Source organism: Kitasatospora sp. NPDC034023, from assembly GCF_055575795.1.
The window spans coordinates 1-229,597 of the sequence record NZ_JBVIRY010000006.1 but is presented as its reverse complement, the minus strand read 5'-3'; the positions used below and the strand labels follow the sequence as shown (position 1 = coordinate 229,597).

196 protein-coding genes, 2 tRNA genes, 1 rRNA gene and 3 pseudogenes (1 of these 202 cut by a window edge) are annotated in these 229,597 nt (G+C 72.6%); 98 read left to right on the top strand and 104 right to left on the bottom strand.

Features of this window, described 5'->3' with window-relative positions; translation table 11 throughout:
- The 4 genes from ACZ52R_RS12085 to ACZ52R_RS12070 all read left to right on the top strand — a co-directional run.
- Positions 1 to 473: the 3' portion of a hypothetical protein gene (locus tag ACZ52R_RS12085; RefSeq protein WP_465621008.1), read on the top strand. Its footprint begins 838 nt before the window's first position; 473 of the gene's 1,311 nt are visible here — the last part of the coding sequence; the start codon falls outside the window, past its left edge; its stop codon occupies positions 471 to 473.
- Positions 474 to 723: 250 nt separating this feature from the next.
- Positions 724 to 2,043, top strand: coding sequence for a TerD family protein (locus ACZ52R_RS12080; RefSeq protein ID WP_465753445.1), 1,320 nt, complete (start codon positions 724 to 726; stop codon positions 2,041 to 2,043).
- A 128-nt stretch (positions 2,044 to 2,171) separates the two neighbouring features.
- The gene (locus ACZ52R_RS12075) at positions 2,172 to 3,137 is read left to right on the top strand and encodes an SGNH/GDSL hydrolase family protein (protein ID WP_465753418.1); all 966 of its coding nucleotides are present in this window, start codon (positions 2,172 to 2,174) and stop codon (positions 3,135 to 3,137) included.
- A gap of 47 nt (positions 3,138 to 3,184) precedes the next feature.
- Positions 3,185 to 3,673 (top strand): GNAT family N-acetyltransferase, encoded by a 489-nt coding sequence (locus ACZ52R_RS12070; protein ID WP_465621004.1) that lies wholly within the window; start codon positions 3,185 to 3,187, stop codon positions 3,671 to 3,673.
- 18 nt (positions 3,674 to 3,691) lie between these two features.
- On the opposite strand, the gene ACZ52R_RS12065 is transcribed toward ACZ52R_RS12070, so the two are convergent.
- Complete coding sequence (locus ACZ52R_RS12065) at positions 3,692 to 4,384, bottom strand: RraA family protein (protein WP_465753417.1); 693 nt, start codon at positions 4,382 to 4,384, stop codon at positions 3,692 to 3,694.
- A gap of 147 nt (positions 4,385 to 4,531) precedes the next feature.
- Between ACZ52R_RS12065 and ACZ52R_RS12060 the strand changes: the two genes are divergently transcribed.
- Complete coding sequence (locus ACZ52R_RS12060; RefSeq protein ID WP_465621000.1) at positions 4,532 to 5,125, top strand: Uma2 family endonuclease; 594 nt, start codon at positions 4,532 to 4,534, stop codon at positions 5,123 to 5,125.
- Between the two features lie 63 nt (positions 5,126 to 5,188).
- Here the strand turns inward: ACZ52R_RS12060 and ACZ52R_RS12055 are convergent, their stop codons facing one another.
- The 4 genes from ACZ52R_RS12055 to ACZ52R_RS12040 all read right to left on the bottom strand — a co-directional run bounded on the left by ACZ52R_RS12055 (position 5,189) and on the right by ACZ52R_RS12040 (position 10,072).
- Complete coding sequence (locus tag ACZ52R_RS12055; RefSeq protein ID WP_360499481.1) at positions 5,189 to 6,118, bottom strand: proline dehydrogenase family protein; 930 nt, start codon at positions 6,116 to 6,118, stop codon at positions 5,189 to 5,191.
- Between the two features lie 167 nt (positions 6,119 to 6,285).
- Complete coding sequence (gene pruA / locus ACZ52R_RS12050; protein ID WP_465620999.1) at positions 6,286 to 7,914, bottom strand: L-glutamate gamma-semialdehyde dehydrogenase; 1,629 nt, start codon at positions 7,912 to 7,914, stop codon at positions 6,286 to 6,288.
- A gap of 242 nt (positions 7,915 to 8,156) precedes the next feature.
- Positions 8,157 to 9,479, bottom strand: coding sequence for an FAD-dependent oxidoreductase (locus ACZ52R_RS12045; RefSeq protein WP_465753416.1), 1,323 nt, complete (start codon positions 9,477 to 9,479; stop codon positions 8,157 to 8,159).
- Positions 9,476 to 10,072, bottom strand: a complete 597-nt coding sequence (locus tag ACZ52R_RS12040; RefSeq protein ID WP_360499475.1) for a PadR family transcriptional regulator — start codon at positions 10,070 to 10,072, stop codon at positions 9,476 to 9,478. Before ACZ52R_RS12040 ends, ACZ52R_RS12045 begins: the two co-directional genes overlap by 4 nt.
- Before the next feature lie 145 nt (positions 10,073 to 10,217).
- Here ACZ52R_RS12040 and ACZ52R_RS12035 point away from each other — a divergent pair, with 145 nt between their 5' ends.
- Positions 10,218 to 11,819 carry a PucR family transcriptional regulator gene (locus ACZ52R_RS12035; RefSeq protein WP_465753415.1) on the top strand — a complete coding sequence of 534 codons (1,602 nt, stop codon included), beginning with the start codon at positions 10,218 to 10,220 and terminating at the stop codon, positions 11,817 to 11,819.
- A gap of 45 nt (positions 11,820 to 11,864) precedes the next feature.
- Here the strand turns inward: ACZ52R_RS12035 and ACZ52R_RS12030 are convergent, their stop codons facing one another.
- Both ACZ52R_RS12030 and ACZ52R_RS12025 read right to left on the bottom strand, forming a co-directional pair.
- Positions 11,865 to 13,355, bottom strand: a complete 1,491-nt coding sequence (locus ACZ52R_RS12030) for an alkaline phosphatase PhoX (protein WP_465753414.1) — start codon at positions 13,353 to 13,355, stop codon at positions 11,865 to 11,867.
- Between the two features lie 245 nt (positions 13,356 to 13,600).
- Positions 13,601 to 14,791: a hypothetical protein gene (locus tag ACZ52R_RS12025; RefSeq protein ID WP_465753413.1), complete on the bottom strand. Its 1,191-nt coding sequence runs from the start codon at positions 14,789 to 14,791 to the stop codon at positions 13,601 to 13,603.
- A 136-nt stretch (positions 14,792 to 14,927) separates the two neighbouring features.
- Here ACZ52R_RS12025 and ACZ52R_RS12020 point away from each other — a divergent pair, with 136 nt between their 5' ends.
- Complete coding sequence (locus ACZ52R_RS12020) at positions 14,928 to 15,404, top strand: VOC family protein (protein WP_465620989.1); 477 nt, start codon at positions 14,928 to 14,930, stop codon at positions 15,402 to 15,404.
- Positions 15,405 to 15,409: 5 nt separating this feature from the next.
- Here the strand turns inward: ACZ52R_RS12020 and ACZ52R_RS12015 are convergent, their stop codons facing one another.
- Positions 15,410 to 17,032: a hypothetical protein gene (locus ACZ52R_RS12015; protein WP_465753412.1), complete on the bottom strand. Its 1,623-nt coding sequence runs from the start codon at positions 17,030 to 17,032 to the stop codon at positions 15,410 to 15,412.
- 327 nt (positions 17,033 to 17,359) lie between these two features.
- Here ACZ52R_RS12015 and ACZ52R_RS12010 point away from each other — a divergent pair, with 327 nt between their 5' ends.
- Positions 17,360 to 18,691 (top strand): MFS transporter, encoded by a 1,332-nt coding sequence (locus ACZ52R_RS12010; protein WP_465753411.1) that lies wholly within the window; start codon positions 17,360 to 17,362, stop codon positions 18,689 to 18,691.
- 874 nt (positions 18,692 to 19,565) lie between these two features.
- Here the strand turns inward: ACZ52R_RS12010 and ACZ52R_RS12005 are convergent.
- Both ACZ52R_RS12005 and ACZ52R_RS12000 read right to left on the bottom strand, forming a co-directional pair.
- Complete coding sequence (locus ACZ52R_RS12005) at positions 19,566 to 20,096, bottom strand: GNAT family N-acetyltransferase (RefSeq protein ID WP_465753410.1); 531 nt, start codon at positions 20,094 to 20,096, stop codon at positions 19,566 to 19,568.
- On the bottom strand, positions 20,093 to 21,358 hold the full coding sequence (locus tag ACZ52R_RS12000; RefSeq protein WP_465753409.1) for a helix-turn-helix domain-containing protein: 1,266 nt from the start codon (positions 21,356 to 21,358) through the stop codon (positions 20,093 to 20,095). Before ACZ52R_RS12000 ends, ACZ52R_RS12005 begins: the two co-directional genes overlap by 4 nt.
- 226 nt (positions 21,359 to 21,584) lie before the next feature.
- Here ACZ52R_RS12000 and amcB point away from each other — a divergent pair, with 226 nt between their 5' ends.
- The 6 genes from amcB to ACZ52R_RS11970 all read left to right on the top strand — a co-directional run bounded on the left by amcB (position 21,585) and on the right by ACZ52R_RS11970 (position 25,959).
- Complete coding sequence (gene amcB, locus ACZ52R_RS11995) at positions 21,585 to 22,730, top strand: cyclophane-forming radical SAM peptide maturase AmcB (RefSeq protein WP_465753408.1); 1,146 nt, start codon at positions 21,585 to 21,587, stop codon at positions 22,728 to 22,730.
- Positions 22,727 to 22,912, top strand: coding sequence for a multiple cyclophane-containing RiPP AmcA (gene amcA / locus ACZ52R_RS11990; RefSeq protein WP_465753407.1), 186 nt, complete (start codon positions 22,727 to 22,729; stop codon positions 22,910 to 22,912). The genes amcB and amcA overlap by 4 nt, the downstream gene beginning before the upstream one ends.
- A gap of 76 nt (positions 22,913 to 22,988) precedes the next feature.
- Positions 22,989 to 23,675, top strand: a complete 687-nt coding sequence (locus ACZ52R_RS11985) for a pentapeptide repeat-containing protein (protein WP_465753406.1) — start codon at positions 22,989 to 22,991, stop codon at positions 23,673 to 23,675.
- A gap of 22 nt (positions 23,676 to 23,697) precedes the next feature.
- Positions 23,698 to 24,414: a hypothetical protein gene (locus ACZ52R_RS11980; RefSeq protein WP_465753405.1), complete on the top strand. Its 717-nt coding sequence runs from the start codon at positions 23,698 to 23,700 to the stop codon at positions 24,412 to 24,414.
- A 78-nt stretch (positions 24,415 to 24,492) separates the two neighbouring features.
- Entirely contained in the window at positions 24,493 to 24,846 is a 354-nt protein-coding gene (locus ACZ52R_RS11975) for a hypothetical protein (RefSeq protein WP_465753404.1), read from the top strand.
- Between the two features lie 243 nt (positions 24,847 to 25,089).
- Complete coding sequence (locus ACZ52R_RS11970) at positions 25,090 to 25,959, top strand: hypothetical protein (RefSeq protein WP_465753403.1); 870 nt, start codon at positions 25,090 to 25,092, stop codon at positions 25,957 to 25,959.
- Between the two features lie 71 nt (positions 25,960 to 26,030).
- Here ACZ52R_RS11970 and ACZ52R_RS11965 read toward each other — a convergent pair.
- Positions 26,031 to 26,123, bottom strand: a pseudogene (locus ACZ52R_RS11965) (metal-sulfur cluster biosynthetic enzyme); the annotation flags it as partial.
- A 5-nt stretch (positions 26,124 to 26,128) separates the two neighbouring features.
- Between ACZ52R_RS11965 and ACZ52R_RS11960 the strand changes: the two are divergent.
- Together ACZ52R_RS11960 and ACZ52R_RS11955 are read left to right on the top strand one after the other, a co-directional pair.
- A pseudogene (locus ACZ52R_RS11960) lies at positions 26,129 to 26,242 on the top strand (SDR family oxidoreductase); the annotation flags it as partial.
- Between the two features lie 186 nt (positions 26,243 to 26,428).
- On the top strand, positions 26,429 to 26,860 hold the full coding sequence (locus ACZ52R_RS11955; protein ID WP_465753444.1) for an NUDIX hydrolase: 432 nt from the start codon (positions 26,429 to 26,431) through the stop codon (positions 26,858 to 26,860).
- Between the two features lie 447 nt (positions 26,861 to 27,307).
- Here ACZ52R_RS11955 and ACZ52R_RS11950 read toward each other — a convergent pair whose 3' ends face one another.
- From ACZ52R_RS11950 to ACZ52R_RS11915, 8 genes are read right to left on the bottom strand one after another with little or no spacing between them, the layout of a single operon-like run.
- Positions 27,308 to 27,685, bottom strand: a complete 378-nt coding sequence (locus ACZ52R_RS11950; protein WP_360499451.1) for a metal-sulfur cluster assembly factor — start codon at positions 27,683 to 27,685, stop codon at positions 27,308 to 27,310.
- A 21-nt stretch (positions 27,686 to 27,706) separates the two neighbouring features.
- Positions 27,707 to 28,159 (bottom strand): Fe-S cluster assembly sulfur transfer protein SufU, encoded by a 453-nt coding sequence (gene sufU, locus ACZ52R_RS11945; protein ID WP_350511661.1) that lies wholly within the window; start codon positions 28,157 to 28,159, stop codon positions 27,707 to 27,709.
- A gap of 20 nt (positions 28,160 to 28,179) precedes the next feature.
- Positions 28,180 to 29,439 carry a cysteine desulfurase gene (locus ACZ52R_RS11940; protein WP_360499449.1) on the bottom strand — a complete coding sequence of 420 codons (1,260 nt, stop codon included), beginning with the start codon at positions 29,437 to 29,439 and terminating at the stop codon, positions 28,180 to 28,182.
- Positions 29,436 to 30,200, bottom strand: coding sequence for a Fe-S cluster assembly ATPase SufC (sufC, locus tag ACZ52R_RS11935; RefSeq protein WP_030290237.1), 765 nt, complete (start codon positions 30,198 to 30,200; stop codon positions 29,436 to 29,438). The genes ACZ52R_RS11940 and sufC overlap by 4 nt, the downstream gene beginning before the upstream one ends.
- A 6-nt stretch (positions 30,201 to 30,206) precedes the next feature.
- Entirely contained in the window at positions 30,207 to 30,524 is a 318-nt protein-coding gene (locus ACZ52R_RS11930; RefSeq protein WP_465753402.1) for a bifunctional 3-phenylpropionate/cinnamic acid dioxygenase ferredoxin subunit, read from the bottom strand.
- 5 nt (positions 30,525 to 30,529) lie between these two features.
- Positions 30,530 to 31,762, bottom strand: coding sequence for a Fe-S cluster assembly protein SufD (sufD, locus tag ACZ52R_RS11925; protein WP_465753401.1), 1,233 nt, complete (start codon positions 31,760 to 31,762; stop codon positions 30,530 to 30,532).
- 54 nt (positions 31,763 to 31,816) lie between these two features.
- Entirely contained in the window at positions 31,817 to 33,232 is a 1,416-nt protein-coding gene (gene sufB, locus ACZ52R_RS11920; protein ID WP_465620960.1) for a Fe-S cluster assembly protein SufB, read from the bottom strand.
- A 9-nt stretch (positions 33,233 to 33,241) separates the two neighbouring features.
- On the bottom strand, positions 33,242 to 34,084 hold the full coding sequence (locus ACZ52R_RS11915) for a helix-turn-helix transcriptional regulator (protein ID WP_396288889.1): 843 nt from the start codon (positions 34,082 to 34,084) through the stop codon (positions 33,242 to 33,244).
- 163 nt (positions 34,085 to 34,247) lie between these two features.
- Here ACZ52R_RS11915 and ACZ52R_RS11910 point away from each other — a divergent pair, with 163 nt between their 5' ends.
- Complete coding sequence (locus ACZ52R_RS11910) at positions 34,248 to 35,174, top strand: ABC transporter ATP-binding protein (RefSeq protein ID WP_465753400.1); 927 nt, start codon at positions 34,248 to 34,250, stop codon at positions 35,172 to 35,174.
- Positions 35,171 to 35,950, top strand: coding sequence for an ABC transporter permease (locus tag ACZ52R_RS11905; RefSeq protein ID WP_465753399.1), 780 nt, complete (start codon positions 35,171 to 35,173; stop codon positions 35,948 to 35,950). Before ACZ52R_RS11910 ends, ACZ52R_RS11905 begins: the two co-directional genes overlap by 4 nt.
- 103 nt (positions 35,951 to 36,053) lie before the next feature.
- On the opposite strand, the gene ACZ52R_RS11900 is transcribed toward ACZ52R_RS11905, so the two are convergent.
- The gene (locus ACZ52R_RS11900) at positions 36,054 to 36,752 is read right to left on the bottom strand and encodes an LAETG motif-containing sortase-dependent surface protein (protein WP_465753398.1); all 699 of its coding nucleotides are present in this window, start codon (positions 36,750 to 36,752) and stop codon (positions 36,054 to 36,056) included.
- A 416-nt stretch (positions 36,753 to 37,168) separates the two neighbouring features.
- On the opposite strand from ACZ52R_RS11900, the gene ACZ52R_RS11895 reads away from it, so the two are divergent.
- Positions 37,169 to 38,155 (top strand): COX15/CtaA family protein, encoded by a 987-nt coding sequence (locus ACZ52R_RS11895; RefSeq protein ID WP_465753397.1) that lies wholly within the window; start codon positions 37,169 to 37,171, stop codon positions 38,153 to 38,155.
- Between the two features lie 59 nt (positions 38,156 to 38,214).
- On the opposite strand, the gene ACZ52R_RS11890 is transcribed toward ACZ52R_RS11895, so the two are convergent.
- From ACZ52R_RS11890 to ACZ52R_RS11880, 3 genes and pseudogenes are all read right to left on the bottom strand, one after another.
- The gene (locus ACZ52R_RS11890) at positions 38,215 to 38,619 is read right to left on the bottom strand and encodes an NUDIX hydrolase (protein WP_465662616.1); all 405 of its coding nucleotides are present in this window, start codon (positions 38,617 to 38,619) and stop codon (positions 38,215 to 38,217) included.
- Positions 38,620 to 38,663: 44 nt separating this feature from the next.
- Positions 38,664 to 39,218, bottom strand: a complete 555-nt coding sequence (locus ACZ52R_RS11885) for a flavoprotein (RefSeq protein WP_465753396.1) — start codon at positions 39,216 to 39,218, stop codon at positions 38,664 to 38,666.
- Positions 39,215 to 39,502: pseudogene (locus tag ACZ52R_RS11880) on the bottom strand (helix-turn-helix domain-containing protein); the annotation flags it as partial. The pseudogene ACZ52R_RS11880 and the gene ACZ52R_RS11885, both read right to left, overlap by 4 nt.
- 38 nt (positions 39,503 to 39,540) lie before the next feature.
- On the opposite strand from ACZ52R_RS11880, the gene ACZ52R_RS11875 reads away from it, so the two are divergent.
- The gene (locus ACZ52R_RS11875) at positions 39,541 to 39,810 is read left to right on the top strand and encodes an acyl carrier protein (RefSeq protein WP_465620950.1); all 270 of its coding nucleotides are present in this window, start codon (positions 39,541 to 39,543) and stop codon (positions 39,808 to 39,810) included.
- Positions 39,807 to 41,009: an enoyl-[acyl-carrier-protein] reductase FabV gene (locus ACZ52R_RS11870; RefSeq protein ID WP_465620949.1), complete on the top strand. Its 1,203-nt coding sequence runs from the start codon at positions 39,807 to 39,809 to the stop codon at positions 41,007 to 41,009. Before ACZ52R_RS11875 ends, ACZ52R_RS11870 begins: the two co-directional genes overlap by 4 nt.
- Before the next feature lie 76 nt (positions 41,010 to 41,085).
- On the opposite strand, the gene ACZ52R_RS11865 is transcribed toward ACZ52R_RS11870, so the two are convergent.
- Positions 41,086 to 41,421 (bottom strand): hypothetical protein, encoded by a 336-nt coding sequence (locus tag ACZ52R_RS11865; RefSeq protein ID WP_465620947.1) that lies wholly within the window; start codon positions 41,419 to 41,421, stop codon positions 41,086 to 41,088.
- A 72-nt stretch (positions 41,422 to 41,493) separates the two neighbouring features.
- Here ACZ52R_RS11865 and ACZ52R_RS11860 point away from each other — a divergent pair, with 72 nt between their 5' ends.
- Positions 41,494 to 42,135 (top strand): DUF2461 domain-containing protein, encoded by a 642-nt coding sequence (locus ACZ52R_RS11860; RefSeq protein WP_465662611.1) that lies wholly within the window; start codon positions 41,494 to 41,496, stop codon positions 42,133 to 42,135.
- A 105-nt stretch (positions 42,136 to 42,240) separates the two neighbouring features.
- Here the strand turns inward: ACZ52R_RS11860 and ACZ52R_RS11855 are convergent, their stop codons facing one another.
- On the bottom strand, positions 42,241 to 43,188 hold the full coding sequence (locus ACZ52R_RS11855; RefSeq protein ID WP_360499429.1) for a heme o synthase: 948 nt from the start codon (positions 43,186 to 43,188) through the stop codon (positions 42,241 to 42,243).
- A gap of 462 nt (positions 43,189 to 43,650) precedes the next feature.
- On the opposite strand from ACZ52R_RS11855, the gene tkt reads away from it, so the two are divergent.
- The 5 genes from tkt (at position 43,651) to pgl (ending at position 50,578) form a co-directional block, all read left to right on the top strand.
- Positions 43,651 to 45,750: a transketolase gene (tkt, locus tag ACZ52R_RS11850; protein ID WP_465620943.1), complete on the top strand. Its 2,100-nt coding sequence runs from the start codon at positions 43,651 to 43,653 to the stop codon at positions 45,748 to 45,750.
- Positions 45,751 to 45,950: 200 nt separating this feature from the next.
- Positions 45,951 to 47,093 carry a transaldolase gene (tal, locus tag ACZ52R_RS11845; RefSeq protein ID WP_360499425.1) on the top strand — a complete coding sequence of 381 codons (1,143 nt, stop codon included), beginning with the start codon at positions 45,951 to 45,953 and terminating at the stop codon, positions 47,091 to 47,093.
- Between the two features lie 61 nt (positions 47,094 to 47,154).
- Positions 47,155 to 48,711 (top strand): glucose-6-phosphate dehydrogenase, encoded by a 1,557-nt coding sequence (gene zwf, locus ACZ52R_RS11840; protein ID WP_465621175.1) that lies wholly within the window; start codon positions 47,155 to 47,157, stop codon positions 48,709 to 48,711.
- Complete coding sequence (gene opcA, locus ACZ52R_RS11835) at positions 48,708 to 49,793, top strand: glucose-6-phosphate dehydrogenase assembly protein OpcA (protein ID WP_465753395.1); 1,086 nt, start codon at positions 48,708 to 48,710, stop codon at positions 49,791 to 49,793. Before zwf ends, opcA begins: the two co-directional genes overlap by 4 nt.
- Positions 49,790 to 50,578, top strand: coding sequence for a 6-phosphogluconolactonase (gene pgl, locus ACZ52R_RS11830; protein WP_360499421.1), 789 nt, complete (start codon positions 49,790 to 49,792; stop codon positions 50,576 to 50,578). The genes opcA and pgl overlap by 4 nt, the downstream gene beginning before the upstream one ends.
- A 110-nt stretch (positions 50,579 to 50,688) precedes the next feature.
- Here the strand turns inward: pgl and ACZ52R_RS11825 are convergent, their stop codons facing one another.
- The 11 genes from ACZ52R_RS11825 to uvrA form a co-directional block, all read right to left on the bottom strand.
- Positions 50,689 to 50,976 carry an RNA polymerase-binding protein RbpA gene (locus ACZ52R_RS11825; RefSeq protein ID WP_030238413.1) on the bottom strand — a complete coding sequence of 96 codons (288 nt, stop codon included), beginning with the start codon at positions 50,974 to 50,976 and terminating at the stop codon, positions 50,689 to 50,691.
- A 205-nt stretch (positions 50,977 to 51,181) separates the two neighbouring features.
- Positions 51,182 to 51,418 (bottom strand): preprotein translocase subunit SecG, encoded by a 237-nt coding sequence (gene secG, locus ACZ52R_RS11820; protein ID WP_360499419.1) that lies wholly within the window; start codon positions 51,416 to 51,418, stop codon positions 51,182 to 51,184.
- A gap of 87 nt (positions 51,419 to 51,505) precedes the next feature.
- Positions 51,506 to 52,291 (bottom strand): triose-phosphate isomerase, encoded by a 786-nt coding sequence (tpiA, locus tag ACZ52R_RS11815; RefSeq protein ID WP_360499417.1) that lies wholly within the window; start codon positions 52,289 to 52,291, stop codon positions 51,506 to 51,508.
- A gap of 4 nt (positions 52,292 to 52,295) precedes the next feature.
- On the bottom strand, positions 52,296 to 53,507 hold the full coding sequence (locus ACZ52R_RS11810) for a phosphoglycerate kinase (RefSeq protein WP_465753394.1): 1,212 nt from the start codon (positions 53,505 to 53,507) through the stop codon (positions 52,296 to 52,298).
- Between the two features lie 154 nt (positions 53,508 to 53,661).
- A complete protein-coding gene (gap, locus tag ACZ52R_RS11805) occupies positions 53,662 to 54,666 on the bottom strand; it encodes a type I glyceraldehyde-3-phosphate dehydrogenase (RefSeq protein WP_360499413.1) in 1,005 nt (334 codons plus the stop codon).
- 301 nt (positions 54,667 to 54,967) lie between these two features.
- Positions 54,968 to 55,948, bottom strand: a complete 981-nt coding sequence (whiA, locus tag ACZ52R_RS11800; protein ID WP_030238424.1) for a DNA-binding protein WhiA — start codon at positions 55,946 to 55,948, stop codon at positions 54,968 to 54,970.
- On the bottom strand, positions 55,939 to 57,036 hold the full coding sequence (locus tag ACZ52R_RS11795; protein ID WP_360509974.1) for a gluconeogenesis factor YvcK family protein: 1,098 nt from the start codon (positions 57,034 to 57,036) through the stop codon (positions 55,939 to 55,941). Before ACZ52R_RS11795 ends, whiA begins: the two co-directional genes overlap by 10 nt.
- Before the next feature lie 65 nt (positions 57,037 to 57,101).
- On the bottom strand, positions 57,102 to 57,986 hold the full coding sequence (gene rapZ, locus ACZ52R_RS11790; RefSeq protein WP_360509973.1) for an RNase adapter RapZ: 885 nt from the start codon (positions 57,984 to 57,986) through the stop codon (positions 57,102 to 57,104).
- 118 nt (positions 57,987 to 58,104) lie between these two features.
- Positions 58,105 to 60,183: an excinuclease ABC subunit UvrC gene (gene uvrC / locus ACZ52R_RS11785; RefSeq protein ID WP_465753393.1), complete on the bottom strand. Its 2,079-nt coding sequence runs from the start codon at positions 60,181 to 60,183 to the stop codon at positions 58,105 to 58,107.
- Positions 60,184 to 60,249: 66 nt separating this feature from the next.
- On the bottom strand, positions 60,250 to 60,702 hold the full coding sequence (locus ACZ52R_RS11780; protein WP_465753392.1) for a Rieske (2Fe-2S) protein: 453 nt from the start codon (positions 60,700 to 60,702) through the stop codon (positions 60,250 to 60,252).
- A gap of 103 nt (positions 60,703 to 60,805) precedes the next feature.
- Positions 60,806 to 63,721 (bottom strand): excinuclease ABC subunit UvrA, encoded by a 2,916-nt coding sequence (gene uvrA / locus ACZ52R_RS11775; protein ID WP_465620933.1) that lies wholly within the window; start codon positions 63,719 to 63,721, stop codon positions 60,806 to 60,808.
- A gap of 278 nt (positions 63,722 to 63,999) precedes the next feature.
- On the opposite strand from uvrA, the gene ACZ52R_RS11770 reads away from it, so the two are divergent.
- Together ACZ52R_RS11770 and ACZ52R_RS11765 are read left to right on the top strand one after the other, a co-directional pair.
- Positions 64,000 to 64,737 carry a maleylpyruvate isomerase family mycothiol-dependent enzyme gene (locus ACZ52R_RS11770; protein WP_465753391.1) on the top strand — a complete coding sequence of 246 codons (738 nt, stop codon included), beginning with the start codon at positions 64,000 to 64,002 and terminating at the stop codon, positions 64,735 to 64,737.
- Between the two features lie 60 nt (positions 64,738 to 64,797).
- Positions 64,798 to 65,451 (top strand): MBL fold metallo-hydrolase, encoded by a 654-nt coding sequence (locus ACZ52R_RS11765; protein ID WP_465753390.1) that lies wholly within the window; start codon positions 64,798 to 64,800, stop codon positions 65,449 to 65,451.
- 94 nt (positions 65,452 to 65,545) lie between these two features.
- Here the strand turns inward: ACZ52R_RS11765 and ACZ52R_RS11760 are convergent, their stop codons facing one another.
- The 5 genes from ACZ52R_RS11760 to zapE all read right to left on the bottom strand — a co-directional run bounded on the left by ACZ52R_RS11760 (position 65,546) and on the right by zapE (position 71,227).
- Positions 65,546 to 66,532 (bottom strand): TerC family protein, encoded by a 987-nt coding sequence (locus tag ACZ52R_RS11760; protein ID WP_465753389.1) that lies wholly within the window; start codon positions 66,530 to 66,532, stop codon positions 65,546 to 65,548.
- A 192-nt stretch (positions 66,533 to 66,724) separates the two neighbouring features.
- The gene (locus tag ACZ52R_RS11755) at positions 66,725 to 67,303 is read right to left on the bottom strand and encodes a TerD family protein (protein ID WP_360506105.1); all 579 of its coding nucleotides are present in this window, start codon (positions 67,301 to 67,303) and stop codon (positions 66,725 to 66,727) included.
- 242 nt (positions 67,304 to 67,545) lie between these two features.
- On the bottom strand, positions 67,546 to 69,636 hold the full coding sequence (gene uvrB / locus ACZ52R_RS11750; RefSeq protein WP_465753388.1) for an excinuclease ABC subunit UvrB: 2,091 nt from the start codon (positions 69,634 to 69,636) through the stop codon (positions 67,546 to 67,548).
- A gap of 44 nt (positions 69,637 to 69,680) precedes the next feature.
- A complete protein-coding gene (locus tag ACZ52R_RS11745) occupies positions 69,681 to 70,157 on the bottom strand; it encodes a hypothetical protein (RefSeq protein ID WP_465620925.1) in 477 nt (158 codons plus the stop codon).
- Positions 70,154 to 71,227 (bottom strand): cell division protein ZapE, encoded by a 1,074-nt coding sequence (gene zapE, locus ACZ52R_RS11740; RefSeq protein WP_360506225.1) that lies wholly within the window; start codon positions 71,225 to 71,227, stop codon positions 70,154 to 70,156. The genes ACZ52R_RS11745 and zapE overlap by 4 nt, the downstream gene beginning before the upstream one ends.
- A 113-nt stretch (positions 71,228 to 71,340) precedes the next feature.
- Here zapE and ACZ52R_RS11735 point away from each other — a divergent pair, with 113 nt between their 5' ends.
- The 4 genes from ACZ52R_RS11735 (at position 71,341) to msrB (ending at position 74,671) form a co-directional block, all read left to right on the top strand.
- On the top strand, positions 71,341 to 72,111 hold the full coding sequence (locus tag ACZ52R_RS11735; RefSeq protein WP_360506113.1) for a pyrimidine reductase family protein: 771 nt from the start codon (positions 71,341 to 71,343) through the stop codon (positions 72,109 to 72,111).
- A gap of 73 nt (positions 72,112 to 72,184) precedes the next feature.
- Positions 72,185 to 72,646: an indole-3-glycerol phosphate synthase gene (locus ACZ52R_RS11730; protein ID WP_360506116.1), complete on the top strand. Its 462-nt coding sequence runs from the start codon at positions 72,185 to 72,187 to the stop codon at positions 72,644 to 72,646.
- A gap of 203 nt (positions 72,647 to 72,849) precedes the next feature.
- Positions 72,850 to 74,238, top strand: a complete 1,389-nt coding sequence (gene murC, locus ACZ52R_RS11725; protein WP_465621173.1) for a UDP-N-acetylmuramate--L-alanine ligase — start codon at positions 72,850 to 72,852, stop codon at positions 74,236 to 74,238.
- 28 nt (positions 74,239 to 74,266) lie between these two features.
- Complete coding sequence (gene msrB, locus ACZ52R_RS11720; protein WP_465620923.1) at positions 74,267 to 74,671, top strand: peptide-methionine (R)-S-oxide reductase MsrB; 405 nt, start codon at positions 74,267 to 74,269, stop codon at positions 74,669 to 74,671.
- Positions 74,672 to 74,762: 91 nt separating this feature from the next.
- On the opposite strand, the gene ACZ52R_RS11715 is transcribed toward msrB, so the two are convergent.
- The 9 genes from ACZ52R_RS11715 to ACZ52R_RS11675 form a co-directional block, all read right to left on the bottom strand.
- Positions 74,763 to 75,956, bottom strand: a complete 1,194-nt coding sequence (locus tag ACZ52R_RS11715) for a cytochrome P450 (RefSeq protein WP_360506121.1) — start codon at positions 75,954 to 75,956, stop codon at positions 74,763 to 74,765.
- Positions 75,953 to 76,513 (bottom strand): GTP-binding protein, encoded by a 561-nt coding sequence (locus ACZ52R_RS11710; protein WP_465621171.1) that lies wholly within the window; start codon positions 76,511 to 76,513, stop codon positions 75,953 to 75,955. Before ACZ52R_RS11710 ends, ACZ52R_RS11715 begins: the two co-directional genes overlap by 4 nt.
- A gap of 115 nt (positions 76,514 to 76,628) precedes the next feature.
- Positions 76,629 to 76,982 carry a DUF742 domain-containing protein gene (locus ACZ52R_RS11705; protein ID WP_360506124.1) on the bottom strand — a complete coding sequence of 118 codons (354 nt, stop codon included), beginning with the start codon at positions 76,980 to 76,982 and terminating at the stop codon, positions 76,629 to 76,631.
- Entirely contained in the window at positions 76,979 to 77,410 is a 432-nt protein-coding gene (locus tag ACZ52R_RS11700) for a roadblock/LC7 domain-containing protein (protein WP_465620920.1), read from the bottom strand. The genes ACZ52R_RS11705 and ACZ52R_RS11700 overlap by 4 nt, the downstream gene beginning before the upstream one ends.
- Positions 77,407 to 79,374, bottom strand: coding sequence for an ATP-binding protein (locus tag ACZ52R_RS11695; protein ID WP_465753387.1), 1,968 nt, complete (start codon positions 79,372 to 79,374; stop codon positions 77,407 to 77,409). The genes ACZ52R_RS11700 and ACZ52R_RS11695 overlap by 4 nt, the downstream gene beginning before the upstream one ends.
- Positions 79,375 to 79,513: 139 nt before the next feature.
- Positions 79,514 to 80,527 carry an MBL fold metallo-hydrolase gene (locus ACZ52R_RS11690; protein ID WP_360506132.1) on the bottom strand — a complete coding sequence of 338 codons (1,014 nt, stop codon included), beginning with the start codon at positions 80,525 to 80,527 and terminating at the stop codon, positions 79,514 to 79,516.
- Between the two features lie 121 nt (positions 80,528 to 80,648).
- Positions 80,649 to 81,452, bottom strand: a complete 804-nt coding sequence (locus ACZ52R_RS11685; protein ID WP_360506135.1) for a hypothetical protein — start codon at positions 81,450 to 81,452, stop codon at positions 80,649 to 80,651.
- Between the two features lie 116 nt (positions 81,453 to 81,568).
- Positions 81,569 to 82,243 (bottom strand): GNAT family N-acetyltransferase, encoded by a 675-nt coding sequence (locus ACZ52R_RS11680; RefSeq protein ID WP_465753386.1) that lies wholly within the window; start codon positions 82,241 to 82,243, stop codon positions 81,569 to 81,571.
- Positions 82,162 to 82,500 (bottom strand): hypothetical protein, encoded by a 339-nt coding sequence (locus ACZ52R_RS11675; protein ID WP_465753385.1) that lies wholly within the window; start codon positions 82,498 to 82,500, stop codon positions 82,162 to 82,164. The genes ACZ52R_RS11680 and ACZ52R_RS11675 overlap by 82 nt, the downstream gene beginning before the upstream one ends.
- 269 nt (positions 82,501 to 82,769) lie before the next feature.
- On the opposite strand from ACZ52R_RS11675, the gene ACZ52R_RS11670 reads away from it, so the two are divergent.
- From ACZ52R_RS11670 to ACZ52R_RS11660, 3 genes are all read left to right on the top strand, one after another.
- Positions 82,770 to 84,110 (top strand): MbnB/TglH/ChrH family RiPP precursor modification enzyme, encoded by a 1,341-nt coding sequence (locus ACZ52R_RS11670; protein ID WP_465620913.1) that lies wholly within the window; start codon positions 82,770 to 82,772, stop codon positions 84,108 to 84,110.
- 30 nt (positions 84,111 to 84,140) lie between these two features.
- A complete protein-coding gene (locus tag ACZ52R_RS11665; protein WP_465620911.1) occupies positions 84,141 to 85,184 on the top strand; it encodes a TIGR04222 domain-containing membrane protein in 1,044 nt (347 codons plus the stop codon).
- Between the two features lie 145 nt (positions 85,185 to 85,329).
- The gene (locus ACZ52R_RS11660; RefSeq protein WP_360506145.1) at positions 85,330 to 86,112 is read left to right on the top strand and encodes a TIGR04222 domain-containing membrane protein; all 783 of its coding nucleotides are present in this window, start codon (positions 85,330 to 85,332) and stop codon (positions 86,110 to 86,112) included.
- A 115-nt stretch (positions 86,113 to 86,227) separates the two neighbouring features.
- Here ACZ52R_RS11660 and hemQ read toward each other — a convergent pair whose 3' ends face one another.
- The 3 genes from hemQ to ACZ52R_RS11645 are packed head-to-tail and all read right to left on the bottom strand — an operon-like array spanning position 86,228 to position 89,005.
- On the bottom strand, positions 86,228 to 86,953 hold the full coding sequence (hemQ, locus tag ACZ52R_RS11655) for a hydrogen peroxide-dependent heme synthase (protein WP_465620909.1): 726 nt from the start codon (positions 86,951 to 86,953) through the stop codon (positions 86,228 to 86,230).
- Positions 86,950 to 88,380 carry a protoporphyrinogen oxidase gene (hemG, locus tag ACZ52R_RS11650; protein WP_465620908.1) on the bottom strand — a complete coding sequence of 477 codons (1,431 nt, stop codon included), beginning with the start codon at positions 88,378 to 88,380 and terminating at the stop codon, positions 86,950 to 86,952. Before hemG ends, hemQ begins: the two co-directional genes overlap by 4 nt.
- A gap of 34 nt (positions 88,381 to 88,414) precedes the next feature.
- Positions 88,415 to 89,005 (bottom strand): Uma2 family endonuclease, encoded by a 591-nt coding sequence (locus ACZ52R_RS11645; RefSeq protein ID WP_465662605.1) that lies wholly within the window; start codon positions 89,003 to 89,005, stop codon positions 88,415 to 88,417.
- Between the two features lie 55 nt (positions 89,006 to 89,060).
- On the opposite strand from ACZ52R_RS11645, the gene ACZ52R_RS11640 reads away from it, so the two are divergent.
- Positions 89,061 to 89,501, top strand: a complete 441-nt coding sequence (locus ACZ52R_RS11640; protein WP_360506156.1) for a 2-thiouracil desulfurase family protein — start codon at positions 89,061 to 89,063, stop codon at positions 89,499 to 89,501.
- Positions 89,502 to 89,540: 39 nt separating this feature from the next.
- Here the strand turns inward: ACZ52R_RS11640 and hemE are convergent, their stop codons facing one another.
- Positions 89,541 to 90,554, bottom strand: a complete 1,014-nt coding sequence (hemE, locus tag ACZ52R_RS11635; RefSeq protein ID WP_360506233.1) for a uroporphyrinogen decarboxylase — start codon at positions 90,552 to 90,554, stop codon at positions 89,541 to 89,543.
- Between the two features lie 236 nt (positions 90,555 to 90,790).
- Between hemE and ACZ52R_RS11630 the strand changes: the two genes are divergently transcribed.
- The 5 genes from ACZ52R_RS11630 to ACZ52R_RS11610 all read left to right on the top strand — a co-directional run bounded on the left by ACZ52R_RS11630 (position 90,791) and on the right by ACZ52R_RS11610 (position 97,669).
- On the top strand, positions 90,791 to 91,453 hold the full coding sequence (locus ACZ52R_RS11630; RefSeq protein ID WP_465623108.1) for a DUF3000 domain-containing protein: 663 nt from the start codon (positions 90,791 to 90,793) through the stop codon (positions 91,451 to 91,453).
- Between the two features lie 320 nt (positions 91,454 to 91,773).
- Positions 91,774 to 92,499 (top strand): response regulator transcription factor, encoded by a 726-nt coding sequence (locus ACZ52R_RS11625; RefSeq protein WP_360506162.1) that lies wholly within the window; start codon positions 91,774 to 91,776, stop codon positions 92,497 to 92,499.
- Between the two features lie 289 nt (positions 92,500 to 92,788).
- On the top strand, positions 92,789 to 94,063 hold the full coding sequence (locus tag ACZ52R_RS11620; protein ID WP_465623107.1) for an HRDC domain-containing protein: 1,275 nt from the start codon (positions 92,789 to 92,791) through the stop codon (positions 94,061 to 94,063).
- A 256-nt stretch (positions 94,064 to 94,319) separates the two neighbouring features.
- The gene (locus tag ACZ52R_RS11615) at positions 94,320 to 95,537 is read left to right on the top strand and encodes a thiolase family protein (protein WP_360506168.1); all 1,218 of its coding nucleotides are present in this window, start codon (positions 94,320 to 94,322) and stop codon (positions 95,535 to 95,537) included.
- Positions 95,538 to 95,539: 2 nt separating this feature from the next.
- Positions 95,540 to 97,669 carry a 3-hydroxyacyl-CoA dehydrogenase NAD-binding domain-containing protein gene (locus ACZ52R_RS11610; RefSeq protein WP_360506171.1) on the top strand — a complete coding sequence of 710 codons (2,130 nt, stop codon included), beginning with the start codon at positions 95,540 to 95,542 and terminating at the stop codon, positions 97,667 to 97,669.
- Between the two features lie 112 nt (positions 97,670 to 97,781).
- Here the strand turns inward: ACZ52R_RS11610 and ACZ52R_RS11605 are convergent, their stop codons facing one another.
- The 3 genes from ACZ52R_RS11605 to ACZ52R_RS11595 all read right to left on the bottom strand — a co-directional run bounded on the left by ACZ52R_RS11605 (position 97,782) and on the right by ACZ52R_RS11595 (position 102,875).
- On the bottom strand, positions 97,782 to 99,308 hold the full coding sequence (locus ACZ52R_RS11605; RefSeq protein WP_465662601.1) for an ArnT family glycosyltransferase: 1,527 nt from the start codon (positions 99,306 to 99,308) through the stop codon (positions 97,782 to 97,784).
- A gap of 170 nt (positions 99,309 to 99,478) precedes the next feature.
- Positions 99,479 to 101,383, bottom strand: a complete 1,905-nt coding sequence (dxs, locus tag ACZ52R_RS11600) for a 1-deoxy-D-xylulose-5-phosphate synthase (protein WP_360506177.1) — start codon at positions 101,381 to 101,383, stop codon at positions 99,479 to 99,481.
- A 313-nt stretch (positions 101,384 to 101,696) separates the two neighbouring features.
- Entirely contained in the window at positions 101,697 to 102,875 is a 1,179-nt protein-coding gene (locus ACZ52R_RS11595; protein WP_360506180.1) for an ROK family transcriptional regulator, read from the bottom strand.
- 586 nt (positions 102,876 to 103,461) lie between these two features.
- Between ACZ52R_RS11595 and ACZ52R_RS11590 the strand changes: the two genes are divergently transcribed.
- Together ACZ52R_RS11590 and pepN are read left to right on the top strand one after the other, a co-directional pair.
- Positions 103,462 to 105,144, top strand: coding sequence for an outer membrane protein assembly factor BamB family protein (locus ACZ52R_RS11590; protein WP_465623103.1), 1,683 nt, complete (start codon positions 103,462 to 103,464; stop codon positions 105,142 to 105,144).
- 226 nt (positions 105,145 to 105,370) lie between these two features.
- Positions 105,371 to 107,950, top strand: a complete 2,580-nt coding sequence (gene pepN / locus ACZ52R_RS11585) for an aminopeptidase N (RefSeq protein ID WP_465753384.1) — start codon at positions 105,371 to 105,373, stop codon at positions 107,948 to 107,950.
- 119 nt (positions 107,951 to 108,069) lie between these two features.
- Here pepN and ACZ52R_RS11580 read toward each other — a convergent pair whose 3' ends face one another.
- The 4 genes from ACZ52R_RS11580 to ACZ52R_RS11565 all read right to left on the bottom strand — a co-directional run bounded on the left by ACZ52R_RS11580 (position 108,070) and on the right by ACZ52R_RS11565 (position 115,471).
- A complete protein-coding gene (locus ACZ52R_RS11580; protein WP_380653591.1) occupies positions 108,070 to 108,297 on the bottom strand; it encodes a hypothetical protein in 228 nt (75 codons plus the stop codon).
- Positions 108,298 to 108,384: 87 nt separating this feature from the next.
- On the bottom strand, positions 108,385 to 110,472 hold the full coding sequence (malQ, locus tag ACZ52R_RS11575; protein WP_465753443.1) for a 4-alpha-glucanotransferase: 2,088 nt from the start codon (positions 110,470 to 110,472) through the stop codon (positions 108,385 to 108,387).
- A 284-nt stretch (positions 110,473 to 110,756) separates the two neighbouring features.
- Complete coding sequence (locus ACZ52R_RS11570; protein WP_465753383.1) at positions 110,757 to 111,131, bottom strand: hypothetical protein; 375 nt, start codon at positions 111,129 to 111,131, stop codon at positions 110,757 to 110,759.
- Positions 111,131 to 115,471, bottom strand: a complete 4,341-nt coding sequence (locus tag ACZ52R_RS11565; protein WP_465753382.1) for a polymorphic toxin-type HINT domain-containing protein — start codon at positions 115,469 to 115,471, stop codon at positions 111,131 to 111,133. Before ACZ52R_RS11565 ends, ACZ52R_RS11570 begins: the two co-directional genes overlap by 1 nt.
- Positions 115,472 to 115,617: 146 nt before the next feature.
- Between ACZ52R_RS11565 and ACZ52R_RS11560 the strand changes: the two genes are divergently transcribed.
- A complete protein-coding gene (locus ACZ52R_RS11560) occupies positions 115,618 to 115,797 on the top strand; it encodes a hypothetical protein (protein WP_465753381.1) in 180 nt (59 codons plus the stop codon).
- Positions 115,798 to 115,990: 193 nt separating this feature from the next.
- Positions 115,991 to 119,929, top strand: coding sequence for a beta-N-acetylglucosaminidase domain-containing protein (locus tag ACZ52R_RS11555; RefSeq protein ID WP_465753380.1), 3,939 nt, complete (start codon positions 115,991 to 115,993; stop codon positions 119,927 to 119,929).
- A 120-nt stretch (positions 119,930 to 120,049) separates the two neighbouring features.
- Here the strand turns inward: ACZ52R_RS11555 and ACZ52R_RS11550 are convergent, their stop codons facing one another.
- Positions 120,050 to 120,694: an HNH endonuclease gene (locus tag ACZ52R_RS11550; protein ID WP_465753379.1), complete on the bottom strand. Its 645-nt coding sequence runs from the start codon at positions 120,692 to 120,694 to the stop codon at positions 120,050 to 120,052.
- 502 nt (positions 120,695 to 121,196) lie between these two features.
- Here ACZ52R_RS11550 and ACZ52R_RS11545 point away from each other — a divergent pair.
- From ACZ52R_RS11545 to ACZ52R_RS11510, 8 genes are all read left to right on the top strand, one after another.
- The gene (locus ACZ52R_RS11545) at positions 121,197 to 122,372 is read left to right on the top strand and encodes a mechanosensitive ion channel family protein (RefSeq protein WP_465753378.1); all 1,176 of its coding nucleotides are present in this window, start codon (positions 121,197 to 121,199) and stop codon (positions 122,370 to 122,372) included.
- A gap of 771 nt (positions 122,373 to 123,143) precedes the next feature.
- Complete coding sequence (locus ACZ52R_RS11540; RefSeq protein WP_465753377.1) at positions 123,144 to 124,334, top strand: ROK family transcriptional regulator; 1,191 nt, start codon at positions 123,144 to 123,146, stop codon at positions 124,332 to 124,334.
- A gap of 135 nt (positions 124,335 to 124,469) precedes the next feature.
- Positions 124,470 to 125,825 (top strand): ABC transporter substrate-binding protein, encoded by a 1,356-nt coding sequence (locus ACZ52R_RS11535; RefSeq protein WP_465623075.1) that lies wholly within the window; start codon positions 124,470 to 124,472, stop codon positions 125,823 to 125,825.
- Between the two features lie 27 nt (positions 125,826 to 125,852).
- Complete coding sequence (locus ACZ52R_RS11530; protein WP_465753376.1) at positions 125,853 to 126,869, top strand: carbohydrate ABC transporter permease; 1,017 nt, start codon at positions 125,853 to 125,855, stop codon at positions 126,867 to 126,869.
- Positions 126,870 to 126,890: 21 nt separating this feature from the next.
- Positions 126,891 to 127,808: a carbohydrate ABC transporter permease gene (locus tag ACZ52R_RS11525; RefSeq protein WP_465623071.1), complete on the top strand. Its 918-nt coding sequence runs from the start codon at positions 126,891 to 126,893 to the stop codon at positions 127,806 to 127,808.
- Positions 127,808 to 129,121 carry a 6-phospho-beta-glucosidase gene (locus ACZ52R_RS11520; protein WP_465623069.1) on the top strand — a complete coding sequence of 438 codons (1,314 nt, stop codon included), beginning with the start codon at positions 127,808 to 127,810 and terminating at the stop codon, positions 129,119 to 129,121. The genes ACZ52R_RS11525 and ACZ52R_RS11520 overlap by 1 nt, the downstream gene beginning before the upstream one ends.
- A gap of 98 nt (positions 129,122 to 129,219) precedes the next feature.
- Positions 129,220 to 130,239 (top strand): N-acetylglucosamine kinase, encoded by a 1,020-nt coding sequence (locus ACZ52R_RS11515; protein WP_465623067.1) that lies wholly within the window; start codon positions 129,220 to 129,222, stop codon positions 130,237 to 130,239.
- A gap of 409 nt (positions 130,240 to 130,648) precedes the next feature.
- A complete protein-coding gene (locus ACZ52R_RS11510) occupies positions 130,649 to 131,758 on the top strand; it encodes a hypothetical protein (RefSeq protein WP_360503369.1) in 1,110 nt (369 codons plus the stop codon).
- Between the two features lie 102 nt (positions 131,759 to 131,860).
- On the opposite strand, the gene ACZ52R_RS11505 is transcribed toward ACZ52R_RS11510, so the two are convergent.
- Together ACZ52R_RS11505 and ACZ52R_RS11500 are read right to left on the bottom strand one after the other, a co-directional pair.
- The gene (locus ACZ52R_RS11505; RefSeq protein ID WP_465623064.1) at positions 131,861 to 132,523 is read right to left on the bottom strand and encodes a response regulator; all 663 of its coding nucleotides are present in this window, start codon (positions 132,521 to 132,523) and stop codon (positions 131,861 to 131,863) included.
- On the bottom strand, positions 132,520 to 133,698 hold the full coding sequence (locus tag ACZ52R_RS11500; RefSeq protein WP_465662587.1) for a sensor histidine kinase: 1,179 nt from the start codon (positions 133,696 to 133,698) through the stop codon (positions 132,520 to 132,522). The genes ACZ52R_RS11505 and ACZ52R_RS11500 overlap by 4 nt, the downstream gene beginning before the upstream one ends.
- A gap of 134 nt (positions 133,699 to 133,832) precedes the next feature.
- Here ACZ52R_RS11500 and ACZ52R_RS11495 point away from each other — a divergent pair, with 134 nt between their 5' ends.
- Positions 133,833 to 134,744 (top strand): ABC transporter ATP-binding protein, encoded by a 912-nt coding sequence (locus ACZ52R_RS11495; RefSeq protein WP_465662585.1) that lies wholly within the window; start codon positions 133,833 to 133,835, stop codon positions 134,742 to 134,744.
- The gene (locus ACZ52R_RS11490) at positions 134,741 to 135,586 is read left to right on the top strand and encodes an ABC transporter permease (protein ID WP_465753375.1); all 846 of its coding nucleotides are present in this window, start codon (positions 134,741 to 134,743) and stop codon (positions 135,584 to 135,586) included. Before ACZ52R_RS11495 ends, ACZ52R_RS11490 begins: the two co-directional genes overlap by 4 nt.
- Before the next feature lie 12 nt (positions 135,587 to 135,598).
- On the opposite strand, the gene ACZ52R_RS11485 is transcribed toward ACZ52R_RS11490, so the two are convergent.
- Entirely contained in the window at positions 135,599 to 136,162 is a 564-nt protein-coding gene (locus tag ACZ52R_RS11485) for a DUF4291 domain-containing protein (protein WP_465753374.1), read from the bottom strand.
- Positions 136,163 to 136,310: 148 nt separating this feature from the next.
- Complete coding sequence (locus ACZ52R_RS11480) at positions 136,311 to 137,072, bottom strand: tyrosine-protein phosphatase (protein ID WP_465753373.1); 762 nt, start codon at positions 137,070 to 137,072, stop codon at positions 136,311 to 136,313.
- Between the two features lie 222 nt (positions 137,073 to 137,294).
- Here ACZ52R_RS11480 and ACZ52R_RS11475 point away from each other — a divergent pair, with 222 nt between their 5' ends.
- From ACZ52R_RS11475 to ACZ52R_RS11435, 9 genes are all read left to right on the top strand, one after another.
- Complete coding sequence (locus tag ACZ52R_RS11475) at positions 137,295 to 138,107, top strand: GntR family transcriptional regulator (RefSeq protein ID WP_465753372.1); 813 nt, start codon at positions 137,295 to 137,297, stop codon at positions 138,105 to 138,107.
- 123 nt (positions 138,108 to 138,230) lie between these two features.
- Positions 138,231 to 139,346, top strand: coding sequence for a PucR family transcriptional regulator (locus ACZ52R_RS11470; protein ID WP_465623051.1), 1,116 nt, complete (start codon positions 138,231 to 138,233; stop codon positions 139,344 to 139,346).
- Between the two features lie 215 nt (positions 139,347 to 139,561).
- A complete protein-coding gene (locus tag ACZ52R_RS11465; protein WP_465753371.1) occupies positions 139,562 to 140,356 on the top strand; it encodes a hypothetical protein in 795 nt (264 codons plus the stop codon).
- Positions 140,357 to 140,453: 97 nt separating this feature from the next.
- Positions 140,454 to 142,472 (top strand): flotillin family protein, encoded by a 2,019-nt coding sequence (locus ACZ52R_RS11460; RefSeq protein WP_360503397.1) that lies wholly within the window; start codon positions 140,454 to 140,456, stop codon positions 142,470 to 142,472.
- Between the two features lie 99 nt (positions 142,473 to 142,571).
- Positions 142,572 to 147,308: a DNA repair ATPase gene (locus ACZ52R_RS11455; protein ID WP_465753370.1), complete on the top strand. Its 4,737-nt coding sequence runs from the start codon at positions 142,572 to 142,574 to the stop codon at positions 147,306 to 147,308.
- Between the two features lie 93 nt (positions 147,309 to 147,401).
- Positions 147,402 to 148,157 (top strand): ABC transporter ATP-binding protein, encoded by a 756-nt coding sequence (locus tag ACZ52R_RS11450; RefSeq protein ID WP_465623046.1) that lies wholly within the window; start codon positions 147,402 to 147,404, stop codon positions 148,155 to 148,157.
- Complete coding sequence (locus tag ACZ52R_RS11445; RefSeq protein ID WP_465753369.1) at positions 148,151 to 150,727, top strand: FtsX-like permease family protein; 2,577 nt, start codon at positions 148,151 to 148,153, stop codon at positions 150,725 to 150,727. Before ACZ52R_RS11450 ends, ACZ52R_RS11445 begins: the two co-directional genes overlap by 7 nt.
- Positions 150,728 to 150,937: 210 nt before the next feature.
- Complete coding sequence (locus ACZ52R_RS11440) at positions 150,938 to 151,792, top strand: methyltransferase domain-containing protein (protein WP_465753368.1); 855 nt, start codon at positions 150,938 to 150,940, stop codon at positions 151,790 to 151,792.
- An 8-nt stretch (positions 151,793 to 151,800) separates the two neighbouring features.
- Entirely contained in the window at positions 151,801 to 152,760 is a 960-nt protein-coding gene (locus ACZ52R_RS11435; RefSeq protein WP_465623041.1) for an aromatic ring-hydroxylating oxygenase subunit alpha, read from the top strand.
- Between the two features lie 341 nt (positions 152,761 to 153,101).
- Here ACZ52R_RS11435 and ACZ52R_RS11430 read toward each other — a convergent pair whose 3' ends face one another.
- The 11 genes from ACZ52R_RS11430 to ACZ52R_RS11380 all read right to left on the bottom strand — a co-directional run bounded on the left by ACZ52R_RS11430 (position 153,102) and on the right by ACZ52R_RS11380 (position 165,895).
- Positions 153,102 to 154,799, bottom strand: a complete 1,698-nt coding sequence (locus tag ACZ52R_RS11430) for an FAD-dependent oxidoreductase (protein ID WP_465753367.1) — start codon at positions 154,797 to 154,799, stop codon at positions 153,102 to 153,104.
- A 63-nt stretch (positions 154,800 to 154,862) separates the two neighbouring features.
- Positions 154,863 to 155,774 (bottom strand): AurF N-oxygenase family protein, encoded by a 912-nt coding sequence (locus ACZ52R_RS11425; RefSeq protein ID WP_465753366.1) that lies wholly within the window; start codon positions 155,772 to 155,774, stop codon positions 154,863 to 154,865.
- A 215-nt stretch (positions 155,775 to 155,989) separates the two neighbouring features.
- Positions 155,990 to 157,045 (bottom strand): alpha/beta hydrolase, encoded by a 1,056-nt coding sequence (locus ACZ52R_RS11420; protein WP_465753365.1) that lies wholly within the window; start codon positions 157,043 to 157,045, stop codon positions 155,990 to 155,992.
- A gap of 148 nt (positions 157,046 to 157,193) precedes the next feature.
- A complete protein-coding gene (locus tag ACZ52R_RS11415; protein WP_465753364.1) occupies positions 157,194 to 158,462 on the bottom strand; it encodes an RNA polymerase sigma factor in 1,269 nt (422 codons plus the stop codon).
- A complete protein-coding gene (locus ACZ52R_RS11410; RefSeq protein ID WP_465662568.1) occupies positions 158,459 to 158,866 on the bottom strand; it encodes a YciI family protein in 408 nt (135 codons plus the stop codon). The genes ACZ52R_RS11415 and ACZ52R_RS11410 overlap by 4 nt, the downstream gene beginning before the upstream one ends.
- A 205-nt stretch (positions 158,867 to 159,071) precedes the next feature.
- Positions 159,072 to 160,100 carry an RNA ligase family protein gene (locus tag ACZ52R_RS11405; protein WP_465623032.1) on the bottom strand — a complete coding sequence of 343 codons (1,029 nt, stop codon included), beginning with the start codon at positions 160,098 to 160,100 and terminating at the stop codon, positions 159,072 to 159,074.
- 67 nt (positions 160,101 to 160,167) lie between these two features.
- Positions 160,168 to 160,944, bottom strand: coding sequence for a MerR family transcriptional regulator (locus ACZ52R_RS11400; protein WP_465623030.1), 777 nt, complete (start codon positions 160,942 to 160,944; stop codon positions 160,168 to 160,170).
- 223 nt (positions 160,945 to 161,167) lie between these two features.
- Positions 161,168 to 162,301 (bottom strand): serine hydrolase domain-containing protein, encoded by a 1,134-nt coding sequence (locus tag ACZ52R_RS11395; RefSeq protein ID WP_465662564.1) that lies wholly within the window; start codon positions 162,299 to 162,301, stop codon positions 161,168 to 161,170.
- 186 nt (positions 162,302 to 162,487) lie between these two features.
- Complete coding sequence (gene aroA, locus ACZ52R_RS11390; RefSeq protein WP_465662562.1) at positions 162,488 to 163,735, bottom strand: 3-phosphoshikimate 1-carboxyvinyltransferase; 1,248 nt, start codon at positions 163,733 to 163,735, stop codon at positions 162,488 to 162,490.
- Positions 163,736 to 163,958: 223 nt separating this feature from the next.
- Positions 163,959 to 164,633: a response regulator transcription factor gene (locus tag ACZ52R_RS11385; RefSeq protein WP_465623027.1), complete on the bottom strand. Its 675-nt coding sequence runs from the start codon at positions 164,631 to 164,633 to the stop codon at positions 163,959 to 163,961.
- Entirely contained in the window at positions 164,630 to 165,895 is a 1,266-nt protein-coding gene (locus ACZ52R_RS11380; protein WP_465753363.1) for a sensor histidine kinase, read from the bottom strand. The genes ACZ52R_RS11385 and ACZ52R_RS11380 overlap by 4 nt, the downstream gene beginning before the upstream one ends.
- 178 nt (positions 165,896 to 166,073) lie before the next feature.
- On the opposite strand from ACZ52R_RS11380, the gene ACZ52R_RS11375 reads away from it, so the two are divergent.
- Both ACZ52R_RS11375 and ACZ52R_RS11370 read left to right on the top strand, forming a co-directional pair.
- Positions 166,074 to 167,120 carry a DUF3048 domain-containing protein gene (locus ACZ52R_RS11375; protein WP_465753362.1) on the top strand — a complete coding sequence of 349 codons (1,047 nt, stop codon included), beginning with the start codon at positions 166,074 to 166,076 and terminating at the stop codon, positions 167,118 to 167,120.
- A gap of 118 nt (positions 167,121 to 167,238) precedes the next feature.
- Positions 167,239 to 167,709 carry a hypothetical protein gene (locus ACZ52R_RS11370; protein WP_465662554.1) on the top strand — a complete coding sequence of 157 codons (471 nt, stop codon included), beginning with the start codon at positions 167,239 to 167,241 and terminating at the stop codon, positions 167,707 to 167,709.
- Between the two features lie 39 nt (positions 167,710 to 167,748).
- Here the strand turns inward: ACZ52R_RS11370 and ACZ52R_RS11365 are convergent, their stop codons facing one another.
- From ACZ52R_RS11365 to ACZ52R_RS11355, 3 genes are read right to left on the bottom strand one after another with little or no spacing between them, the layout of a single operon-like run.
- A complete protein-coding gene (locus ACZ52R_RS11365) occupies positions 167,749 to 168,303 on the bottom strand; it encodes a hypothetical protein (protein WP_465623019.1) in 555 nt (184 codons plus the stop codon).
- Positions 168,304 to 168,305: 2 nt separating this feature from the next.
- Entirely contained in the window at positions 168,306 to 170,105 is a 1,800-nt protein-coding gene (locus ACZ52R_RS11360; protein WP_465662552.1) for a DEAD/DEAH box helicase, read from the bottom strand.
- 4 nt (positions 170,106 to 170,109) lie between these two features.
- Positions 170,110 to 170,232, bottom strand: a complete 123-nt coding sequence (locus tag ACZ52R_RS11355) for a hypothetical protein (RefSeq protein ID WP_465623016.1) — start codon at positions 170,230 to 170,232, stop codon at positions 170,110 to 170,112.
- Here ACZ52R_RS11355 and ACZ52R_RS11350 point away from each other — a divergent pair.
- Entirely contained in the window at positions 170,225 to 170,509 is a 285-nt protein-coding gene (locus tag ACZ52R_RS11350; RefSeq protein WP_465662550.1) for a hypothetical protein, read from the top strand. The genes ACZ52R_RS11355 and ACZ52R_RS11350 overlap by 8 nt on opposite strands.
- Positions 170,510 to 171,203: 694 nt before the next feature.
- On the opposite strand, the gene ACZ52R_RS11345 is transcribed toward ACZ52R_RS11350, so the two are convergent.
- From ACZ52R_RS11345 to ACZ52R_RS11330, 4 genes are all read right to left on the bottom strand, one after another.
- Positions 171,204 to 171,287: transfer RNA gene (locus tag ACZ52R_RS11345), tRNA-Leu, on the bottom strand.
- A gap of 142 nt (positions 171,288 to 171,429) precedes the next feature.
- Positions 171,430 to 171,624: a DUF397 domain-containing protein gene (locus tag ACZ52R_RS11340; protein ID WP_465662548.1), complete on the bottom strand. Its 195-nt coding sequence runs from the start codon at positions 171,622 to 171,624 to the stop codon at positions 171,430 to 171,432.
- A gap of 20 nt (positions 171,625 to 171,644) precedes the next feature.
- Positions 171,645 to 171,782, bottom strand: coding sequence for a DUF397 domain-containing protein (locus ACZ52R_RS11335; RefSeq protein ID WP_465662683.1), 138 nt, complete (start codon positions 171,780 to 171,782; stop codon positions 171,645 to 171,647).
- A complete protein-coding gene (locus ACZ52R_RS11330) occupies positions 171,739 to 172,200 on the bottom strand; it encodes a DUF5753 domain-containing protein (RefSeq protein WP_465662546.1) in 462 nt (153 codons plus the stop codon). The genes ACZ52R_RS11335 and ACZ52R_RS11330 overlap by 44 nt, the downstream gene beginning before the upstream one ends.
- Before the next feature lie 237 nt (positions 172,201 to 172,437).
- Here ACZ52R_RS11330 and ACZ52R_RS11325 point away from each other — a divergent pair, with 237 nt between their 5' ends.
- The 4 genes from ACZ52R_RS11325 to ACZ52R_RS11310 all read left to right on the top strand — a co-directional run bounded on the left by ACZ52R_RS11325 (position 172,438) and on the right by ACZ52R_RS11310 (position 177,139).
- Entirely contained in the window at positions 172,438 to 172,866 is a 429-nt protein-coding gene (locus tag ACZ52R_RS11325; RefSeq protein ID WP_465753361.1) for an ATP-binding protein, read from the top strand.
- A 13-nt stretch (positions 172,867 to 172,879) separates the two neighbouring features.
- The gene (locus tag ACZ52R_RS11320; protein ID WP_465753360.1) at positions 172,880 to 173,446 is read left to right on the top strand and encodes a hypothetical protein; all 567 of its coding nucleotides are present in this window, start codon (positions 172,880 to 172,882) and stop codon (positions 173,444 to 173,446) included.
- Between the two features lie 302 nt (positions 173,447 to 173,748).
- Positions 173,749 to 175,302, top strand: a complete 1,554-nt coding sequence (locus ACZ52R_RS11315) for an AMP-binding protein (protein ID WP_465753359.1) — start codon at positions 173,749 to 173,751, stop codon at positions 175,300 to 175,302.
- 145 nt (positions 175,303 to 175,447) lie between these two features.
- Positions 175,448 to 177,139, top strand: coding sequence for a DUF885 domain-containing protein (locus tag ACZ52R_RS11310; RefSeq protein ID WP_465753358.1), 1,692 nt, complete (start codon positions 175,448 to 175,450; stop codon positions 177,137 to 177,139).
- A gap of 265 nt (positions 177,140 to 177,404) precedes the next feature.
- Here the strand turns inward: ACZ52R_RS11310 and ACZ52R_RS11305 are convergent, their stop codons facing one another.
- On the bottom strand, positions 177,405 to 178,376 hold the full coding sequence (locus ACZ52R_RS11305) for a GlxA family transcriptional regulator (protein ID WP_465753357.1): 972 nt from the start codon (positions 178,374 to 178,376) through the stop codon (positions 177,405 to 177,407).
- 85 nt (positions 178,377 to 178,461) lie between these two features.
- Between ACZ52R_RS11305 and ACZ52R_RS11300 the strand changes: the two genes are divergently transcribed.
- Complete coding sequence (locus tag ACZ52R_RS11300) at positions 178,462 to 179,058, top strand: cysteine hydrolase family protein (protein WP_465753356.1); 597 nt, start codon at positions 178,462 to 178,464, stop codon at positions 179,056 to 179,058.
- Between the two features lie 74 nt (positions 179,059 to 179,132).
- On the opposite strand, the gene ACZ52R_RS11295 is transcribed toward ACZ52R_RS11300, so the two are convergent.
- Complete coding sequence (locus ACZ52R_RS11295; protein ID WP_465753355.1) at positions 179,133 to 179,657, bottom strand: hypothetical protein; 525 nt, start codon at positions 179,655 to 179,657, stop codon at positions 179,133 to 179,135.
- A gap of 78 nt (positions 179,658 to 179,735) precedes the next feature.
- The gene (locus ACZ52R_RS11290; RefSeq protein ID WP_465622995.1) at positions 179,736 to 180,518 is read right to left on the bottom strand and encodes an SDR family oxidoreductase; all 783 of its coding nucleotides are present in this window, start codon (positions 180,516 to 180,518) and stop codon (positions 179,736 to 179,738) included.
- A 113-nt stretch (positions 180,519 to 180,631) separates the two neighbouring features.
- Here ACZ52R_RS11290 and ACZ52R_RS11285 point away from each other — a divergent pair, with 113 nt between their 5' ends.
- A complete protein-coding gene (locus tag ACZ52R_RS11285) occupies positions 180,632 to 181,570 on the top strand; it encodes a sigma-70 family RNA polymerase sigma factor (protein ID WP_465753354.1) in 939 nt (312 codons plus the stop codon).
- A 92-nt stretch (positions 181,571 to 181,662) separates the two neighbouring features.
- Here the strand turns inward: ACZ52R_RS11285 and ACZ52R_RS11280 are convergent, their stop codons facing one another.
- Positions 181,663 to 182,175, bottom strand: a complete 513-nt coding sequence (locus tag ACZ52R_RS11280) for a DinB family protein (RefSeq protein WP_465622992.1) — start codon at positions 182,173 to 182,175, stop codon at positions 181,663 to 181,665.
- A gap of 32 nt (positions 182,176 to 182,207) precedes the next feature.
- On the bottom strand, positions 182,208 to 182,783 hold the full coding sequence (locus ACZ52R_RS11275; protein ID WP_465622991.1) for a nucleosidase: 576 nt from the start codon (positions 182,781 to 182,783) through the stop codon (positions 182,208 to 182,210).
- Between the two features lie 286 nt (positions 182,784 to 183,069).
- On the opposite strand from ACZ52R_RS11275, the gene ACZ52R_RS11270 reads away from it, so the two are divergent.
- From ACZ52R_RS11270 to ACZ52R_RS11225, 10 genes are all read left to right on the top strand, one after another.
- Positions 183,070 to 184,560 (top strand): hypothetical protein, encoded by a 1,491-nt coding sequence (locus ACZ52R_RS11270; protein ID WP_465622989.1) that lies wholly within the window; start codon positions 183,070 to 183,072, stop codon positions 184,558 to 184,560.
- Positions 184,561 to 184,589: 29 nt separating this feature from the next.
- Positions 184,590 to 185,555, top strand: coding sequence for a glutamate ABC transporter substrate-binding protein (locus ACZ52R_RS11265; protein ID WP_465622988.1), 966 nt, complete (start codon positions 184,590 to 184,592; stop codon positions 185,553 to 185,555).
- Positions 185,556 to 185,776: 221 nt separating this feature from the next.
- Entirely contained in the window at positions 185,777 to 187,138 is a 1,362-nt protein-coding gene (locus tag ACZ52R_RS11260) for a hypothetical protein (protein ID WP_360503493.1), read from the top strand.
- 5 nt (positions 187,139 to 187,143) lie between these two features.
- The gene (locus tag ACZ52R_RS11255; protein ID WP_465753353.1) at positions 187,144 to 189,750 is read left to right on the top strand and encodes a serine/threonine-protein kinase; all 2,607 of its coding nucleotides are present in this window, start codon (positions 187,144 to 187,146) and stop codon (positions 189,748 to 189,750) included.
- A 3-nt stretch (positions 189,751 to 189,753) separates the two neighbouring features.
- Positions 189,754 to 191,133 carry a PP2C family protein-serine/threonine phosphatase gene (locus ACZ52R_RS11250; RefSeq protein ID WP_465622984.1) on the top strand — a complete coding sequence of 460 codons (1,380 nt, stop codon included), beginning with the start codon at positions 189,754 to 189,756 and terminating at the stop codon, positions 191,131 to 191,133.
- A 128-nt stretch (positions 191,134 to 191,261) separates the two neighbouring features.
- Positions 191,262 to 192,617, top strand: coding sequence for a vWA domain-containing protein (locus ACZ52R_RS11245; RefSeq protein ID WP_360503501.1), 1,356 nt, complete (start codon positions 191,262 to 191,264; stop codon positions 192,615 to 192,617).
- Positions 192,618 to 192,690: 73 nt separating this feature from the next.
- Positions 192,691 to 193,956 carry an FHA domain-containing protein gene (locus tag ACZ52R_RS11240; RefSeq protein ID WP_465622980.1) on the top strand — a complete coding sequence of 422 codons (1,266 nt, stop codon included), beginning with the start codon at positions 192,691 to 192,693 and terminating at the stop codon, positions 193,954 to 193,956.
- A 187-nt stretch (positions 193,957 to 194,143) separates the two neighbouring features.
- Entirely contained in the window at positions 194,144 to 195,061 is a 918-nt protein-coding gene (locus tag ACZ52R_RS11235; protein ID WP_465622978.1) for an ABC transporter ATP-binding protein, read from the top strand.
- Positions 195,058 to 196,203, top strand: coding sequence for an ABC transporter permease (locus ACZ52R_RS11230; RefSeq protein WP_360503510.1), 1,146 nt, complete (start codon positions 195,058 to 195,060; stop codon positions 196,201 to 196,203). Before ACZ52R_RS11235 ends, ACZ52R_RS11230 begins: the two co-directional genes overlap by 4 nt.
- 127 nt (positions 196,204 to 196,330) lie before the next feature.
- A complete protein-coding gene (locus ACZ52R_RS11225; protein WP_360503513.1) occupies positions 196,331 to 196,735 on the top strand; it encodes a globin in 405 nt (134 codons plus the stop codon).
- Positions 196,736 to 196,763: 28 nt separating this feature from the next.
- On the opposite strand, the gene ACZ52R_RS11220 is transcribed toward ACZ52R_RS11225, so the two are convergent.
- The 5 genes from ACZ52R_RS11220 to ACZ52R_RS11200 form a co-directional block, all read right to left on the bottom strand.
- Positions 196,764 to 197,456, bottom strand: a complete 693-nt coding sequence (locus ACZ52R_RS11220) for a DUF8185 domain-containing protein (RefSeq protein WP_360503516.1) — start codon at positions 197,454 to 197,456, stop codon at positions 196,764 to 196,766.
- Positions 197,457 to 197,486: 30 nt separating this feature from the next.
- Positions 197,487 to 197,927, bottom strand: a complete 441-nt coding sequence (locus ACZ52R_RS11215; RefSeq protein ID WP_360503519.1) for an acyl-CoA thioesterase — start codon at positions 197,925 to 197,927, stop codon at positions 197,487 to 197,489.
- 128 nt (positions 197,928 to 198,055) lie between these two features.
- A complete protein-coding gene (ettA, locus tag ACZ52R_RS11210) occupies positions 198,056 to 199,720 on the bottom strand; it encodes an energy-dependent translational throttle protein EttA (RefSeq protein ID WP_360503522.1) in 1,665 nt (554 codons plus the stop codon).
- A 289-nt stretch (positions 199,721 to 200,009) separates the two neighbouring features.
- Positions 200,010 to 201,452 carry a Cys-Gln thioester bond-forming surface protein gene (locus ACZ52R_RS11205; RefSeq protein ID WP_360503525.1) on the bottom strand — a complete coding sequence of 481 codons (1,443 nt, stop codon included), beginning with the start codon at positions 201,450 to 201,452 and terminating at the stop codon, positions 200,010 to 200,012.
- A 355-nt stretch (positions 201,453 to 201,807) separates the two neighbouring features.
- Complete coding sequence (locus ACZ52R_RS11200) at positions 201,808 to 202,428, bottom strand: single-stranded DNA-binding protein (protein WP_465622976.1); 621 nt, start codon at positions 202,426 to 202,428, stop codon at positions 201,808 to 201,810.
- A 629-nt stretch (positions 202,429 to 203,057) separates the two neighbouring features.
- Between ACZ52R_RS11200 and ACZ52R_RS11195 the strand changes: the two genes are divergently transcribed.
- Positions 203,058 to 203,133 (top strand) — tRNA-Arg (locus ACZ52R_RS11195).
- A gap of 316 nt (positions 203,134 to 203,449) precedes the next feature.
- Here the strand turns inward: ACZ52R_RS11195 and ACZ52R_RS11190 are convergent.
- Entirely contained in the window at positions 203,450 to 204,073 is a 624-nt protein-coding gene (locus tag ACZ52R_RS11190) for a TetR/AcrR family transcriptional regulator (RefSeq protein WP_465622975.1), read from the bottom strand.
- A 77-nt stretch (positions 204,074 to 204,150) separates the two neighbouring features.
- On the opposite strand from ACZ52R_RS11190, the gene ACZ52R_RS11185 reads away from it, so the two are divergent.
- A complete protein-coding gene (locus ACZ52R_RS11185; RefSeq protein ID WP_465622973.1) occupies positions 204,151 to 204,699 on the top strand; it encodes a GNAT family N-acetyltransferase in 549 nt (182 codons plus the stop codon).
- A gap of 77 nt (positions 204,700 to 204,776) precedes the next feature.
- Here the strand turns inward: ACZ52R_RS11185 and ACZ52R_RS11180 are convergent, their stop codons facing one another.
- A complete protein-coding gene (locus ACZ52R_RS11180; RefSeq protein WP_465622971.1) occupies positions 204,777 to 206,309 on the bottom strand; it encodes an MFS transporter in 1,533 nt (510 codons plus the stop codon).
- A gap of 153 nt (positions 206,310 to 206,462) precedes the next feature.
- Between ACZ52R_RS11180 and ACZ52R_RS11175 the strand changes: the two genes are divergently transcribed.
- The 3 genes from ACZ52R_RS11175 (at position 206,463) to ACZ52R_RS11165 (ending at position 208,732) form a co-directional block, all read left to right on the top strand.
- The gene (locus tag ACZ52R_RS11175; RefSeq protein WP_465622970.1) at positions 206,463 to 207,152 is read left to right on the top strand and encodes a TetR family transcriptional regulator; all 690 of its coding nucleotides are present in this window, start codon (positions 206,463 to 206,465) and stop codon (positions 207,150 to 207,152) included.
- Positions 207,153 to 207,187: 35 nt separating this feature from the next.
- The gene (locus ACZ52R_RS11170) at positions 207,188 to 207,997 is read left to right on the top strand and encodes an enoyl-CoA hydratase/isomerase family protein (RefSeq protein ID WP_465622969.1); all 810 of its coding nucleotides are present in this window, start codon (positions 207,188 to 207,190) and stop codon (positions 207,995 to 207,997) included.
- Positions 207,998 to 208,129: 132 nt separating this feature from the next.
- Complete coding sequence (locus ACZ52R_RS11165; RefSeq protein ID WP_465622967.1) at positions 208,130 to 208,732, top strand: hypothetical protein; 603 nt, start codon at positions 208,130 to 208,132, stop codon at positions 208,730 to 208,732.
- A gap of 36 nt (positions 208,733 to 208,768) precedes the next feature.
- Here ACZ52R_RS11165 and ACZ52R_RS11160 read toward each other — a convergent pair whose 3' ends face one another.
- A complete protein-coding gene (locus tag ACZ52R_RS11160; RefSeq protein ID WP_360503546.1) occupies positions 208,769 to 209,995 on the bottom strand; it encodes an acyl-CoA dehydrogenase family protein in 1,227 nt (408 codons plus the stop codon).
- Between the two features lie 165 nt (positions 209,996 to 210,160).
- Between ACZ52R_RS11160 and ACZ52R_RS11155 the strand changes: the two genes are divergently transcribed.
- Positions 210,161 to 210,796: a TetR/AcrR family transcriptional regulator gene (locus tag ACZ52R_RS11155; protein WP_465622965.1), complete on the top strand. Its 636-nt coding sequence runs from the start codon at positions 210,161 to 210,163 to the stop codon at positions 210,794 to 210,796.
- 127 nt (positions 210,797 to 210,923) lie between these two features.
- The gene (locus ACZ52R_RS11150; protein ID WP_465622963.1) at positions 210,924 to 212,417 is read left to right on the top strand and encodes a cellulase family glycosylhydrolase; all 1,494 of its coding nucleotides are present in this window, start codon (positions 210,924 to 210,926) and stop codon (positions 212,415 to 212,417) included.
- Here ACZ52R_RS11150 and ACZ52R_RS11145 read toward each other — a convergent pair whose 3' ends face one another.
- Positions 212,418 to 214,442: a M3 family metallopeptidase gene (locus tag ACZ52R_RS11145; protein ID WP_465753352.1), complete on the bottom strand. Its 2,025-nt coding sequence runs from the start codon at positions 214,440 to 214,442 to the stop codon at positions 212,418 to 212,420.
- A gap of 200 nt (positions 214,443 to 214,642) precedes the next feature.
- On the opposite strand from ACZ52R_RS11145, the gene ACZ52R_RS11140 reads away from it, so the two are divergent.
- Entirely contained in the window at positions 214,643 to 216,370 is a 1,728-nt protein-coding gene (locus ACZ52R_RS11140) for a bifunctional 3'-5' exonuclease/DNA polymerase (protein ID WP_465662537.1), read from the top strand.
- Between the two features lie 103 nt (positions 216,371 to 216,473).
- On the opposite strand, the gene dhaM is transcribed toward ACZ52R_RS11140, so the two are convergent.
- Entirely contained in the window at positions 216,474 to 216,866 is a 393-nt protein-coding gene (gene dhaM / locus ACZ52R_RS11135; protein WP_360503561.1) for a dihydroxyacetone kinase phosphoryl donor subunit DhaM, read from the bottom strand.
- Positions 216,867 to 217,003: 137 nt separating this feature from the next.
- On the opposite strand from dhaM, the gene dhaK reads away from it, so the two are divergent.
- Positions 217,004 to 217,999, top strand: a complete 996-nt coding sequence (gene dhaK, locus ACZ52R_RS11130) for a dihydroxyacetone kinase subunit DhaK (protein ID WP_465662533.1) — start codon at positions 217,004 to 217,006, stop codon at positions 217,997 to 217,999.
- A gap of 45 nt (positions 218,000 to 218,044) precedes the next feature.
- Positions 218,045 to 218,683, top strand: coding sequence for a dihydroxyacetone kinase subunit DhaL (dhaL, locus tag ACZ52R_RS11125; protein ID WP_465753442.1), 639 nt, complete (start codon positions 218,045 to 218,047; stop codon positions 218,681 to 218,683).
- Between the two features lie 126 nt (positions 218,684 to 218,809).
- Here dhaL and ACZ52R_RS11120 read toward each other — a convergent pair whose 3' ends face one another.
- Positions 218,810 to 219,982, bottom strand: coding sequence for a PP2C family protein-serine/threonine phosphatase (locus ACZ52R_RS11120; RefSeq protein WP_465622954.1), 1,173 nt, complete (start codon positions 219,980 to 219,982; stop codon positions 218,810 to 218,812).
- A 147-nt stretch (positions 219,983 to 220,129) separates the two neighbouring features.
- On the opposite strand from ACZ52R_RS11120, the gene ACZ52R_RS11115 reads away from it, so the two are divergent.
- Positions 220,130 to 220,348 (top strand): heavy-metal-associated domain-containing protein, encoded by a 219-nt coding sequence (locus tag ACZ52R_RS11115; RefSeq protein ID WP_360503569.1) that lies wholly within the window; start codon positions 220,130 to 220,132, stop codon positions 220,346 to 220,348.
- A gap of 65 nt (positions 220,349 to 220,413) precedes the next feature.
- Complete coding sequence (locus ACZ52R_RS11110) at positions 220,414 to 222,699, top strand: heavy metal translocating P-type ATPase (protein ID WP_465753351.1); 2,286 nt, start codon at positions 220,414 to 220,416, stop codon at positions 222,697 to 222,699.
- An 87-nt stretch (positions 222,700 to 222,786) separates the two neighbouring features.
- Here ACZ52R_RS11110 and ACZ52R_RS11105 read toward each other — a convergent pair whose 3' ends face one another.
- The 3 genes from ACZ52R_RS11105 to recD2 form a co-directional block, all read right to left on the bottom strand.
- The gene (locus ACZ52R_RS11105; RefSeq protein ID WP_360503574.1) at positions 222,787 to 223,506 is read right to left on the bottom strand and encodes an SDR family NAD(P)-dependent oxidoreductase; all 720 of its coding nucleotides are present in this window, start codon (positions 223,504 to 223,506) and stop codon (positions 222,787 to 222,789) included.
- A gap of 575 nt (positions 223,507 to 224,081) precedes the next feature.
- Positions 224,082 to 225,371, bottom strand: coding sequence for a citrate synthase (locus tag ACZ52R_RS11100; protein ID WP_465622948.1), 1,290 nt, complete (start codon positions 225,369 to 225,371; stop codon positions 224,082 to 224,084).
- Between the two features lie 225 nt (positions 225,372 to 225,596).
- On the bottom strand, positions 225,597 to 227,828 hold the full coding sequence (gene recD2, locus ACZ52R_RS11095; protein ID WP_465622946.1) for an SF1B family DNA helicase RecD2: 2,232 nt from the start codon (positions 227,826 to 227,828) through the stop codon (positions 225,597 to 225,599).
- A gap of 204 nt (positions 227,829 to 228,032) precedes the next feature.
- Here recD2 and ACZ52R_RS11090 point away from each other — a divergent pair, with 204 nt between their 5' ends.
- Both ACZ52R_RS11090 and ACZ52R_RS11085 read left to right on the top strand, forming a co-directional pair.
- The gene (locus tag ACZ52R_RS11090) at positions 228,033 to 228,824 is read left to right on the top strand and encodes a VOC family protein (RefSeq protein WP_360503583.1); all 792 of its coding nucleotides are present in this window, start codon (positions 228,033 to 228,035) and stop codon (positions 228,822 to 228,824) included.
- Positions 228,825 to 228,945: 121 nt separating this feature from the next.
- Complete coding sequence (locus ACZ52R_RS11085; protein ID WP_465662527.1) at positions 228,946 to 229,407, top strand: GNAT family N-acetyltransferase; 462 nt, start codon at positions 228,946 to 228,948, stop codon at positions 229,405 to 229,407.
- 99 nt (positions 229,408 to 229,506) lie between these two features.
- Here the strand turns inward: ACZ52R_RS11085 and rrf are convergent.
- Positions 229,507 to 229,597, bottom strand: a 5S ribosomal RNA gene (gene rrf / locus ACZ52R_RS11080); the annotation flags it as partial.

The window sequence follows — 229,597 nt, the reverse complement described above, 5'->3', positions numbered from 1 at the left end:
CGCTCGGCCGCGACGGCCTGCGGCACGAGCTCGGCCTCACCGTGACCGAGCCGGTCACCGCCCTGCAGGCCGAATTCCGGCTCGCCCCGGGCGAGTCCGCCGCCGGCACCGGCACCGCCTGGACCGACCTGCCCGGCGCCGTGGTCACCGTCCAGCAGGAGCGCGGCACCCTGGTCTACCGCTTCACCACACCGCCCGGCACCGACGTCCGGCCCGGCCACTACACCTTCGGCGCGCGCGGCGCCCGTCCGGCCGCCGCCGACCCGTCCGCGGTCCGCAAGTCGGCCCCGGCGGAGAGCTGGAGCGCCTCCGCCTTCGCCCTCGACCACCCCCGCGCGGTCGCCGCGCTCGGCGGCTTCGACCCCATCCCGCCACTGCCCACCCCGGCACCGCCGACCCCGTCACTGCCGGCCGCGCCGCCGCCCTTCGCGCCCCAGGCCCCCGGTGTCCCGGCGGCCCCCGCGCCCCGCTGACGGCCCGGGCGGTCCAGGCCGTCCGGCGGTGCAGGCCGTCCGGTGGCCACGCTTCTCCAACGGCCACGCTCCTCCGACGGCCCATCGTCACAACATTCCGACAGTCCGACGATCCGACAGCTGAGCTGCTCGGACGGGCGCATCCCCGCACCCTCGTTCGTTACTGTGGGCAGCACCCGGCCGGGCGCCCCCAAAGGCCCCCGACCGGGGCCGTCGTTCCGCACCCGAGGAGGAGTCCGTGCCCACCGTCCTGACCCAAGGCGGCAACGCACCGCTGACCGCCGCGCGAGTGACCGTCGAGGTCACCGCGCCCAAGGCGCTGGACGTCTCCGGCCTGCTGCTGACCGACGCCGGAAAGGTGCGCTCGGACGACGACTTCGTCTTCTTCAACGCCCCGAACGGCCCGGGGGTGAGCCACCGCCCGGCCGCCGCCGGTACTCCCGACGCGATCACCGTCGACACCCGGGCCGTCCCGGCGGACATCACCAAGATCGCGGTCACCGCCAGCCCCGCCGACCAGGTCTCCACCTTCGCCGGGACCGAGCCCACCGCCACCGTCCGCGACGCCGACACCGGCGAGGTCCTGGTCACCTTCACCCCGCCCCGGCTGGGCCTGGAGACCGCGCTGGTCGTGGTCGAGGTCTACCTGCGCAACGGCGCCTGGAAGGTGCGCGCGGTCGGCCAGGGCTACGCCAACGGCCTCGCGGGCATCGCCACCGACTTCGGCGTCAGCGTCGACGACACCCCGGCCCCGGCCGCCCCCGCCCCGAGCACCCCGCAGGCCCCGGCCGCGCCGGCCGACCCGACCCTCCAGCTCCCCACCCCGCCCGACGCACCGCCCGCCCCGCCCGCTCCCCCGGCGGCTCCCCCGGCCCCCGCGACCCCGCCCGCCGCCGCGGTCGACCCCCGGATCGCCCTCGCCACCGGCTCCCACCCGCTGCCGCCGGCCCCGCCCGCGCCGCCCTCCGTTCCCGCGACCCCGGGCGCGCCCGCGAAGATCACCCTGGACAAGGGCCGGGTCAGCCTGGTCAAGGGCAGCTCCGTCTCCCTGGTCAAGAACGGCCGCCCCTTCCTCTCCTCCGTCCGGATGGCCCTCGGCTGGGAGCCCGCCGCCCGTGGCCGCAGCATCGACCTGGACGCCTCCTGCCTCGCCTTCGACGCCCGCCACAAGCGGCTGGAGACGGCCTGGTTCATGAAGCTGAACATCTTCAACGGCGCCATCGCCCACTCCGGCGACAGCCTCACCGGCGGCGGCGACGGTGACGACGAGCTGATCACCGTCCACCTGGAGGGCCTGCCGGCCGAGGTCCACGGACTGGTCTTCGTCGTCAACTCCTTCTCCGGCCAGAAGTTCACCGACGTGAAGAACGCCTACTGCCGCCTGCTGGACGCCGGCACCAACGAGGAGCTGGTCCGCTTCGACCTGACCCACTCCGAGTCGCGCACCGGCGTGGTGATGTGCAAGCTGGTCCGCCGACCGGGCGGCGAGTGGGAGATGACCGCGCTCGGCGAGTACGTGGACGGCAAGACCGCCCGGGCGATGATCGAGCCCGCCGCCGCGCTGCTCTAGCCCACCGCCCTCATCACGCCAACGCCCACGAATTCACCCTCCTGAGGCATCAAGTCGCACACACACCGACTCGATTGACTCTCAGGGGGGTGAATCGCACTCTCCCCCGCACTCGCTGAGGAGAGACCGTGCCACGCTTCCTGTCCCGCCTCGCCGTCGCCGGCACCGCCGCCGCCCTCGCCGCCGGACTGACCACCCCCACCACCGTGCAGGCCGCCGCCGAGCCGTCCGCCCGCGCCCGGGCGCTGACCTGGGTGGCCATGGGCGACTCCTACACCGCGGGCGTCATCGAGGCCACCGGCGACCTGACCGACCCCCGCGACGGCTGCGCCCGGACCGTCGGGTCCTACCCCGAGATCATCCGCCGCGACCTCGGCTTCCTGGTCGACCAGCGCAACGTCAGCTGCAGCGGCGCCACCACCGAGAACATCCACGCGACCAAGCTCTCCCCGCTCGGCCGCCCCCTCCCGCCGCTCGGCACCGACCCCGGCGCCCCCTACCCGCCCGTCCCGCCGCAGGTCGACGCCGTGGGCCCGGCCACCGACCTGGTCACCGTCGGCATCGGCGGCAACGACCTCGGCTTCGCCGAGATCCTCAAGAACTGCATCGAACTCGGCGCCACCCACCTCGGCCAGGGCACCCCCTGCAAGGACAAATACGACGCCGGCCTGCCCGACCGCCTGGCCGCGCTGCGCAGCGGCTACGACACCATGCTCACCGCGCTGCACGTCAGGGCCCCGTTCGCCAAGGTCCTCACCGTCGGCTACCCGCACCTCATCCCGGAGAACGTCAACCTCTGCACGTACGGCGACCTGCTGCAGTTCGCCACCTTCACCACCGGCGACCTCGCCTGGGCCCGGACCGCGATCCTGGAGCCGCTCAACGCGGTCATCGCGCAGAACACCGCCGCCCACGGCGACACCTTCGTCGACCTCTACCCCTCCACCGCCGGCCACAGCGTCTGCGACCCCGACCACTGGCTGGACGGCGTGCTGACCAGCGTGATCCCGCTGAAGTACGCGGTGGTGCACCCGAACGCCCGGGGCCAGGCCAACGCCGCCGCCGTCGTCGAGGACGCCGTCCTCGGCGGCTGAACGGAAAACCGGTGGCCCGCCGGCCCGCCGACGATCATGCTGAGCGGATGATCATCCGCGAAGCCACCCCCGAGGACTGGCCGGCCATCTGGCCCTTCTTCCAGGCGATCGTCACCGCCGGCGAGACCTTCCCCTACCCCCTCGACATGCCCTCCGAGCTCGGCCAGGAGTGGTGGCTGCTCGCCGCCCCCAACCGCACGGTGGTCGCGGTGGACGAGGACGGGCGGATCGTCGGCACCGCCAACATGAACCGCAACCGGCCCGGCAACGGCTCGCACGTCGCCAGCGCCAGCTACATGGTCGACCCGGCCCACCACGGCAAGGGCATCGGGCGGGCCCTGGTCGAGTACACCCTCGACTGGGCCCGCCGGGCGGGCTTCCGCGCCATGCAGTTCAACGCGGTGGTCGCCAACAACCACCACGCCGTGAAGCTCTACGAGTCGCTCGGCTTCGAGATCGTCGGCACCGTCCCCGAGGCCTTCCACCACCCGGTCGACGGCTACGTCGGCCTGCACGTCATGTACCGCCCTCTGTAAGGGACTTCACTCCCCGCGCTACTCCTCGATCGCCCCGCCGACCCGCCGCAGATGCTGCCGGAAGCTGTACGACGGGTCGGCGGCGCGGCGCTCCAGGTACGCGTCGAAGGCGGTCTGCGCGCGCAGCGTGTCACCGTCGGCGATCCGCCCGGCCTGCGCGCGCTCGGTCCGGGCGATCGCGCCGGCCGCCTCCAGCACCTCCCCGACCCGGTCGGCCGGGACGAACAGCACCCCGTCCGGGTCGGCGAACACCACGTCCCCGGCCGTGACCGTGTGCGGCCCGACCCGCGCCGTCCGCAGCGCCTCCGGCTCCCGGTCGTCCAGCCGCATCGGCCCGAGCGGCAGCGCGCCGTAGCTGAACACCGGCAGCCCGATCTCCAGCAGCTCGGGGGTGTCCCGGTGCAGCCCCCACACCACGATCCCGGCCACCCCGGCGGCCCGCGCCTCCAGCACCGCGAGGTCCCCGACGCAGGCCTCGTCCGTCCGCCCGCCGTTGTCGATCACCAGCACGTCCCCGTCCCGGGCGGCCCCGTACGCCTCCAGGAACACGTCCACACTCCCGTAGTGCCGCACCGGCAGCACCCGCCCCGCCACCCGCGCCCCGGCCCCCACCGGACCGACTCCCACCGGCGCCGCCCGCACCCCCACCCCGAGCCGCACACACGCATCCGCCACCACCGGCGTCGACAGCCCCGCGAACTCCTTCAGCATCCCCAACTCCTTCCGCCAAGACCCCAGTTCACAGCACCGGGATCCTACGCCCGCCCCAAACTCACACCATCGGGTGAAAGCTCACCGTGGACTGCGCTTCCCGCCCCGACCGTGCATAGCGTGACGCCCATCTGAAGGAGGGGCACCATGAGTGCTGTGGCGCATGAGCAACCGATCACGGACTCCCCATCGCAGGCAGACATCCTGCTGGAGGGCTTCCTGAGCCTGCACTCCCCCGAAGGCTTCCGAGCCGAGCTCATCGAGGGAGAGATCATCGTGGCACCACCGTCGGACGGCGATCACGAGGACCACATCGATCTGCTGATCGACCAGGTGAAAGCGCGGTCCAGGGTCCGCATGCAGGTGTCCGGCGGCAAGGGCCTCCGTCTGATCAGCGGCGGACCCTGCCCGAAGAACCACGTCGTCCCGGACGCAACGTTCGCTCCACGGGAACTCCGCCTCTTCCGCGGCGCCCCGCCGTGGATGGAACCGGACGGTGTGGCCATGGTCGCCGAGGTCACGTCGAGCAAGCCCGACCAGGACCGCATCACCAAGCGGCACGGCTACGCCCGGGCCGGAATCCCGCTCTACCTCCTCGTCGACCGCGAGAGGTCCCAGATCAGCCTGTTCGGCGAGCCGCACCGCGAGGAGTACACCGAGGTCCACCTGTCCGCGTTCGGTGAACCGCTGCTGCTCCCGGCTCCCTTCGAGTTCGAGCTGGACACCAAGGACTTCCTCTAACGCGAAACGGCTCGCACCCCCTCCCACACAGGGGGTACGAGCCGTTCCACCGGGCCGGCAGCGTCAGCTGCGGGTGGCCATGGCCCGCAGGAAGAAGGTCAGGTTGGCCGGGCGCTCGGCGAGGCGGCGCATGAAGTAGCCGTACCACTCCTGGCCGTACGGGAGGTACACGCGCATCGTGTTGCCCTCGCCGGCGAGGCGCAGCTGCTCCTCGGGGCGGATGCCGTACAGCATCTGGTACTCGAAGGAGTCCCGCTTGCGGCCGTTCCACTGGGCCAGCTGGCCGGCGATCTTGATCATGTTGGGGTCGTGCGAGGCGATCATCGGGTAACCCTCGCCCGCCATCAGGACCTTCAGCGCGCGGACGTACGCGAGGTCGACCTCGTGCTTGCCCTGGAAGGCGACCGACTCGGGCTCCTTGTAGGCGCCCTTGCACAGGCGCACGCGGGAGCCGGCGCCGGAGAACTCGCGGCAGTCGGCCTCGGTGCGGCGCAGGTAGGCCTGGAGCACGACGCCCAGCCAGGGGAAGTCCGCCCGCAGCTCGCGCGCGATGGCGAGGGTGGAGTCGGTGGTGGTGTGGTCCTCCATGTCGAGGGTCACCGTGGTGCCCGCGTCGGCGGCGGCCTCGCAGATGCGGCGGGCGTTCTCCAGCGCGATCTTCTCGCCGTCCACCGGGAGGAACTGGCCGACGGCCGACAGCTTGACCGACACCTCGGCGCCGGCCGCCAGGCCGGTCTCCTTGAGGGCCTTGAGCAGGTGCTCGTAGGCCTCGGCGGTACCGGCGGCCTGGGAGGCGTCCTGGGTGTCCTCACCGAGGTGGTCCAGGGTGACCTTCCGGCCGGTGGCGACCAGGTCGTCGCAGGCGGTGACCGCGTCGTCGAGGGCTTCGCCCGCGACGAAGCGCTCGACTATCGCGTGGGTCGGGGGGAACTTCTCGACCACGGTGCGGACCTGCGGGGACCGGGAGGCCGCGAGAAGGGCGGAACGGAGCATCGTGACTCCTGGAGCTGGTGTTTCCAAGGGTGGCAGAAGGGGGGCCGGGGCGGCGGGCACGGGGGTGGAGCACGCCGCCCCGGCGGGCGACGCCCGGCTGCGGGGCCGGGCGTCGCGGGTGACCGATGGCTACTGGACGAGCCGTGTGGTCAGCACGTCAGGGCTGGTCAGCCCATGTGCGGGTAGCGGTAGTCCGTCGGCGGGACGAAGGTCTCCTTGACCGAGCGGGTCGAGGTCCACCGCGTGAGGTTCTGCTTGGCACCGGCCTTGTCGTTGGTGCCGGAGGCCCGGCCGCCGCCGAAGGGCTGCTGGCCGACGACGGCGCCGGTGGGCTTGTCGTTGATGTAGAAGTTGCCGGCCGCGAAGCGCAGCTTGTGCATGGCGTCCTGGGCGGCGGCGCGGTCCTGGGCGATGATCGCGCCGGTCAGGCCGTAGGCCGACGCCGACTCCATCTGCGCCAGCATCTCGTCGTACTTCTCGTCCTCGTAGACGTACACGGCGAGGATCGGGCCGAAGTACTCGTCGCGGAAGTACTCCGAGGCCGGGTCCTGGCACACGAGCACGGTCGGGCGGACGAAGTAGCCGACCGAGTCGTCGTAGGTGCCGCCGGCCAGGACCTCCACGGAGGGGTCGGCCTGGGCGCGGTCGATGGCGGCCTTGTTCTTGGCGAAGGCGCGCTCGTCGATGACGGCCGACATGAAGTTGGACAGGTCGGTGACGTCGCCCATGGTGAGGCCGTCGACCTCGGCCGCGAACTCGTCCTTGAGACCGGCCCACAGCGAGGCGGGGACGTAGGCGCGGGAGAGCGCCGAGCACTTCTGGCCCTGGAACTCGAAGGCGCCGCGGGTCATCGCGGTCTTCAGGACCTTCGGGTCGGCGGACGGGTGGGCGACCAGGAAGTCCTTGCCACCGGTCTCGCCGACGATCCGCGGGTAGGTGCGGTAGCCGGCGATGTTGGTGCCGACCTCGCGCCACAGGTGCTGGAAGGTGGCGGTGGAGCCGGTGAAGTGGATGCCGGCCAGCGCCGGGTGCTTCAGCGCGACCTCGGAGACGGCCAGGCCGTCGCCGGTCACCATGTTGATGACGCCCTTGGGGAGGCCGGCCTCCTCGAGCAGCTGCATCAGCAGGTGCGCGGAGAACTGCTGGGTCGGGGACGGCTTCCAGAGCACCACGTTGCCCATCAGCGCGGGCGCGGTCGGCAGGTTGCCGGCGATCGCGGTGAAGTTGAACGGGGTGATGGCGTAGACGAAGCCTTCCAGCGGGCGGTGGTCGCTGCGGTTCCACACGCCGTCCGAGGAGATCGGCTGCTCGGCCATGATCTGGCGGGCGAAGTGCACGTTGAAGCGCAGGAAGTCGACCAGCTCGCAGGGGGTGTCGATCTCGGCCTGCTGGGCGGTCTTGGACTGGCCGAGCATGGTGGCGGCGGCCAGGGTCTCGCGCCAGGGGCCGGCCAGCAGGTCGGCGGCCTTGAGGAAGATCGCGGCGCGGGAGTCGAAGGAGAGCGCCTGCCAGGCCGGGGCTGCGGCCAGGGCAGTGTCGATGGCCTCCTGCGCGTCGGCCTGGGTGGCGTTGCGCAGGGTGCCGAGCCGAGCCGCGTGGTTGTGCGGCTGGACGACGTGGAACTCGGTGCCGCCGCCCATCCGGCGCTCACCGTTGATCGTCATGGTCAGCTGGACCGGCTCCTGGCCGCCCAGCTCCTTCAGCTTGGCCTCCAGACGGGCCCGTTCCGGGCTCCCGGGGGCGTAGCTGTGGACCGGCTCGTTCACCGGCGCGGGGACCTGGGTCACAGCGTCCATAGAGCGCACGCTCTCCTTCGTTCAATGCGGGGGGATTGCCGGCGCGGGTCGCACGCCGGCCACAGCACGAACGCTATTCCTGGCGACCGGGCCACTTGATTGGCCGCGCGGCTAAATTCCCCCGTACGGCGTTGTCCGGCCCGACGAAGGGGATCACGCCGCGGTCACGGTCGACCTTCACAGCGGCCCCCACCGTCCCCGGCGTCATGTCCGCCCCACCGGACCCACCGGCACGCCGACCGTCAGGCCGCGCGCTTGTCCCGCCCGTGACGGCCCGTCGTCCCCGCGCCCGTCGCGCCCGGCGCGCCCGCGCCCGGGGCGACCGGCGAGACCGGGGCAACCCGCCGGTCCCAGTCGATCCGGTAGCCGTGCACCGGCCGCAGCGTCCGCTCCGGGCTCAGGAAGGTCCGCATCGCGATCGGCGCGACCAGCCGGAACATCATCCGCCCGATCGGCCCGGAGGACTTCTGGCTGTTGGTGCGCGCCGCGTCGGCGGCGATCTTCTCGACCCGGGGCCGACGCAGCGCCTCGTACGCGGCGAAGGCGGCGGTGTGGTCGGGCAGGTCGCGCAGGCAGCGGGCGAGTTCGACGGCGCTCTCGACGGCCAGTGAGACGCCCTGGCCCGAGCTGTTGGACGGGGCGTGCACCGAGTCGCCGACCAGGACCATCCGGCCGCGGTACCAGCGCGGCACGGACGGCATGATCTCCAGCCGCGGGAAGGTCTCGATGGTCTCGACGTCGGCCGTCCGCAGCACGTCGCGGGCGGGCAGGTCGTCGGAGTGCAGCTCGCGGCAGCGGCGCAGCCACTCCGCCGTGCCGACGGCGCGGGCCTCCTCCGGGGCGAGCGGCTCGGGCTGCGGGATGTTGCTGAACCAGGCGGTGCCGCTGCCGTCGGCCAGGCCCCAGTAGCCGAAGAAGGCGCGGGCGCCGTTGGCGAAGTGCACGGACTCGCCGCGGCCGGCCCGGCCGGGCAGCCGGTGGGAGCTGTAGCCGCCGACGCCGAGCAGTCCGGTGTACTGGGCGGCGGGCGCGGCCGGGTCGATCAGGGTGCGGACGGTGGAGCCGGTGCCGTCGGTGCCGATCAGCAGGTCGCCGGTGGCGCTGCTGCCGTCGGCGAACCGGGCGGTGATCCCGTCGGCGCGCTCCTCGACACCGACCAGCCGCTTGCCCCACCGCACCTCGATGCCGGTCTCCCGCAACCGCCGCTGCAGTACCTCGTACAGTTCGGCGCGGCGCATCAGCCGGCCGGGCGGCAGGTCGGCGAGGCCGGTGAACTCGGCCAGCACGCCGCCCTTGCCGTCCTCGATCACCATCGGCCCGACCGGTTGCCCGATCCGGCCGACCTCCGCTTCCAGCCCGACGACGGCCAGGGCGCCGAGGCCGTTGGGGGCGATCATGAAGGTCCCGCCGATGCCCTCGGCGGAGGTCCGGTACGCCTCGAACACGACCGGTTCGAGGCCGGCCTTGCGCAGTGCCAGCGCCATCACCGGTCCGGCGATGCCGCCGCCGATGACCAGCGCCTTACGGGTCGTGCCATTGGTGCCGTTGGTGCTGGTGGTGCTCATTCCAGGCTCCTCATGAATTCCTGCAGGGTCCGGTTGAACTCCGGCTCCCCGATCTGTCCGATGAGGTTCTCGGTGTAGCGGCGCTCGGCCTCCAGCAATGCGAGGGCGTACTCCTCCTCGACGACGAACATCGGGTGGACGTCCATCCCGGCGGCCTTGTGCAGCTGGGCGCGCGAGGCGTCGATCCGCGCGTCCAACGCCTCCAGCCGCCGGCCGAGCAGGTCGGCCGATTCCTCGGTCGGGAGCACCACCAGCAGGCAGAGGGCGACCCCGAAGGCCGGGTACTCCTCCTGCGGTTCGGCGATCCATTCGCGCATCCAGTCGAGGAGCTCCGCCTGGCCCTCGGGTGTGAGGGCGTAGACGGTGCGCTCCGGTCGCTGGGTGTCGCGGACGGTCTCCTGCTCGGCGACGAACCCGGCCTTCCGCAGTTGCTCGACGACCATGTAGAGCGAGCTGCGGTTGTACTTGATGTTGCGGTCCTTGCCGTGCTCCTTGAGCCGGCGCCCCATCTCGTACGGGTGCATCGGCTCGGCTCCGAGTTCGGCCAGGACCGCGAGGGCCAGCGGGTTCGACACCTTGCGTCGCTTCGCCATGAGAACATTCCTCATCACTTGGTCAGTACTGACTATCCGGCATCGACTAGTCAGAATCAACTATTCAGGGGTGACGAACCGAAACTCTGTCCGTCCGGCTAAAATCAACCACACGGTATTGTCCGCGCGGATGAAGGAGGCCTGAGTGCCCACCCCCGGCCTCCCGCTCCGTCAACTGCTGATGTCCCTCGGCGAACCGCTGGTCGAACTGCAGGCCGCCCCGCTGGGCCTGGACGTCGCGGTCCGCGACGTCGCGATCCTCGACCCGGAGGACCCGCCGACCGCCGCCCCCGGCGAACTCGTCCTCGCGATCGGCGCCCGCGGCCGCGCCGCCCTCCCCGCCCTGCGCGCGGCCGGCCGGGCCGGCGCGGCCGCCGTCGCGGTCAAGCTGGACGGCCCCGGCCAGGCCGACGCGCTGCGCGAGGCCGCCACCGAGGCGGGCGTCGCCCTGCTCTCGGTGCGCCGGGAGACCCGCTGGGAGCACCTCGACTCGCTGGCCCGGGCGATCATCGCCGGCCCGGACGCCCCGGACGCGCCCGCCGCCCCCGACTCCAACGCGGGTGACCTCTTCTCCCTCGCCCAGACCGTCGCCGTGCTCACCAACGGCATCGTCTCGATCGAGGACACCTCCAGCCGGGTGCTGGCGTACTCCCGCTCCTCCGACTCCGACGAGGTCGACGACCTGCGCCGGCTCTCCATCCTCGGCTGGCAGGGCCCGGAGCCGTACCTGTCCAAGCTCCGCGAGTGGGGCATCTTCCAGCACCTGCGCAGCTCGGACACCCCGATCGCGGTCGAGCCGCACCCCGAGCTCGGCCTGCGCCGCCGCCTGGCCGTCGGCATCCGGGCCGGGGCGCAGCCGCTCGGCACCATCTGGGTACAGGAGGGCGCGCAGCCGCTGGCGCCGCTGGCCGAGCAGGCGCTGGTCGGTGCCGCCCGCGTCGCGGCCGCCCAGCTGGTGCGCCGCCGCCGGGAGCTGTCCGCCGACGTCCGGCTCACCCGGACGCTGCTCACCGGACTACTGGAGGGCTCCACCGGCCCCCAGTCGCTCGCCACCCATCTCGGCCTGGACCTGCGCCGCCCGGCCACCGTGCTGGCATACAGCGCGCACACCACCGAGGCGCTGCACCGCTCCGACGTCACCGGCCTGATCTCGGTGCACACCGCCGCCCGGCACCGCACCGCGCTGCTCGCCCCGATCGAGTCCCGGGTGTACGTGCTGCTGCCCGAGCTGCCGCCGGGCCTGCCGATGACCACCGTGCGCGACTGGGCCTCCGAGGTGGTGACGGCCGCCCGGGAGCACCTCGGCGTCCCGCTGCGCGCCGCGATCGGCTCGACCGTCGACGCCCTGGCCCAGGTGCCCGACTCCCGCGCGCAGGCGGACCGCATCCTGGACGCGATGGGCCGCGGCGGAGTGGACCTCGACGTCGCGGCGCTGATCGACGTCCAGGCGGAGGTGCTGGTCAGCGAGATGGTCGCGCTGCTGCAGGAGCGCTCCGGCCTGCGCGATCCGCGGCTCACCGCGCTCACCGAGTACGACCGCCGGCACGGCACCCGGCTGGCGGAGTCGGTGCTGGCCTGGCTGGACGCGCTCGGCGAGGTCAGGGTGGCCGCGGACGCCCTGCACATCCACCCCAACACCCTGCGCTACCGGGTGCGCCGCGCCGAGCAGTTGACCGGCATCGACCTGGCCCAGCCGCAGCAGCGGCTGCTGGCGATGCTGCAACTGCGGCTGCCCGCGGACGAGTAGTCCACGGGCAGCCGAACAGCCCCACCGGTCACACCTGGTGAACCGTCACTCGCCGTAGCCCTGGCCGCGCTTGTGCTCGTTCAGCCGGCGCCACGGGCCGCTGATGGCCAGCTGGATGCCCGGGGTCTGGATGTTGGCGAACAGGGTCTTGCCGTCGTCCGAGAAAGTCACCCCGGTGAACTCGCTGAACTCGGGCTTCTCGGCGGTGCCGATGTTCAGCTCGTTGCGGGCGATCGGGTAGACCAGCCCGTCCTCGGTGGCGCCGAACAGGTGCGAGATGCCCTCGCCGTCCTCGCAGATCACGATGCCGCCGTACGGCGAGACGGTGATGTTGTCCGGGCCGTCGAAGTTGTCGTGGTCGCCCCAGACGTCGGTGTTGACGCCCAGCAGGACCTTCAGGGTGATGGTGCGGCGGGCCGGGCTGTAGAACCACACCTGGCCGTCGTGCTGCAGCGGGCTCTCCGAGCGGGCGAAGCTGGAGACGAAGTAGAAGCCGCCGTCACCCCACCACATGCCCTCCAGCTTGCGGGCGCGGGTGACCTCGCCGTCCTTGAACTGCTTGCGGACGGAGACGGTCCTGGCGTCGCGGTCCTGGACCTTGACCCAGTCCACGCCGTAGGTGGTGCCGACCTTGGTGGCGCGGGAGAGGTCGTCGACGAACTTGCCCTGCCCGTCGAAGACCTTGAAGGCCTCCAGCACGCCGGCGTCGGCGGCGAGCCCCCGCAGCTGGTAGCGGCCGTGCTGGAAGCCGGCCGGCGGGGTCCAGCGGAACAGCAGGCCGTTGGGGTTCGAGGCGTCCTCGGTGAGGTAGACCTGGCCGCGCTTCGGGTCGACGACCACGGCCTCGTGCGCGTAGCGGCCGAAGGCCTTGACCGGCTGCGGGTCGCGGTTGTAGTCGTCGTCGAACGGGTCGACCTCGAAGATGTAGCCGTGGTCCTTGGTGAAGCCGTTCTTGCCGGCCTTGTCCTCGGTCTCCTCGCCGGACAGCCAGGTGCCCCACGGGGTCACGCCGCCGGCGCAGTTGGTGGAGGTGCCGGCGATGCCGACCCACTGCTCGACCGAGCCGTCCCGCTTGGCGTGCACGATGGTGCAGCCGCCGGCCGCGCCCGGGTCGTAGACGTGGCCCTCGGTCAGCGGCACCGGGTGCGGCCAGTTCGCGCGGGCGCCGGACAGCTCGTGGTTGACGACCATGTAGTTGCCGCCGCGCTCGTCCTCGAAGGCGGAGGTGCCGTCGTGGTTGCTCGGCGTGAACTCGCCGGTGCGCAGCCTGGTGACGCCGGCCCGGTTCAGGACCTTGTACGAGAAGCCCTTCGGCAGGGACAGCAGCCCGGCCGGGTCCTGCACCAGCGTGCCGTAGCCGACGGCGGTGCCGCCGGCCGCGTTGGTGCCGGCGGCCGCGGCGGCCGGGGCCTCGCCGCCGACCGGGGCGGCGATCGCACCGGGGGCGCTGGCCAGGGCCTCGGCGCTGCCGGCGATCAGCACGCCGGCCCCGACGAGGGTGGAACGGTTGACGAAGTCCCGGCGGGACAGCGACATGGCAGCAACTCCTGAGGGGATGAGCGGGGCGTCGGGGCGGGATGCCGACGCCAGCAGGCTCCGCCGGACGGGTGAACCCGGCATGACGCCCACCTCACGCCCGGGCGTCCATTTGCCGACTGATGACCGACACATGACCTCCACTTTGCTAAGGCGTCGTCAGCCCTGCCACAATCCGGCACACCGCCGCCACCGCCGGACCGTCAGCGGCAGAGTGTCAACGCCGGAGTGTCAACGTCGGACCGTCAGCGCCGGGCCGCCCGCCACTGCTCCCAGGCCGCCAGCCACAGCTGCTCGGCCAGCCGGTGCTGCTCCCAGACCCCGGCCCCGCCGCCGCCCGGCCGTTCCCGCCACAGCTGCTCCCAGGCCCGCTGGGCCGGCAGGCTCGCCACCTCGCTCGCGAACACCGTGTACCGGACGACCTCCTCGACGGCCGCCTCCCCCTCCGCCGTGCCGACCAGCCAGTGCGTCTGCTGGGACAGCCGGTTGAGGTGGTTGACCATCGAGGTCACCGCCGCCGCGGCCTCCTCCCGGGTCTCGGTGGCCAGCCTCATCTGCTGGCGCACCGCCGCCTCCCAGCGCACCGCGCAGGCGTCCCCGCGCAGCCCGCGCGGCAACCGCGGCGTGCGCCCGGCCCGGACCTGCGCCTCGATCGCGGCGGTCTCCGCGACGCTCTGCGCGATCAGCGACCGGTACGCCTCCAGCCCGACGACGGGCGGCAGTTCGCGTTCCTCGACCGGGACGTACCGGGCCTGCCGGGAGGCGAGGTCGCGCAGCAGGTCGGTGCGTCCGCGCAGGTACCGATCGAAGTCGCCGATCCCGCCGAGTTCCACCCCGCCCGGGTTCACCCCGCGGCCGCAGACCGTCACGGTCAGGCCGTCGATCCGCAGCCGCACGGCCCACACCGACCCGGGCCCGCCGGCCACCGTGGCTCCGGGGCGCAGCACCCGCCGGTCCTCGTACACCTCCACGGCGCACGGCTCGCCGTCCACCGTGATCCACTCGCGCAGTGCCCGCACCCGGCCCGGCCCGTCGCCCTCGTCGACACCCAACTGCTCGTAGACGCGGTCCCGTTCGTCCTCGACCACGTCCTCCAGCTCGGGCAGCGGCTCGGCGCGCTCGGCGCCCGGACGGTAGGTGCGCACGGTCACGTACGGGCCCGCCGCCGAGCGCCAGTCGCCGCACTGCACCTCGACCCAGCGCAGTTCGCCGCCGGAGGTTTCGAAGGCGGCCAGCGCCTCACCGGTGCGGGCCGGGCCGGCGGCCACGCCGTACACGGGGAAGTCGACCGCGGCGAGGGTCCGGCGGGAGAACTCCACCTGGTCGGCGAAACGATCCTCCTGGCCCGGCCGCTCCGGGACCGGGGCGCGGCCCGAAGGCCCGGTGTTCCACTCCTGGTGCCTGCCGCCGCTCTCCCGCATCATCCTGTGCCGCACCCCCGACTCCTCGCGCCCGCACCGCTGACGCCACCTTACGTGCCCGCCGCTGCCGGGTCATCAGCTCCTCTGCCGGACGGAGGCGGTGGCCGTGTCAGGACGCCCGGTTGTCAGCCGCCCTCCCTACCCTGGCGGCATGACAGCACAGAGCAGCACCACCGCAGGCGGCACCGCGGCACCGACCGGTGTCCCCGCCAGGATCAGCATCGTCACCCTCGGCGTCTCCGACCTCGACCGCAGCGCCCGCTTCTACGAGGACCTCGGCTGGCGGCGCTCCACCGCCTCCAGCCCGGAGATCGTCTGGTTCCGCACCGCCGACTCGGCGCTCGGCCTCTTCCCGAGCGACGAGCTGGCCGCCGACGCGGGCGTGCCCGCCACCGGCGAGCCGTCCTTCCGCGGCGTCACCCTCGCGGTGAACCTGGAGTCCCCCGCGCTGGTGGACGCCGCGATGAAGACGGCCGTCGAGGCCGGCGCCGTGCTGGTCAAGCCGCCGGTGCCGACGAGCTGGGGCGGCTACTCCGGCTACTTCGAGGACCCGGACGGCCACCTCTGGGAGCTGGCCCACAACCCGTTCTTCCCCTTCACCGAGGACGGCTCGCTGGACCTGCCCTGAGCCGCCTACTTCTTGGAGCGCGCCTTGAAGGCCGCCTTGCGGGCCTCCTTGGCGACCGCCCGGTCCAGGTGCAGCTCCCCGATCGCCTCCAGGACGTCCGCCGTGTACGGGTGGTCGACCCGCCACAGCTCGCCGAACCAGGCCGCCGGATCGCCCTTCACCGGCAGGTCGGTGACCAGTTCGCGCAGCAGCGCGGCGTCGCCGCCGTTGTCCAGCAGCTGGGCGGCGAAGGTGTCGACCACCGTCCACAGCGTCATCGTCCGGGTCGGCACCGGCACGTCCGTCGCGCCCTGCGCGGTCAGCCAGGCCCGCCCCGCGCCGCCCAGCTCCGGGTCGTCCAGCACCTCCCGGACGGCCGGTTCGGCGCCCGGCCCCAGCAGGTCGAGCGCGGAGACGCAGAGCATCCGCCGCAGCGGCCCGTACGCGTCGTCGCCGCGCGCCGCCACGAGCAGTTCGCGCGCCGCCGCGACCGGCTCCCGGTCGGCGGTCCACACCCGCAGCTCCTCCTCCGGCAGCACGTTGGCCGACTCGCACAACCCGCGCAGCAGCTCGGCGGCGTCGCCCTGGGCCAGGTCGCCGACCAGCGGCGCGTCGTAGCCGTCCTCCAGCAGCCACTGCCGGATGCCGTACTGGCCGAGCGGGGTGAGCCGGACCAGGCCGAAGCGGGCCGACTCCTCCTCGTCCAGCGGCTCCTCGCCGACGACGGCGGGCTCCGCGCCCTCCTCCTCGTCGAACAGCTCCGGGTCGATCGGGCGGTAGTCCAGCAGGCCCAGCTCGGCCAGGTCGCCCAGCATCGGGTCCAGCGCGACCATCACATCGGTGATGTCGCCCAGCAGCTCCTCGCTCGGCTCCTCGCCCTCCGGCACCACCAGCAGCGCGGCCAGCACGCCCAGCGGCACGGTCTCGTTGCCCGGCTCGGCGAAGGCGGTGGTCTCGTAGAGCACCTGCAGCGCCTCGTCGAGCAGCTCGGCGGCCTCGTCCCGGGCCTCCTCGACCTCGGAGAGCCCGTCCTCGTCCTCCTCGCCGGGCTCGGCCTGCGCCTCGGCCCCCTCCGCCGTCTCCTCCGGCAGCGAGTCGGCCTCCACGGCCAGCTCCCGGACGATCCCGGCGGCGGTCAGCCACAGCTCCAGGACGGTCTCCGGATCGCCCTGCTCGGCGGGCTCCAGGTCCGGGCCCGGGACGGCGACGTGCTCGCCCTCCGCGGTCGTGCCCAGCTCCACCAGGTCCAGGTCACAGGCGAGCGACCAGGCCCGCAGCGCCTCGATCTCGGCCTCCTCCGGCACCTCGCCCTCGGCCGGGGCCAGGCCCAGCAGCCGCGCCGCGGGCGCCCGGTCCGCCTCGACGAGGTCGCCGAACTCGTCGACCACCAGGTGCGGGGCGGCCCAGCGGGCCAGCGCCAGCGCGTACCCGAACATCGGGACGGCCTTCGCCTGCTCGGCCAGTTCCTGCTCGGGGGGCAGCTTCACCGGCGGCACCAGCACGGCCGCGTCGTCCAGGTCCTCGTCGTCCAGTCCGTGGGCGGCGAACGCCCCGTAGAGGTCCTGGAGCTCCAGGTCGGCGGGCAGCACCGCCTCGGCCGCGCCTTCTCCCGCCGAGCCCCCGGTGTTCTTGCGACGTCGTCCGGCCATCGTTGTGCGCTCTCCCTCAGCCAGCGGTCAGCCCAACAGCGCCGCGTACCGTTTCACCACCTCAGCGTATAGGTGTGGCACCCCCGATGCCCGGCCGCAAGGGGCGCACGCAGGGGCGCGCGCCGCGAATGCGCTCCCACCCCTTATCCTTCGACCTGGTACCCGCGCACACCCCGCGCGGGCCCGCCGGGCAACGAAGCCCACAATCCTCAGCTCATCCGCTCCACCAGGGAGCCCCGCACCGCGGCCACCACCACAGCGCCTCAGGACGGGCGCGCCGGCCTACCCCGCCGACCCGGTGGTGCCCTGCCACAGGAGATCCCTTACATGGCGGACCTCTCCCCCGCCGGCTCCGGCCTGCGCACCGCGCAGCTCGACGGACGCCGACTGTCGGAGGCCCTGCTTCCCCTGGAACTCGCGCCCCGGCCCCAGCTCCAGCTCTCCGCGATCAGCCGTTGGAACGCACTGCGCGGAGTCCGCGTCGGCCTAGTGGCCGCCGCCCTGCTGCTGATGCTGATCGGTGCCAACCTGGCGACGCCGATCTACCCGATGATCCAGCAGCGCCTCGGCCTGACCGCGCTCGACACCACGATCCTCTTCACGATCTACGTGTTCGCGCTGGTCCCGGTGCTGGCCATCGTCGGCCACTGGTCCGACCACCTCGGCCGCCGTGCCCTGATCCTGCCCGCCGTCGCGCTGGCCGCCGCCGGTGACGTCGTGTTCGCGACCGCCGGCAGCTTCTGGCAGCTGGCGATCGGCCGGGCCGTCCAGGGCATCGCCGTCGGCCTGTCCACCGGCGCCGCCGGAGCCGCCCTCGGCGACCTGCTGCCCGACCACCCGACGCTCGCCGCCAAGCTCACCCTGGCCTGCTCAGCAGGTGGCGTGGCGCTCGGCCCGGTCGTCGGCGCCCTGCTGTCCGGCGGCTCCGACCCGCTGCTGACACCCTTCCTGCTGCACGCCATCGCCCTGCTCACGCTCTGCGTGCCGCTGGCGCTCGTGCACCCCCGGATGCCCGGCCGCAACCGCGCGCCCGCGTCCCCGCCCCGCATCACCACCCCGGCCCACCTGCGCCCCCAGCGACTGCGGCTGCCGCGCACCGGCCGCCGCGAGTTCCTGCTCGCCGCCTCGGCCGGCTTCATCTCCTACGCGGTCTTCGGCGTCTACCTCAGCCTGGCCCCGTCCTTCGCCGCCAAGCTGCTGCACACCCCCTCGCACCTGACCGGCGCGATCGTGGCCGCCCTGCTGCTCGGCTCCTCGGCGGCCGCCCAGCTGATCGTGCCGCCGACCTCGGACCGCGTGGTGATCGCCCTCGGCATGACCGGCCTCGCCGCAGGCCTGGGACTCGTCGTCGCCGCCGGGTACACCGGCACGCCCGCGCTGCTCTTCATCGGCAGCGTCCTCGGCGGCGCCTGCCAGGGCGTCGCCTTCCGCTCCCTGTTCACCACCGCCGTCGCCGCGATGAACCCGGAACGCCGGGGCTCGGAGATGAGCGCCCTCTGGATCATCGTCTACCTCGGCAGCTCCCTCCCCATCGTCGCCGTGGGCGCCCTCGTCCAGAGCTACGGCCTCCTCCCCGCCGTCAGCGGCTTCGCCGCCGTCGCAGCCCTCGCCTGCGCCGCCCTGGCCGTCGCCGTGGCCCGCAAGCCCCGCCAGGCCTGACCCGCACACCCGAACGCCGCTGCCCGGGACTTCCTCCTCGGAAGTCCCGGGCAGCGGCGTTCCCGCCACCGGGTGTGAACACCCGCGCATCATCCGCTCCGCCGAACAGCTCTACCGCCGTTCCCCACCGTCCACCCCCCACCCGCCTCCCGGCGGGTGCCCGCCCCGGGCCTCTCCGCGCGCCACCCCGCCGGGCGGCGCGCGGCGACGGCGGAGCAAGGCGAATTACGGCGTCGTGGCCGAGGCGCTGGGCCGCCCGGTCCGCCTCGGCGAGGAAGTCGCGCACCGTGCTCCGGTCCTCGATCCTCGCTGCGGCCATCGACCCGACGAGGAACAGGGTGCCGTAGATCGACAGGTAGGTCGGAGAACCGTCCTCCAAGCCGGCCTCCAGGAACGAGGCCGAGTTCATGACCAGGTCCCTGGCGGCTGTGAGACGGCCGTTGCTGAGCAGGCAGTGGGAGACCGAGCGGAACAGCGAGCCGGTGACGACGATGTCGCCCGACTCCTGGGCCGCCGTGAGGCCGCGGTCGGCCGACATCCAGGCGAGGTCGGCTTCGCCTATCTTCGTCAGGACCATCGCGGCGCCTTGGTAGGCCATCGCGAGCAACGCCTTGGCCTGCTGCTGTTGATCGCCCTCATACATGCGCACCGCACGCTGGGCCTGGGAGAGGATGTCCGGGATGAGTCTGGTCGCGCGGGAGTACCTGGCGTCCTGATATGCGGACGATCGCGGCGGCGATGCCCGGGCTTTCCTCCGCAGTCTGCTGTGCCACGCCCGCTCCTCCAGGACGGCCAGGATGGGCGGGGAGATCGTATCGGCGTCGATGAAACGGCTCACCCGGCTCGTGCACGACCAGGCGCCGCCGCCCCAGGCTCAGTGGATCGGGCGGATCATCGCGGTCAGCCGGGGCGAGTCCGGAGAGGGCTGTTGAGCGTTGAACGCCCGGTAGCCCCAGGTCTCGTAGAGCCGCTGGACCTTGCCGTCCCCGGCGAGCGGGTTGACCAGAAGGGTGACACGGCCCTCGACGCGGCAGCGCAGCAGGTCGTCGTGGATCCGGCGGGCGGTTCCCGTGCCCCGCCAGCGGGTCCGGACGCCGATCTCCTTGATGGCCAGGGCCGGGGCCTCGGTGTAGCCGTCTGGAAGGGGCTCGGTCATGCGCTTCCAGTACCGGTCGCCCGCCTCGATCGTGTTGCCGTACGCGTAGCCGACCGGTACCTCGCCGTCGTAGCCGAGGACGAGCCCGAAGCCGGGCTCGGTGGCATGCCGGTCGAGGCGCTCGGCGAACACGTCGACGCGGTAGTTCGGCAGGTGCAGCAGGGGGGCCCGCACGTCGGCGTACACGTCCAGCAGGTCCTGCCGGGCCTCGGGGGGCAGGGTGGTGTGGTGGCGGAGTTCGACGGTCACGCGGTGGTCCTCCAGGTGTTGTGGGCGTATGCCGTCCAGGTGTGGTCCGGGCCACTGCCGCCGGCCAGCTTGTGCAGCGAGGTACCGAAGGCGGCCAGCATCCGGGTGACGCGGGGGTGCGCGAAGTCCTCGGCCGGGACGGACATGGCGGTGGCGACCGCGGGCTCCAGATCGCCCTGCCCGAGCTGAGCGCGGGCGAGCCGGACGGTGGTGATCGCTCGGGACCTCTGCATAGTGTCGCGCCGCTGGGCGATGCTGCGGTGCGCGTGTGCTTCCGCGTCCTCCCAGTTCCCGGCCGCGAGGTGGGCGGCAAGGGCGAGGGAGTCGAGTTCGGACTGGTCGTAGAAGGCGGTGATCCACACCGGTCGGGAGACATCGAGGTCGGCTCGGTTGAGAGCGTCCTGTGCGTGCCCGATGGACCGGCGGACCGCGTTGGAGTCCCCGGTCAGGCCGTGGATCGCCGCGTGGCGCGCGTGTCCGAGGGAAGCGAACAGCGGGTCGCGTCGGGCGATCGGCAGGCTGCGGGCGACCTCATTGGCGGCGAGCGCGTCGCCTGCCTGCCCGAGGTGCCGGTACAGGCTCCCCGCGTGGGACCAGATACGGAACTGGATGCCCGAGTCGCCGGACATCGCCGCCAGGGTGGCGGCCTTCTGGTGGTATTCGAGGGCTGCGTCGAAGCGACGGCCGTCGATCGCGGCCCACATCGCCGAGGACGTGAACGATGCCGCGCACGCGTACAGCTGTGCCCGGACCCGCTGGGTCGCGGTGCCGTTCTTCTGCAGGTCGAGGGCTTCCTCGGCGAGCGCGGTCGCTCTGGTCTCGATGCTGAGCCGACCCCCGTGGCGGTGGTCGCTGGCGATGACCTCGGCGAAGCGGACCTGCAGTCTCCGCACGTCACCGACGCCGATCCGGCCGCTCGATGCCAAGGCAGGGGGGCTCGTGAGCACGGTCACGGCCGCGCCTCCGGCCGCCGCCATGAAGTCGCGTCGCCTCACGTCGTCCTCCGGTGTGGTGCGGGCCCGCCCGGTCGGGACGAAGCCCAGGTCTTCGGGCGTACATGCGAATACTGCCCTGAGTGCGAGGCGGATCTTCACCGGCGGCCACCGGGTCGCGCCGGTCAACCAGTTGTGCACCGTTCGCTCTGACACGGAGCCGAGCTTCCCCGTGAGGGTTCTGATCTCGGTATTCACTTCGCGTGCCAACTCGGCCTTGGTCATGTGGCGTTCGGACATCCGGAGGCGGAGCGGGACATTGGCCAGCATGCGGTCAACGTAGTCGTGTTGTCACGTGCCGTGCGGGGGGCCAGGTAATGGGGCGGTCAAGTTTTCCGGTTGAGATGGACCAGAGCGCCTGCAACTTTGCCTCACTGCACGGCTTGTGACGGTCGTTCACTGATTGAACGCCGCTCGCTCCGGGCGGCCTCGGCGCAGGATCCCCGCCCCGTGAACGGCCCTGCACCGGCCCAGTCTCCGCCCTTGGAGGAGCAGCATGATGCACTCCCCGGCCCGGTATCGGCGCCGTATCGCCCGTCGTCCGAGGACGGTCGTTGTCCAGGCTGACTCTTTCTGCAACCTGGACTGCGCCTACTGCTACCTGCCCGACCGCAAGCGGCGGGCACCGATGTCGGTCGCGATCGCCGAGGCGGTGGCCCGCTCCATCGCCGAGTTCGCCGATACCGCGTCACCGGAGCCGGTCGAGGTGGTCTGGCACGCCGGTGAGCCGCTGGCCGTCGGCCGCACGCGACTCGCGGAGCTGCTGGCCCCGTTCGAGCCGTTGCGGCAGGCTGGGTTGGTCGAGCACTCGGTGCAGACCAACGCCGTACTGATCACACCGGCCTGGTGCGACTTCCTCACTGCATACGGGTTCCGCGTCGGGGTGAGCATCGACGGCCCTTCCGCCCTCAACCGTCGGCGCGTGGACTGGACCGGACGTCCGGCCTTCGACCGGATCATGAAGGGCATTGGGTGCCTGCGCGAGTACGGCGTACGGTTCTCGGCGATCGCGGTCGTCACCACGGAGAGCATCGGCGACACCGAGGGCCTGCTCGACTTCGCGGCCGACCTCGGCTGCCACACAGTGGGTCTGAACATGGAGGAAAGGGAAGGCGTCAACACCGACCGGGCGGTCCCCACCGCCGAGCAGGCCCGCGAGTTCTGGCGCCGCACCATCGCCTGGTCACGTTGCAACCGCGACCTGACCATCCGCGAGATCGACCGACTCGGCGGCTACCTGCGGGATGTCCGCGATGGGCACCGGGCCGCCTGGGACCGCGTGTTGATCGACCCGATCCCGACCATCGCCTCCAACGGCGATGTCGTCCTGCTTTCGCCCGAACTCGCCGGGATCACCGACCCGGCCTACGAGGACTTCCGGGCCGGGAACATCCTGGAGCGGAGTATCGGCTCAATGCTGGACCGCGCCCACCGCCTGCGCTATGTGCGCGAGTTCCTGACCGGCCTGGACGCGTGCGAGGCCACCTGCGACGTCTTCGACTTCTGCCGAGGAGCCCAGGCCGGCAATCGCTACTTCGAGAACGGCCGCCTGGACACCACGGAGACGAACTACTGCCGCGTGTCCCGACAGGCCCTGGTCACCGCCCTGTCCGATAGCGTCCAAGAGGAGAAAGCCGCATGACCCTGCTCGAACTGCTGGCCGCCAGCAACACCGCCGTCGTCGCCGACCTCGCCGGCGTCATCACCGTGACCGACCCCACCGCCGGGCCGTTCGACAACCGACCCACCTGGGACAACAACGGGCCGAAGTTCGACAACCGGCCCACCTGGGACAACTGGTCGAACAAGAACAAGGGCAAGTAGCGCCGGCCCCCGAACCACCCCGGGCCCGCACCAGCGGTGCGGGCCCGGCCCGACCCTCGTGAGAGCGGAGCCCCTCATGGACAGCATCACCTTCGGCCGTGTCACCGTGACCCTGCCCCACCTGAACGAGCCCGGCCTGTACCTGTCCAACGTCACTACCCTCGACTCCGCCCGGGGCATCGTCCAGGACTTCCAGTACGGTGACGCCGACCTGCGGGACCTGGATCTCGCCGAGACCCGCCTCGTCACCGGCCGCGTCACCAACCTGCGGGTCGACCGCATGCAGCTCGACCAAGTCCGCCTCGACTCCGTCGAGTTCGGCACCTGCGACCTCGCCACCGCCCGCATCACCGACAGCAAGCTCTCCCGCGTCGTCTTCCGCAACTGCAAGATCATGGGCGCCGCCGTCACCGGCACGACCTTGGACAACGTCCTCTTCGACAACTGCAAGCTCGACTACGCGACCTTCGAGCAGATCCGCGCCACCGGCGCGGTCGTCTTCTCCAAGTGCGCGCTCACTGAGGCGTCGTTCACTGGTTGCGACCTCGGCGGCGCGGTCCTCGACGCCTGCAACCTGCGGCTGACCGAGTTCGGCCGGGGCAAGTACCAGGGCCTCGACCTGCGGGGCAACGACCTCACCACGCTGCGGGGCGTCGCCAACCTCGGCAAGGTCCTCATCGACCGCACCCAGCAGGCCGAACTCGCCGAAGCCCTGGTCGCCGAGCTCGACGTGACCTTCGCCGACAGCCTCGACGACCGGTAAACCCAGCCTGGGAGGAATCCGCATGACTCTCGCCATCGCCCACACCGATCCCGCCGCCCTCATCGCCAGGTGTGACAGCACCGGCGTCCGCACCGCTCGCGGCGAGCCCGACTACGAGGACGGGGCTGTCCTCCCGGCCGCCCCCTGGCAGCCCATCACCACCGTGCTGGCGGCAGAACTCCGCCCGACCGAGCGGAGCGCCGACAGCACGCTCGTGGAACTGGTGAAGCTTCCCGATGGGCCGCCACCGGCCACCCTTGCCACCCTCGCCGACCAACTCGGAGACCCCGACGCCGTTCACCTCGGCCAAGCCAGGAGCCCGGCCAAGGCCCTCACCACCACTGCCAATGATCAGGACGGCCGGCGCATCGGCTTGCACCTCGACAATTGGGACAGGCTCCGCTATCAGGCCAAGCACACCGGTCGCCGACGTCTGTGCTTCAACCTCGGTCCCGGAACCCGCTACCTCCTGCTCGGCGGCCTCGACATCCGCGCCGTCTGCCGCAATCTCCACGCCGACCCCGAGGACCGCTATCCGCACACCGACGACCTGCGGACCTATGCCGCCCTCGGGCTGCCCCTGCGCGTCTTCCGACTGCGGATCGGCCCCGGCGAGGGCTACATCGCCCCAACCGAACTGCTGCCCCACGACGGCTCCACCGAGGACCAGCCCCAACCTTCCACCGCCGCGTTCTGGCTCGGCCACTGGCCACGCGGCGTCCTGGCCTCGCTGATCTGACACTGGCCCGTGGGAGCTGTCCGCTGCCCGTGACGATGGCAGCGCCGCGTCCCATCCCCATTCACGTAGGAGACTTCCATGGCTGCTGCGCCGCAGCAAAGCCCCCGTCCGGTCACGCCTCGGCTGCCGACGGGCCGGACCCTCGACCAGGAGCTGTGCGGGCTCGTACTCGACACCGCACCCCGTCTGTTCGCCGTCGTCCAGATTTGGGGCGAGGGCCTGCCGGACGTCGACGGGTGGGTCGCGGCCTGGGGGGTCGCCGACCACAGCGGGCGAGCGCACGTGGTCAGCATCGACGGGCAGGCGCGAATGACCCTCACGTCTCCCGATCGGGCCTTGCGCCATTTCGCCGGGCGACCGGGGATCACCGCGCGGCTGGTCTGGCTCGCACAGCCAAGTGCAGCAGCAGTGGATCGGGCCGAAGCCGCCTGATCTTTTGGCTTGCTGACGCGAGCGGGCCGTGACGGACGCGGCGGGCTCGCGTCTCGGAGCATCCCAACCGGGTTGGCCCGCACTGGTCACGCACCGAATGTCGCAAACGTCTCACATTGCGTCAAGTGCCGTGGTACGTTCCGTAATCCAACCGAAAATAGGCGACCCCGGCGGTGCTACCAACACCCCGGGGCCCGGCAACAGGAGTCCAACCTCCCGATGCGTATCCATCGTAGCGCCCACGTGCGCAACTTCACCGTGCTACCCAACGCCGTTCTCCAGTACCGGCGGTTGAGCTACACCGCCCGGGGCCTCCTCGCGGACCTCCTCTCCCGCCCCGACGGCTGGCGCGAGGACGGACGGCACATGGCCGACAGCAGCCCCCAGGGCCGAGGCGCGATCCGCAAGGCGTTGAAGGAGCTGACCGAGGCCGGGTACTACCGGGTCGAGACGATCCGCTTGCCCGACGGCACGATCATCACCGAGAACCACGTCTACGACACCCCGCAGCTCGCGCGACCGGGTACCACCCGTCCGGCGCCCGGCGAAGCGGCAACCGGTCGTGCTGGCGGCCCTGTTGTAAAGAACCGGCAGCAAGAACCACCCTCCCTCCCCACGAGTCCGCCCGACGAAAGCGACCAGGCAGAACGGGAGGTGTCACCCGAGATCCGCGAGGCGGTGGCCACTCTGTTCCGGGTGATCCAACCCGAGCCGCGCCTGCGTCTGGGCGAGACCGAAGCTCAGGAGCTGGCACCCCTGGTCGTGCAGTGGCTGGCGCGCGGCAGCACCCCAGCCGACCTGGCCCAAGCCCTGCTGCCGGGCCTGCCCATCCCGATGCACTCGGCGGCGGCAGTGCTCCGCTACCGCCTGGAGCACAAGATGCCTCCCTCCCAGCCGCAGGAACAGCCCCCGGAAGCCCGCTACTCCGAGTGCGCCATGTGTCACGACCCGGTGTCCCGGCCGGGCATCTGCCGTACCTGCGCAGGCCTCGGGAAGCGAACTGCGGCAGTTGGCGGCGGCGCTTCCGTGACAGCCCGAGGTGCCGCACGCGCTCGCGCCGCCCTGCTGGCGGCGCGAGCGACCCTCGCCCCCAGAGTGGCACTTGCCCCCTGAGGCGCGGATACACCACTGCCGCGCAAACCTCTCGGTTTGCGCGGCAGTGGGTTGACGAAGACCGACGCCCGTCAGACGTGGAGGCCGAGGGCGCGGAGCTGCTCGCGACCGTCGTCGGTGATCTTGTCCGCGCCTCACGGCGGCATCCAGACCCAGTTGATCCGCCCGGATGCCCGGCCGCCCCGGACTCACCGCCTACAGCACCGCCAAGGCCGGACTCCTCGGCCTCACCAGGTCACTGGCCAGGGAACTTGGACCGGCCGGAATCTACGTGAACACTGTCGCACCCTGGGCCATCCAGGTCGAGGCGGAGAACGACCTGCCCGCTCGCCACCAAGCCCGACCCGAGGACCAGATCCGTCGCCAGCGCGTCCTTCATCACCGGCCAGTCATTGCACGTCGACGGCGGCTGGCTCCTCCACTGACCCGCCCCACACCACCGAGACCATCGAGACAGGAAGAGATCACCATGCAACACCGCGTCCGCGCCGTCCTCCGCACCCCGAACGACACCATGCTGCTGATCAAGCGCATCCGCCCAGGCATCGACCCGTACTGGGTGATCGTCGGCGGCAAGATCGAGCCGACCGACGCCAACCCCGAGGATGCCCTCCGCCGCGAGGTCCGCGAGGAGATCGCGGGCGAGGCCGAGATCGTCAGCCTCCTCCACACCATCGAGACCGACGACGAGCGCCAGGACTTCTATCTCGCCACCATCGAGAAGTGGAGCTTCGAGGACCGCACCGGCCCCGAGTTCAACCAGGAAGGCCGAGGCGAGTACCTCCTCGAAGAAATCCCCCTGACCGCCGACGCCCTCGACGCGGTCAACCTCCTGCCCCAGGATTTCGCGACCGTCCTGCGCGAGGCCGTCGAACGCGGAGAACTCCTCGCTGCCCGTTGACCGTATGGGTGCGGCTCCGCCAAGAAACGACAGCGCTTGATTTGATCAAGACCGCTGCGGCAAAAGGACCTTGATGCGGCGGGTGACGTGGTACGTTCCGTGGTCCAACCGAAAATAGACGACCCCGGCGGTGCTACCAACACCCCCGGGTCCGGCAACAGGAGTCCTGATATGTAGGGCGCTTTGTCAAGTGGTGCATGGTTGGTCGCACTCTCGGACAGCGCCGCGTGCCGCCCGGCCGGGCGGCACGCGGCCAGGCCCGGGGCGGGCACCCGCCGGCAGGCGGGTGGGGGGTGGACGGTGGGGAACGGCGGTGGACTTACCCAACACACCAGGTGACGCGCGGGTGTTCACCCGGCGGCGGGCGAAGCGGGGCCAGGCAGGAAACGCCGCTGCCGCGCAAACCCATGGGTTTGCGCGGCAGCGGGTTGACGATCGGCGAAGACCTCAGACGTTGAAGCCCAGCGCCCGCAACTGCTCGCGGCCGTCGTCGGTGATCTTGTCGGGGCCCCACGGCGGCATCCAGACCCAGTTGATGCGCAGGTCCTGCACCAGGCCGTCGGTGGCGGTCTTGGCCTGGTCCTCGATGACGTCGGTCAGCGGGCAGGCCGCCGAGGTGAGCGTCATGTCGATGGTGGCCACATCGGACTCGTCGATGTGGATGCCGTAGATCAGGCCCAGGTTGACGACGTCGATGCCCAGTTCGGGGTCGACGACGTCCATCAGGGCCTCGGTCAGGTCCTCGACGGAGACGGTGCCGGCGGTGGTGCCGACGATGAGGCCGGTCGGCTGCTCCTCCGCAGCGGAGGGGGTTTCGTCAGTCATGGTCATTCCTCCTCTGCAGGATCAGTCGTTCACGACGGGGTGCTGGGCGAGCGCCTGGGCGGTCGCGTCCTTCCAGGCCATCCAGCTGAGCAGGGCGCACTTGACCCGGGCCGGGTACTTGGAGACGCCGGCGAACGCGACCGCGTCCTCCAGCACCTCCTCGTCGCCCTCGCCCTGGCCCTTGCTCTGCATCAGCTCCAGGAAGGCCTCCTGGACGGCCTGGGCCTCGCCGACGGTCTTGCCGACCACCAGGTCGTTGAGCACCGAGGCGCTGGCCTGGCTGATCGAACAGCCCTGGGACTCGTACGAGACGTCGGTGACCGTCGCGCCGTCGAGCTTCACCCGCAGGGTGATCTCGTCGCCGCACGTCGGGTTGACGTGGTGCACCTCGGCGTCGCCGTCCCGCAGCCCCTTGCCGTGCGGGTTGCGGTAGTGGTCCAGGATGATGTCCTGGTACATCGAGTCGAGCTTCATGGTCGTCCTGCCCTGTCCCGTCAGCCGAAGAAGTTCCGGACGTGGTGCAGGCCGTCGATCAGCGCGTCGACCTCGCCCGGCGTCGAGTACAGGTAGAAAGACGCCCGCGTGGTCGCCGGAATTCCGTACCGGAGGCAGACCGGCCGCGCGCAGTGGTGTCCGACGCGCACGGCGATGCCCTGCTCGTCCAGCACCTGACCCACGTCGTGCGGGTGGATGTCGCCGAGGGTGAAGGAGATCGCCGCACCGCGGTCCACGGCCGTGCGCGGGCCGATGATCCGCAGGTCCGGGACCTCCAGCAGCCGCTCGACGGCGTACTCGGTGATCGCGTGCTCGTGCGCCGCGATCTTCTCCATGCCGACGCCCTGCAGGTAGTCGATGGCCGCGCCGAGCCCGACCGCCTGGGCGATCGGCGGGGTGCCGGCCTCGAACTTGTGCGGTGCCGGGGCGTAGGTGGACGAGCCCATGGTGACGGTCTCGATCATCTCGCCGCCGCCGAGGAACGGCGGGAGGTCCTCCAGCAGCTCCTGGCGGCCCCAGAGCACGCCGATGCCGGTCGGGGCCAGCATCTTGTGGCCGGTGAAGGCGACGAAGTCGGCCTCCAGCGCCTGCACGTCCAGCACCATGTGCGGGGCGGCCTGCGAGGCGTCGATGACGACCAGCGCGCCGACCGACTGGGCCTTGCGGACGATCGTCTCGACCGGGTTCACCGTGCCGAGCAGGTTGGAGACCAGGGTGAAGGAGACCACCTTGGTCTTCTCGGTGATCAGCTCGTCGATGTTCGACAGGTCCAGCCGACCCTCGTCGCTCAGCCCGAACCACTTGAGCTTCGCACCGCTGCGCTGCGACAGCAGCTGCCACGGGACGATGTTGGAGTGGTGTTCCATCTCCGTGATGACGATCTCGGAGTCGGCGTCCACCCGGTACGGCTCATCCGCCCAGGCCAGCATGTTGGCCACGAGGTTGAGCGACTCGGAGGCGTTCTTGGTGAAGATCACCTCGTTGCGGCTCGGCGCGTTGACGAAGGCCGCGACCTTGTCCCGGGCGCCCTCGTACAGCGCGGTGGCCTCCTCGGCGAGCACGTGCACGCCGCGGTGGACGTTGGCGTTGTGCCGCTCGTAGTAGGCGGTCAGCGCCTCCAGCACCTGGCGCGGCTTCTGCGAGGTCGCCGCGTTGTCCAGGTAGACCAGGGGCTTGTCGTCGTGCAGCAGCCGCTGCAGGACCGGGAAGTCCTTGCGGATCGCGTCGGTGTCGAGCAGTCCCGTAAACGTATGGGTCACTCGGAAGCGCCCCCCTTCACGTACGCCTCGTAGCCCTCGTTCTCCAGCTTGTCGGCCAGCTCGGCACCGCCGGACTCGACGATGCGGCCGCCCGCGAAGACGTGGACGTAGTCGGGCTTGATGTACCGCAGGATGCGGGTGTAGTGGGTCACCAGCAGGGTGCCGACCTCGCCGGTCGAGCGGACCCGGTTGATGCCCTCGGAGACGATCCGCAGCGCGTCGACGTCCAGGCCGGAGTCGGTCTCGTCGAGGATCGCGATCTTCGGCTTGAGCAGCTCGAGCTGGAGGATCTCGTGGCGCTTCTTCTCGCCGCCGGAGAAGCCCTCGTTGACGTTGCGCTCGGCGAAGGCCGGGTCCATCTGGAGGGCGGCCATCGCCTCCTTGACCTCCTTCACCCACAGCCGCAGCTTCGGGGCCTCGCCGCGGACGGCGGTGGCGGCGGTGCGCAGGAAGTTGCTGACCGAGACGCCCGGGACCTCGACCGGGTACTGCATGGCCAGGAAGACACCGGCCTTGGCGCGCTCGTCGACGGACATCTCCAGGACGTCCTCGCCGTCCAGCAGCACCGAGCCGCCGGTGACGGTGTACTTGGGGTGGCCGGCCAGCGAGTAGGCCAGGGTGGACTTGCCGGAGCCGTTGGGACCCATGATGGCGTGGGTCTCGCCCTGCTTCACGGTCAGGTCGACGCCCTTCAGGATCTCGCGCGGGCCGTTCTCGGCCTCGACGGAGACGTGCAGGTCGCGGATTTCAAGGGTTGCCATGTGTACTCAGGACTCCTGGTTGACGGAGACGAGCACATCGTCCCCTTCGATCTTTACGGGGTAGACAGCGACCGGCTTGGTGGCGGGCAGGCCCGAGGGCTTGCCGGTGCGCAGGTCGAAGCTGGAGCCGTGCAGCCAGCACTCGATCATGCAGTCCTCGACCTCGCCCTCCGAGAGCGAGACGTTCGCGTGCGAGCAGATGTCGTTGATCGCGAACACCCCCTCGTCGGTGCGGACGACGGAGACCGGCACGCCGTTGAGGTCCACGCGCCTGGGCACGTCTTCCTGGAGGTCGCTCAGCGCGCAGGCACGGAGGAAGGTCATCGTGTTCAGACCGCCGCTTCCAGCTCGGCGTCGATCTTCTCCATGAGCTGCTCCTGGACCTCGGGCACGCCGATCTGCTGGAGCAGCTCGGCGAAGAAGCCGCGCACCACCAGGCGGCGGGCCTCGTCGGCCGGGATGCCGCGGGCCTGCAGGTAGAACAGCTGCTCGTCGTCGAAGCGGCCGGTCGCCGAGGCGTGGCCGGCGCCGACGATCTCGCCGGTCTCGATCTCCAGGTTCGGGATCGAGTCGACCCGGGCGCCGTCGGTGAGCACCAGGTTCCGGTTGAGCTCGTAGGTGTCGGTGCCGAGTGCGGCGGCGCGGATCAGCACGTCGCCGACCCAGACCGCGTGCGCGTCCTGGCCCTGCAGCGCGCCCTTGTACGCCACGTTCGACCGGCAGTGCGGCGTGTCGTGGTCGATCACCAGGCGGTGCTCCAGGTGCTGGCCGGCGTCGGCGAAGTAGAGGCCGAACAGCTCGGCCTCGCCGCCGGGGCCCGCGTAGTTGACCCGCGGGTGCAGGCGGACCAGGTCGCCGCCGAAGGTCACGACCACGGACTTGTACGTGGCGTCCCGGCCGACCAGCGCGTTGTGCTGGGCGACGTGGACGGCGTCGCGCTCCCAGTCCTGGACGGAGACGAAGGTGAGCTTGGCACCGTCGCCGACCAGCAGCTCGACGTTGGCGGCCCGGGTGCCGGTGCCCGTGTGGTTGAGCACCACGACGGCCTCGGCGAACGGCTTGACGTCGATCACCACGTGGGCGAAGCGGACGCCGCCCTCGCCGCGCACGTCGATCCTGACCGGCTCGGTCAGCACCGCGTCCTTGGGGACGGTGACCACCAGGGCCTGCTCGAAGGCGCTGAACGCCTGCGCGGCCACCCGGTCCACCGGCGTGCCGGCCTTGCCCAGGCGGGCGTCGTCGCGGCCGACGGTCTCGGCGGTGACGCCGTCCGGCAGCGTGAACTCGACCTTGTCCTCGCCCCGCTCGGCGGCGGCGGCGGTCCCGTCGTGCAGCCCGCCGAGGCGGTGCAGCGGGGTGAACCGCCAGTCCTCCTCGCGGCCGTGCGGCACCGGGAAGTCGTTCACGTCGAAGGACGGCTTGACCGCGACGCGCGCGTCGATGGGCTGCTGGACCGTGGCGCGGCCGGTGCCGGGGCCGGCGAGCTGCGCGCCCGCGCCGGCGGTGCCGACCTCGATCGAACCGGCGGTGGTCGAGCCGGTGGTGTTCTGAACGTCAGCCATGGCTGTCGTGTAGCTCTCTTCCTCGAAAGTCGGTTGGGCGGTCGGTGGCCGGGGTCAGCCGACCGCGCCCTCCATCTGCAGCTCGATCAGCCGGTTGAGCTCCAGCGCGTACTCCATCGGCAGTTCGCGCGCGATCGGCTCGACGAAGCCGCGGACGATCATCGCCATGGCCTCGAACTCGGTCAGACCGCGGCTCATCAGGTAGAACAGCTGATCCTCGCTGACCTTGGAGACGGTCGCCTCGTGGCCCATGGACACGTCGTCCTCGCGGACGTCCACGTACGGGTAGGTGTCCGAGCGGGAGATCGTGTCGACCAGCAGCGCGTCGCACAGCACGTTCGACTTGGCGCCGTGCGAGCCCTCGCCGATCTCGATCAGACCGCGGTAGGAGGTCCGGCCGCCGCCGCGCGCCACCGACTTGGAGACGATGTTGGAGGAGGTGTTCGGCGCCATGTGCACCATCTTGGCGCCGGCGTCCTGGTGCTGGCCCTCGCCCGCGAAGGCGATCGACAGGGTCTCGCCCTTGGCGTGCTCGCCCATCAGGTAGACGGCCGGGTACTTCATGGTGACCTTGGAGCCGATGTTGCCGTCGACCCACTCCATGGTCGCGCCCTCGTACGCCACGGCGCGCTTGGTGACCAGGTTGTAGACGTTGTTCGACCAGTTCTGGATGGTCGTGTAGCGGCAGCGGCCGCCCTTCTTGACGATGATCTCCACGACCGCGGAGTGCAGCGAGTCGGAGGAGTAGATCGGCGCGGTGCAGCCCTCGACGTAGTGGACGTAGGCGTCCTCGTCGACGATGATCAGCGTCCGCTCGAACTGGCCCATGTTCTCGGTGTTGATCCGGAAGTAGGCCTGCAGCGGGATGTCGACGTGCACGCCCTTCGGCACGTAGATGAACGAGCCGCCGGACCACACCGCGGTGTTCAGCGCGGCGAACTTGTTGTCACCGGCCGGGATGACGGTGCCGAAGTACTCCTTGAACAGCTCCGGGTGCTCGCGCAGCGCGGTGTCGGTGTCCAGGAAGATGACGCCCTGCTCCTCCAGGTCCTCACGGATCTGGTGGTAGACGACCTCGGACTCGTACTGGGCGGCGACACCGGCGACCAGGCGCTGCTTCTCCGCCTCCGGGATGCCCAGCTTGTCGTAGGTGGCCTTGATGTCCGCCGGCAGGTCCTCCCAGGACTCGGCCTGCTTCTCGGTGGAGCGGACGAAGTACTTGATGTTGTCGAAGTCGATGCCGGTCAGGTCGGAGCCCCAGGTCGGCATGGGCTTCTTGCCGAACAGCTTCAGGCCCTTGAGACGCAGGTTGAGCATCCACTCGGACTCGCTCTTCTTCGCGGAGATGTCGCGCACGACCTCCTCGCTGAGCCCGCGCTTGGCCGTGGCGCCGGCGGCGTCCGGGTCGGCCCAGCCGTACTCGTAGTTGCCCAGGCCTTCGAGCTCGGGGTGCGAAACGGTGTCAGTCATGCGAGCTTCCTAACGCGCGGACGCAGAATCTTCGGTGGACGTACCGGCAGTCGGCGCTGCATCGGAGTCGCGGCCCGCGGAACCACGGGCGGACGACGATGCGGCACCGGGTGCCGGCACATAGGTGGTGCAGACCCCGTCGCCGTGGGCGATGGTGGCCAGCCGTTGCACATGGGTGCCCAGGAGCTGGGAGAAGACCTCGGTCTCCGCCTCGCAGAGCTGGGGGAACTGCTCGGCGATGTGCGCGACCGGGCAGTGGTGCTGGCAGAGCTGGGCGCCCGCCGGGGCCTTGGCCGCGGCCGACGGGACACGCCGCACCGTGGCAGCGTACCCGTCCACGCTGAGCGCCTGGGCGAGTGCCTCGGTGCGATCCTCCACCCCAGCCTCGCGCAGCGCCTCCCGGTACTTCTCGCCCTGCTTGCCGAAACGGGCCCGGGCGAAGGCGGCGACCGCCTCCTCGCCCGCCTTGCCGCCGCCCACCGCGTCCGAGATCCAGCGCAGCGCGTCGGCGGCGAGCTGGTCGTACGCCTGGTAGAAGGCGTCCCGGCCGCCGTCGGTGAGGGCGAAGACCTTGGCCGGACGGCCCCGGCCGCGGCTGCCGTAGACCCGCTGTTCGCGGGACTCGACCAAGCCGGCGGCGGCCAGGCCGTCGAGGTGGCGGCGGACGGCGGCGGAGGTGAGGCCGAGCCGGTTCGCCAGGTCGGCGGCGGAGGAGGGGCCGTGGTCCAGGATCGAGCGGGCGACCCGGTCCCGGGTGGCACGGTGGCCGTCCAGCAGTACCTCGGCCGCCGTCACGGGCACGTCGCAGTGGGAGGCCGACTCGGCCTCCTGCTGCTGGGCGTGCTCGCGCATGTTTTTCACAACACCAGTGTTGCGTAATTACTTCCGTTGGGACAACCCGTGATCCAGGCCTCACCGGTGTCATCGATCACGCAGGTAAGCCTTACCTGACCTGGGGAAACGATCACCGAGGCGCCGTCCGCTCGAAACGTGAGGCCCTCTTACACTCGCCGGTATGCACTCCGAACCCGCGGTCCAGGTCGCCGGGCTGGTCAAGCGCTACGGCGACAAGCAGGCCGTGGACGGTCTCGACCTCACCATCGCGACCGGCGCGATCACCGCCGTCCTCGGCCCCAACGGCGCCGGCAAGACCACCACCATCGAGACCTGCGAGGGCTACCGCCGCCCCGACGCCGGCACCGTCCGCGTCCTCGGCCTCGACCCGGTCACCCAGAGCGCCGCCCTGCGCCCCCGGATCGGCGTCATGCTGCAGTCCGGCGGCGTGTACGCGGGCGCCCGCGCCGTCGAGATGCTGCGGCACACCGCCAAGCTGCACGCCCACCCGCTGGACGTGGACGCCCTGGTCGAGCGCCTCGGCCTCGGCTCCTGCGGCCGCACCACCTACCGGCGGCTGTCCGGCGGCCAGCAGCAGCGGCTCGCCCTGGCCATGGCCGTGGTCGGCCGCCCCGAGCTGGTCTTCCTGGACGAGCCCACCGCCGGCCTCGACCCGCAGGCCCGCCGCGCCACCTGGGAGCTGGTCCGCGACCTGCGCCGGGACGGCGTCACCGTGGTCGTCACCACCCACCACATGGACGAGGCCGAGCAGCTCGCCGACCGCGTCGCCATCGTGGACCGCGGCAAGGTGATCGCCGACGGCACCACTGAGGAGCTGTGCCGCGGCGGCGCCGAGAACGCCCTGCGCTTCGACGCCCCGCCCGGGCTCGACCTCGGCCCGCTGCTCAAGGAGCTGCCCGAGGGCGCTACCGCCGTCGAGACCGTCCCCGGCAGCTACCGCGTCGAGGCGCCGGTGGACCCGCAGCTGCCGGCCACCGTCACCGGCTGGTGCGCGGCCGTCGGCGTCCTGCCCGAACGGCTGTCCGTGCAGCGCCGCAGCCTCGAAGACGTCTTCCTCGACCTGACCGGACGGGAGCTCCGCGCATGAGTGAGCGAAGCGAGCGGGACTACTCGCCCGAGCCCGGTGCCGCCCCCGTCGGCCGGATGCTGCTCGCCCAGACCGCCTTCGAGACCCGGATGCTGCTGCGCAACGGTGAGCAGCTGCTGCTCACCGTCGTCATCCCGACCGTGCTGCTGGTGCTGTTCTCCGCCGTCGACATCGTCACGGTCGAGGGCCCCGGCAAGCGGGTCGACTTCCTCGCCCCCGGCCTGCTCGCGCTGGCCGTGATGTCCACCGCCTTCACCGGGCAGGCCATCGCCACGGGCTTCGAGCGCCGCTACGGCGTGCTGAAGCGGCTCGGCGCCAGCCCGCTGCCGCGCTGGACGCTGCTGACGGCCAAGACCGGCTGCGTCCTGGTGACGGAGACGCTGCAGGTCGCGCTGCTGTCGGTGATCGCGCTGGCCCTCGGCTGGTCGCCGCACGGCAACCCGCTGGCCGTCGTCGCGCTGCTGGTCCTCGGCACCGCCGCCTTCTCCGGGCTCGGCCTGCTGATGGCCGGCACGCTGAAGGCCGAGGCCACGCTGGCCGCCGCCAACCTGGTGTTCATCCTGCTGCTGCTCGCGGGCGGGGTGATCGTGCCGCTGAGCAAGTTCCCCGACGCGGTGCGGTCGGTGCTGGAACTGCTGCCGATCTCGGCGCTCTCGGACGGCCTGCGGTCGGTGCTGCAGACCGGCGCCGGGGTGCCCTGGGCTGACCTCGGGATCCTGGCCGGCTGGGCCGTGCTCGGCCTGGCCGCGGCCGCCCGCTTCTTCCGCTGGGAGTAGCCGCCGAGGTGGCCGCACCTGCGAGCAGCCACCCCCGTACGAACGTCGAACGCCCCCCGGCCTCAACCGGCCGGGGGGCGTTCGGCGTTCGTACCGCCCTGCGTCAGCTCTCGCTGCCGCCACGGCGCTTGCGGGCGAGCAGGACGAGCGCGCCACCGACCAGCAGCACGCCGCCGCCGACCGCCGCGATCATCGGGGTGGCGTCGTTGCTACCGGTCTGGGCGAGCGCCGGCGCGCTGGTGGCGGGCGCCGGGGCGGGCGGGCTGACCGGGGCCGGCGTGGTCGGCGGGGGCGTGGTCGGCGCAACGGTGGGCGTCGTCGGCACGGGGGTCGGGGTCTTCGTCGGCGTCGGGATGGGCGTCGGCGTCGAGGTGGGGGTGGGCGTGGGGGTCTTGGTGGGAGTCGGGGTCGGGGTCGGAGTCGGCGTGTGGCACGGCTCGATGGTCTTGGTCTCGTTGATGTTCCAGCCCTTGTCGTTCGGGTTCTCCGTGGTGGTGACCACCAGGTTCGCCTTGATCGGGGCCGTGTGGTCCTTCACCGGGAAGGTGCCGTGGAACTCGGCGGGAAAGGCCTTGGCATCCAGGACCTTGTCGCCGTCGATGGTGAGGCTGACGGTGTTCTTCACGTCGGCCTTGGGGCTGTAGTTGATCAGGTCGATCACGACCTTGTCGCAGGTCACCGACCAACTCGGCACGTGCGCCGAGGCGTTGGTGGCCAGCGCCAAGGGCAGTAGAAAACCGGCCGCTGCCGTGCCTGCCAGTGCCGCCGCGCCGATCCCGATGTGCCGCTGCTGTCGCGCCATTACGCTGTTCCCCTCCGAACGGTCTTGTGCAGCAGGCGTGTTGAGTGGTTCGCGGTGGCCCGCTACGACTGTCCGGGGGACTCTACCGGCACTCCCGCATCCCGCCACACCCCGCCGTACGACCGGATTTCGTCTGTGCGTCCGTTCTCTGATGTGCATGACCAGCCCATCACAGCTGCCACCTCGCAGAACGCGGATTCGGCAAACTTGAATGAACTTCGTCACCTTCAAGACAGAACGGCGCCCCCGGCGATCGGGTTCAATCGCCGGGGGCGCCGCTTCCATCACCTGACGAGCACGTCGCTTCACCGCGTGACGTCAGGCCTTCCCGGCCGCCTTGCGCCGGGCGGCCACCACGATCGCACCAGGCGCGGCGAGCCAGCCCCGCCCCAAGATCGCCCGTAAAGCCACCTACCATGGACGTCGTGCTGAAGACCACCCCTTTCTCCCTGCTCGCCGAGCGCTGGCAGCCCTCCGCCGTCATGGTCCGGCGCGCCGCGTTCGCCGCGCTGGTGATGAGCGTGGTGATCGTCGTCACCGGCGGCGCCGTCCGGCTCACCGCCTCCGGCCTCGGCTGTACGACCTGGCCCCGCTGCACCGACGAGAGTCTGACGCCCACCGCCGAGATGGGCTTCCACGGCGTCATCGAGTTCACCAACCGGATGCTCACCTACGTGCTCAGCGCCGCAGTGGGCTGGGCGATCCTGGCCGCCCGCTGCCACCGGCCCTGGCGGCGCGGCCTGACCAAGCTCGGCTGGGCGCAGTTCTGGCTGGTGATGAGCAACGCCGTACTCGGCGGCATCACCGTACTGACCGGCCTCAACCCGTACACGGTGGCGCTGCACATGATCGCCGCGATGGCCCTGGTCTGGGTCGCCCTGCTGATGTGGGAGCGCAGCAAGGAGGGCGACGGCCCGGCGAAGCTGTTCGTGGCCCGCCCGATCCACCAGCTCTCGTACGTCCTCGTCGCCGTGATCGGGCTGCTCGTCGCAGCCGGCACCCTGGTGACCGGCGCCGGCCATCACCCGGGCACGCCCAAGGACAACAAGATCGTCCCGCGCATCCCGATCGACTACGACAGGTTGGCCCAGTTCCACGCCGACTTCGCCTTCATCTCCGTCGGCCTCACCATCGCCCTGATCTTCGTCTTCACTGCGATCAAGGCCCCGCAGGCAGCCAAGTCCCGCACCAAGGAACTCCTCGCAGTCCTGTTGCTCCAGGGCGTCCTCGGCTTCATCCAGTACTTCACCGACGCCCCCGAGCTGATGGTCGGCCTCCACATGCTCGGCGCCTCGCTGACCTGGATCGCCGCCCTGCGCATCCCCCTCGCCCTCCGTACCCGCGAGGACGCACAGGCCTCCGAGCACCTGCCCGCGCAGACCCCGCAGACCGCCACCGTCTGAGCGCAAGCCCAACGTACGGCGAAGGCCCCCATCCCGCGATGGGGGCCTTCGTCATGCGGTCACAGCAGTTGTCGGCCGTCGTGGGTCCGGATGCTCGGTACCGTTTCGTCCTGAAGCGCGTCCAGGACACGTACGGCATAGACCTCAGCCATGCGGTCGGAGACCCCGGCCGGCGTGAGCCAGTCGACTTCGACCGACTCGTCAGAGAGCCGGCCGGTCCCGCCCTCAGGTCGACAGCGGAAAACAAGAGCGACAACCCCTCGGCTCATGTTCTTGTAGACGCCGGTCAGCCGCTCCACGCCGACCACGATCCCGGTCTCCTCGTAGACCTCCCGGCGCACGCCGGCCTCGACACCCTCGCCCAGCTCCAGCACGCCCCCCGGAGGCTCCCAAGCCCCGCTGTCAGCCCGCCGAATCGTCAGCACCCGCCCGTCCTCCCGCACCACCACCCCCGCGACGGACACGGAGTGGAGTGGCAGCAGCGTTGCCTCCTGCGGCGTACCACCTCTCACGCTGCCGGCTCCGAACGGTTAGTGCGGGCAGGCCGAAGCAGGTCGAGGACATGGGTCCAGCTGTACTTGTCGCGCCCTCCGCCGGACTTGGGCTTGTGGGGCACGTAGTCGCCGATCAGAACGCCCATCGAGCGCAGTCGGGCCAAGCTGTCCGAATAGGCCGGGTGGGAAGCCTGGGCTGAGTTGACATAGGGCTGGACCGCAACGGGGATGCCGAGCCCGTAGGCCTCGCAGAGGATGCCGAGCGCCAGCGTGTCGGAGATGCCGGCGGCCCACTTGTTGATGGTGTTGAACGTCGCGGGAGCGACCGCAATGGCGTCTGCCGGAGGCAGCGGTTGCGGGATGCTCGGCGTGCGCCACGCGGAGCGGAGCGGATAGCCGGTCTGGGCTTCGATGGCTTCCTGGTCTATGAAGCCGAGAGCGCTGGGAGTAGCAATCACACCGACCTTCCAGCCCTCGGCACGGGCTGCGGCGATCAGCTCACCCACGCCGTCAGCGATTCCCGAAGCGCAGACGATGACGTGAAGGAACGGCTCGTGGTTCTCAGTCAAATCCGAACTCCCAACTCATGGCAGAAACGGCGGAGTTCCGGGACACTGCCACGTCGGTCCCGCGCGGCCATGTCACCGACCAGTTCCAGCACGCTGGGGCGGCGTCGAATGTCCTCAGAAGCACAGCTCTCCGCGATCCTGAGTGCTTTGTACCCCTCAGCCAGTCTGCCTTGTTGGCTGTAGGCCCGTGCAGCATCCACCCACAGTGCGGCCCGCCGCTCCGGAACGGGGATGCGCCGCCGCATCAGGGGTTGAGCAGCTTCCAAGGCCGCGCCGGCGTCACCGAGAACCGCCGGGTAGCCGACGAAGGACACCTACCGCAATGACGACCCCTACAACCGCAGCACACATCCTCCGTCACGCTCTGGCACAGGCGGCGGTCACCGGCGCCGATACGATCACGAACGACGCACGACTGCAGCACGATCTCGGGATCGACAGCCTCGCCCTCCACGAGCTCGTCGTCACCCTGGAGACGCGCCTGAACATGGTCATCCCGGACGAGGAGGTCGGCCGCCTGCACACCGTCGGCGACCTCAGCGACCTGCTCGCCCGGCACGGCCACCCCACCGGAGAGGGCACCACCGCGTGAGCACGCAGCAGATCACCCCCAAGCAGCGGGGCTACCTGATCGTCAACTCCCACCCCAAGGGCAGCCAGGCCACCGTGCACCAGCTGTGGCAGTCCATCACCCCCGCCACCCCCACCGGGCGGGCCCCGGTCGCCCTGGTGCTGGGCTCCAGCGCGGGGTACGGTCTGGCGATCCTGCTGGCCGGGCTGCGCCGCCACGGCATCCGCGGCATCGGCGTCGCCTACGAGACACCGGCCGGCGAGCGGCGCACCGCCACCGCCGGCTGGTACCGAACCGCCGCGACCGCCGCCCTGCTCGAAGAGGCCGGAAGCGACTTCACCTTCGTCAACGCCGACGCCTACGCGGACGCCACCCGTGCCGAGGTGCTCAAACTCCTCGCCGACCGGTACGGCCCCGTCGACTACCTCGTCTACTCCCTCGCCTCGCCCAGGCGTACCGACCCGGCCACCGGCGAGGTCCACCACTCGGTGATCAAGCCGATCGGCCGCCCCTACACCTCACCGTCCCTCGTCTTCGAGGACGGCGTCCCGCAGATCGGCAGCGTCGACCTCACCCCGGCCGACGAGGCCGAGCGCGCCGCGACCGTCAAGGTCATGGGTGGTGAGGACTGGCGGCTGTGGGTGCAGTCCCTGGCCGACAGCAACCTCCTGGGCCCCGACTTCACGACTGCCGCGCTGTCCTATGTGGGCTCCGAGATCACCGCGCCGGTCTACCGGCAGGGCACCATCGGCGCCGCCAAGGAACACCTGGAGGCGACCGCCGGCCAGTTGCAGAGCGGGGTACTGGCCGGGCGGGGCCGGGCGTTCACCGTCGTCGCCGGCGCCGCCGTCACCCAGGCGTCCACCGCCATCCCGTCCATCGCCCTCTACACCTCGCTGCTGCGCAAAGCCCTCGGAGAGGACGGCTGGCGTACCACCGCCGACCAGGCCGTGGACCTGTGGGAGCAACTGAGCGGCGCGAAGTCGCTCGTGCTGGACGGGCAGGGTCGCATCCGTCTGGACGGCTGGGAACTCGACCCCGCCGTGCAGGACCTGGTGCGGGAGCTGTGGACGGACCCCGAGGCAGCGCTCGACGCCGACCCGGCCGCGTCGGCCTGGTTCTACGGCCAGTTCCGGCAGCTGTACGGCTGGGACGTCCCCGGCGTCGACTACACGATCGAGGCTGAGACGTCGATCCCCTGGCCCGCCCAACCGCGGTAGCAACGCTGGTGGCCGGTGAAAAGGCCCGGCTCCCCCGTACGAGGGGAGCCGGGCCTTCGCGGTGTCCGGAGGGTGCTCAGCCGCCGAGCTGGATCCCGGCCATCCGCTTCCACTCGTACGGGCCGGTCTTCACCCGGAGGCCCAGCTCGCCCTCGAAGTCGTCGTGCAGGGTCAGCCCGGCCAGCTCGGCGGCCCGGCGGCCGACGGCGTAGCTGGGGGCCACCTGGTCGCCCCAGGCGCCGTCCGCGCCGACCACGACGATCCGGGTGGCCACGGCGCCGACGTACTCGACGACCGCGTCGGCGCTGCCCCCGTGCTGCCGGGCGAAGCTGGTGAGGTTCTTGGCGATGCGCTTGGCGCGGCGCTCGGTGCGGGCGTCCGGCGCGGCGGTGGCGGTCTCTGCGCTGCTCATGCCCGCATGCTACCCACCGGTAAGCGCGCTGGCGACGGGAGCACCCTGTGCACCGGGACACATACTGGACGTGTGACCTTCTCCGGCTGGCCGACCGAGGCGCTCGACTTCTACGAGCACCTGGAGGCCGACAACTCGAAGACCTTCTGGCAGGCCCACAAGGGGCGGTACGAGGACGCCGTGCGCGCGCCGATGGAGCAGCTCCTCGCCGATCTGGAACCGGAGTTCGGGCCGGGGAAGATCTTCCGCCCGAACCGCGACGTCCGCTTCAGCGCCGACAAGTCCCCGTACAAGACGCACATCGGCGCGCACCTGGAGAGCGGCGGCTACATCCAGCTCTCCGCCGACGGCCTGGCCTGCGGCAACGGCATGTACCAGCTCGCCCCGGACCAGTTGGAGCGCTACCGCGCCGCCGTCGCCGAGGACGTCACCGGCGCCGAGCTGGAGCGGGTGATCACCCGGGTGGAGAAGGACGGCCCGCAGGTGGTCGGCCGGGACTCCCTGAAGTCGGCCCCGCGCGGCTACCCGAAGGACCACCCCAGGATCGAGCTGCTGCGCCACAAGGGCCTGGTGGCCTGGCAGGAGTGGGAGCCCGCGAAGTGGCTGGGCACCCGCGCCGCCTACACCCGGATCACCGGCTTCCTGCACGCCTCCCGGCCGCTGCGGGACTGGCTGGACGGCCACGTCGGCCCCTCCGAGCTGCCCGCCCGCTGAGCCGCCGGCCGAGCGGTCGGCCGAGCGGCCCGCCCCGAACGCGAAAAGCCCCCGAATGCGGGAGAGCCCCGGTCCACCGGACCGGGGCTCTCTCAGCGAGTCTGCCTACTTCACGAACGGGTCGACCGCGCACACCACCATCAGCAGCGACAGGTAGGTGATCGACCAGTGGAACAGCCGCATCTCCTTGAGCTTCGCGCCCACGACGCCGGCCTTGGCCCGCGCGTACAGCGCGTGCGCCTCGCGCAGCCAGGCGGCGCCCAGCACCACCGCGGCGACCGGGTACAGCCAGCTCATGTGCCCGAGCGGCCAGAGCGCCAGCGAGACGGCGACCATCACCCAGGAGTAGATGACGACCTGCTTGCCGACCGCCACGTTGCCCTTGATGACCGGCAGCATCGGCACGCCGGCCCGCAGGTAGTCGTCGCGCACCTTCATCGACAGCACCCAGGTGTGCGGCGGCGTCCAGAAGAACACCACCAGGAACAGCACCACGGCCGCCCAGGACATCGAGTTGGTGACCGAGGACCAGCCGACCAGCACCGGCATGCAGCCGGCGATGCCGCCCCAGACGATGTTCTGCGAGGTGCGCCGCTTGAGCCCCAGCGTGTAGACGAACACGTAGAACAGCAGCGCGCCCAGCGCCAGTCCGGAGGAGAGCCAGTTGACGCCGAAGCCCAGCACCAGCGTCGACACGACGGCGAGCACGATGCCGAACACCAGCGCCTCGCGCGGCGACACCATCCCGGTGACGATCGGCCGCCGCTCGGTGCGGGACATCACCGCGTCGATGTCGCGGTCGATGTACATGTTGAGGGCGTTGGCGCCGCCCGCCGAGAGGTAGCCGCCGACCACGACCTTCAGCACCAGCAGCATGTTCGGCACGCCCTGCTGGGCCAGGAACATCACCGGCACGGTGCTCATCAGCAGCAGCTCGATGATCCGAGGCTTGGTCAGTGCGACGAACGCGCCGACACGGGCCCCGATCGGCCGGTGCGCAGGAGTCGCCCCGGTGACCCCGGCGGGACGGGTTTCGACGGCGGTCACTAACACCCCAACTGAAGATGAATCTTCGCAGGCGTCCACAGGAACGAAGGGTCCCGAATCGTCCGCTCTGCGCGTACCACGACACCATAGACGCTCCATATATCCCATCCGGCTTCGGGGTCCCCCGGCGAGGCGGAACCGCACACCCCCGGGTGAACCGCCTGGGTGATGCCACGAACCGCCTCCGGCGGGTCCTGCTAGTCCGTCCTGACCACCCCGGCGGCGGGCGGGCGCGAATCGGGAGAACCTGGGACAAAAGCACTCACACCGGCCTAGTGGGAATCACCATGCGGAAATCCCGGTTGTCTCAGCACGGAGGGTGAGCCCCGGCCCAAACGGTAGGCTCGCACGCAGAAGCGGGATCTACCCTCCGTGACCGGCACCACCCAGCGTCGGGACCACAGCGCCGTGGCCGACCCGGTCCCCATTCACGGGGTCACTCTTCAATGGAAGGAGCCCTGAGACAGGGTGAGCACTGCGCCGACGAACGCATTCGAGTGGACCGATATGGACGAGCGCACGGTTGACACCGCGCGAGTCCTCGCCATGGACGCTGTCCAGAAGGTCGGCAACGGACACCCCGGGACGGCCATGACGCTGGCCCCGGCCGCGTACCTGATCTTCCAGCGGTTCCTGCGCCACGACCCGACCGACCCGGCCTGGGTCGGCCGCGACCGCTTCGTCCTCTCCCCCGGGCACACCAGCCTGACCCTCTACACCCAGCTGTACCTCTCGGGTTACGGCCTGGAGCTGGACGACCTCAAGGCCTTCCGCGTCGCGGGCAGCCGCACCCCCGGCCACCCCGAGCACGGCCACACGGCCGGCGTGGAGACCACCACCGGCCCGCTCGGCCAGGGCATCGCCAACGCGGTCGGCATGGCGATGGCCGCCCGCTACGAGCGCGGCCTCTTCGACCCCGAGGCCCCGGCCGGCGAGTCCCCCTTCGACCACACCATCTGGGCCATCGTCTCCGACGGCGACCTGGAGGAGGGCATCTCCGCCGAGGCCTCCTCGCTGGCCGGCCACCAGAAGCTGGGCAACCTGGTCGCCCTGTACGACGACAACCACATCTCGATCGAGGGCGACACCGAGACCGCCTTCTCCGAGGACGTCCTCAAGCGCTACGAGGCGTACGGCTGGCACGTCCAGCGGGTGACCCCGAAGTCCAACGGCGACATCGACGTGGCCGTCCTCGCGGACGCGCTGGCCGCGGCCAAGGCCGAGACCTCCCGCCCGTCGATCATCGCGATGCGCACCATCATCGCCTGGCCGGCCCCGGACGCCCAGAACACCGCCAAGGCGCACGGCTCCGCGCTCGGCGCCGCCGAGATCGCCGCCACCAAGAAGGTCCTGGGCTTCGACCCGGAGAAGACCTTCGAGGTCAGCGACCAGGTCATCGAGCACGCCCGGCTGGTCATCAAGCGCGGCAAGGCCGCCCGCGACCAGTGGCAGCAGTCCTTCGAGGCCTGGCGCGCCGCCAACCCGCACCGCGCCGCCGACTTCGACCGGATCCAGGCCGGCGAGCTGCCCGAGGGCTGGAAGAAGGCCGTCCCCTCCTTCCCGGCCGGCAAGGACGTCGCCACCCGCAAGGCCTCCGGCGACACCCTCAAGGCGATCGGCGCGGTGATCCCGGAGCTGTGGGGCGGCTCGGCCGACCTCGCGGAGTCCAACCTCACCACCATCGACGAGGACAGCTCCTTCCTCCCCGAGGGCAACCCGCTGAAGTCGGCGAGCCCGTACGGCCGGACGATCCACTTCGGCATCCGCGAGCACGCCATGGGCTCGATCATGAACGGCATCGCGCTGCACGGCAGGACCCGCGTGTACGGCGGCACCTTCCTGGTCTTCGCCGACTACATGCGCCCGGCCGTCCGCCTGGCCGCGCTGATGAAGCTGCCGGTCACCTACGTCTGGACGCACGACTCGATCGGCCTGGGCGAGGACGGCCCGACCCACCAGCCGGTCGAGCACATGGCCTCGCTGCGCGCCATCCCGGGCCTGGCCATGGTCCGCCCGGCCGACGCCAACGAGACCGCCGTCGCCTGGCGCACCATCATCGAGCGCCAGACCAGCCACCCCGGCCCGGTCGGCCTGGCCCTCACCCGCCAGGGCGTCCCGACCTTCGACCGTGAGGTCTTCGGCTCCGCCGAGGGCACCGCGAAGGGCGGCTACATCCTGGCCGAGGCCTCGAACGGCGACCCGCAGCTGATCCTGCTCGGCACCGGCTCCGAGGTCCAGCTGGCCGTCAAGGCCCGCGAGGTGCTCGAGGCGGAGGGCATCGCGACCCGCGTGGTCTCGCTGCCGTCCTTCGAGTGGTTCCAGGAGCAGGACCAGGCCTACCGCGACAGCGTGCTGCCGCCGTCGGTGAAGGCCCGCGTCTCGGTCGAGGCCGGCATCGCCCAGGGCTGGCGCGAGCTGGTCGGCGACCACGGCCGGATCGTCTCGCTGGAGCACTTCGGCGCCTCCGCCGACTACAAGGTGCTCTTCGAGGAGTTCGGCATCACCGCCGAGCGCGTGGTGGCCGAGGCCCACAACGCCCTGCGCTCCCTCGAAGCCGTCAACCGCTAGCGGCCCCGAGCACGAGCCGAAGGGAGCGCCGATGCCGAAAGCGACGAGCGACAAGCGAGCGCTGGAGCGAGGAACGTCGGCATCGGGTACGAGCTCCCGGCGGCGAGTGCGGGACAACGGGCCGGGGCGGCCGACCGCACATCGGCGCCCCGGCCCCTCTGACTACCCCACGAAGCAGAAGAACAAGGGACTGAAGCACCATGACTGACGCACTGAAGCGCCTCAGCGACGAAGGCGTTGCGATCTGGCTGGACGACCTCAGCCGCAAGCGGCTCAACTCCGGCAACCTGGCCGAGCTGGTGCAGAACAAGCACGTGGTGGGTGTGACCACCAACCCGACCATCTTCCAGAAGGCCATCGCCGGCAGCGGCGACGACTCCTACGACAGCCAGCTGCGCGACCTCGCCGTCCGCAAGGTCACCACCGAGGAGGCGATCCGCATGATCACCACCTCCGACGTGCGCGACGCGGCCGACGTGCTGCGCCCGGTCTACGACGCCTCCAACGGCCGCGACGGCCGGGTCTCCATCGAGGTCGACCCGCGCCTGGCGCACGAGACCGCCCCCACCGTGGCCGAGGCCAAGCAGCTGTGGTGGCTGGTGGACCGCCCGAACGTCTTCATCAAGATCCCCGCCACCAAGGCCGGCCTGCCCGCGATCAGCGAGGTCATCGGCAAGGGCATCAGCGTCAACGTCACGCTGATCTTCTCGCTGGAGCGCTACAAGGCCGTCATCGACGCCTACCTGAGCGGCCTGGAGGCCGCCAAGGGCAAGGGCCTGGACCTCTCCCAGATCGAGTCGGTCGCCTCCTTCTTCGTCTCCCGCGTGGACACCGAGATCGACAAGCGCCTGGACAAGGTCGGCGGCGACGCCAAGAACCTGCGCTCCAAGGCCGCGCTGGCCAACGCCCGCCTCGCCTACCAGGCGTACGAGGAGGTCTTCGGCAGCGTCGACGGCAAGACCGCCGGCAACGCCCGTTGGCTCTCCCTGGAGGCCGCCGGCGCCAAGCCGCAGCGCCCGCTGTGGGCCTCCACCGGCGTCAAGGACCCGGCCCTGCCGGACACCCTGTACGTCACCGAGCTGGTCGCCCCCGGCACCGTCAACACCATGCCCGAGGCGACCCTGGACGCCACCGGCGACCACGGCGTGGTCACCGGCAACACCATCGTCCCCAACTACGCGGACGCCAAGGCCGTGCTGGACGCGATCGCGGCAGCCGGCGTGGACTACGACGACGTGGTCCAGGTCCTGGAAGACGAGGGCGTCGAGAAGTTCGAGCAGTCCTGGAACGAGCTGCTCGACACCGTCACCGCCTCGCTCGCTTCCTTCGCCGACGAGAAGTGACCCCCGCTCACAGCCAGCGCACGAAAGCGGAGCCCATCAAGTGAGCACTGATTACCCCGAGTTGACGTCGGAATCGGACGCGGACGACCTCCCGCCCGCCCCGGTCAACCCGCTTCGTGACCCCTCCGACCGACGGCTCCCGCGCATCGCGGGGCCGTCCGGTCTGGTCATCTTCGGGGTCACCGGCGACCTGTCCCGCAAGAAGCTGATGCCGGCCATCTACGACCTGGCCAACCGCGGTCTGCTTCCGCCGGGCTTCTCCCTCGTCGGCTTCGCCCGCCGCGAGTGGGACGACGAGGACTTCGCCAAGGAGGTCCACGACGCCGTCCGGGACCACGCCCGCACCCCCTTCCGGGAGGAGGTCTGGCAGCAGCTCGCCAAGGGCATGCGCTTCGTCCACGGCACCTTCGACGACGACGAGGCCTTCGACAAGCTGCGCGAGACCATCGTGGAGCTGGACAAGGCCCAGGGCACCGGCGGCAACTTCGCCTTCTACCTGTCCGTCCCGCCGAAGTTCTTCCCGACGGTCGTCCAGCAGCTCAAGAAGCACGGCCTGGCCGACCCGCCGCAGGGCTCCTGGCGCCGCGCGGTCATCGAGAAGCCCTTCGGCCACGACCTGGAGAGCGCGCAGGAGCTCAACAAGGTCGTCCACGAGGTCTTCCCCCGGGACGAGGTCTTCCGGATCGACCACTACCTGGGCAAGGAGACGGTCCAGAACATCCTGGCGCTGCGCTTCGCCAACCAGATGTTCGAGCCGATCTGGAACCGGTCGTACGTCGACCACGTACAGATCACCATGGCCGAGGACATCGGCATCGGCGGCCGGGCCGGCTACTACGACGGCATCGGCTCCGCCCGTGACGTCATCCAGAACCACCTGCTCCAGCTGATGGCGCTCACCGCCATCGAGGAGCCGGCGTCCTTCCACCCGAAGGCGCTGGTGGCCGAGAAGCTCAAGGTGCTCAGCGCCGTCAAGCTCCCGGCCGACCTCGGCCGGCACACCGTGCGCGGCCAGTACGCCTCCGGCTGGCAGGGCGGCGAGGAGGTCGTCGGCTACCTCGACGAGGACGGCATCGACCCGGACTCCAAGACCGACACCTACGCGGCCATCAAGCTGGAGATCAACAACCGCCGCTGGGCGGGCGTCCCGTTCTACCTGCGCACCGGCAAGCGCCTGGGCCGCCGGGTCACCGAGATCGCGGTCGTCTTCCAGCGCGCCCCGTACCTGCCCTTCGACTCCTACGCGACCGAGGAGCTGGGGCAGAACGCCCTGGTCATCCGGGTCCAGCCGGACGAGGGCGTGACGGTGCGGTTCGGCTCCAAGGTGCCGGGCACCTCCTTCGAGGTCCGGGACGTCACGATGGACTTCGCCTACGGCGAGTCCTTCACCGAGTCCAGCCCGGAGGCGTACGAGCGGCTCATCCTCGATGTGCTGCTCGGCGACGCCAACCTGTTCCCGCGCCACCAGGAGGTCGAGCTGTCCTGGCAGATCCTCGACCCGATCGAGAAGTACTGGGACACCCACGGCAAGCCCGCCCAGTACGCGGCGGGGACCTGGGGCCCGGTCGAGGCGGACGAGATGCTCGCACGAGACGGCAGGAGCTGGCGCCGACCATGAAGATCGACCTCACCAACACGACGTCCAGCAAGATCAACGCCGCGCTCATGGAGGCGCGCCGGGCCAGCGGCTCCACCGCCGCCGGCATGGTGCTCACCCTGGTGATCGTGACCGACGAGGGCAGCGCCTACGACGCCCTCAAGGCCGCCAACGACGCCTCCCGCGAGCACCCGATGCGCACCCTCGCGGTGATCAAGCGCGCCGGGCGCTCGCCACGGGCCCGCGCGGAGACCCGGCTGGACGCCGAGATCCTGGTCGGCTCGGACGCCGGCTCCGGCGAGACCGTCGTCCTGCGCATGCACGGCGAGCTCGCCGCGCACGCCCAGTCGGTGGTCCTGCCGCTGCTGCTGCCGGACGCCCCGGTCGTGGTCTGGTGGCCGGACAACGCGCCGCTGCACCCGGCGCAGGACCCGCTGGGCTCGCTCGCCCAGCGCCGGATCACCGACGCCGTCACCGCCGAGTCCCCGGTCGGCCAGCTCGCCCAGCGGGCCCAGAGCTACACCCCGGGCGACACCGACCTGGCCTGGAGCCGGATCACCGGCTGGCGCTCGATGCTGGCCGCCGCGCTGGACCAGCGGCCGTCCGCCATCGTCTCCGCGGTGGTCGAGGGCGAGTCCTACAACCCCAGCGTCGAGCTGCTCGGCCTGTGGCTGACCAACCGGCTGCACGTGCCGGTCGAGCGGGTCGTCACGGGTGGCCCCGGCATCACCGCGGTGCACCTGCGCACCAAGGACGGGGACATCACCCTGGACCGCCCGGACGGCCTGCTGGGCACGCTCTCCATGCCCGGCTCGCCGGACCGCCAGGTGGCGCTCAAGCGGCGCGAGACCTCGGAGCTGATCGCCGAGGAGCTGCGCCGCCTGGACCCGGACGACATCTACGCGACGGCCGTGCGCACGCCCGTCGACCGGCTGCACGAGCCGGCCAACGCCGAGACGGCGGCGGCCGAGCGGGTCGCCCGCGCGGTCGAGGACGCCGCCGAGGAGGCCGTGGCCGACCCGGAGGCGGTCACGGCCGACGCGTCGGAGAGGAAGCCCGCGAAGAGGGCCGCCGGCAGGCGCACCACCAAGGAAGGCGCATGACCAACGCGACCCCGCAGCTGGTCGTCCACCGGGACAAGGAGCTGATGGCCCAGGCGGCCGCGGCCCGGCTGATCACCCGGATCGTGGACGCCCAGGCCGCCCGCGGCGCCGCCTCGGTGGTGCTCACCGGCGGCCGCAACGGGAACGCCCTGCTGGCCGCGATCGCCGCCTCCCCGGCGCGCGACGCGGTCGACTGGGGGCGGCTGGACCTCTGGTGGGGCGACGAGCGCTTCGTGGCCGCCGCCGATCCGGACCGCAACGCCGTCCAGGCCCGCGCCGAGCTGCTGGACTCCGTCCCGCTCGACCCGGCGCGGGTGCACGAGATGCCCGCCTCGGACGGGGTGGACGGCTCGGACGTGGAGGCCGCCGCGGCCCGCTACGCGCAGGAGCTGGCGAAGGCGGCCGGACCGGGCGACCGGTTCGGCGTCCCCGCCTTCGACGTGCTGCTGCTCGGCGTCGGCCCGGACACCCACGTCGCCTCGCTCTTCCCCGAGCACCCGGGCGTGCGGGAGACCGAGCGGACCGTGGTCGGCGTGCGCGGGGCCCCCAAGCCCCCGCCGACCCGGATCTCGCTCACCCTTCCGGCCATCCGGGCCGCCCGCGAGGTCTGGCTGCTGGCCGCCGGCGAGGACAAGGCGGGCGCGGTCGCGCTGGCCCTGTCCGGTCCCGGCGAGCTCCAGGCGCCCGCGTCCGGCGCGTACGGCCGCAGCCGCACCCTGTGGCTGCTGGACCGCGCCGCCGCGGAGCGGATCCCGCCGCAGCTCTACCCGCCGGCCTCGGCGTAACGGCCGGACGGGTCCTGCGGTCCGCAACGCCGAAGGGCGCCACCGTCGTTCGACGGTGGCGCCCTTCTCGTTCGGGTCGCCTCAGAGGTCGGGTCGCCTCGGATCTCGCCTCAGATCTCGCCTCGGAGCTTCGCCAGCGCCTCGGCCAGGATCGCCTCGCCGTCGGCGTCGGTGCGCCGCTCACGGACGTAGGCGAGGTGCGTCTTGTAGGGCTCGTTGCGCGAGGGCGCGGGCGGGTTGTGCTGGTCCTGCCCGGCCGGGAAGCCGCAGCGCGGGCAGTCCCAGGTGTCCGGGATCGCCGCCTCGGCGGCGAAGCTGGGCCGGGTCTCGTGCTTGTTGGCGCACCAGAAGGAGATCCGGTTGCGCGGGGCGGACTCGCCGCGCTCCGCCTCGCCCATCGGGCCGGCCCCAACCCTGCTGCCACGGATGGCATTGCCACTTGCCACGGTCTGACTCCCTGCGTACTGGTGCGCCGACCCGCCGCGGTGCGCGTCGGTGGCGAAAGTCGTCCTAGTGTAAGCAGGAGTTAAGCCTCCGCCACCACTGCCTCCGCACCCGACCGTCCCAGGATAGGCGCTCGGGCGACGGGCCGTCAGGGTTGTGTCAGCCCTTGTACTTCAGCAGCAGGCCGAGCACGATGATGCTCGCGAACCAGCCCAGGCCGACCACGACGGTGATGCGGTCCAGGTTGCGCTCGGCCACCGCCGAGCCGCCGCCGGTGGACATCGCGCCACCGCCGAACATGTCCGACAGGCCGCCGCCCTTCCCCTTGTGCAGCAGCACCAGGAGGATCATCAGCAGACTGAAGATGATCAGGGCAATCGAGAACCCGAGAACCACGGCGGGACCAACTCTCTCGTATCTTCGGCGAAGGGGCCGGACCGCGTACGGCGGTCCGACCCCAAAGCCTACGTTGCTGCGGCGGCGTTAGCCTACTGCCTGCTCACGGTAGCGCACGATCTTGACGAACTCCTCGGCGTCCAGCGAGGCACCGCCGATCAGGCCGCCGTCGATGTCGGGCTTGGCCATCAGGCCGGCCGCGCTCGACGACTTGACCGAACCGCCGTACAGCACGCGGACCTTGCCGGCCAGCTCGGCGTCGTACAGCTCGGCGATCCGCTTGCGGATGGCGGCGCAGACCTCCTGCGCGTCCTCCGGGGTGGCCACCTCGCCGGTGCCGATCGCCCAGACCGGCTCGTAGGCGACGACGACGGTCTCGGCCTGGTGGGCCGGGACGTCCGCGAGGGCACCGTCCAGCTGGGCCAGGGTGTACTCGACGTGGGTGCCGGCCTTGCGGATGTCCAGCGGCTCGCCGATGCACAGGATCGGGGTGATCCCGGCGCGGTAGGCGGCCTTCACCTTGGCGTTGACGATCTCCTCGTCCTCGCCGTGGTACTGGCGGCGCTCGGAGTGGCCGATCACCGCGTAGGTGCACTTGAGCTTGGCCAGCATCGGGCCGGAGACCTCGCCGGTGTAGGCACCGGAGTCGTGCCGCGAGATGTCCTGCGAGCCGTACTTGATCTTCAGCTTGTCGCCGTCGACCAGGGTCTGCACCGAGCGCAGGTCGGTGAACGGCACCAGGACCGCGACCTCGACGGCCTCGTAGTCCTTGTCGGCCAGCGCGAAGGCCAGCTTCTGGGTGTGCTGGATGGCCTCGAGGTGGTTGAGGTTCATCTTCCAGTTGCCCGCCATGAGCGGGAGACGGTCGGTCATGCTGTCAGCCTTCCAGGGCGGCGAGACCGGGAAGGGTCTTGCCCTCCAGGTACTCGAGGCTCGCGCCACCGCCGGTCGAGATGTGTCCAAAGGCGTTCTCGTCGAAGCCCAGGATGCGAACGGCCGCGGCGGAGTCCCCGCCGCCGACCACGGTGAACGCGTCGCTGTCCAGCAGGCCCTGCGCGACGGCCTTGGTGCCGTTCGCGTAGTCCGGGTGCTCGAAGACGCCCATCGGGCCGTTCCAGAACACCGTGCCGGCGTCGGCCAGCTTGGCCGCGTACAGCTCGCGGGTCTTCGGGCCGATGTCCAGGCCCTCCTTGTCGGCCGGGATCGCGTCCGAGGCGACGACCGCGAAGCTCGCCGGGGCCTTGGTCTTGAGGTCCGGGAACTCGGCGGAGACCAGGACGTCCTTCGGCAGCACGAACTCGACGCCGCGCTGCTCGGCCTCGGCCAGGTAGCCCAGGACGGTCGGGATCTGGTCCTCCTGCAGCAGCGAGATGCCGACCTCGTGGCCCTTGGCCTTGAGGAAGGTGTACGCCATGCCGCCGCCGATCAGGATCCGGTCGGCCTTCTTCAGCAGGTTGTCGATCACGGCGAGCTTGTCGGAGACCTTGGCGCCGCCGAGCACCACCACGTACGGACGCTTGACGTCCTCGGTGAGCTTCTTCAGGACGCCGACCTCGGTGGCGATCAGGTCGCCCGCGGCGTGCGGCAGCAGGCCGGGCAGGTCGAACACCGAGGCGTGCTTGCGGTGCACGGCGCCGAAGCCGTCGCCGACGTACAGGTCGGCCAGCGCGGCGAGCTGCTCGGCGAAGGCCTTGCGCTCGGCGTCGTCCTTGCTGGTCTCGCCCGCGTTGAAGCGCAGGTTCTCCAGCAGCGCGACCTCGCCGTCGCCGAGCGCGGCGACGGTGGCCGCGGCGCTGTCACCGACGGTGTCGGTGGCGAAGGCGACGCCCTTGCCGATGATTTCGCCGAGCCGCTCGGCCGCCGGCGCGAGCGAGAACTGCGGGTCCGGCGCGCCCTTGGGGCGGCCGAGGTGCGAGGCGACGACGACCTTCGCGCCGGCCGCCGCCAGCTTGGCGATGGTCGGGGCGACGGCGCGGATCCGGCCGTCGTCGGTGATCGTCGTGCCGTCCAGCGGGACGTTCAGGTCGGCGCGCACGAACACGCGCTTTCCTTCGACACCGGCTTCGATGAGCTCTTCGATGGTCTTCACGGGGATTCGGTTCTCCTGGGGAGATGGTTGATGCGCAGTGAGGCGGCACGGCGCAGGGGCCGCCTGGGAAGTACTGGAAGCGCGGAACGAGGGCCCGGTCGGCATGGTGCGCCGTCCGGGCCCTCGCCCCTACATCACGTCAGCTCCCGCAAGGTCAGAGCTGCTCACCGACGAGGGTGGTCAGGTTGACGAGGCGGTTCGAGTAGCCCCACTCGTTGTCGTACCAGCCGAGCACCTTGACCTGGTTGCCCTGGACCATGGTGAGCTGGCTGTCGAAGATGCAGGAGGCCGGGTCGTTGACGATGTCCGAGGAGACGATCGGGTCCTCGGTGTAGGCCAGGATGCCCTTGAGCGGGCCCTCCGCGGCCTTCTGGAACGCGGCGTTGACCTCGTCCTTGGTGACCTCGCGCTCCAGGGTGACGACCAGGTCCGTGATCGAGCCGGTCGGGACCGGGACGCGCAGCGAGGTGCCGTCCAGCTTGCCCTTCAGCTCCGGCAGGACCAGGGCGGTCGCCTTGGCGGCACCGGTCGAGGTCGGGATGATGTTCTGCGACGCGGCGCGGGCGCGGCGCAGGTCCTTGTGCGGGAAGTCCAGGGTGACCTGGTCGTTGGTGAACGCGTGGACGGTGGTCATCAGACCCTTGACGATGCCGAAGCTCTCGTTCAGCACCTTGGCCATCGGCGCCACGCAGTTGGTGGTGCAGGAGGCGTTGGAGATGATGGTGTGCTTGGCGGCGTCGTACTTGTCGTCGTTGACGCCCATGACGATGGTGACGTCCTCGTCGGTGGCGGGCGCCGAGATGATGACCTTCTTCGCGCCGGCGGCGAGGTGCTTCTTCGCGGCCTCGGCCTTGGTGAAGATGCCGGTGGACTCGACGACGATGTCGGCGCCCAGGGCGGCCCACGGCAGGTTCGCGGGGTCACGCTCGGCAGTCACCTGGAAGGTCTTGCCGTCGACGGTGATGCTGTCCTCGGTGTGCGAGACCGTACCCGGGAAAGTGCCCAGCGTGGTGTCGTACTTGAGCAGGTGAGCCAGGGTCTTCGTGTCGGTGAGGTCGTTGACACCGACGATCTCGATGTCCGCGCCCTGGGCCTTGACCGCCCGGAAGAAGTTGCGGCCGATGCGGCCGAAGCCGTTGATGCCTACCCGGATCGTCACGAACCGATCTCCTCGTTAGGTACGCCGGGCCGGAGCCCGACGGGGGTGAGATTTGGGAAGTCCCCGACCGCCTATGACCCTACCCCTCCGGGGCGCGGGAGGGCACATCGCGCCGCCTGGTGAGACTGGGCGTGGCGCCCCTCAAACCCCATTTCAGGCCGTCCGGCCTTGGTCCGGCGGGCAGTTGCTCTCGGGCCAATGGTCTCTACCAATTGGGGAGTCTCGCGGACGCCCGGAAACGCCGACGGCCGGTGCCCGGAATTCCGGGCACCGGCCGTGTCGCGATCACGGACCGCGAGGGTCAGTTCATCGCCATCTCGTCGGTCAGGCTGGCCTCGGTGCTCGGCAGGCCGAGCTCGGAGGCGCGCTTGTCGGCCATCGCCAGCAGACGGCGGATCCGGCCGGCCACCGCGTCCTTGGTCAGCGGCGGATCGGCGAGCGCGCCCAGTTCCTCCAGCGAGGCCTGCTTGTGCTGCATCCGCAGCTGGCCGGCCGCGGCCAGGTGCTCGGGCACCTCCTCGCCGAGGATCTCCAGCGCGCGCTGCACCCGGGCGCCGGCCGCCACCGCGGCGCGGGCCGAGCGGCGCAGGTTGGCGTCGTCGAAGTTGGCGAGGCGGTTGGCGGTGGCCCGCACCTCGCGCCGCATCCGGCGCTCCTCCCAGGCGAGCACCGACTCGTGCGCGCCCAGCCGCGTCAGCAGCGCGCCGATCGCGTCACCGTCGCGGATGACCACCCGGTCCACGCCGCGGACCTCGCGGGCCTTGGCCGGGATGCCGAGCCGGCGGGCGGCGCCGACCAGGGCCAGCGCCGCCTCGGAGCCGGGGCAGGTGATCTCCAGCGAGGAGGAGCGGCCCGGCTCGGTGAGCGACCCGTGCGCGAGGAAGGCTCCGCGCCAGGCCGCCTCGGCATCGCAGGTGGCGCCGGAGACGACCGCCGGGGGCAGGCCCCGGATCGGGCGCCCGCGCCCGTCCACCAGACCGGTCTGGCGCGCGAGCAGCTCGCCGTCCTTGACCACGCGCACCACGAAGCGGCTGCCGCGGCGCAGCCCGCCGGGGGCCATCACCACGAGGTCGGAGGAGTGCCCGAAGATCTCCAGCAGGTCCTTGCGCAGCCGCCGTGCCGCCGCTCCGGTGTCCAGCTCCGCCTCGATCACGATGCGGCCGCTCACGATGTGCAGCCCGCCCGCGAACCGCAGGATCGCCGACACCTCCGCCTTGCGACAGCAGGCCCGGGTGACCGGGAGCCGGCTGATCTCGTCCTTCACCGCTGGAGTCATCGCCATGGCCCGATCCTTCCATGTGTCCGGAAAATCCGGTCGTACGCTGCCGCCAACAGCTCCGGGTCGTGTCGCGGCGTACCGTCGGTGCGGGCCACCGAACCGAGCACCAGGGCGGCGCCCATCCGCTCCGCGGCCTTCTCCAGACCGTCGAGGTCCGCCTGGCCGAAGGCGCCGCCGGTGACGGCGCGCTCGTCCACCAGGATCGCATCCACCGCGAGCTCCGGGGCGTGGTCGGCGATGACCTCCAGGTGACGCTGCGGGGTGAAGCCCTCGGTCTCGCCGGGCTGGGGGGCCAGGTTCAGGGTGAGCAGGCGGCGGGCGCGGGTCTCGGTGAGCGCCTTGGCCAGCTCGGGCACCAGCAGGTGCGGCAGCACGCTGGTGAACCAGGAGCCGGGGCCGAGCACCACCCAGTCCGCCTCGCGCACGGCGGTGACCGCCTCCGGGACGGCCGGCGGCCCGTCCGGCAGCAGCCGGATCGACTGCACGGTGCCGGGGGTGACCGCGACGTTCGCCTGGCCCCGGACCGCCGACACCTCGCCGGGCAGCGCCGGGTCGTGGCCGCGGACGGTCGCCTCGATGTCCAGCGGCACCGCCGACATCGGCAGCACCCGGCCCTGGACGTTGAGCAGTCGGCCGACCCAGTCCAGGGCCGCCACCGGGTCGCCCAGCTTCTCCCAGAGCGCGACGATCAGCAGGTTGCCGACGGCGTGGCCGCCGAGCTCGCCGTTGCCGGTGAAGCGCTGCTGGATCACCTCGGACCAGGTGCGGCCCCAGTCGTCGTCCCCGCACAGCGCGGCCAGCGCCTTGCGCAGGTCGCCCGGGGGCAGCACGCCCAGCTCGGTGCGCAGCCGTCCGCTGGAGCCGCCGTCGTCGGCGACGGTGACCACGGCGGTGAGGTCGCTGGTGAGGCGGCGCAGCGCGGACAGCGAGGCAGACAGGCCCTGGCCGCCGCCGAGCGCGGTGATCCGCGGGGCCGGGTTGGTCCGGGCGGGACCGCTGCGCGGACGGCTCGGCGCCGGGAGCCGGGCCGGGCTGCCCGCCCGGTCACCGGTCCTGCTCTGCGGCTGCCGCCCGGGCACGTATCCCGCCACACATCACCTCGCGTTCCTCTGCCCCGCCACCGGTTCCGCCGGCGGCCCGGCAGGGAAAGCGGCGGTTACTCCCGTCCCATGTCACGGTGAACGAGCACCGTCTCGACTCCGTCGGCGATGAGACGCTTGGTCAGTCGCTCGGACATGGCGACGCTGCGGTGCTTGCCACCGGTGCAGCCTACGGCAAGCGTCATGTAGCGCTTCCCCTCGCGTCGGTACCCCTCGGTCACGATGCGCAGCAGCTCGGTGTAACCGTCCAGGAACTCGTTGGCGCCGGGCTGCTGGAACACGTAGTCGGCGACGTCCGGGTCGGTGCCGGTACGGGCACGAAGCTCGGGCACCCAGTGCGGGTTGGGCAGGAAGCGGCAGTCCACCACGAGGTCGGCGTCGACCGGCAGGCCGTACTTGAAGCCGAAGGACATCACGGTGGCGCGCAGCTCGGGCTCGTCGTGGTCGGCGAACTGGGCGTCCAGCTTGGCGCGCAGCTGGTGCACGTTGAGGTTGGAGGTGTCGATCACCAGGTCGGCCTCGCCGCGCAGGTCGCGCAGCAGGTCGCGTTCCTGGGCGATGCCGTCCACGATCCGGCCGTCGGCCTGCAGCGGGTGCGGGCGGCGGACGCTCTCGAAGCGGCGCACCAGCGCGTCGTCGGAGGAGTCCAGGAAGACGACCCGGAGCCGGACGCCGCGCTTCTCCAGCTCGTCCAGCGAGGTCAGCAGGTCGTCGAAGAACTGGCGGCCGCGGACGTCCACGACCACGCCGATCCGGGCGACGTTGCCCTGGGACCGGGCGCCCAGGTCGACCATGGTCGGGATCAGGGCCGGCGGCAGGTTGTCCACCACGAACCAGCCGAGGTCCTCCAGGCACTTGGCGGCGGTGGAGCGGCCGGCTCCGGACATGCCGGAGATGATCACCAGCTCCGGCGCGTTCTCGGCCACGTCTGACACGGTCACTTCGGTTCCCCGTTCTCGGTCTTTCTGCTGGGGAGAACGCGCACGGCGCGGCCGCCCTTCCCCGACCCGGGCAGGCGGGCGGGGTCGGGGCACACCGGCTGACGGGCGGCGTCGGCCGTCATGGCGTCTCCTGGGATGGTGCGGTCTGGGGTGCTGCTGCCACCGGCTCGGTGGCGTGGTCGGCCCCGTCCTCGATGATCTCGCCGGTCGCGGTGTTGACCGCGGGTGCGGCGGGTGTACGGGACGACAACGCCGCCGCAACAGTCTCCGCGGTGCGGCGTCCGATGCCGGGTACCGCGCAGAGCTCGTCCACGGTGGCGGCCCGGAGCTTCTTCAGCGAGCCGAAGTGCTTGAGCAGCGCCTGGCGGCGAGTCTCGCCGAGGCCCGGGACGGAGTCCAGTTCCCCTGCGGTGAGTCGCTTGGAACGCTTGGTGCGCTGGTAGCCGATCGCGAAGCGGTGGGCCTCGTCGCGTACCCGCTGGAGCAGGTAGAGGCCCTCGCTGGAGCGGGGCAGCACCACCGGGTCGTCCTCGCCGGGCAGCCAGACCTCCTCCAGGCGCTTTGCCAGGCCGCACAGCGCGACGTCGTCGATGCCGAGTTCGTCCAGGGCGCGCCTGGCGGCGGCGACCTGCGGCTGGCCGCCGTCGACCACCAGCAGCTGGGGCGGGTAGGCGAACCGCTTGGGGCGGCCCTCCTCGTCCCGGACGGCGCTGCCGGGTTCGCCGTTGCCGGGTTCGGTGGCGCCGGGCTCGTCCTCCTCGGGGACGGCCCACTCGCCGGTCTGCTCGCGCTCCCGGAGGTAGCGGCGGAAGCGGCGGCTGATCACCTCGTGCATCGAGCGGACGTCGTCCTGGCCCTCGAACCCCTTGATCTGGAAGCGCCGGTACTCGCTCTTGCGGGCCAGGCCGTCCTCGAAGACGACCATGGAGGCGACCACGTCCTCGCCCTGCAGGTGGGAGATGTCGTAGCACTCGATCCGCAGCGGGACGGAGTCCAGCTCCAGCGCGTCGGCGATCTCCTGCAGGGCGCGACTGCGGGTGGTGAGGTCGGAGGCGCGCTTGGTCTTGTGCAGCGCGAGCGCCTGCTGGGCGTTGCGCTGCACGGTGGCCATCAGGTCCTTCTTGTCGCCGCGCTGCGGGATGCGCAGATCGACCTGGCTGCCGCGCAGGCCGCTCAGCCACTCCCGCACCGGCTCGACCGGGTCGGGCAGGGCGGGGACCAGCACCTCGCGCGGGACGGACTCGTTCCGTTCGTCCGCGGTGGCGCCGCCGTAGAGCTGCTGGAGGGCGTGCTCGACCAGCCCGGCCGTGTCGACGTCCTCGACCTTGTCGGTGACCCAGCCGCGCTGGCCGCGCACCCGGCCGCCGCGGACGTGGAAGATCTGCACGGCGGCTTCGAGTTCGTCCTCGGCGACGGCCAGCAGGTCGGCGTCGGTGGCGTCCGCGAGCACGATGGCGTTCTTCTCCATCGCGCGCTTCAGGGCGCCGATGTCGTCCCGCAGCCGGGCCGCCTTCTCGTACTCCAGCTCGGCCGCGGCCTCCTGCATCTGCTCTTCCAGCCGGCGCAGGTAGTTGCCGGTGCGCCCGGCCATGAAGTCGCAGAAGTCCTCGGCCAGCGCCCGGTGTTCGTCCGCCGAGACCTTGCCGACGCAGGGCGCGGCGCACTTGCCGATGTAGCCGAGCAGACAGGGCCGGCCGACCTGCCGGGCGCGCTTGAAGACGCCGTTGGAGCAGGTGCGGACGGGGAAGACGCGCAGCAGCAGGTCGACCGTCTCGCGGATCGCCCAGGCGTGCCCGTACGGGCCGAAGTAGCGCACGCCCTTCTTGTGCGCCCCGCGCATCACCTGGACCCGCGGGTACTCCTCGTTGAGGGTGACGGCGAGTTCCGGATAGCTCTTGTCGTCGCGGTACTTGACGTTGAACCGCGGGTCGTACTCCTTGATCCAGGAGTACTCCAGCTGGAGCGCCTCGACCTCGGTGCCGACCACGGTCCACTCCACCGAGGCGGCGGTGGTGACCATGGTCGCGGTGCGCGGGTGCAGACCGGCCAGGTCCTGGAAGTAGGACGACAGGCGCGGCCGCAGGCTCTTGGCCTTGCCGACGTAGATGACCCGGCCGTGGGCGTCACGGAACCGGTAGACGCCCGGGGAGGTCGGGATCGCGCCGGGCGCCGGGCGGTAGGTGCTCGGGTCAGCCATGGGTCCACCGTACCGACAGCGGGTGGGGGTGCGAAGGGGAGATCAACTCGGCGGGGCTCAACTGCTTCAGCTCGGGGTCACCTTGAGGTTTCCGCCCTCGACCGTGACGGTGTAGGCGGGCAGCGGGGAGGGGGCCGGGCCGTCCTGCACGGCGCCGTCGGCGATGCCGAACCGGCTGCCGTGGCAGGGGCACTGGATCTGCTGGTTCTTCACCTGGTCCACGATGCAGCCGGCGTGGGTGCACTTGGCACTGAACGCCTTGTACTGGCCGGCAGCCGGCTGGGTCACCACGATCTTCTGCTCGCGGAACACCTTGCCGCCGCCCTCCGGCACGTCCGAGGCCGGGCCGAGGTCCACCGGGCCCTTGGGGGCGCCGCTCGAACCGGAGGAGCCGGAGGAGCCGGAGGAGGAGCTGCAGCCGCTGACCGCCACGGTGCCGCCGGCCGCGAGGACGGCCGCGGCCCCGCAGAGCAGGGTGCGGCGGGTCGCGGTGGGGCTGGTCTCGAGGGCCTCGGACATCGGTGCGCTCCTACGGTTGCTGCTGCTGCGAGGGACCACGGAAGTCTATGCCGCACCCGCCCCGCCGTTCCCGGGAGTCCCGGGAACGGCGGGGCGGACAGGACTACTTCTTCGCCGCGGCGGCCCGCTTGCGCGGCGCCGCCTTCTTCGCCACCGGGGCGGCCGGGGCGTCCGCGAAGTCGCTCGGCAGGATGTCCCGCAGGAACTTGCCGGTGTGGCTCTCCGCGACGGCGGCGATCTGCTCGGGGGTGCCCTCGGCGACCACCATGCCACCGCCGGAGCCGCCCTCGGGTCCCATGTCGACGACCCAGTCGGCGGTCTTGATCACATCGAGGTTGTGCTCGATGACGATCACCGTGTTGCCCTTGTCGACCAGCCCGCTGAGCACCTTGATCAGCTTGCTGATGTCCTCGAAGTGCAGGCCGGTGGTCGGCTCGTCCAGCACGTACACCGTCCGCCCGGTGGAGCGCTTCTGCAGCTCCGAGGCCAGCTTGACGCGCTGCGCCTCGCCGCCGGAGAGCGTGGGCGCGGACTGGCCGAGCCGGACGTAGCCGAGGCCGACGTCGTTGAGCGTCCTGAGGTGCCGGGCGATCGCCGGGACGGCCTCGAAGAAGGCCAGCCCCTCCTCGATCGGCATGTCCAGCACCTCGGCGATGGACTTGCCCTTGTAGTGCACCTCCAGCGTCTCCCGGTTGTACCGGGCGCCGTGGCAGACCTCGCACGGCACGTAGACGTCCGGCAGGAAGTTCATCTCGATCTTGATGGTGCCGTCGCCCGAGCAGTTCTCGCAGCGGCCGCCCTTGACGTTGAACGAGAACCGGCCGGGCAGGTAGCCGCGGACCTTGGCCTCCTGGGTCTCCGCGAAGAGCCGACGGACGTGGTCGAACACCCCGGTGTAGGTGGCCGGGTTGGAGCGCGGGGTGCGGCCGATCGGCGACTGGTCGACGTGCACCACCTTGTCCACCTGGTCGGTGCCGGTGATCCGGGTGTGCCGGCCGGGCACGCTGCGGGCGCCGTTCAGCTCCCGCGCGAGGTGGGTGTAGAGGATGTCGTTGACCAGCGTCGACTTGCCGGAGCCGGAGACACCGGTGATCGCGGTGAAGGTGCCGAGCGGGAAGCCGACCGTGACGTCCTTGAGGTTGTGCTCGCGGGCGCCGTGGACCGTCAACTGGCGCTTCTTGTCCCGCTCGCGGCGGCCCGCCGGGACCGGGATGGACCGCTTGCCGGAGAGGTACTGCCCGGTCAGCGACTCCTTGTTGGTGAGCAGCTGCTTCAGCGACCCGGAGTGCACCACCTTGCCGCCGTGCTCGCCGGCGCCCGGGCCGATGTCGACCACCCAGTCCGCGGTCTTGATGGTGTCCTCGTCGTGCTCGACCACGATCAGGGTGTTGCCGATGTCGCGCAGCCGCACCAGCGTCTCGATCAGCCGGTGGTTGTCCCGCTGGTGCAGGCCGATGGACGGCTCGTCCAGCACGTAGAGCACGCCGACCAGGCCGGAGCCGATCTGGGTGGCCAGCCGGATGCGCTGGGCCTCGCCGCCGGACAGGGTGCCGGCCGCGCGGTCGAGCGAGAGGTAGTCCAGGCCGACGTCGACCAGGAAGCGCAGCCGCTCGTTGACCTCCTTGAGGACCCGCTCGGCGATCTGCTTGTCCCGGGCGTTGAGCTTCATCGCGCCCAGGAACTCGGAGCAGTCGCTGATCGACATCGAGGAGACGTCGGCGATCGACTTGTCCTGGACGGTGACCGCGAGCACCACCGGCTTGAGCCGGGTGCCCTGGCAGGTGGGGCAGGGCACCTCGCGCATGTAGCCCTCGAAGCGCTCGCGGCTGCTGTCGCTCTCCGCCTCGGTGTGCCGGCGCTGGATGAACGGGACGGCGCCCTCGAAGCCGGTGCTGTACGAGCGCTCGCGGCCGAAGCGGTTGCGGTAGCGGACCTCCACCTGGTGCTTGTGCCCGTACAGCAGCGCCTTCTTGGCGCGGGCGGGCAGCCCGGCCCAGGGGATGTCGGTGCGGAAGCCGAGCTCCCCGGCGAGCGCGTCGATCAGGCGCTGGAAGTACTCCTTGGCGTGCCCGGCCGACCACGGGTGGATCGCGCCCTCGTCGAGCGAGCGCTCGACGTCCGGCACCACCAGCTCCGGGTCGACCTCCATCCGGTTGCCCAGGCCCGAGCAGTCCGGGCAGGCGCCGAACGGCGAGTTGAAGGAGAACGAGCGCGGCTCCAGCTCCTCGAACGACACGTCGTCGTACGGGCAGTAGAGGTGCTCGGAGTACATCCGCTCGCGCTCGGGGTCGTCCTCGGGGAGGTCGACGAAATCGAGCACGACCATGCCGCCGGACAGTCGCAGGGCCGTCTCCACCGAGTCGGTGAGCCGCCGCTTGGCGCTGTCCTTGACGGTCAGGCGGTCGATCACCACCTCGATGGTGTGCTTCTCCTGCTTCTTGAGCTTCGGCGGCTCGGCGAGCTGGATCGTCCCGCCGTCCACCCGGGCGCGGGAGTAGCCCTTGGACTGCAGGTCGGCGAAGAGGTCGACGAACTCGCCCTTGCGCTCGCGCACCACCGGGCTCAGCACCTGGAAGCGGGTGCCCTCGGCGAGCTCCAGCACCTTGTCCACGATCGCCTGCGGCGACTGCTTGGCGATCGGGCGGCCGCAGTGCGGACAGTGCGGCTTGCCGATCCGGGCGAACAGCAGACGCAGGTAGTCGTAGACCTCGGTGATCGTGCCGACGGTCGAACGGGGGTTGCGGTTGGTGGACTTCTGGTCGATCGAGACGGCCGGGGAGAGGCCCTCGATGAAGTCCACGTCGGGCTTGTCCATCTGCCCGAGGAACTGACGGGCGTAGGAGGACAGCGACTCGACGTAGCGGCGCTGGCCCTCGGCGAAGATCGTGTCGAAGGCGAGCGAGGACTTGCCGGAGCCGGAGAGGCCCGTGAAGACGATGAGGGAGTCGCGGGGCAGGTCGAGCGAGACGTTCTTGAGGTTGTGCTCGCGAGCACCGCGGACGATGAGGCGGTCGGCCACTGCTTCTGGCGCCTTTCTCCGGGGCGAGATGGCTTGCGGTGAGATTCGGTACTTCTTCCAGGATGCGGCAGCCAGCCTATAGCTCAGACGTTCGAATCTCGACTCTGTCCAGTGGAGACCACCCGAACGAGTGAGGACCACCCCGGGACCGTCCGTACCCACACTGTCCGCGTACCGAAAAACGCCCTGCTCAGGGCCCGGATTCGGCGATAGCGTCGCCTGGTCAACGAGCGAAGCCCCCCGCGGGCAACGCGCCGTCCCTACCGAAGGCAGATTCGATGACCGACCCGCAGTCCGCCGCCGCCTCCGCCGCCTCCTGGCTGAGCCAGGTCGAGGAGAGCACCCAGCGCCTGCTGCAGACCGTCTCCGCACTGAAGCCCGAGGCCGTCACCGAACCCTCCGCCCTCCCCGGCTGGACCCGCGGCCACGTACTGGCCCACCTCGCCCGCAACGCCGACTCCCTGGTCAACCTGCTGACCGGCGCCCGCACCGGCACCGACATCCCGCAGTACGCGAGCAACGAGGCCCGCGACCAGGACATCGAGCGCGACGCGCCCCGCCCGCTCGACGTCCACCTCGCCGACCTGCGCGCCTCGCACGCCCGCTTCGCCGAGGCTGCCGCGCTGATGACCCCCGAGGCCTGGGCCGCGACGGTCAAGCACCGCTCCGGCTACCTCTTCCCGGCCTCCGACATCCCGCACAAGCGCCTGCTGGAGCTCGAGTACCACCACGTCGACCTCGACGCCGGCCACACCCCCGCACAGTGGCCGCAGGACTTCGCCGTCGCCCAGTTCCGCAAGCTCGCCGGAAACCTGGCCGACGAGGCCGACCTGCCCGCCGTCGAGCTGGTCGCCGCCGACACCGAGGACCGCGCCGTGATCGGCTCGGGCGCCCCGCAGCTCGCCGTCGAGGGCCCCGTCCGCGCCCTCGCCGCCTGGCTCTCCGGCCGCTCCGCCGGTGCCGGCCTGAGCCGCACCCCCGACACCGCCCTCCCCCAGCTTCCCCCCATGGGCTGACGGCGCGAGGATGATCCTGAACCCTGTTGCCGGGCCCGGACTAGGACGAGGAGCGGACGGATGACGTACCACGGAGCGGTCAAGGTCGGCGGGCCGCCGGACGTGCGGGAGCTGGCGCACCTGATCATCACCAAGGTGGCCGTCGGCCCGTACGACAACAACGCCTACTTGCTGCGCTGCCGGGCCACCGACGAGCAGCTGCTGATCGACGCCGCCGCCGACGCCCCGGTGCTGCTGGAGACCGTCGGCGACGACCTCGAAACCGTGGTCACCACCCACCGGCACCACGACCACTGGGGCGCGCTGGCCGAGGTGGTCGCCACCACCGGTGCCCGCACCGCCGCCGGCGAGCACGACGTCGAGGGCATCGACGTGCCCACCGAGCTGCGACTCGCCGACGGTGACAAGCTGCGGGTCGGCGACGTCGAGCTCACCGTCCGCCACCTGGTCGGGCACACCCCGGGCGCCATCGTCCTGATCTACGACGACCCCCAGGGCCACCAGCACGTCTTCACCGGCGACTGCCTCTTCCCCGGCGGCGTCGGCAACACCTGGGGCGACCCGGAGGCCTTCAAGAGCCTCTTCCGGGACGTCAACGAGAAGATCTTCGACGTCCTCCCGGACGAGGCCTGGGTCTACCCCGGCCACGGCAACGACACCACCCTCGGCGCCGAACGCCCGCACCTCGACGAGTGGCGCGACCGCGGCTGGTAGCCGGGACGCCCCGCACACGGCCGAGGCCCCCGCGACCGGATGGCGGTCACGGGGGCCTCGGCTGTTCCGGGCGTCGAGCCTCAGGCGTCGAGCCTCAGGCGTCCAGCTTCGCGGGCTCGGCCTGCTCGGCCTCGGCGGCCTTCTTCGAGGCTCGCAGGCTGGTGAACGTCGTGACGGCCAGCACGACCACGATGAAGCCGAGCGAGAACGGGATGCCGATCTCCGGGACGTTCGCCCCGGCCTCGTGGGCGGCGTGCAGCACCAGCTTCACGCCGATGAAGCCGAGGATCACCGACAGGCCGTAGGACAGGTGGACCAGCTTCTTCAGCAGGCCGCCGATCAGGAAGTACAGCTGGCGCAGGCCCATCAGGGCGAAGGCGTTGGCGGCGAAGACGATGTACGGGTCCTGGGTGAGGCCGAAGATGGCCGGGATCGAGTCCAGGGCGAACAGCACGTCCGTCGTCCCGATCGCCAGCATGACGATCAGCATCGGGGTGATCAGCCGGCGGCCGTTCTCCCTGATGAACAGCTTGGTGCCACGGTAGTCGCCGGTGGACGGGAAGCGCCGCGTGATCGACTTGAGCAGGCGGTTCTCCTCGAACTCCTCATCCTCCTCCTCGTCGGCCCGGGCCTCCTTGACCAGCTTCCAGGCGGTCCAGATCAGGAAGCCGCCGAAGATGAAGAACACCCAGGAGAACTCGGAGACCAGCGCCGCGCCGCCGGCGATGAACGCCGCCCGGAGCACCAGCGCGATGACCACGCCGAACATCAGCACGCGCTGCTGGTAGATCCTGGGCACCGCGAACTTGCCCATGATCAGGATGAACACGAAGAGGTTGTCGACACTGAGCGACTTCTCGGTGATGTAGCCGGCGAAGAACTCACCCGCGGGCTGCCCGCCGGAGTGCCACCAGAGGAAACCGCCGAAGAGCAGCGCCAGCACGACCCAGACGGCCGTCCAGATCCCGGCCTCCTTGATCGAGACCTCGTGCGGCTTGCGGCCACCGATGAAGAAATCGGCCACGATCAGGGCGATCAGCACACCGATCGTGGTGACCCACATGGTTACGGAAACGTCCACTACTGCTCCTCCGGCAGGTAGGCGAGACAGACATCGTCACTGCCGGAGGTCTCTTCCGCCCATCGGGCCGGCCGCCCCGGGGCGCCGCGATGGGCACCCGTGATGACGGGGTCGGCTGTCGAGGAATACTCCCCTCCGCTGCTCTCGAGAGTAACAGGGAAGACAAGGAAAGGTAAAGAAGGTAAAGAACCGTCAGAGATAGGGCTCGATCGCCGGCAGCAGGTCCTGGAAGGTGCGCCCCTTGGCCGGCGCGCCGATCGCCTGCATCTCCCAACCGCCGTCGCCGTCCCGGACCACCTTCGCCATGATCTGCCCGGTGTGCGGCCCGCCGCCCGCGAGCTCGTAGCGGGCCAGCTCCAGCCCGGTGGTCTCGTCCACCAGCCGGCAGTGCGCCCGCTGCACCTCGGCGAAGGTCTGCCCGGTGTACGAGCTCACCGTGAACACCACCTGGGTGATGTGCGCCGGCACGTGCAGCAGGTCCACCAGGATCGCCTCGTCGTCCTCGGCGCCGGAGCCGCCCTGAAGGTTGTCCCCGGTGTGCCGGACGGAGCCGTCGTTGCTCTCCAGGTGCTGGAAGAACACCACGTCGGACGGGGTCGTCTCGGCGTACAGCAGCGCCGAGGCGTCCAGGTCGATCGTCCGGGTACGGCTGCCGAACAGGCCCCGCTTGGGGGCGGCCTGCCAGCCGAGGCCCATCCGGACCACGGTCAGGGCGCTGCCCGGCCCCTTCTGGAGGCTGACCCGCTGCCCCTTGGCCAGGTTCACCGACACGACGTTGTCCTCTCTGCCGGCCGCGCGGTCGCTGCCGCCCGGCACCACGGTGGAACACCCCGTCGCCGTCCCCCGGCTGAGGCCCCCTCTGCGTAGGCCCGCGCCCGTCCCTTGAGCACGATGCCGCAGGCCAGCCTAGGCCCTGCGGCGCCCCCGTCTCCTCAGGGTTTCCCCGTTTGTGGCAAGGCTGAGACACCTCGGAGCTTGACCGGTGTCATTCCGGCCAAGCCCCGACCGTCCCGTCAGGCCACGCCGGCCTCGCGCATCTGCCGCAGTTCCTTCTTCAGTTCCTTGACCTCGTCGCGGAGCCGGGCCGCGACCTCGAACTGCAGGTCGGCGGCGGCCGTGTGCATCCGGTCGGTCATCTCCTGGATCAGGTCCGCGAGTTCGGCGGCCGGCAGGGACTTGGCGGGCTTGCGGTCCGCGCCCAGCGACGGCGCCGGGGCCTTGCCCTTCCCCTGGTTCCGGTACCCGGTGGACAGCAGCTCGTCGGTGTCCACGTCCTCGCGGGCGAGGGTGTCCAGGATGTCGCCGATCTTCTTCCGCAGCGGCTGCGGGTCGATCCCGTGCTTCTTGTTGTAGGCCTGCTGCACCTCCCGGCGGCGGTTGGTCTCGTCGATCGCCTTCTCCATCGACGGCGTGATCCGGTCCGCGTACATGTGGACCTGGCCGGAGACGTTGCGGGCGGCACGGCCGATCGTCTGGATCAGCGAGGTGCCGGAGCGCAGGAAGCCCTCCTTGTCCGCGTCCAGGATCGCCACCAGCGACACCTCGGGCAGGTCCAGGCCCTCGCGCAGCAGGTTGATGCCGACCAGCACGTCGAACCGGCCCGCCCGCAGCTCGCGCAGCAGCTCCACCCGGCGCAGGGTGTCCACGTCGCTGTGCAGGTACCGGACCCGGATGTCCAGGCCGAGCATGTAGTCGGTGAGGTCCTCGGCCATCTTCTTGGTCAGCGTGGTGACCAGCACGCGCTCGTCCCGCTCGACCCGCGTGCGGACCTCGTGCACCAGGTCGTCGATCTGGCCCTCGGTGGGCTTGACGATCACCTCGGGGTCGATCAGGCCGGTCGGGCGGATGATCTGCTCGACCTGGCCGTCGCCGCGCGACAGCTCGTACGGGCCCGGCGTCGCCGACAGGTACACCGTCTGGCCGATCCGGCCCAGGAACTCCTCCCACTTCAGCGGGCGGTTGTCCATCGCGGACGGCAGCCGGAAGCCGTGCTCGACCAGCGTGCGCTTGCGCGAGGCGTCGCCCTCGTACATCGCGCCGATCTGCGGGACGGTGACGTGCGACTCGTCGATGACCAGGAGGAAGTCCTCCGGGAAGTAGTCGAGCAGGGTGTTCGGCGGGGAGCCGGGCTCGCGGCCGTCGAAGTGCATCGAGTAGTTCTCGACGCCCGAGCAGGTGCCGATCTGGCGCAGCATCTCGATGTCGTAGGTGGTGCGCATCCGCAGCCGCTGGGCCTCCAGCAGCTTGCCCTGCTTCTCCAGCCTGGCGAGCGTCCCCTCCAGCTCCTTCTCGATGCCGGTGATCGCGCGCTCCATGCGCTCGGGGCCGGCCACGTAGTGCGAGGCGGGGAAGACGTAGACCGACTCGTCCTGGCTGATGATCTCGCCGGTGAGGGGGTGCAGGGTGTAGAGCGCCTCGATCTCGTCGCCGAACATCTCGATCCGGACGGCGAGCTCCTCGTAGACCGGGAAGATCTCGATGGTGTCGCCGCGCACCCGGAAGGTGCCGCGGGAGAAGGCGACGTCGTTGCGGGCGTACTGGATGTCCACGAAGCGGCGCAGCAGGACGTCACGGTCGATCTCCTGGCCGACCTTGAGCGGCACCATCCGGTCCACGTACTCCTGCGGTGTGCCGAGGCCGTAGATGCAGGAGACGGACGCGACCACGATCACGTCCCGGCGGGTGAGCAGCGAGTTGGTCGCCGAGTGGCGCAGCCGCTCGACCTCCTCGTTGATCGAGGAGTCCTTCTCGATGTAGGTGTCCGTCTGCGGGACGTACGCCTCGGGCTGGTAGTAGTCGTAGTACGAGACGAAGTACTCGACCGCGTTGTTCGGCAGCAGCTCGCGGAACTCGTTCGCCAGCTGCGCGGCCAGCGTCTTGTTCGGCGCCATCACCAGGGTGGGCCGCTGCAGCTTCTCGATCATCCAGGCCGTGGTGGCCGACTTGCCGGTACCGGTGGCACCGAGCAGCACGACGTCCTTCTCCCCTCCCCTGATCCGCCGCTCCAGCTCGGCGATCGCCGCCGGCTGGTCGCCGTTCGGCTGGAAGGGGCTGACGACCTCGAAGGGCGCCACGGACCGCTCAATACTCGTGATGGGACGCACGAGTCCACCGTACGACCCGCCACTGACAAGCGGGACCGCTTCGCTCAGCCCCGGCCGCAGAACACGCAGGCCGGGTACCAGGCGAGCGGGGTGAGGACCCGGTGGCGGACGCAGCAGGCGGCGGTGACCTCGGCCGGGCCGGCCGCGGCTCCGGAGGCCGGCACGGCGGTGGGGCGGGTGTCCTCGACCATCCGGCGGAGGGTGCGCAGGTGGCCCTCGGTGTACGGGGGGTGGTAGCCGAGCTCGTCCCAGCGGTGCCGGGTGAGGGCCAGGTCGACGACGGCGAGGGCGAAGGCGCGGCCCTGTTCCGGGTCGGGGCCCCAGTCGAGGTCCTCCAGGCGCAGTCCCACCGTGCCGCGGCCCATCAGGTGCTGGTCCTGGCGGGCGAGCTCGGCGGCGAAGCCGTACTCCCAGCCCTGGCGGGCCAGGGCGGTGACCGCGAGCATCAGGACCTCGACCAGCACCTCGGTGGCGCCGTTGCGCAGGTCGAGCTCGTGGCCCCCGCCCTCGAAGAGGTTCACCCCCGGGTCAGCTGCTCGCTGTCGTTCAGCTTCTCGCTGTCGCGGGCGAGGGCGACCAGGCGGGAGACGGCGCGCAGGTACTTCTTGCGGTAGCCGCCGCGGAGCAGTTCCTCGGGGAAGACCTGGTCGAAGGGGATCCCGGAAGCGGTGATGGGCAGTTCGCGGTCGTACATGCGGTCGGCCAGGACGACCAGGCGCAGGGCGGTGGACTGGTCGTCGACCCGGTGCACGCCGCGCAGGCAGACGGCGGTGACGTCGTCCAGCAGCGCGCCGTAGCGGCTGGGGTGGACGGCGGAGAGGTGGGCGAGCAGGGCGTCGAAGCCGTCCAGGGAGGCGCCGGGGGTGCGGGCGGCGGTGGCCTCGACGGCCTCGTCGGAGTACGGCGGCGGGGCGTCGGGCAGGCCGCGGTGGCGGTAGTCCTGGCCGTCGATCCGCAGCGGGCGGAAGTGCGCGGACAGGCCCTGGATCTCGCGCAGGAAGTCGGCGGCGGCGAAGCGGCCCTCGCCGAGCTTCTCCGGCAGGGTGTTCGAGGTGGCGCACAGCTTGACGCCGTTGTCGACCAGGCGGCCGAGCAGGGTGGAGACCAGCACGGTGTCGCCCGGGTCGTCGAGCTCGAACTCGTCGATGCAGAGCAGCGTGTGCCCGGAGAGGGTCCGGACGGCCTGCTGGAAGCCGAGCGCGCCGACCAGGTTGGTCAGCTCGACGAAGGTGCCGAAGGCCTTGGGGCCGGGCGCGGCGTGCCACAGCGAGGCGAGCAGGTGGGTCTTGCCGACGCCGTAGCCGCCGTCGAGGTAGACCCCGGCCGGGCCGGTGGGCGCGGGGGCGGAGCGGCGGAACCAGCTGCGCTTGGGCGCGGAACCGTTTCCTCCCGCGAGGGTGGCCGCGAACTGCTCCAGGACCTGGACGGCCTCGTACTGGCTCGGCTGGCTCTGGTCCGGGATGTACGACCCGAAGCTCACGCCGGCGAACCGGGGCGGCGGAACCATCTCGGCGACCAGCCGCTCGGCGGGCACGACGGGGCGGCGGTCGGTGAGCGCGATCGGGGAGCCGGCCGCGCTCGCGGTGGCTATGGACTCGGTCGCGGTGTCGGGGCGGGAGGCTGCGGGCACGGTAGTAGAGGGTACGCCTGGTCCCGGCCGCCTCCGAACCGCCCGGGGACGGCCTGCGGTGGAACACTGAGGACATGCAACAGTTGATCAGCCCGCTGGGTCGGCCGGTCGCCGATCCGGCCGCTCTGGAGTCGCTCGCCGCCGTGTACGCGTACCCCGAACAGGTGAATCGGGGTCGCCCCTGGCTGCGCGCCAACATGGTGGCCGGCCTGGACGGCGGGGCACGGCTCGACGGCCTGTCCGAGGGGCTCTCCGGCGACGCCGACAAGCGGATCTTCGGGGTGCTGCGGGCGCTGTCGGACGTGGTGCTGGTGGGCGCGGAGACGGTCCGCGCCGAGGGCTACCGGCCGGCCCGGGCCCGCAAGGAGTTCGCGGCGGCCCGGACCGCGGCGGGGCAGGCGCCGGCCCCGGTGATCGCGGTCGTGACCCGCTCGCTGCAGCTGGACCTGACCGCGCCACTGTTCACGGAACCGCTGGTCAGAACGGTGGTGATCACCACCGAGGACGCCTCCGCGGAGCGTCGCCGGGCGGTCGCCGAGGTGGCCGACCTGGTGCTCGCCGGCACCGGTTCGGTGGACCTGCGGGCGGGCGTCGCGGCGCTGGCCGAGCGGGGCTGGACCCGGCTGCTGGCCGAGGGCGGCCCGCGCCTGCTGGGGCAGCTCGCGGCGGCGGACCTGGTGGACGAACTGTGCCTGTCGCTGGCCCCGCTGCTCACCGGCGGCGACGCGCCGCGCATCCTCCACGATGCGGAAATGCCTGACGTGCAGCGGATGCGGCTGGTCTCATTGATCGAGCAGAAAGGATTCCTCTTCACCCGTTACCTGCGTCACCTGGGTTCGGAATGACCCCGTGACCCCCCGATCGTGATCCCGTTATGCGATGCCGGGGCCCGGGGGCCGGCCACTGGAAGGGACTCACGTGTTCAAGACGGTACTGATGATCGAAAAGGCTCTCTCCGCCGCGGACGTGGAGCTCGTCACCACGCTCCACAGCGACGAGAAGGTCTCCTTCGTCGTCCTGATGCAGCCGCGCGGCAAGCAGGACGAACTGCTGCGGGCGCTGGACGACGTCGCCCTCGGCCACCTCGACAAGGTGGTGCGCGAGCACGACGAGTCCGAGAGCGGGCCCACCGTGGCCACCGAGTCGCTGGAGCACAGCCTGCGCCACCTGCGCTCGGCCGGAGCCGAGGCGGTGGGCGAGCTGGTCGAGGAGAAACCCCTGGAACGGCTGCGCGCGGTCGTCGAGGCGCACCGGGCGGACGAGGTGGTGGTGCTCACCTCCCCGCACTTCGTGGAGGAGTTCTTCCACCGCGACTGGGCCTCCCAGGCCCGGCACAAGGTGGGGGTGCCGGTGCTGAGGCTGTTCGCCAGCGACTCCTGACTCCGCGCGCCGGTGGTGCAGAATCGTCCTTGCGGTCCGCCCGCGAGGACGGTTCCGGCGCCTGTGACGTCCGCGACGTTTCCGACGTTTCCGATGTTTCCGACGTCGGTGACGTGGGTGACGTCGATACGCACCGACCCGTCCGCTTGACCTGTCTGCCCCCGCCCGTACGGAGCCACGCCTTGAACGACGCCGCGCACGACCTGCACGCCCCGCACTTCATCGGCATCGGCGGCGCCGGGATGTCCGGCCTGGCGAAGATCCTCGCAGTGCGCGGTGCCAGCGTCTCCGGCAGCGACTCCAAGGAGTCCGAGACCGTCCTCGCGCTGCGCGCCCTCGGTGCCACCGTGCACGTCGGCCACGCCGCCGAGCACGTGCCGGACGGCACCAGCAGCGTGGTCGTCTCCAGCGCGATCCGCACCGACAACCCGGAGCTGGCCGCCGCCCGCGAGCGCGGCATCCCGGTGGTGCACCGCTCCGACGCGCTGGCCGCGCTGATGGGCGGCCGCCGCGCGCTCGCGGTGGCCGGCACCCACGGCAAGACCACCACCACCAGCATGCTCGCCGTCGCCCTCGGCGAGCTGGGCGTCGACCCGTCCTACGCGATCGGCGGCGACCTCGACGCGCCCGGCTCCAACGCCCACCACGGCACCGGCGAGATCTTCGTCGCCGAGGCCGACGAGAGCGACCGCAGCTTCCACAAGTACGCGCCCGAGGTGGCGATCGTGCTCAACGTGGAGCTGGACCACCACGCCAACTACGCCTCGATCGACGAGATCTACGAGTCCTTCGAGACCTTCGTCGGCCGGATCGTCCCCGGCGGCACCCTGGTGGTCTCGGCCGACCACGACGGCGCCCGCGAGTTGACCTCCCGGGTGGCCGGCCGCGAGGGCCTGAACGTGGTCACCGTCGGCGCCGCCGAGGACGCCGACGTCCGGGTCCTCTCGGTGGTCGCCCACGGCATGACCAGCGAGGTCACCGTCGTCCTGGACGGCACCGAGCTGACCTTCACCGTCTCGGTGCCCGGCCGCCACTACGCCCACAACGCCGTCGCCGCGCTCGCCGCCGGCGTCGCGCTGGGCGTCCCGGCCGCCGACCTGGCCAAGGCGCTCGGCGCCTACACCGGCGTGCGCCGCCGCCTGCAGCTCAAGGGCGAGGCCGCCGGCGTCCAGGTGATCGACTCCTACGCCCACCACCCCACCGAGATGGCCGCCGACCTGGAGGCGATCCGCGAGGGCCTGGACGGCGCGGGCCGGGTGCTGGTGGTCTTCCAGCCGCACCTGTTCAGCCGCACCCAGCAGCTCGCCGAGGAGATGGGCCAGGCCCTGGCGCTGGCCGACGCCTCCGTGGTGCTGGACATCTACCCGGCCCGCGAGGACCCGATCCCGGGCGTGACCAGCGAGCTGATCATCGACGCGGCCCACCGGGCCGGCGCCGAGGTGACCGCCGAGCACTCCTTCGCCGCCGCCCCCGCCCTGCTGGCCGGCCTCGCCCGCCCCGGCGACCTGCTGCTCACCATGGGCGCGGGCGACGTCACCAACCTCGGGCCGGAAATTCTGGAGCAGCTCGCGAACGTTGCTTCCAACGTCTGACGTACGTCCACCGCGACCGGGAGCCGTGATGAGCTACGAGATCGAGAAGTCCGAGGCCGAGTGGCGCGCCCAGCTCAGCCCGGAGGAGTACCACGTGCTCCGCGAGGCGGGCACCGAGCGCCCGTTCGCCGGTGAGTACACCGACACCAAGACGGTCGGCGTGTACGGCTGCCGGGCCTGCGGCGCGGAGCTGTTCAGCTCCGAGACCAAGTTCGACAGCCACTGCGGCTGGCCGTCGTACTACGCGCCGCTGGCGGAGGACCGGGTCCAGTACATCGAGGACACCACGCTCGGCATGCGCCGGGTCGAGGTGCGGTGCGCGCGCTGCGGCGGGCACCTTGGGCACGTCTTCGACGGCGAGGGCTACGGCACGCCGACGGACCAGCGGTACTGCATCAACAGCATCTCGCTGACGCTCAGGCCCGCCGAGTAGGACGGGCGGCAGGAGGCCCGGACACCGCACGGTGTCCGGGCCTCCGTGCTGTCCGGGGCCGTGCCGTCCCGGCTTTCGTGCCGTCCGGGCGCTACCCCGCCGTCGGCTCGAAGCGGACCGGGAGGTGCACCAGGGCGCGGTGGAACGGGCCCGGGCGCCAGAGCAACTCCTCGGCCGGGGTGGCCAGTTCGAGGTCGCTGAGGCGGCTGCCCAGCTGCTCGATCGCGGTGATCGCGATCAGCAGGGCCGGATCGCGGGCCGGGCAGGCGTGCGGGCCGGCCGCCCAGGCCAGGTGGGCGCTCTCACCGCTGCGCAGTTCGCCGCCGTCGGTGGGCGGCGCGGCCTGGGAGTTGGCGGCCGCGTAGGAGACCAGCAGGAGGGTGCCGGCCTTGATCTCGCGGCCGTGGAAGACGATGTCGTAGCGCGGGTAGTGGGCCGAGAGGTTGGCCAGCGGCGGTTCGTGCCAGAGCACCTCGTCGATCGCCTGGTAGGCGGTCATCGCGCCGCCGAACAGCGAGCCGGCGTAGCGGGCGTCGGTGAGCAGGCGCAGCAGGGCGTTGCCGATCAGGTTGGTGGTCGGCTCGTGCCCGGCGATCATGGTCAGGCTGATCTGCCGGATCGCCTCGTCGTCGTCCAGCCCGACCGGGTGGGTGACGAACCAGGAGGTGAGGTCGTGCCGGGGGCGTTCGCGGCGCTCGGCGACCATGGCGGTGACCACCGCGAGGAGCTTCCCGTACGCGGCGCCGGCCTGCGCGGTGGACTCGATCAGTCCGGTGATCGCGGCGACCACCTCGGCGTGCTGCTCCTCGGGCACCCCGAACCAGGTGGTGAGCACGAAGGCGGGCAGCTGGCGGGCGTACTCGGCGATCAGGTCGGCGCGGCCGACCGCGGCGAAGCGGTCGATCAGCCGGTGGGCGGTCTCGGCGACCTGGCGCTGCAGCCGGTGCGGTTCGAACAGCGCGAGGGCGTCGGTGATCGCCGCGCGGTAGCGCGCGTGCGTCTCGCCGTCGGTGAACAGGGCGGTCGGGCGGTAGCCGAGGACCGGCAGCAGCGGGGAGTCCGGCGGGACGGTCTGCTGCCAGGCGCGGGAGTCCTTGGAGAAGGTGTCCGAGTCGCGCAGCAGGTCCAGGGCGGCCTGGTAGTCGGTGACCAGCAGGGCCTCCACGCCGGGCGCGATCTCCACCGGGGCGACCGGGCCGTGCCGGCGCAGCCGCTCGTACACGAGTTGGGGGTCGGCGGCGAAGACCGGGCCGTGGATCGGGGTCGGGCGGGTCTCGACGGTCACGGGCGCTCCTGGGAGGCGGTGGAGGCGGCGGGCAGGGCCTCGAGCACGTGCTCGGCCAGCGCGATCAGCGCGTCCAGGCTGGCCTCGCGCTCGCGGGCGTCGCAGAGCAGCAGCGGGGTGGCGGGGTGCAGGTCCAGGTGGGCGCGGAGCACCGCGACCGGGTGGACCGGCGCGTCCGGGAAGCAGTTGACGGCGACGGCGTACGGCAGGCCCTGCTCCTCGACCATGTCCATGATCTCGAAGGAGTCGGACAGCCGACGGGTGTCGGCGAGCACCAGGGCGCCCAGGGCGCCGCGGGCGATGTCCTGCCAGAGCGGGAAGAAGCGGCGCTGGCCGGGGGTGCCGAACATGTAGAGCACGACGTTGCCGGGCAGGGTGAGCCGGCCGAAGTCCACGGCGACGGTGGTGGTGGTCTTCTCGGGCAGGCCGGCCAGGTCGTCCACCGGCCGTCCGGTCTCCGTCATCGCCTCCTCGGTGTGCAGGGTGGCGATCTCGGAGAGGGTGCGGATGAGGGTGGTCTTGCCGACGCCGAACGGGCCGGCGACCACCAGCTTCATCAGCGTCTGGTCCCGGTCGGGCAGGTAGCCCACCCCGGCCGGCCGACCGGCCGGCTGCCCGACCGGGTCACCGACGGCCCGGCCTACGGGGTCACCGGCCCAATCACCGGCCCGGTCACCGGAGCGCACGGAGTCCAACGAGGAGCCTCTCGACGATGGAGCGGTCGGTCTGCTGGGCGCGCGGGATCGGCGCGCGGGCGTGCAGACAGCCCGCCGCGACCAGATCGGCCGCGAGGAAGACGGTGGCGCTGACCGGCAGGCGCAGGTGCGCGGCGGCCTCCACCACGGTCAGCGCGCCGGGGCGCAGCAGTTCCCAGAGCCGGCGGTGTTCGGGTTCGAGCCCGGTCGGCGGGTCGGCACGGTCGGCGAACAGGACGGTGAGCCGCTCGAAGCCCTCGGTGCCGGGGCGGCTGCGGCCGCCGGTGGCCAGGTAGGCGGGCACCATCCGCCTGCGGGGGGCGGCGGTCATGACCGGGCGGTGTCGTCCTGCCGCCGGGGCGGGCTCGCGAGCGCGCGGCCCAGGGCGGCGACCTGCACCTGCATCTGGTAGGACACGTTGCCGAGTTGAGCGTCCGGGGCGGTGAACACGGCGAGCGAGGTGTTCTCCCCGGCCGGGACGACGATGGCGTAGCCGAGGTCGGACTCCACCACGGTCTGGGCCAGTCGCGGCCGCTCGGTGTCGGTGAACGCGGTGGTGAACGCGCGGGCGGCGGCGTGCACCGTGGCGGTCATCGCGGCGACCCGCTCGGCGGAGGCCCGCCCCAGGCCGCCCGAGGCGCCTTCGACCAGGCCGTCCCCGGTGGCGATGACCGCGTGCAGCACACCCGGCAGCTCCAGCAGCGGGGTCAGCACCCACGAGATCTCGTCGGTGGCGGTCGGGCTCGGCGAGCTGCTCACTGCTCGGCTCCTTCTAAGGTCGTCGGGCCGGTGGTGTGGTCACCGGTGGGGCGGGCGGCGACGGGGTCGCCGGGGGTGGCGGGGTTGCCGGCGGTGCTCGTGCTGTCCTCGGTCGGCGCGCTCTCGCGGGCGGCGCTCTCACGGGCGGCACGCTCCCCTGCGGCGCTCTCGCGGGCGGCCTGCGCCACGGCGGCGCGGCCGGAGTCGGTGCCCTGCTGCAGCGCCTGCCAGTGGGCGGCGGCCTGCTCGGGGGACCGGCCGGGGGCGGCGGTGGCGGTGGCGGTGGCGGTGGGCGTACCGGCCTCCTCGGCGGCCAGCGGACGGCGGCGGCGCCGGGTGGGCAGGCCGGTGCCGTCATCGGCCGGAGAGTCCGGAGAAGTCGGGAACTCCGGAGCGGCCGGAGAGTCCGGAGAAGTCGGGAACTCCGGAGCGGCCGGAGAGCCCTGGGAGGCCGGAGAGCCCTGGGAGGCCCCGGAGTCCGCAGCCGGCGCGTCCGCCGCCGGGCCGGCCACCGGGCCGTTCGCGCCCCGGTCGGGTACCACGTGGATGGCCGGTGCCGGGTGCGGCCCGGGCTGGTGGTGGCGGTCGGCGAGCTGCGGGCCGTCCTGCTCGTCGGCGGCGCGCATCGGCGGGACGGCGGCGACGGTGGGCGCGGGGGCGGGCCCGGCGCCGGCCCGCAGCGGCAGCGGGGTGAGCACCGACAGCGGCCGCCCGTCGTCGACGACGGTCACCAGCCCGGCCGGGATGCGCAGGATGGTCCGCATGCCGCCGTACGGCGAGGGCTCGATGTGGCAGGAGAAGCCGTACTGGCGGGCCAGTTTGCCGATCACCGCGAAGCCGGTCTTGGGCGGGTTGCCGAGTTCGGTGAGCAGGAGGTCCGGCGGGCCGGCGAGCAGTCGGCGGGCGCGGTGCAGCTGGTCCTCGTCCATGCCGATGCCGCTGTCGTCGATGATGACCAGCGCGCCGCGGCCGACCTGCTGGACGGTGACCGGGACGTCGGTCTCCGGGTGGGAGTAGGCGGTGGCGTTGGCGAGCAGTTCGGCGATGGTGACGGCGATCGGCTCGGCGGCCCGGGCGACCACCGCGAGCCGGTGCTCCCGCAGGTGGTTGGCGACCTTGATCCGGCCGTAGCCGGGCACCCGGGAGAGCGCGCCGACGACGACCTCGGCGAGCGGCGAGTCGGTGCGGGCCAGGCCCGGCCAGGCCTCGCAGAGCACGCCGACGGTCTGGATCCGGCGCAGCGCGATCTCGTTGCGGAAGTCGACCTCCAGCAGCCGGGGGTCGTCGTTGTCGTGCTGGAGGTGCTGGACCAGGCTCTGGATCTGGTAGAGCAGGGTCTGGATCCGGGAGGTGGCGCCGCGCATGGCGGCGCGGGCGGCGGCGTCCACCCGTTCGCGCTCGTCGGCGAGGGCGGCGGCGGTGGCGTCCAGGACGGACTGCAGGGCCCGGACGGCCTCCGGGCCGGCGGCCTGCGGGTCCAGCGGGCCGACCAGCGGGGCGTTGGCGTGGGTGAGCCGTACGGCGGTGGCGGCGACCCGTTCGCGGGCGAGGTGGCCGATCTCGGCGAGCAGCGCGGCGGCGCGGGCCTCGGCGGCGGCGCGGCGGTGGTCGGCCTCCTCGGCGCGGGTGGTCGCGGCGGCGCCCTGCTGGGCGGCGTCCCGGACGGCTTCCTGCGCTTCCCGGGCCGTGTCCTGCGCCTCGTGGACGGCGTCCTCGGCGGCGCGGGTGCGGCCCTCCGCCCGCCGGGCCTCCTCGGTGGCGCGCCGGGCGGTGTCCTGCGCCTCGCGCAGTTGCTGCTCGGCGCGGGCGAGCCGGCCCTCGGCGACGCGGGCGCGCTCCTCGGCCCGGGTGAGCGCGGTCTCGGCGGCCGCCGCGCGGGCGACGGCCCCGGCCCGGCCGCGGGCGAGCACGGCCGCGGCCACGGCGGCGACCAGCGCCAGGGCGATCAGCGCGATCTGCGTCATCGGAGTCCTCGGGGGTGCTTGCGGGTCGGGCCGGACGGGGCGGGGCGGGGCGGGCGGGTCAGGCCAGGAGGCCGGGGCGGGGCCGGTTTCCGAGCGGGGCCGGTTTCCGGGCGGGGCCGGACTTGGGCGGGCGGGGGGCTCAGCCCCGGTCGGAGCGCGGGCGCGAGATCCGGGCGACGGCGTCCTCGGCCAGCTCCCGGGCGACCAGGGCGACCTGTCCCATGGCGTCCAGCGCGCCCGGCGCCGCCGAGCCGTCCAGGTGCCGGTACTCGGCCGCGACGGTGAGCACCAGCCGCTCGGGCAGGCCGAGTTCGGGGTGGCGCTGCTCGGCGATGACCCGCCGGGCGGCGTCCAGCGCGGGTATGCCGGCGGCGTGCAGGGTGTGGGCGCGCTCGCGGACGTACGCGAGGTAGCCGATGTGCTCCCGGACGCCCTCGCGGTCGAGCACCGGGCCGTGGCCGGGGACGAAGATCTCCGCGCCGGTGGCCAGGGCCTGCTCGCAGGCGCCGACGATGTTCTCCAGTGGGCCGGCCCAGTGCGAGGGGTGGTCGCCGGGCTGCTCGGGCGTCGAGGCGAAGATCACGTCGCCGGTGAACACCGCGCGCTGGTGCGGGAGGTGGACCATCAGGTCGCCGCCGGTGTGGGCGGCGGGCAGGCTGGTGATCTGCACGGGGTAGCGGCCGACCCGCAGCTCCAGCTCGCCGGTGAAGACGGTGTCCGGGTGCACCGGGTCGGTGCCGGACCAGTCGAACCGCCCGAAGTGCTCCCTGAGGTAGCCGCCGAGCAGGGAGTCCGGGTCGCTGTTGGTGACGAGGGCGTGCTGCTGCTGCGGGGTGGGCTCCCAGTGGATGTGCTCCAGCGCCTCGCGGGTGGCGATCACCTCGGCGTCCGGTAGCACCCCGGCGCCCCACAGGTGGTCGCCGTTGGCGTGGGTGACGACCACCCGGTCGACCTCGACCCCGGCCGGCAGCAGCCGGCGGCTCGCGGCGAGGAACTCCCCGGCCATCGAGGGGTCGTAGGGGGTGTCGATCCAGAGCGCGGTCGTCTCGGAGGCCAGCAGGCCGCAGTTGGCCAGGCCCCAGCCCCGCTTCGGGGGGAGCCACACGTACAGGTCCTCGGCAATCGCGCTCACGTTCGCACGGTTGATCGTCATGTGCGCGATTATGCCCATGATGCGCCAGGAGTGGGGCAAAACCTGTACGTCCACCAGGAGTTCATGACCCGGTCTCGCCCGTGCTGTCCGGATTCGCACCACGTGGTCGAGACCAATTATCTCACTGTTCGGGACGACTGACGGGCACCTCGCCCCGGAAGCCCGACGGGACCTCCGACCGGGGCGCGGGCAGGACGCGGCAGACCTCGACCGTGACGTCCACGGTGTCCAGCCCGATCACCCGGCCCTCCACCGCGACGAATCCTTTCTCCCCCGAGCGGAAGAGCGCCGCCAGCGGGGAGGTCCGGCTCGCCGTGGTCAGCGCCTCCACCGCCATCGCCGAGCCGAACGCGAACACCCCGCAGAGCACCACGCAGGGCGCGTGCCGGGGCGTGCGGGTCACGAAGATGAAGCCGTGGTCGCGGATCAGCTCCCCGGTCGGGTTGAACAGCGCCTCGAAGGTCATTCCGCCCCACCGGGCGCGGGCCGCCTCCGGGTACTCGATCGCGAAGTCGGGGAACACCGCGTCCAGCACGCCGCCGGAGTAGGCGTTGACGCTCGGGCCACCGATCGAGAAGGTCGGCATCCGCGGGTCCTGCGCGCCCGCCACCACCAGCTCGATCGTCGCCTTCCGGTTGACCTTGCGCAGCAGGTCGGTGAGTTCCGCTATGGCCCTCGCCTCGGCCATCGGCATGAACAGCACGTTCTTAGGCCCGCGGCTGGTCAGCTGGCAGCCGTCCGTGGTGAAGGCGAACTCCGCGACCTCGATGCTCGGCGTGATGATCTGCACCCGGCTGTACGGCGCCAGCAGCGCCCGCAGGAAGCCGTAGCGCAGGAACAGTCTGGTCCGGGCGAGGGAGTGGGCCGCGAGGAAGCCGATCACGGCCGGAACCGATGCGACCAACACCTGGAGCAGAAGGTCCATATCATCCCCTCGGAGGAAGACTCGACCACGAACTGTGTGCCCTGGTTAAGTCCCCGCCCGTGGCCGAAATACCCCCCTCGCGGCAATTCCGAGCGTCAGAATCACCGCACCGAGGGTCACTTCAGGCGCTTGATGCCCTTGCGCTCCCCCGCGCAGCGCTCGTACCCGAGCCATGCGTTGATCGCGAGCATCGGCGCGTTGGTCTCGTCGTTGGAGGTGTACGCGCGCCGGTAGCCCGCCGCGGCCGCCAGGCGCAGCGACTCCAGCTTGGCCAGCTTGACCAGGCCGCGCCCGCGGAAGGCCCGGCGGCTGGCGCTGAACGCGGACCAGTAGCGGTCCACGCCGTCGGTCTGCGCCATGGTGAACGCGGCCGGTTCGCCGTCCATCACGGCGACGACGGTCAGCGCCCGGTCCAGGTCCGGTCGGGCCCAGAAGCTGCGCAGCCAGTCCTCGTACTCCAGGGCGTCCATCGGCACCTCGCCGGGCTCGTCCCGGAGGGCGTCCGCATCGACCAGGAACAGCGGGCGCGGGTCGTCCGCCCAGTCGGTGGCCGGGCGCAGCTCGACGCCGGCCGGCCGTACGGGCGCCTGCGGCAGCGGCAGCGCCAGGTCCCGCCCGCCGAACTGGGCCGCGCGCCCGATCTCGTAGCCCCGGGCTGCGCCGAAGGCCAGCGAGGCGGGCTCGCCGTCCAGCCAGGTGTGCAGTTCGGTCACCCCGTGCTCGGCCAGGTGCCGTTCGGCCGCGGCCAGCAGCGCGGTGGCCGCGCCGCGCCGCCGGAACTCCGGCAGCACACTGCCGTTGGCGTACCCGACGCCGTCGTCCCGAGCACCAGCGCGCAGCGCACCGCGCCGACCACCCGGCCGTCGCACTCGGCGACGAAGGTGCGGAAGTGCTCGTCGGGGTTGGGCTGGTCGTTCAGCCAGAGCAGGGCCTCGGCGGACATCACCAGGTGCTCGCGCCCGGCCCGGTGGGCGGCCGCCACCGCATCGGCGTCTTCGGGGCGGAATTCACGGATGGTCAGGGAAGTCGAAGAAGTCAAAGAAATCATGGGTTCCCACGCTAGCCGGGCACGCCCCCGCACCGCCTCCGATTTACCGCCGGAACGGCGCCTCACCTGCGGAGACGGCCTCGGCCGGGGATCGAAGTCCATTATCATCAGAACGGCAAGCTCAAATAATGCTCTGAGAAGACCGGGTGAGGCTTGGCAGCCACCCCGCTCGGGGACATCCTCAGCAACAACGGCCGCGTGGTCCTGCCGACGACGCCCGCACCACCCGACGGCCCTTCCCACCCCGGCCCTCAGAAGGGGGCGAACCGATGACTTCCCCTGCCCTGGCCCTGCCCGTACGGACCACCGGCGACCCCTCCGCCCCCACCCGCCTGGGCGTCGGCCTCGGCTGGCGCGGCGAGATCGACACCGTGGTCGAGCGCCAACCCGGCCTGGACTGGGTCGAGGTGGTCGCCGAGAACATCTGCGCCGACCACCTGCCCCACTCGCTGACGGTGCTGCGCGAACGCGGCGTCACCGTCGTCCCGCACGGCGTCGGCCTCGGCCTCGGCGGCGCCGACCTGCCCGATCCCGGCCGCCTCGCCCAACTCGCCGACACCGCCCTGGCACTCGGCTCCCCGCTGGTCACCGAGCACCTGGCCTTCGTCCGGGCCGGCGGCCTGGAGGCCGGCCACCTGCTGCCCGTACCCCGGACCCGGGACTCGCTGCGGGTGATCGCCGAGAACGTCCGGATCGCCCAGGACCAGCTCCCGGTGCCGCTCGCCCTGGAGAACATAGCCGCCCAGCTCGCCTGGCCGGACGACGAGTTCACCGAGGGTCAGTTCCTCGCCGAGCTGGTCGAGCGCACCGGCGTCCGGCTGCTGATCGACGTCGCCAACCTGCACACCAACCGGGTCAACCTCGGCGTCGACCCGGCCGCAGAACTCGACCGCCTGCCGCTGGAGGCGCTCGCCTACGTCCACGTCGCGGGCGGCACCCTGGTCGACGGGATCTGGCACGACACGCACGCCCACCCCGTCACCGAACCCGTGCTGGAGGTGCTGGCCGAGCTCTGCGCCCGGATCGCACCGCCCGGCGTCCTGCTGGAGCGGGACGCCAACTTCCCGCCGCCCAGCGAGCTGGCCGGTGAACTGGACGCCATCCGCCGGGTGCTGGAGGGGAGCACCCGGCGGATGGGCAACCTCACCACGGCCACCGGCCCCACCGGGGCGACCGATCCGACCACGACGGCCGGCCCGACCGCGCCCCGGGACGCCACCGCCGCCCGGGAGCGCCTGGCCCGGCGCCAGGAGGAGCTGCTGGCCGCCCTGGTGGCCGGCGGGCCCGTCCCGCCCGGCTTCGACCCGGCCCAGGTCGGCGCCCAGGCCACCGGCCTCGCCGCCAAGCGGCGCGACACCACCGCCAAGGTGGCCCCGGAGCTGCCCCGCCTGCTCGGGGAGCAGTACGGGCCGCTCTTCCTCCGCTACGCCCGCACCCACCCGCAGAACGGCGGCTACCGCGCCGACGCCCGGGCCTTCGCCCAGTGGGTGCTCACCGACGGCGGCCAGCCCGCCACCGACCACCGCCGGGCCCTGGAGCAGTGGCTCCACCCGGCACCCGTACGGCCGTCCGGCCCGCTCGCGCGTCTGCGCCGGGCCCTGCACGGCTAGCGACCCATCGTCATTCCGGGGGAACCGCCCATGTGGCACGACAGTTACTTCATCATCCCGGCCGCCCTGCTGGTGGCCGCCGCCCTGTACGCCGCCCACACCCGGCAGCGGATCGGCCACGTCCCGTACGCCAAGGGCCTGCCCGGCCGCGGTCTGCCGCTGCTCGACACCGCGTTCCTGTCCGGCGGACCGGGCCGGGTCTTCGACACCGCCCTCGTCCGGATGCACCTGGGCGAACAGGTCGTGATCAGCCGCTCCGGCCTGGTCACGCTCACCGGCGGCAAGCCGTACGACGCCGTCGACCAGGCGATCCAGGAGGCCGCCGGGCCCACCGGCAGCCGTGAACTCGCCCCGCTGCGCCGCATGGTGATGCGCTCCGCGGCCGTCCAGGAGATCGGCGACCGGCTCGCCGACCGCGGGTTGATGCGCCGCCCCGAACGGATGCACCGGGCCCGGACCGCCCGTCGGCTGCTCTGGCTCGCGATGCTCGTCGTCGTGGCCTTCGCCGTGGCCTCCGAGCTGATCGACGGCGTCTACGGGCCTGTCCACCCCAACCTCTGGATCCCGGGCTTCCTGCTGTTCGCGGGCGCCGTCTCGCTACTCGCCACGAGGCCGGTCAAGGGCCGGATCACCCCGGCCGGGACGCGCCAGCTGACCCTGATGGACGGCTCGCCGTGGACGCCCAGCTCCGGTGTGTCGCCCAAGCTGGTGGGCGGCGCGCTGCTGGGCGCGCTCGCGCTGGGCGGGCTGGCCGCCGCCGGGCTGGAGAACCAGGAGCTGGAGGCCGCGATGCTGGCCGCGACAGCCGAGGAGGAGGCGATGCGGCAGGCTTCCGCGAGCTCGTCCTGGTTCGCCTCGTCGTCCTCGTCCTCCTCCTCGTGTTCGTCGTCCTCCACCTCGTGCTCCTCGAGCTCCTGGTGTGGTTCCTCCGGCTCCGGGTCGTCCAGCTGCGGCTCGTCCAGCTGCAGCTCCGGCTCCAGCAGCTGCGGGTCGTCGTCCAGCTGCGGCTCCTCGTCCTCCAGCTGCGGATCCAGCTGCGGCTCGAGCTGCGGCGGCGGCTGCGGCGGCTCCTGACGCCCGCCCGGCCCGCGCCGAGGGGAAATCGCACGGTTTCGGCTCGTCGTACCGTCGCGGTTCGTCCCACGGCCGACGTCACAGTTCGGTATCGCGGACCGGGAAGGCGTTCCCCGCACCATCGGGCCAGGCATAGAACAAGGCCATGTGGTTGCTGTTCCTGATACCGGCCTGTGTCGCGGCGGTGCTCTCCTGCCTCCGGCTGGTCCGAATGACCGCCACCGCCGACGCCCTGGCCGAACAGGACGGGCTGCGCCCACCGGAAGCCGTCGGCATCGGGCTCTACGAGACCGCCTACCTGGCCGGCGGCCCGGACCGGGTGGTCGAACTGGCCCTCGTCCTGATGGCCGGCCGGGGCCGGCTGCACCTGGCGCACACCGGCTGGACCACCGTGGTCGACCCCAGGGGCCGCAGCCGCCTGGAACGGGCCGTCATCGCCACCGTCGGCCCCGAGGGCCAGTGCCGCACGGACGAGCTGCGCCGGGCGATGGCCGAGCACCCCACCGTGCTGGAGATCGGCGCCCGGCTCTCGCTGGCCGGCCTGGCCACCCCGGCCCTGGTGCAGCGCAACACCGTCGTGGTGGTCCGGCAGGTCCGGCACGCGCTGCTGCTGTCGCTGCTCCTGCTGGCCGTCTCGCTGGCCGTCAGCGGCTTCACCGGCGGTGACACCCTCGCCCCGCTCGCCTGGTTCTCGCTGCCGCTGGTGCTCACCTCGGGCACCCTGCTGATGGCCCGGGTCGACGTCTACCCCTACACCCGCTGGGCCTCCCCGATCGGCCAGGAGGTGCTGCGCGAGGTCCGCCCGGCCCGCCAGCGCGGCCTCGCCGACGACGAGGAGCGCGAACTGCTCACCGCCGTCGCCATGAACGGCCCGGCCGTCCTCCCCGACGCCCGCCTGCGCGCCGCCCTGCGCCCCCACCGCACCTGAGCCCGCCGCCCGGGCCCGCCCGGGCGTCACCACGGCGCGTCACAACGGGCGTCACAACGGCGGAGGCCGGTTCCCCGTACGTAGGGGAACCGGCCTCCGAAGGAACCGCGGTCGCTCAGACCAGGCCGTTCAGCAGCTCGCTGACCGGCTTGCGGCGGCCGGTGAAGAACGGCACCTCCTCGCGGACGTGCAGCCGGGCCCGGGACGGGCGCAGGTCGCGCATCAGGTCGACGATCCGGTGCAGCTCGTCCGCCTCGAAGGCGAGCAGCCACTCGTAGTCGCCGAGCGCGAACGAGGCGACCGTGTTGGCCCGCACGTCCGGGTAGCCGCGCGCCATCTTGCCGTGCTCGGCGAGCATCGCGCGCCGCTCCTCGTCCGGCAGCAGGTACCACTCGTAGGAGCGCACGAACGGGTACACGCAGACGTAGTCGCGCGCGCGCTCGTCGGCCAGGAAGGCCGGGATGTGCGACTTGTTGAACTCGGCCGGGCGGTGCAGCGCCATGTTCGACCAGACCGGCTCCAGGTGGCGGCCCAGGCCGGTGCGACGGAAGCGGTTGTACGCCTCCTGGAGGTCGTCCGAGTCCTCGGCGTGCCACCAGACCATGATGTCGGCGTCCGCGCGCAGAGCGGAGACGTCGTACGTGCCGCGCACGGTCACGTCCTTCGCGGCCAGCTGCTCGAACAGCTCGTCCACCTCGGCGGCCAGGGCGGCGCGGTCCTCGGGCAGGGCGCCCTTGAGCTTGAACACCGACCACATCGTGTAGCGGATGACCTGGTTCAGGTCGCGCGCCTTCTTCTTCTCGGGCCGCTGCTCCGGCTCCCGCTCAACGCTCTCAGTCATGCGCCCATTGTCCTCTCCGTGGAACCTTCCCCGGTCGCCGGGGTCAACAGTCTGTCGACGGCGGCCACCGCGGCGGCCGCCGATCCGATGCACGCCGGAATGCCCACCCCGTCGTACGCGGCGCCGCACAGCGCCAGCGCGCCCACCCGCTCGGCCGCCGCCCGGACCCTGGCCACCCGGTCCGGGTGACCCACCGGGTACTGCGGCAGGCCGGCCGTGAAGCGTGAGACGAAGGTGTCGTACGGCCGGGCGGTCAGCCCGATCGCCTCCCGCAGGTCCGCCAGCGAGCGGGCCACCAGCTCCTCGTCCGGCAGGCCCAGCGCCTCCTCCTCGCGGTGCCGGCCCAGCGAGGTGCGCAGCAGGAACGCGTCCGGCGCGGAGCGCTCCAGCCAGCCCCACTTGTTGGAGGAGAAGGTCGACGCCTTGATCCGCCGCCCGTCCACCGGCGGCACCAGGAACCCGCTGCCGCTGGGGAGTTCGGCCAGATCGGAACGCCGGAACGCCAGCGTCACCAGCGCCATGCCCGCGTACTCGACGGTGTCCAGCTCGACGGCGGCCGCCGGGGCGTCCGCGCGCAGCAGCCGGGCCGCGGCCGGGGCCGGGACCGCCAGCACCACGGCGTCCGCGTGCAGCACCTCGCCGCCGGTCACCACCCGCCAGCCGTCGGGGGTGCGGCGCAGCTCGTCCACCGGGGCGTCCGTGCGCAGGTCCACACCCGCCTTGACGCAGGCCGCGGCGACCGCCTCCGGCAGGGTGCCGAGGCCCCCGCGCAGACCGTTGAACACCGGGCTACCGACCACCTGCGGCCGGGACGCCAGCTCGTGCACCCCCTCGACCAGCGAACCACCGCCCCGGGCGATCGCCAGCAGCTGCGGTACGGCGGCGCGCAGCGAGATCTCGTCGGCGCGACCGGCGTAGACGCCGCCCAGCAGCGGCTCGACCAGCCGGTCCACCACCTCCCGGCCCAGCCGGTCGGCGACGTAGCGGCCGATCGCGACGTCCTCCCCCACCTCGGTCGGCTCCTCGTGCCGGGCCCGCTCCAGCCCCTCCGCGGTGAGCACCCCGGACGCCGCCAGCGCCTCCAGGTCGCCCGGCACCCCCATCACCTGCCCGCCCGGCAGCGGCCGCAGCGCCCCGCGCGTCCAGATCGCCGCCTTCGCGGTGGTCGGCGGCTCCAGCTCCTCCCCCAGCCCGACCGCCCGCGCCAGCTCCACCGCCTCCGGCCGCCGGGCCAGCACCGACTCGGCCCCGAGGTCCACCCGGACCCCGCCGACCTCCCCGCCCCACAGCTTCCCGCCGACCCGCCCCGACGCCTCCAGCACCGTCACCCGCGCCCGCGGCGCACCCCCGGCCGCTCCGCTCAGAAAAGCGGCCGCAGCCAGCCCCGCGATCCCACCACCGACGACGACGACCCGTGCATCCGACATGCCTCGCAGTCTCGCAGGTCCTTACACCGAACCCTCAATCCCCCGCTCGCTTCGACCGGGGCACAAGCCCAGCGAGATCGACGGCGACGGGGAACGGCACCGGCCGTTCCAGCGTGCCCCGGAAGATCCCGGCAGCCACGTACGTGGAGGTCGGGACGTCCAATTCATAGACGTGCACGACCGGCAAGCCGTCCTCCTCCTCGACGATCCAGTAGTGCGGGATACCCGCTTCGGCGTACTTGCGGACCTTTACAGTGCGGTCGCGATGGGCGGACTCAGGGGAGACGACCTCCACGACGAGCACCACGTCAGCGGGGGCGTACCAGGTCCGGTCCGGGTCGTACGCCGCGGTGGCTACCACCACGTCAGGCTCCGGCCGGTTGCGCGGGTCAAGCTTGATTGTCATCTCACGCTCGGCGACCGTTCCATCAGGAACCGAGTGCTCCAACACGGCGGTTAGCCGCGACACCACCTGACTGTGCCACGAGCGCTGCGGGGACATCATGAAGGCCAGGGCTCCATCGATCAGTTCGGTGTGCCGCGGCGCCTGCGGCAGGTGGTCGAGGTCGTCGGCGAACCAACCCTCGTCTCTGGGGGCGTACATCCAGTCCGGCAGCTCACTCATGACCCCAAGATAGCGAGTTCAAGGACACGAGGAACCGCCGCTTAGGGTGTGTGCTATGGAGCCGATCATGGTGAGTGCGTGTCTGGCCGGCGTGCCGTGCCGGTACGACGGGCGGGCGAAGACCTCCGAGGGTGCGCTGCGCCTGGTGGAGGAGGGGCGGGCCGTGGTGGTGTGCCCGGAGGGGGCGGGCGGGTTGCCGACGCCGCGGCCGCCGGCGGAGATCGTGGGCGGGGACGGCGCGGACGTGCTGGACGGGCGGGCGCGGGTGGTGGACGCGACCGGGGCGGACTGCACCGGGGAGTTCCTGGCCGGCGCCCGGGCGGCGCTCGCCGCCGCGGAGGCGGCGGGGGCGCGGCGGGCGGTGCTGATGGCGCGCAGCCCGTCGTGCGGCTGCGGGCAGGTGTACGACGGGACGTTCACCGGGGAGCTGCGCCCCGGAGACGGGGTGACGGCGGCGCTGCTGCGGCGCGCGGGGATCGAGGTCACCGCCGGGTAGCGGGCCCCCGGGATCCGGAGGCCCGCCACCGTGGAGGGGTCAGCGCGCGCTGGCCTCGTGGACGAAGGCAACGAGCCGGCTGAGCGCGTCCGGGTCCATGGACGGCATGACGCCGTGGCCGAGGTTGAAGATGTGGCCGCTGGTGCCGAGCGCCTCGGCGGCCTGCAGCACCTCGCGGGCCTTGGCCTCCACGACCTCGGTGGGCGCGAACAGCACCGCCGGGTCAAGGTTGCCCTGCAGGCCCTTGCCGGGGCCGACCCGCTCGGCGGCGACGTTCAGCGGCACCCGCCAGTCGACGCCGACGATGTCCGCGCCGGCCTGGCCCATCAGACCGAGCAGTTCGCCGGTGCCGACGCCGAAGTGGATGCGCGGCACGCCGTACCCGGCGACGGCGTCGAAGACCTTGGTGCTGGCCGGCATCACCGAGCGGCGGTAGTCCTCCGGCGCGAGCGAGCCGACCCAGGAGTCGAACAGCTGGACCGCCGAGGCGCCGGCCTCGATCTGCACCTTGAGGAAGGCCGAGGTGATGTCGGCGAGCCGGTCCACGAGGGCGGCCCACAGCTCGGGCTGCCCGTACATCATGGCCTTGGTGTTCTCGTGGTTCTTGGACGGGCCGCCCTCGACCAGGTAGCTGGCCAGCGTGTAGGGCGCGCCGGCGAAGCCGATCAGCGGGGTCTCGCCGAGTTCGTCCACCAGCAGGCCGATGGCCTCGGTGATGTAGGGGACGTCGTCCGGCTCGAGCGGGCGCAGCCGCTGGAGGTCGTCGAAGGTGCGGATCGGGTCGGCGATGACGGGGCCGATGCCGGGCTTGATGTCGACGTCGATGCCGACCGCCTTGAGCGGCACCACGATGTCGCTGAAGAAGATCGCGGCGTCCACCTTGTGCCGGCGCACCGGCTGCAGGGTGATCTCCTTGACCAGCTCGGGCCGCATGCAGGACTCCAGCATGGGGATGCCCTCGCGGACCTTCAGGTACTCGGGCAGCGAGCGGCCGGCCTGGCGCATGAACCAGACGGGCGTGTGCGGCACCGGCTCCTGCCGGCAGGCGCGCAGGAACGCGGAGTCGTACGCGGCGCCGCGGCGCGCGGGGGTGGTCCGGCCGTTGTTCGAGGCCGCCGTCGGGTCTGCCGTAGTCTCGCTCACGCGTCAAATCTTCGCACGCGTCCCGGGGACCCCTTCCCGGCCGGTCTCGTCGGTTCCTCCAAGATCTGCCCGGGTTTGCCGTTCCGGCACGCCGCTGGGAGAGAAGTTGCGGCGATAACCCGGGTTTTCGACCTAGTCTTCGGGTCATGGCAGCGGTCGGAGGGCACCCCGCACAGGGTGGCGGAGCAGGTGGCGGAACGGGTCGCGAGGGGGCGCCGAGCGAGTTCCGGGCTGCCGTGGCGGCCCTTGACGGGGCCCGGTTGCGGCCCGAGGTGCAGCTCTCCCCCGCGCCGGCGCCGCGTCGGCTGGCCCCGCACGCCTTCGCGGTGACCGCCGCGGTCGAGGTGGATGGCGAGGAGTTGGCGGACGGCCGTCTGGTGCTGCTGTACGACCCGGCCGGACAGGAGGCCTGGAACGGTGAGTTCCGGGTGGTCACGATGACCCGGGCCGAGCTGGAGCCGGAGATGGCCGGCGACCCGATGCTCTGCGAGGTCGGCTGGGCCTGGCTGCTGGACTCACTGCAGGCGCACGGCGCCGGGTACGCGGAGCCGTCCGGCACGGTGACCAGGTGCGCGTCCCAGTACTTCGGCGGTCTGGCGGACCGCCCGTCGTCGACCGAGATCGAGATCCGGGCGTCCTGGACCCCGGCCGACGGCCGTTTCGAGCGGCACCTGGCGGCCTGGGCGGACCTGCTCTGCATCAGCGCCGGCCTGCCGCCGGTCGCACCGGCGCCGCAGGGGCCCGCCGAGGTGCCGTCACTCGGTGGAGTGGTCCCGATGCCCGCCAGGCGACGCCCGCGGCCGCACTGACGGGTGGCGTCGGGGCTCGTCGACCGCGGGCGGCCGGACGCCACTCCCAGGACTGACGGAGTGTGACTTCGGACCCGCTCTGTGTCAATTAACCGGTCGATACCGACCGATCAGCATCGAATCTGATCGATTTTGTGCGAATACCAAGCATGTCGCATCAATCATTTGCGCGATTTGTCCGTATTGTTACTCACTAGATCGTGATCTTTTGCTAAAGCCGGGCACGGTTGCTGCCGAAGCAGACTGTGACCCTTTCCGAACGCGGAACACTCCGACCGCCCCCATCGGGGTTCCGTCCGCCACTCCCCGCAGGAGGCCTGGTGTCGGTCCTTCTTGAGCACCCCGCAAACGTGGTCGCCTACCGCCCGACCAAGCCCACCGCCATGGTGGTCATCGCCGATCCCCGCGTCCGAAACACCGTCACCCGTCACCTGTGGGCGCTCGGCGTCCGGGACGTGATCGAGGTGTCCTCGATCGCCGAGGCCCGCCCCCGGGTCTCCACCCCACGCGACATCTGCGTCGCCGACGTACACCTGCCCGACGGCTCCGGGCTGACCATCCTCGCCGAGACCCGCGCCGCGGGCTGGCCCAACGGCCTGGCACTGTCCGCCGCCGACGACATCGGCGCGGTCCGCAGCGCGCTGGCCGGCGGCGTCAAGGGCTACGTGGTCACCGGCACCCGGACGAACGTCGCGATGCCGGGCCGCCCGGGCATGCCGCTCGGCGCCGCCGGGCTGGCCGGCCGGATGCGCCGCCCCGGGATGCCGGGCATGCCGGGAGCCACCGGTGCACCGGGAGCCCCCGGAGCCCCCGGTGCGCCCGGTGCCCCGGGCCCCCAGCAGGCCGCCTACCGCGAACTGTCCGGCCGCGAGGTCGAGGTGCTGCGGCTGGTCGCCGAGGGGCAGTCGAACAAGGCGATCGGCGTGGCAATGGGCCTGTCGGCGCTCACGGTGAAGAGCCACCTCGCCCGGATCGCCCGCAAGCTGGGCACCGGCGACCGCGCCGGCATGGTCGCCGTCGCGCTGCGCACCGGGATCATCCACTGAGCCGAGCGCTCCGGACCGCCGCGGCGGCCGAGGAGGAACGTTTCCTCCTCGGCCGCCGCGCCGTTGCCTGGGCCCCCTCAGCAAGCGGGCGAGCACCCGACGCGAGCGGGTGAGTCCCCGCCCCGAGACACCCTTGAGGCGAGCGGGTGAGTCCCCGCCCCGAGACACCCTTGAGGCGAGCGGGTGAGTCACTGGGCGCCCCGGAGGCGAGCGGGCGACTAAGGGGTGAGTATCCGTCTGACCAGTCCGACAACACTCCCGGTCGCGAGGTCCGTCGTACCCTTGGGGGGTGACCGACGCCGTAGCAGCCATCCCAGAAGAAGCAGCCCCGGTCCCGCTCCTCGAGCCGAAGGAGGGGATCCCGCCCGTCGTGGCGGACGAGCAGGCGCTGGCCGCCACGATCGCGGCCTTCGCCGCGGGCACCGGGCCTGTCGCCGTCGACGCCGAGCGCGCCTCCGGCTACCGCTACGGGCAGCGCGCGTACCTCATCCAGCTGCGCCGCGCGGGCTCCGGCTCCGCCCTGATCGACCCGATCGCCTGCCCCGACCTCAGCGCGCTCAACGCCGCCCTCGAGGACGCCGAATGGGTGGTGCACGCCGCCACCCAGGACCTGCCCTGCCTGGCCGAGGTCGGCATGAGACCCCGGCGTCTCTTCGACACCGAGCTGGCCGGGCGGATCGCCGGCTTCGCCCGGGTCGGCCTCGGACCGATGACCGAGAACGTGCTCGGCCTGAGCCTGGCCAAGGAGCACTCGGCGGTCGACTGGTCCACCCGCCCGCTGCCCGAGCCGTGGCTTCGCTACGCCGCTCTGGACGTCGAGGTGCTGGTCGAGCTGCGCGACGCACTCGAACAGGAGCTGGACGCCCAGGGCAAGCTCGACTGGGCCCTGGAGGAGTTCGCGGCGATCGCCGCCGCGCCCCGCCCGGCCCCGCGCACCGACCCGTGGCGGCGCACCTCGCAGTTGCACAAGGTCCGGCGGCGCCGCCAGCTGGCCGTGGTGCGCGAGCTGTGGCTGGCGCGCGACCGGATGGCGCAGGAGCGCGACGTCTCCCCTGGCCGGGTGCTCTCGGACGCCGCGATCGTCAACGCCGCGCTGGCCATGCCGCTGAACATCGCCTCGCTGCAGGCTGTCCAGGGTTTCGGGCCGCGGGTGCACCGGCGCCAGCTGGAGCAGTGGCTGGCCGCCGTGCAGCGCGGCCGGGAGATCCCGGAGGGCCAGCTGCCGCCGGCCGCCGCGCCGCACGACGGACCGCCGCCGCCGCGCGCCTGGGCGGAGAAGGACCCGGTGGCCGCCGCCCGGCTCTCCGGTGCGCGCAGCGCGGTCAGCGAGCTGGCCGAGCGGCACCACCTGCCGGCCGAGAACCTGATCACCCCGGACCTGGTCCGGCGGGTCTCCTGGGAGCCGCCGGCCGACCGCGGCCCCGAGGGTGTGGCCGCCGCGCTGCGCCGGCTCGGTGCCCGGCAGTGGCAGGTGGACCTGGTGGCGCCCGCGATGGCCGCTGCGTTCGCCTCGGCCGCGACCCCGGCCGCGACCCCGGCGGCGACCTCGGCGGCCGAGGCCTGACCCCGGCAGGACCCCGGAGGGGATGCCGTCCGTACGGGCGGCATCCCCTTCGTCGTCCCCGCTCGCGCGCCCGCTCGTTGTACCCGGGGCAGCGTTCCTGGTCGGACGTGTCGCGGGACACACGGTCAGAACCGTCCGAGGGGCCTGGGCAGGTTGGTTACCGACGGGTAGCATGACCGTGAAGCGGCGCCGCTCGGGTCTTTCGCCGGCGGCAGCCTGCCCACCTCAAATGTTGGTCCCTGGGAGGAGAGCCCCCGTGCCTCGTACCGCGAGGGACGTCGTCTTCGTCGATGGCGTCCGCACCCCGTTCGGCAAGGCCGGCCCGAAGGGCATCTACCACGAGACGCGCGCCGACGACCTCGTCGTCAAGTGCATCCGGGAGCTCGTGCGCCGTAACCCGAACCTGCCCGTCGAGCGCATCGACGAGGTCGCCGTGGCGGCCACCACGCAGATCGGCGACCAGGGTCTGACCATCGGGCGCACCGCCGCCCTGCTGGCCGGCCTGCCGAAGTCCGTCCCGGGCTACTCGATCGACCGCATGTGCGCCGGCGCGCTGACCGCGGTGACCGCCACGGCCGGCGGCATCGCCTTCGGCGCCTACGACGTGGTCGTGGCCGGCGGCGTCGAGCACATGGGCCGCCACCCGATGGGCGAGGGCGTCGACCCGAACCCGCGCTTCGTCTCCGAGAAGCTGGTCGACGAGTCCGCCCTGTTCATGGGCATGACCGCGGAGAACCTGCACGACCGCTTCCCGCACATCACCAAGGAGCGCTGCGACGCCTACGCCGTGCGCTCCCAGGAGAAGGCCGCCAAGGCGTACGCCAACGGCGACATCCAGCCGGACCTGGTGCCGATCTCGATCCGCAACACCAACCCCGAGGTCGGCGAGACCGGCTGGGGCCTGGCCACCGTGGACGAGCCGATGCGCCCGGGCACCACGATGGAGTCGCTGGCGAACCTCAAGACCCCGTTCCGCCCGCACGGCAACATCACCGCGGGCAACTCGGCCGGTCTGAACGACGGCGCCACCGCCTCGCTGCTGGCCGCCGAGGACGTCGCCGAGGAGCTCGGCCTCCCGGTCAAGATGCGCATGGTCTCCTACGCCTTCGCCGGCGTCGAGCCCGAGGTCATGGGCATCGGCCCGGTCCCGGCCACCGAGAAGGCCCTGGCCAAGGCCGGTCTGACCATCGACGACATCCAGGCCTTCGAGGTCAACGAGGCCTTCGCCGTCCAGGTGCTGTCCTTCCTCGACCACTACGGCATCGCGGACGACGACGAGCGGGTCAACCCGTTCGGCGGCGCGATCGCCTTCGGCCACCCCCTGGCCTCCTCCGGCGTGCGCCTGATGAACCAGCTGGCCCGCCGCTTCGAGCAGCGCCCGGACGTCCGCTACGGCCTCACCACGATGTGCATCGGGTTCGGCATGGGCGGCACCATCATCTGGGAGAACCCCCACTTCGAGGGTGGTAAGTGAGCATGAGCAACACCACTGAGCTGCTCCAGCACGGCGCCGAGCTGTTCCCGGGCGAGGTCGTCACGACCGCCCACGTGCGCCACCTGGACCTGCCGCTGCAGGCCGGCAAGCTGGCCCTGATCACCCTGGACAACGGCTTCGACCACACCAAGCCGACCACCTTCGGCCCGGGCTCGCTGCTCAAGCTGTCCGCCGCGCTGGACCAGGTCGAGGCCGAGGCCGCCGAGGGCAAGATCGTCGGCGCCGCGATCACCGGCAAGCCGTTCATCTTCGCGGTCGGCGCCGACCTCAAGGGCGTCGAGCTGCTCAAGGAGCACGCGGACGCGCTGGCCATCGGCAAGGGCGGCCACGAGGTCTTCAAGCGGATCGCCGCGCTGCCCGTCCCCACCTTCGCCTTCTACAACGGCGCGGCGATGGGCGGCGGCGTCGAGGTCGGCCTGCACGCCACCTACCGCACGGTCAGCGCGGGCGTCCCGGCGTTCTCGCTGCCGGAGGTCTTCCTGGGCCTCGTCCCGGGCTGGGGCGGCTGCAGCATCCTGCCGAACCTGATCGGCCCCTCGAAGGCGATCAAGGTCATCATCGAGAACTCGATGAACCAGAACAAGCAGCTCAAGGGCAAGGACGTGTTCGAGCTGGGGATCGCCGACGCGATCTTCGAGCCGGCCGACTTCCTGGAGCAGTCGCTGCTGTGGGCCGCCAAGGTCCTCAAGGGCGAGGTCGTCGTCGCCCGCGAGGAGATCGACCGCGGCAAGGCCTGGGACGACGCCGTCGCCTGGGGCCGTCTGGTCGCCGACGCCAAGGTGCACGGCGCCGCGCCGGCCGCCTACAAGGCGCTGGACATCATCGCCCAGGTCAAGGACGCCGACCTGCAGGCGGGCTTCGACGCCGAGGACGCGGCCCTGGCCGACCTCATCATGAGCGGCGAGCTGCGCAGCGGCATCTACGCCTTCAACCTGGTGCAGCGCCGGGCCAAGCGCCCGGTCGGCGCGCCGGACAAGTCGCTGGCCCGCCCGGTCTCCAAGGTGGGCGTCGTCGGCGCCGGCCTGATGGCCTCGCAGCTGGCGCTGCTGTTCGCCCGTCGTCTGGAGGTGCCGGTGGTCCTCACCGACATCGACCAGGAGCGCGTCGACAAGGGCGTCGGCTACGTCCACGCCGAGATCGACAAGCTGCTCTCCAAGGGCCGCATCGGCCAGGACAAGGCCAACCGTCTCAAGGGCCTGGTCTCCGGCTCGCTCGACAAGGCCGCCGCCTTCGGCGACGCGGACTTCGTCATCGAGGCCGTGTTCGAGGAGATGGGCGTCAAGCAGACCGTCTTCGCGGACCTGGAGAACGTGGTCTCGCCGACCTGCGTGCTGGCGACCAACACCTCCTCGCTGTCGGTCACCGAGATGGCCTCGAAGCTGAAGCACCCCGAGCGGGTCGTCGGCTTCCACTTCTTCAACCCGGTCGCGATCCTGCCGCTGCTGGAGATCGTCCGCGGCGACAACACCGACGACGCGTCGCTGGCCACCGCCTTCGCCGTGTCGAAGAAGCTGAAGAAGACCTCGGTGCTGTGCAAGGACGCCCCGGCGTTCGTGGTGAACCGGATCCTCACCCGCTTCATGGGCGAGATCCAGAGCATCATCGACGAGGGCACCCCGATCGCCGACGTCGAGAAGGCCGTCGAGCCGCTCGGCCTGCCGATGTCCCCGATCGTGCTGCTGGAGCTGGTCGGCCCGGCCATCGCCCTGCACGTCTCGGAGACCCTGCGCGGGGCCTTCCCGGAGCGGTTCACCGTCTCCGAGAACCTCGCCAAGGTCGTCAAGGCCGGCAAGCGCGGCTTCTACACCTGGACGGACGGCCAGCAGGTCCTCGACCCCGAGGTGCTGGAGCTGCTGACCTTCGGCGACTCGGTGCTCACCGAGGAGCAGGTCCGCGCCCGCGCCCTGGAGGCCGTGGCCCAGGAGATCGGCCTGATGCTGGAGGAGGGTGTCGTCGCCGAGGCGCAGGACATCGACCTCTGCATGATCACCGGTGCCGGCTGGCCCTTCCACCTGGGCGGGATCACCCCGTACCTGGACCGTGAGGGCATCTCGGAGCGCGTGAACGGCAAGCCGTTCCTGGCCCCCGGCGTGGCCTCGGTGCCCGCGTAAGGCCCGGCGATACGACGGAGCCCCGGTGACCTGGTGGTCACCGGGGCTCCGTCGTCGTGTGCGACTCCGTCGTCGCGTGCGGGCTCAGCCGTTGTGTGCGGGGGCTGCGGGCTCAGTGCTTGAGGCGGTAGACCACGGTGTCGGCGAAGACGCCGACCATCTCGTAGTGGGTGTCCAGCAGGTTCTCGATCCGCGGGACCATGACCGGCTGGTACGGGGCGACGCCGGAGTCGTCGACCACGACCTCGGGCAGGCCGTTGGCCAGCTCCTTGTCGAAGGTCTGCCAGGCGTTGGAGACGCTGAACTGCTCGCCGACGTTGGCGCTGCCGTCCTTGCCGCCGCTGTAGTTGGTGAGGAAGCCGGCCGTCAGGTAGCGGCTGGCGGGCTTGCGGTCGGCCAGCCAGTACAGCTCGGGGTGCATGCCCCAGACCAGCACGGTGTCCTTGGGGGTGGTCTGGGCGGCGACGGCGGTGGCGACCTCGGTGGTGCGGTTGAGCCGCTCCCCGGGCCAGGCCAGCGCGAGGCCCCAGAACACCGTGGCGGCGACCGTGGTGTACAGCAGGACGGGCTTCCAGCGGATCGCCGAGGTGGCGACCGCCCCGGTGCCCAGCAGCACCAGCGGCGGGATCAGCTGCAGGTAGTAGTGGCCGAAGAAGTGGAAGCCCACGCTGACCGCGACGACCGAGGAGACCAGCCAGACCCACAGGTCGGTGGTCGAGCCGTGCTCCTCGCCGGCCACCGGCAGCGGGCGGTGGCGGTACTTGAGCCAGAGCCGGCGCCCGACCGGGAGCAGGAAGCCCAGGCCGGCCACGGCCAGGATGGCCGAGTTGCCGAGCGCGCGGCCGGCCATCTGCAGCCAGGCGCCCCCGAAGGAGGCGTAGTCGCCGCTGCCGGTGACCACCCAGAAGAGGAAGCCCTTGGGCTTGGTGAGGATCACCGCGACCAGCGCTATCGGCAGGATGAAACCGAACCCGATCTTGAACAGCGCGGGCGGCCAGCGCACCCCGCGCCGACGGGTGTCCTGGAAGAGCATCCAGAGCACCGGCAGCAGCACCGCGCCGCCGGTCTGCTTGGTCAGCGAGCAGAGCGCCACCGCGATGCCCGCGGCCAGCCAGCGGCGCCGCTCGGCGTACCGGAAGGCGGCCACCATGGCCGGCAGCATGAAGACCTCGAAGGTCGCCGCCTGGGTGTCCTCCGGGGAGAGCCCGATGGAGACCAGCAGGTAGAGCAGGCCCGCGCCGGCGCCGGCCCGGTTGCCCCAGCGGCCGCGGGCGATCGAGGCCAGCAGGATCGCGGTGACCAGGTGGGCCACCACGGCCAGGGTGCGCTGCGGCCAGAGCGAGGCGGAGCCGAAGACCGCGAAGCAGGCCTGGTAGAGCCAGGGCAGCAGCGGGGGCTTGCGGTCCACCACGGTGTCGTACAGCACTCCGCCGTCCGCCAGCATCCGGGCCTGGGTGGCCAGGAAGCCCTCGTCCGGGCTCCAGACGGGCCGGGCGAAGGAGGGGATGTGGGTGACCAGCGCGACCAGCGCGAGAACCGGCACCAGCCTGGTCCAGTACCCGGTTCGGACGTGGGTACGGACGCGCTCGGGCAGGCGCTCGGCCAGTCCGGCGGGGCGGATGCGGGTGGGGGTCGGCACGGTTGACAACCTACCGGGCGGGATCGGCGCGGGCGGCGCCGGTCCCGCCTTTCAGTACGATTGTCAGCTTGTTCCGTGACGAACTGTTACAGAGTTAGGACGAACGGTCGTCGCCGGAACGGCCCATCACCTGTCGGAATCAGGCGGTCGTTCCTTGTGACGACCTCCGGTCAGGCGTCGACCGGCGCCGCGTCCAGGCTGGCGACCAGGGCCGTCACCTTGCGGGCGATGTCCGGGGCATTCAGGCCGATCTCGGCCAGGATCTCGTTCCGGCTCGCGTGGTCCAGGAACTCCTGCGGAATGCCGAAGTCGCGCACCGGCAGATCCACGTCCGCGTCCCGCAGCGCCTGCGACACGGCGGCGCCGACGCCGCCGACCCGGCCGTTGTCCTCGATTGTGACGACCACCCGGTGCTCGGCGGCCAGGCCCGGCAGGGCCCGGTCCACCGGCTTGACCCAGCGCGGGTCCACCACGGTGGCGGTGACGCCCTGGGCGGCCAGCAGGTCGGCGACCTCCAGGCTGGTGGGGGCCATCGCGCCGACCGAGACGATCAGCACGTCGGCGCGGTGGGTGCCCGAGGGCTCCTCGGCGGCGCGCAGCACGTCCATGCCGCCGATCCGGCCGACCGCGGCGACGGGCGCACCGACCGTGCCCTTGGAGTAGCGGACGACCGTCGGGGCGTCCTTGACCTCGACGGCCTCGCGCAGCTGGGCGCGCAGCTGGTCGGCGTCGCGCGGGGCGGCCATCCGCAGGGTCGGGATGACCTGCAGGATCGACATGTCCCACATGCCGTTGTGCGAGGCGCCGTCGGTGCCGGTGACCCCGGCCCGGTCCAGTACGAAGGTGACGCCCAGCTTGTGCAGGGCGACGTCCATCAGGACCTGGTCGAAGGCCCGGTTCAGGAAGGTCGCGTAGACCGCGAAGACCGGGTGCAGCCCGTTGGTGGCCAGGCCGGCCGCGCTCGTCACGGCGTGCTGCTCGGCGATGCCGACGTCGAAGGTCCGGTCCGGGAAGGCCTCCGCGAACGGGGCCAGGCCCACCGGGTGCAGCATGGCGGCGGTGATGCCGACGATGTCCTCGCGCTCGTGGCCGAGCGCGACCATCTCCTCGCCGAAGACCGAGGTCCAGTCCTTGCCCGAGTTCTTGACCGGCAGGCCGGTGTCCGGGTGGATCACGCCGACGGCGTGGAAGCGGTCCTCGTCGTTGTTCTCGGCGGCGTGGTAGCCGCGGCCCTTCTCGGTGAGGCAGTGCACGATGACCGGGCCGCCGAAGCCGCGCGCCTTGGTCAGCGCGGACTCCAGGGCGGTCAGGTCGTGGCCGTCGATCGGGCCGATGTACTTGAGGCCGAGGTCCTCGAACATGCCCTGCGGGGCGATGAAGTCCTTGAGGCCCTTCTTGGCGCCGTGCAGCGTCTCGAAGAGCTGCTGGCCGACCACCGGGGTGCGCTGCAGGGCGTCCTTGCCCCAGGAGAGGAAGCGCTCGTAGCCCTGGGTGGTGCGCAGCGTGGCGAGGTGGTTGGCGAGGCCGCCGATGGTCGGCGAGTACGAGCGCTCGTTGTCGTTGACGACGATGACGACCGGCAGGTCCTTGGCGTCGGCGATGTTGTTGAGCGCCTCCCAGGCCATGCCGCCGGTGAGCGCGCCGTCACCGATGACGGCGACGACCGGGTCCGCCTTGCCCTGGATCTTGTTGGCCTTGGCCAGGCCGTCGGCGTACGAGAGGACCGTGGAGGCGTGCGAGTTCTCGATCACGTCGTGCTCGGACTCGGCGCGCGAGGGGTAGCCGGACAGGCCGCCGCTCATCTTCAGCCGTGAGAAGTCCTGGCGGCCGGTGAGCAGCTTGTGGACGTAGCTCTGGTGGCCGGTGTCGAAGAGGATGCGGTCGCGCGGCGAGTCGAAGACCCGGTGCAGCGCGATGGTGAGCTCCACCACGCCGAGGTTGGGCCCGAGGTGTCCGCCCGTCTTGGAGACCTCGGTCACCAGGAAGGTCCGGATCTCCTGGGCCAGTGCGGCCAGCTGTCCGGGCGTGAGCCGGTCGAGATCGCGCGGTCCCCGAATGCGGGTCAGCAGGGCCACCCGTTCCTCCTCGTTCAGTGTTCGCGGACCGCGGGCGGTCCGACGGGCGTCGCTGCCCGGTCCGGCGGCAGGCCGGCGGTCGCGGCCGGTACCGACCGGTCGAGTCTAATGTCCGCTTGCCGGACACCGAGCGGCGCGCCCGGTGCCACCGTTCGGTTATCGCCATTCCGGGAGGTCGGCCGGGGGGTGCGGGTCACGCCGCATTGACGGACAGGCGTTCGATCGCCTTTATGTCGGTCGCCTTCGGGTCGGTTTCGGGGCGGTCGCCTTCGGGTCCGCCTTCAGGTCGGTTTCGGGGCGGTGACCGGCAGCGCTAGGCGCGGCCCAGGGCTCCGGACTCGCCCATCTCGCTCATCACCAGCGCCAGCGCGCCGAGCACCTCGGCCCGGCCGCCGAGGGTGCCGGGGACCACCGACAGCTGCCGGGCGGCGCTGGGGATGGCGTAGCGGGCCACCGAGTCCCGGATCGGGGCGAGCACCAGCTCACCGGCCTCGGCGAGGTCGCCGCCGAGGATCACCCGGCGCGGGTTGAGCAGGTTGCACAGGGTCGCGACGCCGGTACCGATCTGCCGGCCAGCGTCGGCGATCACCCGGCGGCAGCCGAGGTCGCCCTGGTGGGCCAGCTCGACCACCCGGGGGAGCGAGAGGTCCGGGCCGAGGGTGGAGGCGAGCAGGGAGAGCAGGTAGCGGGAGCCGACGAAGGTCTCCAGGCAGCCCCGGTTGCCGCAGCGGCAGACCGGCCCGGCCTCGTCCAGGGTGATGTGCCCGATCTCACCCGCCGTACCGCCCGGGCCGCGGTAGATCTGGCCGTTCACCACCAGGCCGGCGCCGACACCGCTGGCGATCTTGATGTAGGCGAGGTCGCTCAGCCCGCGGCCGGCCCCCCAGACCAGCTCGCCGAGCGCACCGAGGTTGGCGTCGTTGTCCACGTGCACCGGCATGCCGAGCCGCTCGCCCAGCTCCCGGCCGGGGGCGATGCCCGTCCAGCCGGGCAGGATCGCGGTGGAGCCGAGCGCGCCGGTCTCCACGTCGATCGGGCCGGGCACGCCGAGGCCGACACCGATCACCTTGTCCGGACGGAACCCGGCCTGCGCCAGCAGCCGCTCGACCATCGCCTCGGCCCGGTCGAAGCCCTGCTGGGCGGAGACGTCCACGTCGATCGGGGCGCTCTCCTCGGCCAGCACCCGGTGCGCCAGGTTGCCGACCGCGACCCGCAGGTGGGTGTGGCCGAAGTCGATGCCGACCACGATGCCGGCGTCGCCGCTGAGCGAGACACTGCGGGCCCGGCGGCCGCCGGAGGAGGTGTCGGCGACCACGACGGTGCCGCTCGCCTTCAGTTCCCGCACGATGTTGGACACGGTGGCCGCGGAGAGGCCGGTGCTGCGGGCGATCTCGGCCTGGGTCAGCGAGCCGGCCATCCGCACCGCGCGCAGCACCCGCTCCAGGTTCGCCCGGTGCAGGGATGACTGCGAGCCCGGTGTGTCCGTCGACATGATCCACCCTCCCAGGGCGGGGAACCCTCCGCCGGGTGTCCCCTTCAACTCCTGAAGGGTACGGCCCAGGGGCGGGGGTGGGGGTGTCGACGGGGACGGTCGGGTGCGGGAAGTGACAGCCCGGGGAGCCGGGTGGGGGCGGGGTGGGGACGGACGTTCGGCCGGGTGGGGGCGGGGAGTGGGGTGGGGCGCCGGGCGTTCGGCCGGGTGGTGCCGGGGTGTGGGGGGGGCCGGGCCGTGGGGGGAGGGGCCCGGGGTCACGCCGCGGTGTCGGGGGTGGGGGCCGGGTGATCGGGGGGTGAAGGTGTTGCACGGCCGGGACCTGCGAGGACGGGGTTCGGCGGTCCTGGCGGCGGCCGAAAACCACACACCACTAGCATGGTGCCCAATTCTCACCCGTCCCACCGGAACCGGGAACGGTACCGGCGCGGGGACGCTTCCAGACATGACGGGGAATCAGATGGCAGGGGATCACCCTACGCCGGGGGCAGGCGAAACGCCCGGCAACGGTCCGCAGGACAACCGGGGCGTCTCGTTCGGACGGCCGCCAGGCGGTGGCGTCGATCCGGCCGCCGTCGCGGACCAGATGACTCAGCTCGACGGCTCGGCCATCCCGGGCCCGGCCGCGCCCGCCGGGCCGCCGCCCGCACAGCCGCCGGCACCGCCCGCGCAGCCGCCCGTCGGTGGCGCCGACTACGCGGCGTACGCGCCGACCGCGGCCGGCGGCTTCCCCGCGCAGGCCCCGCCGCCGGCCGGTGCGCCGGTCGGTCCGTACGACCCGCCGGTCGGTCCGTACGACCCGGTGGCCGGTGCCCCGTACGGCCAGGACGGCGGGCAGGGCTACACCACCGGCGGCTACGCCTTCCCGCAGCAGCAGCCCGGGTACACCTACCCCGGCGCTCCCGCCGCTCCCACCGCGCCCAAGCAGCGCAACCCCGTGATGCTGTGGGGCGGGATCATCGGCGGTGTGCTGGCGATCGCGATCGTGGCCGCCCTGGTCGTCCTGCTCAAGGACGACCCCACCCCCACGCCGGGCCCGAACCCGGGCCCCGTCGCCGACGGCGGCACCACCGACGGCGGCTCCGGTGGCACCAGCCCCGGTCCCGTCGTCAAGGGCGCCACCTTCAACGTCGCCTGGAGCGCCCCCAAGGGCGCCAACACGGACAGCTCGAACCAGATGCTCGGCGTCTGGGGCACCGACAAGCTCGCCATCCGCGTCGACAGCAGCGGCGTCAAGGCCTACAACCTGACGGACGGCAAGGAGGCCTGGACCATCCCCGTCCCGGCCGGCAGCAAGGAGATCTGCACCGCCTCGTACGGGGCCAACTCCAAGGGCATCGCCGCCATCGCCTTCAACACCGGTGACAGCGACTGCTCCACCATCGGCGCCGTCGACCTCAACCAGGGCAAGCTGCTCTGGAGCGTCAAGGCCTCGGCCGACCGGATGTCCTCGCCGACCCTGAGCGTCACCGACAACGTCGTCGCCATCGGCGGCAGCACGGTCGGCGCCCTGAACATCGCCAACGGCCTGGCGGCCTGGCAGTTCCAGCCGCGCGACAAGGACTGCAGCCTGCACGGCCGGGCGGCCGGCGCCCAGATCGCGGTCAGCGACCGCTGCTACGGCGGCAGCGGCCCGAAGTCCCAGCTCGTCATCGTGAACGCCGAGACGGGCAAGGCGGCCAGCACGCCGATCACCCTGACCGGCAGCATCGAAGAGGTCGACCAGGTCGTCCAGGACAAGCCGCTCGTCCTGCTGATGTCCAGCGGCCCGCAGGGCGACTACATCCTGCCGTTCGACAAGGACAACAAGCCGGGCAACCAGATGTCCGTCAAGGAGCCCGGCTCGGACAGCCTGCGCCTGTCCGGCCAGGGCGAGGCCCTCACCCGGAACGTGGTCAGCGGTTCCACGCTGTACGTCCAGGTCAGCGGAACCAAGCCGGGCATCAACGCCTACGACCTGAACACCGGCAAGCGCCTGTGGGCGGCCGCCGCCACCTCGGCCAGCAACGACATGCGCCTGGTCTCCGGCACCGACAAGGACGGCAAGGTCCGCGCCGTCGTCGAGCAGGGCTACGACAAGCCGGCCCGCCTGGTGACGCTCTCCCCGACCGACGGCTCGATGACCGACATCGGCACCATCGCGATGCCGAACGGCCTGGACATCGGCACCAGCACCTCCGAGTACCTCATCTCGGACGACGGCAGCGCGGTGTACGCCTTCCGTCGCTACAGCGCCACCGACGGTCCGCTGACCAAGTGGAAGAAGTGACGCCGGGGGCATGACCCCTCGTCGCGGCCCACGCGGGCGCGACGGACGCGGACGTGGCCGACGCGGGCGCGGCCGATGACGTAGTGACCGATGAGGCCGCGACCGCACACGGGCGGGGCGGGCACGGGCGAACAGCCCGGGCCCGTCCCGCCCGTGAATTTTCGGCGGTCCGATGCGTTGGACATGCGAGGATTCGGACCATCAGCCTGACAAAGGAGTGCAGCGAGTGCCCGGCACAAACCTGACCCGCGACGAGGCCCGCACCCGGGCCGATCTGCTCCGCGTGGACGCGTACGACATCGAGCTCGACCTGGGCTCGGCCCGCGACGGTGGCACCTTCCGGTCCACCACCGTGGTCCGGTTCACCGCCACCACGCCCGGCGCGGACACCTTCATCGACCTCGTCGCCCCGAGCGTCGAGGAGATCACCCTCAACGGCGTCTCGCTCGACCCGGCGAGCTTCGCCGACAGCCGCATCCCGCTGCCGAACCTGGCCGCCGAGAACGAGCTGCGGATCGTCGCCGACTGCGCGTACACCAACACCGGTGAGGGCCTGCACCGGTTCGTCGACCCGGTCGACGGCGAGACCTACCTGTACACCCAGTTCGAGGTGCCGGACGCCCGCCGGGTCTTCGCCACCTTCGAACAGCCCGACCTGAAGGCCACGTTCGCGTTCACCGTGACCGCTCCCAAGGGCTGGGTCGTGGTCTCCAACTCGCCGACCCCGACCCCGGTCGGCGACGGCGACACCCAGGTCTGGACGTTCGAGCCCACCGGCCGGATCTCCAGCTACATCACCGCACTGGTCGCCGGCCCGTACGTCGGCGTCTTCGACAGCTACGAGAACGGTGAGCAGAAGGTGCCGCTGGGCATCTACTGCCGGCCCTCGCTGCGCGAGTTCCTCGACCCGGAGGCCATCTTCGAGGTCACCAAGCAGGGCTTCGACTACTTCCAGGAGAAGTTCGACTTCCCGTACCCGTTCGCGAAGTACGACCAGCTGTTCGTCCCGGAGTTCAACGCCGGCGCGATGGAGAACGCGGGCGCCGTCACCCTCCGCGACCAGTACGTGTTCCGCTCCAAGGTCACCGACGCCGCGTACGAGTCCCGCGCCGCGACGATCCTGCACGAGCTCGCCCACATGTGGTTCGGCAACCTCGTCACCATGGAGTGGTGGAACGACCTCTGGCTGAACGAGTCCTTCGCCACCTTCGCCGAGGCCGTCTGCCAGGCCGAGGCCCCCGGCTCCAAGTGGCCGAACTCCTGGACCACCTTCGCCAACCAGATGAAGACCTGGGCCTACCGGCAGGACCAGCTGCCGTCCACCCACCCGATCATGGCCGACATCAACGACCTGGAGGACGTCCAGGTCAACTTCGACGGCATCACCTACGCCAAGGGCGCCTCGGTGCTCAAGCAGCTGGTGGCCTACGTCGGCCAGGACGCCTTCTTCCAGGGCGTGCAGGCCTACTTCAAGCGCCACGCCTGGGGCAACACCCGGCTCAGCGACCTGCTCGGCGCCCTCGAGGAGGCCAGCGGCCGCGACCTCAAGGCCTGGTCCAAGTCCTGGCTGGAGACCGCCGGCATCAACGTGCTGCGCCCCGCCATCACGCTGAACACCGACGGCGAGATCGAGTCCTTCGCCGTGCTGCAGGAAGCCCCCGCGCTGCCCGCCGGCGCCAAGGGCGAGGCCGTGCTGCGGCCGCACCGCATCGCGGTCGGCCTGTACGAGCTGAACGGCGACGCGCTGGTGCGCACCGACCGGATCGAGCTGGACGTCGACGGCCCGCGCACCGAGGTGCCCGAGCTGGTCGGGCGTCACCGCCCGGCCGTCGTCCTGCTGAACGACGACGACCTCTCGTACGCCAAGATCCGGCTCGACGAGGACTCGCTGGCCGTCGTCACCGAGCACCTCGGCGGCTTCACCGACTCGCTCCCCCGCGCGCTGTGCTGGGCCTCCGCCTGGGACATGACCCGCGACGGCGAACTCGCCGCCCGCGACTACCTGGCGCTCGCGCTGTCCGGCATCGGCCGCGAGTCCGACATCGGCGTCGTGCAGTCCGTGCACCGCCAGGTCAAGCTCGCCCTCGACGGGTACACCGACCCGGACTGGCGCGAGGAAGGCCTCTCCCGCTGGGCCGCCGCCGCCGAGGAACACCTGCGCGCCGCCGAGCCCGGCAGCGACCACCAGCTGGCCTGGGCCCGCGCCCTCGCCTCGGTCGCCCGCACGGACGGTCAGCTCGAGCTGCTCGCCGGGCTGCTGGACGGCTCCGTCGAGATCAAGGGCCTCGCGGTCGACACCGAGCTGCGCTGGACGCTGCTCACCCGCCTCGCGGCCACCGGCCGCGCGGACGAGGCCCTCATCGCCGCCGAGCTGGAGCGCGACAACACCGCGGCCGGCCAGGAGCACGCGGCCACCTGCCGCGCCGCCCGGCCGACCGCCGAGGCCAAGGCGCAGGCCTGGGCGTCGGTGGTGGAGTCCGACACGCTGACCAACTACGTGCAGGAGGCCGTCATCGCCGGCTTCCAGCAGTCCGACCAGCGCGAACTGCTCGCGCCGTACGCGGAGAAGTACTTCGCGGCGGTGAAGGGCATCTGGGAGACCCGCAGCCACGAGATCTCGCAGCAGATCATCGTCGGGCTGTACCCGGCGCTGCAGGTCACGGCCGCGACGCTGGAGACCACCGACGCCTGGCTGGCCTCGGCCGAGCCGGCGCCGGCGCTGCGACGCCAGGTCGTCGAGTCGCGGGCCGGGGTCGAGCGCGCGCTCAAGGCCCAGGCGGCGGACCGGGCGGCCGGGAGCCGCTGACCGGCTCTGCGCCTCTCGACTGAGGCTGGAACCGCCGAAGGGGCGCCGGACGGATCGTCCGGCGCCCCTTCGGGGTCGTGCGGGTCGCGCGGGTCCTGGTGGACCTTCGGGCGCGGTGGTTACTTCTTCTTGCCCTTGCCGTACGGCAGACCGGCCAGCGCCGCGATGACCACGAAGGCGACGATCGGGAGAAACACGTACAGGCCGAGGGTCTGGCCGACGCTCAGGCCGGAACCGGGGTCGTCACCGTCATCCCTGGTGAAGGCCATGGCGGGCGACGACAGCAGCATCATCAGCGTGACCGTTGCGGAGACCGCGCCGGCTCGCAAAGCGTTCCTCTTGTCCACGTTTCCAACTTACCCGCCGCTTATGGGAGGGCGCGCGTCGGGGTCGGCCTGGTGGGGTGGGGGCCGACCGGCGTCGGGCTCCGGCGGTCAACGGGACGGGTCGTGGGGCCTGGGCGGGGCGAGGAGGTGGGCGAGGAGGCGGGCCGTGGGGGTGGTGGCGAGGCGGTCGAGGGTGACCGGGTCGCCCGCGTCGTCCGCGACCGGGAGGCGCCAGTTCGGGTACTGGTCCCAGGTGCCCGGCAGGTTCTGCGGGCGCGGGTCCCCGACCAGGTCCGGCAGCCAGACGCCGACCAGCTCCGCCGGAGTCGCCCGCAGGAAGCGGTACAGCACGGGCATCGACAGCGGCTCGCCCGGGGTGATCAGCCCCAGCTCGGCCAGCTCCGCCCGCCAGTCCGCCAGCTCCCCGGCCGCCTCTTCCTGTTCCTCCCCCAGCGGGCGGGCCAGCAGGCCCAGCCGGTGACGCAGCTCGACGTGCTCACCGGAGAGCCGGGCCGCGGTACTCGGCAGGTCATGGGTGGTGAGAGTGGCCAGACAGCCCGGCCGCCAGCGCTCCGGGGCCAGGATGCCGCCGCCGGCCTGCCAGTCCCGCTCGAACCAGAGGACCGAGGTGCCGAGCACACCGCGCGCCGCCAGCTCCTCCCGGACGCCCGGCTCGACCGTCCCGAGGTCCTCGCCGATCACCGCCGTCCCGGCCCGGTGCGCCTCCAGGGCCAGCACCCCGAGCATCGCCTCCGCGTCGTAGCGGACGTAGGCGCCCTCGGTGGGCGGGTGCCCGGCCGGTACCCACCAGAGGCGGAAGAGGCCCATGACGTGGTCGATGCGCAGCGCCCCGGCGTGCCGTGTCGTCGCCCGCAGCAGCTCCGCGTACGGGGCGTAGCCGGCCTCGGCGAGCGCGTCCGGGCGCCAGGGCGGCAAGCCCCAGTCCTGGCCGTGCGCGTTGAAGGCGTCCGGCGGGGCGCCCACCGAGATGCCCCCGGCGAGGACGTCCTGCAGCGCCCAGGCGTCCGCGCCGTCCGGGTGCACGCCGACCGCGAGGTCGTGGATCAGGCCGACCGGCATCCCGGCCTCGCGCGCGGCGCGCTGGGCGTCGGCGAGCTGCTGGTCGACCTGCCAGGCGAGCCATCGGTGGAACTCCACCCGCTCCTGGAGTTCCTTCTCCGCCTGCTCGATCTGTGGGCCGTCCGGGTGACGCAGGCCCTTCGGCCAGTGGTGCCAGTCCGCGCCGTGCACCTCGGCCAGGGCACTCCACAGCGCGTGCCGGCGCAGCCACTCGCCCTCGCGGCGCCGGAACGCCTCGTACGCGGCCTGCCGGCCGGGCCCGCGCGGCACCTCGTGCAGCAGCTCCAGGGCCTCGCGCTTGAGCGCCCAGACGGCGTCGCGGTCGATCAGGCCGTCGTGCCCGAGGACCTCCTCACGCAGGCGGACGGCCCGGCGGGTCAGCTCCTCGGCCCTTTGTCGTTGCTCCGCAGTCAGGTACGCGTACTCGGGGACGGCCTCGATCCGCAGGTGCACCGGGTCGGCGAAGCGGCGTGAGGACGGGCGGTAGGGGGACGGATCGGACGGGGCGCCGGGCAGTCCCTGATGCAGCGGGTTGATCTGCACGAAGCCCGCACCGAGGTCCGCACCCGCCCACTGCGCCAACTCGGCGAGATCGCCGAGGTCACCCATGCCCCAGGAACGGTCGGACAGGACGGAGTACATCTGGGCGAGGAACCCCCAGCTGCGGCCCGGGAGTTGGGGGACCTGCTGCGGGGCGACGATCAGCCGCGCCTGGGCCTTTCCTTCACTGGTCTCCACCTTGAGCGTGTGCCGCCCGAGGGGCAGATCAGCCGGCAGCCAGTGCGAGTGCCCGCGCGGCAGCTCCCAACTCCCCCCGCCCTCCAACTCCACCCGCAGCCGGGCATCCGCCGGCACGTCCAGCGCGGTACGCCGCCCCTGCCGGACCACCACGCACGGCGGCAGCAACCGGGCCTGCTGCTCCGCCCGGTGACGCTCCAGCGCCTCCCGCACCTCCCCCGGCGTCCCGGCCGCCACCCCCAACGCCGCGAGCACCGCCACCAGCGTCCGCGCCCCCACCCCCTGCCCGCCAGGCCCCGGATACCGGGCATCCACCCCGTACGCCTGCGCCAACGCCACCAGTTCGGCAGGCGGCGGCGGAGCATCCTGCGCCGGCACCTGCTCGGCTCCGTCACTGTCGTGGTAAGCGGCCACTCGCGGCTCCTGCGATGTCTCGGCAACGCCCGGTCAGGACTCCCCAAGTCCTACCCGGGTGACACCTCGATCACCCAGCGCGACACGAGGGCCAAGACCCCTGCGTCGCGCTGCGACCCTGTCGGCCGGGGATCGATCGAGAACTCCGGCCTCTCACCTCCGGAATTCGTCCGGAACAACGAACAACAACAGCCTCATCCGCTGGGACGTGGGGTCCGGTTCGAAGGGCTGAACTGGACCCCGCAGGCCTACGTCCGAGGGCCATCGAAACCGTAGAGTTGCACCGCGACACCCTGCTGACGGGCGAAATCCGCGATGCCCTCCACTGCCGCCGCCAGCGCAGTCGCGAGCTTCTGGAGCTCCGAATTGCGCTGCTCCCTGCTGGACGCGGCCTCCACCGCCCGCCAGGTGGTCCGGTAGGCGTCTTCCAGTGGACCGATCATCTCGTCGTACTCGATGAGGCTGTCCAGCTCGCAACCAGGCCGACGGCCTTGTGCGGCCATGTCCAGCTGAGCGGTGACTGAAATGAGATCACCCACTAGCTTCACGTGCCTCGGACCGATCCTCCGACTCACCAGAATTCCAGCCAGCACGGCGTTCCAGTTCTCTTCCTCGTCCAGCATCAGTTCCCCATTTCCCTCAGCATCCGAGCGAGTCTCGCAGCTCCGGCCCTACCGGCAGGTATGTCGACCCCACCCGCTCTCAGAATGGCCACGCAGTAGGTAGCGCAACTGTTGGTTCCGTAGCTGTACGCGCCCAGGTCCGCGCCAACCGACTTGAGCTGCTTCCGGACCGCAGCCCCGACGTTGGGAACCCGGAACGTCAACTGCTGAGTGTTCGGTCCCAGCGGCTCGGTGGCTACCTGGGCCGACGTGGGGTAGCCGGTGAAATCCTCCGTACCCGGCGGGGCGTCGACCACCTGCTCCGTCTCAAGCGGGCGGCGGGCGCCATCCGGTTTCACCGAGATGGTCGCATGTCCTCGCGCCCCGATGTCAGGATCCCAGTTGACCGTCGCCGTTCCGTCCCCGTCGCCGCAGTTGTGAACGAGAACCGGGGAGGCTCCTGCCAGCACATAGTACGTGTGGAGCCGGTTGACGGTGAGGTTGTGGGTGGTGACGGCGTAGGGGTAGTTGCGGACGGACTGGATGGTGAGGGTGGTGCCGTCGGGCTTGCGGAGGTGTTCGCCGGGGGTGAGTTCACCGGCATCCACCCACTGCTGGCGGGTCTCGCTCCAGTAGGGATGGTGGTGAGTGGAGGTGATCTTCGCCTGGTTAGCGGCCGGCGGGCCGCGCGGGTTGGCGTCGTCGGTCAGGGTGAGGTCGGTGAAGTCCTTGTCGTCGGGGGTGGTGATGGTCGCGGTGACGGGCGCGGGGTGGGTCTCGCCGGTCTGGGGGTCGGTCGCCATGACGACATCGCCCTCGTGGATGTCCTCGATCGGCTTGAGGGTGCCGTCCCCCATCAGGACCTGGGTGCCGGTCGGAAAGCTGTTGGGGCGCCACGTGCAGCTGGCGGCCGCCGAGTCGTCGGCTTCCTTGGCTGCGGCCTTGGGCTCTGTGCCGGGCGCATCGGGTGCTGATTCTTTTGCTGCTTTTTCTTCCGCTGCCTTGGCTGCTGCCTTTTCAGCTGCATGGGCTTCGCTTGCGGCTGTCTTGGCGGCGACCAAGCCGGCTTCGGCTTCCTTGGCGACTCGTTCGCCGCTCCGGATAGCCGTGTAGATCTTGTTGATCTCTTTATAGATCTTGAGCGCCTCGATGCCGGCCTTGACAGCCTTGGCGATCTTTCCCCACGGCACCACGTTCAGCGCTGTGTTGATGCAGCTCATCACTTCGCCCTTGGTGAAGCAGTCGCGGGCGTCGTTGAAGCCGATCAGGTCGCCGACGATGTCGACCACCTTGTTGACGAGTTCTTCGCGCTTCTTCTTGTTGACCCTGACAACGTGGTCCGCCTCTTCCACGGCCTGCCGGGCCTTCTGCACCTCAGCCGTGGGCTTCTCCACGACGTCCACCTGGGTGGTTTCGCCGTGGGAGTCCGTGTGCCAGCCGGCGCACTCGGTGGCCTGGTCGCACTCAAGGCGCAGGCCATTGGCGTCCGACTTGTTGATCGGGCTGTTGTTGGCGTAGGCGTAGGCGTTCCACTGCTGGGGGTCGCCGGGGTCGGTGATGGGATCGGGGCTGATGAAGCGGCCCGTTGTGGAGTCGTACTCGCGGGCGCCGAGGAGGGTGAAGCCGGTGGTCTTCTCCTTGGTACCGCCGACGAAGCCCTTGTCACCGGCCCAGACACCCGCCTCGGGCTGGGTGCCGCGCTCGTTGCCGAAGGGGTCGGTGGGGCGACGGACGTGAGTGAGCGTCGCGGCGTCGAACTGGACGCCGTTGGTGCCGTGCGGGTCCCCGCCCTGGTAGGCGAGCGTGGAGGTGCCGTTGGTGGTGGTGCGGGTGATGGAGAGGCCGGTGGACGCCGCGTAGGAGCGGACGTCGGTGACGGCCTTGGTGTTGGTGTCCAAGGTGATCTGGTCGGCACCCAGGTTGAGGGTGACCTTGCCGGGGTCACGGCGGATCAGCTGGTTGCCGGACAGGTCGTACAGGTAGCTGGTGGCGCCGCTCTGGCCGGTACCGGTGATCTGGTCGAGCTTGCCCTGGGCGTTCCAGGTCAGTGTCCTGGTGCCCGGGGTGTCGGTGATCGAGGTGGTGTTGCCCGTGGCGTCGTAGGTGTAGGAGGTCACCGCGGTGCCGGCCGGGCCGGTCTGGGTGGACTTCATCAGCGCGTGCGGACCGCCGGTGCCGCCGCCCGTCTTCGGGTCGGTGGACGGGGTGTTGGGGCCGGTGCCGAAGGTCTGGGTGGTGGTGACGTCCTTGGTGGTGTCGCCGTTGACGTCCTTCTGGACCAGCTTGGTGCGGTTGCCGACGAGGTCGTACTCGTACTGCTGCCAGTACGGGGCCGGTCCGCCGACGCTCGGCTTGTCGGCGTCCATCGACGGTCCGTCGGTGTTGGCGCAGGCACCGACGCCGGGGACGCTGGGCTGGGGCCTGGTGGTCTGGGTCCCGGTGTCGGTCCAGGCCTGCGTAAGGCGCCCGAGGTAGTCGTGGGTGAAGCACTGCAGGTCGGCGATCTCGCCGTCCTGCGCGTTGCGGGCCGACGTGACCTGGCCGAGGGGATTGTAGGTGTAGTCGACCGAGTCGACGTGGGCGGTCTCGGCGGTCTGCTTGTCCAGGATCGAGCGCGCGACCCGGCCGGTGGCGTTGTCGATGTCCAGCGTGGCGACCACCTGAGCGCCTGCGCCGCCCACGGTGGTGCGGTACGGCCGACCGTACGGGTCGTAGCGGACATCGGCCACGTAGGTCGTAGACGGGTCGTACCCGAAGACGCTGCCCAGGCCAACGAATTGGCCGCCTGAGTCGGTGGTGAAGCTGAGCCTCTCCCGACCCATGCCGGCCACGTCCGGCAGGGTCGAGGTCTCCAGACGGCCGCCCGCGTCATAGGTGTTGTCGGTCTGGTAGACGCCGGCGAGTCCGCCCTCGACGGCCGGGATGGTCGTCCTCGCGCCGGTCTCGCGGTACCCGATGTCGTAACCCGTGACCTCCGACTTGTACGCGTCCCCGCTCGCCCCGCCCACGTAGCGGGTCGAGGCGGTCGGCTTGCCCTTGGCGAGGGTGTCGAAGGTCCAGGCGGCGACCTGCTTGGCCGGGTCGACCGTCGTGCCCTCGTAGGCCGCGACGGTACGGCCGAGGAGGTCGGTGACGCTGGTCGCGCTCTTGCCGCGCGAATCCGTGGCTGTGACGAGGTTCTTGCTGTCGTCGTACGACGTCGTTCCGATGCCCGAATCCGGGTCGGTGGTCTTCACCGGGCGGCCGAGCAGGTCGTATTCGTACGTCCACTGGTTGCCCGCCGCGTCCTTGCGCCAGACCTCCTTGCCGTCCGGCGTGTAGCCGTAGGTGGTCTCGTCGTACGCACCGGTCGGGGTGTTGTCCTTGTACTGGCGCAGGGCGATGGTGTTTCCGCGGGCATCGGTGATGGTCGCGGAGGCGTAGCCACCGGCCGGCGGAGTGGTGCGGACCTCATCGGCACCGACGAAGTCGGTGTGGGTGCGCCACTGTTCGATGCCATAGGACTGGAAGATCGAGTCGACGACCCGGCCCATCCCGTCGAGCTTCTGAACGGTCTGGGAGGGGATCTTGCTGTCCGGCTCCACGCCGCCGTTGGGCAGGAAGAGCTGGCCGCTGGGCTGCGCCTCGTCGTTGTAGTAGGCGGCGCTGGTCTTGGTCTGCCAGCCGTGCGAGTCGAACAGCGCGTCGGTGACCATACGGCCGATGGCGCCCGAGGGCGTGCTGGCCTGGGTCTGCCGGACGCGGCCGAGGCCGTCGTAGATGGTGAAGCTGGAGGTGTACCTCAGGCCCCCCATCAACGCCTGGCTGAGCACCTGCGAGGGCGCGTTGGTGCCGTTGACCGAGTAGGAGATCTTGCGGTTCGGCCGGTTCGGGTTCTTGGCCCGGTCGTTGCCCGGACTCCAGCTGGCCAGCGCGCGCCCGAGGGCGTCGAAGTCCTGCTCGCTGATCCGGCCGTTCTCGTCCTTGATCTTGAGCGGTGAGCCGCGGCCGACGTCCAGGGTGCTGACGGTCTGCCAACCCACCGGGTTGGTGTGGGTGACCTCCGTAGGCAGCTGGCCGGCGGCCGGGGAGTACGCGGTCTTGGTCTCGGCGCCGGTCGGGTGGGTGGCGTCGGTGCGGGTCGGGTCGATGGTGCTGACGACTCGACCGTAAGCGTCGAAGCTCGCCCTGGCGGTGGCCCGGTAGACCGGCTTGCCGTTGGTGTCGTAGCGCTCCAGGACCTCGGTCGAGGTCTGCTCGGCCTTGGCGCCGGACTGGCCGAGTGGCAGGCCGTCGAAGTACGCCCGGGTGTCGGCGACCGTGTTGTCCTTGGTCGCGGTCTGGCCGCAGGCGCCCTTGAGGACCAGGGTGCGCGAGGCCAACTGCGTGGATGCGCCACCGGGGCCGGCGGCGTACTCGAACGAGGTGCAGAGCAGTTGCTCCGGGTGGGTCGGGTCGCCGTTGTCGTAGACGGTCAGCGGACGGGCGAACGGCGTCGAGTCGTACGAGGTGGAACGCTCGCGGGTGGGTGCCGTTCGCGAACAATGTGCTGTACCACCCGGCTTCGGGCCGGTGCCTCGACCTTCCGGAGTGGAAGGCGGTCGACGGCGCCCGGCTCGACTTGTGGGACTGCAACTACGCGGCGAACGAGCAGTGGAGCGTCCCGATGGTGCGGACGGCCGTGCTGCCTGCGCCGCCGCGTTCCTGACGTCCATGTCCTGAGCTGGGCACACGGGCCCGCTTCGCCGGTCGGCGGGGCGGGCCCGGCGTGGTATCGGGGGCGGGGTCGGGGAGGGGAGGAAAAGGGGCAAGACAGGCATAGCCGTCGGTGGCGTTGACACCGGGTTGGGTAGCTGGTGGGGTTGCGGGCGATGTGGTTCCGGCCTGGCTAGGAGGCTCCTGTGCAAGCCCGAGTGTCAGTGGTGGCCGGGCGGCGGCTGCGGTTGCAGTTGGAGCAGAGTCCGGCGTTGCGGGACGTGTTGCAGCATCCGGCGGCGTTGGTGGCGCGGCGGGCGACGGCGCGGACGTGCCGTCAGTTGGCGCCCCGGACGGCGGACCGGCTGATCGCCGACCTCAAGGGCACGGAGCCGCTGTTGGCGTCCGTGCGGGCGGAGCGTGCGGCGGGGCGGCCGGGGCGGCGGGCGATGCAGATCGCGGCCGGCGTGGCGGCCGCGGCGGTGGTCGGCGGGCTGTTGGCCGGGCCGTTGCCGTCGGCGTACGCGGCGACGCCGGGGCCGGACGTGGTGAGCACCGCGCCGCAGACGCCGCTGGGGAGCGTGACCGATCCTCAGGTGTTCCCGCGGCCGCAGGAGCAGGCGGTGGCGGGCAGGGCGGTCGTGGTGCCGGGTGCCGTGATGCTGGTGACCACGCCGAAGGCGGACCCCGGTGCGGTGCTGGCCGTCCGTGAGGTGCTGGACATCGCCGGGGCGACCGACGTGACGTCGCGGCCGGACGGCGGGACGCCGGTGGCCGGGTCGCTGGTGGTGTACGTCGGCGGACCCGCGGAGGGTGCCGGCGGCGAGGTGGACCGGGTGCTGCGGCAGCTGACCGCCGCGGCGGGCGGCAAGGAGGGCACCGCGCCCTCGACCGCGAACCTGCCGGCCGGCGGGTACGTGCTGTCGGCCGGTCAGTTGCCCGCCCAGGGCGGCGGGACGTACGGCGCGGTGGTGCTGGCGGGCGTGGACGCCACCGGGACGTTCTACGCCGCGCAGAGCCTGCGCCAGCTGCTGGCCGCCGTGCCGGCCGGGCAGGGGCAGGCGGCGGGCGCGAACGGGCTCGGCCTGCCGGGGATCACGCTGCGGGACTGGCCGAGCGGCGCGCCGGTGCGCGGCACCGCGGAGGCGTTCTACGGCACCCCGTGGACCGCGCAGCAGCGGCTGGACCAGATCGACTTCCTGGGCCGCTCCAAGCAGAACTTCTACCTCTTCGCCCCCGGTGACGACCCGTACCGGCTGTCCCGCTGGCGCAACGCCTATCCGGCCGCGCAGGCGGACGAGCTGCGCGAGCTGGCCGCCCGGGCGCGGCGCAACCACGTCACGCTCGGCTACGCGATCGACCCGGGGCAGTCCCTCTGCTTCAGCTCCGGCAAGGACGTGGACGCGCTGGTGGCCAAGCTGGACGGGCTGCGGGCGCTCGGCTTCACCGCCTTCCAGCTGCAGTTCCTGGACGTCAGCTACGACGAGTGGCACTGCGGCGACGACCGCGACGAGTACGGCACCGGGCCCGCCGCGGCCGCCAAGGCGCAGGCCGAGCTGGTGAAGAAGGTCAACGACCGGCTGGTCGCCAAGAACCCGGGTCTGGCGCCGCTGTCCGTCGTCCCGACCGAGTACCACCAGCAGGGCGCCACGCCGTACCGCAAGGCGCTGGCGGCGGCGCTGCCGGCGGGCGTGCAGGTGGCGTGGAGCGGGGTCGGGGTGATCCCGGAGAAGATCACCACCGCGCAGGCCTCCGACACCACCGACCTGTACGGGCACCCGCTGGTCACCATGGACAACTACCCGGTCAACGACGCCAGCCCGGACCGGCTCTTCCTCGGCGCCTACACCGGGCGCGACCCGGGCGTGGCCACCCGCTCGGCAGTGATGCTGACCGGCGCCATGCAGCAGCCGGTGGCCTCCCGGATAGCCCTCGCCACGGCCGGCGACTACGCCTGGAACCCGGTCGGCTACAAGCCGGACGAGTCCTGGCAGGCCGCCCTGCGCTCGCTGGCCGGGCCGACCGGCGCCGCCGCGACGCCCGCCGGGACGGCGCTGCCCGCGGTCACCGCCCTGGCCGGCAACAGCACCTCCTCGCCGCTGTCCAAGCAGGAGTCCGGCTACCTGACGCCGCTGCTCGACCGCTTCTGGGCCGCCGCCGAGCCGACCTCGGGCACGGCGCCCGACCTCGCCAAGCTGATAGAGGCCGCCGGCCCGCTGCGGGAGGCCTTCGCCGCGATGGCCACCGCCCAGCAGACCCTGGCGGGCACCCCGGCCACCGCCCAGCTGGCCGGCGAGGCCGCGCCCTGGCTGGGCCCGCTGCGCGACTACGGGCTGGCCGGGCAGGCCGCGCTGAACATGCTGCTGGCCCAGCACGGCGGCGACGGAGCGGCGGCCTGGAAGGCCCGGGTGGAGCTCAACCGGCTCCGCGAGCAGCTCGACCGGGCCCCGGCCACCATCGGCGCCGGGGTGCTCGGCCCGTTCCTGGACCGCGCCGTCCGGGCCGCCGACAACTGGGCGGGCGTGGTCGGCGGCGGGGTCACCGCGACCACCACCCTGGGCACCGCGCAGGACCACCTGCCCGGGCTGATGACCGACGGCGTGGCGAACACCTTCTACTGGAGCTCCGCTCCCCCGCAGCCGGGCGACGCGGTCGGCCTCGACCTCGGCGCGGGACGCCCGGTCAGCGGCGTGACCGTGCTGATGGGCAGCTGGGGCAACGGCGCGGACGCCGCGACCGCCGTGGACGACTACATCCGCGACGGCGTACTGGAGTACTCCACCGGCGAGGGCGGCTGGAAGCAGCTCGCCGTCGTCAGGAACCAGAAGACGGTCAGCGCCCAGCTCCCGCCGGGCACCGTCGTCCGGGCGGTGCGGCTGCGGGCCACCGCGGCGCAGAAGACCGCCGTCGCGGTGCGCGAGTTCACCGTCACCGCCCCGGACGAGTCCCCGGCGAGCGTCACCGGCGGGCCCGACGCGCTGCCCGGCTCCTCCGCCGCCGCCGTGCTGGACGGCAACCCGGACACCGCGTACCGGGCCGCCAAGGCGCCGACCGCGCAGGACGACCCGCTCATCGTCGAGCTCGGCGCCGCCCGTCCGCTGGACCGGCTCACCGTGCTGACCGACCCGGGCGTGCGCGCCACCGCCACCGTCGCGGTGCGCCGGGCCGACGGCACCTGGGCGGACATCGGCACCGTGCAGCCCGGCTACAACGAGCTGCCGGCCGGCGGACAGGTGGCGGACGCGTTCCGGCTGACCTGGAAGCCCGGCGGCGATCCGCCGGTCGTCAACCAGGTCATCCCCTGGTACGCGGACGCCCCGGCGGCCCGGCTCACCCTGTCCGACCCGGCCCTGGACGTGGTCACCGGCGCGGCCTCGCCCGCCCAGACCCGGGCCACCGTGGAGGCCGGGCGCCCCGAGGGCACCACCGGCGAGCTGCGCGCCGAGGTGCCGGCCGCCGCCAAGGGCCTGACCGTGACCCCGGCCGGCCCGGTGACCGTGCCGCGCGGCGGCCGCGTGGGCGTGCCGCTGCTGGTCGCCGCCGCGCCGGGCACGCCGTCCGGGACGTACCGGGTGCCGGTGCGGTTCGTGGCCGGGGCGACCACCGTCCAGCAGGTCCTCCAGGTACACGTGGTCCCGCCGACCGGCGGGCCGGACCTCGCGCTCGGCGCGAAGGCCACCTCCTCGGGCGACGAAACGGCGAACTTCCCGGCCTCGGCGGTCGCCGACGGCGATCCGAAGAGCCGCTGGTCCTCGCCGGCCAAGGACGACGCCTGGGTGCGGCTGGAGCTGCCGCAGGCGACCCGGCTGGGCTCGGCAGTACTGCACTGGCAGGCCGCGTACGCGAGCTCGTACAAGATCCAGGTCTCGGCGGACGGGAACTCCTGGACGGACGCGGCCACGGTGGACAACGGCAAGGGCGGCGACGAGACGGTGCGCTTCGACGCGCCCGGGGTCCGGTTCCTCCGGGTCCAGGGCGTGGCGCGGGCGACCAAGTACGGCTACTCGCTGTACGGGGTCGAGCTGTACGCGGTGACCCCGCCGGCCGCGCCGCAGCCGCCGACCGGCCAGCCGGGCCAGCCCGGGCAGCCGGGCGGTGCGCCGACCGCCCCCGCGACTCCTCCGGCGGCGCCGCCGAAGCCGTAGCGAGCCGGGCCCCGAAAAAGCGACTAACGCGGCGGGCCGCCGTGCTCCCCGGTGCGGGGGCGCGGCGGCCCATGAGGCGCGTACCGACGGTGCGACGGGCGAGCCCTTGTGTCGCTTCGGTCAGGCGGAGAGCGGTTCGGGCTGCTCGCCGCGGCGGATGGGGGTGGGGTGGGCGCCGTGCACCCGGCCGATCGGGACCGAGTGGTTCGGCTCGGTATGGTCGAGGTGCTCGTACTCGCTCCACTGCGGGGCGCGCAGTTGGTCCGCGCCGCCGTAGGGCTCCAGGTAGGGACGCCAGCGCGGGTCCTTGATGCCGGTGCCGATGATCCGCCAGGCGAGTCCGCTGGGCGGTGCGGGTGGGCGCTTCATCCGCCACCCGAGTTCGGTGAGGTGGCGGTCGGCCTTGGTGTGGTTGCAGCGGCGGCAGGCTGCCACCACGTTGTCCCACCGGTGCTGGCCGCCCCGGCTTCGCGGGATGACGTGGTCGACGCTGGTGGCGGCGGCCCCGCAGTAGACGCAGCGGCCGTGGTCGCGGGCGAACAGCGCCCGGCGGGTGAGCGGGACGGGCCCGCAGAACGGGACCCGGACGAAGCGGGTCAGACGGACGACGGACGGCGCCGGAAGGGCGCTGGTGGCGCTGTGCAGAGTGACTTCCGAGTCCTCCAGGCTGACCGCCTTGTGGTTGAGGACCAGGATGAGTGCGCGGCGCATCGATACGACGCCGAGTGGCTCGTAGGACGCGTTGAGGACCAGGACATGCGGCACGGATGCCTCCTTGGACGCCTGCGGCGCGTGGCTCGCGCCGGGACGAGCGGTTGGATCGCGCAACAAGTACGCGATCTCCCCCAGTGTCGCCTTACGCCTTTGTACGGCGCCACCACTCCTGTGTAACGGAGCTGACGTGAACTCCGGGTGTGGTCTCTGTCATAGCCGGTATGCCCGGGGAAGGTCGGGTTGCACCCGGGTACCGGCCGAGCACCGCGCGGGTGCCGCCCGGTGGCCCTCCCGGGCGACGACTCGGCCGGTCGGAGCAGTGTCCGGCCGGGTCGGGGCGGCGTCCGGGGCGGGGTGCGGGGGGAGCGCACCGGGGCGTTGACGGGGCGTCCGGGCCGTTCCGTACGCCCTTCGGCGGCTTCCCGCGAGGCGGCGGACGATCTTCGGCGTGTCCGGGCGGGCGTTCGGCGCCGGATAGGCTAAGGCGCACGGTCCGCGGGCCGCTTGCCGGCGGTGCGGACCCGACACGCCACCCAGCAAGGAAGGTCCGCACGTGTTCAGCTCCGGTGCCACCGGTCTGTCCGACGCGTCCTCGACGCCCTCCGCTCCGACGCCGGCCCCCAGCCCCACCGCGCAGCTGCCGAACCTGGACCTGCGGATCCCGACCAGCGCACAGGAGGTCTCGGACACCACCAAGCAGGCCGCCAGCTGGTTCGACACCCACTGGCAGAGCTGGCTGGCCTCGGGCCTGCGGATCGTCTTCATCGTGCTGCTGGCGCTGGTGCTGCGGGCCATGCTGCGCAAGCTGATCACCCAGCTCATAGGGCGGATGGCGCGCACCCCGGAGCACCAGGAGGAGAGCCGGCTGGGCGGACTGCTGGCCAACACCGGGGTCGTGAACCCGGAGCGGCGCCAGCAGCGATCGGAGGCGATCGGCTCGGTGCTGCGCAGCGTGGCCTCCTTCACCATCCTGGGCACGGCGGCACTGATGGTGCTCTCCGCACTGGGCGTGAACCTGGCGCCACTGCTGGCGAGCGCCGGTGTGGCCGGTGTGGCGATCGGTTTCGGCGCCCGCAACCTGGTCACGGACTTCCTCTCCGGGGTCTTCATGATCATGGAGGACCAGTACGGCGTCGGCGACGAGATCGACACCGGGGTGGCCAGCGGCACAGTGCTGGAGGTCGGCCTGCGGGTGACCAAGCTGCGCGGCGCGAACGGCGAGATCTGGTACATCCGCAACGGCGAGGTGAAGCGGATCGCCAACATGAGCCAGGGCTGGGCGACCGCCTCGGTGGACGTCCAGATCGGCTACAAGGAGGACCTGCTGCGGGTCGAGGACCTCATCCTGCGGACCGCCGAGGAGCTGGCCAAGGAGGCACCGTACGACGAACTGGTCTGGGCGCCGGTGTCGATCCTGGGCCTCGAATCGGTCGCGGCGGACTCGGTGATGGTGCGGGTCGAGGCACGGACCGCGCCCGGCAAGGCCCCGGCGGTCTCCCGGGCGCTGCGGCAGCGGCTGAAGGTGGCCTTCGACCGGGCCGGGATCAAGGTCAAGGAGGAGACCCCGGCGGCGGCAGCAGCAGCGACGGCGGGCTCGGCGACCGGAGTGGTGATCGCGCCCGCCCCGGCCGCGGCGATCGAGCAGGCAGCGCCGTCCGCGCTCGCCGACCCGAACTCGGCCCGCTTCCGGGCCAGCGAGCCCATCCCGGTACCGAAGTCGGAGCCGTAGTCGACCCCGGAGCCGAAACAGCCCCCGCAGAGCGGACCAGAGCCCCGCTCCCACCCCGGCGGTTCCCGGGGGGCAGCCACAGAACGGGGACGGTCCCGCCGCCGACGGTTGAGGGCGGCGGTGGTGCGAGTCGGCCGGTAGGGAGCGGGACGGGGGAAGTCGAGGAACTGCCCTCCCTCGTAGCCGTTGTAAACGCCGGCGTGCGGCTGCTCGACGTCCAGTGCGGTGGACCGGCCCACGAACTCACCTCGGGAGCCGTCCTGCTGACCGAGGTGTCGTCCGGCCGGGCTCGCACATCGAGGAGGGGGCACACTCCCACCTGCAGCTGTTGAATCCCTCCCTGGCCGCTGCCGCCCGGGCACCGGACGTTCGTGATCCGGGAAATCGTCGTGGCTCCGGATCCGCGCCGGCAGGGGTCGGACCGGGAGCTGCACGCGGCCGTACACGAAGGGGCCCAGGTCGAGCGCGTCACGCTGGAGTCCGCCGCGGGCACCGCCGGACTCTCCCACGAAGCCCCGTCGCGCCATCGGCGGTTTCCGGCGGGCGGGCCTTTCACGTTCCGCGCCCCCTGCACAGGAAGTCGGCCCAGCCGACTTCCTGTGCAGGGGGCGCGGAAAATCCGCGCTGTCTGCGCCGTCCGGTAACGCTTCGGCATCCTCCGCTGCACCGGCCATTGACACCCCGCTCACGCGGCACTTACGGTCCTTGCCAAGCGACTGGAAAGTTTCCTAACAGTTCTCTCGGACGAGCCGAAGGAGGAGGATTCCAAGCATGATCAGGAGCACCGCCAGGGTCCCCCTCGCCGGCACGCCGAGCCTGCTGCGGGCCATCAACGACCGCGCCGCCCTCGAACTACTGCTGGAGAACGGCCCGCTCTCCCGCACCCAGATCGGCACGCTGACCGGGCTGTCCAAGCCCACCGCCTCCCAGCTGCTGGCCCGGCTGGAGGCGGCCGGGCTGGTCCTGCCGGTCGGCACCACGGCGGGTGGTCCGGGGCCCAACGCGCAGCTGTACCAGGTGAATCCGGCCGCCGGGTACGTCGCCGGGCTGGACGTCACCAACAGCGGGATCCGGGTCGCGGTCGCCGACATCACCGGCACCACGCTGGCCGAACACACCGTCACCACCAAGGGCGTGCCGGCCGCCGAGACCGTTCCCCGGGTCGCTGCCGCGGTGGCCGAGGCGGTCCGGGCCGCCGGGCTCGCCGAGGGCAGCCTGCGCACCGTGGCGATCGGCGTCGGCGGCGCCCCCGACCCGGTCACCGGCAAGCTGCGCTACGCCTCCCACCTGCCCGGGTGGCACTCGCCGCGGCTGGTCGAGGAGTTGTCCGAGGCGATCGGCGCGCCGGTGTCGATCGAGAACGACGTGAACCTGGCCGCCGTCGCCGAGCAGGCCTCCGGCGCGGCGGCGGGCTTCGAGGACTTCGTGCTGCTCTGGGCCGAGGCGGGCGTCGGCGCCGCGATCGTGATCGCCGGTCGGCTGCACCGCGGCTTCACCGGCGGCGCCGGGGAGGTCGGCTACATGCCGGTGCCCGACTCACCCGTCGAGTGGGACTCCCGCCGCCGCAAGTTCGGCGGGTTCCAGGCCCTGGTCGGCGCACCCGCCGTCCGGGCGCTGGCCCGCGAGCACGGGCTCGGCGCGCCCACCGCCGAGGAGTCGATCGCCAAGGCGCTGGCCACCCCGGGCGCCGGCGACGTCTTCCTCGCCGAACTGGCCGGGCGGCTCGCCGTCGGGCTGACCGTGATCGTCGCCGTGGTCGACCCCCAGCTGGTGGTCCTCTCCGGCGCGGTGCCGACCGCGGGCGGCGAACGCCTGCGCGCCCTGGTCGAGGTCGAACTGGCCAAGCTCTCCATCGCCCGGCCGGAGGTGCGGAGCAGCGCCCTGCCCGGCTCCCCGGTGCTGCTCGGCGCCCTGCAACGCGCCCTGTCGGACGCCCGCGAGGCGGTCTTCTCCACCCACTGACGCCGCCGCCCACCGACACCGCCACCCACCGAGGCTCCCACCCACCGACGCTCCCCGCACCCACCTCTCCCCACCCCCCGAACGCGGGACCCGAGGCGACGCCGCCTGCCCGCGCACTCCCAGGAGGACCTCGTAGTGCACGCCACCACCTCCCGCCGAGGCCGCCGCACGATCGTCGCCGTCGCCGGCAGCGCCGTCCTGGCCCTGCTCGCCACCGCCTGCACCGGTTCCAGCGACTCGGGCGGCAGCGACGACTCGGCCAGCGGCAAGGACGTCACCATCACCTTCTGGCACGGCTGGAGCCAGGACAACGAGACCAAGGCGATCAACGACAACATCGCCGCCTTCGAGAAGACCCACCCCAACATCCACGTCAAGGCCGTGGGCAACATCCCGGACGACAAGGTCAACCAGGCCCTGCGGGCCGGCGGCGACGACGCGCCCGACGTGGTCTCCTCCTTCACCACCAACAACGTCGGCATGTTCTGCTCGACCAAGGCCTTCATCGACCTCAAGCCGCTGCTCCAGAAGAGCGGCATCGACGCGGCCAAGACCTTCCCGGCCGCGATGCTCAACTACACCCAGTTCCAGGGCGACCAGTGCTCGCTGCCGCTGCTCGGCGACGCGTACGGCCTGTTCTACAACAAGAAGGCCTTCGCCGACGCGGGCATCGCCAACCCGCCGAAGACCTTCAGCGAGTTCGCCGCGGACGCCGCCAGGCTGACCGTCCCCGACGGCGACTCGTACAAGCAGCTCGGCTTCATGCCGCTGTACCACGGCTACGAGTCCACCACCGAGCACTTCCTCGGCCAGTACGGCCCGACCTACTTCGGCGCCGACGGCAAGTCGAACATCGCCACCGACCCGAAGGTCGCCGCGATGCTCAAGTGGCAGAAGGGCCTGGTCGACCAGCTCGGCGGCTACGCCAAACTGGAGAAGTTCCGCTCGACCTTCGGCGAGGAGTTCAGCGCCAAGAACCCCTTCCTCACCGGCCAGGTCGCGATGGCCATGGACGGCGAGTGGCGCACCGCCGCGCTCGCCGACAACAAGCCCGACTTCGAGTGGGGCACCGCCGCTTTCCCCGTCCCGGACGACCAGGCCGACACCTACGGCCGCGGCTACCAGACCGGCACCATCGTCGGCATCGCCGGCACCAGCAAGAAGCAGGCCGCCGCCTGGGAGTTCGTCAAGTACCTGACCACCGACACCGACGCGGTCGTCGGCTTCGCCAACGCGATCCACAACGTGCCCAGCACCTTCGAGGCGCTCGACTCGCCGAAGCTGGTGAGCGACGACAACGTCAGGACCTTCCTGGACATCGCCAAGAACGCGCACTCCGGCACCACCCCGCCGGCCGTCAACGGCAGCGCCTACATCGTGTCCCTGCAGAACCTGGGCTACGACTACGAGTCCGGCAAGCAGACCGACCTCCAGGTCGGCCTGAGCGCCACCGCCAAGCAGATCGACACCGACATCGCCCAGGCCAAGTAAGCGCCGCGAACGGCCCACGGAGCTCCCATGTCACTCGCGTTCGGCACCCGCAAGGGAAGCGGCGGCAAGGCCGGCGCCGGACCGACCGACCCGGCGGCGCCCTCCACGCAGCACCTGCTGCGCCGGAAGCGCCGCCGGGAGGCGGCCCGCACCCTCGCCTTCCTCTCCCCCTGGCTGATCGGGTTCAGCGTCTTCTTCGTCTACCCGCTGGTCTCCACCGCCTACTTCTCCTTCACCCAGTACAACGGCTTCGGCCAGCCGACCTTCAACGGCCTCAAGAACTGGGACTACGTCTTCAACCAGTTGCCGACCTTCTGGCAGGGCCTGCGCAACACCCTGTGGCTGGTCGCCGTCATGGTGAGCCTGCGGGTCGCCTTCGGCCTCGGTGTCGGGATGCTCATCACCAAGGTCAAGACCGGCACCGGCTTCTTCCGCACCGTCTTCTACCTGCCGTACCTGGCCCCGCCGGTGGCCGCGACCGTCGCCTTCGCCTTCCTGTTCAACCCCGGCACCGGCCCGGTCAACCACCTGCTCGGCGAGCTCGGCCTGCCGCAGCCCGGCTGGTTCGCCGACCCGGACTGGTCCAAGCCCGCGCTCACCCTGCTCGCCATGTGGGGCGTCGGCGACCTGATGGTCATCTTCATGGCCTCACTGCTGGACGTCCCCAAGGAGCAGTACGAGGCGGCCGCGCTGGACGGCGCCGGACCGTTCCAGCGGTTCCGGTACGTCACCCTGCCGAACATCTCGCCGATCATCATGTTCGCGGTGGTCACCGGGGTGATCCAGACCATGCAGTACTACACCCAGGCGATCGTCGCCGGGAAGGTCGCCAGCGGCATCGCGGGCAACTCCGGCCAGCAGTTCGAGCCCGGCTACCCGGGCGGCTCCACCTGGACCCTGCCGCAGATGGTCTACAACCTCGGCTTCCAGCACTTCAACTACGGCGCGGCCTGCGTCGTCGCCCTGGTGCTGTTCGCCATCTCGATGGCCGTCACCTCGATCCTGCTCCGCCGCAAGTCCGGCTTCATGGCGAGCGACGACTAGCGGGCCAGTGAGGACCTGATCATGACTCTTGGCAACACACTCACCGAGGCGCCGGCCACGGCCGGCTCCACCCGCCCCCGCGGCCCCGGCAGTCCCGCCGCCCGGGCCGCCCGGCGCCGCGCGCTGCTCAACTGGGTGGCCGTCCACTCGTTGGCCATCGCCGCCGCGCTGTTCTTCCTGCTGCCCTTCGTCTTCGTCTTCCTCACCTCGGTGATGGACGACCGGCAGGCACTCACCACCGACTACTGGCCCACCCACTGGGAGTGGGGCAACTACAGCAAGGTGTGGGACACCCCCGGCTTCCTCACCTGGTGGCGCAACACCCTGCTGTACGCCGGCGCGGGCACGCTGCTGACCATCGTCTCCAGCCTGCCGGTCGCCTACGCGCTCGCCAAGTTCCGCTTCCGCGGCCGCAACCTGGCGCTGATGGCGGTCATCGCGATGATGATGCTGCCGCCACAGGTCACGGTCATCCCGATGTACCTGTTCTGGGCCAAGCAGATGGGCCTGAGCGGCTCGCTCTGGCCGCTGATCATCCCGATGGCCTTCGGCGACGCGTTCTCCATCTTCCTGCTGCGCCAGTTCCTGATGACCATCCCCAACGAGTACATCGAGGCGGCCCGGATCGACGGCTGCGGCGACCTGCGCACCCTGCTGCGGGTGGTCCTGCCGATGGCCAGGCCCGCCATCGCGGCGGTCGCGCTGTTCCAGTTCTTCTACTGCTGGAACGACTACTTCGGCCCGCAGATCTACGCCAGCAACGAGCGCGAGGCCTGGACCCTCAGTTACGGACTGGAGTCCTTCAAGGCCGCCCACCACACCAACTGGAACCTCACCATGGCCGCCACGCTACTGGTGATGGCGCCGGTGATCATCCTCTTCTTCTTCGCTCAGAAGGCCTTCATCGAAGGCGTGACACTGACAGGGGTCAAGGGCTGATGTCCGCACCGAAGACGTCCGGAGCTTCCTCGCTCAAGCTGGCCATCGTCGGCGGTGGTTCCACGTACACCCCGGAACTGATCGACGGCTTCGCCCGGCTGCGCGACACCCTGCCGGTCGGCGAGCTGGTGCTGATCGACCCGGCCGCCGAGCGGCTGGAGCTGATCGGCGGGCTCGCCCGGCGGATCTTCGCCAAGCAGGGGCACGCCGCGGTCGTCACGGTGACCACGGACCTGGCGGCGGGCGTCGCGGACGCCGACGCCGTCCTACTTCAGCTGCGCGTCGGCGGGCAGGCGGCGCGCAACCAGGACGAGACCTGGCCGCTGGAGTGCGGCTGCGTCGGGCAGGAGACCACCGGCGCCGGCGGGCTCGCCAAGGCGCTGCGCACCGTCCCGGTGGTGCTGGACATCGCCGAGCAGGTGCGCCGGACCAACCCGGACGCCTGGATCGTCGACTTCACCAACCCGGTCGGCATCGTCACCCGGGCGCTGCAGACCGCCGGTCACAAGGCCGTCGGGCTGTGCAACGTCGCCATCGGCTTCCAGCGCAAGTTCGCCGGGCACCTCGGGGTGGACCCGGGGCTGATCCGGCTCGACCACGTCGGGCTCAACCACCTCACCTGGGAGCGCGGGGTGACCCTGCTGGACGCGCCGGGCGCCTCCGGCGGGCGGGAGGTGCTGCCCACGCTGCTCGGCGACTTCGGCAAGGAGATCGCCGAGGACCTGCACCTGCCGCAGGCCGTCATCGCGCGGCTCGGCGTCGTACCGTCCTACTACCTGCGGTACTTCTACCAGCACGACGCGGTGGTCGCCGAGCTGAAGGAACAGGGCTCGCGGGCCGCGCAGGTCGCCGAGATCGAGCGGCAGTTGCTGGAGATGTACGCCGACCCCACCCTGGACACCAAGCCCGAACTGCTCGGCAAGCGCGGCGGCGCCTTCTACTCGGAGGCCGCCGTCCAGCTGATCGCCGCGCTGCTCGGCACCGGCGGCGGGACCTCCGTCCAGGTGGTCAACACCCGCAACGACGGCGTCCTGCCCTTCCTGCCGGACGACGCCGTCATCGAGGTGCCCGCCGAGGTCGACGCGGCGGGCGTGCGCCCGCTGCCGCAGCGCCCGCTGGAGCCGCTGTACGCCGGCCTCGTCGCCGCCGTCACCGCGTACGAGCACCTCGCCCTCGACGCCGCCCTGCGCGGCGGGCGCGACCGGGTCTTCGACGCGCTGCTCGCCCACCCGCTGGTCGGCCAGATCGAACAGGCCGACCGGCTCACGGACCGGCTGCTCGCCCACAACCGCGAGCACCTCGCCTGGGCCTGACCCGGCGAAACCGTCCACCCCCGGCCGACGACACCCCCGGCCGGGCACCCCCGGCCGACGACTTCCCGGCCGGGCCACGTACGAGCCGCGGGGACTTGATGACCCACCAGCCCGAACCACTCCTGCCCGGCGTCCTCGCCATCGACGCGGGGAACTCCAAGACCGACGTCGCCCTGATCGGCGCCGACGGCAGCATCCTCGGCACCGCCCGCGGCGGCGGCTTCGAACCCCAGAAGATCGGCGGCGCCGCAGCCGTCGCCGGCCTCACCCCGCTCGTCGAACAGGCCGCGGCCCAGGCCGGCCACCCGGGCTGGCGCGGCGTGCTCACCAGCCACGTCAGTGCCTGCCTCGCCAACGCCGACCTGCCGGTCGAGGAGCAGGGCCTGCGCGACGCCCTCGAATCCCACCCGTGGGGCGTCAGCAACACCGTCGTCAACGACACCTTCGGCCTGCTCCGGGCCGGCACCGACGGCCCGCGTGGCGTCGCCGTCGTCTGCGGTGCCGGGATCAACTGCGTCGGCCTGCTGCCGGACGGCCGCACCGCCCGCTTCCCCGCCCTCGGCGAACTCACCGGCGACTGGGGCGGCGGCTCCGGCCTCGCCATCACCAGCATGTGGCACGCCGTACGGTCCGAGGACGGCCGCGGCGGGCCCACCGCGCTCGCCCGCGCCATCGCCGAGCACTTCGGCCTGCCCAGCGCCGGCGCCGTCGCCGAGGCCGTCCACCTCGGGCACCTGCCGAGCGCGCGGCTGCACGAGATCGCGCGGGTGCTGTTCGCGGTCGCGGGCGACGGGGACGCCATCGCCCTGGAGCTGATCGACCGCCAGGCCGACGAGATCGTCCGGCTCGCGGTGGTCGCGCTCGGACGCCTCGAACTGCTGGACACCCCCACGCCGGTCGTGCTGGGCGGTGGCGTGCTCGCCTCCGAACACCCGCTGCTGCTCGACAACCTGAAGGCGCGCCTCGCGCAGGCCGCGCCGCTGGCCGAGCCCCGGGTGGTCGTCGCGCCGCCGGTGCTGGGCGCGGCACTGCTCGGGCTCGACCACCTGGAGGCCGGCGCGCAGGCGCAGACCCGGCTGCGCGAGGCCTACGAGGGGCCGCGGCGGGCCGCGGCCTGACGCCCGCTCGACGACTTCCCTCCCCCGCCGGATCCGCACGTCCGGCGGGGGAGGGAACCGCGCTCCCGGACGGGGGTGAGCTGCCCGGCCCATACGGTGTAGAGGCTCCCCTCAACTGTTGATAGTCCGCTGCGCTACGCGCATCAACGCCCTGCCACCTGCGGGCTTTTGATGTTCGAGGCGGTACGTGTGGGTTTTCTTTGCGCTCGCCGTCGTTGACCCGGTTTCAGCGGCTCTGCTTTGCTTCGGGCCGTCGACGGCGGAACGGTCCCCCATCCCCACTTCGCCGACTGCTCGTGACGAGCGGTCCGCCGTTCCGTGCTGCCGTCGTCGTACTCCCCTTCGTCCCCCCACGGTGCCGCCGCGCCCTACCGGCGTGCGGTCGGCACATGAGAGAGGAACCCTCACGATGGGCATGTCCCCCACCTCCCGCCGGACGCGGACCCGGGCCCTGACCGGGCTCAGCGCGCTGGCGCTCGCCGCCGCCGGCTTCGCCGCCGCCCCGGCCGCCCAGGCCGACCAGCCGACCAGTGAGTTCGCCGGGAACAGCCACCCGTACCGGCACGGCGCCGTCCCCACCAAGGAGGGTGCCGAGCACGCCAACGCCTCCTCCGCGGCCGCGGCCCGCACCTCCAACCTGAAGTTCGGCGGCAGTGTCAGCGGCGTCGGTGTCACCACCGGCGCGCCGCAGGTGTACCTGATCTTCTGGGGCTCCCAGTGGGGCACCCAGGGCACCGACTCCAACGGGTACACCACCCTCTCCGGTGACCCGTCGGGCGAGGCCGTCCGCGCGCAGCAGCTGTTCAAGGGTCTGGGCACCAACAACGAGACCTGGTCCGGCGTCATGACCCAGTACTGCGAGGGCGTCGCCAAGGGCGCCACCAGCTGCCCGTCGACCGCCGCGCACGTCGGCTACCCGACCGGCGGCGCGCTGGCCGGCGTCTGGGTGGACTCGTCGGCCGCCGCCCCAGGCCAGGCCACCGGCAACCAGATCGCCAAGGAGGCCATCGCGGGCGCCGCGCACTTCGGCAACACCACGGCGGCCTCCAACCGCAACGTGCAGTACGTGGTGCTCTCCCCCACCGGCACCCACCCGGACGGCTTCAACACCTCCACGGGCCAGTTCTGCGCCTGGCACGACTGGAACGGCGACACCACGCTGAGCGGCGGCGCCGCCTCCTCCCCGTACGGCAACCTGGCGTTCACCAACGACCCGTACGTGACCGACATGGGCAGCTCCTGCGGCCAGAACTACGTCAACAGCGGCAGCGCGGGCCTGCTGGACGGCGTGACCATGGTGTACGGCCACGAGTACTCGGAGACCGTCACCGACCAGTTCCCGGCCGGCGGCTGGACGGACTCGTCCGGCGCCGAGAACGCCGACAAGTGCGCCTGGAAGGGCGTCGGCGGCACCGGCGGCTCGCAGAACGTGAACTTCGCGACGGGCTCGTTCGCCATGCAGGGCACCTGGTCGAACGCGGTCAGCGGCTGCCAGATCTCGCACGCGATCGTCCCGTGACGATCGGACGCCCCGTGACGGTCTGACGCGGGGAACGGCGCCGGGGTGGGCTGTGCGGGCCCACCCCGGCGCTCTCGCGTTCCCGGGCCGGCTCGGCGCTCCCTACGGGCTGACCAGTCCGAACTCGTAGGCCTGGATGACCAGGTGGACCCGGTCGCGGGCGTCGAGCTTGGTGAAGAGCCGGGCGACGTGGGCCTTGGCGGTGGCCACGCTGATGGTGAGCTCCTGGGCTATCTCGGTGTTGGACAGACCGCGCCCGACCAGGGTGAGCACCTCGCGTTCGCGCTCGGTGACGCCCCCGGTGACGGCCCGCCTGGGCTGCCGTCCGGCGGCGGCGTCCGGGCGGGCGGCGAACTCGCCGATCAGCCGGCGGGTGATGCCGGGGGCGATCAGCGCGTCCCCGGCGGCGACGACCCGGACGCCGTCCAGGATGGTCTCCAGGGCGAGGTCCTTGACCAGGAAGCCGCTCGCGCCGGCCCGCAGCGCGCCGTACACGTAGTCGTCGTCGTCGAAGGTGGTGAGGACGAGGACGTGGGTGGGCAGGTCCGGGTCGGCGGTGATCCGGCGGGTGGCCTCGATGCCGTCCGTGCCGGGCATCCGGATGTCCATCACCGCGACGTCGGGGCGCAGCCGGGCCACCAGGTCGACGGCCTCGGCGCCGTCACCGGCCTCGCCGACCACCTCCAGGTCCGGGGCGTCGGCGATGAGCACGCGCAGGCCGGTGCGGATGAGCGGCTGGTCGTCCACCAGAACGACACGGATCACGGTCCCACCTCCAGGGGGATCGGCAGTCGGGCGGCGACCCGGAAGCCGCCTTCGGGGCGCGGGCCGGCACTGAACTCGCCGTGCAGCAGGGCGACCCGCTCGCGCATGCCGGCGATGCCGTAGCCGGCGCCGGGGGTGGCCGTCGCCGCTCCGGCACCCAGGTCGACGACGGCGACGGTCAGTTCGTCCGGCCGGTAGTCGACGGTGACGTGGCAGTCGCGGGTGCCGGAGTGCTTGACCACGTTGGTCACGGCTTCCTGGACGATCCGGAACGCGGCGAGGTCGACGTCGGCGGGCAGTGCGCGCGGCTCGCCGCCGCGGGTCACCGCGACCCGGACGCCGGCGCCCGCGCCCTTCTCCACCAGCCGGTCCAACTCGGCCAGCCCCGGGGCGACTTCGAGCGGCGCGGACTCGTTCTCGCCGGCCCGGAGCGCGCCGAGCATCCGGCGCAGCCCGGCCAGGGTCTCCCGACTGGTGACCTCGATCGCGTTCAGCGCGTTGCGGGTCTCGGCGGGCTGGGTGTCCATGACCCGGCTGCCCATGCCGGCCTGGATCGCGATGATGCCGATGTTGTGCGCGACCATGTCGTGCAACTCGCGGGCGATCCGCAGCCGTTCGGCGGTGACGGCCTGCTCGGTGGCGCGGCCGCGCAGGGCCTCGGTGTGGGTACGGCCCTGGTGGACGGTGTTCCCGACCAGCCAGGCGATCAGCGCGGTCGCGGCGAGGCCGCCGAAGGCGAACGGGTTGACGGGGAAGCCGGCGGCCAGACCCCGGACGAACAACCCGGCGAGCGTGGCGAGCGGCAGTCCCAGGGAGCTCAGCGAGACGCGGCGGGAGCGGGTGGCCGCGCAGTAGCCGACCACCGCGTCGGCGATCAGGAACTGGAGCACGGGGGTCTCCGGGACCTTCCACATCCCGAGCGAGTAGACGCTGCCCGCCAGTGCCCCCGCGACGGCGGCCAACGGCATCCTGACGAGCAGCGTCGCGACCAGGGTGGTGACGACCGCGGTGACCACCAGCGGCATGTCCTCCGGGTTGCCCTGATAGTCGAAGAGGTGGTGCAGCTCGCCCTCGCGGGTGAAGAAGCGGAACACGACCAGGGCAGCCCAGAACGCCCCCACCCACACCCCGGCGGGCAGGCGCCTGAGCAGCGGCGGACGGGCTTCGATGATCATGACGCGATGGTAGCCGCGGCCCGTCCGGCGGCACATCGGCCCGGGGGCGTAATCCCCGGGGCCAGTGCGGCGGCGGCCGGTTGTGGCCCGCCGCCCGATGCCGCACCCGGGCGCCGACCGGCAGCGTTGTCCCCGTGATCGAGATCGAGCGACTGACCAAGCGGTACGGCGCCACCACGGCCGTCGACCAGTTGACCTTCACCGTCCGGCCGGGCACCGTCACCGGCTTCCTCGGCCCCAACGGCGCCGGCAAGTCCACCACGCTGCGGATGATCCTGGGCCTCAACACCCCCACCGAGGGCACCGTCACCGTGGCGGGCGTGCCCTTCGCGAGCCGGCCGCGCGGGCTGCGGCACATCGGCGCGCTGCTGGACGCGGGCGACGTGCACGGCGGGCGCACCGCCCGGGCGCACCTGTCGGCCCTGGCCCGCAGCAACCGCGTCCCGCTCGGGCGGGTGGACGAGGTGCTGGCGGAGGTCGGGCTCGGCAAGGCCGCCGGGCGGCGGATCGGCGGCTACTCGCTGGGCATGAAGCAGCGGCTCGGCATCGCGGGCGCGCTGCTCGGCGACCCGCCGGTGCTGCTCTTCGACGAGCCGCTGAACGGGCTGGACCCGGAGGGCGTGCTGTGGGTGCGCGGGCTGTTCCGGCGGCTCGCGGACGAGGGGCGGACGGTGTTCGTCTCCAGCCACATGATGGCGGAGATGGAGCACACCGCCGACCGCCTGGTGGTGATCGGACGCGGACGGCTGATCGCCGACGAGAGCCTGGCGGAGTTCTCGGCCCGCAACGCGGCGACCTCGGTGGCCGTGCGCACACCCGAACTCTCGCTGCTGGCGCCGTCCTTGCGCGCGGAGGGGGCCGAAGTACGGGAGATCGAGCCGCAGTTCGGAATCGTCACCGGCATGCCCGCCGAGCGGATCGGCGAACTCGCCCTGCGGGACGGCGTGGTGCTGGCCGAGCTCGCCACCCGCACGTCCTCCCTGGAATCCGCGTTCATGTCCCTGACCGCCGACAGCGTCGAATACCTGGCTGGAGAGGCCCGATGAGTACCGTCATTGCCCTGGGCCTCGCCGAACCGGCGCCCCGGTTCACCGACCTGCTCGCCGCCGAGTGGATCAAACTGCGCTCGCTGCGGTCGACGTACTGGGTGCTGGCGCTCGCCTCGCTGGTGGCGATCGTGATCAACATCAACGCCGTGCACAGCGACCTGACGTACATCGACCACCCGCCGGCGCCGATACCCGGCCTGCCACCGTACAAGTACGACCCGCTGTACCACGGCCTGAGCAACATCGCCGGCTACGTGATGGCGATCGCCGCCGGCAGCCTCGGGGCGATCACCGTGTTCGGCGAGTACACCACCGGCATGATCCGCACCACCTTCGCCGCCGTGCCCGAGCGGCGTGGGGTGATCGCCGCCAAGGTGCTGCTGATCGGCGGGATCACCGCGCTGGCGGGAGCCGTGGTGTCGACGGTGTCCTTCTTCACCACAAACGCCATGCTGGCCTCCCGGCACGTCGGGCTCTCCATCACCGAAGGCGTCAGCCTGCAGGCCGTCCTCGCCTACGCGGCGATCGTGCCGGTCTGCGCGCTGATCGGGATGGCGCTGGGCGCGGTGCTGCGGCACGCCACCGCCTCGATCGTGTCGCTGGTGCTGCTGATGTTCATCCTGCCGCTGATGTTCGCCGGGGACCGCTACCGGTGGTTGCACGAGATCGGCAGCCACCTGCCGCTATCCACCGTCAACCGGCTCACCTACAACCCCGACTCCTTGACCACGATCAGCAAGTGGGCGCCGAGCGTGCTGGACTCCTGGACCACCATGGGCGTGTGGGCCGCCGTCGCGGTGGCGGTGACGATGGTCGTGGTGCGGCGGCGGGACGTGTGAAGTCCCGCACGATCACCGGATGTCGAGACGCCGCGCGGTCGCGGCGGGCAGCGGGTACGGGCGCTCCGGCGGCAGCAGCCGCTGCGCCTTCGCCGCCTGCCCGCCCCGCACCAGCGCGGCGATCCGCTGTACCTGCGGGGTGAGGTCGGTGAGCCCGGTGACCCACTCCTCGGCGAAGGTCCGGACCAGTGACCGGCCGACGCCCACCTGGATGCTGTAGTGGTTCAGCGCCGCCCCGCGCAGCGTCCGCTCGGGATCCCACTGCACATGGACCTCCGCCCGGGCCACCTCGTCCGGGTGCGCCGTGGTCAGCACGGCGCGACCGAGCACCTCCTCCCAGCCGGCCCGGGTGATCCGCACCGCCAGCACCCGGGTCTGCCCCGGCTTCTGCGCCCAGTTGCTGCGGTGCATCAGCCAGCGGAACGAGGGCTTGATCCAGGTCATCCGGCCGAAGCTGAACGGCGGCACGAACCGGCCCGCCGCCAGCGCGGCGTCCGCGACGGCGGGCGGGTAGGCCTGGTAGAGCACGATCGTCCGGTCGTCGTGGTCGGCGCGGATCTCGCGCAGCGCGGTCATCGCACACCCCCTGGTCTCCGTACCCCCGGCCGCCGGAAACCGTGGTCTCCGTACCCCCTGGCCCGGCACGCTGCCAGGCCGGGCGGGCCGGCGCAACGGGATTCCGCCGCGACCGCGGAACGGGGCCGGGCGCCGGCCGCCGGGCGGGTCAGGCCGTGGCCGCGCCGGCCTTGCCGCGGAAGGCGGCGAGGGTGGCGGCCGGGACGCCGCAGGTGGGGAGGAAGGAGGCGGCGCCGCCGTGGTGGGTGCGGACGCGGTCGAGGAAGACGGACATGGCCTCGGCCGGGGCTTCCAGGAGGGGCGCGGGGATGGTGAGGTGGCGGCCCTGGGAGTCGGTGACGCGGGAGGTGGAGCGGTCGTTGAGGGCCGTGCGGTGGCGTTCGGCGAGGCCGGCGAAGATCTGCGGGAGGGCGTCGGTGGTGCGGGCGTAGTCGGCGACGATGCGGTCGACGGGGACGCCGAGGAGGTCGAGGAGGAGCGCGGTCAGCAGGCCGGTGCGGTCCTTGCCGGCCGCGCAGTGCAGCAGCACGGCGCCGGGACGGACGGTGGCCTCGACGGCGGCGGCGACCGCCCCGGGGGCGGACTCGGCCAGCAGCACGTAGAAGTCGCCGAGGTCGGCGGGCGTGACCATGGTGCTCATCCGCGCGGTGAGCGCGTCGGTGGCGGGGTTCACCGGGGCCGCGACGACGGCTATCCCGGCGGCCTCGGCGGCGGCCCAGTCGGCGGGGTCGGTCTCGCGCGGGTCGCGTAGGTCCACGATGGTGCGGATGTCGCAGGCGCGCAGCTGGGCGACGGTGGCCTCGTCGGCGGCCGGGAACGGCTGGGCGGAGCGGTACAGCACGCCGGGGCGGACCCGACGGCCCTCGGGGTCGCCGAGGACGGCGGCGTCGCGGAAGTTGACCAGGGACATGCGGGAGGCCTTTCGGTGGAGCCGCGCTCGGGAGGGGTGGGACGTCCAGGCGAACATCCAGACGTCTAGATGTCTAATTAGCCCCTCCGGGGGTCGCCGGGCAAGCGGCGGCCGACGGGCGCTCCCTCCATCCCACTCCCGTCCGAGGGCCGGGGCGAGCCGAGCGGGGCGAGCCGAGCGGGGCGGCGGGCTCGGGGCGGCGGGCTTCGTAGGATCGAGCGTGTGGCGACGAACCCTCCTGGCACCCCGAGCACCCCGAGCACCCCGCTGTACCGCCGCCTGGCGCGCCGGCTCCAGGAGCGCATCGACGCCGGCGCGTACCCGGCGGGCGCCCGGCTGCCGAGCGAGCCGGAGCTGAGCGCCGAGTTCGGTGTGAACCGGCTGACCGTGCGGCAGGCGGTGGCGGAGCTGGAGCGGGCGGCCGTGGTGGAGATCCGCCGGGGCGTGGGCACCTTCGTCCGCCCGCCCGCCGTCCGCGTGTCGATCGCCGTGGACCCACGCAGCCAGCGCTTCGACCTCGGCAGCGTGCACGCCGCACTGCCCTACGGCGGCCCGGACGGTTCGGACGGCGGTCGGGGCGACGGCGGTCGGGGCGACGGCGAGTTCGTCGTCGCCGCACCGCCCGTGACCGGCTCGGCGGACGACGCGGAAGCGGCCCGCCAGCTGGGCCGAGAGCTCCGGGAGCTGTCCCGGGTGGACTCGGTGATCCGGCTGGGCGGGCGGGCCCGGGCGGCCTGCAGCTACTGGGTGCCGTTCGGCCCGCTGCCCGCCGAGCTCGTCCGGCCGGGCCGTCCCGGGAACCTGGTGCTGGATCTGGCGCGGGCCGCCGGGGTGGAGCTGGAGTACGACTGGCGGGCGTTCGGCGCGGTCGGCGCGGATCTCGCGGACGCCGAGCTGCTGGGCGTCCCGCCGGGCACCGCGCTGCTGGTCCGCGAGGGGGTCAGCTGCACGCCGGACGGCGCACCGACGCTGTACGTGCGGCGGCGGATCGACGGCAGCAGCGCGCGGTTCGTCCTGCACTTCCGCGACCGGTAGCGCCCGGGCTCCGCGACCGGTGGCGCCGGGTGTCCGGGACCGGTCGCGCCGGTCCCGGGCCGTATCGATCCTGCTAATGTTCAGCGCCGAAATACCAGGTCGTACGGGGGATGGCAGGACACGGTGACCGAGGGGATCGAGCACGACATACCCACCGAGCTGGCCGAGGCGTACCTCGACCTGCTCGCCGACGTCTCCCGCACCGGCCGGCTGCTGCGCCGCGACGAGCTGGAGGGTCTGCGCAAGCTCGGCGAGCACTGCGCGGAGGCCGGGTACGGGCTGCGCGAGGTGGTGGCGCACTGTCTGGCGGCGGCCCGCCGGGCCTGGCAGACGCTGCCCGGGACGACCGCCGCGAGCAGCGTCAACGAGCTGCGCCGGATGGGCGACGCCGTCCTCGCCGCCACCGACACCGCACTGGCGGCACTCGGCGAGGGGCACGAGCGCGCTCAGCGCCTGGCGGTCCGTCAGGAGGAGGCGGCCAGACGGGAGTTCATCGACGACCTGCTGTTCGGCCGCAGCGACCTCGGTCTGCTCGCCGAGCGCGCGGAGCGGTTCGGGCTGCGGCTGGCGGGCGCGTACACGGTGGCGGTCGCGGTGGGCGACGAGGCGTTCGCGGACGTGCATCCGCTGGTGCACCGGGTGGAGCGGGAGCTGGCCGGGCGGTTCGGCGAGCGGGACGTGCTGCTGGCCAGCAAGGACGGCCGGCTGGTCTGCATCGCCCCGGACTCCGAGCGGGCGGTGCTGGAGGCCTTCGCCGACCTGACGCTGCGCCCCGGCTCGGGGTACCGCCCGGTGCTGCGGGTGGCCACCGGCCGCCGGCACTCGGGGCCGAGCGGGGTGCTGCGCAGTTACGAGGAGGCACTGGACGCGCTGGACTACGCGCAGCGCCTGCGGCTGCCGGCCCAGCAACTGAAGGCGGAGGAGTTGCTGGTCTTCCCGGTGCTGATGCGCGACCGGGCGGCCATGGCGGACCTGGTGCGCAGCGTGCTCGGCCCGCTGAGCGAGGCGCGCGGCGGCGCCCGTCCACTGCTGGACACCATCGCGGTGCAGGCGGAGGCCGCGTACGTGAACGCGGAGGCGGCGCGCCGGCTGGGGCTGAGCGTGCGCACGCTGGGCTACCGGCTGGAGCGGATCAGGGCGCTCACGGGGTACGACCCGTCGGACGCGCTGCAGCGCTTCACGCTGGAGACGGCGGCGATGGGCGCGCGGCTGCTGAACTGGCCGGAGCAGCCCCTCTAGCCCCGTCGCCGCAAACCGGCGGGAGCCCGTTACGACAGCCCGGCAACCATCCTGTTGCCGGGCTGTTGCAGTGTCACGTGGGTCGCGCGTACCAGGGTGTCAAAGAGCCGTAAAGATTGCCGGATCCTGGCAATGTGCGGCGGGCGCCCCCACTGCCATGATCTCCCCGGCGCCGAAGCGCGGTGCCGTGGGGAGGGCGGGGGAGCGTGGCCGGGATGGGGGGATTCTTCGCGGCCGCGCTGGCCTTTCCGACCGCGCTGTTCAGCTTCGCGCTGGTGGTGGTCGTCGGGTACTGGCTGCTGATGCTGCTCGGCGGACTGGGGTTCGGCGCCGTGCACGGGGGGCACGGCGGCGGGCACCACCTGGAAGCCGGGCACGCCGGCCATGTCGGGCACGGCGGTCATGTGGGTCACGTCGGGCGCGGTGCCGGGGGGCACGGTGCCGGGGGGAACGTGGCACACGGGACGCCCGGCGGGCACGGCACCGGCGGCCACGACGTGGCCGACGGGGGGAACGGGGGCAAGGGCGCCCGCACGGGGGCCGACCACCACGGGGGCGTGCTGGACGCGCTGGGGCTGGGCGGGGTGCCCGTGACGGTGGCGGTGTCGCTGCTGGTCGCGCTCGCCTGGTTCGTCAGCCTGGCCGGCACCGTGCTCACCTCGGGGGCGCCGGCGCGCGGCGGAGTGTTCGCCGTCGCGCTGGTCGCCTCCTGGGCGGGCACCCGGGTGCTCGTCAAGCCGCTGAGGCGGCTCTTCCCGCAGGACCGGCCGACCACCCGGGGGGACTTCGTCGGCCGGGTCTGCGTGATCCGGACCGGCCGGGTGACGGCCGACTTCGGGCAGGCCGAGGTCACCGCCGAGGACGGCTCCACCGCGACCGTCCAGGTCCGCACGGCCACCCCGGAGCCCGGGCTGACGGTCGGGCGGACCGCCCTGATCTTCGACTACGACGCCGAGGGCGAGCACTTCCTGGTGGCGCCCTTCGACCCGTCGCCGCCGGGCCTCACCTGAGACCCCGCCCCCGGGGCCTCACAGCTGACGCCCCGCCACTTCACTTCCATCGCTTTCCTCTTCGCACCAACTCGCCATCTCGTCAAAGGACTCCGTGATGGACACCATCGCCGTGGGTTTCGGCGTGCTCGTCGCCGTCGTGCTGCTCATCGTGCTCGCCATGCTGCTGTTCGTGGGCCGCCTGTTCCAGAAGGTCGAGCAGGGCAAGGCCCTGATCGTCTCCCGGACGAAGAAGGTGGACGTCACCTTCACCGGCGCGATCGTCCTGCCGGTCCTGCACAAGGCCGAGCTGATGGACATCACCGCGAAGACGGTGGAGATCCACCGGGCCGGCCGGGACGGACTGATCTGCCGCGACAACATCCGCGCGGACATCCGGATCTCCTTCTTCGTCCGGGTGAACAAGACCGTCGAGGACGTCGTCAAGGTGGCGCAGTCGATCGGCACCGTCCGGGCCAGCGACCCGCAGGCGATCCAGGACTTCTTCGCCGCGAAGTTCGCCGAGGCGCTCAAGACCGTCGGCAAGCAGCTGGACTTCACCGACCTGTACACCCACCGGCACGAGTTCCGGGACCAGATCATCGCGGTCATCGGCACCGACCTCAACGGCTACACGCTCGAGGACGCGGCCATCGACCACCTCGAACAGACTCCGATGAGCCAGCTGGACGGCGACAACATCCTGGACGCCCAGGGCATCCGCAAGATCACCGAGCTGACCGCGATCGAGCACGTGCGCACCAACGAGTACCAGCGCACCGAGGAGAAGGAGATCACCCGGCAGAACGTGGACGCCCGGGAGACCGTCCTGGAGCTCGAGCGCCGCCAGGCCGACGCCGAGATCCGCCAGCGTCGCGAGATCGAGACCCTGCGGGCCAAGGAGGACGCGGTGATCGCCCGGGTGCAGGAGGAGGAGCGACTCAACGCGCAGACCGCCTTCCTGCGCACCGAGGAGGTGCTCGGGGTGCAGCGGGAGAACCAGGCCCGTGAGGTCGCGGTGGCGCAGAAGAACCGCGAGCGGGTGATCGCGGTGGAGAACGAGCGGATCGAGAAGGACCGCCTGCTGGAGGTCGTCGGCCGCGAGCGGGAGACCGAACTCGCCACGATCGCCAAGGTGAAGGAGGTCGAGTCGGCCAAGCGGGACGTCGCCGACGTGGTCCGCGAGCGGGTCGCGGTGGACCGGACCGTCGCCGAGCAGGAGGAGGCCGTCAAGACGCTGCGCGCCGTCGAGGAGGCCGAGCGCGTCCGCAAGGCCGTCGTCATCCAGGCCGAGGCGGAGGCGCAGGAGAAGCTCGTCAAGGACATCAAGGCCGCCGAGGCCGCCGAGCAGGCCGCCGCACACAAGGCCCGCGAGGCGCTGGTGCTGGCCGAGGCCCGGCAGCGGGCCGCCGAGCTGGACGCGGCCGCCAAGATCCGGATGGCCGAGGGCGTCCGGGCGGAGGCCGCCGCCGAGGGCCTGGCCCGCGTCCAGGTGCGGGAGCAGGAGGCCGCGGCGGTGGAGAAGGTGGGTCGCGCCGAGGCCGTCGTCCAGACGGAGAAGGCCAAGGCCGCCGCGCTGGAGGTCGGTGCCAAGCTGAAGGCCGAGGCCGAGGGCCTGACCGAGAAGGCCGCGGCGATGGCCAAGCTGGACGAGGCCTCGCGCGGGCACGAGGAGTACCGGCTGCGGCTGGCCGCCGAGAAGGACGTCCGGCTGGCCGGGCTGGACACGCAGCGGCAGATCGCCGAGGCGCAGGCCGCGCTGGTCGCCGCCGGGCTGGAGAAGGCCAAGATCGACATCGTCGGCGGGGACTCGGTCTTCTTCGACAAGCTGGTGCAGTCGGTGACGGCCGGCAAGAGCGTGGACGCCTTCGTCGGCCACTCGCAGACCGCCCAGGCCCTGGCCGGCCCCTGGCTGGACGGACGGGCCAGCTTCACCGAGGACCTCACCCGGGTGCTGTCCTCCGTCTCCACGGCCGACGTGCAGAACCTGACGGTGTCCGCGCTGCTGATGAACCTGATCGGCTCGGGGGCCGGCGAGCAGTCCGGACAGCTGCGCCAACTGCTGGAGTCGGCGCGGAAGCTGGGCGTCGCCGAGACCCCGATCGGGGCGCTGGCCTCGATGAACGGCTCCAGGTAGCCACCCGGCAGTCCGTCGTCACCCGACGGTCGGACCCACCCGGCGGTCGGCCCCGCCCAGCAGTCAGCAGTCACCCACTGAGCACCCGAGGAACTGACCGTGGACGTCCTCGACGCCCGGCTCGACGCCGGCACCTACGAGGTCCTGCGCGACCGGCTCGCCCGGTCCGCCGCCGAACTCGCCGACCGAGCCCGGGCGTTGAACGCCCGCCGGGTCGAGGAGTTCGGCGGCGGGGAGCTGCGGCTGGCCGGCACCGGGCGGCTCACCACCGCCCGGGCCTGCCTCCCGCAGGACCTCACCGCCGTCGGCGGGCTGCTGCTGCTCGGCACCCGCCCGACCGACGCCGAGGACGGCGCCGAGGACTTCGCCGACGTCCTCGGCCTCCACGGCCCCGACCTCTCCGCCGCCCCCGCCGGGGGCAGCCTGCTGGACGACCCCCGGCTGCGCCAGGACCTCACCGACCTGCGGCGCTACTTCCGCGACGCCCGCCTGGAGCGGCTGCGCCCGGTGGAGGGCCGGCTGCTCGCCGTCTTCCGCACCGGCCCGGCCGCCACCGACGTCCGGGTGCTGCGCTGGCGCCTCGACGACAGCGCCGACGACGCCCTGCCCGCCTACCTGGACGGGCGCGGCGAGCGCGACCACACCCCCGCCGACGGGCAGCAGCTCGCCTGGACCGCGCTGACCCGCGACGACCAGCTGCCGGCCGGCCCCGGCCGCCCGCCCCGCGCCGACCTGGCCGGCGAACTCCACCTCGGCGTCGACGGCGGCCGGCTGACCCTCGCCACCCCGGACGGCCGCGAGCTGCACCGCGAACCGCTGGCCGAGGCCCTGCAGACCCTCGCCGACGCCCAGATCGGCCACGCCCGGCTCGGCACCCTGCTGCTGGTGCGCGTGCGCCCGTACCAGGAGGAGACCGTCCGGCACCTGGTGGTGCACCTGCCCACCGGCAAGGTCACCCGGATCGACGCGCTCGGCCAGGCCTGCCTGCGGCTGCCCGCCGACCAGGGCGTGGCCTTCCCCGGCGGCTGCCACCTGGTGGACGGCACCGTGCGCACCTTCGACCAGCCGGTGGCCGGCCTGGCGTACGAGCGCACCGTCGTCTCGCCCAACGGCGAGGACGTGCTGTACGAGTTCCGCTCCCCCGCCGACGGCCGCGCCCTGCTGCAGCCCTACAACAGCGTCCGCCAGGAGGCCGCCGCCCCGCTGCCCTGCCAGGGCTACGCGCTGCTCGCCGACGGCACCCTGATCGCCCTGCGCCCGGCCGAGGACGGACCCACCCGGCTGCACCCCGTCCAGCTCTGGCAGACCCCGTTCACCAGCGAACGTTTCGCCGCGCAACAACCCCCCGGCACCGGGCCGCTGGCCCGGATCGGCAACGCCGACCTGGTCCGCGGCCTGGCCGACTGCCTCGCGCTCGCCCGGCTCGCCGCGGCCGGCGCCGACACCCCGGCCGGCCACCGGGCCGTCCTCGCCGCCTGCACCCGCACCGCCGACCGGCACCACTGGCTCGGCCAGAGCGGCCTCGGCGACCTCGCCGCGCCGCTCGCCGAGATCCGCGACACCGCCCGGCAGGTCATCGCCGAGTACGACGCGATCGCCCAGCTCACCGCGCACGCCGCCCGGCAGACCGACGAGGCGGCCGAGCACGTCGAGGGCCTGCTGCGCACCGCCCGCGGCGAGACCCTCGCCGACGCCGCCGAATGGGTCGACCGGCTCGCCGGGCTGCGCCGCGCCCAGGGCCGGGTCGAGGCGCTGCGCGACCTGCCGCGGGCGGACCCGGAGCGGATCGACACGCTCGCCGCGCACCTCGCCGAGGGCCTGGCCGAGGCCGCCGACCGCGCCGTCGTCCAGCTCGCCGAACCCTCGGCCTTCGAACCGCACCGGCAGCGGGCCACCGAACTGGCCGAGCAGTGCGCCGCCATCGCCACCGCCGCCGAGGCCGAGCCGCTGGGCCTCGAACTGAGCACCCAGAGCGAGGCGCTGCAGACCGTCACCGAGCTGGTCGGCACCCTCGACCTGGCCGACGCCACCACCCGCACCGCGATCCTGGACCGGCTCGCCGACGTCCTCGGACTGCTCAACCGGGCCCGGACCGCGCTCACCGTCCGCCGCCGGGAGCTGCGCACCCACGAGGCCGCCGCCGAGTTCGCCGCCGAGACCGCCCTGCTCGCCCAGGCCACCACCGCCGCGCTCGCCGCCGCCGACACCCCCGAGGCCTGCGACGACCGGCTCGGCCGGCTCCTGCTGCGGATCGAGCAGCTCGAGACCCGCTTCGCCGACGCCGACCCGGCCCTCGGCGAGCAGCTCACCGACCGGCGCACCGAGATCCACGACGCGCTCACCGCCCGCCGCCAGCACCTGCTGGAGGAGCGGGCCCGCCGCGCCGACCGGCTCGCCGCCTCCGCCGAACGCATCCTCGACACCCTGCACCGGCGCCTGGCCGCTCTGGACACCGCCGCCGAGATCGACGCCGCGCTCGCCGCCGACCCGACGGCCGTCAAACTCCGCGACCTGGCCGGCCAGTTGACCACTCTCGGCGACCGGGTCCGGGCCGAGGAACTGACCGGACGGCTGCGCGCCGCCCGGGGCCGCGCCCAGCGCGCCCTGCGCGACCGCGCCGAACTCGCCGGGGACGGCCCCGGCACCCTGCGGCTGGGCCGGCACCTGTTCGCCGTCACCACCCAGCGGCCCGAACTCGCCCTCGTGCCCTGGCGCGGCCGCCCCGCCTTCACCCTCACCGGCACCGACTACCGCTCCCCCGTCACCGACCCGGCCTTCGCCGCCACCGAACGCTACTGGGACCGCCCGCTGCCCTCGGAGACCCCGCGGCTGTACCGCGCCGAGTACCTCGCCGCGAGCCTGCTGCCGGCCGCCGAATCGGGCTCGCTCGCCGACTCGCTCGCTGCGGACGCGGACCTGCTGGAGTACGTCCGGCGGGCCGCCGAGCAGCGGCCGGACGAGGGCTACCAGCGCGGCGTGCACGACCACGACGCGGCGCTGCTGCTCCGCGCCCTGCTCGAACTCGGCGCCGACGCCGGACTGTTGCGGCACCCGGCGGGCGCCCGGGCCGCCGCGCAGCTGTACTGGGCGTACGGCGCGGACGAGCGGCAGCGGCTGCTCTGGCACACCCGGGCCCGCTCGCTCGGCCTCGCCCGGCAGGCCTTCGGCGGCGTGCCCGCGCTGGACGCGCTGGCCGCCGAACTCTCCGCCGCCGTCGCCAGGTTCACCCACGGAGCGGACACCCCCGGCGCGGCCGCCGCCGGACCGTACCTGGTGGCCGAACTCGCCGCCGACTCACCCACGTTCGTCTACTCGGCGGGCGCGGCCGCGCTGCTCGACAAGTTCCGCGCCGCCCCCGAGTCGGCCGGCCTCACCGAGGCGCTGGCCGCGCTGCCCGACGAGCCCGGGCTACTGCCCGTACGGCGCCAGCTCGCCGCGGCCTGGCTGGAGGCGGGCGCCGCCGACGCCGACCCGGCCGACCTCGCCGAGGCGGCGGCCGTGCTGCTCTGCCCGTCGCTGCCGCGCCGGCCGGTCGAGGGCGCGGTCGGCACCCGGCTGACCGGTCTGCTCGGCGACCACCCGCGGCTCGCGGGCGGCGCGCTCGACCTGCGGCTGGACGAACTGCTCGCCCGGGTCCGCGCGTTCGAGGAGGTCGAGGTGCCCGGCTACCGGGCCTACCAGAAGCTGCGCGGCGAGCTGCTGGCCGCCGAGCACGCCCGGCTGCGGCTCGACCAGTACCGGCCCGCCCCGCTCAACGGCTTCGTCCGCAACCGGCTGATCGACCAGGTGTACCTGCCGCTGATCGGCGACAACCTCGCCAAGCAGCTCGGCACGGCGCAGTCCGGCGGACCGGTCGACCGCAGCGGCCTGCTGCTGCTGGTCTCCCCGCCCGGCTACGGCAAGACCACCCTGGTCGAGTACCTCGCCGAGCGGCTCGGCCTGCTGCTGGTCTCCGTCAGCGGCCCCGCACTCGGCCACCGGGTCACCTCGCTGGACCCGGCCGAGGCCCCCGACGCCACCTCCCGGCGCGAGGTCGAGAAGCTCAACTTCGCCCTGCACGCGGGCGACAACGTGCTGCTCTACCTGGACGACGTCCAGCACACCTCGCCCGAGTTCCTACAGCGCTTCATCCCGCTGTGCGACGCGCAGCGCCGGATCGACGGCGTCTGGGACGGCGAGGCCCGCGAGTGGGACCTGCGCGGCAAGCGCTTCGCCGTCGTCATGGCCGCCAACCCGTACACCGAGTCGGGCCGGCTCTTCCGGCTGCCCGACATGCTCGCCAACCGCGCCGACGTGTGGAACCTCGGCGACGCCGTCGCCGGGCGCGACGACCTCTTCGCGCTCAGCTTCGTCGAGAACGCCCTGCCCGCCAACCCCCACCTGGCCCCGCTCGCCACCGCCGAGCGCGCCGACCTGGACACCCTGCTCGCCCGCGCGGCCGGCGTCCCCGGCGGCACCCTGACCGGCGCCTGGCCCGCCGCCGAGGTCGAGCGGATGACCGCCGTCCTCGCCGGCCTGCTCCACCTGCGTACCACCGTCCTGGCCGTCAACCGCGCCTACCTGCACTCCGCCGCCCAGGACGACCGCACCCGCACCGAGCCCCCGTTCCTGCTCCAGGGCTCGTACCGCAACATGGCCAAGCTCGCCCAGCGCCTCGACCCCGCCCTCACCCGGCCCGAACTCGACGCCCTCCTCGCCGACCACTACCGCGCCGAGGCCCAGCCGCTGGGCGCCGACGCGGAGGCGCAGTTGCTGAAGCTGGCGCAGCTGCGGGGGGTGCTGACGGAGGCGCAGGCGCAGCGCTGGGAGGAGCTGAAGCGCGTCTGGCGGGGCTGACGGGCGTCCCCGGGGGGGGTGTAGCCAGGTACACCCCCAGAACTGAACCCCTGACCATGGGAACCCACCGGTCGCGGGTGATGGAATGTGATCATGAACGTCACGGACTTTGCCGTCGAACTCCGATCGGTTCGCCGGACCTACCGGCGCGGGCCCGAGCCGGTCGTCGGCCTGGACGAGGTGAGTGTCGGGTTCCCCTTCGGCACCTTCACCGCCGTCATGGGCCCCTCCGGTTCCGGCAAGTCGACCCTGCTGCGCTCGGCCGCCGGGCTGGAGCCGGTCGACGGCGGCGAGGTGCGGGTCGACGGCACCGTCCTGGGCGGACTTCGGGACAAGCAGCTGACGGTGCTGCGCCGGGAGCGGATCGGCTTCGTCTTCCAGTCCTTCAACCTGATGCCCGCCCTGACCGCGGCGCAGAACGTGGCGCTCCCGGCCCGGCTGGCGGGCCGGCGCCCCGCGCCGTCCGAGGTGACCGCCGCGCTGGCCGAGGTCGGCCTCGCCGACCGGGCCGGGCACCGGCCGGGCGAGCTCTCCGGCGGCCAGCAGCAGCGCGTCGCCATCGCCCGGGCACTGCTCACCCGCCCGGCGGTGCTGCTGGCGGACGAGCCGACCGGCGCGCTGGACAGCCGCAGCGGCCGCGAGGTCCTCGCCCTGCTGCGCGGCGCGGCCGACGACCCCGGCCGGGCGGTGGTCATGGTCACCCACGACCCGGTCGCCGCCTCGTACGCGGACCGGGTGCTGTTCCTCCGGGACGGCCGGCTGGCCGGCACGCTGGAGCGGCCCACGGCCGAGCAGATCGCCGCCCGGATGACCACGCTGGAGACGGCGCTGGAGGCCGTGGCGTGCTGAGCCTCGCCCTCGCCACCGTCCGGCTCCGCTGGGCCTCGTTCGTCGGCAGCTTCGTCGCCCTGGCCTGCGGTGTCGCCCTGATGGCCACGTCGATCCTGGTCATCGCCGCCACCTCCGGCGTCCCCGACCAGGGCCGCCGGCGCTTCTCCGACGCCCCGGTGCTGGTGACCGCCGACCTGAGCGTCGACTACGCCGCCGCCGGCGGCGAGACCGTGCCGACCCCGGTCGCCGTCCAGCCGGGCCTGTCGGCCGGGCTGATCGCCGCCGTGGCCGGGACCGGGCGCACCGTCGAGGACCGCACCTTCTACGCCCAGCTCGCGGACGGGCCGCGCGCGGCGACCGGCCCGAGCGACCAGGTCGGACGGGCCTGGTCCGGCGCGGAGCTGGGCGGCTACCGGCTGGCCGCCGGTTCGGCGCCGTCCGCCGACGACGAGGTCGTCATCGGCGGGGGCCGCCCGGACCAGGTCGGTCAGCGCGTCCGGTTCGTCACCGCCGACGGCCCGCACACCGCGACGGTCTCCGGCGTGACGGAGGCCGAGCCGTTCGAGCAGGCCGTCTTCTTCACCGACGCGCAGGCCGCCCGGTTCTGCCCCGCCGTCGGCGTCCTGGCCGCCTTCGGCGACGCCGACGCGGTGCGCCGGGCGGTGGCCGCCGCCGGCGGCGAGAGCGTCGCCCGGGTGCTCACCGGCGCCGAGCGCCGCCAGGCTGACCCGCACTACGCCGAGGTCAGCAGCCGCTTGGAGGGCGTGCAGACCCCGCTCGGCCTCTCCGCCGCGGTCTCCGGCGGCACCGCCGTGTTCGTGGTGGCCGGCACCTTCGCGCTGTCGATCGCCCAGCGGCGCCGCGAGCTCGCGCTGCTGCGGCTGATCGGCGCCACCCGCCGCCAGCTGCGCACCCTGGTCAACCGGGAGGCCCTGGTGGTCGGCGTGCTGGCCTCCGCGGCCGGGTGCGCGCTCGGCGCGGCCGCGGCGGCGCCGGCCGGCCGCTGGCTGGTCGAGCGCGACCTGGTGCCGGCCGGTTTCACCGTGCCGGTCTCCTGGTGGGGGCTGCTCGTCGCGGCCCTGATCGGCCTGCTGACCGCGATCGGCGGTGTGCTGATCTCCTCGCTGAAGGCCGGTCTGATCAGCCCGGGCGAGGCGCTGGCGGAGGCGGACGTCGACCGGCCCTCGCGCGCCGCGCTGGCGTTCCGCTGGGGCGGCGGCCTGCTGGTGCTCGGCGGCGCCGTCGCGGCCGTCGCGATCACGGCCCGGAGCTGGCCCGACGCCGCGGCGAACGTCGCGGACTCGCTCGGCCTGCTGCTGGCGGTCGTGGCCGGCTGCGTGCTGCTGGCGGGGGTGCTGGCCGGGCCGGTGATCCGGCTGCTGACGGTGCTGCCCGGCCTCCCGGCCCGGCTGCGCGGGCGCCCCGTCGAGGAGGCAGGCGGCATCGCCTGGTCCACCGCCCGGCTGGGCGCGCTGACCGCCTTCCGGCGCACCGCCGCGACCGTCACCCCGGTGGTGCTGATCATCGCCTTCGCGGGCTGCCTGCTCGGCAGCGTGCGGACCATCGACCGCTCGCTGGTCACCGAGGTCCGCAACCAGCTGTCCGCCACCGACTACGTCGTCACGCCGGCCGGCACGCCCGGGCTGAACCGGGCCGTGGTGGACCGCGTCCGCGCCGTCCCCGGCGTGCAGGCCCTGGCGATCACCCCGACCTCGGTGATGGCGGACCGGGACGGCGAGTCCCTGGTCGCGTTCCGGGCCGCCGAGGCGGACCCGGCCGCGCTGGCAGCGGTCGACCGGCTGCCGGTCGTCGCGGGCTCGGTCGCCGATCTGGGCCCCGACTCGATCGTGCTCAGCCGCACCTGGCCCGGCTCGCCCCGGGTCGGACAGCGGGTCCCGGTCCGGCTGGCCGACGGCACCCCCAGGACCCTGCGGGTCGCCGCCGTCCTCGGCACCGGCGCCGAGACCACCCAGGCCTGGGTGACCGGGGCCAACGCCGTCACCACCGGCGTCGGCGGCCCGACCCTGCCGAGCCAGTTGCACCTGCGGCTGCTGCCCGGCGCCGACCCGCAGCAGACCGTCGCCGCCCTGCGGACCGCCGTCGACGGGCTGGGCGCCCGGCTCGCCACCCCGGAGGAGATCGGGGCGGCGAACGCCGACGGCGACGAGAAGGCCACCTGGAACGCCCTGCTGATGATCCTCGGCCTGGCGATCTGCTACGCGGCCGTCGCGCTGGCCAACTCGCTGGTGATGACGGTCACCGACCGCAAGCGGGAGCTGTCCCTGCTGCGCCTGGCGGGCGCCACCAAGGCCCAGGTGCTGCGCGCCGTCGCCGTCGAGACGCTGATCTGCGTGGCGGCGGGCACCGTGCTCGGCGCGCTCGGCACGGCCGTCAGCGTCGGCGGCTCCTGGGCCGCCCTGACCAACCTGGTCGGCCCGACCCCTGCGGTCGTGCCCTGGGAGGCGCTGGGCACGCTCGCCGGCTGCTGCGCGGCCATCGCCCTCACGGCGGCGGTGCTCCCGGCCGCGCTGGCGCTGCGGGGGCGGGACGGCCGGGACATCCTGAGCGGGGCCGGCGGGGCGGGCTGAGGCCTCGGGTCGCATCAGGGGGCATCCGGGGGCACCGTGGGCGGCTTCGGGGGCATCGGGGGTGGCTTCGGGCGCCTGCGGGAGGTGCTGTTCAGCTGATCACTCATGTCATTCAGTCACTCAAGTCCGATGACCGTACAACCCCTCCCGGCGGGGCAACCGCCCGTGGCGCCGCCGGGAGGAGGCCGGGCCCGCGGTTAGCGTGTCCGCATGGGCGCTGAGCAACTCGATCTGGCCGGGCTGCGCCGGGTGTACGGACGGGCCGGCAGCCGGTGGTTCTACACCCGGGTGGCACGCAACGCCCGGCACTGGGGGTGGACGGAGCCGGGGCAGTCGAAGTGGCGGCTGTGGCGGGCACAACGGCAGCTCGAGGACGTGCTGGGACGCAAGCTGGCACTGCGGGCGGGGGCCCGGGTGCTGGACGCCGGGTGCGGGGCGGGCGTGGTGGCGCGGGCGATGGCGGCGCGGTTCGGGCTGACGGTGACCGGCGTCGACGTCCTGGACTTCCACCTCGCGGAGGCCCGCCGGCTCAGCACCCGCGCCGCGCTGGACGGACGGACCGCCTTCTCCTGGGGCGACTACCACCGACTCCCGTTCGGCGACGACGAGTTCGACGGCGCGTACTCGATGGAGACGCTCGTCCACTCCTACGATCCGCCCCGGGCCCTGGCCGAGTTCCACCGGGTGCTGCGCCCGGGCGGCCGGCTGGTCCTGCTCGGCCCGATGAGCACCGTCCCGCTGGACGAACTGGAGCCGCACGCACGGGCGTTGCTCGAACCGTACCTGGACGCGATGGCGATGACCGGCGCGAGGCTCTACCACGCCCGCAACCTGCCGCGGCTGCTCACCGAGGCCGGTTTCGAGGTCGAGGAGGCGCTGGACGCGACGCCGTACTACACGCCCACCTCGGAGGCGGTGTACGCGTACTTCCGGCTGCCGTGGGAGGTCCTGCGACGCTTCGGCGATCCGGCGAAGTGGCTCAACCTCCGTTCCACGGTGGAGATGTACGCCGTCCGCGAGTACGTCGCCTGGTACGTTCACACCGCCGTCAAGCCCTCGAGGTGACCTCCGTCATGGACGAACGCCGCGCGCCGCTGCCGTACCCGAGCGGCTGGTTCTGTGTCGGCCGGGTCCGGGACCTGCCGCCCGGGCGGGTGCGGACGGCCCGGCTGATGGGCGAGGACGTGGTGCTGTACCGGACCCGTCGGGGCGCGGTGCGTGCGGTGGGGCCGCACTGTCCGCACCTGGGCGCGCACTTCGGGGCGGGCGGGACGGTCCGGGGCGAGGAACTGGTCTGCCCGTTCCACGGTTTCGCCTTCGGCCCGGACGGCTCGTGCACCGGAGCGCCGGACGGCACCCGGTTCCGGGCGTCGCTGACGACGCGTCGGCTCTGCGAGCGGGACGGCGCGTTGTTCGTCTGGCGGGGGGCGGACGGCGAGGCTCCCGGGTGGGAGCTGCCGCCGGCGGTCGGGGTGCGGCCGCTCGCCTGGTGGAGCGGGGAGGTGCTGTCCCACCCGCAGGAGGTGATGGAGAACAGCGTCGACTTCCGGCACGTGAGCGTGCTGCACGGCCTGGACACCCGGGAGACCGCCCCGCCGGAGGTGGACGGCCCGCTGTTCACCGTCCACCAGCGCACCACGACCCGTTTCCCGGGGCTGGGCGCGGTCCGTCTGGAGCAGCCGGTGACGCTGGCCGGGCTCGGGATGATGCGCCTGGTGGCCGACCTGCCGGAACTGCGCAGCACGTTGCGGGTCTGGTTGCTGGCGACGCCGGTCGCGCCGTGGCGGACCAGGATCCGGTTCGCGGTGAGCAGCACGGTGCCGGTGCCGGGGGTCGGGTCGGCGAGGGCCCTCGACCGGGCGGCGTCCTGGCTGGCGCTGCAGGCTTCGGTGCGGATCATCAAGCAGGACCGGCCGGTGCTGGCCCACAAGCGCTACCTGGAGCAGCCGCGGCTCGTCCCCGGGGAGCGCTCGCTCGGGCTGTTCCGACGCTGGGCCCGGCAGTTCTACCCGGAGGCGTATCCCGTGGGCTGACCCCCGCCGCCGGGCGCGGCCAGGGTCTCCCACACCGGGTCGGGCAGTCCGGGCACGGACCGCCCCTCGGCCTGCCACCGCCGGGCCAGCTCGGCATAGATGGGCGCCTCCGGATCGGGTTCCCCGGGTGGCTCCAGCCCATGCAGGATCGTTTCTTCGACCGGCCGCCGACGCGGTACCGGCATCACCCCGAATCCACTCACACCGGCCCAACGCACCCCACCCGCGCCGGGACACGGTCGCGTCAACCCGGAGGCCCGCACATCAACCCCTCGCGGGGCCCGGCCCGGGGTTGATGTGCAGGAAGTCGGCCCGGTCGACTTCCTGCACATGTCCCGCGCCTACCGCCGCCGGCCCGCCGCCAGCAGCTCGGGCACGGTGGCGAGCTTCACCCGGGGCCGCCCCTCGGCCTCGCCCCGCTCCCGCTCGGCCCGGTCCACCGCCCGCAGTTCCCTCAGCCCGACGGCGTCCGGCCGCCGACGCCGCACCAGCCGGTCGAAGTCCTTGCGCCCCGCCCCCGGTACGGGCAGCGCGCGGGCGGCCACGTCGTCCAGCAGCGCGTCCACGGTCTCGCGCGCGCAGGCCCGGTTGGCGCCGATCCCGCCGGACGGCCCGCGCTTGGCCCACCCCACGACGTACGTCCCCGGCAGCGGCTGCCCGGTCGCCGGGTCGACGACCCGGCCGCCCCGGTGCGCGACCGTCCCCGTCTGCTCGTCGAACGGCAGCCCCGGCACCGGCACACCGCGGTGCCCGATGGAGCGCACGACCAGCCCGGCCCGCAGCACCTCGTTCTCCCCGGTGGCCTCGGCCCGCTCCCCGTCCACCAGCGTGGTCCGCTCGACGGTCAGGGCCTCGACCCGCCCGTCCCCGGACAGCTCGACCGGCGCCGACAGGAACCGCAGCACGATCCGCCGCCCCGCGGCCGGGCCCGGCTCGGCGGCCCCGTCGCACGGGACCAGCGGCAGCCCGGCGAGCAGCGCGGCCTGCGAGTCCGGCGCGGTCCGCGAGTCCGGTGCGGTCTGCGGATCCGCCACCGCCGCCTCGATCGCCGCCCGCACCTCCGGGTGGTCCTCGACCACCACCTCGACGCCCGGCAGCTGCCGCAGCGCCAGGAACTCCGCCCTCGTCCAGGCCGCCTGCTCGGGACCGCGCCGGGCGAGCAGCACGACCTCCCGCACCCGGCTGCGGCGCAGCGCGGCGAGGGCGTGGTCGGCGATGTCGGTGGCGGCGAGCCGGTCGGGGTCGGTGAGCAGGATGCGGGCGATGTCCACGGCCACGTTGCCGTTGCCGACCACGACCACCCGCTCCGCCGACAGTTCCACGGCGTCGGCCGGCACGGTCGGATCGGCGTTGTACCAGCCGACGAACGCGGTCGCGGGCAGGCTGCCGGGCAGGTCCTCGCCGGGGATGCCGAGCCGGCGGTCGGCGGCCGCGCCGACCGCGTACACCACCGCGTGGTGGTGCGCGGCGAGTTCCCGGTGGGTGACGTCGGTGCCGATGTCCACGTTGAGGTGCATCCGCAGCCGCGGGTCGCGGAAGACGCTCGCGAAGCTCTCCGCGATCCGCTTGGTGGACTGGTGGTCGGGCGCGACGCCGTGCCGCAGCAGACCGCCGGTGACCGGCAGCCGGTCGATCATGGTGATCTCGGCGCTGGTGCTGCGCAGCAGTTCCTGCGCGGTGTACCCGGCGGACGGCCCGGTGCCGACCACGGCGATGCGCAGCGCGCCGAGTTCGCCCGGCAGGCTGCGCGGGAAGCTGGGCCGGCCCCAGGCGTGGTCGCTGGGGTGGTCGCGGAACCAGTCGCGGTTGAGGTCGCCGAACACGGTGTCCGGACCGCGCAGCCGGTCGACCGGGAACACCGCGTCCACCGGGCAGGCGTCGGCGCAGGCGCCGCAGTCGATGCACGCCTGCGGGTCGATGTAGAGCATGTCGGTGGTGCCGAACTCCGGCTCGTCCGGGGTCGGGTGGATGCAGTTGACCGGGCAGACGGACACGCACGAGGCGTCGTTGCAGCAGGTCTGGGTGATCGCGTAGGCCATGGCCGGAGTGGGGTCCTCGCTGTGTGCGATGGGCGGAAGTGACCTGAAGTGCCTGACGGCCCGTCAGAGCATGTGCACGCGGCGGTAGATGGCCGCCGATCGACTGGTGAGCAGCCCGGCCTCGGCGAGGAAGGCCATCAGGTGCCGGGAGCTGGTGCGCATCATCGCCTTGCGGTGCTCGTTGGCCCGCGCCTCGGCGATCGCCCGCGGCACGTCGAGCCCGGCGGCCTTGTACACGCCCGGGTGGACCATGCTGGTGACGATGACGTACGCGCCCACGGCGATGCCGGTGGCCGAGGCGCGCCGCCGGGCCGGGCTCGCGTGGCGCATCCGCTCGCGGACCTCCTGCCGGGCGAACTTCATGTGCCGCGACTCCTCGACCACGTGGATCCGGGAGGTGCCGCGGACGATCTCCAGCACGTTCTCGCCGCGCATCCAGTCGCGCTGCATGACGTCGAGCACCTCTTCGGCCACCAGGATGCCGCCGTAGGCGAGTTCCCCCTTGGCGAGCGACTTGAACGCGCGGCCGGCCTGGGCGATCAGCTTGTTCGGCCGGTAGGCGGGAACGCCCATCTTCTCGCAGGCCCGGGCGAACATGATCGAGTGGCGGCACTCGTCGGCGATCTCGGTGAGCGCGAACTGGAACGCGGCGCCGGCGGGGTTCTTGAGGTACTGGTCGCGCAGCACCATCTGCTGGAGGATCATCTCGAACCAGATGCCCGTGTTCATGATCGAGCAGACCTCGTGCCGGGTCAGGGTGACCCGCTGCCGCTCGGTCATCTCGTCCCACAGCCGGGTGCCGTAGAGCGTGCTCCACTCGGGGTTGAGGCCGTAGTGCTCCTCGGGGAGCGGGGCGTCCCAGTCGATCTCGGTCGAGGGGTCGAAGGAGAGGGTGGCGGCCGACTCCAGCAGCCGCTTCGAGACGTCGTCGGCGGCGGCGGTGTGGCCGCGCTCCGTCTGCCGGGTGAGAGCCATGGCTGCCTCCAGGTGCCTGCGCCGCGGGTTCCCGCTGACCCGCTTATTAGACGGACAGTACAATAAGAGCCCACTGCCGAGAACCCCCTGTGCGGCGGTGAACTGGTGCACGGTCGGCGGCGGACGCGCGAAGGGCGGGGCCCGCCGAGGCCCCGCCCTTCACTCCGCTCCCGTCGGCCCCTGTTCGGCCCGCCGACCCTTGTTCGGCCCGCCGGCTACGCCGCGCCGCCCAGCGCCTTCCGCAGCGCCTCGGCCGCCTCGGCCGTCGCCTCCCGGAAACGGTGACCGACGCCGAGGTAGCTGGCGTAGCCGTGGATGAGGTCCGGCTGCCGGCTCAACCGCACCGCCACTCCCGCCTCCTGCAACGCCCGCGCGTACGCCTCGCCCTCGTCGCGCAGCGGGTCGAAGCCCGCGGTGCCGACGTACGCGGGCGGCAGGCCGGACAGGTCCCCGGCGAGCAGCGGCGACAGGCGCCGGTCGGTGCGGTCGGCGTGGTCGGGCGCATACCGGTCGGCGAACCAGTCCATGTCGGCGCTGGTCAGGAAGAACCCGTCGGCGAACAGCTCGCGCGACGGGCGGCGGACCGAGGCGTCCGCCGCCGGGTACAGCAGCAGCTGGAACACCGGCGCGGGACCACCCCGCCGCACGGCCTCCTGGGTCGCGACGGCGGCCAGGTTGCCGCCCGCGCTGTCCCCGCCGATCGCGATCCGCTCCGGGTCCGCGCCGAGGTCGGCCGCCTTGGCGTGCGCGTAGTCGAACGCGGCCAGCGCGTCCTCGGCCGCCGCCGGGAACACGTGCTCGGGCGCCAGCCGGTACTCCACCGACAGCACCCGCACCTGCGCCCGCTGCGCCAGGAACCGGGCGACGTGGTCGTGACTGGCCCGGCTGCCGACCACCCAGCCCCCGCCGTGCAGGTACACCAGCAGGCCGGAACCCTCCGCCAGACCGTCCGGCGTGTACAGCGTCGCCGCCAACTCCCCCTGCTCCTGCGGGATCCCGACGGCCCGCGCGGCCACCGAACGCAGCGTCGGCCCGCCCACCAGGTGCCGCGCGTACTCCATCGCGGCCCGCGACGGCCCGACCCCGCCCGGCATCACCAGGGCCGCCTTCGACAGCCGCTGCAGCGTGAGGATCAACTGCGCGTCCAGCGCGAGCGTCTGCCCGTCCCGCACCACCGGCTTGCCGGCGATCGCCCGCCGCAGCCCCTCCGGCAGGGCGTACGCGCCCCGGACGACGGCGGCCTGGATCCGGACGGGGAGTGGGATCGTCATCTCTTCTGCCTCCTGGGGACGGTTCTGCCCGAACGGGAGCCCATGATGGGGCCGCCCCGGCAGCGTGGGAAGCCCCCTCGACGCCCCCTCGACGCCCCCTGAACCCACCCTCGACCCGCCGGGCCGGCCTGGCCGGCTGGCCCCCGCCTCAGCCCACGCCCCCTCCACCGGCCTCGAGCCGCTGGGCCCGGGCCGCCAGGTGGCGGCGTTCCGGGGCGCTGGAGGTCCGGGCGGCGGCTTCGCGGTAGGTACGGGCGGCGGCGGCCGGGTCGGTGCCGAGGCGCTCGAGGAGGTGGGCGCGGGCGGCGAGGAGGCGGTGGTGGCGGGCGAGGCGCTTGTCGGCGGCGAGCCCGTCGAGGAGGGCGAGCCCGGCCGCCGGGCCGTGCACCATCGCCACCGCGACGGCCCGGTTGAGGGCGACCATCGGGTTGGCGTCGAAGCACAGCAGCAGGTCGTACAGCGCCAGGATCTGCGGCCAGTCGGTGTCCTCGGCGGTCGCCGCCTCGCTGTGCACCGCGGCGATCGCCGCCTGCACCTGGTACGGCCCGGGCTGCCCGCCCGGGAGCGCGGCGGCGATCAACTCCAGCCCTTCGCCGAGCAGTTCGCGGTCCCAGCAGCCACGGTCCTGTTCGTCCAGCGGCACCAGCCCGCCGTACGGACCGGTGCGGGCGGGCCGGCGGGCGTCGGTGAGGAGCATCAGGGCGAGCAGTCCCGCCGTCTCGGCGTCGCCCGGGGTGAGGCGCAGCAGCAGCCGGGTCAGCCGGATCGCCTCGGCGGCGAGCCGCGGCACGGTCAACTCCTCGCCGCCGCTGGCCGTGTAGCCCTCGTTGAAGATCAGGTACAGCACGTGCCGGACCTCGCCGAGCCGCGCGGCCCCGCTCTCGCCGTCGGGCAGCGCCAGCCGTCCGCCCGCCGCTTTCAGGGCCTGCTTGGCCCGGCTGATCCGCTGCGCCATGGTCGCCTCGGGCACCAGGAACGCGGCGGCGATCTGCGCGGTGGTCAGGCCGCCGACGGCACGCAGGGTCAGCGCGATCCGGCTCGGCACGGACAGTGCCGGATGGCAGCAGAGGAACAGCAGCGCGAGCGAGTCGTCGGCCGCCGGGTCGGGCGCGTCGGCGGCGGGGGCGAGCAGCGCCGCCTGCGGGGTGGCCGGCGCCAGTGACTCCTCCCGGCGGCGGCGTGCCGACTCGCTGCGCACCTGGTCGATCAGCCGACGGTCGGCGACGGTCACCAGCCAGCCGCGCGGGTTCGCCGGCATCCCGTCCGCCGGCCATTGCAGCGCGGCGGCCAGCAGCGCCTCCTGCACCGCGTCCTCGCACGCGTCGAACGCCCCGCCGTGCCGCCGCACCAGCACGCCGAGGACCTGCGGCGCCAGTTCGCGCAGCAGGCCCTCGACGGAGACGTTGCCGATGCTCACTCACTCACCGGGAGGTCGCCCACCGGGAGGTCGCCCACCGGGAGGTCGTTCACCGGCGACTCGTGCAGGATCGGCCACAGCTCCACCGGCTCCACGTCCGCGAACGGCATGTCGGCGGCGATCCGCTGGGCGCGCTCCAGGCTCTCGCAGTCCAGGAGGTAGAAGCTGGCCAGGTACTCCTTGGTCTCCAGGTACGGCCCGTCGGTGACCACCGGCACCCCCTCCGCCCGCCGCACCAGCTGCGCGGCGGCCGCGTCCGCCAGCCCGTACGCGCCGACCAGTTCGCCGCTCTCGCGGTACCTGGCGTTGAACGCCTCCTGCTTGGCGATCGCCTCCGGCCAGGCCTCGGCCGGGAAGGCGTCCCACTTGGCCTGGTTGCCGTAGATCATCGCGAGGTACTTCATCTCGGGTGTCCCCTCCGGTCCCACGCGCCCCTCCGGCGCGCTGTCACCTCTCGGTCGGAGCGGCGGGGCGGGCCCTCGACATCGGTCGAGAAATTTCTCCGAAGATTTTTTCCGCGCCCCCGAAGCCCCCCGGGAGGTTCCGATGATCACGGTACGGCAGGCCCCCTGAGCAGTCGCGTCGCCCGGGCGCCCGTTCCGGCATCGCTCAGGTGCCGCGCCGCTCGTCCGCGTCGAAGGCCGCGAGGGCCAGCGCCCCCGGTTCCAGCGACCGCCGCAGCGCCGCCCTGGCGGACGTCTCCAACCCGCCCAGGGCTTCGGCGAGTTCGTCCGTCACGTCCTGCGCGATCTCCTCCGCCACCGCCTCCGTGGCTGTTCGCGGCCCCAGTTTGCTGACGGCGGCGGCCGCCCGGGCGGGGGTGAGCAGCGCCGATGCCTGGACCAGCAGCCACGCCGGCACTCCGGCCGCGCCTTCCGGCGGGGGCAGATAGGGGCGGGCGCCGCCGTAGCGCTCGTCTTCGGCGAAGGCCCGCTGTTTCACCTTCACCAGCGGCCGCACCACCGCCCCCTCCGTGCCCGACTCCTGCCATTGCCCGGCCGGTTTGAGGACGTACCCTTCCGCGAGGTTGTCCGCCAGTTCGGGCAGCCCGTTCAGCGCGGGCACCCGGCTCGGGAACAGCACGGGCAGGTCGTGCAGCGCGTTCAGCGGGCCGTGTGCGAGGAGCGGTACGCAGGTGAGCCCGGCGGTGGCCGCGATCGTGCGCAGGGCACGGTCGGCGATCCACCAGCGGCCCTCGGGTGTCTGCACGGTGGCGTCGAAGGGCAGCCAGCGCAGGCCGGGGTCGTACCAGATACCGGTCTGCACCGGGTCGACCCCGGCGACGGCAGGCACCTCGGGGTGGGGGTAGCGTCCGCCGGCCAGTTCGCCGTAGATCGTCACCACCGCCGAGGGGCCCCAGGTCTCGCGCACCGCACGGGCGAACCGGGCCGCGGCGACGGCGAGTCGGGGCCAGATGCGGCTCACCCCGAAGAAGTCGTCCAGGGCCTCGTCGTCCAGCAGTTCGCGCCGTTTCGCGGCCCGCACGGAGTCGCCTTCGCAGACGATCGCGAAGTGCGCGCCGTGCACCTTCTCCGCCGCGGTCCACTCGCGGCTGCCGGGTCCGCCGGAGCGGCCGCGCGCGGGGATCTTGGGGTAGGGCCGCAGCTCGGCCCCGTCGAACGCCGTCGTCTCGGACACGAACGGGATCCTCGCCGCTGGGCCCGCTCCCCGGCAACCGGGATTCCGAAGGAGCTCGGGTCTCCCGTCAGCGGCGGGGGGCGGGTACGCCGGCGGAGCGGAGTCTGGCCTCGGTGAGCGCGGTCAGCCGGGCCGCGACGGGTGCCTGGTCGCCGCGGTGGTTGTCGATCAACCGGTACTGGGCGGAGGCCCTGCTCCAGGCCCGCAGGCTGGCGGGGTCGCCCAGGAGGGCGGGGTTGGCGAGGTAGTGGTCGGCCATGGCGGTGGCGAGCTCCTCGATCCTGGGGTCGTCCGGTTCCCAGCTCTCGGCTTCCTGGCCGCGCTTGGCCAGGTCGACGTACGCGGGGTCGTCGAGGCGGTGTTCGAGCTGGGCCAGGAAGCCGTCGAAGCCCTCCGGCACGAGCACCCGGGCCAGCACCAGGGCCTCGCGTTGCGCGGCCACGTAGTCGGGGCCGAAGCCGAGGCCGGGCATCCGGTCCAGGATCGCGCAGGCGCGTTCGGGCAGCAGGGCCCGGTCGCCGTCGGCGAGCCGGTGCAGCGTGTCACGGCGTGCGCTCAGCTCCTCGATCCGTTCGGTCAGCCGCCGTCCGACATCGGCGACGGCAACGGCGAACTCCTCGGTGCCGGCATCGAGGAGGGGCCGGATCTCGGCGAGCGGCACTCCGGCGGCAGCCAGCGTGCGGACTTGCACGAGCCGTAGCAGTTCGGCCGATCCGTACCGCCGGTAGCCGGAGGCGTCGCGCGGCGGTTCGTCGACGAGCCCGAGCTGGTGGTAGTGCCGCACGGTCTTCACCGTGACGCCGACGTAGGACGCCGCCTGCCCGATCGTGACTCCGTTCGCCATCTACTCTGCCTGCCTCGTGCTCGGGCCCGGCGGCTGCGCGCACTGCCGCCGGCCGGGTGGATGGGGACCGCCGGGTGGATGGGGACCGCCGGGTGGATGGGGACCGCCGGGTGGATGGGGACCGCCGGGGACCGCCGGGGACCGCCGGGGACCGCCGGGGACCGCCGGGGACCGCCGGGGACCGCCGGGAACGATCCCCCCGAAGCGTACGGGGCGCGGGTGTTCAGCCCGTCGGCCGTGCCGGGTCGGCCTGCCCGCCGCGGAACACCTCGTCGACGAGGCGCTGTTGGACGTTCTGGAACCCGGCCGCGAGGGTCATGTCGGCGTCGTCCACGTAGCTCAGCCCGGCGGTCAGGGTCGTGCGGCCGTCGGGGGTGGCGTACATCAGCGTCGCCGAGCCGATGGTGGCGCCGTGGTGGTGGTAGAGGGTGCCGACGCCCGGGCCCAGGTCCTGCGCGAACACGCCCAGGCCGTAGCCGACCGTCGCCTCCGGGGTGCGCATCTCGGCGAGCAGATCGACCGGCTGCCCGGTCGGCAGGAGCCTGCCGCCCATCAGCGCGGAGAAGTACGTGTGCAGGTCCCGGGTGGTGGAGATCATGTCGCCGCCGGCCGCGACCCAGGTGGGGTTGTGGCGGGTGATGTCGACCGTCTTCTCCTGCCCGTCCTCCTCGTAGCGGTAGTAGCCGTGGTTGTGGGGCTCGGGGATCTCGGGCGAGGTGCCGGGTGCGACGGTGCCGGTCATTCCCAGCGGCCCCAGGATCAGCCGCTGCAGTTCCTCGGCGAACGTGCGGCCGGTGACCGCCTCGATCACCAGCCGGGCCAGCACGTAGTTGGTGTTGGAGTAGCTCCAGCCCGTGCCCGGCGCGAACCGGGCCGGCTTGGACAGCGACAGTCGGACCAGCTCCTCGGGCGGGTAAACGCGGAACCGCTGGTCCACCCATTCCCTGCCGCGCCAGGCGACGCCCGGCACGACCGTCCCGTCCTCGAGGAGTTCACCGGTGTGGCTGAAGATCCCGCTGGCGTGCTGCAGCAGCATCCGTACGGTGATCCGCCGGTCGAGCCCGAACGCGGGCAGGTGGTCGGCGGCCGGAGCGTCCAGGGCGATCCTGCCCTCGGCCACCAGCATGAGCACCGTGGTCGCGATGAAGCTCTTGGTGGAGCTGCCGATGCGGAAGTGCCCATCGGCCAACGCCTCCGCGTCCCGGCCCAGTTCGCGCACCCCGGCACTGCCGGCCCACTCGCCGTGTTCGTCGTTCACCCGCAGCTGCACCCCGACGAAGCCGGACGCGGCGATCTCCTCGATCGTCTTCCGCAGCTCCGGACGGTCCTGGCCCTGGTGGGAAGAGGTGGTGGACATGGCGCTCTCCTTCGCATCCGTGGTGCCCGGCTCGGTGCCGGGCCCGCTGCGATGAGCCTCCACCCCGCCCCAGGGTCAACCTCAAGCGTGATCCGGGTCACATCCGTGGACCCGCCCGAGCCCCCTCGTCTCTCCGCCCCTCCGCCCCGTCGGCGCCCGGTCAGACCGCCCGGTCAGGCCGCCCGCTCAGACCGCCCACTCCGTCCGCAGCCGCGCGAAGGCCTCGTGGAACCCCGGGAAGGTCTTCCGCACGCACCCCGGGTCGTCGAACGTGATCCCGGGCGTGCGCAGCGAGGTGACGGCGAAGGACATCACGATCCGGTGGTCGGCGTGCGTGGCGATCTCGACCGGGCGGGGCGTGCCGGGGTGGATCTCGATCCAGTCGTCCCCGGTCGCCACCGTGATGCCCATCGCGCGCAGGTTGGCGGCGCAGGCCTCGAGCCGGTCGCACTCCTTGACCCGGGTGTTGTGGACGTCCTCGATCCGCACCGACCCGGACGCGAAGGGCGCGATTGCCGCGAGGGTGGGCATGGTGTCGGAGATGTCCCGCATGTTGACGGTGAGGCCGTCGAGCGTGCCGTCGCCGGTCACCGTCGTCCGGTCGCTCCCGATGTCCACCCGGACGCCCATCCGCCGCAGCACGTCCACGAAGCGCAGGTCGCCCTGGAGGGCGCCTCGGCCGAGGCCGGGGACGGTGATCTCCCGGCCGGCGAGGGCCGCGGCGGCGAAGAAGTAGCTCGCGGTGGAGGCGTCCGGCTCGACGGCGTACCCGGTGGCCCGGTAGCCCCCGGACGGCACGTCGAACACCTCGCCGCGCGGCGTCCGCTCCCGCTTCACCTCGACCCCGAACTCCCGCATCATCGCGAGGGTGATGCCGATGTACGGGGCCGAGACCAGCCGGGTGACGGTGATCCGCAGCCCGTCCCGGGTGAGCGGGCCGAGCAGCAGCAGTGCGGTCAGGTACTGCGAGGACTCCCCGGCGTCCAGGGTGAGTTCGCCGCCGCGGACGCCGTCGGCGACGACGGTGAGCGGGTGGTGCCCCTCGGCTTCCTCGTGCCGCAGGTCGACGCCCAGCTCGCGCAGCGCCCGGGTCAGCGGGGCGACCGGGCGGCGGCGCATCTGGGCGGAGGCGTCGAAGCGGTAGGTGCCGTGGCCGGCGGCGGCGAGGGCGGGCAGGAAGCGCGCGGTGGTGGCGCCGTCCCGGCAGTACACCTCGGCCGCCTCGGCGGCGGGCCCGGCCGGCCGTCCCGTGACCCGCCACCGGTCCGCCGCCCGCTCGACCTCGTAGCCGAGCGCGGCCAGTCCCTGCGCGAAGCCTTCGGTGTCGTCCGAGGCCAGTGGCCGGTGCAGGGTGGTCACGCCGTCGGCGGCGGCGGCCAGGAACAGCGCCCGGGCGGTGATGGACTTGGACCCCGGGATCTCTACGGCAGTCACGGCAGGCTCTCCCCACACAGGTGTTGTCCGGACCGAGGTGCGTCCGGCGGCGTCGGCCCCGATCCTGCCCCACCGACCCCCTGCCGTTCCCGACCATCCACGGACCGGACGACGACGGGGAGGACGACCGGACGACGATGCCCGGACGACGACGACCGGACGACACGGCCGGACGACGACGGCCGGACGCCGTGGGCTCGGCAGCGCCCCCAGAGCCCGAGCCTCACGCGCCCTGCAGGCCGGGCACGACCAGCCCGGACTCGTACGCGATCACCACCGCATGGGTCCGGTTCTGCGCGCCGAGCTTGGTCAGCACGTTCCCGACGTGCGTCTTCGCCGTCTCCAGGCTCACCGCCAGCGACTCCGCGATCTCCGGGTTCGACAACCCGGTCGCCATCAGCCGCAGCACCTCCTCCTCCCGCCCGGTCAGCGCCGCCCTGGGCAGCGCCTCGGCCGAGTTCAGCGGGCGGGCGGCCACCATCCGGCGCAGCGCGGCCGGGAAGAGAATCGCCTCCCCGGCCGCCGCGACCCGCACCGCCTCGGCGATCTGCGGGACGGGCCGCCGCTTCAGCACGAAGCCGCTCGCTCCGGCGCTGAGCGCGGCGGTCACGTAGTCGTCGTTCTCGAAGGTGGTGATCACGACGACCTTCGGCGGGTCGGCGCTGTCGTCGAGCAGTGCGCGGGTCGCCTCGATCCCGTTGCGGCGCGGCATCCGCACGTCCATCAGCACCACGTCCGGCCGCAGCCGCCGCACCTGCTCGACGACCTCGACCCCGTCCGCCGCCTGCCCGACCACCGCGAGGCCCGGCTGAGCCCCCAACAGGGTGCTCAGCCCGCTGCGGGTCACGGGGTCGTCGTCGGCGATCAGAACGGTGACGGGGGCTTGCGGGCTGCTCACGCCGCCAACCGTAGCGGCAGCCGAACGGCCAGCCGCCAGCGCCGCGGGGCGTCGCCGTCGCCGTCGCCGTCGCCGTCGCCGTTGCCGTTGCCGTTGCCGTTGCCGTCCGGGCCGGCCTCGAACTCGCCGTGCAGCAGGCGGACGCGCTCGGCGAGGCCGGTCAGGCCGTGGCCGGAGGTCGGGAAGCCGCTCGGCCCGGCCTTGATCCCGTTGACGACGCTCAACTCCAGCCCGTCCGCCGCCACCGCCACCCGGAGCCGGATCGGCCCGCCCGCCCCGTGCCGCAGCGCGTTGGTCAGGCCCTCCTGGACAATCCGGTACGCGGCGCGGGAGAGCGTGCCGTGCACGGCGGCCGGGTCGCCGACGGTCTGCGTCTCCACGACCGCGCCCGCGTGGCGCAGCCGGTCCAGCAGCTCGGGCAGGTCGGCGAGGGTCCGGGTCGGCGCGGTGCCCGAGTCTTCCTCCCTCAGCACCCCCAGCACGTAGTCCAGATCCTCCAGCGCCGCGCGGGTCGACTCCTCGATGCTGCGCATGGCGGCCCGGGCGGCCACCGGGTCGGCGGCGAGCACCTCACCCGCGACGGCGGCCTGGATGGTGGCGGCGGTCAGGGTGTGCCCGATCGAGTCGTGCAACTCGTGGGCCAGCCGGTTGCGTTCGGCCAGCGCCCGCTCCCGCTCGGCGGCCAGCGCCAGCCGCTCCGCCGACGACGGCCCGAGCAGCCTCGGCGCCAGCCACCGCAGCGCCCCCGACACCGCCATGAACAGCACCAGCGCCAGCGCCAGGAAGATCGCCGCCGCCACCCAACGCCAGCCGGCCGTCAGGTCCTTGGACCACCCGAACAGGCTCAGCTGCGCCTTGCCCTCCGCGTACCGGCCGGGCAGGAACAGCGCCATCACCAGCAGCACACCGCCGCCGAACAGCACCACCCACCCCGACACCACGTGCAGCACCAGGAACACCGGCGTCCGCCACCGCTCCCCCGGCGGCCCCTTCACCGGATCCGGCACCGCCACACCGAGCAGCCGCCGTGCCACCCGGACCAGCACCCGCCGCGTGCCCCCGGCCAGCCCGGTCACCCCGATCAGCACGGCCCAGAGCAGCAGCGCCGACCCCGCCTGCACCACGTAGGGAGCCGACCGCATCCCGGCAGCGGGTACCAGCGCGACGAGCGCCAGGGGCAACCCCGCCAACGCCCCGAGAACGGCGAACAGCACACCCGTGTAGGTGGAGCCGCGCAGCAGCGGCCGGATTCCGTTGATCATGGTCGCCAGTATTGCCGTGCCCACCGGCGCCGACCTCCCCCGATCGAGGGAGCACCCGAACTCGTACACCTGCTCGGGCAACTCCGGTTGAGCGATCCGGAACTGCGGTACGTAACGGTAAGTGACGGCTTCGGGGAGCGGGCTCGCAGTCCGCCCCGCCCACGGGAAGGAAGCCCCCGTGAAGATCCGCACCACGACCCGGGCACCGGCGAACGCCCCACGTGCCCGAGCGAAGGTCACGCTGGCGCTCGCGGTGGCGGGGACGGCCGCCGGGCTCGCCGCCCTCCAGGGCTGCGGCAGCCCGGGACACAAACCCGTACAGTCCGCGCCCACCCAGCCCGCGCCCGCACAACCCACGCCATCGCCCACACCGCCCTCACCCACGCAGCCGCCGAACCCGCCGCCGTCGAACCCGCTGGACAACGTCGGCACGGCGGGCAACACCCTCGCCGTGAAGATCGACAACGTCGGCGCCCGGGTACAGGCGATCCACCAGGGGCTCGCCGAGGCCGACATCGTGTACTGGATCGAGGTCGAGGGCGGCCAGTCCCGGTTCCTCGCCGTGTACGACGCGAACCACCTGCCCGCCCTGGTCGGCCCGGTGCGTTCCGCCCGGCAGACCGACATCCCGCTGCTCCAGCAGTACGGGCACCTCGACTTCGCCTACAGCGGCGCCATCAGCGGGCTCATCCCGCTCCTCGGCGCGGCCGACCTGCGCAACGTCACCCCGTTCACCGACCCGGCCGTGTTCACCGACCGCGCCGTCGACCCCACCTTCATCGACCCGCACCGGATCCTCACCGCGCACCCGTCGGTGCCCGCCCGCTCCCCCGGCTTCACGTTCGGTGCCGCGCCCGCCGGGGGCAGCCAACTCGCCGCCATGACCTGGCACCTGCCCGCCGCGTCGATCGGCGTGCGCTTCGACGGCGGCGCGTACGACGTCGCCGTGGACGGCCGCCCGGCCTGGTCCGGCACCGCGACCGTCGTCGCCCAGCACGTCGGCATCGTTCCCGGCCTGTTCACCGACTTCAACGCCGGGCACCCCGACAACGAGGTGTTCACCCGCACCACCGGCTCCGGGACGGCCGAGGTGCTGCGCGACGGCCGGGTGTGGAGCGTGCGGTGGAGCCGGCCGGACCCTGCGGCGGGCACGTCGTTCACCCTGCCCGACGGCGCCGCCGTGCCCTTCGCCACCGGGCCCGTGCTGGTGGTGCTGGTGCCGTGACCGTGCACACGGCGGCACTCCCCGCCCGCCGCCACACCGAGCAGCACGCCGAGCAGCCGACCGAGCAGCACAGGAGCAGCCCACCGAGCAGCCGACCGAGCAGTAACAGGAGCCGACCATGGCCATCTCCCCGCTCCCCCGCCGCACCGCCCTCAGCCCCCGGGTGCTGACCGTCTGGCTGCTCAAGGCCCTGGCGGTCGCGGCGCTCGCCGTCGACGCCGCCATCCACGCCGAGCTCGCCCCCGACTACGACCCGTACGGCGCGGACATCTCCCAGGGCACGCTGTTCCGGGCCGAAGCCGCCGTGGCCTGCCTGGCCGCGCTGCTCCTCCTGCTCGCCGCCCGCCGGCGCGCGGTGTGGGCGTTCGCCTTCCTCGTGTCGGCCTCCGCGCTCGGCGCCGTCCTCCTGTACAGCCACGTCGACGTGGGCACGCTCGGCCCGCTGCCGAACATGTACGAGCCGGCCTGGTACCCGAAGAAGACCGCCACCGCGATCGCCGAAGCCGTCGGCACCGCGGCCGCCCTCGCCGGCTTCCTGGCCATCCGCCCGGGACTCCTCACCAGACTCCGGCGCCCACCCTGGCGCTGAACGCCGGCTCACCGGCAGGTCGCCCTCAGGCCGGCCGGGTCAATCGGCCGCCGTGAAGTAGGCGGCCGGATCAAGGGAGTTGAGCGCGATCCAGCGCTGCGCTTCGGTGGGCGCCCGGCCGCCGCCCGCCGAAGCGCGGAAGAAGCCCTGCACGTCTAGAGCGATGCGGGGATCGTCGTCGATGCGCCGCGCCATGTCGTAGTAGACGGACAGCTCATGGACGCACCGCGGGGTGGCGGACGGGCAGGAGCAGTCGACGCTGTCGAGGGCCGGCGCGGGCGGATGGCCCGCGTCGGCGAGCGCGCGGTACAGGTCGTCGGTGAGCAGGGGCTGGATGCCGCTCAGCTGACGGGAGATCTCGGCCGCCGCCTCCGGGGACATCGGCGCGACCTCGATCGTGACCACCGAGGTGCCGCGACCTCGGTGCACGACGGCACGCACGGTCCGGTCGTCGAACGTGATCCGGACCTTCCCGTCGCGTGCCGTGCGGCGTGCGCTCGGCAGCTGGGGATCAGGACGGGTCTGGCGCAACGACTCGGCGAACCGGACCCAGTCCTTGCCCCACTTCGTGTAACCGTAGTCGTGGTCGGCCATGGTCAGTTGACTCGCTTCCGGCGCAGGACCTCGATGAGACGGTCGTCGTCAAGTCGGGCCAGCTCGGCGACGCCGGACGTGTCGGCGATGTCCGACAGCGCGGACTTGCGGTCGTGCATGGCCGCGATGTGCTCCTCGACAGTGGTACCGGTGGTCAGGGTGGTGACGGTGACCGGGCGGGTCTGACCGATCCGGTGGACCCGGTCGGACGCCTGGGCCTCCACGGCCGGGTTCCACCACCGGTCGAAGTGGATGACGTCGGCCGCGCGCGTAAGCGTGAGCCCGGTGCCCCCTGCTTTCAGGCTGAGGACGAGCACCTTCGGACCGTCGTCCGACTGGAACCGGCGGACGATGTCGGCCCGCTGCTCCTGGTTCAGGCCACCGTGGAAGAACGGCGCACTCACCCCGAACTGTTCGGCGAAGTGCCGGACCAGCAGCTCACCGGTCTGCCGGTACTGGGTGAAGACGAGGGTCGGCGAGTCGCTCTCCAGGTTGTTGGCCACGATGTCGGCGCACAGGTCGAGCTTGCCCGACCTGCCCGACAGCTCACCGAGGTCGTCCGTGATCAGGCCCGGATGGTTGCAGACCTGCTTGAGCGACGTCAGGACCGCGAGCACCCGGGTCTGCCGCTGGGCGCCGCTGCCGAATCCGTCGTCGATGACCTGGTCCAGCAACCGGTCGTACAACTGCTCCTGCTCCTCGCTGAGGTCGCAGATGAGATCGGCGTGGATCTTGGCTGGGAGTGACCCTGCGACCTGGGACTTCTTCCGCATCAGCACGACCGGCTCGACGGCCCCGCGCAACCGGGCCGAAGCGGCCGGGGAGCCGTCCGCGATCGGCCGCACGAAGCGACGGCGGAACTGCGTCCGGTTCGCGAACAGCTGCGGTGCGACCAGATTGAGCAGCGCCCACAGCTCGTCGAGGTGATTCTCGACGGGCGTTCCGGTCAGGGCGATCCGTGCGTCGGCCGCGATGGTGCGCGCGGCCTTCGACACCTGCGTACGGGGGTTCTTCAGGACCTGCGCCTCGTCGAAGACCGCGGTGCTCCACTGGATCCCCGCCAGGGCCGGGCCGTGCGTGCGCAGCGTGGGGTAGCCGGTGAGCACCACCGTGCCGCTGTCCACCTCGGGCAGCGGCCCGCCGCGCCAGGTCGTGGTCCGCAGTCCGGGTGCGAACCGCGCGATCTCGTGCGCCCAGTTCCCCACCAACGACGTGGGGCAGACCACCAGTTGCGGCGCCCTCTCGGCGCGTCCGGCGATACAACCGATGGCCTGCAGGGTCTTACCCAGTCCCATCTCGTCGGCCAGCACCGCGCCGCCGTGCGTCTCGATGGTCTCGCGCAGCCAGCTCACCCCGCGCACCTGGTAGGGCCTCAGCTCGGCGGTGAGCGCCGTGCGCATCTCGGCCCCCACCGAGGTGGTGCGGCGGAAGACGCCGCCCGCGTGCTCTGCCGTCGTCACCGCGACGCCTGTGGTGTCGGGGACCGCGTGCGCGGCGACCGGAAGGGCCGACTCGCCGCCCGCGATCCACGACCGCCAGGCCTTCACCGACCGGCCTGGCGAGTCGAGGGGCACGGTCAGGAGCCGGTCCGGCTCGATCAGCACGCAGTCGACGTCGGACACCTTGAGCCTGCCGAGGTCCGGCGTCGGCACAGCCAGGGGAACGGTCTCGACGTCGCCGACCGGCGGGGCCGCCCCCACGGCGCCGTCGGCCCAGGTCCACAGGGCGAACATGTGCCGGTCGGGCAGGTAGGTGGCCTGGCTGTCCGACCGCGTCTCGGGGAGTTTCTGCCTGGTTCCCATGGCGTCAGCGGGTGCCCACGTCGTGGCCCTCGCGGACGGGCCGGGCATCGGCCCCGGCAGCCGCGGGCTTGCGCTCCGGGCGCAGGGCCGGCATCAGGCCAGCCGCGCCGAGGAGCGCGATGAGCATGTTCCAGTTCGCACCGACGAACTTCGGCAACGCGGATGCAGTCATGAATACCTTCGGATGCGGTTCGGAAAACCTGACGAGCGGAACCGTAAACAACCGTCAGGCGGGTGTCAATTCCCTGTCGACCGATAACAGTCGGCGATTTTCCGGCGCGGTCGAGGGCATGCCGCCCAGCGTTCTGTCAATTTTTGCAGGTGTGGCCGGGCCGATGATTCATTACGGTCCGGGGGAAGGCATGCCGCCAAGTGCCCTGTCAATTCCTGAACCCGGTGTTTGACCTCGCGGGAATTCCGTGCCACGGAGGCGGGACACGGGGGCCGGCCGCCCCCGCCGGTGCGCCTGCTCCCGGAACCCGTCCTGGCGGGTGGCCTGGCGGGTGAGTGGCCTGGTGCGCGTCGGGAGCGGCAGAGCACCCCGCTGGCCACCCCGTGCAGGCGGCTCTTTCGGCCTGCCGATTCAGCGACCTGAACGCCCTTCCCGCATATCTTCCGAATGGGAGGAGAAGAATTCACCCGGGTCAGTGGGGCGGAATTCGGCGAGTTTGCACGGAGAGGCAGAGAAGAGTGACCCTACAGGGCCAATGGTTACGTCCCGGACAATCCCTCGGCGTACCCATCGGATTCTTGCCGCTCGGGATATTCCATGCGCTGCGTCACAACAGCATACGGAAAGCGGATGTCGTAGCCGTTCTGGCCGTGACGGTGCTGCTGATCGCCTGCTCCGCCGGTCGCCGCCTCGACACGTGATCACCGCCGGCTCGGACTCGCCCTCCGCACGGAACTGGCCGACATGGCCGCCCGCCCGGCGTCCCGTCACGCAGGAAGCACGAGATCACGACCTCGAAGTGCATGCTCACGACCGCGAACGCCGACCCGCACCGCTGACGAACCAGCAGCAACCCAACGAGAAAAGGTGCCTCCCTCAGCAACTTTCGTCGCTGTGAGAAGCACCTTTTCGTCGGTGTTTCATTGTGCGCGAGGGGGGAGTTGAACCCCCACGCCCTTTCGGGCACTGGAACCTGAATCCAGCGCGTCTGCCTATTCCGCCACCCGCGCATCTGGGTGATGGGTTAAGCATAGACCATCTCAAGGGGTGCTTCTGACCACCTCCGGGCGACGCCTGCTCGCCCGCCGTCCGGCCTTGCCCGCCGGACGCGAGCGGTGCGGCGATCCGGGCCGGCGCCGCTTGGAGTCCGGGTCAGCAGTCGACCGGGAAGTCGCCTGCCTGAACCGCCTCGATGAAGGCCCCCCAGGAGGAGTCAGGGAAGGTAAGGACCGGGCCGTGCGGGTCCTTGGAGTCACGGACGGGGACGAGGCCTTGGAATCCGGGGGCTACCTCGATGCAGTTGCCGCCGTTGGTGCCGCTGTAGCTGCTCTTCCGCCAGACCAGCATTGCCAACTCCTTGGTGAGCCTTACGCCGGAAAGTCGCCCTCACGGACGGCCGCCACGAAGGCTTCCCAAGCAGCGGCCGGGAAGACGAGGGCCGGACCATGCGGGTCCTTGGAGTCACGGACAGGGACGAGGCCGGGGAATCCGGGGGCTACCTCGATGCAGTCCCCGCCGTTGTTTCCGCTGAAGCTGCTCTTCCGCCAGGCGGCCGCGGCGAGCTCGTTGCTCATCATCTCTGAAACCCTCCAGCGCCTCGGCGATCAGCCGAAGCGAGTCGCTCTCTGACAGACATTCGGCCCGGAGCTGATCATATCGACGCTGGTACTTGGCCACGGTGGCAGGAGCATCGCTCAGATGCCCTCGATCGAGACTCTCCGAGTAGACGGAGTACTGTCCGTCCGGCAGCTCCAGCAACACCATAGCCGTGTTGATGAGCGTCCGCCGATTCGCAAACGGCGCCACGTGAATGACGATGTTCGGGAGCTGGGCCACCCGCAGCAGGTGCTCCATCTGACGCCGCATCACGCTCGGCCCGCCCACGACCGTACGGATGGCGCTCTCATCGAGAACGACCAGCAACAACGGAGCGGAAGCCGTCGGTCGAGGAACATGATCGCGGAGCTCGCCGTCGTCCCTCGCTTGGTTTTCCGCTGTGCCATGACTGCCCCCAGTTGTGCTCCGCACGTCCCGCACGTCGATCTGGCGTCACCGTACCTCTGCAGCCTCGATGATTGTCACCGGAACGCAATCATGTGCATGCATAGCGTGATTGCGCGCCTTTCGTACGCCCCCATTCCGCCCCCGAGGTGCTTCGCCATGCTCGCTACCCGCCGCCCCCGCACGTTCGCCGCGCGTCTGGACTCCCGCACGGACTCGACCCCGGTCGCCCGCCACCTCCTGCGCGCCTACCTCGCCGCGCTCCCCGCCGGCGACCGCTACTGCGACGTCGCCGAACTCCTCCTCGGCGAACTGTTCGCGAACGCCGTCCAGCACTCCGACGCGCCCGCCGACCGTCTCATCGAGGTCCGCTTCGCCCTCGTCGGCAGCCGCCTGCGCATCGAGGTCCACGACGCCGGCACCGGACGCCCCGCCCTCAACTCCCCCACCCTCGACGACGAGCACGGACGCGGCCTGTTCCTCGTCAACGAGCTGGCCGAGCGCTGGGGTTGCTGCCCGCGTTCGGGCGGCATCGGCAAGTTCGTCTGGGCGCTGGTCGCGCCCTCCTTCTCCTTCGCCACCGTCTGAAGGAGTGCCGCCGATGCAGCCGCCCCTCGCCTCGCTCGCCCGGCACGCCCTCGCCCAGGGCACCGCCCCCGCCGAGGTCTACGCCCGCCTCGCCCGCCGCAGCAACGAACCCCTGCCCTCCGCCCGGGCCGTCTGCCTCGCCCTCGACATCCCCCTCGCCGAGACCACCCGCCGCCTCAACGACTGCTACCACTCCCTCCTCGCCAACCCCCGCCCCAACTCCGAGGCCGACACCGGAGAACTCCTCGAAGCCCTCGGCGTCTTCGACATCCCCGTCACCCTCACCGACACCGACCGCGCCGTCATCGACCTCTTCCTGGTCGCCATCGACGCCATGGGCGGCATCCGCCCCGGCCACCAGCACGGCCTGGACCGCTGGTTCACCACCGGCAACCTCACCACCGCCTACCTCTCCCTCGCCGCCGCCCACCCCATGCCCCGCACCGGCGACCCCACCACCTACTGGACCACCCTCATCACCGCCGGCGAACTCCTCGCCGCCGCCCCCAGCCCCGACTTCCGCATCAAACTCGCCCTCGCCCACTGCCGGAACCAGGCCCGGAAGGCCACCGTCGGGTGATCTACTGGATGCCCAACACACGTTTGCCGCCGGCTACTTGAGGCCTTCACCGTGTTCCGCGACGACCGCCCGCGCGACATCCGCGTCCCCACCGACCGCGAGACCGCCGAGCGCTGGGACGCCGTCACCGACCTCACCCTCCGCCCGCCGGCGGCGTTCTGAACCCCTCCGACCCCGCCGGTCCGGATACCCGTCGTTGACCGCCCCGGCCCGACCTCCCAATCCCGGGGGGACCGAACTACTCCATCGGGCACGAAGAATGGGGTTAGGCTGTGAAGATGGTTGCGAACTGCACAGAAGAAGTGGCCATCAGCGAACCGGAGTTCGTCAGTGCCCCCGCCCTGATCCTTCGGTCCCTCGCCGCCGATCCCGACCGACGGGCCATCACCACCGCCGACGGTGCGGTGATCACCGCCGGCGACTTCGCCGCCGCCACGTACCGCCTCGCCCACGAACTCCTCGCCCGGGGCGCGGCACGCGGCACCACCGTCACCCTGCTCACCGGCAACACCCCCGAGGCGTTGAGCGCCCGGTACGCCGCCGGGCTCGCGGGCGCGCGGGTGGTGAACCTCTACGACGGCATGAGCGCGCCGACCCTCGCCGAGATCGCGGCCAGCGTCGACACCGCCCTCCTTCTCGTGGACGCCGAACGGTACGCGACCGCAGCCGAGTTGCTCCCCCTCGTCGACGTGCCGACCGTCCTCACCCTGGGACCCGGCCCCGGCCCGTCGACCATCGGCGCGGACGTCATCGCCGCGTCCGCCCACCACCCCGCCGAGCCGCCCGCCGTCCGAGTCGGCCCCGACGACGACCTGGGCATCCGCCACACCGGCGGCACCACCGGCATCCCGAAGGGCATCCGCAGCCTGCACGGGCCCTACCGTCGCGTCTTCGACGCCCCGATCGGCAGCGACCCCGCCGACGGCGCGCCCCGGCTCCTCGCAGCCACCCCGCTCGCCCATCTCGCGGGCGTCCTCTGCGACCTGACGCTCCACCACGGCGGATCGGTGGTCCTCCAGCGCTCCTTCGACCCCGGCGCGGTGCTGGCCGCCGTCGAGCGCGAACGCATCACCGACCTCTGGGCGCTGCCCCCACTGCTCTACCAGCTGCTCGACCACCCGGCGGTCGGCCGGACCGACCTGTCCAGCCTGCGGCAGATCGCGTACGGGGGCTGCGCCGCCTCGCCGACCCGGATCCGCGAGGCGCTCAAGGTGTTCGGGCCGGTCCTGACGGGCGCCTACGGGATGTCGGAGGCACAGCTGATCTCCGTGCTCACCCCGCAGGAGCACGACCGGATCGGGCCGGGCGGCAGCCGGGTCCCGGTCGGCCGGCCCCTCCCGGGCGTCGAGGTGGTGATCCGGGCCGCCGACGGCACCGGGCTGCCGACCGGCGAGCAGGGCGAGATCCACATCCGCGCCGCCACCATCATGGCCGGGTACTGGAAGCGGCCCGACCTCACCGCCGAGGTCCTGCGCGACGGCTGGCTGAACACCGGCGACATCGGCTACCTCGACGAGGACGGCTACCTCTTCCTGGCCGACCGCCTCAAGGACAAGATCATCGTGGTCGGGGGGCACGTCTACCCCGACGAGGTCGAGGAGTTGCTCCTCACCCACCCGGCGATCGCCCGGTGCGCGGTCTACGGGGTGCGCGACGCCCAGGAAGCGGAGCACGTCCACGTCGCCGTCGTCCCCGCACCCGGGCAGCAGCCCGAACTGGCGGACATCCGCGCGTACGTCACGGCCCGCAAGGGCCGGATGTACGCACCGGAGGCCCTGCACGTGATGGCCGAGATCCCGCTGACGGCCGTGGGCAAGCCGGACAAGAAGCTGCTGCGCGACTCCCACGCGGGCTGAGGACGGCCCCGGGGGGCGTTTCCCTTCGATTCAATCAAACCCTCCGAAGGGAAACGCCCCGGTCGACAGCGACCGGTCGTCAGCCCACCAACAGTCGGGGCACACACCGTCGGGGCAACCCGGACGGGTACGCCATCATGGCGCCATGGCAGATGAAACGATCACCGCTCGCACTATCGCCGACCGTTACCTCGACCACGTGGCCGCCCAAAGCCCCTTGGACGCCGCCTGGTTGGGCCTGCACCCCGGCGACGACCGGCAGCCGGACCTCTCCCCCGAAGGATTCGAGGCGCTCGCCGACCTCGCCCGACGCGCCCTCACCGACCTCGACGCCACGACCGCCGCCACCGGCCCCGCCCCGGAAGACCCCGCCGACCAGAACTGCGCCCGACTCCTCCGCGAACGCCTCACCGCCGAACTGGCCGTCCACGACGCCGGCGAGAACCTCCGCCAGCTGCGCAACATCTCCGCGCACGTCCACCAGGTGCGGAAGATCTTCACCTACATGCCGACCGCCACCGACGGCGACTGGGCCACCGTGGCCGGCCGGATGCGCAACCTGCCCGCCGCACTCGACGGCTACCGGGCCACCCTCACCGAAGGGATGAACCGGCGCCTGCTCGCCGCGCCCCGCCAGGCCGCCACCGTCATCGACCAGCTCACCGCCTGGACCGGCGAAGGCACCGGAAACGCGGGATGGTTCGCCGACTTCGTCACCCCCGGCCCCGAGCAGCTGCGCGGCGAACTGGACGCCGCCGCCCTCCGGGCCACCGCCGCCGTCGCCGAGTTCCGCGACTGGCTGCGCGACACCTACGCGCCGGCCACCGCCGACACCCCGGACGCCGTCGGCCGGGAACGCTACCGGCTCGCCGTGCGCCACCACACCGGCGCCGACATCGACCTGGACGAGGCGTACGCCTGGGCCTGGAGCGAATTCCACCGCACCGCCGCCGACATGCGTGCCGCCGCCGAACGCGTCCTGCCCGGGGCGGGCGCCCTCGCGGCGATGCGGCACCTGGAACGGCACGGCCACGCGGTCCAGGGCGAGGAAGCGATCCGCGACTGGCTGCAGCTGACCATGGACCGGGCGATCACCGCCCTCGACGGCACCCACTTCGACATCTCCGGACCACTGCGCCGGGTCGAATCCCGGATCGCACCGGCCGGCAGCGCCGCCGCGCCCTACTACTCCGGGCCCAGCCTGGACTTCAGCCGCCCCGGCCGCACCTACCTGCCCACCCTCGGCCGGGACACCTTCCCGACCTGGCAACTCGTCAGCATCTGGTACCACGAGGGCGTTCCCGGCCACCACCTGCAACTCGCCCAGTGGGTCGCCGTCGCCGACCGACTCAGCCGCTACCAGACCACGCTGGGCATGGTCAGCGCCAACGTCGAAGGCTGGGCCCTGTACGCCGAACGCCTCATGGACGAACTGGGCTTCCTCGACGACCCGGCCCACCGCCTCGGCTTCCTCGACGAACAGATGCTGCGCACCATCCGGGTGATCATCGACATCGGCATGCACCTCGGCCTCGCCATCCCCGCCGACGCGGGCTTCCACCCCGGCGAACGCTGGACTCCGGAACTCGCCACCGAGTTCATGGCCACGTACAACGGCAGCCCCGCCGACATGCGCGACAGCGAGATCGTCCGCTACCTCGGCTGGCCCGGCCAGGCCATCGGCTACAAGATCGGCGAACGCGCCTGGCTCCAGGGACGCGAAGCCGCCCGCCACCGCCAGGGCGCCGCCTTCGACCTCAAGACCTGGCACATGAAGGCCCTCACCCAAGGCTCGCTCGGCCTCGACGACCTGGTCGAGCAGCTCGCCGCACTCTAGGAGCGGCGGGAACTCCAGGAACCGGCACCGAACGCCGGGAACGGCGCCGTACTCGAGGAGCGTCGCACAACCCCCGCCAAACCCCCCGGAGACCCCCACCGGACTTCACCCCACCGTGGGGTTTCGCTCAACGAACCACTACCCCGCTGCCGAGAAGCCAAGAGGGGTGGCGGCGCTGAGGGCTGCCACCCCACCTCCCCCACCCGCACCGGCCCTGCCTGACTCCTCCGTCCGACTCGCCCTCGCCGCCTCCGACGACCACGTCCTAGTTCTCCTCCCGGCCCTCCTCCCGGCCCCGGAAGGCCCTGCGGTACTCGCGCGGCGCGACGCCGACCCGCGCCGTGAAGACCGGGCGCAGGGAGACCGCCGAGGTGAAGCCGCAGCGGGTGGCGACGGTGTCGACGGGGAGGTCGGTCTCCTCCAGGAGGCGTTGGGCGGTGAGGATGCGCTGGTCGAGGAGCCAGCGGGTCGGGGTGGTGCCGGTGGTGGCGGTGAAGTGGCGGGCGAAGGTGCGTTCGGACATCAGGGCGGCGGCGGCCATCCGGGGGACGGTCCAGGGGGTGTCGAGGGAGGCGAGGATCTCGGCGCGGACGCGGGAGAGCGGGTCGTCGGCGGTGGGGGCCGGGACCGGGGTGGGGATGAACTGGGCCTGGCCGCCGGCCCGAAAGGGGGCGGTGACCATGGCGCGGGCGATGGTGGCGGCGGCCTGCTGGCCGTGGGCGGTGCGGACGAGGTGGAGGCAGAGGTCGATGCCGGCGGCGACGCCGGCCGAGGTCCACAGGCCCTCGCCGCCGGTGAAGAGCACCTCGGGGCGGACCGTCACCGCCGGGAAGCGGCGGGCGAGTTCGGGGGCGAGGGCCCAGTGGGTGGTGGCTTCGCGGCCGTCGAGCAGGCCGGCTTCGGCGAGGACGAAGGCGCCCGCGCAGAGCGAGGCGATGGGGATCCCGGCGGCGGCGACGGCCCGCAGGGCGTTGAGGACGGCGGGGTTGAGGTCGGCGCCCGGGTCGTCGACGCCCGGCACCACGACCAGGTCGCAGTCGGCGAGCGCGGCGGGCCCGTGGTCGGGGACGCGTTCCAGCCCGCCGCCCAGCCGTACCCGGGCGCCGTCCGGGCCGCAGACCCGCAGGTCGAAGGCGGGCAGCCCGGGTCGGGAGGTCCGGTTGGCCCACACCTCGCCGATCACCGCGTAGTCGAAGGCCCGGACACCGTCGAAGATCAGGCAACCCACGGTTCGCATGGCAGAAATCTACTGGCAGGAATCTATCGATGGGTGGCGTTTCTGCCCATCACGGCCCCGGCACCCGGACGAGCACGATGGACCCATGACGAACACCGACGCCTTCGACGCCCCGCTCACCCTCGACTCCGACGCCGTCCTCATCGTGATCGACGTCCAGAAGGGCTTCGAGGACCACGACTTCTGGGGCCCCCGCGACAACCCGCAGGCCGAGCAGCGGATCGCCGAGCTGATCGCCGCCTGGCAGGCCACCGGCCGCCCGATCGTCACCGTGCAGCACACCTCCAAGGCGGGGCCGCTGGCCGAGGGCGCGCCGGGGTACGAGCTGAAGGACTTCGTCGCCGAGGTCACCCCGGCGCTGCACATCGTCAAGACCGTCAACAGCGCGTTCTACGGCACCCCCGACCTGCACGCCTGGCTCCAGGAGCGCGGCGCCCGTCAGCTGGTCGTCACCGGGATCATCACCAACGTGTGCAACGAGACCACCGCCCGGATGGCCGGCAACCTCGGCTACGACGCGATCTTCCCGACCGACGCCATGCACGGCTTCGACATGACCGGCCCCGACGGCACCACCCTCCCCGCCGCCGAACTCGCCCGCGCCACGGCCACGGTGCTGCACGCGATGCGGTTCGCCAAGGTGGTGACGACGGACACGGTGCTCCAGGCGGCCAAGGCCTGAGCAGCCAGGGTCCGAACGCTCGGGCCTGAAAGCTCAGACCTGAAGACTCAGGCCTGAACGCCGATGCCTGAACGCTACGGCCTGAGCAGCGGCTCGTACGCGTTGCCCTCCACGGCGTTGAGCAGCACGAACTCCGGCCCGAGGCCGAACGCGACCTCCCGCAGCCGCGCCAACGCCTCGGCCTCGGAGGGGACTTCGAGCCCAAGCGCGGCGGCGGCCGCGTCCCGGTCGGCGAAGTGCCCGGGCTCCTCCTCCAGGTAGTCCTCGGCGGCCTCCGCGCACTCCGCCGCCGTGAGCCGCCGGCAGTCCCGCCACCACGGCACGGCCAGCAGCAGCCGGACCAGCTCCGGCACCCCGACGGCCAGCAGGGCGGCGCCGCCCTCGGAGTCGGCGTACAGGACGGGCCGTTCCTCGCCGCCGTCGCCGCAGAGGAAGTAGGTGCCGCCCGCGCCGTCCTTGGCCACCGCCTCCAGGGCCGCGCCGGAGGCGAGCACCACCTCCTCGACGTGCTCGTAGCTCCGGGAGGGGTCGAACTCGCCTGTGCAGGTCAGGTAGTCGGCGGCGGCGTCGTTGGCGCGGATCGCGTCGAGGAGGGACATGGCGGCCACCCTACGGCGCACCGCTGACAGGGCTCACCCGGCCGGGAACCACCCCGCCGGGAACCACCCCGCAGGGGCTCACGCCGCCAGCCGCTCCGCCAGGAACTCCTCCCAGGTCCGCCGCCCGTGCTCCGCCCCGGTCAGGGTCAGGTTCTCCCCGGCCCGGTACGCGCGCCCGACCTTGCCCGGCACCCGTACGGGCAGCTGGCGGCGGCTGCGGCCCTGCGCCTCCAGGTACCGCCGGGTCAGCTCGCCCATCTCGTAGACGGTGGGGCCGGCCAGGTCGGGCACCGTTCCGGCCGGCTCGTCCAGCGCCAGTTCGACCATCCGGGCGGCGACCTCGCGCACGTCCACGGGCTGCCATCGGATCCCGCCGGGCGCCGGGACGAGCGGCAGCTTCGCCATCTTCGCGACCACGGTGAACGCCAGGTCGTGGAACTGGGCGGCCCGCAGGATCGTGTACGGCAGGCCCGAGCCGGCCACCGCCTCCTCGGCGGCGTGCTTGGCCCGGAAGTAGCCGAGCGGGATCCGGTCGGCGCCGATCACCGAGATGTACACCAGGTGCCGCACGCCGGCCCGCCGGGCGGCGGCGACGAGCAGCCGGGTGGCGGTGTCGTCGCCCTTCGGGCCGCCCGCGAGGTGCAGCACGGTGTGCACGTCGGCCAGTGCCTCGTCCAGCCGGGCGGCGGCCTCGGCCGGGTCGCCGAGCAGGTCGCCGCGCACGTAGGTCACGCCGTCGGCGGCGGCCCGGTCCTGCCGGCTGAGGACGCGGACCGGCCACCCGGCCGCGCGCAGCAGCGGTACGACCTGCTTGCCGAGGGTGCCGGTGCCGCCGGTGACCAGCACGGGGTTGTTCGTCACGAGATCCACGGTCGTCTCCGATTCGTCCCTGGCGGGGAGTTGATCTCTCCGCCGCAGCCGTTGTTGGGTGGCTTCTGCTGCTCTGACCCACGGCGACGAAGGAATGTGACACGGTGGACGAGAATTCTTCTCCGGATGCCCGCAGCGCCCGAGCCGCGCTCTTCGAGGAGCAGCGCCCGCATCTGAAGGCCGTCGCCTACCGGATGCTCGGCTCGATCAGCGAGGCCGAGGACGCCGTCCAGGACACCTGGCTGCGGTACGACCGCACCGACACCGCCGGGGTGGAGAACCTGGGCGGCTGGCTGACCACGGTGGTCTCGCGGGTCTGCCTGAACCTGCTGCGGGCCCGCGCCCTGCGCCGGGAGGAGCCGCTGGAGCCCGTCGGGCCGGGCGGCGAGCCGGGCCCGCCGCGCATCCCGGACCCGCTGCTGCGGCGCGAGGGCGTGGTGGATCCCGAGCAGGAGGTGATGCTCGCGGATTCGGTCGGGCTGGCGCTGATGGTGGTGATGGAGTCGCTGTCGCCGGCCGAGCGGGTCGCTTTCGTGCTGCACGACCTGTTCGCCGTGCCGTTCGAGGAGATCGCCCCGCTGATCGAGAAGACGGCGGCCGCGACCCGGCAGCTGGCCAGCCGGGCCCGCCGCAAGGTGCAGGGGCAGGCACCCGCGCCGGACCCGGACCTGGGCCGGCAGCGGCTGGCCGTGGACGCCTTCTTCGCCGCCGCCCGCCACGGCGACCTGGACGCGCTGCTCGCCGTGCTCGACCCGGACGTGGTGCTGCGCTCGGACGGCGGGGCGGTCATGGCCCGGCACACGGTGGTGCTCTCGGGCGCCGCGACGGTGGCCGGCCAGGCCACCCTGTGGGGCACGCTGTCGCCGTTCGCCCGCCCGGCGCTGGTCAACGGCACCGCGGGCGCCGTGGTCATCGGCGACAACGGCCGGGCGCTGTCGATCATGGCGTTCACCGTGGTGGACGGCGCGATCGTGGCGATCGACGTGCTCACCGACCCCGATCGGCTGGCCGCGCTGGACCTCTCGGACTTCCGGAGCGTCTGAGACACGAAGGGGTGGGAGGGCAGGCGAGCGCCCTCCCACTCCGACAGCCTCAGCGACGTCCCGCCGGCGCCGACAGCCACCGCCGCCGCCCGTCAGCGCCCGACCGCGCCGTCCAGCTGCTCGCGGATGATGTCGGCGTGCCCGGCGTGCCGCCCGGTCTCCTCGATCATGTGGACCAGCACCCAGCGCATCGACGGCGCCTCGGCGTTCGGCCGCAGCGAGCGCACGCCCGGGCGGTCGAGGTCCGGGGCGGCCGCCGCCACCGCGTCGGCCCGGGCGATCGCGTCCCGGTACGCGGCGATCTCGTCGGCCACCGTGGCGCCGTCCAGCGGGATCTCGTCGGACTCCAGCGGCTCCTCCCCCAGCCCCTGGTAGGCCCACTCGAACCAGTTGAGTTCGACGGCCGTCAGGTGCCGCACCAGCCACAGCAGGCTGGTGCCGGAGGCGACGCCGGGGCGCCGGGCGTCCTCGTCGGAGACCCCGGCGAGCTTGCCGATCACCGCCTCGCGCAGGTATCCGAGGAAGGCCAGCAGAGTGGTCGGCTCGTCGGTGTTGACGCCGGGCGGGCGGTTGTCGGAGCGCTTGCGCGCGGTGCTCTCGGTCACCGCGCCACCCTAGCCAGGGCTTTGACGCTCGGTCACCAGCCCTGGGCGGAGACCCAGCCGGCGAGGTGCCGGGCGCAGTCGTCGACCGACTCCCGCCAGGTGTGCGCGGCGCCGCCCCCGGCCTCGTCGCTGACGTGCTTGACCAGCCGCACCGGCACCCCGGCCCGGTGGGCGACGGTGGCGACGGCGTAGCCCTCCATGTCGACCAGGTCGGCGTGCTCGGCGAGCCGGTCGCGGGCGGCGATGTCGGAGACGAACAGGTCGCCGGTGGCCAGCACCGGTCCGTCGCCCTTGCCGATCACCAGCGGGGCGCCGTACTGACGCCCGGTGAGCGCCTGCAGCGCGGGGGTGTCGAGGTCGTGCTGGATCACCTGGACCACGTGGTGGGTGCCCTCCCAGCCGGGGCGCAGCGCGCCGGCCGTGCCCAGGTTGATCACCTCGGAGGGCTTCTCGCCCTGGGCGAGGACGGTGGCCAGCGCGGCGGCGGCGTTGACCTTCCCGATCCCGGTGAGCAGCACGGGCAGTCGGTCGTCCAGGTGGGCGGCCTCCTCGCGGACGGCGACGACGAGCAGCGGGCGGTCGGGCGAGATCGTTCCAAGCAGGCGCATGGGCCCATCGTACGGAGCGAAGGGGTGCCGCACCCGGGAGCGCGCGCCCACGAACGGACCCGCGCGCTCCGCCCGGTCGGGGGAACCGCGGAGGGTGCGGGCCGCGTCGGACGGTTCGCCACCTCTCCGTACGGGCCTCGGCCGCCGCGGTGCGACGGCGTGCGGAAACCGTGCACGACATGCTCAAGATCGGCGCAAGTCAGGTGTGGCCGGGGAGAGTCACGGCCATACTGCTGCCATCGGCCGGGCCCGGGGAACGGGCCGGCTCCAGGGGAGGATGAGGCGGGTGGCGACACCAGTAGGCAACGGCGCTCCGGGCGCCGCGATCCCGGCACGGCCGGACGGTCCGCCGGGAGCCCCGGCCGCGCCGGGAACGCCGGTCGCCGTGCGGCCCGGCAGGGCCCCGGCGCCCAGACCCGGCGGGGCGCCCGCCCGGCGCCCCCGGGCGGTCGTCGCCACCGGCGTCCGCGCCCGGCTCGCGCAGGCCACCCGGACGGCGCCCGGCCGGCTGCGGCTGGCCGGGGTGGTGCTCGCGGTGCTCACCGTGGCGTTCGGCGGGCTCACCGCCTGGCAGTTGGAGACCAGGGCGCAGGCCGCGGACCGGGTGGTCTCGTACAGCCAGCCGCTCAGTCGGGACGCCGCCGAGATCCACCGCAACCTGGCGGACGCCGCGACCACCGCGGCGAGCGGCTTCCTGCTGGCCGGGGCCGAGCCGAAGGACGTCCGGGCCCGCTACGAGCAGGACCTCGCCACGGCCGCCAAGCTGGTCGCGCAGGCCGCCGCCCGGACCACCGCGACCTCCCCCGCGCAGGACTCACTCGCCCGGCTGAACCAGCAACTTCCGACGTACGCCGGTCTGGTGGAAACCGCCCGGGCCGACAACCGGCAGGGCATCCCGCTCGGCGGCGCCTACCTGCGGTACGCCTCCGAGCAGATGCAGACCGTCCTGCTGCCGGCCGCCGCCGAACTGGCCGCCGCCGAGAACCAGGAGCTGGCGAACGACTACGCCGCGGCCAAGTCGGTGCCGTGGGGGGCGTACGGCCTGGCGGTGGTCACCCTGGCGGCGCTGGTCTGGGTGCAGCTGACGCTGTTCCGCCGCACCAACCGGGTGTTCAACATCGGCCTGCTGGGCGCCACCGCCGCCGTGCTGGCCGGCGCGCTCTGGCTCACCGTCACCGGGCTGACCACCAGTTCGGCGCTGAAGCGCAGCGACACCGAGGGCGCGACGCCGCTGCGGGCGCTCAACTCCGCCCGGGTCGACGTGCTGACCGACCGGCTGGCGGAGAACCTGCACCTCGTCGCCCGCGGCTCGACCACCAAGTACGCCGACCAGTGGACGAAGACCACCGAGCACCTGGAGGGGGCCGCGTCCCGGGACGCTCCGCTGGAGCGGCGCACCGGCTCGCTCCCGGAGGCCGTCCGGCTCGCGCCCTCGGCCGCCGAGCCGAGCGTCCGGGAGGCGGTGACCCAGTTCGACCAGTGGCGCGACCGGCACGACGCGGCCCGGAAGCTGGAGGTCGACGACGCCGACTACCAGGGCGCCCTGGACGCGACCGTGACGGCCACCGCCGACACCCACACCGCCGACGCCTTCTTCAACGCCACCGACCGGGCGCTCGCCCGGGCCGCCGACATCGAGCAGGACCGGTTCGAGCAGTCCGCCGAGGGCACCGGCGGGGACCTGCGGGCCGCCGCCGGCGCGGCCGCGCTGCTCGGCCTGCTGGCCGCGGCCGCCGCGCTGCGGGGCCTGGGCCGACGACTGGCCGAGTACCGGTAGCCGGTAACCGGCAGGGAGGAAACGGACAGATGCGCAAGAGAACCGTACGGACCAGGCCGGTCGCCGCCCTGGCGCTGCTGGCGGCCGGCGCCGTCGTGCTCGCCGGCGGCGGCCCGGTCGGCGCCGCACCGGCCGGGCCGGGTGCCACCGCGCCGCAGGCCGCGCAACAAGGGCAGCAGGGACAGCAGGCGCAGCAGGACCAGGCCGACTGCGACGTCTACAAGAGCGTGCCGCCGAGCACCGAGGACGGCCCGGCCGTGAAGGCCATCAAGGCCAAGCGCAGTCTGGTGATCGGCGTCGACCAGAACAGCTACCGCTGGGGCGCCCGCAACCCGAACACCGGCCAGATCGAGGGCTTCGACATCGATCTCGCCCGGGCGATCGGCACCGCCATCATCGGCGACCCGGACAAGGTGGTGCTCAAGCCGGTGGCGACCGCCGACCGGATCGACGCCATCCAGAAGGGCCGGGTCGACCTGATCGTCCGCACCATGACGATCAACTGCCAGCGGATGAAGGACGTCGCCTTCTCCAAGCCGTACTTCAACATCACCCAGCGCGTCCTGGTGCCGAAGGCGTCCCCGGCGAAGGACATCGACGACGCGGTCAAGGGCCGGACGGTCTGCGTCGCCGACGGCTCCACCGCCCAGACCGTACTCAAGGACAACAAGACCATCGGACAGGTCGTCACCGTGGGCAACCAGCTGGACTGCCTGGTGCTGCTGCAACTCGGCAAGGCGGACGCCGTCATGACCGACAACGGCCTGGCGGCAGGTCAGGCCGCCCAGGACCAGACCGTGCGGATCGTGGACGGCGAGGTGCAGCCGGAGGTGGTCGGCGTCGCCATGCTGAAGGAGAGCCCCGACCTGACCGCCCGGGTCAACCAGGTGCTGGCCGACTACTACGCGCGCGGCGACTGGGCCCGTTCGTACGAGCACTGGCTCAAGCCGTACATGCTCAACGACGCCGACCACTACTGGCCGGGCACGCACTGAGGCACCCGGAGGCACGCACTGAGGCACCGACAGGGCATCCGGGCCCGGGGCGTTGACGCGGTCTTGACGCCCCGCGCCCGTTCCGCCTCAACGGCCACCGGCTAGGGTTCGGGACGATCACCGCGGGGAGACCGGTGGTGGACACGGGGGGTTGTCGTGGGATCGCACGTCATGCGCGTCAGGCGCCTCGGGATCGCACGCGAGGAAGGAAGGACACCGCGGTGGCGGCATCGGCTGGCCCGGTACTGAGCCGGGAGGAGGTGGACCGCGCGCTCGCGCGCCTCGGCGCGGAACGGGACGCGGTCGAGTCGGCGCTGCTCGCCCTGCAGGACCACCCGGGCCTGCGGCTGCTGGACGGCGCCGAGCTGGCCGGGCGCACCCTGGAGCGCTGGTCGGTCGCCGGGAAGGGTCTGCCGCTGCTCTGGGCGCTGTTCGACCGCTACTCCGAGGCGCTGGCCTCGGCGCGCGCCGTGCGGGCCCGCAAGGCCAAGCCCGGCGCACCCGAACTCGCCGAGCTGAGCGAGCTGCTGACCGGCGACGCGGTGACCGTCCCGGGCGGCGCGGTGCCGGACGGGCCGCAGCTGCTCGGCGCGCCCGCCAAGCTGGTCGAGCGGATCAGCCTGGACGCGCTGATGGCCCGGATGAACTCCTGGTACGCCTCCGTGCTGGAGGTGGTCAGCGCCGCCGACGCGGTCTGGTCGGCACTGCCGGCCCGGATCGACCTGCTGCTGGCCGAGCTCCACCGGGTGCGGACGCTGGCCGGCTCGCTCGGCGTACGGACCGGCGGCCACCCGCTGGCCGACGACATAGCCGCGATCGAGAAGGACCTCACCGAACTGCGCACCGAGGTGCACGGGGACCCGCTGGCGCTGTGGCGCCCGGCCCGGGTGCCCGCCCAGCGCGGTACGGTCCCGGAGGGTTCGGCCTTCGCCGGACCCGCCGGGGTGGTGGACACCGAGCGGTTCGACCGGGCCGGGCGGGCGCTGGACGGCGTCCGGCTGGAGCTGGAGGACCTGCTGCGGCTGCGCGACGAGGCCGAGGAGCGGCTGCAGGGCGTCGGCGACCTGCTCCAGCGGGCCGACGCCACGCTGGCCGAGGCCCGCCGGGCGCGCGGCGAGGTGCTGGCGAAGATAGCGGCCAGCGACGTCCCGGCGGTGCCCGGCCCGGCCTCGGCACTGCGCGAGCGGATCGTCGCGGCGCTGGACCTGCGGCAGGCCGGGCAGTGGGGCCGGCTGGCGCCACTGCTGGACACGCTGGAGGACGCCGCCGCCAAGGAGCTGGCCCGGGCCCGGCAGGCGCTCACCGAGGTGACCCAGCCGCTGGCCGTCCGGGCCGAACTGCGCGGCCGGCTGGACGCCTACAAGGCGATGTCGGCCCGGCTGCGGGTCTCCGAGGACCCGGAAGTGATCGAGCGGTACGAGAAGGCGCGCTGGCTGCTGTGGAGCGCGCCGTGCGACCTGCGGGCGGCGGCCGCCGCAGTGGCCAGGTTCCAGCAGTCGCTGCGGCCGGCCCAGGCCGAGGCCGCGCAGGTTCAGGAGGCGACCGGCGAGGCGCCGGTCGACGGACAGGTCCAGGGGGGCTGAGGTTGATGGGCGGGACGTGCGTACGGCCGGAGTGCTCCGGCAGCGGCAGGATCGACGCCGACGGCTACTGCGACGAGTGCGGGCTGGCCCCGGCGGGCGGGACCACCGCGGCACCGAAGACACCGACGGCCGCTGCGGCGACCGCGGCGGGAGCCCGGGCCGGGGACGGTGCCGCCGGCCCCGGGGCGGCCTGCCCGCGTGACTGCTCCGGCACCATCGACGCGGACGGCTACTGCGACGAGTGCGGTCTCACCCCGCCCGGCGCCGACACCGGCGTCACCCAGCCCTACGTCCCCTCCGCCCGGGTCTCCCCGGACTCGGGGCGCAGCGGCTCGGTGCGCTCGATGTCGGCCCGCACCGGCTCCGCCCGCTCGATGTCCGGCCGCTCCCGCTCGCACCGCTCGACCCGCACCAGCTCCGCCCGCTCGGTCTCGGTGCGCTCCTCCCGGGCCAGCGCCAGCGCGGGCACCCGCAACCGGCTGGGCGCCGGCCTGGTCACCGTGCCGACCGTGGAGACGGCCGACCCGGCGCAGGCGGTGCTGGCCAACCCGGAGGTGCCCGAGCGCAAGCGGTTCTGCTCCAAGTGCGAGGCCCCGGTGGGCCGGGAGAAGAACGGCAACCCCGGCCGCCCGGAGGGCTTCTGCACCAAGTGCGGCACGCCGTACTCGTTCACGCCCAAGCTGCGCCGGGGGGACCTGGTCGGCGGGCAGTACGAGGTGGTGGGCTGCCTGGCGCACGGCGGGCTCGGCTGGATCTACCTGGCGGTGGACCGGCGGGTCAACGACAAGTGGGTGGTGCTGAAGGGCCTGCTGGACACCGGGGACGAGGACGCGCTGGCCGTGGCCGTCGCCGAGCGGCGCTTCCTGGCCGAGGTCGACCACCCGAACATCGTCCGGATCATCAACTTCGCCGAGCACCCGGACCTGCGCACCGGCTCCACCGACGGCTACATCGTCATGGAGTACGTCGGCGGCAAGTCGCTCAAGGACATCGCCAACGACCGCCGCACCCCGGACGGCCGGCGCGAGCCGCTGCCGGTCGAGCAGGCGATCGCGTACGCGCTGGAGGCGCTGCCGGCCTTGGGCTACCTGCACGGCCGGGGCCTGGTGTACTGCGACTTCAAGATCGACAACGCGATCCAGAGCGGCGACACGCTCAAGATCATCGATATGGGCGCCGTCCGCCGCCTCGACGACGACGGCCCGATCTACGGCACCATCGGCTACCAGGCCCCGGAGATCGCCACCGACGGCCCCTCCCCCGCCTCCGACCTGTACACCGTGGCCCGCACCCTCGCCGTGCTCACCTTCGACTTCCAGGGCTACAGCACCACCTACCGCGACTCGCTGCCCGGCCCGGAGGACGTCGAGGCTTTCGCCCGCTACGAGTCGTACTACCGCCTGCTGGTCCGCGCCACCGACCCGGACCCGGCCCGCCGCTTCTCCTCCGCCGAGGAGATGGCCGACCAGCTCACCGGCGTGCTGCGCGAGATCCTGGCCCTTCAGAACGACCGGCCCTACCCCGCGCTCTCCACCCTCTTCGGCCCCGAACTGCGCGTCGTGGACACCGAGTTGGTGCTGCCCACCGAGCAGGCCGGGCAGCTCCGGGTGGCCGCCCTGGACCCGGCCGCCGCCGCCCTCGCCCTGCCCATCCCCCGGGTGGACCCGAGCGACCCCAACGCCGGCTTCCTCGCCACCCTGCTCTCCCCCGACCCCGAGGAGGCCCTCGTCGCCCTGGCCGGCATCCCCGCCGTCTCGGTGGAGAGCCGGCTGCGCGAACTGCGCGCCCTGCTCGAACTCGGCCGCCACCGCGACGCCCTGACCCGCCTCGACGCGCTGGAGCAGGACCACCCCGACGACTGGCGGGTGGTCTGGTACCGCGGCCTCACCGCCCTGGTCGGAGCCTCCGAAGAACTCCCCGAGGGCAACGGCGAGCGCCCTGAGGGCGAGCACGCACCCCGAGTCACCGCGGAGGCGAGCGGGCGAATGACAGCCCTGCGGGCGGCGGCCGAGGCCTTCGACGCCGTGTACGACGCCTTCCCCGGCGAGGCCGCGCCCAAGCTCGCCCTCGCCATCTGCGCCGAACTGCTCGGCAACGGCGGTGACGCGGCCGAGTTCTACCGGCTGGTGTGGGCCACCGACCAGGCCTACCTGAGCGCCGCCTTCGGGCTGGCCCGGGTCCGGCTGGCCGAGGACGACCGGGCCGGCGCGGTCCGCGTCCTGGAGTCCGTCCCGGCCACCTCCAGCCAGTACACCGCCGCCCGGATCGCCACCGTCCGGGCCCGGCTGCGCGAGCGGCCCGCCACCGACGAGCTGGCCGCCGACCTCGACGCGAGCTCGGCGCAGCTGACCGCGCTGCGGCTGGACGACCGGCGCCGCGAGGAGCTCTCCGTCGAGGTGCTCGGCGCGGCCCTCGGCTGGGTCGGCGCCGGGTCGGCCGGGTCCCGGCAGGCCGCCGACCTGGCGGTACTGGGACGTCCCGCACAGGAGCGGGAACTGCGCTTCGCCCTGGAACAGTCATACCGGGTACTCGCCCGGTTGGCCGACCGGGCCGAGATCAGGATCGAGATGGTGGAACGGGCCAACCGTGCCCGTCCCAGGACGTGGGTGTAGCCGATGCCGCAGCAGACCGAGTGCCCGAGCTGTTCCGAGCCGATGGACCCGGAGGACGCCTACTGCGGCTCCTGCGGGGCCGGTCGGGACGGCCGGCCCGCCCAGGGCGCGATGCCCGCGGGCTGGGCCGCCGCCCGGGGTGAGGCCGTACCGCAGCAGCGCGGGCCGGTCTGCGTGCACTGCGGGCAGCCGCAGGTCACCGCGGACGGCTACTGCGAGGGCTGCGGCGGCGCCCAGCCGCGGCCGCGCGACCACATGGAGAAGGCGCTCGCGGGCGTTGCCGGGGTCAGCGACCGCGGCGTGCGCCACCACCGCAACGAGGACAGCTTCACCATCGCCGCGAGCTCGCTGCCCGGCGGCGAGCCGGTCGTGGTCGCCGTGGTGTGCGACGGCGTCTCCTCCTCCGACCGCCCGGACGAGGCCTCGGCGACCGCCGTCGACGCCGCCTCCGAGTCCCTGCTGACCTCGCTGGAGGCCGGCCAGGAGCCGACCGGGGCGATGCGCGCGGCCATCGCCGACGCCGCCAAGGCCGTGGCCGACCTGGCGACCGACGGCTCCGGCCCCGTGCGGCCCGACCTCAACGCGCCCGCCTGCACCTACGTCAGCGCGATAGCCGCGGGCGGCCGGGTCACCATCGGCTGGGTCGGCGACACCCGGGCGTACTGGATCCCGGACGACCGCGCCGCCGCCGAACCCTTCCGGCTCACCCAGGACGACTCCTGGGCGGCCCGGATGGTCGAGGCCGGGCTGATGAACGAGGCCGAGGCGTACGCCGACCCGCGCGCGCACGCGATCACCGGCTGGCTCGGCGCCGACGCCGAGGAGGTCGTGCCGCACACCCTCGACTTCACCCCGCACGTCCCCGGGGTGGTGCTGATCTGCACCGACGGCCTGTGGAACTACGCCGAGGCGGCCACCGACCTGGCGTACTACGTCCGGCCGGACGCCCGCACCGAGCCGCTCGCGACGGCGCAGACCCTGGTGAAGTTCGCGGTCGCCGCCGGCGGCCACGACAACATCACCGTCGCGGTGCTGCCGATCGACCCGCCGGTCGTGCCCGTCGAGGAGGCCGAGCAGACCCCCACGGCGCTCGACCTGCCCGTGCTGACCCCGTCCGTGCCGGCCGCGCGGCCGGCCGCTCAGGCGGCTCCCGGGGGCGGCGAGGACTACGAGGACTACGAGCCGACCCTGCCGGACATCCCGGTGATCGGCTCCCCCGCCGCACCGCTGCCGCCGACACCGCCGGTCCCGCCCGCACCGCCGGCGGTCCCCCCGGCCGTTCCCCCGGTTGTTCCCCCGGCACCGGCTCCTCCGGCACCGCCCGCCACACCGCCCGCCGCACCGCCCGTCCCGCCGCAGCCGCCGCACCCGCCGACGGCCTGACCGGCCGTGCGCCGGACGCCCCGGCGCCACGGTCCGCCGCTCCCGAGCGCCCAGCCGCCCGGGGCCGGCGGACCGCCCCACCGTCCTGATCGCATCCACCCCCTCACCCGACGGGAGCCGACCGCCCCATGGCAACACTGGCTAAGCCGAACCTGCCCAGGTTCGACGTGGAGATCTTCCAGAACGAGTACCTGGCCGACGGCGCCCGCGAGGTCAACGCCATCGTCACCGTCACCGCGACCGGCGGCGGCACCTCGGGCGGCCGCCCGCTCGGGATCACCGACGCGGGACCGGCGGGGGCCGAGGCCGCCGCGGCCGTGGTGATCCTGGTGGACTGCTCGGGATCGATGGACTACCCCAAGACCAAGATCAACGGCGCCCGGGACGCCACCGCCGCCGCCATCGACGCACTGCGTGACGGCACCGCCTTCGCCGTGGTCGCCGGCACCCACGAGGCCCGCGACATCTACCCCGGCGACGGCACCCTCGCCACCGCCTCCGCCGCCACCCGCGAGCAGGCCAAGCAATCGCTGCGCCGCCTCACCGCGGCCGGCGGCACCGCGATGGGCACCTGGCTCGCCAAGGCCGACAAGCTCTTCCTCACCCGCCGCGAGATCGCCATCCGGCACACCATCCTGCTCACGGACGGCAACAACGAGCACGAGTCGGCGGAGGACCTGGCCCGCAACATCGAGCGGGTCACCGGCCACTTCACCGCCGACTGCCGGGGTGTGGGCACCGACTGGCGGATCGACGAGCTGCGCACGATCTCCTCCGCATTGCTCGGCACCGTCGACATCGTCGCCGAGCCCTCCGGCCTGGCCGAGGACTTCCGCTCGATGATGGCCGGCGCGATGGGCAAGCAGGTCGCCGACGTCGCGCTGCGGATCTGGACCCCGGCCAACGCCACGGTGAAGTTCGTCAAGCAGGTCGCCCCCGCGGTCGAGGACCTGACCGCCCGCCGCGCCGAGGCCGGGCCCCGGGCCGGCGACTACCCCACCGGCTCCTGGGGCGACGAGAGCCGCGACTACCACGTCTGCGTCGAGGTCCCGGCCGCCGCGGTCGGCAACGAGATGCTCGCCGCCCGGATCAGCCTGGTCCTTCCCCCGCAGGTCGGCGGCGGCGCCCCCGAGGTGCTCAGCCAGGGCCTGGTCAAGGCCGTGTGGACCGACGACCTGGCCTCCTCCACCCGGATCAGCCCGCAGGTCGCCCACTACACCGGGCAGGCCGAGCTCGCCTCCTCCATCCAGGCGGGCCTGGAGGCCCACCGAGCCGGGGACGTCGACACCGCCACCGCCAAGCTGGGCGCCGCCGTCCGGATCGCGCACGCGACCGGGAACGAGGGCACCTACAAGCTGCTGCAGAAGGTGGTGGACGTAGTGGACCCGAAGGAGGGTACGGTTCGGTTCCGTAAGAACGTGAGCGAGGCCGACTCGATGACCCTTGAGACCCGGTCGACCAAGACGGTACGTGTGAAGAAGTGACCGCTGAAGACGTGACCGGGCCGGCACCCCGGCGCGACGCCGCACCGAGCCGGCCCGAAACGAGGGGGACCTGATGCCGATCTGCCCGAGGGGCCACGAGTCGCAGGCCGAGGACTGGTGCGACTTCTGCGGCTTCCCGATGACCCCGCCGGCCCCGAACCCCGGCGCTCACGGCGCCCACGGGGGCTACCCGGGCGCGCCCGGAGCCGCCACCCCCGCCCCCGCGCCCGGCGCACCCGCCGGGTACCCGGAGCACGGCGGTGCGTCCTTCGGCGCGCCACCGCCCCCTCCCCCGATGCCGCCGGGGGCCTTCCCGCAGCCGCCCGCGGCGCCGCAGGGCCTCACCGAGGGCCTGGTCGTCTGCCCGATCTGCCGCAGCCCGCAGACCGGCCGGTTCTGCGAGGAGTGCGGCTACGACTACGAGCTCTCCACGCCCTCGCGCCGCCAGGCCCCGGCCACCGGCGCACCCGCGCCCGGCCCGGCCCAGTCGCGGCCGCTGAACATCCCGGCGGCGTACGGCGGGGCCCCGCAGCAGCAGCCGCAGTCCTCGTACGGCCAGGCGCCGCACGAGCAGCAGCAGTACGGCCACGGCCAGGCTCCGCACGAGCACCAGCAGCACGAGCAGCAGCAGTACGGCCAGGCGCCGCACCAGCAGCCGGCGGCCGGCCGGCAGGCCGTCGCCCCGCCCGTCCCGCAGCAGCCGCACGCCCCGGCGCAGCCGCACACCTACGGCTACCCGCCGGCGGAGGCCGCGTACCCCGAGTCCGCGTTCCCCGAGGCCCCGGTGCGCGAGGACTCCGGCCCGGTGTACGCCCAGCCGGCCGGTCCCGGCCCGAACAACCGCGGCGGCGACTTCGGCACCTCCTTCCACCTCGCCCCGCCGCAGCCACAGCACCCCCAGCAGGAGGCCGCCCCGGCCGAGCCGGTGCGGACCACCTGGATCGCCGTGGTCTCGGCCGACCGGGACTACTTCACCGACATGATGGCCCGCAGCGGCCCCGAGGCGGCCGGCCTGTTCTTCCCGCCGTACTGCCCCGAGCGCCGGATCCCGCTGACCGGCCGCGGCCAGCTGCGGATCGGCCGGCGCAGCCAGCACCGGGGCACCGTGCCGGAGATCGACCTGTCCGTCCCGCCGGAGGACCCGGGCGCCTCGCACCAGCACGCGCTGCTCGCCGAACAGGCGGACGGCAGCTGGGTGCTGGTGGACCAGGACTCGACCAACGGCACCACCGTGAACGGCGGCGCGGAGGCGGTCGCCCCGCACACCGCGGTGCCGCTGAACGACGGCGACCGGATCCACGTCGGCGCCTGGACGACCATCACGGTGCACCGCGCCTGACGGAAGATCACAGCTCCGAAAACTGTTCGGAACGATTTCCTGAGGAAGCGTCACCGACAACTCCGGCCGGGCCGGGCGGAATTCAACATCCGCCCGGCCCGGTTTTGTTCCAGAATCCTCAAGGAACCCACAAATTCACCGTCGCGGGTGTGCACAGGGACACGCTGAAGCCCTAGGCTCAGGGCACATGACTGCAGCTATATCCGCCGACGGCATCCGTCAGCGGTACGGGGATGTACAGGCCGTCGACGGGGTGTCCCTCACCGTCGAGGCCGGCGAGTTCTACGGGATCCTGGGCCCCAACGGCGCCGGGAAGACCACCACCATGGAGATCCTGGAAGGCGTCCGGAAACCGGACGAGGGCCGGGTCGAGCTGCTGGGGATGGCTCCCTGGCCGCGCAATCCGAAACTGCTGCCGCGAATCGGCGTGCAGTTCCAGGCCTCCGCTTTCTTCCGGAAACTGACGGCCCGGGAGACCATCCGCACCTTCGCGTCGTTCTACGGGGTCGGTCCCAAGCGGGCCGATGCGATGCTGGAGCGGGTCGGTCTGGCCGACAAGGCCGAGACCCTGACCGACCAGATGTCCGGCGGCCAGGCCCAGCGCCTGTCGATCGCCTGCGCGCTGGCCCACGACCCGGAGCTCGTCTTCCTGGACGAGCCCACCACCGGTCTGGACCCGCAGGCCCGGCGCAACCTCTGGGACCTCCTGCGCGACATCAACGCCGAGGGCCGCACGGTCGTGCTCACCACGCACTACCTGGACGAGGCCGAGGTGCTCTGCGACCGGGTCTCGATCATGGACCACGGGAAGATCCTGCACACCGGCGCCCCGGCGGCGCTGATCCGCGAGATCGACGACACCGTCCGGATCAGCGTGGCCTCCGGCCAGCTGCCGCTCGACCGGGCCCGCGAGCTGCTCACCGCGGCCGGCGCCGACATCGCCAACCTGGAGGACGACACCGTCTCGCTCTCCGTCTCCACCCGCCTTCCGGCCCCGGTGCTCAGCGTCCTGGCCGAGCAGAGCGCGCTACGCGGCCTCGAGGTGCGCGGCGCCACCCTGGAGGACGTCTTCCTCCAGCTGACCGGACGGGAGTTCCGCGCATGACCGCCTCTACCTCCACCGAGCCGAAGGTGCCCGCCCAGCGGGGCGGTTCGGCCGGCGCCGCCGACGGGCGGGAGCGGGTCAGCGCGTTCTGGAGCCTGTCCCGCGCGATGCTGCTCGGCATGAAGCGCGACCGCACCGCGACGTTCTTCATCCTGCTCTTCCCGCTGGTGTTCCTGGTCTTCTTCGGCACCGTGACCAAGGGCTCCGGCAGCCCGCACGCCAAGGTGGCGCAGGTCGGCGCGGTGAAGCTGTTCGACTCGATCCAGGGCGACGCGCGCAGCGGCCTGAACGATGTCCTCACGATCACCAGGACCGACGACGAGTCGGCCACGCTGGAGAAGGTCCGCAAGGGCGACTTCGACGCGATGATCACGCAGGGCCCGGACGGCAAGGTCGAGCTGCGCTACAGCGCCGCCGACACGGTCCGCGCCGGCGCGCTCCAGGGCATCCTCAACTCGGTGGTTCAGAGCGCCAACCAGGCCGCCACCGGACAGCCCCCGGCCTACGTGCTGGACGCCCAGCAGGTCGAGGACAAGTCGCTCAAGCCGATCCAGTTCCTCACCCCCGGCCTGCTCGGCTGGGCCATCGCCACCGGCGCGGTGTTCGGCGCCGCGCTGACGCTGGTCAACTGGCGCAAGACCAAGGTGCTGCGGCGGCTGCGGCTGGCCCCGATCAGCGCGGGCACGGTGGTCAGCTCCCGGGTCGTGGTCTCCCTGCTGACCGCGCTCCTGCAGAGCACCGTCTTCCTGGTCGTCGCCACGAGCTTCTTCGGACTCAAGCTCACCGGCGACTGGTGGCTGATCATCCCGCTGGTGGTGTGCGCGACGCTCGCCTTCATGTCGATCGGTCTGCTGGCCGGCTCGGTCGCCAAGACCGAGGAGGCCGCCAACGGCATCTCGCAGGTCATCGTGCTGCCGATGTCCTTCCTGTCCGGCTCGTTCTTCCCGCTGGACGGCGCCCCGGGCTGGCTGCAGACCATCTCCAAGGTCATGCCGCTGCACTACCTGGTGAGCGCCGCCCAGTCGGTGCTGACCCGCGGCGGCGGCGTCATGGACGCCCTGCCCACCATGGGCGGCCTGCTGCTCTTCGCGGCGGTGCTGACCGGCATCGCCTGGAAGCTGTTCAAGTGGGAAGACGCCTGACCGGCCTGACCGCTCGACCGGCCTGACCGCTTCGCGCTGATGCCTGACCCCGACGGGGTCGTACGCCCCTGGACCCCCGCCTTTGGTCCTGGTGTACGACCCCGTCGGCGTCTGCGACCATGGTCGGGTGAGAGAGATCCGGCAGGGCACGTTGAGCGAGGAGACCTTCTACGACCAGGTCGGCGGTGAGCCGACCTTCCGACGCCTGGCCCACCGGTTCTACGAGGGCATCGCCGAGGACGAACTGCTGCGGCCGATGTACCCCGAGGGCGACCTCGGCCCGGCCGAGGAGCGCATGGCGCTGTTCCTGATGCAGTACTGGGGCGGCCCGCGCACCTACAGCGACCGGCGCGGCCACCCGCGGCTGCGGATGCGGCACGCGCCGTTCAAGGTCGACCGCGCGGCCCACGACGCCTGGCTGAGGCACATGCGGGCGGCCGTCGACAGCCTGGAACTGGCCGCCGACCAGGAGCGGCAGCTGCTGGACTACCTGACCTACGCCGCCGCCTCGATGATCAACACCGAGGGCTGAGCCGCCCGTTCCGCCCGCCCGGGCCCGGCTAGACCAGCGCGCTGAGCCCGAGACCCGCGCCCGGCGCGGCCACGGTGCGCACCGCCACCGAGCCCGCCGGGGCGCTCAGCCGCAGCCAGCCGCCCGCCCGGTGCACGGACAGCGGGGCGCCGGGCTTCAGGAAGCCCATCACGTACGCGGCGTGCACCGCCCGCAGCGGCAGCTCCGGCAGCGCGGACACCGGACGGGACCAGATCTCGTCGGCCAGCGCGTCCAGCACCGTACGGGTCCGGTGGTGCGCCGGCACGGCCTCGCTGCGCTCGCGGAACTCCCGCACCCCGGCCATGAGTTCGGGGTACACCTCGGCCGCCGGCGGGGACCCGGCCGGCCGCCAGCCGGTGCGCGGCGGCAGCAGCCCGGCCCAGGCCGGGCCGGTCACCGGCGCGGGCAGCGCGACGGCGCCCTCCTCGGCGTCCACGCCGTCCAGCAGTTGGCCCGCCGAGACCGTCAGGTCCACCGGCTCGTCGAGGCGGTCCAGCCGCGCGGTCCGGATCGCCAGCGCGCCCGAACCGCCCAGCGGCAGCCGTCCGAAGACCGCCAGCACGCCGTCCTCGGCGGCCGGCTCCACCGCCTGCAGGCGGACGGCCGCCGCCTTGTCGAAGCGCAGCAGGCGCAGCAGGAAGGCGGAGAGGTCGGCGGCCTCCCCGGCGTCGGTCAGGGCGAGACGGGCGGTGACGGTCAACGCAGCTCAGCTCGAATCATCACGTGGCGGTCAGACCGCGGCGGGCACGGGCTCGTCCATGAAGCGGCCGAGGAACTCCCGCTCCACCGGCGAGATCCGGCGCGGCCGGCCCTCGGCCAGGTCGTAGGGGACGACCACGGTGGACGCCCGGACGTACACGATGTCGGTGCCGTCCTCGGCGACGTCCTTGACCTCGTACGAGACGGTCAGCGAGGCACCGCCGATCTTCGTCACCCAGGTCTCGATGGTGACCGGCTCCGGCCGGTGCACCAGCGGGCGCTTGTAGTCGATCTCGTGGCGCGCCACCACCGAACCGCCCGCGAACTCCCCGGCGCCGGCCGCGGCGGCCTGGGTGAACATGAAGTCGATCCGGGCCTCCTCCAGGTAGCGCAGGAAGACCACGTTGTTGACGTGCCCGAAGGCGTCCATGTCGGACCAACGCAGCGGGCAGGCGTAGATGTGGCGAGCCACGGGTGTTCTCCTCGGTTCCGGTCGCCCGCCGCCGCCGTCGCCTCGGTGGCGACGGGCGGTGGCGGCGGGCCGCGGCCCGGCAGGCCGCCCCGGAGGGCAGTCTGCCGGGCCGTTGTGACGGCTGGGTGTCAGCCTCGGGTCAGCTTCTTGTACGTGGCCCGGTGCGGACGGGCGGCGTCGGCGCCGAGCCGCTCGATCTTGTTCTTCTCGTAGGACTCGAAGTTCCCCTCGAACCAGAACCACTTGCTCTCGCCCTCGTAGGCGAGGATGTGGGTGGCCACTCGGTCCAGGAACCAACGGTCGTGGGAGATGACCACGGCGCAGCCGGGGAACTCCAGCAGGGCGTTCTCCAGCGAGGAGAGCGTCTCGACGTCGAGGTCGTTGGTGGGCTCGTCGAGGAGCAGCAGGTTGCCGCCCTGCTTGAGGGTGAGCGCCAGGTTCAGGCGGTTGCGCTCACCACCGGAGAGCACGCCGGCCGGCTTCTGCTGGTCCGGGCCCTTGAAGCCGAAGGCCGACACGTAGGCGCGGGACGGCATCTCGACCTGGCCGACGTTGATCCAGTCCAGACCGTCGGAGACGACCTCCCAGAGGGTCTTCTTCGGGTCGATGTTGGCGCGGCTCTGGTCGACGTAGCTGATCTTGACGGTCTCGCCGACCTTGACCGTGCCGCTGTCCGGGGTCTCCAGGTCCTGGAGCATCTTGAACAGGGTGGTCTTGCCGGCGCCGTTCGGGCCGATGATGCCGACGATGCCGTTGCGCGGCAGCGTGAAGCTCAGGTCGTCGATCAGGATCTTCTCGCCGAAGGCCTTGTTGAGGTTCTCGACCTCGATGACGACGCTGCCCAGACGCGGGCCCGGCGGGATCTGGATCTCCTCGAAGTCCAGCTTCCGCATCTTGTCCGCCTCGGCCGCCATCTCCTCGTAGCGGGCCAGACGGGCCTTGGACTTCGCCTGGCGACCCTTGGCGTTGGAGCGGACCCAGTCCAGCTCCTCCTTGAGGCGCTTGGCGCGCTTCGCGTCCTTCTGGCCCTCGACCTTCAGACGCGACTGCTTGGTCTCCAGGTACGTGGAGTAGTTGCCCTCGTACGGGTAGGCGCGGCCGCGGTCGAGCTCCAGGATCCACTCGGCGACGTTGTCCAGGAAGTACCGGTCGTGGGTGACCGCGACGACGGTGCCCTTGTACTTCTCCAGGTGCTGCTCCAGCCAGTTCACCGACTCGGCGTCCAGGTGGTTGGTGGGCTCGTCGAGCAGCAGCAGGTCGGGGGCCTCCAGCAGCAGCTTGCAGAGCGCGACGCGGCGCTTCTCGCCACCGGAGAGCTTGGTGACCGGCCAGTCGCCGGGCGGGCAGCCCAGGGCGTCCATGGCCTGCTCCAGCTGGGCGTCCAGGTCCCAGGCCTCGGCGTGGTCCAGCTCCTCCTGGAGCTTGCCCATCTCGTCCAGCAGGGCGTCCGAGTAGTCGGTCGCCATCAGCTCGGCGATCTCGTTGAAGCGGTCGAGCTTCCCCTTGATCTCCTTGACGCCGTCCTGGACGTTCTCCAGCACGTTCTTGGACTCGTCCAGCGGCGGCTCCTGGAGCAGCATGCCGACAGTGAACCCAGGCGAGAGGAAGGCGTCGCCGTTGGAGGGGTGCTCCAGGCCGGCCATCATCTTCAGCACGGTGGACTTACCGGCGCCGTTGGGGCCCACGACGCCGATCTTCGCTCCGGGGAGGAAGCTGAGCGTCACGTCGTCAAGGATGACCTTGTCTCCGTGAGCCTTGCGCACCTTGCGCATCGTGTAGATGTATTCCGCCACGTGAGATCGCTCCGGCGTCGTCGGGAGTATTCGGCTTGCAGCGTTCCATTGTGCCGCACCCGGCCGCGAGCCCCGAACCGCCGGGGTGCCCCTCCGGGGTATCCCGGCCGTGCCCCGCACGCGTCCTCCGCCCCTGCGTCGGCCCCCGACGGGGCGCCCCCGCCCGCCGACCTCCGCTTCCCTCCGCGCGCGACGCAAAAGCCCGGCCCCCCGCAGCGACTGCGGGGGGCCGGGCTCGGCTCTGCGTCAGGGCCTCAGGAGGTCAGTGCCTCGGGGCCCGCGGAACCGGTCAGGCAGTGGTGCGACCGTGGCGGCCGCGGCGGCGCAGGACGAAGACGGCGGCGCCACCGGCCACGACCAGGCCACCGGCAACGGCGGCGAGGATCGGGGTCGAGTCATTGGCACCGGTCTGGGCCAGGCCACCGGTGCCCGGGGTGGTGCTGGTGGGCGCCGGGGAGGGGTGGCCGGCGCCGGTGCTCGGGGTACCCGAGGGGGTGCCGGTCGGGGTGCCGTTCGGGGCCGGGGTGGACGGACCGGACGTCGGCGTGGTGCCGCCGGTGCCGGTCTTGCAGTCCAGGACACCCTCGAAGTCGCGGGTGTAGCCGTTCGGGCCGGAGACGGTGATCTTGTAACCGGTCTTCTCGGCGACCTGGACGAGCACGCTCTCGGTCTTGCCCGGCTGGACGGTCAGCTGCTGCTTGCCGACCGTGACGGTGCCGGCCTCGTCGCCACCGTTGGTGACGGCGACGCGCACGCCGCCGCTGGCGCACTCGACCTTGGCGGTGCTGTCGATCAGCGCGCCCTTGCCCTGCTTCCAGGTGGCCTTGGCCGCGTCGGCGACGCTGAGCTTGCTGGAGCCGGCCAGGATCATGGTCTGGCTGTGGTCCTCACGGGTGTAGCCCTTGCTGAGGAAGACACGGCCGCTGGGCACCACGGTGGAGGCGCTGGCGTTCACGGTGACCGAGCCGTCCGGGGTGCCGGCCGGCACGTCCAGGAACAGCTGGGTGTCCTTGGCGATCGGACCGGCGATCGAGCCGCCGACCGGCTTGCTGTCCTTGTCCAGCAGCTTGACCTTGTCGGCGGAGTCACCGCTGACGGCCAGCTTCACCTCGGAGGCGCTGGAGTTGAGGGTGAACGGGCCGAGCTTGGCGCCGGACTTGCCGGAGACCGAGTCCGGGCTGAGGCTCAGCGAGGGCTTGGGCTCGGCGGCGATGCCCTTGTTGGCGGCACCGGTCAGGTAGTCGCGGAGCTTCTTCGCGTCAGCGCTGTGCGGGACGGCGTTCTTGTTGTCCGAGTACTTCCAGATCGCGGCCTGGGTGCCCGCGGCGGCGTCCTCGGCGGTCAGGCTGCCCGTGCCGGCGGCCTTGGCGAGCGCCGTGAGGTCCTTCACCTGCGGGTAGGAGTTCTCCAGGATCCAGCGGATCTTGGAGGCCGCCTCGACCTTGTTCTTGTCGCCGAGGGAGCTGGAGGCCCAGTCGGACTCCTGGTACTGGATCTTCTTCCGGATGTCGACCGGGAAGCCGAAGTCGATGCAGTAGGTCTGCAGCTCACCGTCGGCGGTCTTGAGGGTGAACAGGCCGCCGTCGACGGTGCCCTCGCCCTCGACGTCGATCTTCTCGCCGAGCATCGTGGGCTGCACCACAGCGGTCACACCCGAGCCCGGGGTGTCCGCCGCGACCGCCGCACCGGCCGCGAACAGTCCTCCGCTCACCGCCAGTCCGGTCGTGAGCATGACAGTGGTTATCCGGGACAGACTCCGCCCCTGCCTCTGGAACATCTGGGATCCCTCCGGGCCGAGCCGCACCGATGGGGCGGTCCGCCGACTTGCCGTGCCGCGCGTGCCCCCTGGAGGCACTGCTGCGGGTATGAACCAGACGAATCCTATTGACCCCCACGAGCCCCGAAACCCCCATGCGAAATCAGGACGATTCCGTATCTGGATCGTTATCAACCCCCTCAGGTTCCACACAAGCTGACGGTCGGCCAGAAACTCTCCGCCACTTTCCGTTATCCGGTCGGGATTGCACGTGCGGGTACAACGACCTTCTCGATCAACATATTTGTCGACAGGGAAGGTCACCGACCGGTCAGTTCAATGCATCCGGCCCGTCACCTCCCCGCCCCCTCTCGGCCACCTCGACCTGTCCTCCCGTCACCGGCCGCGCGCCCGGCGGCAACGCCCGCGGACCGGGCGCCGAAGCCACCGCCGCCACCCCCGCCGGGGCCGCCGCCGGGGCCACCGCGGCCGCCCTGCGGGCCTCCAGTGCGCTCACGATCCACTCCGGCACCACCTCGCCCCCGGACTGCGCCCCGGCCGGCCCCGCGCCGCCCGGCGACTGCCCGCGCACCCCGGCCGCCCAACGGAACGCCGAGGTACCGCGGGTGAGATCGTGTCCGACCGATCGGGCGTCGATCTCCGCCCGACTGCGCCGCGCCTCCCCCTCCCTCCACTCCCGCACCCGCAGCCGGCCGCTCACCAGCACCGGATCGCCCTTGGCCAGCGAGCCGATCAGGTTCACCGCCAGCGCCCGCCAGGCCGTCACCGTCACCCACTGCGTCTCGCCGTCCACCCAGCACTCGCGCTGCCGGTCGTACCGCCGCTCGGTGCAGCCGAGCCGGAAGCTGGCCGTCGGCACCCCGCCGGCGCTTTCCCCGTAGCTCACCTCCGTGGCGACATTGCCGAGCACCGTCACATGCGACTCGTTCACAGCACACTCCGTTCTCGCCGATGCACCGTACGGAATCGACCGGTGCGCCTTGAGCGTGCACTTCGGGAGAAATCCCGGCCAGTGACTTACGAAATCCTGTGGATAACTCGGCCTCATGGAACAGTTGTCACTCGCAGGGGTGAATTTCAGCCTTCCCGGAAGCGCTTCGCCCCCGACTCTTCGCGGCCATGACAACAAACCCGCTGATCGCCGCCCCGGGCGCCGTGCGCCGGAACACCCGCCGGGGACCGTCCGCGCACGTCATCCGACCGACACAACCGCGATTACCGCCCCCACCCGCACCGTCGGCGACACATTCTCCGTGTCGAATCCATAACGGGTGAGGAGGCAGCCCCGTAACGACTGCACAACGTCCGGCGCGGAACACTCCCAGACCGCTGCACGCACGGCCTTCACCTGCGATTATCGGACCGCTCCACCGAACCGACACACCAACGACGGTGTCGTCACACTCGGACGAGGAACTGGACACCCTTATCCTGTCCCCGACAGGACGAGGGCCCGCCAACCCCCACCCCCACCCTCCGGCACGGGGCGGACCGCGCGCGCCCCGGCGCTCGTCGCCCGATCCCGGCCACGGTCACGCCCACCCGGGCGCCGCCCGTCCCGCCCCCATAGCTCAGCGGATAGAGCACCCGCCTTCTAAGCGGTAGGTCGCAGGTTCGAATCCTGCTGGGGGCACCATCCCGCAATTCCCGCAGGCCACCGGCGCCAATCGCGACTACGCGTAGCCGGGCCGACTCCCCCGGTAATGCCGAGCACCCACCGCGCATAAGCCGTGACAATGCGTGTCGTGCCCGCCGCGAAAACGACCGCCGGCCAATGCCGTCGGTTCCGGGAATCACGCGGCGGGAATGGCGCGGTTCGGACATTCCCGCCAGGCTCCGCAAACGGCGGAAATCCCGGGCGAATCCCCCACCCAGGAACATTCCGACAGCCTTCCGGCAGCCGGTCGGCCCGCCGGCCAGTCCACTGGCCGGCCTAGCGGTCAGTCCACCGGTCAGTCCGCCGGTCGGCCCGCCGCCCCTGCCAGATGGGCGTCCAGCAGGGCGATCTGCCGTTCCGGCGGGAACTCCTCCGGGGCGAACAGCGCCTGCACCACCAGCCCGAGCACGAAGGCCTGCGCCCCGGCGGCGACTTCGGCCGGGTCGGCCTGCGCCGGGAGCTCCCCGAGCCGCTGGGCGTCCGCGACGAGCTCGGTGAGCGCCACCCGCGAGCGGGCGTAGCGGCCCGCGTGCGCGGCCGCCAGCTCCGGATCGGCCAGGGCGTGGTCCCAGGAGCCGACCCAGATCCGGTTGCCGGCCGACGCCTCCGCGTCCAGCGGCAGGACGTCGAGCAGCGCCGCCCGCAGCCGGGGCAGTCCGGCGGGCGGCGGCGGGCTGCCGTCGGCGGGCGCGGTGCGCCGGGGCCGTTCGCCCGAGCGCCGGTCCAGTTCCTCCAGGGCGTGGCTCAGCAGTGCCCGCTTGTTCGGGAAGTAGTGCGTCAACAGTCCGGTGGAGGCACCCAGTTCGGCGGCCACGGCGCGCAGGGTCAGCCCCTCGAAGCCCCGGCTGGAGAGCACCCGCCACACCCCCTCGGACACGTCCGAGCGGCGGGCGTCATGGTCTCCACGGGCCGGCGTCATGGGGGCTATCGTACATACCAAACGTTTGTTATGAATGATTCCGACCAGTCCGCGCCCCACCCGCGAAAGGCCCGCCCGTGTTTGCCGTACCGCTCACCGACCACGCCGAACTGCGCCCGCTGGAGCCGTGGCAGGCCCCCGAGTTCCTGGCCCACATCGACCGGGCCCGCGCCCACAACGACCCGTGGATCCCGTGGGCCACCTTCTCCACCGACCTGGACTCGGCCCGCGCCACCCTGCAGCGCTACGCCGACGGCCAGGCCGCCGACCAGAAGCGGATCTACGGCATCTGGCTGGACGGCACGCTGGTCGGCGGCGTGATGTTCGTGGGCTTCGACACCAAGTCCGGCGTCTGCGAGATCGGCGCCTGGACCGAACCGGCCGGCGAGGGCCGCGGGCTGATCACCGCCGCCGTCCGGCAGCTCCTCGACTACGCCTTCGTCACCCGCGGCCTGCACCGGGCCGAGTGGTGGTGCACCTCCGTCAACACCCGCAGCCGCGCCGTCGCCGAGCGGGTCGGCATGCGGCGGGACGGCGTGCTGCGCGAGTGGTACCTGCACAACGGGGTCCGCCTCGACAAGGAGATCTGGGCGATCCTGGCCTCCGAGTGGGCCGCCCGGACCTGAGGCCGGAAAGCCCAGGGCCCGGTGGACTCCCCGCAGTCCACCGGGCCCCGCCCCGTCCGAGCGGCCGCTCGGACGCCTCAGGCCGCGAGCACCGGCCGCGCCTCCTCCGCCCCGGCGCCCGTGCTCCCGGCGCCCTCGGCCTCGCCCTGCGCCGGCCGCAGCCGCAGCGCGAGCAGCAGCGCCAGCGCCAGCACCCCGCCCGCCGACAGGAACACCACGTCCACGGCGTCGGTGAAGCTGCGCACCGCGTGCTCGTGCGCCGCGCCGGCGAGCGTACGGACCGCGCCGAGCGTCCGCCCGGGCTCGCCCGTCTCGTAGGCCCGGGCCAGCACGGTGCCGAACAGCGCCGCGCCGAGCGCGCTGCCGAGGGTCTGGAAGAAGCGCACCCCGGTGGTCGCGACACCGAGCTGGTGCCGGGGCACGGCCTCCTGCACCACCGTGATCAGCTGGCCGATCAGCTGGCCCAGCCCGCAGCCCAGCAGGGCGAGTTCGGCCAGCACCGCCCAGAGCCCGGTGTCCGGCCCGCTGAGGCCGAGCAGGCCCAGGGCGAGCGCCGCGCAGCCCGCACCGGCCACCAGGAAGGTCCGCGTCGAGTGGCCGCGGGCGGTCAGCCTGCCGACCAGCAGGCCGACCGCGGTCATGCCGGCGGCCATCGGGATCAGGTAGAGGCTGGCCGAGGTCGGGGCGACCTCGCGGGCGATCTGCAGGTAGAGCATCACGTAGACGATCGAGCCGGTCATGGCGACGCCGACCAGGCCCTGGATGGCGAAGCCGAGCCGCACCGCGCGGATCCGGAACAGTGACAGCGGCAGGATCGGCTCGGCGGCGGTGGCCTGGCGCCACAGGAAGAGTCCCAGCGCGGCCAGGACGGCGGCGCAGAGCCCGAGGATCACCGGGGAGTTCCAGGCGTGGTCCTTGCCGCCCCACTCGGTGATCAGCAGCAGCCCGGTGGCGAAGGCGGCGGCCAGGGCCGCGCCGAGGAAGTCCAGGCTCCGGCGGCCCGCGGCCGGCGGCAGCTTGACGGCCAGGGCGATGCCGGCCAGGGCGAGCAGGCCGAGCGGCAGGTTGATGTAGAAGATCCAGCGCCAGCTCAGGTGGTCGGTGAACAGCGCCCCGATCAGCGGGCCGACCGCCATGCCCAGGCCCGCGACGATCCCGCCCATCGCGCCGCCCTTGCCGCCGCGTCCGGCCGGCTCCTTGAGGTGGGCGATGACCACCATGGTGACGCTCATCAGCCCGCCGCCGCCGATGCCCTGGACGGCGCGGAAGGCGATCAGCTGGCCCATCGACTGCGCGGCCCCGCACAGCCCGGAGCCGAGCAGGAAGGTGCCGAGGGCGCCGATCAGCACCCGCTTGGCGCCGTACAGGTCGCAGAGCTTGCCGTACAGCGGCAGCAGTGCGGTGGCGGCGAGCGAGAACGCGCTGATCAGCCAGGGCAGCCGGTCGACGCCGTGCACGGGGTCGAGGTCGCGGACGATCGGCACGGTGGCCGCCGACACGATGTTCATGTCGAGCACGGCCAGCACGATCGTGACCAGGCAGAGCAGCATGGCCAGCCTTTGTCGGGCCGGTGTCATCGGGGCGGGTGCGGTCAAGGCGGCGGATGCCATAGGGAAGTCCCCCCAGCGTCAGTGGAATTCGGCCCGGACGGATGCGGTCGGGCGGGCTCGCCCTCACCATGGCAGGATTTTTATACCCGGTCAACACTTCATCCCGGCACATCTTTCAGCCTGGTCAACCTTTGATCCTGGTACAGTTCCCCCATGGAGACGCGCACCGGCACGGACGTCGGCCTCGACCTCGACCTCGACGCACTCCCCCTGCGCGAGCGGAAGAAGATCCGGACCGCCCGGCGGATCTGGCGCACCGCCGTCACACTGTTCGCCGAACGGGGCTTCGACCAGGTCTCCGTGGCCGAGATCGCGGCCGCCTCCGAGGTGTCCAAGATGACCGTCTTCAACTACTTCCCGTCCAAGGAAGACCTGGTCCTGGGCCCGATGGAGCACCACCTCGACGAGCCAGCCCGGGTGGTGCGCGAACGCGCCCCGGGCACCTCGGCGGTGGCGGCACTGCGCGAACAGTTCCTGTCGGCGCTCGCGGTGTTCGACCCGGCGACCGGCCTGAGCGACCAACAGGTCGTGCTCGACGTGGTCCGGCTGATCCACCGCACCCCGGCCCTGCTGATGCGCACCACCGCCGGCTTCGACCACCAGGCACAGGCCCTGCTGGCCGCCGAGCTGCTCGCCCAGGACCCGGCCCACGACGAGCTGACCGCCCAGCTCGCCGCCGCCCAGCTGATGGCCGCCCGGCTCACCCTGACCGGCCGCAACCAGCGCCGGATGCTGACCGGCGAACGCGCCGAAGACGCCCTGCCCGCCGCGCTCGACGCGGCCCGCCGCGCCTTCGCCCTGGTCGAACGGGGCCTCGGGGACTACTGCGCCGGTACCGCCTGACAGAGTGGGCGCACCACGACCGACCGGAGGTGCGCATGGACCAGCCGCTGCTCACGCGGGACCGCTCCGCCCTGCCCGCCCAGGCCGAGGGCCTCAACGCGTACGTCGGCGAGGACGGCGTCGCGGTGCTGGAGTTCGCCCGCCCGCACCGCCGCAACGCGGTGACCCTGGCGATCTGGGCGGCCCTGCCCAAGGTGCTGGAACAGCTCGCCGGGCACGAGGGCGTGCGCGCCCTGCTGCTCACCGGCGCCGGCAATACCTTCAGCGCGGGCGCCGACATCGGCGAACTCGCCGAGGTGTACGGCGATCCGGAGCGCGCGGACGCCTACCACGCGGTCAACGTCGCCGCCGAGGAGGCGCTGGCGGCCTTCCCGCACCCGACGATCGCCGTGGTGCACGGCGCCTGCGTGGGCGGCGGCTGCCAGCTGGCCGTCGCCTGCGACCTGCGCTTCGTCGCCGAGGACGCCCGGCTGGGGATCACCCCGGCCAAGCTCGGCGTGGTCTACCCGGCGGTGCCGACCCTGCGGCTGGCCCGGCTGGTCGGCCCGGCCCGCGCCAAGTACCTGCTGTTCTCCGGCGAGTTGGTGCCGGGCCGGGACGCACTGCCGCTGGGCCTCGCCGAACGCGTCCTGCCGGACGCCGAACTCGACGCCGCCGCACTGGACTTCGCCCATGTGCTGACCCGCCGCTCGCCGCAGACCATCGGCGCCGTGAAGGCCGCCCTGGCCGTCCCGCCGGAGCGGGCGGCCGAGGCGCTGGCCCCCTGGGAGCGCCGCTCCCGCGAGGCCTCGGACGTGCACGAGGGCCTCGCCGCCTTCCTGGAGGGCCGCCCGGCCCGCTTCTGAGCCGGCCGGCCCGGCGGCGGGTGCGGCAGTCGGCCCGGCGGCGGGCGCGGCAGCGAGACACATACGATCATCCCGCCGGCACCGCCGACCGGCGGCCCGTCCCGCCCCCTTCACCACCGGAGCAGCACCCCGATGACCACCGAGGCCACGGCCGCCACCACGAGCCGGACGACCTGGGCCCGCCGGATCACCGACGGCGTCGAGCCGAAGAACGTGATCATCGCGGTGCTGCCGCTGATGGGCGGCCTGCGCCACGGCTGGCCGGGCCTCGGCTGGGCGGCCTTCGCCGCCCTGTTCGCGGCCGTCATCCCGACCCTGTTCATCCGACGCGGCATCCGCAAGGGCACCGTGGAGGACCGCCACGTCGGCCACCGGCAGCGCCGGCTGACCGTCCTCCCGTTCATCATGGGCTCCGTGCTGACCAGCTTCGCGGTGATGATCCGGCTGGACGCCCCGGCCGACCTGACCGCGATGGTGCTGGCGATGTTCGCCTCGCTGATCCCGATCCTGGTGATCACCGTCTGGTGGAAGGTCTCCGTGCACACCGCCGTCCTCAGCGGCGCGGTGGTCTGCCTCGGCATCGCGCTCGGCCAGCTCTGGCTGCTGCTCTACCCGCTGGTCGGGGCGGTCGGCTGGTCGCGGGTGGTGCTGCGGGACCACACCACCGCGCAGACCGTCGTCGGCGCGGTGGTGGGCGCCCTGACCGCCGGGCTCACCTTCTGGCTCGCCCGGTAGTCCCGGCCGTTCGGCACGGCCGTCAGGCACGGCCGCTCAGCGGATCGGCATCCCCGAGATCGCCCGGGCGATCACCAGCCGCTGGATCTCGCTGGTCCCCTCGAAGATCGAGTAGATCGCGCTGTCCCGGTGCATCCGCTCCACCGGGTACTCCCGGGTGAAGCCGTTGCCGCCGAGGATCTGCATCGCCTGCGCCGTGACGTACTTGGCCGTCTCGCCCGCGTACAGCTTGGACATCGAGCCCTCGGCCGCGGTGAACGGCTGGTTGGTGACCGCCATCCAGGACGCCCGCCACACCAGCAGCCGGGCCGCGTCGATCCGGGTCTTCATGTCGGCGAGCTGGAAGGCCACACCCTGGTTGTCGATGATCGGGCGGCCGAACTGCTCCCGCGTCTTCGCGTAGTCCAGCGCCACCTCGTACGCGGCCCGGGCGATGCCGATCGCCTGCGCGCCGACCGCCGGGCGGGAGGCCTCGAAGGTGGCCATCGCCGCGTTGCCCCGGCCGCCCGGGCGCTTGACGCCCTCGCGGGCCCGGGCCAGCCGCTCGTCCAGCTTCTCCTTGCCGCCGAGCAGGCAGCTGCCGGGCACCCGGACACCGTCCAGCACCACCTCGGCGGTGTGTGAGGCCCGGATGCCGTGCTTCTTGAACTTCTGGCCCTGGCTCAGCCCGGGCGTGCCCGGCGGGACGACGAAGGAGGCCTGCCCCTTGGCGCCGAGCTCCGGGTCGACGGTGGCGACCACGACGTGGACGGCGGCGATCCCGCCGTTGGTGGCCCAGGTCTTGGTGCCGTTGAGCACCCACTCGTCCTTGGCCTGGTCGTACACCGCCCGGGTGCGCAGCGCGGAGACGTCGGAGCCGGCGTCCGGCTCGGAGGAGCAGAAGGCGGCCACCTTGAGGTCGTCCGGGGTGCCGAACATCTGCGGGGTCCAGGTGCCGATCTGCTCGTCGGTACCGTTGGCCAGCACCGCGACGGCGGCCAGCGTGGTGCCGACGATGGACAGCCCGAGGCCCGCGTCGCCCCAGAACAGCTCCTCCATGGCGATCGGGATGCCGACGCCGGAGGGGTCGAAGTACTGCTGGGCGTAGAAGTCCAGCGAGTAGATGCCCAGCTTGGCGGCCTCCTGGATGATCGGCCAGGGGGTCTCCTCGCGCTCGTCCCACTCGGCCGCGGCCGGGCGCATCACGTCGGCGGCGAAGCCGTGCAGCCAGTCGCGTACGGCGAGCTGGTCCGCGCCCGGGTCCAGCGAGAACGTGCTGCTCATGGGTACTTGCCTCCGAAGACGTGTGCGGCCGACCGGGGTGTTACCTCGGGTAACATCGTCGGAGTCTGCTACTGATTGGTAACCGGTGTCAACGCCCGTACCCGGGGTCAACACCCCTGACCGGTGCCGATGCCGAGTCAGCCCCCCAACTCCGAGGAGCAGCGCATGTCCCGAGAGCCCCGCCGCGAGCAGCTGCTCAACGCCGCCGACCGGGTCATCCAGCGCGAGGGACCGGGCGCCAGCATGAACACCATCGCCGCCGAGGCCGGCATCACCAAGCCGATCCTCTACCGACACTTCGGCGACCGGAACGGCCTGATCAGAGCCCTCACCGAGCGCCACACCGGGGGTCTGCTGGCCGCCGTCCGGGCCGCCCTCGCCGAGCCGCTGGAGCGCCGCGACCGGGTCGAGCACGTGCTGGACACCTACCTCGCCGGGATCGAGGCCCGCCCCCAGGTCTACCGGCTGCTCACCCACCCCGAGCCGGGCGACCCGAGCGGCGCCGGCAACGCGCTCGCCCCCGCGCTCAGGCAGATCGCCGAGGAGATCACCCGGGCCGTGCAGAGCCAGGTCGACCTCGGCGCCGACCGCGACCTGCTCGCCGAGGCCTGGGGCCGGGGCATCACCGGCATGGTGCTGGCCGCCGGGGACTGGTGGCTGGAGACCAAGCCCTGCTCGCGCACCCGGATGGTGCAGGCACTGGCCGATCTGCTCTGGGGCCGTCTGGCCGCCGCCGCGGACCTGCCGACCGCCGTCCTGCCGACCGCCCTCGTCGAGCCGGCGGCCCCGGCGGCCGACTGAACTCCCGCTGGCCGAAGGCCCCCGAGCGCTCCTCCGGCCGAACGGCCGCTGCGCGCACGACCCTTGTGCGGCAGGCGGCACCAGGGGCATCATCGGGCCCCCACCCCCCCGCCGTGCGAGGTCCCCGATGCGCCTGCGCCGCACCGCCGTCGCCCTGCTGCTCGCCGTCACCGCCGCCCTGAACGCCGCCCCTGCCCAGGGCGCCCCGGATTACGGCACCGCGGATTACGGCGCCCCGGACTACGGCGCCGCGGATTACGGCGCTCCGGCGGCACGCTTCCCCACCGGCACGGCCACCGGCCCGGACGGCCGCACCGCCCTCACCGACGCCCGGGGCCGCCGGCTCCAGCTGCGCGGCTTCAACCTCGACAAGTACGCCGAGGCCACCGAGGCCGACCTCGAAGCCGTCGCCACCCAGGGCTTCACGCTCGTCCGGCTGCCGGTCTCCTGGACCAGGCTGGAGCCCCGGCGCGGCACGCTCGACCCCACCGAACTGCACCGCCTGCAGCAACTCCTCGGCCGGGCCGACCGCCTGGGCCTGCTCGTCCTGATCGACTTCCACCAGGACGTCTACGGACCGGAGTTCGGCGGCGGCACCAACGGCATCCCGGTCTGGGCCACCCGGGACGACGGCCTGCCCTTCACCCCGGACCCGGACGACTGGTTCGCCGGCTACTTCCAGCCCGCCGTCCAGGCCGCCTTCCGCCACCTCTACGACGACCCCGACCTGCGCGCCTGGCAGGCCGACTTCTACACCCGGCTCGCCCGCGAACTGCGCGGCCACCGCTCGCTGTTGGGGTACGACCTGTTCAACGAGCCGTTCGGCCCGGTGGACGGCGACCCGACCGACCCGGCAGTGCTGGCCGCCGCCTCCGCCGCCCTGGAACAGGGGCGGCTCGCCGACATGTACCGCCGCCTGATCGCCGCCGTGCGCCGGGCCGACACCCGCGCCTGGCTGTTCGTGGAGCCGACGGTCCTGGTCGGCCAGGGCGTGCCGACGCGACTGCCCGGCTTCACCGACCCGCGCCCCGGCGCACCCCGGCTCGGCTACGCGCCGCACTTCTACGACACCGCCGTCGAGAACGGCGCCGACTGGGACCCGTCCGACGGCTTCGTCGAGCAGTACACCGCCGCGATCACCGCCTACCCCGCCGCCCACCGCCTGCCGGTGCTGGTCGGCGAGTGGGGGCCGCCGAACTCCCGTACGCCGGGCAACCGCCTGCTGGTCCGCCGGCAGGTCGCCGCGATGGACGGCTTCGCCGAGGGCTGGACCATGTGGTACTGGTGCCGGGGCACCGGCGGCTACTGCGCGCTCGACCCGGCCGGGCTCCCCGCCCCCGGCGACGAGCCCGCCTTCGGCCCGTACCCGGCCGCCGTGGCCGGCACCGGCGTCCGCACCGACGGCGGGACCGTGCGCTGGAGCGCCGACGGCACCGGGCGCGGCAGCGAACTCGTCCTGCCGCCCGCCGCGTTCCCGCACGGCGCGAGCGTGGCGGTCTCCCCCGCCGATGCCCACGTCGAGGTCGAGCAGCCCACGGCCGGACACGCGGGAACCGTACGGATCCGGCTCCCGCACGCCCGACCGGGCACCGCCGTGGCGGTCACGCTCAGCCCGAAGTGATCAGGCCAGCCCCCGGCGGGCCAGCAGCGGTCCGGTCTCCGGCGCCCGGCCGACCACCGCGCGGAAGGATTCCAGCGGGTCCCGGCCGAACCCGCGCGCCAGCAGCTCGCGCCGGAACAGCTCGCCGCTCTCCCGCACCGACCGCCCGTTGCCCTCGAACCACTGCACGGTGTCGGCGTCCAGCACCTCCGACCAGATGTAGGCGTAGTACGCCGCGCTGTAGCCGCTGGCGAAGATGTGCTGGAAGTACGCCGTCCGGTAGCGCGGCGGGATGGCGTCCACCGCGACCCCGGCGGCCGCGAGCGCCCGGGCCTCGAACTCCTCGGCGTCCGCGATCTCCGCGCCCTGCGGCACGGTGTGCCAGGCCCAGTCCAGCAGCGTGGCCGCCAGGTACTCCACCGTCCGGAAGCCCTGCCCGAAGCCCTCGGCCGCCACCATCCGCTCGACCAGCTCGGCGGGCAGCGGCTCCCCGGTCTCGTGGTGGCGGGCGTAGTTGGCCAGTACCTCCGGCCGGACCATCCACATCTCGTTGACCTGCGACGGGAACTCCACGAAGTCCCGCGGCACCGAGGTGCCCGAGAACCGCCGGTACCGCACGTCCGAGAACAGCCCGTGCAGCGCGTGCCCGAACTCGTGGAAGAGCGTGCGCACCTCGTCCCAGGACATCAGCACCGGCTCGCCGGGCGCCGGGCGCGGGATGTTGAGGTTGTTCAGCACCACCGGCCGCTGCCCGGTCAGCCCGGACTGCTCGACCAGCGAGTCCATCCAGGCCCCGCCGCGCTTGGACGCCCGGGCGTGGAAGTCCCCGATGAACAGGCCCAGCGGGGTGCCGTCCTCCTCGAACACCTCGTAGACCCGCGCGTCCGGGTGGTGGGCCGTCAGGTCCGGCCGCTCGGTGAAGCTCAGCCCGTATGCCAGCCGCGCCGCGAAGAACACGCCGTCGCGCAGCACCCGCTCCAGCTCGAAGTACGGGCGCAGCACCGCCGCGTCCACCTTGAAGGAGTTCTGCCGGACCTTCTCCGAGTAGTACGCCCAGTCGTGCGCGGCGATCTCCTCGATCCCGTCCTCGGCCGCCGCCTGGGCCAGCTCCACGGCCTCCCGGCGGGCGTTGGCCACGGCCGGACCGACCAGGCGGGCCAGCAGGGCGGAGACCGCCTCGACCGTGCCGGCCGTCTCGTCCGCCACCACGTACGCGGCGTGGCTCGGGTGCCCCAGCAGCGCGGCCCGCTCGGCGCGCATCGCCGCCATCCGGATCGCGATCGGGCCGTTGGCCTCGATGCCCCGGCCGAGCGAGGCGGCGAGCAGCCGCTCGCGCACCGAGCGGTCGGTGAGCTGGGACAGCACGGGCTGGCCGGAGGTGTTCTGCAGGCTCAGCACGAACGTGCCCTCGCGGCCGAGCACCCGGGCGTTCTCCGCGGCGCCGGCGATCGCGCCCTCGGACAGCCCGGCCAGCTCCTCCGCCGAGTCCAGGACCAGCGCGTTGGCCCGGTTCGCGGCGTTCACGTTCTGCTGGAACGTGGTGCCCAGCGCGGCGAGTTCGGCGTTCAGCTCACGCAGCCGGGCCTGCTCGGCCTCGCCCAGCCGCGCGCCGGAGCGCTCGAAGCTCGTGTACCAGCGCTCCAGCAGCCGCAGCGACTCCGGGTCCAGGCCGAGCTCGGCGCGGGTCCCGTACAGCGCCTCGACCCGGGCGAACAGCGCGCGGTCCAGGTGGATCGCGTCGTGGTGGACGGCGAGCAGCGGGCTGACCTCGGCGTCCACCTCGTCCAGCAGGTCGGTGGTGTCGGAGGAGGACTGGTTGCGGAACACCGCGTCCACCCGGCGGAGCAGTTCCCCGGAACGTTCCAGGGCCACCAGGGTGTTCTCGAAGGTCGGCAGGCTCCGGTCGGCGGTGATCGCCGCGATCTCGGCCAGCTGCTCGGCCATCCCGCGCTCGTAGGCGGGCAGGTAGTGCTCCTCCCGGATCTCCGCGAAGGGGGGCAGCTCGTAGTCCAGCGTGCTGGGCTGGAAGAACGGGTTCTCGGTCATTTCGCCGACCCTACGCGGTGTCACCCACCCTGCCTATGCGGCCCTCCACCCGTTGTCGTACCCACCCGTTAACGTCAGCTCAGCAGCCTTGTGGTCCGTGCGGCCGCAAGCCCGCACACCCGTAAGCCGCACATCCGTAGGCCCGCACACCCGTGCCCGTACCCGCACGCCCCACCGCGCGCCGGAGAGGAGCAGCCCCCGTGGCACCCAGGACCGCCCTCGCGCCCGACCCGCACGGCCCCGGCGGCCGGCTCCAGCCGCTGGACGACGCGGGCGCCCCGCTCGGCCCGCCCGAGACCGTCCGCGACCTCGCCGCCGCGGTCGCCGCCCGGGAGGCCGCCGGGAGCGATCGTCCGCCGGGGCCCCGCTGGGTCTGGGCCGCCGCCGACTCCGCGTACGCCCCGCTGCTGGCGCGCCTGCCCGACCGGCTCGCCCGCTGCCACGACCTGCGGCTGGTCGAGGCCCTGCTGCTGGCGCACGAGGGCAGGTTCGGCGCGCCCCGCTCGCTCGGCGCCGCCTGGTCCCGGCTGCGCGGCCTGCCCGTCCCGGCGGACCTGCCCGAGCCCGGCCTGGCCGAGGCCGACGGCGGCCAGGACACCCTGTTCGCCCCCGACCGGCTGCAACTTCCGCCCGGCGCCGACCCGTTGGCCGCCGTGGTCGCCGTCCACGCGGAGCAGCAGCGCCGGATCGCCGCGATCGCCGACCCGGGCGCCCGGCAGCGGTTCCGGCTGCTGGTCGCCGCCGAATCGGCCGGCGCCCTGGTGGCCGCCGAGATCGCGCACGACGGCCTGCCCTGGCGCACCGACGTCCACGACCGGCTGCTGACCGAACTCCTCGGCCCCCGCCCGACCGTCCCCGGCACCCAGCCGCGGCTGCTCGCCGACCTCGCCGCCGAACTCCAGCAGGCCCTCGGCGGCAAACCGTTCAACCCCGACTCGCACACCCAGGTGCTGCGCGCCTTCGCCGACGCGGGCATCCAGCTCGGCTCCACCCGCTCCTGGGAGCTCAAGGGCATCGACCACCCGGCCGCCCAGCTGCTCATCCGCTACAAGGAGCTCTCCCGGATCCACGTCGCGCACGGCTGGGCCTGGCAGGATGCCTGGGTCCGCGGCGGCCGCTTCCGGCCCGAGTACGTGGTCGGCGGCGTGGTCTCCGGCCGCTGGGCCAGCCGCGGCGGCGGCGCCCTGCAGATCCCGCGCATCCTGCGCCGGGCCGTGGTCGCCGACCCGGGCTGGCTGCTGGTGGTCGCCGACGCCGCCCAGCTGGAGCCCCGGGTGCTCGCCGCGCTCTCCCAGGACGCCGGGCTGGCCCGCACCGCGGCCGGCGGCGACCTGTACGAGGCGCTCGCCGCCACCGCCTTCCAGGGCGACCGGGAGAAGGCCAAGCTCGGCCTGCTCGGCGCCATGTACGGGCAGACCAGCGGCGACATCGGCCCGCTGCTGAACACCCTGCGCCGCCGCTACCCGGCCGCGATGGGCTACGTCGAGGCCGCCGCCCGCACCGGCGAGGACGGCGGCGTGGTCGCCTCCCGGCTGGGCCGGGTCTGCCCGCCGGCCTCCGCCGACTTCCTCGACCTCACCGAGGCCGACACGGCGGGCGAGGCCGGCGGCCGCACGGCCCGCGCCCGCGGCCGCTTCACCCGCAACTTCGTCATCCAGGCCAGCGCCGCCGACTGGGCCCTCGCCCTGCTCGCGGCGCTGCGCCGGCGGCTGGCCGAACTGCCGGCGGCCGGCCCGGCGGACCGCCCGCACCTGGTGTTCTTCCAGCACGACGAGGTGGTGGTGCACACCCCGGCCAACCTGGCCGACGAGGTGGCCGCCGCCGTCGCCGAGGCCGCCGACGAGGCCCGCCGCCTGGTGTTCGGCGACACCCCGGTGCGCTTCCCGCTCACCACGGCGGTGGTGGACTGCTACGCCGACGCCAAGTAGCCGACGCCGAGCAGCCGACGCCGGTAGCCGACGCCGAGCAGCGCCACCGCGGCCGGGATCAGGGCTTGCGGGATCAGGGCTTCCGGGATCAGGGCTTGCGGGATCAGAGCTTCCGGAATCCCCGCGCGTCCTCGGCCGCCGCGACCACCTCGGCCAGCCCCGCCCCGGTCGAGGCGGTGACGGCGGCGGCCACCGCGCCCTCCACGAACGGCGCGTCCACCAGCTTCACGCCCGGGCGCGGCTCGTCCTCCAGCACCGTGACGGCGGTGAGCACCGAGCTGCCGAGGTCCGGCAGCACGACCACGCCCGCCCCGCCGTCCGCCCGCGCGATCGCCCCGGCGATCAGCTCGTAGCTGGTGCCGAGCCCGCCGTCCTCCGTCCCGCCCGCGACCACCACCCGTACGCCGTCCGGGGCGAGTTCGCCGAGCAGCTCGCGCAGCCCGTCCGCGAGCCGGGCGCTGTGCGAGACCAGAACAATGCCCACGTTTTCGCTCATGCCGTCGACCCTACGGTCCGGTCCCACTGCTCCGGGAGAGTGACCGGAATCGTGCGTGTCGCACCCCGTGCCCACCACCCCCGTCTGGCGTAGCGTCGGGGCAGGCTGTTGCGTCCTCACCAAGGGAGCGAAGAGCGTTGAAGAAGCTGATCAACACCCCGGAGAGCGTCCTGGAGGACGCCCTGGCCGGCTTCGCCGCCGCCCATCCGGAGCTGACGGTGGACATCCCGAACCGGGTGATCACCCGGGCCGCCCGCCCGGCCGGGCCCAAGGTCGCGCTGATCTCCGGTGGCGGCTCCGGCCACGAGCCGCTGCACGGCGGCTTCGTCGGCCCCGGCATGCTCGACGCCGCCTGCCCGGGCGAGGTGTTCACGTCCCCCGTTCCGGACCAGATGCTGGCCGCCGCCAAAGCGGTGGAGAACGGCGCCGGCGTCGTCTTCGTCGTGAAGAACTACACCGGCGACGTGATGAACTTCGAGCTCGCCGCCGAACTGGCCGCCGAGGAGGGCCTGGAGGTCCGCACCGTCCTGGTCAACGACGACGTCGCGGTCGAGGACTCCACCTGGACGGCCGGCCGCCGCGGCACCGGCGCCACCGTGCTGGTCGAGAAGACCGCCGGCGCACTGGCCGAGCGCGGCGCCCCGCTGGACGAGGTGGCCGCCCTGGGTGAACGGGTCAACGCCGCCTCCCGCTCCTTCGCGATCGCGCTCACCGCCGCCACCGTCCCGGCCGCCGGCAAGCCCGGCTTCGACCTGCCCGAGGACGAGATCGAGGTCGGCGTCGGCATCCACGGCGAACCCGGCCGGCGCCGGGAGAGGCTCCGCCCGGCCCGCGAGCTGGCCGCCGAGGTCGTCGAGACCATCCTGGCCGACCACCACCTGACCCCGGGCGACGAGGTGATCGCGCTCCTCAACGGCCTGGGCGCCACCCCGCTGCTGGAGCTGTACGTGGTCTACGGGGAGGTCGCCGCCCGGCTCGCCGAGCGCGGCATCACGGTGGCCCGCAGCCTGGTCGGCAACTACGTGACCAGCCTCGACATGGCGGGCTTCTCGCTCACCCTGACCAAGGCCGACACCCAGTTGCTGGAGCTCTGGGACGCCCCGGTCGACACCCCCGCCCTCAAGCGGGCCTGAGGAGGATCCGCGATGGACCCCGACACCCCGATGTCCGGCACCCCGATGTTCGACACCACGCCGGCCGAGGCCTGGATCCGCGGGATCGCCGCGGCCGTCGAGAAGGAGCAGTCCCGGCTCACCGAGCTGGACTCGGCGATCGGCGACGGCGACCACGGCAGCAACCTCCGGCGCGGCTTCGCGGCCGCCCTCACCGCTCTCGACGGCCTCCGGCCGGCCGGGCCCGGCGCCGTCCTCACCAAGACCGGCACCACGCTCATCTCCAAGGTCGGCGGCGCCTCCGGCCCGCTCTACGGCAAGGCCTTCCGCGCCATCGGCGCCGCCCTGCCCGGGCCCGCCGACCCGGCCGCCCTCGCCGAGGCACTGTCCGCCGGGCTGGACGCCGTCCGCCTCCTCGGCAAGGCCGAACCCGGGGACAAGACCATCGTGGACGCCTGGACCCCGGCCGTCGCCGCCTTCCGCGCCGCGGCCGCCAAGGGCGCCACCCTCCCCGAGGCCGCCGGCGCGGCCGCCGACGCCGCCGAACAGGGCGCCCGCGACACCGTCCCCCTCCAGGCCCGCAAGGGCCGCGCCTCCTACCTCGGCGAACGCAGCATCGGCCACCAGGACCCCGGCGCCACCTCCACCGCCCTCATCTTCCGCGCCCTCGCCGACACCCTCACCGACACCATCGCCCACGCCTGAGCCCCACCCACCCCCTCGCCCCTCTTCTCCCCGCGCCCCGACCGGGGCGCGGGGAACCTCGCCCCGACCAGACCCCCGCCCGCACCACGCCCCCCCGAACCCCGGCCGCCGGCCGCCGGCCGCCGATCAACCGTCCGTCCGCGCGATCAGCAGCAACAACGCGTCGTCCCGCAGGTCCCCGCCGGTGTGCGCCATCAGGTCCCCGTACACCCGCCCCACCGCCGCCTCCAGCTCCCCCGCCGAGCGCGCGGCTCCCCGCACCAGCGCCCCGACCCGCTCCGCCAGCGGATAGAACTCCCCGCTCGTCCGGTGGCGCGCCTCGATCACCCCGTCCGTGCAGAGCACCAGCACGTCCTCCGGCCCGAACGGCTGCCCCCAGGTGGTCGGTTCCCCGGTGGCCAGTCGGCCGAGGCCCAGCGGCACCCACGGGTCGGGCGCGTCCAGGACGTGGGCCCGTCCGTCGCCGTCGACCCGGATCGGCGGCACGTGCCCGTACTGCAGCAGTTCCATCGCCCCGGGCGTGCGGAATTCCGCGAACAGCGCCGTGGTGAACTCCCCGGCCGGCACGTGCCGTTCGACGCTGGCCTCGATCCGCGCGGCGACGCCCCGCAGCTCGGCCTCGTCGTACGCGGCCTCGCGGAACGCGCCCAGCACCACGGCCGCGGTCTGCACCGCCGCGAGCCCCTTGCCCCGGACGTCGCCGACCGCGACCCGGGTCCCGTGCGGTGTCTCCAGGACCGAGTACAGGTCCCCGCCGATCCGCGAGGCGTCCGCCGCCGACACGTACCGGACGGCCAGCCGCAGCGGTCCGACGACCGGTCCGGGCAGCCGGAGCAGTGCCCGCTGGGCGGCCTCGGCGACGGAGCTGACGGCCGCGAAGGCCGCCGCGCGCCGCATCCGGATCTTGGCGACCCAGGCCGAGAACAGCGTCAGCACCAGGTAGCTGACCATCGCGCCGTAGAGGAAACGCGCGTCGTTGATGTTGTCGACCTCGTCGTAGTGGCTGAGCCCGAACACCGCGAGCAGCCCGAGCGAGCAGACCGCGAGCAGCTCGCGGGGCCGCAGGGTCAGTGCCGCGATGGCCGGCACGACGGTCATCAGCGGGGCGAGGTAGCGGTCCTTGCCGGAGAGGAAGTCCGCGAGCGCGACCAGCAGGATGGCGAGCAGCGACGGGGCGGCGCGCCGCCAGAGCGGCACGTCCTGGAGGTCGGCGGCCAGCAGGGCGCCGCGCTGCCGGTCCGGCGGCAGTCCGGCTGCCTTGGGAGCCGAGGGGGACTGGGCGCGGCGGATCGGAAACACATATCGAACATAAGGGACGATCACGACACCCACCCGCCCACCCCGTCGCCTACGATGCGATGCACCTCCCCCGCCACCCCACGGAATACCCCACAGGGGTATGGTGTCATCATCGTAGGAACCCGCACCGATCTTCCGGAGGCCCCGATGTCCAGCACCATCACCTACACCGTGTCCGGCATGAGCTGCGGCCACTGCGAGAAGGCGATCAGCGAGGAGCTCTCCGCCCTCGCCGGTGTCACCGAGGTCGCCGCCGACGCCAAGGCCGGGACCGTGACGGTCTCCTCCGCCGCGCCGTTGGAGGACGAGCAGGTCCGCGCCGCCGTCGACGAGGCCGGCTACGAGCTGGTCGGCCGCAGCGCCTGAACCACCGAGGTACGGCGGGGCCGGACCAGCGGCCCCGCCGTAAGCCCAGCAAGGAGCTGATCCGCATGAGCACGTCCGCCCCGGACCTCGAGGCCCGGGACCGGGTCGAGCTGTCGATCGGCGGGATGACCTGCGCCTCCTGCGCGGCCCGGATCGAGAAGAAGCTCAACCGGCTGGACGGCGTCGAGGCGACCGTCAACTTCGCCACCGAGAAGGCCCGGGTCGACTACGGCCCCGGGGTCACGGTGGCGGACCTGATCGCCACGGTCGAGCGCACCGGCTACACCGCCGAGCTCCCCCCGCCCCCGGCGCCCGCCGCCCCCACGCCGGCCGGTGCCGTGCCGACCGGTGCCGCCGCCGCGCCCGAGCAGCCCGCCGCCGACCCCCTCCGCGACCGGCTGCTGATCGGCGCCGTGCTCAGCGTCCCGGTGGTCCTGCTGTCGATGGTCCCGGCCCTGCAGTTCACGAACTGGCAGTGGCTGGCCTTCGCGCTCACCGGCCCGGTCGTGGTGTACGGCGGTCTGCCGTTCCACCGCGCCGCCTGGACCAACCTCAAGCACGGCGCCGCCACCATGGACACCCTGGTCTCGCTCGGCACCCTGGCCGCCTTCGGCTGGTCGTTCTGGGCGCTGTTCTGGGGCCACGCCGGCCTGCCCGGGATGCGCCACGACTTCTCGCTCTCCGTCGGCGACACCGACCCCTCCTCCGCGCTCTACCTGGAGACCGCCGCCGCCGTCACCGTGCTGATCCTGCTCGGCCGCTGCCTGGAGGCCCGCTCCAAGCGCCGGGCGGGCGCCGCGCTGCGCGCCCTGCTCGACCTCGGCGCCAAGGACGTCGCGGTCCTGCGAGGAGGCCGCGAGGTGAGCCTGCCGGTGGACCGGCTGACCGTCGGCATGCGCTTCGTGGTCCGCCCCGGGGAGAAGATCGCCACCGACGGCGTGGTGGCCGAGGGCAGCTCCGCCGTGGACGCCTCGATGCTCACCGGCGAGTCCGTCCCGGTCGAGGTCACCGTCGGCGATCCCGTCACCGGCGCCACCGTCAACGCCGGGGGCCGCCTGGTGGTCGAGGCCACCCGGGTCGGCGCCGACACCCGGCTGGCCCGGATGGCCCGGCTGGTCGAGGAGGCCCAGAACGGCAAGGCAGCCGCCCAGCGGCTGGCCGACCGGGTCTCCGCCGTCTTCGTCCCCGCCGTCATCCTGATCGCCCTGGCCACCCTGGTCACCTGGCTGCTGGTCACCGACAGCCCGACCGAGGCCTTCACCGCCGCCGTGGCCGTCCTGATCATCGCCTGCCCCTGCGCGCTGGGCCTGGCCACCCCGACCGCGCTGCTGGTCGGCACCGGCCGCGGCGCCCAGCTCGGGATCCTGATCAAGGGCCCCGAGGTCCTGGAGTCCACCCGCGCGGTGGACACCGTCGTCCTGGACAAGACCGGCACCGTCACCACCGGCCGGATGACGCTGCTCGCCGTCCACACCACCGACACCACCACCGAGGCCGAGGCGCTGCGCCTGGCCGGCGCCGTCGAACACGCCTCCGAACACCCGATCGCCGCCGCCATCACCGCGGCCGCCACCGAGCGGACGGGCGAGCTACCGCCGGTCGAGGGCTTCCGCGCCGTCCCCGGCCGGGGCGTGGAGGGCGTCGTGGCGGGCCGCACGGTGGTCGCCGGGCACGAGGCCCTGCTCGCCGACCGGGCGCTGCACCTGCCGCCCCCGCTGGCCCGCGCCAAGGCCGCCGCCGAGGCGGCCGGCCGCACCGCCGTCGCGGTCGGCTGGGACGGCGAGGCCCGGGCCGTCCTCGAGGTCGCCGACACGGTCAAGCCGACCAGCGCCGAGGCGATCACCCGGCTCCGCGCGCTGGGCCTGCGCCCGGTGCTGCTGACCGGAGACCACCGTGCGGTCGCCGAGGCGGTCGCGGCCGAGATCGGCATTCCCGCACCGGACGTGATCGCCGAGGTGCTCCCCGAGGACAAGGTCGCGACGGTCGAGCGACTGCAGGCCGAGGGCAGGGTCGTCGCGATGGTCGGCGACGGCGTCAACGACGCCGCCGCGCTCGCCCAGGCCGACCTGGGCCTGGCGATGGGCACCGGCACCGACGCCGCGATCGAGGCCGGCGACCTCACCCTGGTCCGCGGCGACCTACGCTCGGTGGCCGACGCCATCCGGCTCTCCCGCCGCACCCTCGCCACCATCAGGGGCAACCTGTGCTGGGCCTTCGGCTACAACGTGGCGGCGATCCCGCTGGCCGCCGCCGGACTGCTCAACCCGATGATCGCCGGGGCCGCGATGGCCTTCTCCTCGGTCTTCGTGGTCACCAACAGCCTGCGCCTGCGCCGCTTCCGACCCGCCTGAGCCCTGACCCGGGACGACCCCTCTGAACTCTGACCCCGCACAACGCGAAGGCCCGGACCGCCGTCGGTCCGGGCCCCTCGCCGTACGTCAACGTCCCAGCAGCTCGCCACCGTTGCAGTGCAGGATCTCACCGGTGATGAACCCGGCCTCGGGCGAGGCGAGGAAGTGCACGGCCGCCGCGACCTCGCCGCTCTCCCCGATCCGGCCGAGCAGGGTGCGGGCCGCGCGCCGGGCCACCTCGGCCTCGTCCAGCCGCGGCCCGAAGAACTCGGTGCCGCTGACCGTCCCCGGCGCGACGATGTTGGCGGTGATGCCCGAGGTGCCCAACTGGGCGGCCAGGAAGTGGTTCCAGGCGTGCAGCGAGGCCTTCGCCGCGCCGTACGAGCCGGCCCCGCGCAGGGCGGCGATGGAGCTGATGGTGACCACGCGGCCGGAGCCGGGGGTGAGCCGGTCGCGGATCGACTCGGTGAGCAGCACCACGGTCAGCACGTTGCGCTCGAAGTCGCCGCGCCAGCGGGCCAGCAGGGCGTGCGGCCCACCGCCGACGACGGTCTCCCGGCTGCCGGCGTTGTTGACCAGGACGTCGATCTGCTCGGGCAGTTCGCGAAGGGCGTCCTCCACGGCATCCGGGTCGGCGAGGTCGCACACCAGCGGGGTGACGTTCGGTCCGAGGTCGGCCGCGGCCTTCTCCAGGACCGCCCGGCGGCGGCCCACGATCACCACGTGGTCGTCCAGCTCGGCGAACCGCCGCGCGACTTCGTACCCGATTCCCGTGCCACCGCCGGTGACGACGACGTTCCTGGCCATCTGCGCACTCCCTCCCCAGTTCCGCCGTCGCGCTGCGAGTGTGCGCGACGGTCCGTACCGGAATGCCACGATTCCTATCACGCTCGGTTGCCGTGACTGCGGGGAGGGTGACGTCCCGCCCGAGTGAAGGTGTGGTATGGGCGGGGTACGACGCGCACACGGAGCGTGGCGAGAGGCAGCTCACACCCCCCGGGCGTAACTTCTCGCACCCTGATACGTCTTAGGTTGGTAGTGCGGCAGTTTTTCCGGTGGGCGAGGACACACTGAACGGCAATGTGTCCCCGCGCTTGCATCGGCTGCCGCCGACGGGGCTCCGGCGGGCCCCGGGAACGGTCGTCGTCCTCGACGGCCTTCGCGCACGGCGCCGGGGTTCTGGCGGGCCAGGGACGCTTTGAGCGGCCGTCCACGGCTGCGGCCGGCCCCGGAGTCGTGCGTCGTACGGTTCCGTCTTCGCGCGGCCCCCTCCGGGGGTACGGCGCGGGGACGCGAAGGGGCCCGGTCGCTCAGACGGCAACCGGGCCCCTTTCAGCTTCCGTCCGGGCCGGAGCCCGTCGTCGGCGTCGTCGCGCGCGTGGTCAGCGGCCCTCGAGCGGGACGTAGTCGCGGATCGCGGTGCCGGTGTAGATCTGGCGCGGACGGCCGATCCGGCTGGTCGGGTCGTTGATCATCTCGTGCCAGTGGGCGATCCAGCCCGGCAGCCGGCCGAGGGCGAACAGCACGGTGAACATGCTGGTCGGGAAGCCCATGGCGCGGTAGATCAGGCCGGTGTAGAAGTCCACGTTCGGGTACAGCTTGCGCGAGATGAAGAAGTCGTCCTTGAGGGCGTGCTCCTCCAGCTTGAGCGCGATCTCCAGCAGCTCGTCGCTCTTGCCGAGCTGGCCGAGGACCTCGTGCGCGAGCAGCTTGACCTGGGCGGCACGCGGGTCGAACGCCTTGTAGACCCGGTGACCGAAGCCCATCAGCTTGACGCCGGCTTCCTTGTTCTTCACCTTCGTGATGAAGGAGTCGACGTCGCCGCCGTCCTTCTGGATGCTCTCCAGCATCTCCAGGACCGCCTGGTTGGCGCCGCCGTGCAGCGGGCCCCACAGGGCCGAGATGCCGGCCGAGATCGAGGCGAACAGGTTGGCGTGGCTGGAGCCGACCAGGCGCACGGTGGAGGTCGAGCAGTTCTGCTCGTGGTCCGCGTGCAGGATGAGCAGCTTGTCCAGGGCGTTGACGACGACCGGGTTGAGCTCGTAGTCCTCGGCGGGGACGGCGAAGGTCATCCGCAGGAGGTTCTCGACGTAGCTCAGGTCGTTGCGCGGGTAGACGAAGGGCTGGCCCATCGCCTTCTTGTACGCGTACGCGGCGATCGTCGGCAGCTTGGCGAGCAGGCGAACCGTCGACAGGTGGCGCTGGGCCGCGTCGAACGGGTTGTGGCTCTCCGGGTAGAACGTGGACAGCGCGCCGACCACCGAGGACAGCATGGCCATCGGGTGGGCGTCCCGCGGGAAGCCCTGGAAGAAGCGCTTGACGTCCTCGTGCAGCAGGGTGTGCTGGGTGATCTCGCGGCTGAACTCCGCCAGCTGGTCCGCGTTGGGCAGCTCGCCGTTGATCAGGAGGTACGCGGTCTCGATGAAGCCGCCCTGGGAGGCGAGCTGCTCGATCGGGTAGCCGCGGTACCGCAGGATGCCGTTGTCGCCGTCCACGAAGGTGATCGCGGACTTGTACGCGGCGGTGTTACCGAAGCCGTTGTCCAGGGTGACCAGGCCGGTCTGCGGGAGCAGCTTCGAGATGTCGAAGCCGGCGTTGCCCGCAGTGCTCTCGACGACGGGGTACTCGTACTCGCCGTCCTGGTACCGCAGTACTACCGAGTTGTCGCTCACGTCTTCCTCACCGACGAAATGAATCCTCTTCCAAGGTGCCCTGACTGTCTCTACGATCCCCCATCCGGAGGACAGCCGCGCACCCGGGGTGACCCGAAAGGGCCCACCCCTACAAAACCTGCCGCCGCAGCCGGTACGAACCGGACAAGATCGGCACAAGCCTAGGTTCTGCCGTAAATCTCTTCACGTCAAGAGAACATTAGAGGCAACCATCCTGCTGGACAATCATCCAGTAGTCAGCCGGTGATCGAGCGCGGTATGCCTCCGACCTGCACTGACAGCCCGTACGGCCTGTCCGATCGCCTTCCGTGACCCGACCAGCACCACGAGTTTCCGGGCCCTGGTCACAGCGGTGTAGAGCAGGTTCCGCTGGAGCATCGTCCAGGCGGACATGGTGACCGGAATCACCACCACCGGGTACTCACTGCCCTGCGAGCGGTGGATCGTCACCGCGTACGCGTGGGCCAGCTCGTCCAGTTCGTCGAAGTCGTACCCCACCTCCTCGTCCTCGTCGGTGAGCACCGTCAACCGCTGGTCGTCCACGCTGAGGGCGGTCACCACTCCCACTGTGCCGTTGAAGACCCCGTTCCGCCCCTTGTCGTAGTTGTTGCGGATCTGCGTGACCTTGTCCCCCACCCTGAACGTCCGGCCACCGAAGCGGCGTTCAGCCAGGCCCTCCCGGGCCGGCGTCACCGCCCCCTGCAGCAGGGTGTTCAGGTTCCCCGCGCCCGCCGGACCGCGGTGCATCGGAGCCAGCACCTGGACGTCCCGGCGCGGGTCGAAGCCGAACTTCTGCGGGATCCGGCGCGCCACCACGTCCACCGTGAGCCCGGCCGCCCGCTCCGCGTCGTCCTCCGCGAACAGGAAGAAGTCCGCGAGACCCTCCGTCAGGGGCGGCCTGCCCTCGTTGATCCGGTGCGCGTTGGTCACCACGCCCGACTGCTGCGCCTGCCGGAAGATCCTGGTCAGCCGCACCGACGGGATCGGCCCGCCCGCCGCCAGCAGGTCCCGCAGCACCTCCCCGGCACCCACCGAGGGCAACTGGTCCACGTCCCCCACGAACAGCAGGTGAGCGCCCATCGGCACGGCCTTGACCAGCTTGTTCGCCAGGATCAGATCCAGCATCGAGGCCTCGTCGACCACCACCAGGTCCGCGTCCAGCGGCCGGTCCCGGTCGTACGCGGCATCCCCGCCCGGCTTCAGCTCCAGCAGCCGGTGCACCGTCGACGCCTCCATCCCGGTGAGCTCCGACAGCCGCTTCGCCGCCCGGCCGGTCGGCGCCGCCAGCACCACCTTGGCCCGCTTCGCCAGCGCCAGCGTCACGATCGACTTCACCGTGAACGACTTGCCGCAGCCCGGACCGCCCGTCAGCACCGCGACCCGCTCGGTCAACGCCAGCCGCACCGACTGCTCCTGCTCCGGCGCCAGCTCCGCCCCGGTCCGCTTCGCCAGCCACTCCAGCGCCACCGGCCAGTCCACCCCGGCGAACCAGGGCATCCGGTCCGTGCCCGAACGCAGCAGCCGCAGCAGCTGGTTGGCCAGCGAGATCTCCGCCCGGTGGAACGGCACCAGGTACACCGCGGTGATCGACTCGCCGCCCTCCCCCGGCACCGACTCGCGCACCACCCCCTCGGTCGCCACCAGCTCCGCCAGGCAGTCGATCACCAGCCCGACATCCACCTGCAGCAGCTTCACGCCGTCCGCGATCAGCCGCTCCTCCGGCAGGAAGCAGTGCCCCTGGTCGCTGCTCTGCGACAGCGCGTACTGCAGCCCGGCCTTCACCCGCTCCGGGCTGTCGTGCGGGATCCCCACCGCCTGGGCGATCCGGTCCGCCGTCAGGAAGCCGATGCCCCACACGTCCCCGGCCAGCCGGTAGGGCTCGTTCTTCACCACACCGATCGAACCGTCGCCGTACTGCTTGTAGATTCGCACAGCCAGCGAGGTCGACACCCCGACCCCCTGCAGGAAGACCATCACCTCCTTGATGGCCTTCTGCTCCTCCCAGGCCGCCGCGATCTTCTTCGTCCGCTTCGGCCCCAGCCCCGGCACCTCGATCAGCCGGCCCGGCTCGGTCTCGATCACCTCCAGGGTGTCCACCCCGAAACGCTCCACGATCCGCTCGGCGAACCGCGGCCCGATCCCCTTGATCAGCCCCGAGCCCAGGTACCGCTGGATCCCCTGGATGGTGGCCGGCAGCACCGTCGTGTAGTTCTCCACCGTGAACTGCCGCCCGTACTGCGGGTGCGAGCCCCATCGCCCGTGCAGCCGCAGCGACTCCCCGACCTGCGCCCCCAACAGCGCGCCCACCACGGTCAGCAGATCGTTCCCGCCCCGGCCGGTGTCCACCCGGGCCACCGTGTAGCCGGTCTCCTCGTTGGCGTAGGTGATCCGCTCCAGCACGCCCTCGACCTGCGCGAGCTGGCGCGGCTGCTGCTCCGACGGCGCCTGCTTGCTCACCGGACCCCCTTCGACCGGTACGGGTGGATCATTCCGCTACGCACCGTACCGCCCGGCCCCGACAACCCCACAGCCCGGAGCCCGCGGATCCACGCCCGGAGGCTGCCGTGCAGCGCCTCCGCCGAGGTGCCAGGCTGTGAGTAGGCAGGGGGGCCGTCGACCGCGCCCCGCCCGGGCCGGCCCCGTCCGAGGAGCAGTGCCGACATGCTCAACACCGCCTTCCGCCCCGGCTCCCCGAACTGGCTCGACCTGAGCAGCCCCGACACCCGGGCCTCCGTCGACTTCTACACCGCCCTGTTCGGCTGGACCTTCGCCTCGGCCGGCCCCGAGGCCGGCGGCTACGGCTTCTTCCAGCGCGACGGCCGGACCGTCGCCGCTCTCGGCCCGCTCACCGAGGAAGGCGCCCGGCCCGACTGGACGCTGTACTTCGCCACCCTCGACGCCGACCGCACCACCGAACTGGTCGAAAAGGCCGGCGGCCGCGTCCGGTTCGCCCCCTTCGACGTCTTCACGGCGGGCCGGATGGCCGGCTACACCGACCCCACCGGCGCCGACTTCGCCGTCTGGCAGCCGCACGACACCCGCGGCCTGGACCTCGTCGACCAGGAGGGCAGCCTGTGCTGGGCCGAGTGCCACAGCATCGACGCCGAGCTCGCCAAGTCCTTCTACCGCACCGTCTTCGACTGGCAGGAGCAGGACGTCCCGTTCGAAGGCACGAGCTACACCGTCCTCACCCCGGCGGGCGGCGGCACCGACGACGCCCACGGCGGTATCGTGCAGCTCGGCCCCGAGCAGACCGCCGCCGGCACCAGCTCGCACTGGCTCCCGTACTTCGAGGTCCCCAACACGGACGCCGGCCTCGCCATCGCCACCAACCTCGGCGCGACCGTGCGGATCCCCGCCACGGACGTCCACGGCGTCGGCCGCCTCGCCCAGCTGGCCGACCCGCACGGCGCGGTGTTCGCCGTCATCACCAGTGCCGAGCCCGGGGAGTGACACCGGCTCACCCCTCCCCCGGATCGCCCCTCCCCGGAGCGGGCCTCAGAAGGGGCCTGAGGGGGTGCTACGGGCGTAGACACGTAAGGGTGGGCAAGAAGAGGGCTTCTATTCTCTGATCATGAGCGACACGACCGATGTGACGATCCGCCCGGCGACCGAGGCGGACCTCCCGGCAATAGTGGCGATGCTCGCGGACGACCCGCTGGGCGCCACCCGCGAGAACCTCGACGACCTCACTGCCTACCGCACCGCCTTCGCCCGCATCGACGGCGACCCGCACCAGCACCTGGTCGTCGCCGCCCGCGCCGGCCGGACCGTCGGCACCCTGCAACTGACCCTCATCCCGGGCCTCTCCCGGCAGGGCTCCACCCGCACGATCATCGAGGCCGTCCGTATCCACGCCGACGAACGCGGCAGCGGACTCGGCACCGTCCTGATCGAGTGGGCCATCGAGCGCTCCCGCGAACTCGGCGCCGAACTCGTCCAGCTCACCTCCGACGCCACCCGCACCGACGCACACCGCTTCTACGAGCGGCTCGGGTTCGTGCCGTCGCACGTCGGTTTCAAGCTGAAGGTCTGACACGGCGCCCGAGCCATCGCCCGAAATACCGTCCGGAAACCGTCCGTAAACGCGAAGAACCCCCATCCGGGATCCGGATGGGGGTTCTTCTGAAAGATTGTTCGGCGGCGTCCTACTCTCCCACAGGGTCCCCCCTGCAGTACCATCGGCGCTGTAAGGCTTAGCTTCCGGGTTCGGAATGTAACCGGGC

Bases quoted from the DNA above. Each gene is read 5' to 3' on its own strand.
- ACZ52R_RS11265 (WP_465622988.1), top strand. From the start codon at position 184,590: ATGCGCAAGAGAACCGTACGGACCAGGCCGGTCGCCGCCCTGGCGCTG.
- ACZ52R_RS11530 (WP_465753376.1), top strand. From the start codon at position 125,853: ATGTCACTCGCGTTCGGCACCCGCAAGGGAAGCGGCGGCAAGGCCGGC.
- ACZ52R_RS11110 (WP_465753351.1), top strand. From the start codon at position 220,414: ATGAGCACGTCCGCCCCGGACCTCGAGGCCCGGGACCGGGTCGAGCTG.
- ACZ52R_RS11155 (WP_465622965.1), top strand. From the start codon at position 210,161: ATGTCCCGAGAGCCCCGCCGCGAGCAGCTGCTCAACGCCGCCGACCGG.
- ACZ52R_RS11245 (WP_360503501.1), top strand. From the start codon at position 191,262: ATGGCAACACTGGCTAAGCCGAACCTGCCCAGGTTCGACGTGGAGATC.
- ACZ52R_RS11930 (WP_465753402.1), bottom strand. From the start codon at position 30,524: ATGACCTTCCTCCGTGCCTGCGCGCTGAGCGACCTCCAGGAAGACGTG.
- ACZ52R_RS11780 (WP_465753392.1), bottom strand. From the start codon at position 60,702: ATGTCCGAGGCCCTCGAGACCAGCCCCACCGCGACCCGCCGCACCCTG.
- ACZ52R_RS11190 (WP_465622975.1), bottom strand. From the start codon at position 204,073: ATGACGCCGGCCCGTGGAGACCATGACGCCCGCCGCTCGGACGTGTCC.
- ACZ52R_RS11425 (WP_465753366.1), bottom strand. From the start codon at position 155,774: ATGGCTCTCACCCGGCAGACGGAGCGCGGCCACACCGCCGCCGCCGAC.
- ACZ52R_RS11440 (WP_465753368.1), top strand. From the start codon at position 150,938: ATGGGCGCTGAGCAACTCGATCTGGCCGGGCTGCGCCGGGTGTACGGA.
- ACZ52R_RS12040 (WP_360499475.1), bottom strand. From the start codon at position 10,072: ATGGCGAAGCGACGCAAGGTGTCGAACCCGCTGGCCCTCGCGGTCCTG.
- ACZ52R_RS11645 (WP_465662605.1), bottom strand. From the start codon at position 89,005: ATGAGTGAGCTGCCGGACTGGATGTACGCCCCCAGAGACGAGGGTTGG.
- ACZ52R_RS11370 (WP_465662554.1), top strand. From the start codon at position 167,239: ATGGCCATCTCCCCGCTCCCCCGCCGCACCGCCCTCAGCCCCCGGGTG.
- ACZ52R_RS11275 (WP_465622991.1), bottom strand. From the start codon at position 182,783: ATGCGCCTGCTTGGAACGATCTCGCCCGACCGCCCGCTGCTCGTCGTC.
- ACZ52R_RS11240 (WP_465622980.1), top strand. From the start codon at position 192,691: ATGCCGATCTGCCCGAGGGGCCACGAGTCGCAGGCCGAGGACTGGTGC.
- dhaL (WP_465753442.1), top strand. From the start codon at position 218,045: ATGTTCGACACCACGCCGGCCGAGGCCTGGATCCGCGGGATCGCCGCG.
- ACZ52R_RS11675 (WP_465753385.1), bottom strand. From the start codon at position 82,500: ATGATTTCTTTGACTTCTTCGACTTCCCTGACCATCCGTGAATTCCGC.
- ACZ52R_RS11170 (WP_465622969.1), top strand. From the start codon at position 207,188: ATGGACCAGCCGCTGCTCACGCGGGACCGCTCCGCCCTGCCCGCCCAG.
- hemG (WP_465620908.1), bottom strand. From the start codon at position 88,380: ATGTCGGATGCACGGGTCGTCGTCGTCGGTGGTGGGATCGCGGGGCTG.
- ACZ52R_RS11410 (WP_465662568.1), bottom strand. From the start codon at position 158,866: ATGAAGTACCTCGCGATGATCTACGGCAACCAGGCCAAGTGGGACGCC.
- ACZ52R_RS12065 (WP_465753417.1), bottom strand. From the start codon at position 4,384: ATGCTGAAGGAGTTCGCGGGGCTGTCGACGCCGGTGGTGGCGGATGCG.
- ACZ52R_RS11735 (WP_360506113.1), top strand. From the start codon at position 71,341: ATGCAACAGTTGATCAGCCCGCTGGGTCGGCCGGTCGCCGATCCGGCC.
- ACZ52R_RS11395 (WP_465662564.1), bottom strand. From the start codon at position 162,301: ATGTCCACCACCTCTTCCCACCAGGGCCAGGACCGTCCGGAGCTGCGG.
- ACZ52R_RS12020 (WP_465620989.1), top strand. From the start codon at position 14,928: ATGACAGCACAGAGCAGCACCACCGCAGGCGGCACCGCGGCACCGACC.
- ACZ52R_RS11255 (WP_465753353.1), top strand. From the start codon at position 187,144: ATGGGCGGGACGTGCGTACGGCCGGAGTGCTCCGGCAGCGGCAGGATC.
- ACZ52R_RS11205 (WP_360503525.1), bottom strand. From the start codon at position 201,452: ATGCTCACGACCGGACTGGCGGTGAGCGGAGGACTGTTCGCGGCCGGT.
- sufD (WP_465753401.1), bottom strand. From the start codon at position 31,762: ATGGCTGACGTTCAGAACACCACCGGCTCGACCACCGCCGGTTCGATC.
- ACZ52R_RS11515 (WP_465623067.1), top strand. From the start codon at position 129,220: ATGACCCACCAGCCCGAACCACTCCTGCCCGGCGTCCTCGCCATCGAC.
- ACZ52R_RS11350 (WP_465662550.1), top strand. From the start codon at position 170,225: ATGAGCATGTTCCAGTTCGCACCGACGAACTTCGGCAACGCGGATGCA.
- ACZ52R_RS11085 (WP_465662527.1), top strand. From the start codon at position 228,946: ATGAGCGACACGACCGATGTGACGATCCGCCCGGCGACCGAGGCGGAC.
- ACZ52R_RS11360 (WP_465662552.1), bottom strand. From the start codon at position 170,105: ATGGGAACCAGGCAGAAACTCCCCGAGACGCGGTCGGACAGCCAGGCC.
- ACZ52R_RS12015 (WP_465753412.1), bottom strand. From the start codon at position 17,032: ATGGCCGGACGACGTCGCAAGAACACCGGGGGCTCGGCGGGAGAAGGC.
- ACZ52R_RS11305 (WP_465753357.1), bottom strand. From the start codon at position 178,376: ATGCGAACCGTGGGTTGCCTGATCTTCGACGGTGTCCGGGCCTTCGAC.
- ACZ52R_RS11510 (WP_360503369.1), top strand. From the start codon at position 130,649: ATGGGCATGTCCCCCACCTCCCGCCGGACGCGGACCCGGGCCCTGACC.
- ACZ52R_RS11465 (WP_465753371.1), top strand. From the start codon at position 139,562: ATGGGGGGATTCTTCGCGGCCGCGCTGGCCTTTCCGACCGCGCTGTTC.
- ACZ52R_RS11905 (WP_465753399.1), top strand. From the start codon at position 35,171: ATGAGTGAGCGAAGCGAGCGGGACTACTCGCCCGAGCCCGGTGCCGCC.
- whiA (WP_030238424.1), bottom strand. From the start codon at position 55,948: ATGGCGATGACTCCAGCGGTGAAGGACGAGATCAGCCGGCTCCCGGTC.
- ACZ52R_RS11325 (WP_465753361.1), top strand. From the start codon at position 172,438: ATGCTCGCTACCCGCCGCCCCCGCACGTTCGCCGCGCGTCTGGACTCC.
- amcB (WP_465753408.1), top strand. From the start codon at position 21,585: ATGATGCACTCCCCGGCCCGGTATCGGCGCCGTATCGCCCGTCGTCCG.
- sufU (WP_350511661.1), bottom strand. From the start codon at position 28,159: ATGAAGCTCGACTCGATGTACCAGGACATCATCCTGGACCACTACCGC.
- ACZ52R_RS11430 (WP_465753367.1), bottom strand. From the start codon at position 154,799: ATGGCCTACGCGATCACCCAGACCTGCTGCAACGACGCCTCGTGCGTG.
- ACZ52R_RS11355 (WP_465623016.1), bottom strand. From the start codon at position 170,232: ATGCTCATCGCGCTCCTCGGCGCGGCTGGCCTGATGCCGGCCCTGCGC.
- ACZ52R_RS11875 (WP_465620950.1), top strand. From the start codon at position 39,541: ATGACGACCCCTACAACCGCAGCACACATCCTCCGTCACGCTCTGGCA.
- msrB (WP_465620923.1), top strand. From the start codon at position 74,267: ATGAGCTACGAGATCGAGAAGTCCGAGGCCGAGTGGCGCGCCCAGCTC.
- ACZ52R_RS11770 (WP_465753391.1), top strand. From the start codon at position 64,000: ATGACCGACCCGCAGTCCGCCGCCGCCTCCGCCGCCTCCTGGCTGAGC.
- ACZ52R_RS11420 (WP_465753365.1), bottom strand. From the start codon at position 157,045: ATGACGATCCCACTCCCCGTCCGGATCCAGGCCGCCGTCGTCCGGGGC.
- ACZ52R_RS11955 (WP_465753444.1), top strand. From the start codon at position 26,429: ATGCAACACCGCGTCCGCGCCGTCCTCCGCACCCCGAACGACACCATG.
- ACZ52R_RS12045 (WP_465753416.1), bottom strand. From the start codon at position 9,479: ATGAGCACCACCAGCACCAACGGCACCAATGGCACGACCCGTAAGGCG.
- ACZ52R_RS11520 (WP_465623069.1), top strand. From the start codon at position 127,808: ATGTCCGCACCGAAGACGTCCGGAGCTTCCTCGCTCAAGCTGGCCATC.
- tal (WP_360499425.1), top strand. From the start codon at position 45,951: ATGACTGACGCACTGAAGCGCCTCAGCGACGAAGGCGTTGCGATCTGG.
- ACZ52R_RS11160 (WP_360503546.1), bottom strand. From the start codon at position 209,995: ATGAGCAGCACGTTCTCGCTGGACCCGGGCGCGGACCAGCTCGCCGTA.
- ACZ52R_RS11500 (WP_465662587.1), bottom strand. From the start codon at position 133,698: ATGATCATCGAAGCCCGTCCGCCGCTGCTCAGGCGCCTGCCCGCCGGG.
- ACZ52R_RS11665 (WP_465620911.1), top strand. From the start codon at position 84,141: ATGTGGCACGACAGTTACTTCATCATCCCGGCCGCCCTGCTGGTGGCC.
- ACZ52R_RS11175 (WP_465622970.1), top strand. From the start codon at position 206,463: ATGGAGACGCGCACCGGCACGGACGTCGGCCTCGACCTCGACCTCGAC.
- ACZ52R_RS11460 (WP_360503397.1), top strand. From the start codon at position 140,454: ATGGACACCATCGCCGTGGGTTTCGGCGTGCTCGTCGCCGTCGTGCTG.
- ACZ52R_RS11250 (WP_465622984.1), top strand. From the start codon at position 189,754: ATGCCGCAGCAGACCGAGTGCCCGAGCTGTTCCGAGCCGATGGACCCG.
- ACZ52R_RS11590 (WP_465623103.1), top strand. From the start codon at position 103,462: ATGACTCAGCTCGACGGCTCGGCCATCCCGGGCCCGGCCGCGCCCGCC.
- dhaM (WP_360503561.1), bottom strand. From the start codon at position 216,866: ATGAGCGAAAACGTGGGCATTGTTCTGGTCTCGCACAGCGCCCGGCTC.
- ACZ52R_RS11540 (WP_465753377.1), top strand. From the start codon at position 123,144: ATGATCAGGAGCACCGCCAGGGTCCCCCTCGCCGGCACGCCGAGCCTG.
- ACZ52R_RS11320 (WP_465753360.1), top strand. From the start codon at position 172,880: ATGCAGCCGCCCCTCGCCTCGCTCGCCCGGCACGCCCTCGCCCAGGGC.
- ACZ52R_RS11705 (WP_360506124.1), bottom strand. From the start codon at position 76,982: ATGACCGCCGCCCCCCGCAGGCGGATGGTGCCCGCCTACCTGGCCACC.
- ACZ52R_RS12000 (WP_465753409.1), bottom strand. From the start codon at position 21,358: ATGCTGGCCAATGTCCCGCTCCGCCTCCGGATGTCCGAACGCCACATG.
- ACZ52R_RS11235 (WP_465622978.1), top strand. From the start codon at position 194,144: ATGACTGCAGCTATATCCGCCGACGGCATCCGTCAGCGGTACGGGGAT.
- ACZ52R_RS11150 (WP_465622963.1), top strand. From the start codon at position 210,924: ATGCGCCTGCGCCGCACCGCCGTCGCCCTGCTGCTCGCCGTCACCGCC.
- ACZ52R_RS12060 (WP_465621000.1), top strand. From the start codon at position 4,532: ATGAGTGCTGTGGCGCATGAGCAACCGATCACGGACTCCCCATCGCAG.
- ACZ52R_RS11300 (WP_465753356.1), top strand. From the start codon at position 178,462: ATGACGAACACCGACGCCTTCGACGCCCCGCTCACCCTCGACTCCGAC.
- ACZ52R_RS11570 (WP_465753383.1), bottom strand. From the start codon at position 111,131: ATGCTGGACGAGGAAGAGAACTGGAACGCCGTGCTGGCTGGAATTCTG.
- ACZ52R_RS11145 (WP_465753352.1), bottom strand. From the start codon at position 214,442: ATGACCGAGAACCCGTTCTTCCAGCCCAGCACGCTGGACTACGAGCTG.
- ACZ52R_RS11115 (WP_360503569.1), top strand. From the start codon at position 220,130: ATGTCCAGCACCATCACCTACACCGTGTCCGGCATGAGCTGCGGCCAC.
- ACZ52R_RS11685 (WP_360506135.1), bottom strand. From the start codon at position 81,452: ATGGACCTTCTGCTCCAGGTGTTGGTCGCATCGGTTCCGGCCGTGATC.
- ACZ52R_RS11690 (WP_360506132.1), bottom strand. From the start codon at position 80,527: ATGACGATCAACCGTGCGAACGTGAGCGCGATTGCCGAGGACCTGTAC.
- uvrC (WP_465753393.1), bottom strand. From the start codon at position 60,183: ATGGCTGACCCGAGCACCTACCGCCCGGCGCCCGGCGCGATCCCGACC.
- ACZ52R_RS11595 (WP_360506180.1), bottom strand. From the start codon at position 102,875: ATGTCGACGGACACACCGGGCTCGCAGTCATCCCTGCACCGGGCGAAC.
- ACZ52R_RS11450 (WP_465623046.1), top strand. From the start codon at position 147,402: ATGAACGTCACGGACTTTGCCGTCGAACTCCGATCGGTTCGCCGGACC.
- ACZ52R_RS11710 (WP_465621171.1), bottom strand. From the start codon at position 76,513: ATGAAGCTGGTGGTCGCCGGCCCGTTCGGCGTCGGCAAGACCACCCTC.
- pruA (WP_465620999.1), bottom strand. From the start codon at position 7,914: ATGGACGCTGTGACCCAGGTCCCCGCGCCGGTGAACGAGCCGGTCCAC.
- ACZ52R_RS11985 (WP_465753406.1), top strand. From the start codon at position 22,989: ATGGACAGCATCACCTTCGGCCGTGTCACCGTGACCCTGCCCCACCTG.
- sufC (WP_030290237.1), bottom strand. From the start codon at position 30,200: ATGGCAACCCTTGAAATCCGCGACCTGCACGTCTCCGTCGAGGCCGAG.
- ACZ52R_RS11090 (WP_360503583.1), top strand. From the start codon at position 228,033: ATGCTCAACACCGCCTTCCGCCCCGGCTCCCCGAACTGGCTCGACCTG.
- ACZ52R_RS12070 (WP_465621004.1), top strand. From the start codon at position 3,185: ATGATCATCCGCGAAGCCACCCCCGAGGACTGGCCGGCCATCTGGCCC.
- ACZ52R_RS11610 (WP_360506171.1), top strand. From the start codon at position 95,540: ATGAGCAACACCACTGAGCTGCTCCAGCACGGCGCCGAGCTGTTCCCG.
- ACZ52R_RS11365 (WP_465623019.1), bottom strand. From the start codon at position 168,303: ATGGCCGACCACGACTACGGTTACACGAAGTGGGGCAAGGACTGGGTC.
- ACZ52R_RS11640 (WP_360506156.1), top strand. From the start codon at position 89,061: ATGGAGCCGATCATGGTGAGTGCGTGTCTGGCCGGCGTGCCGTGCCGG.
- ACZ52R_RS11485 (WP_465753374.1), bottom strand. From the start codon at position 136,162: ATGACCGCGCTGCGCGAGATCCGCGCCGACCACGACGACCGGACGATC.
- ACZ52R_RS11435 (WP_465623041.1), top strand. From the start codon at position 151,801: ATGGACGAACGCCGCGCGCCGCTGCCGTACCCGAGCGGCTGGTTCTGT.
- ACZ52R_RS11400 (WP_465623030.1), bottom strand. From the start codon at position 160,944: ATGGCGAACGGAGTCACGATCGGGCAGGCGGCGTCCTACGTCGGCGTC.
- ACZ52R_RS11490 (WP_465753375.1), top strand. From the start codon at position 134,741: ATGAGTACCGTCATTGCCCTGGGCCTCGCCGAACCGGCGCCCCGGTTC.
- ACZ52R_RS11950 (WP_360499451.1), bottom strand. From the start codon at position 27,685: ATGACTGACGAAACCCCCTCCGCTGCGGAGGAGCAGCCGACCGGCCTC.
- pgl (WP_360499421.1), top strand. From the start codon at position 49,790: ATGACCAACGCGACCCCGCAGCTGGTCGTCCACCGGGACAAGGAGCTG.
- ACZ52R_RS11765 (WP_465753390.1), top strand. From the start codon at position 64,798: ATGACGTACCACGGAGCGGTCAAGGTCGGCGGGCCGCCGGACGTGCGG.
- ACZ52R_RS11340 (WP_465662548.1), bottom strand. From the start codon at position 171,624: ATGCTGGTCTGGCGGAAGAGCAGCTACAGCGGCACCAACGGCGGCAAC.
- ACZ52R_RS11695 (WP_465753387.1), bottom strand. From the start codon at position 79,374: ATGACGCAGATCGCGCTGATCGCCCTGGCGCTGGTCGCCGCCGTGGCC.
- ACZ52R_RS11660 (WP_360506145.1), top strand. From the start codon at position 85,330: ATGTGGTTGCTGTTCCTGATACCGGCCTGTGTCGCGGCGGTGCTCTCC.
- ACZ52R_RS11180 (WP_465622971.1), bottom strand. From the start codon at position 206,309: ATGGCATCCGCCGCCTTGACCGCACCCGCCCCGATGACACCGGCCCGA.
- amcA (WP_465753407.1), top strand. From the start codon at position 22,727: ATGACCCTGCTCGAACTGCTGGCCGCCAGCAACACCGCCGTCGTCGCC.
- ACZ52R_RS11295 (WP_465753355.1), bottom strand. From the start codon at position 179,657: ATGTCCCTCCTCGACGCGATCCGCGCCAACGACGCCGCCGCCGACTAC.
- ACZ52R_RS11380 (WP_465753363.1), bottom strand. From the start codon at position 165,895: ATGATCAACGGAATCCGGCCGCTGCTGCGCGGCTCCACCTACACGGGT.
- ACZ52R_RS11910 (WP_465753400.1), top strand. From the start codon at position 34,248: ATGCACTCCGAACCCGCGGTCCAGGTCGCCGGGCTGGTCAAGCGCTAC.
- ACZ52R_RS11310 (WP_465753358.1), top strand. From the start codon at position 175,448: ATGGCAGATGAAACGATCACCGCTCGCACTATCGCCGACCGTTACCTC.
- tpiA (WP_360499417.1), bottom strand. From the start codon at position 52,291: ATGACCGACCGTCTCCCGCTCATGGCGGGCAACTGGAAGATGAACCTC.
- ACZ52R_RS11480 (WP_465753373.1), bottom strand. From the start codon at position 137,072: ATGTCCCTGGTCAACTTCCGCGACGCCGCCGTCCTCGGCGACCCCGAG.
- ACZ52R_RS11865 (WP_465620947.1), bottom strand. From the start codon at position 41,421: ATGAGCAGCGCAGAGACCGCCACCGCCGCGCCGGACGCCCGCACCGAG.
- ACZ52R_RS11230 (WP_360503510.1), top strand. From the start codon at position 195,058: ATGACCGCCTCTACCTCCACCGAGCCGAAGGTGCCCGCCCAGCGGGGC.
- ACZ52R_RS12010 (WP_465753411.1), top strand. From the start codon at position 17,360: ATGGCGGACCTCTCCCCCGCCGGCTCCGGCCTGCGCACCGCGCAGCTC.
- ACZ52R_RS11105 (WP_360503574.1), bottom strand. From the start codon at position 223,506: ATGGCCAGGAACGTCGTCGTCACCGGCGGTGGCACGGGAATCGGGTAC.
- ACZ52R_RS11525 (WP_465623071.1), top strand. From the start codon at position 126,891: ATGACTCTTGGCAACACACTCACCGAGGCGCCGGCCACGGCCGGCTCC.
- hemQ (WP_465620909.1), bottom strand. From the start codon at position 86,953: ATGACTGAGAGCGTTGAGCGGGAGCCGGAGCAGCGGCCCGAGAAGAAG.
- ACZ52R_RS11630 (WP_465623108.1), top strand. From the start codon at position 90,791: ATGGCAGCGGTCGGAGGGCACCCCGCACAGGGTGGCGGAGCAGGTGGC.
- sufB (WP_465620960.1), bottom strand. From the start codon at position 33,232: ATGACTGACACCGTTTCGCACCCCGAGCTCGAAGGCCTGGGCAACTAC.
- ACZ52R_RS11900 (WP_465753398.1), bottom strand. From the start codon at position 36,752: ATGGCGCGACAGCAGCGGCACATCGGGATCGGCGCGGCGGCACTGGCA.
- ACZ52R_RS11165 (WP_465622967.1), top strand. From the start codon at position 208,130: ATGACCACCGAGGCCACGGCCGCCACCACGAGCCGGACGACCTGGGCC.
- ACZ52R_RS11915 (WP_396288889.1), bottom strand. From the start codon at position 34,084: ATGCGCGAGCACGCCCAGCAGCAGGAGGCCGAGTCGGCCTCCCACTGC.
- ACZ52R_RS11980 (WP_465753405.1), top strand. From the start codon at position 23,698: ATGACTCTCGCCATCGCCCACACCGATCCCGCCGCCCTCATCGCCAGG.
- ACZ52R_RS12030 (WP_465753414.1), bottom strand. From the start codon at position 13,355: ATGTCGCTGTCCCGCCGGGACTTCGTCAACCGTTCCACCCTCGTCGGG.
- ACZ52R_RS11895 (WP_465753397.1), top strand. From the start codon at position 37,169: ATGGACGTCGTGCTGAAGACCACCCCTTTCTCCCTGCTCGCCGAGCGC.
- ACZ52R_RS12055 (WP_360499481.1), bottom strand. From the start codon at position 6,118: ATGCTCCGTTCCGCCCTTCTCGCGGCCTCCCGGTCCCCGCAGGTCCGC.
- opcA (WP_465753395.1), top strand. From the start codon at position 48,708: ATGAAGATCGACCTCACCAACACGACGTCCAGCAAGATCAACGCCGCG.
- ACZ52R_RS11975 (WP_465753404.1), top strand. From the start codon at position 24,493: ATGGCTGCTGCGCCGCAGCAAAGCCCCCGTCCGGTCACGCCTCGGCTG.
- ACZ52R_RS11825 (WP_030238413.1), bottom strand. From the start codon at position 50,976: ATGGGCGAGGCGGAGCGCGGCGAGTCCGCCCCGCGCAACCGGATCTCC.
- ACZ52R_RS11670 (WP_465620913.1), top strand. From the start codon at position 82,770: ATGACTTCCCCTGCCCTGGCCCTGCCCGTACGGACCACCGGCGACCCC.